This window comes from Haloferax prahovense (assembly GCF_000723845.1).
GTDB classification, from domain to species: Archaea; Halobacteriota; Halobacteria; order Halobacteriales; family Haloferacaceae; genus Haloferax; species Haloferax prahovense.
Genome location: NZ_LK053000.1, coordinates 277745 through 508430, shown reverse-complemented (window position 1 = coordinate 508430; position 230686 = coordinate 277745). Strand labels below are relative to the sequence as shown.

201 protein-coding genes and 4 pseudogenes (1 of these 205 only partly in view) are annotated in these 230686 nt (G+C 61.2%); 88 read left to right on the top strand and 117 right to left on the bottom strand.

Annotation, left to right across the window (positions count from 1 at the left end):
• Nucleotides 1-7 carry the 3' portion of a S8 family serine peptidase gene (locus BN984_RS02300; RefSeq protein WP_049967568.1) on the top strand. It extends 2189 nt beyond the left edge of the window, so the window shows 7 of its 2196 coding nt (coding positions 2190-2196); its start codon lies beyond the left edge, outside the window; its stop codon occupies nucleotides 5-7.
• A gap of 9 nt (nucleotides 8-16) precedes the next feature.
• On the opposite strand, the gene BN984_RS02295 is transcribed toward BN984_RS02300, so the two are convergent.
• Both BN984_RS02295 and BN984_RS02290 read right to left on the bottom strand, forming a co-directional pair.
• On the bottom strand, nucleotides 17-1042 hold the full coding sequence (locus BN984_RS02295; protein ID WP_049967567.1) for a DUF1616 domain-containing protein: 1026 nt from the start codon (nucleotides 1040-1042) through the stop codon (nucleotides 17-19).
• 106 nt (nucleotides 1043-1148) lie between these two features.
• Nucleotides 1149-1640, bottom strand: coding sequence for a hypothetical protein (locus BN984_RS02290; protein ID WP_233514224.1), 492 nt, complete (start codon nucleotides 1638-1640; stop codon nucleotides 1149-1151).
• 538 nt (nucleotides 1641-2178) lie between these two features.
• On the opposite strand from BN984_RS02290, the gene BN984_RS02285 reads away from it, so the two are divergent.
• The 3 genes from BN984_RS02285 (at nucleotide 2179) to BN984_RS02275 (ending at nucleotide 9876) form a co-directional block, all read left to right on the top strand.
• A complete protein-coding gene (locus BN984_RS02285; protein ID WP_244877443.1) occupies nucleotides 2179-7428 on the top strand; it encodes a CARDB domain-containing protein in 5250 nt (1749 codons plus the stop codon).
• Between the two features lie 87 nt (nucleotides 7429-7515).
• Entirely contained in the window at nucleotides 7516-8637 is a 1122-nt protein-coding gene (locus BN984_RS02280) for a dockerin type I domain-containing protein (protein ID WP_233514227.1), read from the top strand.
• A gap of 3 nt (nucleotides 8638-8640) precedes the next feature.
• Nucleotides 8641-9876 (top strand): PGF-pre-PGF domain-containing protein, encoded by a 1236-nt coding sequence (locus BN984_RS02275; RefSeq protein ID WP_233514228.1) that lies wholly within the window; start codon nucleotides 8641-8643, stop codon nucleotides 9874-9876.
• A 394-nt stretch (nucleotides 9877-10270) separates the two neighbouring features.
• Here the strand turns inward: BN984_RS02275 and BN984_RS02270 are convergent, their stop codons facing one another.
• The 13 genes from BN984_RS02270 to BN984_RS02210 all read right to left on the bottom strand — a co-directional run bounded on the left by BN984_RS02270 (nucleotide 10271) and on the right by BN984_RS02210 (nucleotide 30314).
• On the bottom strand, nucleotides 10271-11428 hold the full coding sequence (locus BN984_RS02270) for a hypothetical protein (protein WP_049967563.1): 1158 nt from the start codon (nucleotides 11426-11428) through the stop codon (nucleotides 10271-10273).
• Nucleotides 11429-11482: 54 nt separating this feature from the next.
• A complete protein-coding gene (locus tag BN984_RS02265) occupies nucleotides 11483-14476 on the bottom strand; it encodes an FtsX-like permease family protein (RefSeq protein WP_049967562.1) in 2994 nt (997 codons plus the stop codon).
• A gap of 15 nt (nucleotides 14477-14491) precedes the next feature.
• Entirely contained in the window at nucleotides 14492-15172 is a 681-nt protein-coding gene (locus BN984_RS02260) for an ABC transporter ATP-binding protein (RefSeq protein ID WP_008095945.1), read from the bottom strand.
• A 49-nt stretch (nucleotides 15173-15221) separates the two neighbouring features.
• Entirely contained in the window at nucleotides 15222-16886 is a 1665-nt protein-coding gene (locus BN984_RS02255; protein ID WP_233514229.1) for a hypothetical protein, read from the bottom strand.
• On the bottom strand, nucleotides 16879-19851 hold the full coding sequence (locus BN984_RS02250; RefSeq protein WP_049967561.1) for an ABC transporter permease: 2973 nt from the start codon (nucleotides 19849-19851) through the stop codon (nucleotides 16879-16881). The genes BN984_RS02255 and BN984_RS02250 overlap by 8 nt, the downstream gene beginning before the upstream one ends.
• Before the next feature lie 189 nt (nucleotides 19852-20040).
• The gene (locus tag BN984_RS02245) at nucleotides 20041-21021 is read right to left on the bottom strand and encodes a CARDB domain-containing protein (RefSeq protein ID WP_049967560.1); all 981 of its coding nucleotides are present in this window, start codon (nucleotides 21019-21021) and stop codon (nucleotides 20041-20043) included.
• Between the two features lie 342 nt (nucleotides 21022-21363).
• Nucleotides 21364-21657: a hypothetical protein gene (locus BN984_RS02240; RefSeq protein WP_008095952.1), complete on the bottom strand. Its 294-nt coding sequence runs from the start codon at nucleotides 21655-21657 to the stop codon at nucleotides 21364-21366.
• A gap of 255 nt (nucleotides 21658-21912) precedes the next feature.
• Nucleotides 21913-22716, bottom strand: a complete 804-nt coding sequence (locus BN984_RS02235) for a DUF502 domain-containing protein (protein ID WP_008095955.1) — start codon at nucleotides 22714-22716, stop codon at nucleotides 21913-21915.
• Nucleotides 22717-22974: 258 nt separating this feature from the next.
• On the bottom strand, nucleotides 22975-23175 hold the full coding sequence (locus tag BN984_RS02230) for a hypothetical protein (RefSeq protein ID WP_008095956.1): 201 nt from the start codon (nucleotides 23173-23175) through the stop codon (nucleotides 22975-22977).
• Nucleotides 23176-23452: 277 nt separating this feature from the next.
• Nucleotides 23453-24058, bottom strand: a complete 606-nt coding sequence (locus tag BN984_RS02225; protein WP_008095959.1) for a hypothetical protein — start codon at nucleotides 24056-24058, stop codon at nucleotides 23453-23455.
• A gap of 64 nt (nucleotides 24059-24122) precedes the next feature.
• The gene (locus BN984_RS02220) at nucleotides 24123-25019 is read right to left on the bottom strand and encodes a hypothetical protein (protein ID WP_049967559.1); all 897 of its coding nucleotides are present in this window, start codon (nucleotides 25017-25019) and stop codon (nucleotides 24123-24125) included.
• Nucleotides 25012-28290 (bottom strand): 5'-nucleotidase C-terminal domain-containing protein, encoded by a 3279-nt coding sequence (locus BN984_RS02215; RefSeq protein ID WP_222114930.1) that lies wholly within the window; start codon nucleotides 28288-28290, stop codon nucleotides 25012-25014. The genes BN984_RS02220 and BN984_RS02215 overlap by 8 nt, the downstream gene beginning before the upstream one ends.
• 659 nt (nucleotides 28291-28949) lie before the next feature.
• Complete coding sequence (locus tag BN984_RS02210) at nucleotides 28950-30314, bottom strand: hypothetical protein (RefSeq protein WP_049967558.1); 1365 nt, start codon at nucleotides 30312-30314, stop codon at nucleotides 28950-28952.
• A 190-nt stretch (nucleotides 30315-30504) separates the two neighbouring features.
• On the opposite strand from BN984_RS02210, the gene BN984_RS02205 reads away from it, so the two are divergent.
• Both BN984_RS02205 and BN984_RS02200 read left to right on the top strand, forming a co-directional pair.
• The gene (locus BN984_RS02205; protein WP_049967557.1) at nucleotides 30505-31671 is read left to right on the top strand and encodes a PAS domain-containing protein; all 1167 of its coding nucleotides are present in this window, start codon (nucleotides 30505-30507) and stop codon (nucleotides 31669-31671) included.
• 98 nt (nucleotides 31672-31769) lie between these two features.
• Nucleotides 31770-31952, top strand: a complete 183-nt coding sequence (locus BN984_RS02200) for a hypothetical protein (protein WP_008095966.1) — start codon at nucleotides 31770-31772, stop codon at nucleotides 31950-31952.
• Nucleotides 31953-31987: 35 nt separating this feature from the next.
• Here BN984_RS02200 and BN984_RS02195 read toward each other — a convergent pair whose 3' ends face one another.
• Nucleotides 31988-32380 (bottom strand): DoxX family membrane protein, encoded by a 393-nt coding sequence (locus BN984_RS02195; protein ID WP_008095967.1) that lies wholly within the window; start codon nucleotides 32378-32380, stop codon nucleotides 31988-31990.
• Between the two features lie 310 nt (nucleotides 32381-32690).
• Here BN984_RS02195 and BN984_RS02190 point away from each other — a divergent pair, with 310 nt between their 5' ends.
• The 5 genes from BN984_RS02190 (at nucleotide 32691) to BN984_RS02170 (ending at nucleotide 38354) form a co-directional block, all read left to right on the top strand.
• The gene (locus tag BN984_RS02190; protein WP_181950679.1) at nucleotides 32691-33287 is read left to right on the top strand and encodes a hypothetical protein; all 597 of its coding nucleotides are present in this window, start codon (nucleotides 32691-32693) and stop codon (nucleotides 33285-33287) included.
• A 91-nt stretch (nucleotides 33288-33378) separates the two neighbouring features.
• Nucleotides 33379-34710, top strand: a complete 1332-nt coding sequence (locus BN984_RS02185) for an IS200/IS605 family transposase (RefSeq protein ID WP_049967556.1) — start codon at nucleotides 33379-33381, stop codon at nucleotides 34708-34710.
• Nucleotides 34623-35162: a CPBP family intramembrane glutamic endopeptidase gene (locus BN984_RS20035; protein ID WP_255409907.1), complete on the top strand. Its 540-nt coding sequence runs from the start codon at nucleotides 34623-34625 to the stop codon at nucleotides 35160-35162. The genes BN984_RS02185 and BN984_RS20035 overlap by 88 nt, the downstream gene beginning before the upstream one ends.
• Before the next feature lie 264 nt (nucleotides 35163-35426).
• Nucleotides 35427-36128: a hypothetical protein gene (locus BN984_RS02175; protein WP_008095969.1), complete on the top strand. Its 702-nt coding sequence runs from the start codon at nucleotides 35427-35429 to the stop codon at nucleotides 36126-36128.
• 75 nt (nucleotides 36129-36203) lie between these two features.
• Complete coding sequence (locus BN984_RS02170) at nucleotides 36204-38354, top strand: PAS domain S-box protein (protein WP_049967555.1); 2151 nt, start codon at nucleotides 36204-36206, stop codon at nucleotides 38352-38354.
• A 3-nt stretch (nucleotides 38355-38357) separates the two neighbouring features.
• On the opposite strand, the gene lrp is transcribed toward BN984_RS02170, so the two are convergent.
• Both lrp and BN984_RS02160 read right to left on the bottom strand, forming a co-directional pair.
• Nucleotides 38358-38819, bottom strand: a complete 462-nt coding sequence (gene lrp, locus BN984_RS02165) for an HTH-type transcriptional regulator Lrp (RefSeq protein WP_008095972.1) — start codon at nucleotides 38817-38819, stop codon at nucleotides 38358-38360.
• A 120-nt stretch (nucleotides 38820-38939) separates the two neighbouring features.
• Nucleotides 38940-39212 carry a hypothetical protein gene (locus tag BN984_RS02160; protein WP_008095973.1) on the bottom strand — a complete coding sequence of 91 codons (273 nt, stop codon included), beginning with the start codon at nucleotides 39210-39212 and terminating at the stop codon, nucleotides 38940-38942.
• Between the two features lie 314 nt (nucleotides 39213-39526).
• Here BN984_RS02160 and BN984_RS02155 point away from each other — a divergent pair, with 314 nt between their 5' ends.
• The gene (locus BN984_RS02155) at nucleotides 39527-39850 is read left to right on the top strand and encodes a hypothetical protein (protein WP_008095974.1); all 324 of its coding nucleotides are present in this window, start codon (nucleotides 39527-39529) and stop codon (nucleotides 39848-39850) included.
• 39 nt (nucleotides 39851-39889) lie between these two features.
• Here the strand turns inward: BN984_RS02155 and BN984_RS02150 are convergent, their stop codons facing one another.
• The 4 genes from BN984_RS02150 to BN984_RS19320 form a co-directional block, all read right to left on the bottom strand.
• Nucleotides 39890-41596, bottom strand: coding sequence for an NAD(P)/FAD-dependent oxidoreductase (locus tag BN984_RS02150; RefSeq protein WP_049967554.1), 1707 nt, complete (start codon nucleotides 41594-41596; stop codon nucleotides 39890-39892).
• A 109-nt stretch (nucleotides 41597-41705) separates the two neighbouring features.
• Complete coding sequence (locus BN984_RS02145) at nucleotides 41706-42494, bottom strand: helix-turn-helix transcriptional regulator (RefSeq protein WP_239640764.1); 789 nt, start codon at nucleotides 42492-42494, stop codon at nucleotides 41706-41708.
• Nucleotides 42495-42582: 88 nt separating this feature from the next.
• Nucleotides 42583-42963 carry a hypothetical protein gene (locus tag BN984_RS02140; protein ID WP_049967553.1) on the bottom strand — a complete coding sequence of 127 codons (381 nt, stop codon included), beginning with the start codon at nucleotides 42961-42963 and terminating at the stop codon, nucleotides 42583-42585.
• A gap of 58 nt (nucleotides 42964-43021) precedes the next feature.
• Nucleotides 43022-43162 (bottom strand): hypothetical protein, encoded by a 141-nt coding sequence (locus tag BN984_RS19320; RefSeq protein WP_156037874.1) that lies wholly within the window; start codon nucleotides 43160-43162, stop codon nucleotides 43022-43024.
• 1005 nt (nucleotides 43163-44167) lie between these two features.
• On the opposite strand from BN984_RS19320, the gene BN984_RS02135 reads away from it, so the two are divergent.
• A complete protein-coding gene (locus BN984_RS02135) occupies nucleotides 44168-45958 on the top strand; it encodes a choice-of-anchor I family protein (protein ID WP_049967552.1) in 1791 nt (596 codons plus the stop codon).
• Between the two features lie 47 nt (nucleotides 45959-46005).
• Here BN984_RS02135 and BN984_RS02130 read toward each other — a convergent pair whose 3' ends face one another.
• The 3 genes from BN984_RS02130 to BN984_RS02120 form a co-directional block, all read right to left on the bottom strand.
• Nucleotides 46006-47337, bottom strand: coding sequence for an RNA-guided endonuclease InsQ/TnpB family protein (locus BN984_RS02130; RefSeq protein ID WP_049967551.1), 1332 nt, complete (start codon nucleotides 47335-47337; stop codon nucleotides 46006-46008).
• A complete protein-coding gene (gene tnpA / locus BN984_RS02125) occupies nucleotides 47334-47714 on the bottom strand; it encodes an IS200/IS605 family transposase (RefSeq protein WP_008095984.1) in 381 nt (126 codons plus the stop codon). Before tnpA ends, BN984_RS02130 begins: the two co-directional genes overlap by 4 nt.
• Nucleotides 47715-48003: 289 nt before the next feature.
• On the bottom strand, nucleotides 48004-48708 hold the full coding sequence (locus BN984_RS02120; protein ID WP_049967550.1) for an SOUL family heme-binding protein: 705 nt from the start codon (nucleotides 48706-48708) through the stop codon (nucleotides 48004-48006).
• A gap of 667 nt (nucleotides 48709-49375) precedes the next feature.
• Here BN984_RS02120 and BN984_RS02115 point away from each other — a divergent pair.
• A complete protein-coding gene (locus tag BN984_RS02115) occupies nucleotides 49376-49906 on the top strand; it encodes a DUF7342 family protein (protein ID WP_049968569.1) in 531 nt (176 codons plus the stop codon).
• On the opposite strand, the gene BN984_RS02110 is transcribed toward BN984_RS02115, so the two are convergent.
• On the bottom strand, nucleotides 49898-51292 hold the full coding sequence (locus BN984_RS02110) for an ATP-binding protein (RefSeq protein ID WP_008095990.1): 1395 nt from the start codon (nucleotides 51290-51292) through the stop codon (nucleotides 49898-49900). The two genes, BN984_RS02115 and BN984_RS02110, sit on opposite strands and share 9 nt — an antisense overlap.
• Before the next feature lie 809 nt (nucleotides 51293-52101).
• Complete coding sequence (locus BN984_RS20195; protein ID WP_081909171.1) at nucleotides 52102-52449, bottom strand: DUF7344 domain-containing protein; 348 nt, start codon at nucleotides 52447-52449, stop codon at nucleotides 52102-52104.
• A gap of 93 nt (nucleotides 52450-52542) precedes the next feature.
• On the opposite strand from BN984_RS20195, the gene BN984_RS02095 reads away from it, so the two are divergent.
• The 3 genes and pseudogenes from BN984_RS02095 (at nucleotide 52543) to BN984_RS02090 (ending at nucleotide 54212) form a co-directional block, all read left to right on the top strand.
• On the top strand, nucleotides 52543-53211 hold the full coding sequence (locus tag BN984_RS02095; RefSeq protein WP_081909170.1) for a helix-turn-helix domain-containing protein: 669 nt from the start codon (nucleotides 52543-52545) through the stop codon (nucleotides 53209-53211).
• 49 nt (nucleotides 53212-53260) lie between these two features.
• Nucleotides 53261-53401 (top strand): annotated as a pseudogene (locus tag BN984_RS19895) (RNA-guided endonuclease InsQ/TnpB family protein); the annotation flags it as partial.
• Between the two features lie 508 nt (nucleotides 53402-53909).
• The gene (locus tag BN984_RS02090) at nucleotides 53910-54212 is read left to right on the top strand and encodes a HalOD1 output domain-containing protein (RefSeq protein WP_008095999.1); all 303 of its coding nucleotides are present in this window, start codon (nucleotides 53910-53912) and stop codon (nucleotides 54210-54212) included.
• Nucleotides 54213-54249: 37 nt separating this feature from the next.
• On the opposite strand, the gene BN984_RS02085 is transcribed toward BN984_RS02090, so the two are convergent.
• Nucleotides 54250-55050 (bottom strand): TrmB family transcriptional regulator, encoded by an 801-nt coding sequence (locus tag BN984_RS02085; protein ID WP_049913626.1) that lies wholly within the window; start codon nucleotides 55048-55050, stop codon nucleotides 54250-54252.
• Nucleotides 55051-55436: 386 nt separating this feature from the next.
• On the opposite strand from BN984_RS02085, the gene BN984_RS02080 reads away from it, so the two are divergent.
• Entirely contained in the window at nucleotides 55437-56234 is a 798-nt protein-coding gene (locus BN984_RS02080) for a TrmB family transcriptional regulator (RefSeq protein ID WP_049967547.1), read from the top strand.
• 108 nt (nucleotides 56235-56342) lie between these two features.
• Here BN984_RS02080 and BN984_RS02075 read toward each other — a convergent pair whose 3' ends face one another.
• The 3 genes from BN984_RS02075 to BN984_RS02065 all read right to left on the bottom strand — a co-directional run bounded on the left by BN984_RS02075 (nucleotide 56343) and on the right by BN984_RS02065 (nucleotide 59364).
• The gene (locus BN984_RS02075; protein WP_049967546.1) at nucleotides 56343-57632 is read right to left on the bottom strand and encodes an RNA-guided endonuclease InsQ/TnpB family protein; all 1290 of its coding nucleotides are present in this window, start codon (nucleotides 57630-57632) and stop codon (nucleotides 56343-56345) included.
• Nucleotides 57633-57810: 178 nt separating this feature from the next.
• Nucleotides 57811-58887 carry an SPFH domain-containing protein gene (locus BN984_RS02070; RefSeq protein WP_008096006.1) on the bottom strand — a complete coding sequence of 359 codons (1077 nt, stop codon included), beginning with the start codon at nucleotides 58885-58887 and terminating at the stop codon, nucleotides 57811-57813.
• Between the two features lie 141 nt (nucleotides 58888-59028).
• Nucleotides 59029-59364, bottom strand: coding sequence for a DUF7344 domain-containing protein (locus BN984_RS02065; protein ID WP_049967545.1), 336 nt, complete (start codon nucleotides 59362-59364; stop codon nucleotides 59029-59031).
• A gap of 142 nt (nucleotides 59365-59506) precedes the next feature.
• Here BN984_RS02065 and BN984_RS02060 point away from each other — a divergent pair, with 142 nt between their 5' ends.
• The gene (locus BN984_RS02060) at nucleotides 59507-60745 is read left to right on the top strand and encodes an RNA-guided endonuclease InsQ/TnpB family protein (protein WP_008096008.1); all 1239 of its coding nucleotides are present in this window, start codon (nucleotides 59507-59509) and stop codon (nucleotides 60743-60745) included.
• A gap of 296 nt (nucleotides 60746-61041) precedes the next feature.
• Complete coding sequence (locus BN984_RS02055; RefSeq protein ID WP_394325025.1) at nucleotides 61042-61275, top strand: PRC-barrel domain containing protein; 234 nt, start codon at nucleotides 61042-61044, stop codon at nucleotides 61273-61275.
• Nucleotides 61276-61748: 473 nt separating this feature from the next.
• Here the strand turns inward: BN984_RS02055 and BN984_RS18955 are convergent.
• The 3 genes and pseudogenes from BN984_RS18955 to BN984_RS02040 form a co-directional block, all read right to left on the bottom strand.
• Nucleotides 61749-62183: pseudogene (locus BN984_RS18955) on the bottom strand (thiamine pyrophosphate-dependent enzyme); the annotation flags it as partial.
• 1 nt (nucleotide 62184) lies between these two features.
• A complete protein-coding gene (locus BN984_RS02045) occupies nucleotides 62185-63483 on the bottom strand; it encodes an RNA-guided endonuclease InsQ/TnpB family protein (RefSeq protein WP_008096021.1) in 1299 nt (432 codons plus the stop codon).
• Nucleotides 63484-63666: 183 nt separating this feature from the next.
• On the bottom strand, nucleotides 63667-64185 hold the full coding sequence (locus BN984_RS02040) for a CNNM domain-containing protein (protein ID WP_049913635.1): 519 nt from the start codon (nucleotides 64183-64185) through the stop codon (nucleotides 63667-63669).
• 227 nt (nucleotides 64186-64412) lie between these two features.
• On the opposite strand from BN984_RS02040, the gene BN984_RS18950 reads away from it, so the two are divergent.
• Complete coding sequence (locus BN984_RS18950) at nucleotides 64413-64664, top strand: AbrB/MazE/SpoVT family DNA-binding domain-containing protein (RefSeq protein ID WP_081909167.1); 252 nt, start codon at nucleotides 64413-64415, stop codon at nucleotides 64662-64664.
• The gene (locus BN984_RS02030; RefSeq protein WP_049967541.1) at nucleotides 64665-65099 is read left to right on the top strand and encodes a PIN domain-containing protein; all 435 of its coding nucleotides are present in this window, start codon (nucleotides 64665-64667) and stop codon (nucleotides 65097-65099) included.
• On the opposite strand, the gene BN984_RS02025 is transcribed toward BN984_RS02030, so the two are convergent.
• The 4 genes from BN984_RS02025 to BN984_RS19615 form a co-directional block, all read right to left on the bottom strand.
• Nucleotides 65100-66416 (bottom strand): hemolysin family protein, encoded by a 1317-nt coding sequence (locus tag BN984_RS02025; protein ID WP_049967540.1) that lies wholly within the window; start codon nucleotides 66414-66416, stop codon nucleotides 65100-65102.
• A gap of 202 nt (nucleotides 66417-66618) precedes the next feature.
• Nucleotides 66619-68343 carry a dockerin type I domain-containing protein gene (locus BN984_RS02020; protein ID WP_244877441.1) on the bottom strand — a complete coding sequence of 575 codons (1725 nt, stop codon included), beginning with the start codon at nucleotides 68341-68343 and terminating at the stop codon, nucleotides 66619-66621.
• A 546-nt stretch (nucleotides 68344-68889) separates the two neighbouring features.
• On the bottom strand, nucleotides 68890-70170 hold the full coding sequence (locus tag BN984_RS02015; RefSeq protein WP_049967538.1) for an RNA-guided endonuclease TnpB family protein: 1281 nt from the start codon (nucleotides 70168-70170) through the stop codon (nucleotides 68890-68892).
• Nucleotides 70145-70306: a hypothetical protein gene (locus tag BN984_RS19615; protein ID WP_181950678.1), complete on the bottom strand. Its 162-nt coding sequence runs from the start codon at nucleotides 70304-70306 to the stop codon at nucleotides 70145-70147. Before BN984_RS19615 ends, BN984_RS02015 begins: the two co-directional genes overlap by 26 nt.
• Before the next feature lie 147 nt (nucleotides 70307-70453).
• Between BN984_RS19615 and BN984_RS20115 the strand changes: the two are divergent.
• A pseudogene (locus tag BN984_RS20115) lies at nucleotides 70454-70570 on the top strand (ATP-binding protein); the annotation flags it as partial.
• A 6-nt stretch (nucleotides 70571-70576) separates the two neighbouring features.
• On the opposite strand, the gene BN984_RS02010 reads toward BN984_RS20115, so the two are convergent.
• The 6 genes from BN984_RS02010 to BN984_RS19610 all read right to left on the bottom strand — a co-directional run bounded on the left by BN984_RS02010 (nucleotide 70577) and on the right by BN984_RS19610 (nucleotide 76102).
• The gene (locus BN984_RS02010; protein ID WP_049967537.1) at nucleotides 70577-70918 is read right to left on the bottom strand and encodes a sensor histidine kinase; all 342 of its coding nucleotides are present in this window, start codon (nucleotides 70916-70918) and stop codon (nucleotides 70577-70579) included.
• A 231-nt stretch (nucleotides 70919-71149) separates the two neighbouring features.
• Nucleotides 71150-72406: an RNA-guided endonuclease InsQ/TnpB family protein gene (locus BN984_RS02005; protein WP_049967536.1), complete on the bottom strand. Its 1257-nt coding sequence runs from the start codon at nucleotides 72404-72406 to the stop codon at nucleotides 71150-71152.
• 453 nt (nucleotides 72407-72859) lie between these two features.
• Nucleotides 72860-74134 (bottom strand): RNA-guided endonuclease InsQ/TnpB family protein, encoded by a 1275-nt coding sequence (locus BN984_RS02000; RefSeq protein ID WP_049967535.1) that lies wholly within the window; start codon nucleotides 74132-74134, stop codon nucleotides 72860-72862.
• 462 nt (nucleotides 74135-74596) lie between these two features.
• Nucleotides 74597-74986: a RidA family protein gene (locus tag BN984_RS01995; RefSeq protein WP_049967534.1), complete on the bottom strand. Its 390-nt coding sequence runs from the start codon at nucleotides 74984-74986 to the stop codon at nucleotides 74597-74599.
• A gap of 61 nt (nucleotides 74987-75047) precedes the next feature.
• Nucleotides 75048-75365, bottom strand: a complete 318-nt coding sequence (locus BN984_RS01990) for an RPA12/RPB9/RPC11 RNA polymerase family protein (protein WP_049967533.1) — start codon at nucleotides 75363-75365, stop codon at nucleotides 75048-75050.
• 599 nt (nucleotides 75366-75964) lie between these two features.
• A complete protein-coding gene (locus BN984_RS19610; protein WP_008096044.1) occupies nucleotides 75965-76102 on the bottom strand; it encodes a hypothetical protein in 138 nt (45 codons plus the stop codon).
• A gap of 54 nt (nucleotides 76103-76156) precedes the next feature.
• On the opposite strand from BN984_RS19610, the gene BN984_RS01985 reads away from it, so the two are divergent.
• Both BN984_RS01985 and BN984_RS01980 read left to right on the top strand, forming a co-directional pair.
• Nucleotides 76157-77392, top strand: a complete 1236-nt coding sequence (locus BN984_RS01985; RefSeq protein WP_049967532.1) for an RNA-guided endonuclease TnpB family protein — start codon at nucleotides 76157-76159, stop codon at nucleotides 77390-77392.
• A 627-nt stretch (nucleotides 77393-78019) separates the two neighbouring features.
• The gene (locus BN984_RS01980) at nucleotides 78020-79378 is read left to right on the top strand and encodes a Cdc6/Cdc18 family protein (RefSeq protein WP_008096046.1); all 1359 of its coding nucleotides are present in this window, start codon (nucleotides 78020-78022) and stop codon (nucleotides 79376-79378) included.
• A gap of 56 nt (nucleotides 79379-79434) precedes the next feature.
• Here the strand turns inward: BN984_RS01980 and BN984_RS01975 are convergent, their stop codons facing one another.
• Nucleotides 79435-80589, bottom strand: a complete 1155-nt coding sequence (locus tag BN984_RS01975; RefSeq protein ID WP_049967531.1) for a Fic family protein — start codon at nucleotides 80587-80589, stop codon at nucleotides 79435-79437.
• A 365-nt stretch (nucleotides 80590-80954) separates the two neighbouring features.
• Here BN984_RS01975 and BN984_RS01970 point away from each other — a divergent pair, with 365 nt between their 5' ends.
• On the top strand, nucleotides 80955-82205 hold the full coding sequence (locus BN984_RS01970) for an RNA-guided endonuclease InsQ/TnpB family protein (protein ID WP_049967530.1): 1251 nt from the start codon (nucleotides 80955-80957) through the stop codon (nucleotides 82203-82205).
• A gap of 290 nt (nucleotides 82206-82495) precedes the next feature.
• Entirely contained in the window at nucleotides 82496-83413 is a 918-nt protein-coding gene (locus BN984_RS01965) for an NAD-dependent epimerase/dehydratase family protein (protein ID WP_049967529.1), read from the top strand.
• Between the two features lie 160 nt (nucleotides 83414-83573).
• Here the strand turns inward: BN984_RS01965 and BN984_RS18945 are convergent, their stop codons facing one another.
• Together BN984_RS18945 and BN984_RS01960 are read right to left on the bottom strand one after the other, a co-directional pair.
• Nucleotides 83574-83807, bottom strand: coding sequence for a transcriptional regulator (locus tag BN984_RS18945; protein ID WP_081909166.1), 234 nt, complete (start codon nucleotides 83805-83807; stop codon nucleotides 83574-83576).
• The gene (locus BN984_RS01960; RefSeq protein WP_244877440.1) at nucleotides 83800-84135 is read right to left on the bottom strand and encodes a helix-turn-helix domain-containing protein; all 336 of its coding nucleotides are present in this window, start codon (nucleotides 84133-84135) and stop codon (nucleotides 83800-83802) included. Before BN984_RS01960 ends, BN984_RS18945 begins: the two co-directional genes overlap by 8 nt.
• Before the next feature lie 206 nt (nucleotides 84136-84341).
• Here BN984_RS01960 and BN984_RS18940 point away from each other — a divergent pair, with 206 nt between their 5' ends.
• A complete protein-coding gene (locus BN984_RS18940) occupies nucleotides 84342-84923 on the top strand; it encodes a hypothetical protein (protein ID WP_081909164.1) in 582 nt (193 codons plus the stop codon).
• Nucleotides 84924-85012: 89 nt separating this feature from the next.
• Here BN984_RS18940 and BN984_RS01955 read toward each other — a convergent pair whose 3' ends face one another.
• A complete protein-coding gene (locus BN984_RS01955; RefSeq protein WP_049968568.1) occupies nucleotides 85013-85423 on the bottom strand; it encodes a hypothetical protein in 411 nt (136 codons plus the stop codon).
• A 541-nt stretch (nucleotides 85424-85964) separates the two neighbouring features.
• Here BN984_RS01955 and BN984_RS18935 point away from each other — a divergent pair.
• Nucleotides 85965-87161 (top strand): Cdc6/Cdc18 family protein, encoded by a 1197-nt coding sequence (locus tag BN984_RS18935; protein ID WP_081909163.1) that lies wholly within the window; start codon nucleotides 85965-85967, stop codon nucleotides 87159-87161.
• A gap of 228 nt (nucleotides 87162-87389) precedes the next feature.
• Here BN984_RS18935 and BN984_RS18930 read toward each other — a convergent pair whose 3' ends face one another.
• A complete protein-coding gene (locus BN984_RS18930; protein ID WP_081909162.1) occupies nucleotides 87390-87626 on the bottom strand; it encodes a MarR family transcriptional regulator in 237 nt (78 codons plus the stop codon).
• Nucleotides 87627-87812: 186 nt separating this feature from the next.
• Here BN984_RS18930 and BN984_RS01945 point away from each other — a divergent pair, with 186 nt between their 5' ends.
• A complete protein-coding gene (locus BN984_RS01945) occupies nucleotides 87813-88121 on the top strand; it encodes a hypothetical protein (protein WP_049967526.1) in 309 nt (102 codons plus the stop codon).
• Entirely contained in the window at nucleotides 88118-88312 is a 195-nt protein-coding gene (locus BN984_RS01940) for a hypothetical protein (protein ID WP_049967525.1), read from the top strand. Before BN984_RS01945 ends, BN984_RS01940 begins: the two co-directional genes overlap by 4 nt.
• Before the next feature lie 827 nt (nucleotides 88313-89139).
• On the opposite strand, the gene BN984_RS01935 is transcribed toward BN984_RS01940, so the two are convergent.
• The 3 genes from BN984_RS01935 to BN984_RS01925 form a co-directional block, all read right to left on the bottom strand.
• The gene (locus BN984_RS01935; RefSeq protein ID WP_049967524.1) at nucleotides 89140-89640 is read right to left on the bottom strand and encodes a metal-dependent hydrolase; all 501 of its coding nucleotides are present in this window, start codon (nucleotides 89638-89640) and stop codon (nucleotides 89140-89142) included.
• Nucleotides 89633-90163: a hypothetical protein gene (locus tag BN984_RS01930; protein WP_244877439.1), complete on the bottom strand. Its 531-nt coding sequence runs from the start codon at nucleotides 90161-90163 to the stop codon at nucleotides 89633-89635. Before BN984_RS01930 ends, BN984_RS01935 begins: the two co-directional genes overlap by 8 nt.
• 78 nt (nucleotides 90164-90241) lie before the next feature.
• Nucleotides 90242-91390: a glycosyltransferase family 4 protein gene (locus BN984_RS01925; RefSeq protein WP_049967522.1), complete on the bottom strand. Its 1149-nt coding sequence runs from the start codon at nucleotides 91388-91390 to the stop codon at nucleotides 90242-90244.
• 308 nt (nucleotides 91391-91698) lie between these two features.
• On the opposite strand from BN984_RS01925, the gene BN984_RS18925 reads away from it, so the two are divergent.
• The 3 genes and pseudogenes from BN984_RS18925 (at nucleotide 91699) to BN984_RS01920 (ending at nucleotide 93736) form a co-directional block, all read left to right on the top strand.
• Complete coding sequence (locus BN984_RS18925) at nucleotides 91699-92475, top strand: glycosyltransferase (protein ID WP_081909161.1); 777 nt, start codon at nucleotides 91699-91701, stop codon at nucleotides 92473-92475.
• Nucleotides 92465-92932 carry a GtrA family protein gene (locus tag BN984_RS18920; protein WP_081909160.1) on the top strand — a complete coding sequence of 156 codons (468 nt, stop codon included), beginning with the start codon at nucleotides 92465-92467 and terminating at the stop codon, nucleotides 92930-92932. Before BN984_RS18925 ends, BN984_RS18920 begins: the two co-directional genes overlap by 11 nt.
• Nucleotides 92933-93017: 85 nt before the next feature.
• Nucleotides 93018-93736 (top strand): annotated as a pseudogene (locus BN984_RS01920) (transposase).
• A 171-nt stretch (nucleotides 93737-93907) separates the two neighbouring features.
• Here the strand turns inward: BN984_RS01920 and BN984_RS18915 are convergent.
• Nucleotides 93908-96049, bottom strand: a complete 2142-nt coding sequence (locus BN984_RS18915) for a glycosyltransferase family 39 protein (RefSeq protein WP_081909159.1) — start codon at nucleotides 96047-96049, stop codon at nucleotides 93908-93910.
• A 222-nt stretch (nucleotides 96050-96271) separates the two neighbouring features.
• Here BN984_RS18915 and BN984_RS01915 point away from each other — a divergent pair, with 222 nt between their 5' ends.
• Complete coding sequence (locus tag BN984_RS01915; protein ID WP_049967521.1) at nucleotides 96272-97528, top strand: sulfatase; 1257 nt, start codon at nucleotides 96272-96274, stop codon at nucleotides 97526-97528.
• A gap of 2 nt (nucleotides 97529-97530) precedes the next feature.
• Nucleotides 97531-98601 carry a glycosyltransferase gene (locus BN984_RS18910; protein WP_081909158.1) on the top strand — a complete coding sequence of 357 codons (1071 nt, stop codon included), beginning with the start codon at nucleotides 97531-97533 and terminating at the stop codon, nucleotides 98599-98601.
• 2 nt (nucleotides 98602-98603) lie between these two features.
• Here the strand turns inward: BN984_RS18910 and BN984_RS18905 are convergent, their stop codons facing one another.
• Genes BN984_RS18905 through BN984_RS18895 form a run of 3 tightly spaced genes read right to left on the bottom strand, consistent with a single transcriptional unit; the run spans nucleotide 98604 to nucleotide 102225 of the window.
• Complete coding sequence (locus BN984_RS18905) at nucleotides 98604-99995, bottom strand: sulfatase-like hydrolase/transferase (RefSeq protein ID WP_081909157.1); 1392 nt, start codon at nucleotides 99993-99995, stop codon at nucleotides 98604-98606.
• Nucleotides 99996-99997: 2 nt separating this feature from the next.
• The gene (locus tag BN984_RS18900; RefSeq protein ID WP_081909156.1) at nucleotides 99998-101206 is read right to left on the bottom strand and encodes a glycosyltransferase family 4 protein; all 1209 of its coding nucleotides are present in this window, start codon (nucleotides 101204-101206) and stop codon (nucleotides 99998-100000) included.
• 23 nt (nucleotides 101207-101229) lie between these two features.
• Nucleotides 101230-102225, bottom strand: coding sequence for a polysaccharide pyruvyl transferase family protein (locus BN984_RS18895; RefSeq protein WP_181950677.1), 996 nt, complete (start codon nucleotides 102223-102225; stop codon nucleotides 101230-101232).
• An 88-nt stretch (nucleotides 102226-102313) separates the two neighbouring features.
• Here BN984_RS18895 and BN984_RS18890 point away from each other — a divergent pair, with 88 nt between their 5' ends.
• Nucleotides 102314-103729: a flippase gene (locus BN984_RS18890; protein WP_081909154.1), complete on the top strand. Its 1416-nt coding sequence runs from the start codon at nucleotides 102314-102316 to the stop codon at nucleotides 103727-103729.
• Nucleotides 103730-103778: 49 nt separating this feature from the next.
• Nucleotides 103779-104924, top strand: a complete 1146-nt coding sequence (locus BN984_RS18885) for a sulfatase-like hydrolase/transferase (RefSeq protein WP_081909153.1) — start codon at nucleotides 103779-103781, stop codon at nucleotides 104922-104924.
• A gap of 50 nt (nucleotides 104925-104974) precedes the next feature.
• Here BN984_RS18885 and BN984_RS18880 read toward each other — a convergent pair whose 3' ends face one another.
• The 3 genes from BN984_RS18880 to BN984_RS01900 form a co-directional block, all read right to left on the bottom strand.
• Nucleotides 104975-106255 carry a sulfatase-like hydrolase/transferase gene (locus BN984_RS18880; RefSeq protein WP_081909152.1) on the bottom strand — a complete coding sequence of 427 codons (1281 nt, stop codon included), beginning with the start codon at nucleotides 106253-106255 and terminating at the stop codon, nucleotides 104975-104977.
• An 85-nt stretch (nucleotides 106256-106340) separates the two neighbouring features.
• A complete protein-coding gene (locus BN984_RS19305) occupies nucleotides 106341-107498 on the bottom strand; it encodes a hypothetical protein (protein ID WP_156037873.1) in 1158 nt (385 codons plus the stop codon).
• Nucleotides 107499-108018: 520 nt separating this feature from the next.
• Complete coding sequence (locus tag BN984_RS01900) at nucleotides 108019-109263, bottom strand: glycosyltransferase family 2 protein (protein WP_049967518.1); 1245 nt, start codon at nucleotides 109261-109263, stop codon at nucleotides 108019-108021.
• 210 nt (nucleotides 109264-109473) lie between these two features.
• Here BN984_RS01900 and BN984_RS01895 point away from each other — a divergent pair, with 210 nt between their 5' ends.
• Nucleotides 109474-110007 (top strand): metal-dependent hydrolase, encoded by a 534-nt coding sequence (locus tag BN984_RS01895; protein WP_042662315.1) that lies wholly within the window; start codon nucleotides 109474-109476, stop codon nucleotides 110005-110007.
• A 380-nt stretch (nucleotides 110008-110387) separates the two neighbouring features.
• The gene (locus BN984_RS20190) at nucleotides 110388-110543 is read left to right on the top strand and encodes a DUF7837 family putative zinc-binding protein (RefSeq protein ID WP_008096085.1); all 156 of its coding nucleotides are present in this window, start codon (nucleotides 110388-110390) and stop codon (nucleotides 110541-110543) included.
• A gap of 69 nt (nucleotides 110544-110612) precedes the next feature.
• On the opposite strand, the gene BN984_RS01890 is transcribed toward BN984_RS20190, so the two are convergent.
• Nucleotides 110613-111080 carry a type IV pilin gene (locus tag BN984_RS01890; RefSeq protein ID WP_049967517.1) on the bottom strand — a complete coding sequence of 156 codons (468 nt, stop codon included), beginning with the start codon at nucleotides 111078-111080 and terminating at the stop codon, nucleotides 110613-110615.
• A 317-nt stretch (nucleotides 111081-111397) separates the two neighbouring features.
• Here BN984_RS01890 and BN984_RS01885 point away from each other — a divergent pair, with 317 nt between their 5' ends.
• Nucleotides 111398-112177: a hypothetical protein gene (locus BN984_RS01885; protein ID WP_049967516.1), complete on the top strand. Its 780-nt coding sequence runs from the start codon at nucleotides 111398-111400 to the stop codon at nucleotides 112175-112177.
• Between the two features lie 541 nt (nucleotides 112178-112718).
• On the opposite strand, the gene BN984_RS19605 is transcribed toward BN984_RS01885, so the two are convergent.
• The 4 genes from BN984_RS19605 to BN984_RS01870 all read right to left on the bottom strand — a co-directional run bounded on the left by BN984_RS19605 (nucleotide 112719) and on the right by BN984_RS01870 (nucleotide 115654).
• Nucleotides 112719-112865 (bottom strand): hypothetical protein, encoded by a 147-nt coding sequence (locus tag BN984_RS19605; RefSeq protein ID WP_004975916.1) that lies wholly within the window; start codon nucleotides 112863-112865, stop codon nucleotides 112719-112721.
• A gap of 214 nt (nucleotides 112866-113079) precedes the next feature.
• Complete coding sequence (locus BN984_RS01880; protein ID WP_049967515.1) at nucleotides 113080-113253, bottom strand: hypothetical protein; 174 nt, start codon at nucleotides 113251-113253, stop codon at nucleotides 113080-113082.
• A gap of 31 nt (nucleotides 113254-113284) precedes the next feature.
• Nucleotides 113285-114604 (bottom strand): class-III pyridoxal-phosphate-dependent aminotransferase, encoded by a 1320-nt coding sequence (locus BN984_RS01875; RefSeq protein ID WP_049967514.1) that lies wholly within the window; start codon nucleotides 114602-114604, stop codon nucleotides 113285-113287.
• A 246-nt stretch (nucleotides 114605-114850) separates the two neighbouring features.
• Entirely contained in the window at nucleotides 114851-115654 is an 804-nt protein-coding gene (locus tag BN984_RS01870; protein ID WP_008096093.1) for an IclR family transcriptional regulator, read from the bottom strand.
• Between the two features lie 373 nt (nucleotides 115655-116027).
• Between BN984_RS01870 and arcD the strand changes: the two genes are divergently transcribed.
• Nucleotides 116028-117497: an arginine/ornithine antiporter ArcD gene (gene arcD / locus BN984_RS01865; protein ID WP_008096095.1), complete on the top strand. Its 1470-nt coding sequence runs from the start codon at nucleotides 116028-116030 to the stop codon at nucleotides 117495-117497.
• 13 nt (nucleotides 117498-117510) lie between these two features.
• On the opposite strand, the gene BN984_RS01860 is transcribed toward arcD, so the two are convergent.
• The 4 genes from BN984_RS01860 to BN984_RS01845 all read right to left on the bottom strand — a co-directional run bounded on the left by BN984_RS01860 (nucleotide 117511) and on the right by BN984_RS01845 (nucleotide 122045).
• Complete coding sequence (locus BN984_RS01860; RefSeq protein ID WP_049967513.1) at nucleotides 117511-118758, bottom strand: ABC transporter substrate-binding protein; 1248 nt, start codon at nucleotides 118756-118758, stop codon at nucleotides 117511-117513.
• 84 nt (nucleotides 118759-118842) lie between these two features.
• Entirely contained in the window at nucleotides 118843-120054 is a 1212-nt protein-coding gene (locus BN984_RS01855) for an ABC transporter substrate-binding protein (protein WP_049967512.1), read from the bottom strand.
• A 161-nt stretch (nucleotides 120055-120215) separates the two neighbouring features.
• Complete coding sequence (locus BN984_RS01850) at nucleotides 120216-121229, bottom strand: NADP-dependent oxidoreductase (RefSeq protein WP_049967511.1); 1014 nt, start codon at nucleotides 121227-121229, stop codon at nucleotides 120216-120218.
• A gap of 144 nt (nucleotides 121230-121373) precedes the next feature.
• Nucleotides 121374-122045, bottom strand: coding sequence for a winged helix-turn-helix domain-containing protein (locus BN984_RS01845; protein WP_049967510.1), 672 nt, complete (start codon nucleotides 122043-122045; stop codon nucleotides 121374-121376).
• A 109-nt stretch (nucleotides 122046-122154) separates the two neighbouring features.
• Here BN984_RS01845 and BN984_RS01840 point away from each other — a divergent pair, with 109 nt between their 5' ends.
• From BN984_RS01840 to BN984_RS01830, 3 genes are all read left to right on the top strand, one after another.
• Nucleotides 122155-123594, top strand: coding sequence for an ATPase domain-containing protein (locus BN984_RS01840; protein ID WP_081909217.1), 1440 nt, complete (start codon nucleotides 122155-122157; stop codon nucleotides 123592-123594).
• A 32-nt stretch (nucleotides 123595-123626) separates the two neighbouring features.
• Nucleotides 123627-125039, top strand: a complete 1413-nt coding sequence (locus BN984_RS01835; RefSeq protein WP_049967509.1) for a PAS domain S-box protein — start codon at nucleotides 123627-123629, stop codon at nucleotides 125037-125039.
• A 75-nt stretch (nucleotides 125040-125114) separates the two neighbouring features.
• Nucleotides 125115-125759 carry an SDR family oxidoreductase gene (locus BN984_RS01830; RefSeq protein WP_049967508.1) on the top strand — a complete coding sequence of 215 codons (645 nt, stop codon included), beginning with the start codon at nucleotides 125115-125117 and terminating at the stop codon, nucleotides 125757-125759.
• Nucleotides 125760-126215: 456 nt separating this feature from the next.
• On the opposite strand, the gene BN984_RS01825 is transcribed toward BN984_RS01830, so the two are convergent.
• From BN984_RS01825 to BN984_RS01815, 3 genes are all read right to left on the bottom strand, one after another.
• Nucleotides 126216-128195: a TRAP transporter permease gene (locus BN984_RS01825; protein ID WP_233517265.1), complete on the bottom strand. Its 1980-nt coding sequence runs from the start codon at nucleotides 128193-128195 to the stop codon at nucleotides 126216-126218.
• Nucleotides 128196-128413: 218 nt separating this feature from the next.
• A complete protein-coding gene (locus tag BN984_RS01820; RefSeq protein ID WP_004975953.1) occupies nucleotides 128414-128836 on the bottom strand; it encodes a universal stress protein in 423 nt (140 codons plus the stop codon).
• A 3-nt stretch (nucleotides 128837-128839) separates the two neighbouring features.
• Nucleotides 128840-129901 carry an isocitrate/isopropylmalate dehydrogenase family protein gene (locus BN984_RS01815; protein ID WP_049967507.1) on the bottom strand — a complete coding sequence of 354 codons (1062 nt, stop codon included), beginning with the start codon at nucleotides 129899-129901 and terminating at the stop codon, nucleotides 128840-128842.
• Between the two features lie 125 nt (nucleotides 129902-130026).
• On the opposite strand from BN984_RS01815, the gene BN984_RS01810 reads away from it, so the two are divergent.
• Both BN984_RS01810 and BN984_RS01805 read left to right on the top strand, forming a co-directional pair.
• Nucleotides 130027-131217, top strand: a complete 1191-nt coding sequence (locus tag BN984_RS01810) for a TAXI family TRAP transporter solute-binding subunit (protein WP_233514248.1) — start codon at nucleotides 130027-130029, stop codon at nucleotides 131215-131217.
• 339 nt (nucleotides 131218-131556) lie between these two features.
• On the top strand, nucleotides 131557-132297 hold the full coding sequence (locus tag BN984_RS01805; protein ID WP_004975960.1) for an IclR family transcriptional regulator: 741 nt from the start codon (nucleotides 131557-131559) through the stop codon (nucleotides 132295-132297).
• Between the two features lie 263 nt (nucleotides 132298-132560).
• On the opposite strand, the gene BN984_RS01800 is transcribed toward BN984_RS01805, so the two are convergent.
• Entirely contained in the window at nucleotides 132561-133889 is a 1329-nt protein-coding gene (locus BN984_RS01800; RefSeq protein ID WP_049967505.1) for a glycerate kinase type-2 family protein, read from the bottom strand.
• A gap of 514 nt (nucleotides 133890-134403) precedes the next feature.
• Here BN984_RS01800 and BN984_RS01795 point away from each other — a divergent pair.
• Nucleotides 134404-135612 carry an MFS transporter gene (locus tag BN984_RS01795; RefSeq protein ID WP_049967504.1) on the top strand — a complete coding sequence of 403 codons (1209 nt, stop codon included), beginning with the start codon at nucleotides 134404-134406 and terminating at the stop codon, nucleotides 135610-135612.
• A 109-nt stretch (nucleotides 135613-135721) separates the two neighbouring features.
• On the top strand, nucleotides 135722-135871 hold the full coding sequence (locus tag BN984_RS19600) for a DUF7535 family protein (protein ID WP_181950676.1): 150 nt from the start codon (nucleotides 135722-135724) through the stop codon (nucleotides 135869-135871).
• A gap of 105 nt (nucleotides 135872-135976) precedes the next feature.
• Here BN984_RS19600 and BN984_RS01790 read toward each other — a convergent pair whose 3' ends face one another.
• The 3 genes from BN984_RS01790 to BN984_RS01780 are packed head-to-tail and all read right to left on the bottom strand — an operon-like array spanning nucleotide 135977 to nucleotide 139256.
• Complete coding sequence (locus tag BN984_RS01790; RefSeq protein WP_081909150.1) at nucleotides 135977-137119, bottom strand: ABC transporter permease; 1143 nt, start codon at nucleotides 137117-137119, stop codon at nucleotides 135977-135979.
• Nucleotides 137116-137793: an ABC transporter ATP-binding protein gene (locus BN984_RS01785; protein ID WP_008096114.1), complete on the bottom strand. Its 678-nt coding sequence runs from the start codon at nucleotides 137791-137793 to the stop codon at nucleotides 137116-137118. The genes BN984_RS01790 and BN984_RS01785 overlap by 4 nt, the downstream gene beginning before the upstream one ends.
• Nucleotides 137790-139256: a COG1361 family protein gene (locus BN984_RS01780; RefSeq protein WP_049967502.1), complete on the bottom strand. Its 1467-nt coding sequence runs from the start codon at nucleotides 139254-139256 to the stop codon at nucleotides 137790-137792. The genes BN984_RS01785 and BN984_RS01780 overlap by 4 nt, the downstream gene beginning before the upstream one ends.
• Nucleotides 139257-139538: 282 nt before the next feature.
• Here BN984_RS01780 and BN984_RS01775 point away from each other — a divergent pair, with 282 nt between their 5' ends.
• Nucleotides 139539-139886: a transcriptional regulator gene (locus BN984_RS01775; RefSeq protein ID WP_008096117.1), complete on the top strand. Its 348-nt coding sequence runs from the start codon at nucleotides 139539-139541 to the stop codon at nucleotides 139884-139886.
• Nucleotides 139886-140212 carry a DUF7521 family protein gene (locus tag BN984_RS01770; protein WP_008096119.1) on the top strand — a complete coding sequence of 109 codons (327 nt, stop codon included), beginning with the start codon at nucleotides 139886-139888 and terminating at the stop codon, nucleotides 140210-140212. Before BN984_RS01775 ends, BN984_RS01770 begins: the two co-directional genes overlap by 1 nt.
• A 399-nt stretch (nucleotides 140213-140611) precedes the next feature.
• On the opposite strand, the gene BN984_RS19595 is transcribed toward BN984_RS01770, so the two are convergent.
• The gene (locus BN984_RS19595) at nucleotides 140612-140773 is read right to left on the bottom strand and encodes a hypothetical protein (RefSeq protein ID WP_162832776.1); all 162 of its coding nucleotides are present in this window, start codon (nucleotides 140771-140773) and stop codon (nucleotides 140612-140614) included.
• A gap of 130 nt (nucleotides 140774-140903) precedes the next feature.
• Nucleotides 140904-141185, bottom strand: coding sequence for an HPr family phosphocarrier protein (locus BN984_RS01765; RefSeq protein ID WP_081909148.1), 282 nt, complete (start codon nucleotides 141183-141185; stop codon nucleotides 140904-140906).
• 128 nt (nucleotides 141186-141313) lie between these two features.
• On the opposite strand from BN984_RS01765, the gene ptsP reads away from it, so the two are divergent.
• A complete protein-coding gene (gene ptsP, locus BN984_RS01760; RefSeq protein ID WP_049967501.1) occupies nucleotides 141314-142996 on the top strand; it encodes a phosphoenolpyruvate--protein phosphotransferase in 1683 nt (560 codons plus the stop codon).
• A 64-nt stretch (nucleotides 142997-143060) separates the two neighbouring features.
• Here the strand turns inward: ptsP and BN984_RS01755 are convergent, their stop codons facing one another.
• The 6 genes from BN984_RS01755 to BN984_RS01730 all read right to left on the bottom strand — a co-directional run bounded on the left by BN984_RS01755 (nucleotide 143061) and on the right by BN984_RS01730 (nucleotide 147567).
• The gene (locus tag BN984_RS01755) at nucleotides 143061-143522 is read right to left on the bottom strand and encodes a PTS sugar transporter subunit IIA (protein ID WP_008096126.1); all 462 of its coding nucleotides are present in this window, start codon (nucleotides 143520-143522) and stop codon (nucleotides 143061-143063) included.
• A 115-nt stretch (nucleotides 143523-143637) separates the two neighbouring features.
• Entirely contained in the window at nucleotides 143638-145080 is a 1443-nt protein-coding gene (locus BN984_RS01750) for a PTS galactitol transporter subunit IIC (RefSeq protein WP_049913649.1), read from the bottom strand.
• Nucleotides 145081-145252: 172 nt separating this feature from the next.
• Entirely contained in the window at nucleotides 145253-145549 is a 297-nt protein-coding gene (locus tag BN984_RS01745; protein WP_008096130.1) for a PTS sugar transporter subunit IIB, read from the bottom strand.
• A gap of 107 nt (nucleotides 145550-145656) precedes the next feature.
• Nucleotides 145657-146334: a triose-phosphate isomerase gene (locus tag BN984_RS01740; RefSeq protein ID WP_008096132.1), complete on the bottom strand. Its 678-nt coding sequence runs from the start codon at nucleotides 146332-146334 to the stop codon at nucleotides 145657-145659.
• 28 nt (nucleotides 146335-146362) lie between these two features.
• Nucleotides 146363-147139, bottom strand: a complete 777-nt coding sequence (locus tag BN984_RS01735) for a class I fructose-bisphosphate aldolase (protein ID WP_008096134.1) — start codon at nucleotides 147137-147139, stop codon at nucleotides 146363-146365.
• 2 nt (nucleotides 147140-147141) lie between these two features.
• The gene (locus BN984_RS01730) at nucleotides 147142-147567 is read right to left on the bottom strand and encodes a secondary thiamine-phosphate synthase enzyme YjbQ (protein WP_004967184.1); all 426 of its coding nucleotides are present in this window, start codon (nucleotides 147565-147567) and stop codon (nucleotides 147142-147144) included.
• A gap of 212 nt (nucleotides 147568-147779) precedes the next feature.
• Between BN984_RS01730 and BN984_RS01725 the strand changes: the two genes are divergently transcribed.
• Together BN984_RS01725 and BN984_RS01720 are read left to right on the top strand one after the other, a co-directional pair.
• On the top strand, nucleotides 147780-148541 hold the full coding sequence (locus BN984_RS01725) for an IclR family transcriptional regulator (protein WP_008096140.1): 762 nt from the start codon (nucleotides 147780-147782) through the stop codon (nucleotides 148539-148541).
• A gap of 346 nt (nucleotides 148542-148887) precedes the next feature.
• Nucleotides 148888-150348 (top strand): FGGY family carbohydrate kinase, encoded by a 1461-nt coding sequence (locus BN984_RS01720; RefSeq protein WP_049967500.1) that lies wholly within the window; start codon nucleotides 148888-148890, stop codon nucleotides 150346-150348.
• A gap of 461 nt (nucleotides 150349-150809) precedes the next feature.
• Here the strand turns inward: BN984_RS01720 and BN984_RS01715 are convergent, their stop codons facing one another.
• The 6 genes from BN984_RS01715 to BN984_RS01690 form a co-directional block, all read right to left on the bottom strand.
• A complete protein-coding gene (locus BN984_RS01715) occupies nucleotides 150810-151022 on the bottom strand; it encodes a hypothetical protein (protein ID WP_004976015.1) in 213 nt (70 codons plus the stop codon).
• On the bottom strand, nucleotides 151019-152137 hold the full coding sequence (locus tag BN984_RS01710) for an ABC transporter ATP-binding protein (protein ID WP_008096145.1): 1119 nt from the start codon (nucleotides 152135-152137) through the stop codon (nucleotides 151019-151021). The genes BN984_RS01715 and BN984_RS01710 overlap by 4 nt, the downstream gene beginning before the upstream one ends.
• Nucleotides 152134-153210 (bottom strand): ABC transporter ATP-binding protein, encoded by a 1077-nt coding sequence (locus BN984_RS01705; protein WP_008096147.1) that lies wholly within the window; start codon nucleotides 153208-153210, stop codon nucleotides 152134-152136. Before BN984_RS01705 ends, BN984_RS01710 begins: the two co-directional genes overlap by 4 nt.
• A complete protein-coding gene (locus tag BN984_RS01700; RefSeq protein ID WP_049967499.1) occupies nucleotides 153207-154211 on the bottom strand; it encodes an ABC transporter permease in 1005 nt (334 codons plus the stop codon). The genes BN984_RS01705 and BN984_RS01700 overlap by 4 nt, the downstream gene beginning before the upstream one ends.
• Nucleotide 154212: 1 nt before the next feature.
• Complete coding sequence (locus BN984_RS01695) at nucleotides 154213-155172, bottom strand: ABC transporter permease (protein WP_008096151.1); 960 nt, start codon at nucleotides 155170-155172, stop codon at nucleotides 154213-154215.
• A 75-nt stretch (nucleotides 155173-155247) separates the two neighbouring features.
• On the bottom strand, nucleotides 155248-156990 hold the full coding sequence (locus tag BN984_RS01690) for an ABC transporter substrate-binding protein (protein WP_008096154.1): 1743 nt from the start codon (nucleotides 156988-156990) through the stop codon (nucleotides 155248-155250).
• Nucleotides 156991-157172: 182 nt separating this feature from the next.
• On the opposite strand from BN984_RS01690, the gene BN984_RS01685 reads away from it, so the two are divergent.
• The 3 genes from BN984_RS01685 (at nucleotide 157173) to BN984_RS01675 (ending at nucleotide 161257) form a co-directional block, all read left to right on the top strand.
• A complete protein-coding gene (locus BN984_RS01685) occupies nucleotides 157173-158435 on the top strand; it encodes an amidohydrolase (protein ID WP_049967498.1) in 1263 nt (420 codons plus the stop codon).
• 129 nt (nucleotides 158436-158564) lie between these two features.
• Nucleotides 158565-159821 (top strand): M20 family metallo-hydrolase, encoded by a 1257-nt coding sequence (locus tag BN984_RS01680; protein WP_049967497.1) that lies wholly within the window; start codon nucleotides 158565-158567, stop codon nucleotides 159819-159821.
• Between the two features lie 617 nt (nucleotides 159822-160438).
• Nucleotides 160439-161257 (top strand): IclR family transcriptional regulator, encoded by an 819-nt coding sequence (locus BN984_RS01675; RefSeq protein WP_049967496.1) that lies wholly within the window; start codon nucleotides 160439-160441, stop codon nucleotides 161255-161257.
• Between the two features lie 179 nt (nucleotides 161258-161436).
• Here the strand turns inward: BN984_RS01675 and BN984_RS01670 are convergent, their stop codons facing one another.
• Together BN984_RS01670 and BN984_RS01665 are read right to left on the bottom strand one after the other, a co-directional pair.
• The gene (locus BN984_RS01670) at nucleotides 161437-162534 is read right to left on the bottom strand and encodes a TrmB family transcriptional regulator (protein ID WP_049967495.1); all 1098 of its coding nucleotides are present in this window, start codon (nucleotides 162532-162534) and stop codon (nucleotides 161437-161439) included.
• Between the two features lie 997 nt (nucleotides 162535-163531).
• On the bottom strand, nucleotides 163532-165682 hold the full coding sequence (locus tag BN984_RS01665; RefSeq protein ID WP_008096160.1) for a glycoside hydrolase family 3 N-terminal domain-containing protein: 2151 nt from the start codon (nucleotides 165680-165682) through the stop codon (nucleotides 163532-163534).
• Between the two features lie 515 nt (nucleotides 165683-166197).
• On the opposite strand from BN984_RS01665, the gene BN984_RS01660 reads away from it, so the two are divergent.
• The 6 genes from BN984_RS01660 (at nucleotide 166198) to BN984_RS01635 (ending at nucleotide 172428) form a co-directional block, all read left to right on the top strand.
• The gene (locus BN984_RS01660) at nucleotides 166198-167796 is read left to right on the top strand and encodes an ABC transporter substrate-binding protein (RefSeq protein WP_008096161.1); all 1599 of its coding nucleotides are present in this window, start codon (nucleotides 166198-166200) and stop codon (nucleotides 167794-167796) included.
• A gap of 21 nt (nucleotides 167797-167817) precedes the next feature.
• Nucleotides 167818-168822: an ABC transporter permease gene (locus BN984_RS01655; RefSeq protein WP_049967494.1), complete on the top strand. Its 1005-nt coding sequence runs from the start codon at nucleotides 167818-167820 to the stop codon at nucleotides 168820-168822.
• Nucleotides 168823-168856: 34 nt separating this feature from the next.
• Entirely contained in the window at nucleotides 168857-169870 is a 1014-nt protein-coding gene (locus BN984_RS01650; RefSeq protein ID WP_008096163.1) for an ABC transporter permease, read from the top strand.
• Nucleotides 169871-169912: 42 nt separating this feature from the next.
• Nucleotides 169913-170959, top strand: coding sequence for an ABC transporter ATP-binding protein (locus BN984_RS01645; protein WP_008096164.1), 1047 nt, complete (start codon nucleotides 169913-169915; stop codon nucleotides 170957-170959).
• Nucleotides 170956-172062, top strand: coding sequence for an ABC transporter ATP-binding protein (locus tag BN984_RS01640; RefSeq protein WP_008096166.1), 1107 nt, complete (start codon nucleotides 170956-170958; stop codon nucleotides 172060-172062). The genes BN984_RS01645 and BN984_RS01640 overlap by 4 nt, the downstream gene beginning before the upstream one ends.
• A gap of 132 nt (nucleotides 172063-172194) precedes the next feature.
• Nucleotides 172195-172428: a hypothetical protein gene (locus BN984_RS01635; protein ID WP_008096168.1), complete on the top strand. Its 234-nt coding sequence runs from the start codon at nucleotides 172195-172197 to the stop codon at nucleotides 172426-172428.
• 757 nt (nucleotides 172429-173185) lie between these two features.
• On the opposite strand, the gene BN984_RS01630 is transcribed toward BN984_RS01635, so the two are convergent.
• On the bottom strand, nucleotides 173186-174055 hold the full coding sequence (locus BN984_RS01630; RefSeq protein WP_008096171.1) for a class 1 fructose-bisphosphatase: 870 nt from the start codon (nucleotides 174053-174055) through the stop codon (nucleotides 173186-173188).
• A 413-nt stretch (nucleotides 174056-174468) separates the two neighbouring features.
• Between BN984_RS01630 and BN984_RS18875 the strand changes: the two genes are divergently transcribed.
• Nucleotides 174469-174669 (top strand): hypothetical protein, encoded by a 201-nt coding sequence (locus BN984_RS18875; protein WP_081605163.1) that lies wholly within the window; start codon nucleotides 174469-174471, stop codon nucleotides 174667-174669.
• A 512-nt stretch (nucleotides 174670-175181) separates the two neighbouring features.
• Here BN984_RS18875 and BN984_RS01625 read toward each other — a convergent pair.
• Genes BN984_RS01625 through glpK form a run of 3 tightly spaced genes read right to left on the bottom strand, consistent with a single transcriptional unit; the run spans nucleotide 175182 to nucleotide 179027 of the window.
• Entirely contained in the window at nucleotides 175182-176348 is a 1167-nt protein-coding gene (locus BN984_RS01625) for a Cdc6/Cdc18 family protein (protein WP_049967493.1), read from the bottom strand.
• A gap of 47 nt (nucleotides 176349-176395) precedes the next feature.
• Nucleotides 176396-177475, bottom strand: coding sequence for a hypothetical protein (locus BN984_RS01620; RefSeq protein WP_008096175.1), 1080 nt, complete (start codon nucleotides 177473-177475; stop codon nucleotides 176396-176398).
• Between the two features lies 1 nt (nucleotide 177476).
• Nucleotides 177477-179027 carry a glycerol kinase GlpK gene (gene glpK / locus BN984_RS01615; protein WP_008096177.1) on the bottom strand — a complete coding sequence of 517 codons (1551 nt, stop codon included), beginning with the start codon at nucleotides 179025-179027 and terminating at the stop codon, nucleotides 177477-177479.
• Nucleotides 179028-179399: 372 nt separating this feature from the next.
• On the opposite strand from glpK, the gene BN984_RS01610 reads away from it, so the two are divergent.
• Both BN984_RS01610 and BN984_RS01605 read left to right on the top strand, forming a co-directional pair.
• Nucleotides 179400-179633 (top strand): DUF2249 domain-containing protein, encoded by a 234-nt coding sequence (locus BN984_RS01610; RefSeq protein WP_049967492.1) that lies wholly within the window; start codon nucleotides 179400-179402, stop codon nucleotides 179631-179633.
• 110 nt (nucleotides 179634-179743) lie between these two features.
• On the top strand, nucleotides 179744-181084 hold the full coding sequence (locus tag BN984_RS01605) for a hypothetical protein (RefSeq protein ID WP_049967491.1): 1341 nt from the start codon (nucleotides 179744-179746) through the stop codon (nucleotides 181082-181084).
• Nucleotides 181085-181116: 32 nt separating this feature from the next.
• Here BN984_RS01605 and BN984_RS01600 read toward each other — a convergent pair whose 3' ends face one another.
• Nucleotides 181117-181416 carry a hypothetical protein gene (locus BN984_RS01600; RefSeq protein WP_049913653.1) on the bottom strand — a complete coding sequence of 100 codons (300 nt, stop codon included), beginning with the start codon at nucleotides 181414-181416 and terminating at the stop codon, nucleotides 181117-181119.
• Nucleotides 181417-181583: 167 nt separating this feature from the next.
• Between BN984_RS01600 and BN984_RS01595 the strand changes: the two genes are divergently transcribed.
• Nucleotides 181584-181886 (top strand): cupin domain-containing protein, encoded by a 303-nt coding sequence (locus BN984_RS01595; RefSeq protein ID WP_049967490.1) that lies wholly within the window; start codon nucleotides 181584-181586, stop codon nucleotides 181884-181886.
• 33 nt (nucleotides 181887-181919) lie between these two features.
• Here BN984_RS01595 and BN984_RS01590 read toward each other — a convergent pair whose 3' ends face one another.
• Nucleotides 181920-182537, bottom strand: a complete 618-nt coding sequence (locus BN984_RS01590; RefSeq protein WP_049967489.1) for a hypothetical protein — start codon at nucleotides 182535-182537, stop codon at nucleotides 181920-181922.
• Nucleotides 182538-182712: 175 nt separating this feature from the next.
• On the opposite strand from BN984_RS01590, the gene BN984_RS01585 reads away from it, so the two are divergent.
• On the top strand, nucleotides 182713-182979 hold the full coding sequence (locus BN984_RS01585; RefSeq protein WP_049967488.1) for a hypothetical protein: 267 nt from the start codon (nucleotides 182713-182715) through the stop codon (nucleotides 182977-182979).
• 216 nt (nucleotides 182980-183195) lie between these two features.
• On the opposite strand, the gene BN984_RS01580 is transcribed toward BN984_RS01585, so the two are convergent.
• The 4 genes from BN984_RS01580 to BN984_RS01570 all read right to left on the bottom strand — a co-directional run bounded on the left by BN984_RS01580 (nucleotide 183196) and on the right by BN984_RS01570 (nucleotide 185572).
• Nucleotides 183196-183516 carry a DUF5789 family protein gene (locus tag BN984_RS01580; RefSeq protein ID WP_049967487.1) on the bottom strand — a complete coding sequence of 107 codons (321 nt, stop codon included), beginning with the start codon at nucleotides 183514-183516 and terminating at the stop codon, nucleotides 183196-183198.
• 154 nt (nucleotides 183517-183670) lie between these two features.
• Nucleotides 183671-184750, bottom strand: a complete 1080-nt coding sequence (gene nirK / locus BN984_RS01575) for a copper-containing nitrite reductase (RefSeq protein ID WP_008096192.1) — start codon at nucleotides 184748-184750, stop codon at nucleotides 183671-183673.
• Between the two features lie 170 nt (nucleotides 184751-184920).
• A complete protein-coding gene (locus tag BN984_RS19300; protein ID WP_008096193.1) occupies nucleotides 184921-185073 on the bottom strand; it encodes an HVO_2142 family zinc finger protein in 153 nt (50 codons plus the stop codon).
• Nucleotides 185074-185212: 139 nt separating this feature from the next.
• Nucleotides 185213-185572, bottom strand: coding sequence for a DUF2249 domain-containing protein (locus tag BN984_RS01570; protein ID WP_008096194.1), 360 nt, complete (start codon nucleotides 185570-185572; stop codon nucleotides 185213-185215).
• Nucleotides 185573-185604: 32 nt separating this feature from the next.
• Between BN984_RS01570 and BN984_RS01565 the strand changes: the two genes are divergently transcribed.
• From BN984_RS01565 to BN984_RS01550, 4 genes are all read left to right on the top strand, one after another.
• Entirely contained in the window at nucleotides 185605-186777 is a 1173-nt protein-coding gene (locus BN984_RS01565) for a TIGR04053 family radical SAM/SPASM domain-containing protein (protein ID WP_049967486.1), read from the top strand.
• An 85-nt stretch (nucleotides 186778-186862) separates the two neighbouring features.
• Nucleotides 186863-187429 (top strand): halocyanin domain-containing protein, encoded by a 567-nt coding sequence (locus tag BN984_RS01560; RefSeq protein WP_049967485.1) that lies wholly within the window; start codon nucleotides 186863-186865, stop codon nucleotides 187427-187429.
• 95 nt (nucleotides 187430-187524) lie between these two features.
• Nucleotides 187525-188019, top strand: a complete 495-nt coding sequence (locus tag BN984_RS01555) for a hypothetical protein (protein ID WP_008096197.1) — start codon at nucleotides 187525-187527, stop codon at nucleotides 188017-188019.
• 367 nt (nucleotides 188020-188386) lie between these two features.
• Nucleotides 188387-189568, top strand: a complete 1182-nt coding sequence (locus BN984_RS01550; protein ID WP_049967484.1) for a tryptophan--tRNA ligase — start codon at nucleotides 188387-188389, stop codon at nucleotides 189566-189568.
• Nucleotides 189569-189705: 137 nt separating this feature from the next.
• Here the strand turns inward: BN984_RS01550 and BN984_RS18865 are convergent, their stop codons facing one another.
• The 3 genes from BN984_RS18865 to BN984_RS01540 form a co-directional block, all read right to left on the bottom strand.
• Nucleotides 189706-190626, bottom strand: a complete 921-nt coding sequence (locus BN984_RS18865) for an alpha/beta fold hydrolase (protein ID WP_199514362.1) — start codon at nucleotides 190624-190626, stop codon at nucleotides 189706-189708.
• 166 nt (nucleotides 190627-190792) lie between these two features.
• Complete coding sequence (locus BN984_RS01545) at nucleotides 190793-191449, bottom strand: helix-turn-helix domain-containing protein (RefSeq protein ID WP_049913656.1); 657 nt, start codon at nucleotides 191447-191449, stop codon at nucleotides 190793-190795.
• 532 nt (nucleotides 191450-191981) lie between these two features.
• A complete protein-coding gene (locus BN984_RS01540; protein WP_049967483.1) occupies nucleotides 191982-194264 on the bottom strand; it encodes a nitric-oxide reductase large subunit in 2283 nt (760 codons plus the stop codon).
• 119 nt (nucleotides 194265-194383) lie between these two features.
• On the opposite strand from BN984_RS01540, the gene BN984_RS01535 reads away from it, so the two are divergent.
• Nucleotides 194384-194707, top strand: coding sequence for a CGCGG family putative rSAM-modified RiPP protein (locus BN984_RS01535; protein ID WP_008096215.1), 324 nt, complete (start codon nucleotides 194384-194386; stop codon nucleotides 194705-194707).
• A 60-nt stretch (nucleotides 194708-194767) separates the two neighbouring features.
• Here the strand turns inward: BN984_RS01535 and BN984_RS01530 are convergent, their stop codons facing one another.
• Nucleotides 194768-195403 (bottom strand): hypothetical protein, encoded by a 636-nt coding sequence (locus BN984_RS01530; protein WP_181950674.1) that lies wholly within the window; start codon nucleotides 195401-195403, stop codon nucleotides 194768-194770.
• Nucleotides 195404-195556: 153 nt separating this feature from the next.
• Complete coding sequence (locus BN984_RS01525; RefSeq protein ID WP_049967482.1) at nucleotides 195557-196654, bottom strand: halocyanin domain-containing protein; 1098 nt, start codon at nucleotides 196652-196654, stop codon at nucleotides 195557-195559.
• A 156-nt stretch (nucleotides 196655-196810) separates the two neighbouring features.
• Between BN984_RS01525 and BN984_RS01520 the strand changes: the two genes are divergently transcribed.
• Entirely contained in the window at nucleotides 196811-197449 is a 639-nt protein-coding gene (locus tag BN984_RS01520) for a helix-turn-helix domain-containing protein (protein WP_049967481.1), read from the top strand.
• Between the two features lie 3 nt (nucleotides 197450-197452).
• On the opposite strand, the gene BN984_RS01515 is transcribed toward BN984_RS01520, so the two are convergent.
• Nucleotides 197453-197821, bottom strand: a complete 369-nt coding sequence (locus BN984_RS01515) for a winged helix-turn-helix domain-containing protein (RefSeq protein WP_049967480.1) — start codon at nucleotides 197819-197821, stop codon at nucleotides 197453-197455.
• Between the two features lie 254 nt (nucleotides 197822-198075).
• Here BN984_RS01515 and BN984_RS01510 point away from each other — a divergent pair, with 254 nt between their 5' ends.
• The 5 genes from BN984_RS01510 to BN984_RS01490 all read left to right on the top strand — a co-directional run bounded on the left by BN984_RS01510 (nucleotide 198076) and on the right by BN984_RS01490 (nucleotide 206435).
• The gene (locus BN984_RS01510; RefSeq protein WP_049967479.1) at nucleotides 198076-199233 is read left to right on the top strand and encodes a multicopper oxidase domain-containing protein; all 1158 of its coding nucleotides are present in this window, start codon (nucleotides 198076-198078) and stop codon (nucleotides 199231-199233) included.
• A 152-nt stretch (nucleotides 199234-199385) separates the two neighbouring features.
• Nucleotides 199386-203102 carry a glycoside hydrolase family 97 catalytic domain-containing protein gene (locus BN984_RS01505; RefSeq protein WP_049967478.1) on the top strand — a complete coding sequence of 1239 codons (3717 nt, stop codon included), beginning with the start codon at nucleotides 199386-199388 and terminating at the stop codon, nucleotides 203100-203102.
• A gap of 150 nt (nucleotides 203103-203252) precedes the next feature.
• Nucleotides 203253-203678, top strand: coding sequence for an EamA family transporter (locus BN984_RS01500; RefSeq protein WP_008096222.1), 426 nt, complete (start codon nucleotides 203253-203255; stop codon nucleotides 203676-203678).
• A gap of 155 nt (nucleotides 203679-203833) precedes the next feature.
• On the top strand, nucleotides 203834-205282 hold the full coding sequence (gene thiC, locus BN984_RS01495) for a phosphomethylpyrimidine synthase ThiC (RefSeq protein WP_049967477.1): 1449 nt from the start codon (nucleotides 203834-203836) through the stop codon (nucleotides 205280-205282).
• Between the two features lie 118 nt (nucleotides 205283-205400).
• Complete coding sequence (locus tag BN984_RS01490) at nucleotides 205401-206435, top strand: sodium:calcium antiporter (RefSeq protein ID WP_008096225.1); 1035 nt, start codon at nucleotides 205401-205403, stop codon at nucleotides 206433-206435.
• 54 nt (nucleotides 206436-206489) lie between these two features.
• On the opposite strand, the gene BN984_RS01485 is transcribed toward BN984_RS01490, so the two are convergent.
• The 5 genes from BN984_RS01485 to BN984_RS01465 all read right to left on the bottom strand — a co-directional run bounded on the left by BN984_RS01485 (nucleotide 206490) and on the right by BN984_RS01465 (nucleotide 211217).
• Nucleotides 206490-207389, bottom strand: a complete 900-nt coding sequence (locus BN984_RS01485) for a universal stress protein (RefSeq protein WP_049967476.1) — start codon at nucleotides 207387-207389, stop codon at nucleotides 206490-206492.
• Between the two features lie 77 nt (nucleotides 207390-207466).
• On the bottom strand, nucleotides 207467-207664 hold the full coding sequence (locus BN984_RS01480; RefSeq protein ID WP_004967129.1) for a hypothetical protein: 198 nt from the start codon (nucleotides 207662-207664) through the stop codon (nucleotides 207467-207469).
• A gap of 97 nt (nucleotides 207665-207761) precedes the next feature.
• Complete coding sequence (locus tag BN984_RS01475) at nucleotides 207762-210017, bottom strand: NADP-dependent malic enzyme (protein ID WP_049967475.1); 2256 nt, start codon at nucleotides 210015-210017, stop codon at nucleotides 207762-207764.
• Nucleotides 210018-210189: 172 nt separating this feature from the next.
• The gene (locus tag BN984_RS01470) at nucleotides 210190-210480 is read right to left on the bottom strand and encodes a hypothetical protein (RefSeq protein WP_049967474.1); all 291 of its coding nucleotides are present in this window, start codon (nucleotides 210478-210480) and stop codon (nucleotides 210190-210192) included.
• A gap of 485 nt (nucleotides 210481-210965) precedes the next feature.
• Nucleotides 210966-211217: a hypothetical protein gene (locus tag BN984_RS01465; RefSeq protein ID WP_008096243.1), complete on the bottom strand. Its 252-nt coding sequence runs from the start codon at nucleotides 211215-211217 to the stop codon at nucleotides 210966-210968.
• A gap of 490 nt (nucleotides 211218-211707) precedes the next feature.
• Here BN984_RS01465 and BN984_RS01460 point away from each other — a divergent pair, with 490 nt between their 5' ends.
• Entirely contained in the window at nucleotides 211708-216225 is a 4518-nt protein-coding gene (locus BN984_RS01460; protein WP_244877438.1) for a DUF7382 domain-containing protein, read from the top strand.
• Nucleotides 216226-216494: 269 nt separating this feature from the next.
• Here BN984_RS01460 and BN984_RS01455 read toward each other — a convergent pair whose 3' ends face one another.
• Together BN984_RS01455 and BN984_RS01450 are read right to left on the bottom strand one after the other, a co-directional pair.
• Nucleotides 216495-217925 carry a PKD domain-containing protein gene (locus BN984_RS01455; RefSeq protein WP_049967472.1) on the bottom strand — a complete coding sequence of 477 codons (1431 nt, stop codon included), beginning with the start codon at nucleotides 217923-217925 and terminating at the stop codon, nucleotides 216495-216497.
• A gap of 9 nt (nucleotides 217926-217934) precedes the next feature.
• The gene (locus BN984_RS01450) at nucleotides 217935-221504 is read right to left on the bottom strand and encodes a PKD domain-containing protein (protein WP_181950673.1); all 3570 of its coding nucleotides are present in this window, start codon (nucleotides 221502-221504) and stop codon (nucleotides 217935-217937) included.
• A gap of 124 nt (nucleotides 221505-221628) precedes the next feature.
• Here BN984_RS01450 and BN984_RS19590 point away from each other — a divergent pair, with 124 nt between their 5' ends.
• Nucleotides 221629-222024 (top strand): hypothetical protein, encoded by a 396-nt coding sequence (locus BN984_RS19590; RefSeq protein WP_181950672.1) that lies wholly within the window; start codon nucleotides 221629-221631, stop codon nucleotides 222022-222024.
• A gap of 489 nt (nucleotides 222025-222513) precedes the next feature.
• On the opposite strand, the gene BN984_RS01445 is transcribed toward BN984_RS19590, so the two are convergent.
• The gene (locus BN984_RS01445) at nucleotides 222514-222744 is read right to left on the bottom strand and encodes a hypothetical protein (protein WP_008096255.1); all 231 of its coding nucleotides are present in this window, start codon (nucleotides 222742-222744) and stop codon (nucleotides 222514-222516) included.
• Between the two features lie 402 nt (nucleotides 222745-223146).
• On the opposite strand from BN984_RS01445, the gene BN984_RS01440 reads away from it, so the two are divergent.
• The 5 genes from BN984_RS01440 to BN984_RS01420 all read left to right on the top strand — a co-directional run bounded on the left by BN984_RS01440 (nucleotide 223147) and on the right by BN984_RS01420 (nucleotide 227698).
• Nucleotides 223147-223419 carry a PRC-barrel domain-containing protein gene (locus tag BN984_RS01440; protein WP_004976157.1) on the top strand — a complete coding sequence of 91 codons (273 nt, stop codon included), beginning with the start codon at nucleotides 223147-223149 and terminating at the stop codon, nucleotides 223417-223419.
• A gap of 277 nt (nucleotides 223420-223696) precedes the next feature.
• Nucleotides 223697-224056, top strand: coding sequence for a hypothetical protein (locus BN984_RS01435; RefSeq protein ID WP_008096261.1), 360 nt, complete (start codon nucleotides 223697-223699; stop codon nucleotides 224054-224056).
• Nucleotides 224057-224152: 96 nt separating this feature from the next.
• Complete coding sequence (locus BN984_RS01430) at nucleotides 224153-225535, top strand: pentapeptide repeat-containing protein (RefSeq protein ID WP_049967470.1); 1383 nt, start codon at nucleotides 224153-224155, stop codon at nucleotides 225533-225535.
• Nucleotides 225536-225640: 105 nt separating this feature from the next.
• Nucleotides 225641-226543: a DUF7139 domain-containing protein gene (locus BN984_RS01425; RefSeq protein WP_049967469.1), complete on the top strand. Its 903-nt coding sequence runs from the start codon at nucleotides 225641-225643 to the stop codon at nucleotides 226541-226543.
• 132 nt (nucleotides 226544-226675) lie between these two features.
• On the top strand, nucleotides 226676-227698 hold the full coding sequence (locus tag BN984_RS01420; RefSeq protein WP_008096267.1) for a cell division protein FtsA: 1023 nt from the start codon (nucleotides 226676-226678) through the stop codon (nucleotides 227696-227698).
• An 84-nt stretch (nucleotides 227699-227782) separates the two neighbouring features.
• On the opposite strand, the gene BN984_RS19860 is transcribed toward BN984_RS01420, so the two are convergent.
• Entirely contained in the window at nucleotides 227783-228244 is a 462-nt protein-coding gene (locus tag BN984_RS19860) for a zinc finger domain-containing protein (RefSeq protein ID WP_008096269.1), read from the bottom strand.
• Nucleotides 228245-228368: 124 nt separating this feature from the next.
• Between BN984_RS19860 and BN984_RS01410 the strand changes: the two genes are divergently transcribed.
• Both BN984_RS01410 and BN984_RS01405 read left to right on the top strand, forming a co-directional pair.
• Complete coding sequence (locus BN984_RS01410) at nucleotides 228369-229556, top strand: tubulin/FtsZ family protein (RefSeq protein WP_049968564.1); 1188 nt, start codon at nucleotides 228369-228371, stop codon at nucleotides 229554-229556.
• Nucleotides 229557-229655: 99 nt separating this feature from the next.
• Nucleotides 229656-230051, top strand: a complete 396-nt coding sequence (locus BN984_RS01405; RefSeq protein ID WP_008096273.1) for a response regulator — start codon at nucleotides 229656-229658, stop codon at nucleotides 230049-230051.
• 23 nt (nucleotides 230052-230074) lie between these two features.
• On the opposite strand, the gene BN984_RS01400 is transcribed toward BN984_RS01405, so the two are convergent.
• Nucleotides 230075-230332, bottom strand: coding sequence for a hypothetical protein (locus BN984_RS01400; protein WP_049967468.1), 258 nt, complete (start codon nucleotides 230330-230332; stop codon nucleotides 230075-230077).
• Nucleotides 230333-230686: the final 354 nt, after the last annotated feature.

Below are 230686 nucleotides of genomic sequence, written 5' to 3'. Positions count from 1 at the left end.
AAACTAGTGGGGCCGGTCAGGACGATTCGGAATTCGAGTCGGTGACGTTCACCCAGAGGTGGACCTCTTGGGCGGCGTTTTCGGCCGTCGGCTCCGCGGGTGCCGTTCCCTCGTACAGGAGGTAGGTGAGTCGGAGCCGGTCGCCGGTCATCGTCGGCGTGACCGCGTGCTCGGTCCGCCACGTCGAATCGGCGTCGACCGACGGTCGATACCGCGTGAGAGACTCGCGTTCGAGGACCGTCGTGGTGTTGTTGGCGACCCGAACGCGCTGGAGCTGTGAGACGACGACGTAGTCGGTTTGCGTCCCCTCGTGATTACCGACGACGACGGTAAGCGGCGTCGGCTCCCCCGCGGTGAACTCAATCGGGTAGTCCTCCGCGGCGAGTTGCCCGGACTGGTTCTCCGTCAGCACGTACACCTCGGAGAACGACTCCCCGGACCCGGGGGCGGCGACCATGTATCCGCCGACCCCGACGGCGGCCGCGAGGCAGAGCACCAACACGACGGCGAACGCCGCGTCGGTCCGCGACCCGGACGAGAAGGGGTTCGGGCCATCCGGGAGACTGGACCGGACCGTGACGCCGAAACGTTCGCCCTCGGGGAGGGCGGCCCGCCGACGCGACCCGACGACCGCGGCAACGACCGTCAACGCCCCGATGGACACGACGATTGGAACGAGTCGAAGCCCCCACGGCGTGAAGTTGAGGAGAAGCCCGAGAAGCGAGACGACGGCGATGCTCGTCCCGAACGAGAGCGCGACCCGCTCGATACCGTCGATTCCCGTCCGGTCGGCCGCGTCGGCGTCTCCGTCCGCGGCAACTGACGGCCCAGCCTCGGGAAACAACGCGGCGATAACTGCGTAGCCGGGGACGAAAAGCACGCACGGGAGGCCGAGCACGATTCGGAGTGGGGTGTCGCGAACGCCGGGAACGGTGACCGCACCGCAGGTGAGGACGACTACCACCACGACCGCGAGCAGGTCCGCGGGAGTAGTGCGAACCGAGCGTGGGACGAACGACAGCCAGTCCGTATCGGAGGGCATCGGCTATGGGTGCGACAAGGACTCACTAAAAGCGGTCGGTCTCACCGACTGTCGTGCCCGGGGCCTCGGCGGTCCAGACGTGAGACGAACCCACCGAATCAGTTACTTACGCGTCTTCCGCGCGCGAGAGTGTGTCCAGCACTTTGAGCGAGAGTTCGTTCGCAGAGAGCTCACCGTCTTGGTAGTCGGCGAACCACGACGACTTCGCGTGCCACGTTCCGAAGCGAGACTCGGGGCTGTCCATGACGATTGCGTTCAGGCGTTCGGCCTCCCAGCCGTTTGCGACGCGATTGAAGAAGCCGCCGGCGATCGTGCCGATTTCCCCGCCGACTTCCTCGTACTGCGCTTCGTTCGAGACGTACGTGAGTTCCACCGTGTTCGCCGGCGGTTGCGGGAGGAGTTCGACGATGGATATCTCCTCTTGTTGGAGGAACGCCCGAAACTCGTCCGCCTGCTCGGCGTACGGTGAGGGCGTTTTCGTCGGGAGCGCCGTCGTCGTGGTTGACTGGGTCGACGCCTCCGTGTCGGACTCCTGCGCACAGCCGGCAGTTCCGACGACCATCGCAGAGAACGCAGTAAGGAACCGGCGTCTTCGCATATGCTACTCACAAGACTACCCGCCTTCTTTAATGTGACCACGGTCACAAAACAGCCAGACCGTTGGTCGGTTTGGATGAGTGTCAATACAGCCGGACGGTATTATTCGGGTATATGTCTCTGAATAAAATCATGGTCGATACAGAAGTATTTTATCGCTCCTATCAGATGAACATACCATGAGGCCTACGACCAGCAACAGGACTAAACTCTTGAGTTTAGTTCTGACGGGGGTTGTGGTTCTATCCATGGTGGTAGGGCCCGTTAGCGCGAGCACCCTCGCCTCAGAAGATGCATCGGCCTCACTCAGCGGAGGGGGTTCCGTTCCGATCGACGGAGCAACGACACCCGCGGTGAGTGACGAGTTGAAGATAGACGCCGGAGAAAACGTCTCCGTGTGGCAGTATTCGCTGCTGACACTCCGGCCAAATAATCCAGCAGCGTCGAGTGAATTTGTCACACTCGACGACGTCCCGTACATCAGCCACGAGATACGGAACACGAATATCTTCGTCGGGACGAGCGACCTGGAAACCAGTTTGGACAAAAATCGAATCTACGTCTTCAACAAGACGGAGATCACCGCGACCTTCAATCCGGGCAAAGCCGGAAAGAGCAGCGTGGTCGACGGGGAGAAAGTCCAGTTGGTCGCTGTCCGCCTGAAGGAGGGCGCGAAGCAACCGGGTGGCATCAGCGATATCGGCAACCTGCTCACGACGAGCGAAGACACGAACGCCGAAATCGTTCGCGAGTTCACGGGGGAGAGCGGAGAGCAGAACTTCAAATTCACCCCCGACAAGTCCGGACAGTACATCTTCGCGACGGTTCTCGTCGAAAACAGCACCGACCCGGGTCTGGTGCAGGGCTCCTCGGCCGGTAACCTCACCGCCGAAGGGAACGTGACGGTCGTCGGCTTCGACCACTTCCTCGTGCAGGACGGCCGGTCGACGGTGACGCCGCCGGAAGTCGCCGCGGTCGGCAACGACGTGAACGTCGACGTCGACGCGTCGAACCTGGGCACGGACGACGTTTCGCACACGACGATTCTCCTGAACGAGTCGGTCCTCGGCGACCAGCAGCAGACGATTCAGCTCAACGGGAGCGAAGTCGAGGAGATTCAGTCGTCCATCGACCGAATCGAGGGAGCGACCGACGTGAAGCCCGGAACGAACTTCGCCGGGAGCACGCTTCCCGCGAGTCGATACAACGGGAACACGAACATCGTCTCGCTGCTCTCGCGGCTCGCCGGTGAAGACAGCGTGACCCAGACCGACGACACGGTCATCTACACGAGTATCAACGGAACCGTCGGCGGACCGAAGGAGACGGTCACGCTTCGCACGACCGAGAACTTCACGCCGGGTAACTACTCTGTCGTTCACTTCGCGACCGCACAGAACGGCACGGCGACGCTGAGCAACAAGGCGACCGTCCAGCTCGTCGACGGCGTCCAGCTCAACATCGAGCCGAGCGCGGTCGAAATCCAGCAGGGAGACAGCGTCACGCTCAACGTCACCCGAGCGGACACCGGCGACCGCGTCGCTGGTGCGAACGTGACCTACAACGGCAAGACGTTCACGACCGATTCGAACGGTCAGGTGACGTTCACGCCCGTCGAGTCCGGAACCGCGACGGTCACGAAAGAGCCGTCGGACGGAACCGCGTACATCTCGTCGAGCGTCGACCTGTACGTCATCACGCCGGAAATCCAACTCACCGACTACAACGTCTCGTCGACGTCGGTGACGACGGACGAGACGGTGACGGTCAACGCGACTATCGAGAACACCGACTACTTCGGTGGGAACTTCACGGTCGACCTCAAGCGTGACGGCCAGACCGTCGAGTCGAAGACGGTGTTCGTCGACGAAGGCGAGACCGTCGTCGAGCAGTTCGAACTGAGCTTCGACACGCCGGGCACGTACGATGTGACGGTCAACGAAGCGCCGCCGACGGCCATCGAGGTCAGCGGCGTCCCGGACATCGTCTACTCGAACCTCACGGTTCCGAGCCAAGTCTCGCCCGGGGATACGACCGTCGTCAGCGCCGACATCCGTAACAACGGGACCGGCACCGGCGAGTACAACGCGTCGCTCGTCATCGACGGCCAGACCGTCGAGTGGATGAACGGGACGCTCGCGCCCGACGCGTCCACGACGGTCACCTTCGAGAAGGAACTCGGACCCGGCACGTACCAGATCGCGGTCGACGGGCTTCCCGCCCAGACCGTGACGGTCGACAAGCCGGCGAATCTCGAGTACTCGAACCAGCAGGTCAACGAGACCGAAATCGGACTCGAGGACGCGGTCAACGTGAGCGCGACGGTCACGAACACCGGCGACGTGTCGGACACGTTCACCGCCACGCTCTCGGTCGACGACGAAATCACACAGACGAAGGCTGTGACGCTCGACGGGGGCGAATCGAAGACGGTCTCGTTCACCGTCTCCGGTCTCGAACTCGGTGAGCACACGGTCCGCATCGGCGACCTCTCACCCGAGACGGTCACCGTGAAGGCACCGGACATCACGCCGACGCTGTCGGTCGAGACGAACGTCACGAAAGGCGTCGTGCCGGTCAACGCGACGGTGAAGAACCGCGGTAACGTCGAGGCGACGGGCGTCGACGTAATCGTGGAGGCGAAAGCCGACAACGGTGGGTCCTGGGAAGAACTCACCAGTCGGTCGGTCGACCTCGCCGCGGGCGAGTCGGTCGATATCAACACGACGCTCGCACGCGTGGACGCGCGGAACTACTCCGTTCGCGTCATCGCCGACCCGGCTGACGAAATCGCCGAGGCGAGCGAGACGAACAACGAGGTCAGCGCACGCGTCACCGGCGGTCCGCTCGCGAAGGGCTACGTCAAGCTGCCCGACGGGAGCGCCGCCGTGGACGACCTCGTCTACACGAGCCGCACGAACCCCGGCAACGAGTCGTGGTTCGTCGGACAGACGTTCACCGACGAGAATGGTCGGTTCCTCGTGCCGGTCGTCAACGGAACCGCACAGACGATCGCGTACGTGCAGGACGAAGCGAGCGGCTGGAGCGGCGACCACCCGCGCGACGGGTCGCCCGACATCTACTCGCTCCACACGACGCGCGGAACCGAGCGGGTTCTGAACGTCGGGAACACGACGCTCCCCGACGCCGGCCTGCTGAACGTCACCGTCGTCGACCAAGACGGTGACCCCGTGGAGAACGCGACGATTGCGGTCCACCACAACAACGACGGCACCCGCTCGGGTGTCGCGTACAAGTCCAACGCCGACGGGCTCCTCCCGGCCGGTGAAGGCGACAAGACCGGTATCGAGGTCCGCGGCGACATGGAAGTCCGTGTCACGCCGCCGGAGAACGACCGGTTCGTCAACCGGACGTACTGGCAGAACCTCACGGTCGACACGAGCGGCGCGAACCTCACCTTCCGCCTCGCGGAGGGTGCTGACCTCTCGCCCGAACTCGACGTCGAACAGCAACAGCGGTTCAACGACGGCGTGAACGCCTCCGTGACCGTCTCGAACGACGGTCTCGTCAACGTCTCGAACGCGACGGTCAACCTGACCGTCGAGGCCGCAAACGGTGCCACGGAGACGTACACGAAGTACACCGGCAACCTCTCCGACAGCACCGACGCGCCGAACAACGAGACGACGCTCAGCTACGACCTGACCGAGTTCGCCAGCGAGGAACTCCTCGGAACCCTCGCACAGGGTAACGCGCGGGTGACCGCGACGGTCGACCCGGCGAACGAGATTCCCGAGACGGACGAGACGAACAACCAGGTCGTCAACTCCACGCGCGTGGTCTACGCCGACCCGGCGGTCCGTATCCAGGGACAGAGCACGGTGCTCCAGAGCCAGAGCGCGACACTCGTCGTGTTCACGAAGAACAACGGTACCGCGCCGACCGGTGAGTTCAACGTGACCGTCGACTACGACGACGGGACGACGGAGAACATCACCATCGGAAACCTCGGCGTCAAACAGCCCAACACGACGCGCGTCACCCACAGCTTCGCGACGGGTGGCGACAAGGTCGTGACCGCGAGCGTCTCCGACGGCGTCCCGTTCGACAACAACGAGTCGACGAAGAACGTCACGGTGAAGCCGTACACGCTGAGCATCGATGACGAGGACGTCTCGGTGCCCTCGACGGTCGTGAACAACTCGACCGTCACCGTCCTCGCCGAGTTCGACGCGAACTACCCCTCGGACGTCAACGCGACGGTTTCGCTCCCCGCGGGGCTCGAACTCGTCGACGGACAGCGCGCTGAGAAACAGGTCCGGTCGTCGGCAAAGGGCGGTTCGGTTGCGTGGAAGGTCCGCGGCAACACGACCGCCGACATCGACGACGCGCAGCTAGACGTCACCGTCGAAGCGTTCGGCCAGAGCGACACGGCGTCCGCGACGACGAACGTCACGGTGCCGAAGGTCCGCTACACGACGACGAACGCGACGACGCTCGAGTCCGCGGGCGAGACGCAGTCGCTCGCACTCAACATCTCGGACGCGACGACCTACGAGCACACCCTCAACGTGACTGTGCAGTCCGGGACGGACGGACGGACGCTTCAGGGTCTCGAATACCTGTTCTCCTACCCCTACTGGTGTGTCGAACAGACGACGACCCAGATGATGTCCGCGCTCCGGACCGACCAGTACTACCGCAACGGTGACCTCCCGAGCAACTACGACCGCGACCGTGCGAACAGCACGATTAGCGCGGGTATCAGCAAGCTCGCCGATGAGGACACGCCCGGTGCGTACGTCAACATCTCCCAGCACGACAACGGCGCGTGGAGCATGTACGGCAACAACCCGCGCGGTGACCTGTTCTACACCATCTACGCCCTGCAGGGCGTGAGCGCCGTCTCCGACGACACGGTGCAGAGCAGTCGCACGGACGTGAACAAGAGTCTGCAAAACATCAACCAGAGCGGTGCGGTGCTCTGGCTGGCAGACAAACAGCGCAACAACGGACGTGTCCGCCCGAGCGGGTACTTCCTCCGCGACGACACCTCCGCGACCGCCTACACGACGGTCGCAATCGACCGCGCTGGCGACGACCTCAACGCGACCGCACAGACGGCCGCCAACGAGTTCAGCGTCGACGCAGCGGTCTACCTCATCGAACAGCAGAACGGCGACGGAAGCTGGGAAGCCGGTTCGAGAGAAGCGCAGGCAACCGCCTACGCGGTGCAGGCGCTCGCAGCGGTCAACGACAGCGACACCCTCCGGACGCAGGTCAACAACGAACTGAGTTCGGGTAACGTGTCGATGGCCCTCGACAGCGGTGTCCAGTGGCTCGTGGCGAACCAGCAGGAAGACGGTTCCTGGGCTGGTTACACGAACTCACCGTACTGGAGCAACGTCGGTGAGAAGGCCCGCGCGACGGGCAACGCGATCATCGCGTTGAACGCCGCAGAGGGCTACACGGCAGCAGGCAACGATACCGTCTCCGACGGTGTCGGCTACCTCGTCAGCATCTACCAGCAGGGTGGCTCCTTCGGTAACACGCGTGCGACCGGCGTCGCAATCGACGCCCTCACCACGGCGGACCAGCGGAACGCTGGTGCGCAGACGGTGACGGTCGAAATCAACTCGACCGTCACGAAGGACGTCACCGTCGACGGCAACACGCCGACGGCCACGGTGTCCTTCACGACTGACGAACTCGAGACGCTTCGTGAGACCGGTACTATCACGCTCACCATCGAGAACTCGACTCGAGTCGTTGTCGGTGCCGAGTCCGAACAGCTCGTCAACGAACAAGAGTACGAGGACACCAACTGAGGAGAAACGATGACACGAAAACTTTCAACGACACTGGCTGCCCTCCTGGTCGTGGCATCGATATCGTTCGGTGTCGGTCCGGGCGTTGTGTCTGCTGCGGACCCGTTCAGCGTCGAAATCGACGCGCCGGACGACCTCAGCACGAACGGCAACCAGACGATTGCAGTAACGGTTACGAACAACGACAGCACCGCGCTCCTCAACCCGCTCGTCGAGGTCCCGATTAGCAGTCCGGTCGGCCTCCCGAACGGAGCCGAAGACGCGGTGTACGTGAACGACACGTCGGATCTGCGGGACGCGGCCGTCCAGCAGAGTACGATCTCGACCGGCGACTCCCTGGTCATCACGGGCGAAGTGGTGCCGGCCGGCGAATCCCGGACCTACCACTTCAACGTGACCGTCTCATCGGCGGGGACCACGTCGCTGACCGCCGACGCGCGCCCGCTGTACAACGAGCCGAACAACGTTCGGACGACCGAACAACTCGACGTGAGCGGCGTCGGAACGGTCAACGCGAGCGTCGTGGACAACGACGGAAACGCCGTCAGTGGCGCGTCCGTCGTCCTCGACGGACAGAGCCAAGCCGACTCGGTCAGCGAGACGGTGCTCGAAGGCGACCACACGGTCGGCGCGAGCCTGACGAACGCGCCCGAGTTCACCGTCGGCGTCGGTATCTCCGAGACGGCGTCTGTCACCTTCGTCGACGGCGACGACAGCATCCAACCCGTCGCCTACGTCGGCGACGCACCGTCGCTCGTCGGCGACTCGACCTCCGAGTCGGACGGGAACGCGAAGACGCCCGTCAACACGACGGTGTCCGTGACCATCTCGAAGAGTGACGGCACGGTCGTCTACGACATCGCACCGCCGAGCGACAAACCGTTCCGCGGGAACGGCGTCGCGACGACCGACGCGAACCTCGTCAGCCAGACGACGGTCGACGACGAGACGCGGGTCCAACTCAACCAGACCGGCGTCGGGACGCAGGTCTCCGTGGAGTTCGAAGGCTACGAACTCGGGAACGCAGACCTCGACGGCGACGTCGACGCGGACGACGCGTCCGCAATCGCACAGGCCGCCTCGAGCGGCTCTGATGCCGCCTACGGCGACGTCAACGGCGACGGTCAGGTGAACGCGGTCGACGCGATGCTCGTCCAGCAGTACAGCGAGAACAACCGCGATGCCGACTACACCATCGGAGGTGCATAACTCATGAACACGAAACAGCTACTCGCAGTAGCGATGTGCGCCGCCATGCTCGTCAGTGCAGTCGGCGTCGGTGGTGCCGGTGCCGCGACGGCCAAGACCGTCTCGGTCGACGCCGTCGGCTCGCTCGACGAACGCTCTGCGGACTCGACGGCGACGCTAACTGCGTACAACGTTGAGGACGCGGACGGTATCGGGTCGTACGAACTGAACATCAGCTACGACGACAGCCTGGTCGACGTCTCGGTCGCCGGGAACTCCCGGTTCAACGTGGAGACGACCGACCACGGCAACGGAAAGATCACCGTCGTCGGGTACACGGGTGAGACCGCCGGCTCGACCGGAAACGTCTCGCTCGCGGACCTGACGGTGAGCGCGCAGTCCGTCGGGAGCGACACCGCCGCGTCCATCGACGTCACCGTCGAATCGATCACGGACACGAGAGGAAACCTCCTGTCGCACAGCGGCGACACGACGACCGTCGATGTGAACAACGTCGACGGCAGTACGCCGACCCCATCGACGCCGACGCCGTCGACGCCGACCACCGAAGCACCGTCGAGCGGCGGTGGCGGCGGTGGCGGCGGATCCGTTCCGAACAGCGGAACCTACGAGAGCGTCCGGCTCTTCTACGGTTCGCAGGTCAGCGCGTCGCTCCCGGACGGTGCCACTGTGACGAACGTCGACGTGGCGTTCGGCAGCCAAGGAACCGGCGAGGTCATCGTCCGCGAGCGGACGAGCCTCCCCGGAACGGTCGGTCGACCGTCGAACGCCGCGATCGGCTACGTCCAAATCGACGTCCCGAACTCCCTCAGCGATTCGCCGTCGACCATCACGCTGAGCGTGAGACAGGACCGCCTTGACGAACTCGGAATCACGGCACAGGACCTCGCAGTCGAACGCTACAACGACGAAAGCGGTGAGTGGGAGACCCTCGACACGCGCGTCGTGAGCGAGGGCGACGGACGGGTCGTGCTGGAAGTCGATACGCCCGGCTTCTCGTACTTCGCCGTGACGTCGACGCAGGCCGTGACGACGACGGCGGACGACGGTGGTGACACCACCACGGCCGACGACGATGGTGACGACACCACCACGTCCGACGACGGAACGCCCGGCTTCGACGACGAGACGACGACCGGAGAGCCGACGACGACTGACTCGGTCATCCCCGGCTTCGGCGTCACCGCCGCGCTGATTGCGCTCGTCGCAATCGCGCTCATCGCGGTGCGACGCGACTAACGTCGCGTCACACTCTCGGTTCTTTTCTTTTATTCGACGACACAGATCCGAATCGGACAGCCACGCACAGCGCCAACCGCGGGTGTTCGCCACCGTGCGCCACGCGCTTCTGCCGCCACACTGTGGCACGCTCCGTGTAGACGCTACCGGGGTCGTTGACCGCCGAGGGACTGTCGTAGAGAGTCGGGGTGCACTCTCACTTGGAGTAGATCTTCGGGTGGAGGCGAACCCTGTTAGTGTGCGCTCTCGCCAGCACGAACCTGAACGGTGGTTTCCACGCCTCCGTCAATCCAACGGCAGAAGGTGCGTCCACTGACAAGCCCATGACTTCAGTCGTGGGTCACTGGCGTCCGAAAGAAATGCGCGGTTCAAGAAGAGGTGTCCGCCTCGTCGATTACGAGCGGCGACGCAGAAGACTGACGCCGACGAGACCGACGACACAGACGAGTGCAATCCCGACCGGCCCCCAGAGTGGAGCGGTGGTTTCGGTCGTGGTTTCAGTCGTCGAGGGCGCTGCGGTTTGCGTCGAGGTCTCCGTGCCGGACGTATTCGTGGATTCCCCCGTCGAAGCCGACTGGTCGTCTTCGTCCGCGTCGTCCGAATCAGCCCCGTCGTCCGCGTCGTCCACATCGTCCGTGTCATCTGCGTCGTCCGCATCGTCCGTGGGCGTCGGCGAGTCAGTCGTCTCCGCCGAACTCCCTCCGGAGTTCCCCGCAGTCGTATTGGCTGTGGTGGACTCGTTGGTTGGGGTCGACGTTGCGGTCTCGGTCGTCTCCGTGGTCGTCGTGTCGTCGGACCCGTCCGTCGAGTCCGAGTCTTCGAGCGACCCTTCCTCGACGACGCTCACGGACTGGGTTCCGCTCACCGCGACGAGCTCGGGTTCACCGAACACCTCGTCGCCGGTCTGGGCAGCCGAATAGAGGCGATAGTCGCCCGTCGAGAGCGACCCGACATCGACTCTCGCCGTGTAGTTCAGTCCCGTCTGTTGGGTCGCGGTCGTGCGGACGGAGGTCGACTCGTTCCCGAGTACGACTTCGACACCGGCCGGCGGCGACTCAACGTCGTTGCTGACCTTGGAGAGGTTCACTTCCACGAGGAGTTCGTCGTCCGCTTCGACGCGGTCCGCCGCGGTCTGTTCGACGTCGAACCCGTTGATGACGAACGGTTCGACCGCGTAGACGGTGTCAGTTCCGTTCGTGAGCGCGATTGCGTACGTACCGGGGTCGTAGCGGTCGAGCGAGAACGACGCCGAGGCGGAGCCGCCGCCGTCGACGTATTGGTTGTCGCGGAGTCGCTGTTGACTGTCGACGACGCGGATGGAGTACGAGTCACCGGACGGTCCGTCGGCCGAAACGGAGACCGTCCCATCCTCGGACGCGCTGCCGATGGCTTCGATGGTCTGGTCTCCCCACTGCGTCGAAATCGTTCGGTCGGGGATATCGAGGTCGTCGTCGATGTCGACGTCGTAGTCGGCGCTCTGTGCGGCCGTCAACGGAGCGACCGTCGAACACACCAACACGAGCGCCAAGAGGAGGGCACGGGACGAGTGCATATGCGCTCCCTACACCCGTCTGGGGTAAGTGCATTTTCATGACGAGTCGAACAATCAGCGGTGGAGCAACCGCCCGACGTCGAACCGAACGAACGGCGTCGCCGCGATGACGGCGCTACAGACCGCGAGGCAGACCGCGCCGAGGGCGGACACGCCGACCAGCAACGGGGTAACGGGGACGGCGAGTCGAATCCCGAAGACCACGAGCACGTCGACCCGCGCGAGCACCCACAGGAGCGCCGCCGCGAGGCCGAACGAGAGGACCGCCGCGGGAATCGCGAGACGGACGGCGTCGGCCGCGAGGAGGGCGAGAACACGTCGCCTGCTCGCGCCGGTCGCGCGGTAGATGCCGATGACGCGACGGTTGGCGTGCACCGCCTGCGCGAACGTCGCGGTCGTACCGCCGATGGTGCTCAACCCGGCGAGCGACACGAGCACGACGAACAGCAACTGCACGTTCCCGAAGACGTTCTCGATGGCCCGTCCGATACCGGTCCCCTCGGTGTACTCGCCGCGACTGCTGAGCGTCGCCGCGACGCGCTCGTCGCCGGTGACGCGGTAGGTCGCCGTCGAGATGACCGTCCCGTCGACGACCAGTCGGAGGTCGTACGACCCCGGCGGCGGGTCGTCACCGAGCCCGACCTCGGACGCCGACAGTTCGATCTCCGAGACGTTTCCGGCGGTCAGTTCGACGGTCCGCGTCTGTGTCCCACCCGGCGAAACGAGGGTGAGGTTGCGGACGAGGAAGCGACCCCACGGGTTGGCGACGCGTGCGGTCACCGTCGGATTCGTGAGTCGCGATCCGGTCGACGGTGAGACCGTCAGCCGCCCGCCGAGGCGCTGCGGCGCGCCGCGTTCCACGGTGAGCGTGTGTTCTTCGGCCACGTAGCCGTCTTTCGAGAGCCGGAGCGTGTACATACCCGGCTCTTCGGGAACGCGGATGGGCACGCCGCCGCGGGCGTCGGTCGTCGCACTCCGGCCGTCAAGCGTGACGGTCACGCCGGAGACCACGGACTCGTTCGGCGTCGTCGCCGGCACGACGAGGGTGGAACCGGGCGGCGCTCGAGTCGGATACTCGGACGGGAGCTGAAGCGTGTTCGGCCGGTACACCGTCACCGAGCGCGTGACGCCGTCGGTCGCGAGTTCGTACGTCCCCGCGGTCTGGAAGCTCGTCTCGAACGAGATTCGAGTCGATTCGTCGCTCCCGAGCGTCACATCTCGTTCGAGCGTTCGGTTCCCCGCGCGGACCGTAACCGTTTCACTCGCGGTGGTGGACCCGAGGTTTCGAACCGTCGCGCCGAAGCGATACGTCGCGTTCGTCCGGACCTCTGACGGTCCGGAGAGGCTCGTCACGAGCAGTCCCGACGAGCGGTTCTGCAGGGACGCGAGCCTCGACGAGGCGTTTCTCGTCCGAATCAGGTGGACCGTTCCGGGACCCGTCGCCAGCGGCTGTGTCGTCTCGAGCGGGACGACGAGCTGGTCGTTCGTCACGCCGCTTCCGGTGAACGTCCCGACGATTGTGACGCGTCTGACGCCGGGCGTGACGCTCCCCCCGAGCGTCACCGTCTCTCCGACCTCGAGTCCGAGCGTCCGTGCGAGGTCGGTCCCGACGACGGCCTCGTCGGCGCGCTGTGGGGCCGTCCCCGCGACTAACGACGCGTCGGTAACCGAGCTAAACGCGGTGTAGTTCGCCCCGCGGACGAGGTACGGCGCCCGGCCTCGGGTCTGCGCGTAGATGACCTCCGGACTTGCCGTGATACCGTACGAGCGGAGGACCGTCGCGTAGTTCTCGTCGATGCGGCTGTTGAGGGGGTGTGCGGCACCGCTCTCGACGACGGTGCCGCTCGACGTTGTGGCGAGCGGAGCGAGCGCGCCGCCAATCGACCCCGTCAGCAGGATGATGAGCATGAAGACGGCGAGCGTCGCCGCCGTCGGGGTGAAGGCCCGCCAATCGACGAGCGTCGGCGAGGCGACCGCTTGGAATCGGCGAATCGGCTGTGGCCATCGACTGGTGGCCCGGTGCGTTTGGTCGAACCTCGGGTCGCCGCGGACGACCGGAAGCGCCGCGAGGACCCCAGCGAGCAGCCCCATCACGAGGAGGAACCCGGCGATGCCGATGAGCGAAAACGCGATATCCGCGGTCACGTTCGTCTGAATCGACACCGGGAGGCCCACGTACGTCGCGGCGTTGACGACGCCGTTGGTCACGATTACGCCGAGGGCGTATCCCAACGCGACGCCGACGAACGTGAGCGACAGCACGCGCCCGAGGATAATCGAGAGGATGCGCTGCGGCGACGCCCCGGTCGCGCGGGCGACGCCGATGAGACGGGTCCGGTCCCGAATCGACATCTTCGTCACGTTGTACACGACGACGAGAATCAACAGCCCGCCGGCGAACGCGGCGACCGAGAGCGTCCGGACGACCTGCGTGATACCGCCCGCCAGAAACGGGAGCGCCGCGATGAGCGGGACGGTCGTCGGTGACGACGGAGCGTTCGAACTCCCGGTGTCGAACACCAAGGCACCACTGGTCCCCAACCGCTGGACGGTGTCGGTGTCGGCGACGTACCACGACTCGGGAAACAGCGTCTCGTCGACGCGGTGCGGCGAGACGGACGTCGAAACGGTGTTGTCAGGCCCGGCTAGCGCCACCCGCTGGACCGTCGATACCGGGGCCGAGACACCGTCTTTCGGTGGTCTCGGAAGCGTCGCGGCTTGCCACGAGACCGACGCGCCCGAAATCGTTCGCGGCGCGTCCGGCGGTATCCCGACGACGCGATGCGTCTCGCCGTCGGGGAGCGAGACGGTCGTGACCGCGATGACGACCTCGTCGGCGGACGCGGCCGCAACGGCGTCGTCGTACGACTGCTCGTAGGTGACCGTCGCCGAACTCGAGAGGTCGGAACTGAGGGTGCCGGTGTAGGTGGCCGCCGTGAGCAACAACAGCGCGGAACCGAGGAGAAACGCCGTCGTGACGGCGACGACCGCGATGCTCAGCCACTCGCGGCGCGACCACCTCGAGAGGAGCGCTGTCGCATAGCGCATGTTATCCGAGGAGGTTCATTGACGGATGAACTCGTCCGGTTTCCGGCGGAGCGAGCCGTCTATCAGCACGTGCGTCTCTTCGAACTGGTCGGACAGCGTGGGGTCGTGACTGATAACGACGAGCGCGGTGTCCGTCTGGTCCTTGACGCGGAACAGGAGGTCGAGGACGCGCGCTGCGGTTTCGGGGTCGAGTTGCCCCGTCGGCTCGTCGGCGAAGACGACGTCCGGTCGGTTCGCGAGGGCGCGGGCGATGGCGACGCGCTGTTTCTCCCCACCGCTGAGCGTCGCCGGATACTGGTCTTTGAGGTCCAAGATGTCGAGGGCGTCGAACAGCGTGTCGAGCCACGCCTCGTCTCGGCTCCGGGTGTGGTCCTGCGGCAGCGCGGCGTTATCCCACGCGGTCAGGTCCGGGATAAGCTGGAAGTCCTGGAACACGAACCCGAGCGCGTCCCGACGTAACACGGCGCGTTTTCGTTCGGGGAGCGCGCTCGTGTCGTCGCCGTGGACGTAGAGCGAGCCGCTGGTCGGGGTACTGAGCAGTCCGAGGACGTTGAACAGCGTCGTCTTCCCGGCACCGCTCGGGCCTTGAATGAGGAGGGACGTGTCAGGCTCGACGGTGATGGAGACGTCCGCGAGAATGGTGGAGTCACCGCGTTCGACGGTGAGCGAATCGCCGCGCAGTACGGGGCCCGTCATCGATATGCTCCCTTCATGCTTCACGTATGTATAGTGTATGGGTGCTCGGTCAGACCGTTCGGTTCGTCGCGACCGCACACGTCGCGTTCCCGACCGGTCGAGACACCACCACGGGGTCGTTCCCGGTGTTGGCGTAGACGACGTTCCGCGTCGCGGTCCACTCGGCGTACGCAGTCGCCGAGACGGTCTCCGGTGCGTTCGGGAAGAGGTGCGCACCGGTCGTCGTCCACGAGCGCTGTGAGATGACGAGACAGTCCGGGCTCGGCCCGCCGGAGAGCCAGTTCGCGACGGCGCTGTAGCCGACCTGCGCCTTGAAGTAATGCGCTCCGACCCGCGTCAGCGAGTGGTCGCTCACCCACGGCGCGTCGGTGTGTGTGGAGGCAAATCGGACGCCCTCGAACTCGGACTCGTACGTCGTGGTCGGGACGGTCGCGGTGTCCATCGTGAGGTACGCGAGCGGCGCGGTCGCGAGCGTCGAGACGAGTACGAGCGCGACGAGCGCGAGCCGAAGCGTGCGCCCGGCGGTCGCCCGCGAGACACCTTGTAGGAGGCGCACGAGAACGACTCCGACGAGCATCGCCGCCGGGACGTGCAGGAACGTCTGCGCGCGCATGACCGTGTCGTAGTACTCGGGCGTGAGCGACGCGGTGAGTCCGAACCCGATGATGGTGACCGGCGCGAGGAACATCGCCGTCGGTATCGCGCCGCCGCGGTACGACTCGAACAGTTCGAGTCCGAAGGCGGCGGTCACCGCGAACACGCCGAGAATCGCGACGAGCCCCAAGATGAGCGGCGGCGTCTGGGTCGTCCCCGGGAATATCGGTGAGACGGCGTTGAGTCCGACGATTCCGAAGAACGACCCGACGACGGCGAGGTACGAGACCTGTTTGACCCGCCGACCGGTCTGTTGGACCCACACGATGCCGATGGCGAGAAGGATGAGCCACGCGAGAAAGAGCCCGGGATAGGCCATGACCCGGTTCACGTACGGAACGCTGAGCGTCGTCGACGACTCGGCGAAGCGGTAGTACGAGAACATGTACGCCCAGAAAGCGACCGCGAGCGCGCCCGGGCCGAGCACCGAACGGAGCGACAGTCGAACGGAGACGTGGCGCACGACGAGCGCGGTCACGACGAGCGCGGCGATAAACGTCGAAAACGTGTGGGTCATCGGGAACACGACGAGCAAGAGCCCGACGACGAGCCACCACCGCCGAAGCCGACTCCGTAACGCGAGGTGCAGGCAGAACGCGAGCGTAATCACGAGGAGGATGCCGAGAATTTCCTCGTCGGGAACCGTGGTCCGACGGAGGAACAACCCTTGGACGGCGAGGAGCGTCGCCGTCACCGCACCGACCGCGGTGGCGGTCCCGTCGCTCGACCCGCTGTCGCGGAGCACGCGGCGAGCGACGACGCCACCGACAAAACAGATAACTCCGCCGACGACGGTCGCGAGCGGCTGAATCGCACGGACGGGAACGGCGTCGGTGACCAGCGACACGACGCTCAGGTACGTGCTGAACACGAGGTTGTCAGCGCGCTGGGTGAGCGGAATCGACCCCGTCTCCGTGGTCGTCTTCGCTAACCACGCGTAGTCGAATCCGTCGAGCGTCGATGGAAGGCCGCTCCAATAAAGCGGGAGAGCACGGAGGGCGAACGCGAGGGCGACACCCGCGATGAGAATCACGAATCCGCGGCGGCGTCCGTTACTCATTGGTGATACTACCCTCTCCCTCGGGCGTCGGTATATGTCTATCCACTAAGAGTGCCGCGGGGTCCTGAAGCAACAGATAGCCCGTCGCGAGACAGGCGCTCGTGACCGCGAGCCCGAGGCCCGCGAACACCATCCCGGCGATGACGCCGGGCGAGAACGCCGGCGTGAGCGCCACGCCGAACACGCGGAGTTCGCCGACCGACAGCAGCGCCGTCACGGCCGCGGTGGCGATGACGAACGCGACAGCCGAAGCGACGAGGCCGACTTTGAGCGTGTCGAAGAGGACGAGCCGGAGGATGTCGGTCCGACGCGCCCCGGTCGCGCGGTACACGCCGATGGTCTTCCGAACGCCGTAGGTGCTCCGCGTGAACGCCGCGGTCGTGCTCCCGACGGTCATGAGGCTCACCAGCGCGACGACCGCGGCGAGGAGCACTTCGAGGTTCCCGAAGACGAGCTGAATCGCCTGCGCGATGCCGCCACCGCTCGTGTAGCGACCGCTCCCCGCGAGCGCGGTCGCCAACCGCTCGTCGCCGCGGACGCGATACGTGAGCGTGGCCGGTTCGCTCGCACCGACCTGCGACGAGACGGTGTACGCTCCGGCCGGGCGCTGTGGGAGAGTCGCCGAGACGCGACGGCTCCCGCCCGGCGCGAGCGAGACGGCTCGTTCGACGTCCCTCCCCGGACCCCGAATAGTCACGGTCGTGTTCAGTCGCTGTGTCCACGGGTTGGTGAGCCGCGCCGTCACCGTCGGTGACGTGAACAGCGTCGGCGTCTGTGGCGAGAGAGAGAGCGTCTGGACCGGCCGACGAGTCGCGTCCTCGGAGACGGTCACCGTCGTGTTACGCTGTTGGGAACCGGCACGCGCGGACACGACGTACGTCCCCGTCTCGTTGAATCGGACGCGAGTCGTCCCGCTCGCGTCCGTCGTTCGGCGCTGGCCATCGACCGAAATCGTCGCGTTTGCGACCGGCTCGCCGCCCCGCGAGACGCTGATTCGCGGCGCGCCCCCGACAGGTATCGACGCGGGAACGCTCACGCCGAGCGACTCGACGACGCGGCCTCGCTCGTCGACCGTCACCGACTTCGTTACGTCGGCCACGGAGAGGGAGACGGTCCCCGCGGGAGGTGTCTCGAACGCGACGAACGTCGTCTTCGACCGGCGACTGGGCACGGACAAGGAGGCCTCCGCCGTCGCGTCTCCGAGCGTGACCGAGATGGACCGCGAGGCGTCGCTCAGCCCGAGGTTCGTTGCTTCGATAGCGACGCCGAACTGCCCGTCTCGACGGGTGACTGTCGCGTCCGTCACCACGATTGTCGACGTGTTCGCGTCTCCGCTGGCGAGGCCGCTGGTTCTGATGAACTGAACCCCGTCTCGCCCAGTCGTCGTGAGGTGACGAGCGGTATCGAGCGAGACGAGGAGTTGGTCGTCTTGGACGCCGGTACCCGCGAACTGCCCGACGATTTCGATTCGCGTGATGCCGGGCGTCGTGCTGCCCCCGAGAACGAGCGTGTCGCCGACCGCGAGGTCGGTCGCCTCGGCGAGACTCGCCCCGATGAGCGCCTCGTCGTCGCCGGTCGGTTCCCGTCCCGTCGTCAGCGCCGTGTGCGCCAACGACTCGTACGCGGAGTAGTTCACCCCCCGCGCGACGAACGGCGTACTGCGGTACACCTCGAAGAGGAGAATCTCCGGACTGACCGCGACGCCCTGACTGCGGAGCGCGGACGCGTACGACTCCGGGACGTTACTGGCGATGGGGTGCGGTGCGTCCGGTTCGGTAATCGTCTGCTGGCCGACGCCCGACAGCGGGCCGACCGCGCCGATGACGGCCGACAGCAACAGCACCACGCCCATGAACACGCTCAGCGTCGCGACGGTGGGCACGGTCGCCTCCCACCCGAGCAGTCGCGTCTCGAACAGTCGCGTGAACGGCGACCGCGAGTCGTCGGCGGTCGGCTGACCCGGCGACGACAGCCGGTCCAGCGGTTTCGTCGCTTCTGGGTACGACGCTGTCAGGCCGGCGACGACGCCGGCGACGAGCAGCACGGCCGTCGCCAGTCCGAGCAGTTGGACGACCGCCGGCGTGAGCGCGAGCGCGAGCGAGGTTGGAAGCCCGGCGTAAACCGCCGCGTTCAGAACCGCCCGGACGAGGATGACGCCGATGCTGTATCCGAGCGCCAGTCCGACGGCCGCGAGCGTGATGGCGCGGAGGGTGTACACGCCGACGATTTGCCGCGGCGTCGCGCCCGTCGAACGGAGCACGGCGATATCCGGCCGTCGCTCCTTGACCGTGAGTCGGATGACGCTGTACGTCGTCACCCCGACGAGGATGCCGCTCGCGAGCGTTGCGAGTTGGAGTAGGCGGACCAGTTGGTCGGTCCCGCGGACGAAAAACTGGAGCGCCGACAACAGCGGCGTCGCCGGTGCGCCGTCGGTCTGCTCGATGGTGACCACCTCGGTCGCCTCGAACGCTGAAAGCGTCTCGGCGCGGGTGAGATACCAGCCGTCTCGGAGGACCTGATGGCCAGTGCGGTCCGTAACCGTGACCGACGTCGCCGTCTCGTCCGTTGCGAGCGAGACGGTCTCGCCGGCGGGCGGTCCGCCGACGACGGCGAGCGTTCCGGGGTCCGGACGGGGGAAGTCGATTGTTTGCCCCCGGACGGTGAGTTCTGAGACGCCCGGCGGGACGCCGACAACCGTCGCGGGCCTCCCGTCGACGGTCGCCCCAACGAAGACGAGTCGGACTTCGGGGTCGGACCCGCTCGCGTCCGCGACACTCGACGGGGAGTCAACGCGCTCGACGTGATAGCTCGTCCCGAACTCGTCGGAGATGGTCGTCGTCTGCTGGCCGAGCGAGACGCCGAGAATGGCGGCACCGACGAGAAAAGAGACGGTGAGGGCGATAACGAGCACGGCGAGTGTGTCGCGCGTCTCCCAACTGAACGAAAGCGCTCGACGGTAGCCCATTAGTGTTCTCTATCGCGAGACTCGCGAGCGCTCACATTAAGTGTGTGTGGTTCCGCTGACACCCCGGTCAAACGGCGTGCTCACGGAGACTCCGAAGCTCGGGAGCGCGCTGTCGAACTCGAAAATCGGTTCGCGTCGACGCTTCGACTCCCGACCGCTCACTCGGGAAGCGAGCGAGTCGAACGCGAGTTACTGAGCCCGCAGACGCGCCGCACCGACGAGCGCGACCAGCGAGACGAGCGCCGACAACACGCCGAACCCTGGCGCTTGGCTCTCCGTCTCCGTCGGCGTCTCGGTCGTCACCGGGTCGGGGGTCGTGGTCGGCTCGGCGACCGTGACCGCCACAGACTCGCCGCCGACAGTGAGGTTGTACGTTCCCGCCTGCTCGAACACCGGGAGGAACACGACGGCCGACTCGGTGCCGGGTTCGAGGTCGGCGACGGTCTTCGTCGTTCGAACCGTGCCGTCGACCGTGAGGTTGACCGTCGCGTTCGTCGTCACGTCGCCGTCGTTCAGGACGGTCGCCGTGGCTTCGACGCTCTCGCCGGTTTCGACGTCGGTCGTCGCGACGGAGAAGTTCGTGACGGTCGTCGACGCCGTGTCGCCGTCGCCGCCGTCACCGGAGCCACCGCCGCTGTCGCTGTCGTCCCCGTCGTCGCCGTCACCGCCGCCGCCAGACGAGGAGGTCGTTATCTCGAGTTGTGCGGACTGTTCCTCACCGACCGTGTAGTCGTTGCCGTCCTCGTCGCCCAGCGCGTTGACCTCGGGCGTGACCGTGGTTTCGGCCGTGCTCGTCGCGTTCCCTTCGACAGTGACGGTGGCGACGACCACCTGGCCGGTCTGGTTCGTATCGAGCCCGTAGCCGGTGAGCGTCGCGGAACTGTTGTCACTCGCGTACGTCGTGGTGTTCGCCACCGTCTCGTGGCTGAACGCGACCTGCGTGATAGCCGCGGTGTCGTTGGCGACCGAGAACGTGATGTTGGCCGCGCCGACGCCGCCGGAGGCGTTCGTCACGACCACGTCAAACGTCGTCGTCTCGCCGTTCTCGACCGTCTGGCTCGTCGGATCGAGTGCGACGTCAGTCGACCCCGCCGCCGCAGTCACCCCCGGGGCGACGGCGACCGCGAGAATCAGCAACAAAAGGCAACTGTGTCGCGTTTTCAGTGTCATATCGTCCCCCCCAAGCGGGTGGACGCTGTCCAGACGACTCGCGTTGAACCGGGCGTGTTCGAAGAGCTCATGGTTGTTGTCGGTTTGTCCGTCGAACCATCACGGTTCACCCACGGCGTGGATTGATCGAACCCGCATCCCTGGGAGCGGTCGGCAGCAGCCCCTCACGCGTCGTACTGCCGTGAATCGCCGTGTGAACACGTGATTACTCCGACGTTCACGATATGACAAGAAGAATCAACCATGCTAATTGTTACGGTCGGTCGAAGGGTTGCCACCACCGTCTGTCGGTTCGAACTCGCGCTACTCAGCGGTCGCTGAACGGAGCGAGCGATTGCCGCGTCACGCGTGGACTGCGAGTCGCGCACCGACCTTGTCGACGACGTCGAACAGCGCTTCCGGGAGCGGTTCGTCGTCCGGGAGGCCGACCGTCTTCACGAGGTCAGAATCGACCGGCGCGAGTCTGGGCGAACGAGCGGTCTCCCAGCCGGTGACGACGACCGGTTGGGAATCGTCGACGCGTCGGGTAACGCGCGTGGCGACTCCGCCGCGGTAAGACGGTGGTGCGTGGAGACAGACGACGACTGTCGGGTCTTTCGACGCCGCGAGCCGGCGAAGCGCTTCGGTCTCCGTCACGTATCGGATTTCGACGTCGCTCCGCGGATGCCAGGCACGCTCTGGCGGTGGTCCGTAGACGAGAACCCGTGGTGGCGGTGCCATGAGCTATCACACCACACTTCGCAGAGCAGACATATAAACATTAGATACGCTGACAGATTTGGGGTGGGAGGCGAGCGGTCTGTCATCGGAACGGAAGGTGGCGTCGGGGACAACACACGCGGTCACCGCGGTGGACAGCCACCCGCCAACGGTCCCGGGAGAGACGCCCGGTCAGTCCCGGTTTTCCTTTCGCTCCCTCGTAATCATCGACTCGCGGATGTCCTGTAACCGCTCCGTGCCGCGGAGTTCGGACATGTTCACCCCGAGCGCGCCCGAATCCTCGTCGGTCGCGACGCCGCTCGTGAGGATGCTCCGGACGCCCTCCTCGACGGTCATGTCGATGTCGTACACGTCGTCGGCGGGGATGTAGGTGAGCAGGCCACCGGTGACGGGGTTCGGCGCGAGCGGGAGAAACATCGAGACCATCTCTTTATGGCCGGTCGACTGTTCGATGGTCGCCGGGGAACCGCCCGTCTGGAAGCCGAGCACGTACACGTCGTCGTCGAAACACTGGACGAGTTTCACGTCCTGGAACTCGTCGGCCCCCTCGTCGAGGACCACGTCGCCCATGCGGCGGAAGCTCTTGTACACCGTGCCGATACCCGGAATCGAGGAGATGACGAGGTCGAATACGCCGATGATTTTCTCGCCGTACTGGTTGCGGCCGACGGTCCCCACGACCGCGACGATGGCGAAGAGGACGAGCAGGGCGACCAGTTCGGTGAAGAAGTCGACGACGAACGAGTAGATACCGAGGTCGATGAGGAGCGTGATGAATTCGACGCTCTCGAAGCGGCTGATGATGCCCGCCCAACGAAGCAGGTCGATGAACGGTTCGAGGGCGTTTCTGACGAAGTCGATACCGACGCGCAGGACGTACAGCGTGATGACGATGGGGATCATGATCGCCACGCCCGTCAACAGCGTGTTGTACGCCCGTTCGTACAGGGATTGGCCGGTCTCTTTGGCGCTCACGGCGAGCGTTCCCGGCGAGCGCGGAGGGTCTGCGGAGGACACGGCGGGAGATTCATGTGGGCCGTCAAAATAGTGTCGGCAGTCGAACCGTCTGGATTTTCGAGACGCGCTGCGGCGGGGTCGCTCGCGAGTCGGGAGGCGACGGGCGAGTCGCGTAGAACGACGAAAACGGGAACCGAAGCGGGCCGGATGGATTCGCGGGAACCGTGAGCGACGACGGAAGCCGAGACGGTGGCCCGTGCCGTCCCGAAGGCGGGGTCAGGAGACGACTTCGAACCGACCGACCGAGAGGTCGACCGCGAGCTGCTCGCGCGGGTAGACGAACTCCTCGTCGTCGTACATCGTCCGGACGGTCTCGTCTTCGATTTCCACCACCGTCTGTTCCGTACACAGCGTCGAATGCCGGATGGTCGACCCCTCCGTGATCACGTGCGGGGCGACCTCGAGTGCTTGTGCCATCGTTTCACTAACGCACGGTTAACGATATAGTTCTTTCGACGTTTCGGAGATACGCTATTGAAATGTAGCTATATAGTGGTATTGTCGGGTTGATTGTTCACTTTTTCTTCCACTCTCCTTCGAACTGGCCGAAGCGGTACCGACGAGACAGGAGCCGGGGCAGTCCGAGGCGGGGCCCGACGGAGCGTTTGACTCGCTCCCGAGTCGTTGGCGTCGCCACTCGTCGAGCCTCGCGTCGGTCAGCACGTCCCGGTCGTCGAGCCTCCCGCTCGGCGCGTCAGTCGCGCTCGAACGGGTCGCGCTCGGGGAGTTCGTCGTCGAGGACGGTCGCCGCGGCGTCGACGAACGCGTCGTGGGCCGACAGCGCCTCGCGGAGCGCCTCGTAGTAGGCAACGGTGTCGCCCGCGAGGAAGTGGGAGTCGACCCGCCAGAGCGTCCGCCCGGTGCCGAACTCGCCGGCGGGGAGGTCGTCGTGTTCGTCGCGCACCTCGTCGAGCGCCGTGACGAGTCGCTCGCGAAGCGACGCGTACGGGGAGTCCCCCGAGAAGTCGGCGTCGCCGTGGATGCCGTCTTCGAGGTGGAGTTCGAGGCGGAACTGTCCGCGCTGGAGGGCGCGCGGCGTCGGGTAGTGTTCGAAGTGGAGGTCGTACCCGTGGTCGCGGCCGCGCTCCCACGCCGTAGGCGTGACGCGGCCCCACGGCTTCCCCGAGTCGAGGGCGTGCCACGTGTGGGGACCCTCCGGAGGCGAGGCGCGGAGGTAGTCGGCCCACTCGTACTGGAGGACCTCACGAGCGAGCTTCGCTACGGCGTCGCGGGTCGCGTCGACCTGTAGCTCGTAGTCGAGATAGAAGCTCGTTTCGTCCGCGGTGTCCGGGCCGTTCATACCTCCCTGCTAGACGCCCACACGGATAAAGATTCGACACAGGCCCCCGAGGGCCCGCGTTCGCTCAGTCCTCGTGTCGCGCCCAGCGCGCGCCCCCGAGCAGGAGCGTCGCGATGGCGGCGACCGCGGGAGCGACGCCGAAACCGGGAACGCCGGTCGCCGTGGTCCGGCGCTCGGTCGTGGCCTCGGTCGCGGTTGCAGACTGCGTGTCTGTCGCGCTGGCGGTCGTCTCAGCGTCGTCAGTCGCGGTCGACGCGGTTGGCGTGGGTGACTGGGACGCCGACTCGGTTGTCGCGGGCTGGTCGGTCGCATTGTCCGACTCGTCGTCCGCGTCGGAATCGCCGTCCGGCCCGGAGTCCGAACCGCCGTCGGTGTCGTCGCCATCGTCGTCCGAGTCACCGGTGTTGTCGCCGGTGTCCCCACCACCGTCGGAACCCCCGCCGCCGGCCGACTCCGAGACGGAGAGGTCGAGTCCTGACGTGTCGGTGACGGTGTAGGAGTTCCCGACCTCGTCGCCGAGGGCAGTCACGGACACGTCGAGCGCGCCGTCGACGGTGGCGTCGGCGGTCTCGACGGTGACGGTCGCGACGGCCACCGAACCAGTGTCGTCGGTATCGAGGCCGACGACGCGAACCGAGGCGACCGTGCGACTCTCGTCGTACGACACGTCTCGCAGTCGCGGGTCAGTGCCGTCGGGTGTGGCGACCTCGGCGATGCGACCGACGGACGCGTCGTCGAGTTCGACCGTCAGGTTGTACGCGCCGACGCCGGCGTCGACGCTGTCGACGACGATGTCGAACGTCCGCGTCGAGTCGGGTTCGACGGTCGCCGCGTCGGTGTCGAAGCCGACGGTCGTGTCGGTCGCGGCGAGCGCGGGCGGCGCGACGGCGCTCAAACAGACGAGCGCCGCGAACGCCGCGAGTGCGGTCCGTCCGGTCCAGTTCGAGTTCGGCTTACACATTCGTCGAGGCGAACAGCCGCTGTACGTCGCCCACGTCGACGCGACCGTCGTCGTTGAGGTCGAACGCGGGGATGCTCGACTGGACCGGCTCGGCGTCGCGGTTCACGAACAGCGCTTGGGCGTCGACGACGTTCACGCTGCCGTCGCCGTTCACGTCCTCGAAGGTGCCGTCGCCGTCGTGGTCGGCCATCGCGCGGCCGTTGCCGGTGAGGTCACCGGGTTCGACGCTGACGGGGCGGTTGTCGATGTTCGACACCGCGTAGGCCGTGCCGTCGGGGTCGTAGGTCGCCGTCGGGGTCAGTTCGAGCGCCGTCGAGCCGCCGAGCGCGACGCCCTCGACCGTCACGGTCGCCAGAACCTGCGAGTCGTTTGCGTCGCCGTCGCCGGCGTCGATACCGGCGGCCTCGATGTGGACCGTACTCCCGTCGTCGCTGACGTTAACCGCCGAGAAACCGGGGTCCTCGGAGAACTGCACGTCCGTGATGCGGGCCACGCTCGAATCGCCGACCGCGAGGGACAGTTCGTACGCGCCGACGCCGCTGGCGGCGTCGCTCGCGGTGATGTCGAACGTCCGGGTGTCGCCGAGGGGGACGGACTGGCCGTCCGAGTCGACCGCGAGCGCGACGCCGTCGGCCGGTTCAGGCGTCGGGTCGGTCGTCGTCGCCTCGCCGTCGAGGTCGGCGTTCAGCACCGCCGAATCGAAGTTCTCGTACTGGCTCGAATACGCGCTGTCGGTGTAGTCGACGTAGAGGTCGACGCCCGACCCCGCCGCGGTCACCGACGACCCGAAGGCGTCGAGGTCGCTCGTCGGCACGGTGACCGTGACGGTGCCGCTCGCGCCGTCGTAGGCGACGTTCGTCGTCTCGACGTAGCCGCCGCTTCGGTCGGCGAAGGCGGCGGTTCCGCTCACGCCGGTCACGCGCGAGGGCGCGGCGATGATAACCGTCGTCTGGCCGTCGTCGCTCGCCACGTCGACCGCGTCGGCGTCGACCGCCGCGTCGACTCGGCGCATCCGGTCGTCGGACTCGGTGTCGACTTCGGCGGCCGCGATGGTCGAGCGGTTCTGCAGGTAGCCGATGACCCCGTCGGCCATCGTCGTCTCGTTGGAGACCGACACGCGCGGTTTGTCGCCGAGCGGGTAGCCGCTGCCGCCGTCGGCGATGTAGGAGTTGGTCGCGAGCGTGTAGGTCGCCGAGTCGTTGACGGGTTCGCCGTCCACCGTCAGGTCGCGAATCGTCGCGTCGCCCTCGCCGGGCGACGAGCTATCGGTGTGGGGCACCCACTCGAAGGTGACGCCGCTCACCTGCTGTTGGGTCTGGGTGCCGTACTGGTTGTCCATCTCCAGCGGCGTGATTTGGCTCTTGACGACCTCGCGGAGTTCCGCGCCGGTCACCTCGACCACGACGATGTGGTTGCCGAACGAGAGCGTCGACGTGACCATCCCGCGGGTGATGTTGAACTCCTCGCCCGCAGCGTACTCGTTCGGGTAGAGCGTGTCGCGGATGCCGCCGGCGTTCGTCACGGCCACGTCTGCGCCGGTGTAGCCGCGGACGCCGTCGGTGACGAGGTGGCCCGTCGCGGAGTCGTCGGTGTAGCTGGAACCGACGCCCGTGTGCTCGGGCATGACCGCCGTCGCGAGCTTCGTATTGAGGTAGTCCTCGCGGAGCGGGTTGATGTACGTCTGCCACGAGTCGTTGCGCGGCACGTCGGTCGTCACGTCGACGAGTTCGCCGGAGGCGTCGGTCACGCTCCCGTTGTCGACGGTCAGCTCCATCGTCATGATGGCGTTGGCCTTGCCGGTGGTCTCGCCGATGAGGACGCCGTTTGTCGTCTGCGGCGGGTAGCGCTGTTGGTCGTCGCCGGAGACGAGCGCGTCGATGCCGTCGACGTTCCGCGCGAGGTCCTTCGAGTCCGGGATGCCGACCGGGGCCAGCGCGACGACCACGTCCACGTCCTCCTCGTTTCGGAGCGTGTCGACGGTTCGCTGGGCGGCGGTCGTCGGGTCGACGACGGTGTAGCCGTTGCGCTCGATGACGCCGTCGGTCTTGGCGTTGATGGCCTCGTCGGTCAGGCCGAAGAAGCCGACTTTCACGCCGCCGCGCTCGACGACGGTGTAGTTCTGCGTCCCGGGGAGGTTCTCGCCGGTCCCCTCGTCGACGACGTTGGCGAGGAGCCACGGGTAGGTCGACTCGTTGGCGATGGCCTCGAAGACGGCGAAGTCGTTCGCCCCCGCGTCCTCGTCGTAGTCGAGTTCGTGGTTCTGGACGACCTCGGCGTCGGGGTCGATGAGGTTCATCGCCGTCACCGGCGGCTCGTAGCCGCGCTCCAGACCGTCGTAGTTGCGGAGGGCGTGGGGGCTGAGTTCGTCGCCGCCGCCGGCCACGAAGACGGGACCGGAGGCGTTCGCGCGCTCGCGGTTGATGAGCGTAATCATCCGGCCGAGTTTGTCGTCGCCGGAGCCGGCGGCCGCCTTGCCGATGTCGTTGAAGCCGACGAGCGTGATGGTCGTCGCGTTCGCGCCCGCGGTGTCGTTGCCGGCGTCGCCGCCGTTACCGCCGTCGTCGCCCGCGGGAGCGGTCAGATTCGTCACCGACGCGGGCTGAATCTTGTACTCCTCGAAGCTGTAGAACACCGGCCCTTCGACGGCGTCGGCGGTACCGCCGACCTCGCCGGGCGTGGTGTCGTCGCCGGTCGTCGCGTCGTCGATGGCGACCGGCCCGGAGCCGTCGGTGACGGCCCACTCACCGTACTGGCCGGGGGTTTCCGTGACCTCGACGTCGCGCACGCTGACGAGAACGCCCTCGTAGGACTCTCGGGAGACGTTCGCCGTCGCGAGCGTGGTCGCCTCGGGAACCGCCCCGGTGCCGGTCGTCGACAGCGAGGCGCTGTCGTTGGCGAGGTCGAGTTGGGTCATCCCGTAGTACTCGGAGACGGGCGCGTCGACGCGCACCTCGTCGCCGGGGGTCGCATTCGACGACCCGCCCGCGTAGACGTAGACGGCGCTGTGGCGCACGTCGGCCGCGGAGGCGTTCTGCACGAAGAACCCGTCGGCGTTCGTCGCCGTCACCGTTCCGGCGACGCTGACGAACTGCCCCGCGTAGGCGGAGGCGTCGCCGTCGGTCGTGTTCGACTGGAGTTCGGTGATGGTCACGGCCGTCGGAGCGGACGCGTTCATCGCCGACTGGACGTTCGAGTCGAGTGCGCTCGCGTCCTCCCCAGCCGCGACGCCCGCCGCACCGGCGGGAAACGTCGCGGTCGTGAGTACTAACACCAGTAGCACCGTTACAGTACGACTGAGAACTGTCTGTGATGGTGTGTGCGGAGGCACATCAGTCCGCACCGAGGCGGGTGTGATAACCGCTGGTAAGTGTGTTATATAGGTGACAGAACTGCGATAGGGAGGTTCATACGATACGGAGCGATTCGTACTTCAGTCGGGTGGTTGTCGGGTCGGGTTCCGGGAGTTCACGAACAGAGGCGACCGGGAGACCGGTCGCCATGTCTTCAGTACGTACCAGTGGTAGGACGAATGGATATATTTAACACCATCGGCCAATTGCTTGCCAGTTGAGAACGGTTTCCACCTCCTCGGTTCGGTGGTCGACCCACCGAAGACCGTTCTCTCTTTCCCCCAAACGAAGCATACTATCGGTACTTCCAATTAGTACCTACTTTCCGAATCTATATCACCCTCTACCAAAACAACGTGTACGAGAACAGGAACGTCATCATCTGATGCTGGTGGCGTTGCCCTCGTTCTCGTTCCATCCTCCCCCACTCGGGGGACCCCACCACCCTTCGGCTACCTGTCCACCGAGACGCATCCGTCACCGAATCGGTTCATCAGCGCTCAGACGCGGCTGTCGGGCACCTGCAACACAACATCCGTCGGGCCTCCCACGAAAGCGTCGAGAATCGTGACGAGTTGGGTTATGCTCCCTCTCCGCCGAGCGCGGCATGCACTCGCGTTCGAACGTCGTCGGGGCTCGCCGCCGATTGGTCGCGCCGGGCCATCCGTCCGGTGACGAGGTCGAGAAGATCGAGCGCGGCCAGCAACTCGCGAACGTCGGCGCGGTCGAGGCCGAGACGGCGTTCGACTTCGTACAGCGTCTTCGCACCCGCGACGGCGGCACACACGTCTTCGGTCGAACAGTCGAGCGAAGACACCGACGCGGGAAGCGGCGGGAGGTCAGTCGCGGTGGACGCGTCCTCGGCCGTCGTACTCGTCTCGTCGGTCTCCGTCGCGACCTGCTCCGTGTTCGTGGCCGGGTCCGTCTCAGAGTCAGACTGCGACTCCGACTTCGGGTTCGGCGCTGACTTCGGGTCCGGCTTCGATTCCGACACCGACTTCGATTCGTCGTTCGCGTCGGTCTCGGCGTCGTCCGGCGTGTCACGTTCGACCGCCGCGTCGTCGGTATCTTCAGTACCCACCTTGGGAGACTGGTCAGTCCCACTCGTGCTGTCCTCGTCAGAGACGCTCGGCTCCGGTTGCCGTGGCTCGTCGCCCGACTCGGTCGACTCGCCGTACGACTCCGGCTCGTGAATCCCGCGTTGAATCATCTGGTTGCGGACGGTCTGGGGAGTCACGTCGACGCCGAGCGCGTCGGTCATCTCCTTGAACGTCTCGCAGGTCTCGTACGCCTCCCGAAGCCGAACGGGGTCGTGGTGTGCGGGTACCGAGTCGGCGTCTGTCGCGGCGGTCGCGCTCGTCTCTGTCTTCGTACCGGTGTCCGCGTCCGTCTCCGTGTCCGGGCTCGTCTCTGTAGCCGTATTCGCGTCCGTCTCTGTATCCGCCTCGATGGGGTCGTCCGTCGATACGGATGTGGGTTGGTCGTCCTCCGACGGCTCGTCTCTCGCCGTCGGGACCGCGAACTCCATCGTCGGTGGCGACACGACCGATGCGACGGGGGCGCTACCCGTCGAGCCGCGCGCCCCGGAACCGTCGGCTCGAGCGACCGGCGCGTCCGCCGGCTCGGGGTCGCCGTCGGTGCCGGCGTGTTCAGCCGATACCGACTCCTGTCCGGCGTCTTCGGTCGCCGGGGGAGCGAGCGCCACGTCGAGTTCGAGTCGAAGTCGGCCGTCGGTCATCGACGCCGCCGGCGACGACACGGAGAGTCGGTCCGGGTCGACCGCGCACGCTGACGCGAGGTCGTACTCGACGGTGACCGAAGCCGTTGTGCCGTTTTCGCTCGGCTCGTCCCCGCTGGTCAGTTCCAGCCCGTGAATCTCTCCCGTCGTCTCCGAAAACTGTTCGAGAACCGCCGTGAGTTCTCGCACGTTTCTAACCACTTCCATATGAGGATGTCAACTCCGTCACATGGCATATAATTTATTGCCGCCAACATCATCTAGTAATATATATTCTATACAGATTCCTGTTCTCTTGGTCCCTCGTGGTGAGCGACCGGGACGGTCCGCGGCGCGCGGTCGCCGAGTGCGACTATCGCCTAGCTGTTTTTTCACTCTGAGGCAACAGTACGTCCGTATGGACGTGTCCCTGCTCCACGACATCGCGCCGTTCAGCACGGAACAACGCGCGATGCGAATCCTGTTGGTCGACGATAACGAGTCGATGGTGGAGCTGTCCGCGACCTTTCTCGAACGCGAACTCGACGACGTCGAGACGGAGACGTACACCGACCCGGTGTCGGCGCTCGACGAACTCACTGACGGCGCGTACGACTGCGTCGTGAGCGACTACGACATGCCGGTGATGGATGGGCTCGAACTGCTCACGGCGGCGCGCGAGCGGGGCATCGAGATACCCTTCGTCCTCTTCACCGGCAAGGGAAGCGAGGAAATCGCGAGTCGCGCCATCTCCGCCGGCGTCGACGAGTACCTCCAGAAGGGCGGCCCCGAGGAGTATCCCGTGTTGGCGAACAAGGTGTCGAATCTCGTCGAGAAACACCGCGCCGAGACGCACATGCGACGCGGCTTTCTCGCCATCGAGTCCGCCGAGGAAGGCATCGGCATCATCGACGGCGACGGCGTCTACCAGTACATGAACGAGGCGTACGCCGCGCTCTACGACCGCAACCGGACCGAACTCATCGGGGAGCATTGGGACCTCCTCTACCCGGACGAGGAGGCCCGGCGCTTCCACGAGGAAATCCTCCCGCAACTCGAAGCCGAAGGGTCGTGGCGGGGCATTTCGACCGGCGTCACCAAAACCGGCGAGCTGGTCCCCGAGCGACTCGTGCTGACGCGGATGGACGACGGGGGACACGTCTGTATCGTCCAGGAACTCACCGAGGTCGATGCGTTGCGGGCGGAAGTCGAGCTGAAAGACCGAGTGCTCGACGCCGTCGGCGTCGCAATCGTCGTCATCGACCCGTCGAAGCCCGACAACCCTGTCGTCTACTGCAACGAGGCGTTCGAGGCGCTTACGGGCTACGACGCCGCGGCGGTCGAGGGTCGCAACTACCGGTCCCTCTACGGCCCCGAGACGGACCCGGAGACGGTTGCCGACATTCGCGCCGCCGTCGACGCCGGCGAGCCGATTTCGACCGATATTCGCAGCTACGGCGCCGGCGGCGAGCCCTTCTGGGCCCACCTCGATATCCGCCCGATTCGGGACGACGACGGCGCGCTCGAATGCTTCGTCGGCTTCTACCGTGCGGCCGACCGTGACGGCGACGCGGACTCGGCCTGACGTAGTGGTCGGTTGCGGTCGACAGCGATATACTGGAAACGGTGGGGTGTCTCGAAGGCGGGGAAGAACTACAACTGCGGCGGTCGTCACCAGGTGCCGTGTCCGCTCACTATCGACTCTATCAGGTCCTCGGTCTCTCCGCACTCCTCTTCGCAGTGTACTACTGGTGGCTCGACGACTCGCCGCTCATCGCGGCCGGCTGGACCGTCCTCGGGCTGTGGTATCTGTACGCGCTCAAGGGGGGAGTCGACCAAATTGACGATGATGCCGTCGATACGTGACTGCAGAAAAGCGAGAGCTGTGTATCGGTCTGCCGTTACTCGTTCGACGCGCGCTTGAAGAACGCGACCGCCGCGCCGAACAGCGTCAGGTTCTGGAGGAACGACGTGAGTTCCTCGTCGCGGGCGTCGTCGTCGACGGCCCAGAAGTCGTGCATCGTCGGCGTGACGCCGGCGAAGAACGCCGCGACGCTCGCGGCGGCGAGTCTGGGCAGCTTCCAGAGGCCGATGCCGATACTCCCGCCGAGGAGCAGGCCGCTCGCGGCGGGGACGAGTCGGTCCGCCTCCGGGACGCCTTTCGCCTCCGCGTAGGCGATGCGGCCGTCGAGGTCGGTCAGGTTGCGAATCGCGAGGACGGCGAGACCGCTCGCGAAGAGGGCGCGGGCGAGCCGCGATGGCGTGCTGCGTTCAGATTCGTCGGGAACTGTCATCACGTTTTGAAAATAGTGTTCTAATTATAAGCGCTGTGTTTACAAACTGGCCAGTACGTTTTAGTATTCGAGGCGGACCGTCCCCGAATTGACGTTCCCCCGAATCTGGTTCGTGTATTCAGACACGAGGTCCGACATCGCGAACGCACACGGCTGGCAGGTGGACGTGACCGACGGTACTGACGGCGGTGCGCGCTTCGAGTTCCGGACGGAGCGGTGAGCGAACTCGGCCACGATTCGCGCGGCGACACCATCCCCGAGTCAGTCAATAAAAACGCATTTCCCCCGAGCGAGTGAAATCGCCCGGACGATGGTGCGCACTCGTCTCACGTCACCGACGTTCGACCGCAGCGCGTCGATTCCGACCGTCACCTACGTCCTTCTCATCACCGTGCTGAGCGGGTTTCTTCTCGCCGCGCCCCACGGCTCGCCGACGCCGCTTTTGGGACTCGCCTGGAGCGGCGTTCTCGTCGCGCTCGCGGCCGGCGCGCTTCGGGTTGAGGGCGTCGCACTCCAGTCTTTGTTCCCGTCTCTCCGGGCGTTCGGCGCGGCGGTCGCCGTCGTCGCCGCGTTCTGGGCGCTGTACAATCTCGTAGCGGCTGGACTCGCAACCGCGGGCGTCGGCGGCTTCGAGCCCGTTCTGTCGCGGGTCGTCGCACACCCGGCTCCGTATCTCGCGGCGCTCCTGAGTTCGTTCGTGCTCACGGCGCTCCCGGAGGAACTCCTGTTTCGTGGCTACCTGAATCGAGGAGAGAGTCCCGCCGTTCACGGCGGGCGTGGATCCGACAACAGGAACACAACCGCCGACAATGCTCAGTCCGGGGTATCCAAATCTTTCGCCGCGTGGAGCAACATCCCTTCCCACGTCAGGCCGTGGTCGTCCTTGATTCGCTTCAACCGTTCATGAACGTCGTCGTCCACTACTACGTGGATGTTCTTCGCCATACATACAGACAAAAGCCAAACATACATCAGCCTTCGGATGTAAGGTGTTGGTGATGAAGCGGACCAACACCTTCGAGGTGGTTCCTCAGTCCGACGCGGACGAGGAGTTGCTTCGACGCCTGTTGGACGCTTCTGCCGCTCTCTGGAACGAAATCAACTACGAGCGCCGCGAACACTACGCCGACCCCGACGCGGACGTGTGGGAAATCAGCGAGTATCGCGGGCGCTACGGCGGCACGCTCGGGGCTTCGACCGTTCAGCAAATCGAACGGAAGAACCGCGAAGCATGGCGGTCGTTCTTCGCGCTCCAGAAGAAGGGCGAAGCAAACGGTAAGCCCGGATACTGGGGCAACGCCGAGGACGGCCGCGAACTCCGAACGTACATTCGGAACACGTCGTACTCTATCGAGTGGGGCGAATACTCCCGGCTCGAAATCCTTGTCGGCCAAGACCTGAAAGAGGAGTACGGTCTTGGATACCGCGAGAGGCTTCGGCTCGAAGTCCGGGGCGAACCCAACTGGAAAGAGTACGACAAGCAAGGCCGGTTGGGGTTGTTCTGGGACGAGACTGCACAGACGTTCAGGGCCTTTCAGCCAGTCACGGTAGACAATTCTCGGCTGGCACACCCACTGGCGGACGAAACCGCCGCTCTGGATATTGGTGCAAACAACCTCGTCGCCTGTTCGACTTCGACCGGCACGCAACTGCTGTACGAGGGACGCGACCTGTTCGAGCGGTTCCGCGAGACGACGCGAGAAATCGCCCGTCTGCAATCCAAACTCCGCGAGGGGCGGTACTCCTCAAACCGGATACGCTCGTTGTACCGACGTCGGACGCGCCGACGCGACCACGCCCAAGACGCACTCGCACGTGACCTCATAGAACGGTTGCACGACGAAGGCGTCTCGACGGTGTACGTCGGGGCACTCACAGACGTACTCGACACGCATTGGTCGGTCGAAGCGAACGCGAAGACGCACAACTTTTGGGCGTTCCGGCAGTTCATCGACCGCCTCGCGTGTACTGCCGAGGAGTTCGGTATGGCGGTCGAAGTCCGGTCGGAAGCATGGACTTCCCAAGAGTGCCCGAACTGCGGTTCGACCGACCGGACGACGCGCCACCGCGACACGCTGACGTGCCCGTGCGGTTTCGAGGGCCACGCAGACCTCACAGCGTCCGAAACGTTCCTGAGACGTCATCAGAACTCAGAACGTTCTGATTGGCGAACGAGACACGGTGTGTCTCGTCAACGGCAGACCGACGTAGCACGGCCGATGGCACGGCCCGTGCGCCTCAAGTGGAACGACCACGACTGGTCAGAGTCACCACGCTCTTGTTCCAACGAGGAGCGCACGAACCCGCAAGTTGCCTCCGTGGGTCGGTAAGCGATACCCCCAGCGCGAGGAAACCCCGGCGTTCGCGCCGGGGAGGATGTCATTTCCAACAGAAGGCGATTTCGCTGGCCGGCGGCGACAGTCGTCGCGCGGTCATCGGCGGCGTCGCGGCCGTCGCTGTGTTGTTCGCCGTCTTCCACCTGCCTCGGTGGTTCATCGCCTCGGGCCACGGCGTCAGCGCCGCGCTCGGCACGCGACTGTTCGGGCTGCTTCTGGCCGGACTCGTCTACGGCGGTGTCTACGCGTTCACGGGGAATCTCTGGGTGGTCGCGCTGTTCCACGCGACGATGAACCAACCGCCGTTCATCGTGACCGTCGATATCCCCGCCGAACTGCACCTCGTCGCCGGCGTGGTCGAATACGCGGGGATTCTTGCCGTCGTGGTGCTCGCAGTTCGGCTGACCGGCATCGGTGAGGGCATCCCCGTGTGGGCCCGCGAGTAGCACTAATATCTCGATACCAACCGGTACAGCCGATAGCTGCTGGATTCTCTCCCTCGGTCTGAGCATAGAGGTCCGTACTGCGTTCCCTTTTCTATCGACTGCTGTCCGCCGGAAACGCCGTGGTCGTCGTCTCACAGACCCTCCGACTGCGCTCCGATTTGGGCCGAAATACGTCGCGTTCCAAACTCGACAATTGTGTGAACTCATTGAACATTCATAACAATTAACCAGTATCGAGTTGACAATAGTTTGTGGTGCGTTGACATGGCGAACCCGAAGCATTACGTCGTGATGGAAGGCCTCGGTGCCGGAAAATCCGACTACACGATTCAGGCGACTGGCGACATCGAAAAAGTAGGCGGCAGGCTCGGTGGACTGCCCGTCACCACGGGCCCGGGAGACCAAGTGTCCGGGAGTACGGCGAACGGAACCGTCTGGGGGAAGTCAGACGGCTTCCGAATCTACGGCGGAATCAAGTCCATCAGCCTCGAAAACCCCGACCACGTTCAGGTCCACACAGGAGCCATCGCCGGCGGTCCGGACGACGACCACGGCGACCTGTGTGAGGTTGTCGTCCGCGCGGAGAAAGTCGAGTTCATCAGCGGGCAAGGTCCGGGTGAAGGCGCGCTCGAACTGGAGATCGAACACGACATCCGCGGCGGGCAGTCCGAACACACGTCGCTCAGGCTCCCAACGGGGGCGACGCGAAACATCGGCGTGGCGATTGACAACTTCAAGGTCCCCCGAAGTGGGTCGGAACCGAAGACAATCGTGACGAAAATCACGGAGCGAGAGCCGCCAAGGGACTGGTTCACCGGGGCACCGGACGAGGGGAGCGAGCCGGTCGATATCACGCTCGCGTGCGATAACCCACAGCAGGTGACCAACACGGTCCCCATCGACTCCGACCGCGGGAACCCCGGCAAGGTGAAGGTGTACTACACCATCGACGACCTCGACGACTGAGGGGACCCGTCCCCCATCCGGTCGTCCCGCGAGCAGCAACCATTATGATGCGGTGCGGTCACGTTCCCCTCACGAATGGACTCGCTTCGCGACACGCCGCGTTCGCTCTCGGAGTCGTCGCCTATCGACGTCTTGCACGTCGATGACGACCCCGAGTTCTCGGCGCTCGTCGCGGCGGCGCTGGAACGCGAGCGCGAGCACATCACCGTCCATACCGAGACGGACCCACGGGTCGCGGTCGACCGGGTTCGGCGCGACGACCCGACGTTCGACTGCGTCGTCTGCGACTACGATATGCCCGACCTCGACGGCCTCGACGTGCTGGCGAGCGTCCGCGACGAGTATCCGGAGCTCCCAGTTATCCTCTTTTCCGGAATCGCTCGCGAGGAGATTGTGGACGAGGCGCTCGACGCGGGCGTGACGGATTATCTTCAGAAGGGCGACGACACCACCCAGTACCGACTGCTCGCCAACCGCATCGAGAACGCTGTCGAGCGCGTTCGGGCCTCACGGGACAGCGACCGCGGACTGGCGGCCATCGAGAACGCGACCGACGCCGTCTGTATCCTCGGCGACGACGGTGTTATCGAGTACGCCAACGCGGCCTGTACTGAGCTGTTCGGCTACGAGCGCGCGGAACTCCTCGGTCGTCACTGGGAGGCGTTCTATCCCGACGACGACGGACAGGCGGTCTCCGATTCGGTACTCCCCGAAGCGCGCGAGGGGCAGTCGTCAGGGCAGTCGTCGCTCGTGCGGAAGGACGGCGACCTCGTCGACGTGGAGCACACGCTCACGTACGCGGCTGACGGGTCGCTCATCTGGACGCTGTCGCGCGTCTCGAAACGCGACAGACTCGAAACGAAACTGTCGCGTCGAGAGCGGGCAATAGACGAGGCACCGATCGGCGTCGTCCTCACGGACCCCGACCAAGCCGACAACCCCATCGTCTACGTCAACGACGAGTTCACCGACATCACCGGATACAGTCGTGACGAAGCCGTCGGGCGAAACTGCCGGTTTCTGCAGGGCGAAGAGACGGACGAGGCGGCCGTCGCCGAACTCCGGGCGGCGGTCGACGAGCGCGAACCCGTGACGACCGAGCTCCTGAACTACCGCAAGGACGGCACCGAATTCTGGAATCGCGTCCGCATCGCGCCCATCTTCGACGACGGGAGCGTCGACCTCTTCGTCGGCTTCCAAGACGACATCACGCCGCGGAAGACGTACGAGCGACTCCTCCGGTCGAACACCGCCCGGCTCGAAGCGCTGTTCGAGCACTCGCCGGACCTCGTCGTCGTTCACAAAGCCGACGGCACCATCCAAGACGTGAACCAGCGGATGTGCGAGGAACTGGGCTACACCGACGCGGACCTCGTCGGCAAGACCATCTGGGACCTCGACCCCACGTCCGAACCGGACCGCTCGAAGTCGTTCTGGGCGGACCTGCCGGCGAACGAACCACGCCGGTTCGAAGGCGCGCTCGAACGCCGCGACGGCACGACGTTCCCGACCGAAGTGCATCTCATCGAACTCAGCGTCGACGGCGAGGACCTGTTCGTCGCGATGATTCGTGACATCAGCGAGCAGAAGGAACGCGAGGCCGAACTTGTCGAACAGAACGAGCGCCTCGACCGCTTTACGAGCGTCGTGAGCCACGACCTCCGCAACCCGCTGCAGGTCGCTATGGGCCGCCTCGAGATGCTCCAAGACGACTGTGACAGCGACCACCTCGACGATATCGACCGGGCGCTGGACCGCATGGACGACCTCATCAGCGACCTCCTGATTCTCGCCCACAACGGTAACGACGCCATGGAGGTCGAACCGGTCGGGCTGGCCGACCTCGCGCGGGCGTGCTGGCAGAACGTCGTGACCGACGGTGCGACGCTGACCGTCGAGACCGACGCCGTCGTCGACGCCGACCGCGACCAGCTTCAGCAACTCCTCGAAAACCTGTTCCGGAATTCGGTCGAACACGGCTCCGGCGACGGGGACGTGACCGTCACCCTCGGCGAGACCGACCGTGGCTTTTTCGTCGAAGACACCGGTCAGGGTATTCCCGAATCTGACCGCGACACCGTGTTCGAAGCCGGCTACACCACGTCTTCCGAGGGTACCGGCTTCGGCCTGAACATCGTTTCGCAGGTCGCGGCCGCACACGGCTGGGAAGTGCGGGTCTCGGAGGGCACCGACGGCGGGGCGCGGTTCGAGTTCCGCGTCGACTGAGTCTTAGGCGTCGCCGGCGTCGAGGTCGAACTGCTCGTTTTCGGAGACCGCGTTGAGGACGACACTCGTGTTCGACTCGCGAATCGGTGCTTCGTTCAGAAGCGCCTTGATCTGGCGGTTCATGTCGTCTGTGTTCTTGAACTTGCCAACCGCGAGGACGTCGTAATCGCCGGTGACCTCGTACACAGAGACCATCTGCGGCTCGTTTGCGAGTAGGTCGGTGACATCCGTGAGCGCGCTCCCCTCGACTTTGAGGTGCATGACCGCGGTCACGTCGTAGCCGAGCGCGTCGTAATCGAGACGCGGCGTGTAGCCCTCGATGATACCCTCGTCTTCGAGGTCTCGCAGGTGGTTCGAGACGGTCGTCACCGAGACGTCGAGTTCTTCGGCGAGGCTCCGGAGACTGCGCCGCCCGTCCTCCAAGAGCGCATTGATGAGGTCTGAATCCAGGTTTTCGTAGGTCATATGCGGCACATTTGCAGTTGATTGTGATTAACCTCTCGGTCGAAGTTGACAATGTCGAGAAACGATTGATGGGTCATCGTCAGTCGTGCGACGGGGGCAGACGGCGTCGGCGCATCACGTTCACTTGAGGCCGAGAATCCACTCGCACTTCCCGCAGGGCGTCTTGCCCGTTCGCTTGGCCTCGGCGCGAGTAACCTCGACGAACCGGCCGTCGCTGTGGCCGCCGCAGACGATTTCGCCGTCTTCGTCGAGTTCGTGATACGCGTAGCCGCCGGTGTACGCGCCGTTGGGGGTCGTTGCGACGCGGTCGTCGTCGTCGCGGGTGTCCTGCGCAGCGAGTTCGGTTCGCTGCTCGCTCGTGGGTTTCTGGTCGATGTGCTCTCGCGTCGGCATCCGTGCAGACACACTCGCCCGGCCGCATATGTTTATTTCGGCCCCGACATGACGTGAGGAATCATCATGGATGTCGGCGGCGGCGCGCGATGGGTCCTTGCCACTCGAGTGCGTCGAACTCGTGCGGACTTCGTTCGATGATTACACAAGTGTCCGGCTTGACGAGACGCCTACGTCTCGTTCGCTCACGAGGGCACCGCGCTCGTGAACGCTGTCTCTCTCCCTTCAGTCGCTCCGATCGCAGCTTAAGCAAGTTCCCTCGCGCCTCAATTCAAGTGAAGGTCTTTACCGGAGTGGGGCGATGTCCCCGAGAGATGAGCCGGACGCTCGAACTCTCTGGGACGTGGCTCAGCTATCTGCTGTCTGCGTTCCAGTTGACCGCGCTCGCGTTGGCCCTCGTGTTCGTCGTGCCCAGACTCGAGTACCCCGTCAACATCTTCTTGGGCGGGCTGTTCGCCGTGGTCGTCCTCGCGTCGGTGGTCGCGCTGTGGCGACGCGCGGCCGGTCAGGACGGGGGTCGTCAGCTCGGAACCGCAGAAGACATCACCTATGACCCGTTTGCCGACCCCGGGCAGGCCGCCCGCGATAGCTGGGAGAAGGCCGTTCGGCGGCTCCCTGGGTCCGACGACGACGAGTGAGCCACAGTCCTCGGTGCCGCTGTAGCCGTGTTCATGGGGTCACGCCATCTCGGGAACGGGGAAATCGAACAGTTCCGCTCGAAGCTGTTCGGGGGAGTCGGTCTTCCCCCACTGAATGAGTTTCCCCACCAGTTCGGGGTCGGAGAAGTCGACGTGTCGCGCCCGCTCGTCGCCCCAGTCGTAGACGTGCTTCGGGAGCCAGTCCGCTCGCCGCAGTTCCGCGAACAGCAGACCGGCGGCCTCGTCAACGCTCGCGTCGCCCGCCCGATAGGCGTCCAGTATCTCGCCCATCCGTCGGTGTATCTGGGTTTTCTGCGGGACGAACGGCGCGCCATCGCCCGGCGAGGGTTCCGCGAGGAGCGAGTCGAACTCGGCGGGCTGTCCCGACGCGAGGTAGTTGAAACAATGCCGCTGGATGTACAGGTCGTGAAACAGGACCTGTCCCAGCCACATCTGCGTCCACGCGTTCCACAGTCGGAAGTCGCCCATCGACTTGTACGCGTTGCTGATGATTCGGTCGTTGGTCGCGAGTTGACGGCGGTGCATCTCGTCGATGGGCGCAAAGCGCGCCGCCGAGAACTCGCCGTCTTCGAACGCGTCCAGCAGCAGGTTGGTCGACACGAAGACGGATTCGAGGGTGTTCACGAGGCCGACCGCGTAGAGGGGGTCGACGAAGCCGTACGTGTTGTTGGTCAGGTAGTGTCGGTGCCCCGCGGACTGACTGGCGGTCCGTTGCAGTCTCCCGGTTCGAGTCCACGGTCGCACCGTCGTCGCCGACGCGAGGTGGCGTTCGATATCGGGGAAGTCGGCGATGATTCGTCGAGCCTCTCGCTCGGCGCTGACCGACTCGTCTGTGGGGTACTGCGTTCGGTCGAGTACCAACCCGAGACTCGCTTTGTTCGTCTCGGAGCGCTCGAAGTTGTCGAAGGGAATCACCCACATCCAGCCCCCGTCGAACACGTGGTGGAGCGTCCCGTCGTGGAGGCGGTTGGACTGTCCGGGGTGGGCAGATTCGTCGAGTATCTCGTCGAACGGAGCGAGCCCTTCGACGTGCGTGAAGATGGCGCGCGAATCCGTCTCCAACTCCGGGGCGTCCTCGCGATACCCCATCTCGTCGGCGAGGACGGAGTTCCCGCCGGTCCCGTCGACGTAGAACGCCGCCTCGATACGACCACAGTCGGTCGCCACCGACACCTCGTCTTGACCGATGTCCACGCCGGTGATTTCGGTCTCGTCGAGGTATGCCACGCCGTAGCGCCGGGCGGCCTCGACCAGATAGTGGTCGACCTCCGAACGCAGCAGATGGCTCTCGCTGTAGAACGGCAGGCTCGGCGGAATCAACTGGTGACTGTGGTCCGCCGCGACCGGGCGGTCGGGTTCGTGGTACGCAAAGCCGATGGAGTGTTTGATGCCGCACGACGGCGTGACGTTGTCGACGATGTCGTTCGTGTCGCTGAGGTACTGAATTTCCGGGATGCCGTGGTACTCCCCGAGAATCCACATCCACATCGAACTCTGCGGGAGCATCGCCTCGCCGACGGCGAACCGTGGATGCGACCCGGCTTCGAGCATTACCACGTCGAGGCCGCGTTTCCCCAGAATCATCGCGGTGAGCGACGCCGCCATCCCGGAGCCGCCGACGATGACGTCGTAGGAGTCCGTCGGCGACGACTCACCGGCGGCCCGGTCATCGCGTCGTCCGTGCTGTCGGTTCCCGGTTGCGTCGGTCGAACCTGTCCCGTTCATGTTCCGTTTGACGGATAGGTCACGATTATAGTCATCCCCTGAGATGGCGTCTCAGGACGTGAGACACTACTTAGTCGAAAACAGGTTCGCCTTCGTGTCTCCGCGTCGGTCACCGATACTCGGGACTCATCTCGCTCACGTCGAGCCGGTCCGCATCGCGCTTGTAGCGCCGATAGAGGTCTACGGCCCACTCGCGCGCCTCGGGGTCGTCGGTCGTGACGGAGGCGACGGGCAGCGACGTCTCGTCGTCGAAGCCGCCGACGATGACCACGTCGTCGATGATGCCCATCGTGAACGGCAGTCCGGAGTGGGTGTACAGGGCGGGCGCTTCGGCCGACGCGATGGTATCGAACGCGTTCTTCGAGGCGTTTCGGTCCGCTTCGAGCGCCAGCGGCGTGCAGATTGCCTCGAAGTCCACGTCGTTTCGGGCGTGCTCGATGCCCCGTTCCGTAACCTTCGGTGGACACCCGGCGACGACCAGACTTCGAGAGCGGTCGAACGACGCAAAGTGTTCGAGCCACGGCTCGATGGGCGCGTTCGGGTGCTGTGGCGTGGCGACATGGAGGTCGGCGTCGGCGAACAGGTGGACGTGGCGCGTGAACTCCGGCGCAGAAATCTGGGCGAGCAGGGGTTCTAACCGGTCGGCCGCCGCGATTGAGCGCTCGAATCGAGAGACGGCGTCGGCCACGGCACAGCCGGCCCCCGTCGTCTGGTAGCCCGCCGCCGTCTGTTCGAGCAACTGCTCGTCCGTGAGCGCGGACGTCCACCGATAGGCCGTGGCACGCGAGATATCGAGTTCGTCTTGGAGCGTCGACCTATCGAGCGGTTCGTCTCGGGTCGCATCCAACAGCGGGGCCTGGTCCAGCAACTGGTGTGGGTCCCGTCCGTGAGGAGTCATGTTCTCGGAACGACCCTTCGAACCGTAAGTGTACCTCCAGCCATGGCCCCGGAGGTTGTCGCCCTCGCTGACGTCGCTTTCGAACACGTCACCGAATCCGGTCGTGAATCTCGAGAACACCGAGCGACCACACGAGCGCGCCGGCCAGTCCGGGAAACGCCGATGCGTTCCCCAAGAGGCCGAGCCACTCCCCGTACAGGACCCCCGCGTTGAGGCCGAGGAAGAAGCCGTCGAACGACGCGAGGGTTTTCGCAGGGACTCCCGCGTAGCGTTCGAGGACGACGAGCCCACACAGGAGGACGAGCGTCCCGGCGAGGAGTGCCCCGCCGATGTGCGCGAACGAGGCCTGCCGGCCCACCGTCGACTCGACGTACCAAAACGGGCCGAAGGGCGCGCCGAGGACGACGGCGATAAGCGCGTACGTCCCGAGCCGTTTGCTCGTTTCGCCGAATGCGTGGGTGTCGGCCATGCCGTACTTGTGTTTCGAGTTGGGTGGGGAAATACGTCGGTCCTTTGCCGTGGGGATGCTACTGGAGTCCCCGGCCGGGAGGGTCTCCGAGCAGTCCCTCACTCCGTACCAGGATGTACAGGAGGATTGGGCCGGCGACCAGGAACAACAAAAACAGCAGGCCGATGAGCCCCTCGAGTATCGACTGTACGGGGAGCATGGTTCCCATCTTTAGTCCGAGTCAGAAAAATCCACCTTCCAATGTTGGGTAGTGTGTCGCATCGGTACACCCGTCCATACTCCCGCAACAACGTGTCCGCTGTGGCCGTCGTCGCGTCGACTCCAAGTCGGCCGGCAATCGCGGCCAAATTCAGACCCCATCGACGAACCCCCATTTCAGGTCGAACGGCCCGAAACGAGCGTGCAGGCGGCGAGAGACGAGACACTGTGGACTGTCGTCGACGCGCGTCGTGCCTGCATCGAGACGCCACTTCGAGGCGGGATTCCGGTTTCGAAATCGGTCGATACACCCCATCTACGACTGGGTGTACCGGGGAATTGACGATTTTCGACCCTGCCAAAGCGACGACACTCGGCCGTCGAGACGGCATTTGCAGGGGAGATTGTGAACCCACAAACGCGCCCAGAGAGGGTGTGAGACGGCTGCAGGCCGGAATTGGGAGGAGCGACGAGAGCCACACAGCCGGCGTCGATGGCGACTCCGACAGGCCACGAAGCGACGCGAATCGAGTACACCCTTGCGGAGAATCGGCGTGCATGTACACCCCTGGGAACCGGGGGTGTAGCGCGTGTCTCCCGGTTCACCCTCGGCATCAGGGGTGTAGAATCGACCGCGATTTCCGCAGGGGTGTACCGCGGCGGTCGCGTCTCGGGCGTCGTCTCGATCGCGGATGTGTGCCCGTCGAGTGTGTCCTCGTTCGGTTTGTCGTCGTGGTAGATTCTCCATACGAATCGGATGCGTGTGGCTGTCGCAGATGTGGCACTGCTCGGATACGAATCTTCGATCAGGCGTTGTTCCCAGCGCGCCACAGTCGGACTGCCTGCGCCACTCTTTGAACCGTCGTTGGCGAAAACGATGGCCGGGTGCACCCAGACGCAAACGGGCCGGGAGCCCCTCAGTCTCGTCTCATCGTCAACGGTTCACAACATAGCACTCGTGTCAGTTATTATAAGTTCTTAACGTGCCCGCCCGAGGGCATCGGGTATGGAACGATCACAACAGACGAGCGATATCGGGCGTCGAGCTGTGCTCGGACTCACCGGTGGAACCGTCCTTGGACTCCTCGCAGGGACGGCTGTCGCGGGTGACGATACGGCGGCGGCTGGCTCCGAGGCTGCGGGCGGATTTTCGGGCGTCGAGAACGTCGCGTTAGAACAGATCGGCCGGTACGAGTCGGGGCTGTTCGACGAAGGTGGGGCCGAAATTATCGCCTACCACGCCCCCACCCAGCGGCTGTTCGTGATCAACGCCGACCTCGGCGGCGTCGACGTGCTGGACGTTTCGGACCCGACCGCACCCGAGAAGGTCGACGCGATCGACGCCGCGAGCGAGCTCGACGACGTGAGTTCCGCGAACAGCGTCTCGACGTCCGCCGACGTCGTCGCCGTCGCGCTCGAAGCCGAGGTCGCACAGGACCCCGGACAGGTCGGGCTCTACGACCCCGAGACGCTCGAACGCTTGGGGACGGCCCCGGTCGGTCCGCTGCCGGACAAAGTCACCTTCACCCCCGACGGAACGCGGGTGCTCGTCGCGAACGAGGGCGAGCCGACCGACGACTACGCGTACGACCCCCGTGGCTCGGTCAGCATCGTCGACGTCTCCGACGGCGCGGCTGCACCGACGGTCAGCACCGCCGACTTCACCGCTTTCGACGGCAAGGAAGACCAGCTCCGAAAGCAAGGCATCCGCATCTTCGGGCCGAACGCGAGCGCATCGCAGGACTTCGAGCCGGAGTACGTGGCCGTGAGCGACGACTCGAAGACGGCGTGGGTTTCGCTGCAAGAGAACAACGCGATCGCGGAGATCGACATCGACACGGCGACCATCAAGAATCTCATGCCGCTGGGCTTCAAGGACTACAGTCTGGCGGGGAACGAACTCGACGCGAGCAACGAGGACGGCGGGGCCAACATCCGGAACTGGCCGATCAACGGTATCCTCCAGCCCGACGCGATCGGCGCGTACAGCCCCGACGGCAAGACCTACCTCGTGACGGCCAACGAGGGCGACAGCCGCGATTACGGCTCGTTCAGCGAGGAGGCGGAAGTCTCGGACCTCCGACTCGACCCCGAGGCGTTCGACGTCGACCAGATCGAGGGGATCGACAGCGTTGAGGAACTCCAGCGCTCCGAGAACCTCGGTGCCAAAGGCGTGACAACGACGCTCGGCGACGTCGACGGCGACGGGCGCTACGAGGAACTCTACGTCTTCGGTGGCCGGTCGTTCAGCATCTTCACGACGAACGGCAAGCGAGTGTTCGACAGCGGGAGCGACTTCGAAGATATCACCGCAGAGCGATTCGGCGACCAGTTCAACAACGACAACAACGAACACGACCCTGACGGCCGCAGCGATAACAAAGGCCCCGAGCCCGAGGGGCTGACAATCGGGCAGGTTGGCGACCGGTACTACGCGTTCATCGGTCTCGAACGCATCGGCGGCGTCATGGTGTACGACATCACCGACCCCGAGTGTGCCACGTTCGTCGAGTACGTCAACAACCGGGACTTCTCGGTCGATATCGAGGCGGCCATCGAAGACGGTGACGCGCCCGCCGGCGCTGCCGGCGACCTCGGTCCGGAGGGACTAGACTTCGCGACCGCCGAAGAAAGCCCGATTGACGACCCGCTCGTCTTCGTCGGCCACGAAATCAGCGGGACGACGGCGATATTCCGCGTGACGAGCGACGAGAGCGAGGACGTTGCTGTGGGGTCGTGTGCCGACTCGCGTGGGAACGGACACGCCAACGGCCGTGGAAACAGCCGGCGGTCTTGACATCCTCCCCGCGCTAAAGCGCGAGGATTCCTCCGTTGGGGGTTCGGCTATGCCGATTCCACGGAGGCAACTTTCGGGTTTGTGCGCACTTCTTTGGAACTTTCGTGAGGGTATGGTTTCCCCGACCAATTGTGGTCGTCCCACTCGAATCGCACGGGCCGTGCCATCGGCCTGATTTCGCAATCGCTGTTCTCTCGAAGGAACGTCTTAGACGCCGTGAGGTCAGCGTACCCCTCGAATCCGCACGGACACGTCAGCGTGTCCCCGTGGCGAACCGTCTCCTCGTGGTCGCCACACTCAGGACACGTCTGACTCGTCCACGCTTCCGACTCGGCTTCGAGACTGATGCCGTACTCCTCACAGACGCACGCGAGACGGTGGCTGAACTTCTTGAACGCCCAGAAGTTGTGCGTTTTCTCGTTCACCCTGGCCGACCAGTGCGTTTTCAGCACGTCGGTCAAGTCGCCTACATACACCGTCGCCACGCCCTCGTCGTACAGTCGTTCAACGAGGTCGCGTACCAGCGCGTTCTGTGCGTGGTCACGACGCTTCGTCCGCTGTCGGTACAGCCGTCGAATTCGCTTGGAACTGTATCGTCCTTCACGGAGTTTCGACTGTAGGCGGGCGATTTCGTCTGTCGTCTCGCGGAACCGTCCGAACAACTCCCGACCGTCGTAGAGGTACTGGTTCCCAGTAGTCGTGGAACACGCGACGAGATTGTTTGCGCCAACGTCGAGGGCGGCTTCGTGAGAAGCCAGTGGTGAATTCCGAAAACGCGCAGCGTTTTCGACTTCAGGAAAATCTTCGATTTTCCGTGAATCCAGTCGAGAATCAGGTACGGTGACTGGTTGGAAAGCCCTGAACGTGTCGCTCACTTCGTCATACTCAAGCTCCAGACGACCTTGTTTGCCGTCCCACTTCGGGTTGCCTCGGACTTCGAGGCGGAGTCGTTCGTGGTAGCCGAGTCCATATTCGTCTTTCAGTTCTTGCCCGACAGGGATTTCAAGACGGCTACGCTTGCCCCACTGAATCGTGTACTGGTTACATCGGATGTAGGTGCGGAGTTCGCGTCCGTCATCTTCGTTGCCCCAGTACGACGGTGGGTTGGTGTACTCGCCTTTCTCTTTGAGGGCGAAGAACGACCGCCACGCTTCGCTGTTCTTGCGCGTGATCTGTTGGACAGTCGCGCTCCCGATGACGCCGTTGTAGCGTCCTCGGTACTCGGAGGTATCCCACACGTCACCGTCGCCAAAGTAGCTTTGACGACGTTCGTAGGTCAGTTCGTTCCACAGGGAGGCTGAGGCATCGAGTAGCCGTAGGAGGCACTCTTTGTCGTTCTCGATCTGTGGAACCACCTCGAAGGTGTTGACGCGCTTCATGCATCGGAACCCCCCTGTTCAGTGATGTACTGTTCGACAGCGCCCTTCGACGCGCTTCCCGCGGTACCGACGTAGTAGGAACGAGTCCACTTCACGCGGTCGTCGTACCGCTGGTTATACTTCCGCGCCGAGATGCCCTTGACCCAGTTGACGATGAGGGACGGGGCGTTCTTGGGCGGACTCCCGATGAACAGGTGTACGTGGTCGGGCATGACCTCGGACTCGGCCAGTTCGAGGCCCTTGTCCTCACAGATTTCCGCGAAGATGGTTTCGAGACGTTCCTTCGTCTTCCCCGTCAGGTGCGAACGCCTGTATTTCGGCACGAACACTATGTGGTAGTAGAGTTCGTATTTCGCGTGACGGGTACTCTTCACCATCTATGCATACTATTATGGTCGGAGGGCTTAAAATTGCGTTGGAACCCCGACTATGTCATCGACGGCGGTTGAATACTGTTGGTCGGCTTCATCCCCGTCGCCAGATTACATCTGGCGGGCAACCAGAACGCACCGCGTTCTGGTGACGCCCTGAAAGGCGAGGCTTTCGCCTCGAATTTTTTCGTAATGTAACGGCGTCGACTGCGGGTCGATGACAGTCTCCCTGGCGTTCACGCCGGGGGGACGTATACGCACACGAAACGCCAACGTACAGACAATCTCCGTTTTCTCACCGCAGCGCCCGCCGAACGCTCGTGGTGTCCACCTCGACGACCACTTCGTTCGTACGGAGCCACGGCGGCGTGAAGGGCGCGTCGTAGCGCAAGAGGCGGGTCTCGCCCGCCGGTTCGATGCCTGCTTGGGCCAGCGTCGTCCGGAGGGTTCGTTCTTTCAGCGAGACACGGAACCTCGGAGCCCACCACGAAAACCGGAGGGCGGCCAGCGTCCGCGGCGGGTCGACGACGAGTTTCACGTCGTCGTTCGTTGGCTCCGGCGCGGTCTCCGGCGTGTACGTTGCAGGGAGGAAAAACGACATCGTCGCGCCGTCTTCCCGAGTTGTCTCGACGGGGGCGGTCATCGAGATCGACTCGCCCGTCTCGCTGGCCCCGTCGCCGGCGGCGTCTCCGGCGGCCCTCGTGTCCGTACCCGTTTCGACGGGTGTGGTCATCGAGACGGACGTGCTGCCTTCGTTCGCCCCGTCGATGTAGTTGAACAGGCGGAAAAACGCCTCTCGACCGTTGGACGCGGTAGTCCGGACGCGAATCGTCTCCGGGTATCGCCGGAGTTCGACGCCATCGATACGCTCGACCGTCTTGTAGGGGACCCGTTCAGTACCGTGATTTTTCACGCGGTCGAGGGCCGTCCAGGCCGTCGCAGCGGCCAGCCCTACACCGATGATGCCGACGCTCAGTTTCGCTTTCGTCTTCCAATCCATATCGTGCGTAGGCGACGCGACTGCAAAAGCCGACTTGTGTGACAGCGGGGGCATGCTCGCCCGCGACGCCGCTTTCCCGTGCGGGGTTTCAGCGTCGTCAGTGACTGTGAACTCCTCTCTCGTCGATTTCAGGCGTGAACGCGGTCGAGACGGGTGAAAAACAGAATGAAGTCGTGGGGTACCCCGTGTCTCGAATACTTGCGGCCTGACGCCTTGCACCGATACAAAAAACCGGAGTTCGTGTGTTTTGTTTGCTTTCGTGGCGAGGAATAGCTACCTAGAAAATGCCGCGTGAGAGCGTGTACACGCGGTCTGTGCTTCGAAGCATACGAAACGTCCTCTCGTTTGCAGGCACTCGTCGGCTTCTCACCACAACGCACCCTGCCGCCGGATAGTACGATTCGTTTGTGTTTTCCCCGACTGCGTCGGCTTCGGTCGGTCGTCAAGTCTCCACGTCAACGTTGCAAGAACAGATGAAGTCGTGGGGTGGGGTGGTTCCGCAGGCGACGTGAACCTGCGAGTCCGGGTGCCAAGTTCCAAATATATTTCGCCTGCACAAAAGAAATATCGTGTTTGGGTGCGAACAGCCGTGTATGGAATCCAACCAGCCCGCGGATGCACGTGCCCAGTGGCGTGCAGAACGCACGACGTTCAGCGGGTCTACGACGTGAGCAGAACGCACGACGTTCAGCGGGTCTACGACGTGAGCAGAACGCACGACGTTCAGCGGGTCTACGACGTGAGTACGGGCCTGGCCAGGTATACGTCGGCGAAAGCAGTCAGCCAGCGGGTGGACTGCTCAGTTGATGGTGCACGTGCGGCACTCGAGCAACTCGTGGAGATGGGCATTGTCGAACGTCTCGACGGCCGTCCGACGACGTACCGCCGAAATGAGTCGTACCTCCGCTGGAAGCGGGTCGAATCGCTCGCACAAGAACACTCCGTGAGCGACCTCCGCGCGGAACTCGAGTCGCTCCTCTCGGAAGACGAGTCGTTCCAGACGCAGTTTGGCGTCCCCGATCCAGACGCGGTCTCACCGAAATCGGTCGATGTCGCCGACCATGACGCGCTCCACGACCGGTGGGACGCACTGACTCGGTGGCGGACCGTTCGTGAGGATCTTGCAGTCCTACAGGAAGCGCTCCATCGGGCAAGTGGCGACTCCAACGGCCAAACCGGGACTTCGGCGTCAGTTTGAAGGACTTGTCAGCATGTCGATTTTCTGCAGGTCAAAGAGCGTCCATGATGCATCGAGTTCGTCGGCAAGTCCCTCCGTGAACCCACTCTTCGAGAAGAGCGCAAACCGTTCAGTCCGCTCTGGACTGCCCCAGCGGACATGCTCTGTTTTTGCTTTGAGGTCATCCACAAGCGACTGCCCGACTGGGGACGAAGTCCATTTGCACTCCGCAAAGAGGATTCGATCATCAGACGGAGACAATCCAACAATATCAACCTCGTGTTCACCGTACCACCATCGTCCAACAGTCCCGTAGGGTTCGAGTTCATCACGTCGAACCGCTTCCCAGACGACCTCCCGGCAAACCCGTTCGAACACCGTCGAAACATGTGTTTGGAGGTCCGGCAGGATTGTTTCTTCGAGGACTATATCTGGTACTTCAGTAATGCTCGACCGGTTTGGTTCGACGTACCGGAACCAGAACCGAAGGAATTCGTCTGCGATTCGGTAGAGCGATCGCTTCGACTGCGGTGACGAGACAGTAACCGGGGTTTCTCGCTCGATGAGTCGAAGGCGACGCAGCGTCTGCAGATATTTCGAGAGCGGACCTGAGTTAATCCCAGTCATCCCCGCGATTTCATTTGGCGTCGTGTGGCCGGTTGCAATCGCCTCGAGAATACTCAGATATCGGGCTGGTGATCGAAGCTCAGTCCGTAACAAGAACTCTGGTTCATTGTACAACAATGAGTTCTGCGAGAGTACCTGCGACGAAATGTTCTCTGCGAGTGTCTGTGAGTACGCAAAGAGCGTGAGATACATCGGTGTTCCCCCGGTGATTGCGTACGAGCGAATCGCATCCTCAATATCGTAGTCGATGACTGCCCGTGCGTCTCGAAAATTGAATGGTGTAATGTCAAACTGCTGTGTACGCCGCCCGTAGAGTGGGCTTTTGTGACCGAGCACCTCGGACTCCATGACGCTAATGCTGGACCCACATAGAATGAGCATTGCATCTGTCTGCTGGAGTCGCTCATCAACGAACGATTGTAGATATGACAGTATCGACTCATTAGCGTCAATCAGATACGGAAACTCATCGATGACGACGATACGTGATTCCGATTCGAGTTTGTCTCCGAGATAGTCGAACGCCTCATCCCAGCTATCGATGCGTGGAACCCGATCGTCGAACGCTGCTGCGATCTGTGTGACGAACTTTGTGAGTTGTTGTGACGCTGCTTCTTGTGCAGCAAGATAGTATACGTGCGGACGGTCGCGACAGAACTGTTTCAGCAGTTCTGTCTTTCCCACACGTCGGCGGCCGTAGACGACGATAAACGAGTGCGTGTTTGCCTCGAATCCCTCCTCCAGCGTTGTCAGTTCTGCACTGCGGTTGTAGAAAGTCATTATCTAGGTAATCATTACTACGATAATGACTTATGGGTGCCGGTGTGATACACTCAGGTTCCGTGCGTTGACATCCTCCAAGCACACGAAATGCTCTTGTCGAACTCGTCGCGCTGTTCGGTGTGGGTATCGTGCTTCCCACGTTGATCAACGAGGCCCGTCGCCACTCCGAAGAGTAGGGTGGGGACGTTCGCGGATGGGCTGTTGGGTTAGGGTGCTACCACACGTCCAATTCGTACGTCAAGAGGTATCCGAGCGCCAGCGCGGTGAGCAGACTCAGCATAACGATTACTTGTCCGACCCGGTACGAGACGGACCGTGCGAGTGCACCCATCGGCACGAGGACGACCAGCAGGATGACCACCGATGAAATCGCCCACTGCAACTTTTGGAGATACACGGCGTTGCTCTCACGATTCGATGCGGTCGCGGATAAGTGGTTGGTCGCGTGCTTCGATACGGTCTGACAGTCGAGACTCAGCAAGCGTGCGATTAAACTCCATACCGAGTTCGGCGACCACCTCCTCGATACCCGTCGTCATCTTTCGGAGAACCTTCTGTTCCGAGCCGAACGTCCAATTGAAAATCCCGCTCGCACCGCCACTGACGACGAGTATGACTCGCGACTCGCATACCGAATCAGTTCAGTAAATGTACATAAGATGGCAGGGGTTCGTCAGCACCGGTCGTTCTTGTGTAGTCACACCGATTCTCGAAACGAACCGAGAGAAGTGAGCGGAGGAATCCAACTGTGACTAGTCCATCGGACACGACGCGGAAGCGCCGTCTGTCCGGGGGGTCGTGGAACGTCACAAATCGCGCTGGTCGAGTGACGTCACCTGCGCTAGCAGTCGTTCGAGGAGTGGTGTTGGCCGATACCGAACACACCCGCTTCGCCGGTCGTGTTCGATAATGCCCGCGTCGGCGAGTGTCGGCAGCGAGACGTGGTACAGACACCGTTCGATTCGTTCCCCACCGTCGTCCGCTCCCTCCTGCTCGGCGAGCAACTGGACGAGCTCTTCGACAGTCACAGCTGTGTCGTCTGCGTCACGAAGCGCGTACAGGATGTGGCGACGTCGCTCCTTCGCGAGAACCGCACAAAGCGCTCCGACTCGGTCAGGCTCCTGCTGTGACGACGGGACGTCGAAGGTGGACATCGCTCTGTTGTTCGCCCGAGGACGCAATCACCCTCCTGCCTGAGCCTCCCGGGCGTTTATACGTTCTCGTCTCTTTTCTCCACATAGTGAGGGATGCTACCAATGCTCATAGCAGAATTCACGATCGACCATCCGATTTTGCTCACGCCGTTACGGGAGATCCCCGACATCGAGGTCGAGTGGGAAGAGACGTATCGGGGTCCAGACGATCGGACGCAGATGCTTTTTTCGGTGCGGAGCGACGACTTCGCGGCGGTCGAGGCGGCGCTCGCTGACGACCCCGCAGTAACGAATCCAACCGTCTTAGACGATACGGGTGACCGCCGGTTCTACCGGGTGGACTTCACTCCGGTCGGAGACGAGACGAATCTCATGCCCGAGTTCATCTCGGTCGGGGGCGTCCTTCAGCGTGCGGTCGGGACCAACAACGGCTGGCGGTGTCACGCCCAGTTCCCGAGTCGAGACGCGTTCAGACACATCATGCAGTTCTGTCGTGACCACGAGATCGACATCTCGGTCAAGCGACTCTACGAGGAGACGTACCAAGACGGACCCAGCGTGTCGCTGACGGAGGCGCAACGAGAGCTGTTGGTTGTCGCATCCGAGTGTGGGTATCTGGAGATTCCTCGGACGTGTTCGCTGGCCGACCTGGGAGACCAGCTTGATATCTCAGACAGTTCCGCCTCCGAACGGTTTCGCAGAGGTGTGAGGCAACTCGTGCAACAGACGGTCGTCAACGAGTCGGCGTCTGCACAGGGTTGAGGTGATTTTTCAAGGCGTGAACCCCACCCGTCACTTGCCAGCGAGTTTGTCTTCGAGTGGAGGCGCACCCTGTCAGTGTGCGCTCCCGTCAGGGACGCTGAACCTGAATGGCGATTTCCACGCCTACTCCATTACGGAGTCAGAAGGAGAGTCCACTGACAAGTCCACGACTGAAGTCGTGGGTAACTGACAGTAGTTTACGGAAGTACGAGGAGAAAGCCCCGTGCTTTAGCGCGGGGATCGACATAATCTTCTACAAGCCATGTTCGACGCTCAGAATGGATGTTTTAAGTAGTGTCAATTCGTATTATCGAGTAACCGAGGTGGCCTGCCCGCCCTCTTAATCGGACAATATCGGAATTCCCTGATTTTACGCAGAAGGCACCCCCTTCTGTACCGGAACTCGGGGTGCAGTCAGAAAAAGTATCTCTGAATCCCATGCCGGGATAGGAGTAACGGCTGGTTGGCACAGCCAGTAGTTGTCCACGTCGGGCGACTACAAACCGTAAACATCCCAACTCAGCGCCCCGGTGCCGTGGGAATCCTCGCCCTTCAGGGCGGGGAGGATGTCAAATCGTATACCATCCTATCGACCCGAGCAGTACCAACATGCGCATCCAGCCCGTCTATCCGAATCTGTTTTGATAAACCGGGTGAAAAACTTCGGAGCTTTTGCTCGTCGAGCACGAATCAGAACTGTGGAGTACGAAATCGGGCCGGACGAATCGGTCAGCACGGCCGTCGTACGCGCGGTGAGCGCTGTTGAAGGCTGTGAACCATGCGCTCTCCGACCGCTGGCGGATGTCATCGATCCGGCTGCGTTAGATTCGTTGTTCGGCCCGCAATACGACGGAACGCCTCGGACGGGCGGCCGCCTCTCGTTCGTGTACGACGAGTGTTGCATCACGATCGACAATGGCGAGTATCTCACGCTCCAGTTGCTCGAGGACCGGTTCGGCGACGAACGCGATCAAGAACCTGCTGACAGTTGCGTCCGGTAACGGAGTCGACGCTCGACGCTCGGCGCTCGTCGCGAGATCACTTGGGGTCGCGGACGGTCAACAACCCCTGTGCCATGAGTCGTCGGGCGATTACGACCAGTCCATTCCCGAATCCTTCGCCGAATATCGCTTGTTCGTCCTTGGTGTCGGGCATGAGTGAACTCACGAGAATGGTCGAGCGGTCGATCAGAAGGAGCCGGCCGATCGCCGTCTCGTTTTCAGTCGCGTCTTCGCCCTGCAACCACTCGAGGCCAGAGATGAACGTCGTGGCGTCGGGAACGGCCGTTTTGATCTGGTCTTGAAGTGACTCCGTCAACGCGCCGATGAGAAGGTCGACCCCGTTCCCAACGTCGTTGAGGCTGGAAACGAGATCCTCCGTCAAGAGTGATTCGTCGCCGATGACGAGAACGACCTCTTCGGATGCGTCCTCGATGAGTTGGTCCGTCCGGTTTTTGATCGCGTCCTGCCCGGACATCGCCCATACCTGCTGGACGGGGGTTTCGTCGTCTTGTTCGACCATTTCGACCGTGTCCAGCGCATCGTGGAGTCGCTCAACGCGGCCTTCGTACTGGTCACGGAGCGTTTCGGTCGCCTCGTCGAGTGGAACCGCCCGAAACTGCTGCGGGCTCGAATGCTGTATCTCGACGAGGCCCTGTGCCTCCAACACTCGGATCGCATCGTACACCCGCGTTCGGGGAACCTCCGCCATCTCACTCAATCGCTTTGCCGTTCCCGTGTGGAGGCGGGACAAGCCGACGAAGCATCGCGCCTCGTATTCTTTCAACCCGAGTTGCTGGAGAACCTCGATTGCTTCCTCCAAACTATCGTTCATATTCATGTGTCCCAACCTCACGGGGTTCCCGTGATTCTCTGAAGAGTTCGCCCCCGACACGGATAGGTATTGTCACTCCCCACATGACGGCAAGTGCGGGTGAGACCTGATCTGGGCATGATAATCTCCTACTCTGCTGTACAAGAGAGCACCGTAGAATCTGTTGTGATAATTCTAGTTACACTGGATATAGTGGGAGTTCACCGTATAGCAGTACAGATAATCGAGAGATTGAATAGTCACCCGTTTAATCACAAAAAGGATATACCGGGTGGGAACTAACCCTTTCATCGGCACGCAGTCTAGTTCTGTGTCCCAACCACCGTACTGTTGCGTGTCGGCTCGGCCACTCTTCGTGGCCGATTTCACAATGACCCACAGCCACCAGATCCATGAGCAGTGATCCAGTCGACAATCCCCAGGCCATCGCAATCGAGCAACTCGAACGGTTCGGGTTGAGTGCCTACGCTGCACGGACGTTCGTCGCGCTCGCGAGCCTCGGCACGGGGACGGCCAGAGACGTCAGCCAGGTGTCGGAGGTGCCACGGACTCGCGTGTACGACGCCATCGACGAGTTACACGACCGGGGACTCGTCGACGTTCTCCAGTCGTCGCCCAAGCAATTCTGGGCGACCTCCGCCGAAACCGCGAGTCGGACGTTCGAACACGAGCTACAGCACCGCACGGACCTCCTTCGGACGGCGCTGAGTGAACTCGAACCCATCGAACGACGGGTCGAGCAGCACGGCGTCTGGACGGTCGAGGGGCAGCCGGCAGTCACGGAACGGGTCCTGGATTTCTTCGCCAGCGCCGACGACGAAATCGTCTACATGACCGTCGAAGAGCTGCTTACCGAGGACCTGATCGAGGGGTTAGGCGAGGCCGCAGAGCGGGGCGTTTCGATCAAGCTCGCCGGGGTTTCGACGGAGGTCCAGAAACGCATCCAAGACGAGATCCCCGGCGCGAGGATGTTCGAGTCGCTGTGGGTCTGGTCGGACACGTCGGCGGGACGGGTCATGATGATCGACGGACAGAAAACACTCGTGAGCGCACTCGTCAACGGCGCGGACGCGAGCCCGTCCGATCCGCGGTCGGAGACCGCCATCTGGGGGGAGGGTGACACGAACAGTCTGGTCGTGGTGCTGAGAGCGATCTTCACCTGGCGGCTCGACACGGCCCTGTCGGAGTAGCGGGGCTCCTGTCGACTGTCCCGTCTGGAGGTATTCGTCGTCCCGGGTGTCGAACTCCACTGGGAGACAGCCGATAGTGTGGGCGAACAGCAAGTGAACTACCCCGCCCTACTCAGCCGCTGACGCGGCTTCCTTGAGGACGGGGCTTCCTGTTTCTGTGACGCGACTTGCATCCACGACGATGGACGATGAATCACCACCATCAGTGGACACAGCGGTCGCAGTCTCCACAGGCGTGTCTTCGGAGTGAACCACTCCTAGTTTGTCGAGTCCTCGTGAGAGGACGTTAAGAGCCGCATTCCAATCCCTATCGAGTTCGAACCCACACGACGGGCACGAATGCTCGCGCACCCACAACGGCTTGCCAGTCGAAACGCCACAGCTCGCACACTCTGTGGTCGTCCCGCGCGGGTTAACCTGCACGACGTGACAGCCGTTCTTCTCACCGTGGTGTTCGAGGATGGTGATGAAGTCTCGCCAGCCGACTTCGGCCTTGTTACGAGCGTTTTGCGGGGATTCGAGCATCCCCTTGACATTGAGGTCTTCAACGAATACGGCATCGTACTCAGTGGTGTAGAAGTGTGCTAGCTTGTGTTTGAAATCACGCTTCTTGTTCGACATTCGTGCATGGATTTCCGCGACGCGACGCCGTTGTCTCTCCCAATTGTTGGACTCGTAGTCCTTTCGAGAGAGCGAACGTTGCTCTCGTTCGAGGCGTTCTCGGTCGTTAGACAAGTCGAGTCGCCCTATCGAACGCCCGTCCGAATCGTGGGCGAAGTTGAGAACACCGAGGTCGAGACCCACCGCATCGTCAGAGCCGATGGCTTCGACGGCAGGTTTCTCGGGAGTTTCTGTTTCGATGCAGAATGATACGTACCACGCTCCCGTGGGTTCTTTTTTGAGCGTGACTTCTTTGACTTTCTCGTGGTCTGGAAGGTCACGATGGATGCGAATTGGAATCTCGCGGGTTTCGCCTTTGAGTTTCTTGAGGATGAGGAGTCCGCGACCATTCGGGCCACTCTTCTTGTCGAGTTCGAAGCCCGATTGCCGGTACGTGAAACTCCGGTACTCACGCGGTTTCTTCCAGTTCAACGACCCCACGTCGTATCCTTTCGCTTTGAGCTTCCCGAGGTTCTGGATGTTGTCTCGGATACGCTCGACAGCTTTCTGGAGAACGGTCGAGTAGACCAGTTTGAGGTCGGTCCACCAGCCTTTGAGCGCCGGGAGCGTGTCTCGGACCATCCAGACGCGCTGGCGGAGCGTGCCCGCGTCTTCGGGTATCTGGTCAAACTCGTTGAGAGCGTGGTTGTACAGTTGTCGCACGGTGTTTCGTTGCCAGTCCATCGCTTCGCGTTGCTCCGTGGTGGGGAACAAACGGAAGCGTGGGCTGTAATTCATGCGACGTGTCAACTCGTACGAAGTGCGGTGTATTAATCGCACGGATTAGCGTGTCTGTAAGGCGTGCGGGCGCTGTATCCCCTCCCTACTCGCTCCCTTCGGTCGCTCCTTGAGGAAGGGGGCTTAGCGCCCTCTCTTTCAGCTAACACCCAGTCTGCCGGAAGGTTCTCTTCAGAAGTCATGCTCCGTCACCGGGGTCGGGCATTCCGTCTTTGACCGCCTTGGCCTGCTGTTCCAGCGCTTCGACGTCCATCTCGGCGGCCTTGTCGATCTCGCCGAGGATCTGCTTGATGTCGTCGAGCCCGATGAGTTCGCGAGTCTCGGCGTCGAATCCCAGGCTAGCTAACTGGTGCCCGTTGGTCGCCACGTCGCTCCCTGTGAGGTGCTTTCCGTAGCGACCCACAAGCGAGGTGAGTTCCTGTGGGAGGACGAACGTCGTCGACTCTCCCCGACCGATCGCTTCGAGCGTGTCCATCCCTTTGTCGATGATCGCGCGCTCACCCATCGATTCGGCGGACTTCGCGCGAAGCACCGTCGAAATCGCATCGCCCTGTGCCTCGAGGATCTGGCTCTGTTTTTCGCCCTGTGCGCGAATGATGTTCGACTGCTTGTCCCCTTCGGCGTTCTCGACTGCACTCCGGCGTTCGCCCTGGGCTTCGAGAATCGTGGCCCGGCGTCTCCGCTCCGCGCCGGTTTGCTGTTCCATCGCGTTTTGAACCACCTGACTGGGGTTGACCTCTCGAACCTCGACTGACTCGACGCGGATCCCCCATTCGTCGGTCGGTTCGTCGAGCTCCTTCCGAATGCGAGCGTTGATCTCCCCCCGCTTGTTCAGCGTGTCGTCGAGTTCCATGTCGCCGAGGACCGCCCGAAGCGTGGTCTGGGCGAGGTTCGAAACCGCCGTCTTGTAGTCTTCGACCTCCAAAAACGCCTTCTTCGCATCCATCACACGGAGATACACGACGGCATCCGCTGTCACAGGAGAGTTGTCCCGCGTGATCGCCTCCTGTCGGGGCACGTCCATCGTCTGGGTTCGCATGTCGAACGTGTACGTGCGCGAGACGAACGGGGGGACGAAGTTGATGCCCGGCTCGAGCAAGCCGCGATACTCACCGAACACGGTAAGCGCCTGTTTATCGTACGCGTCGACGAACCGCACCATCTGCCAGACCGTTACGATTGCCAGCACCAGTATGAACAGGCCGACGATCGCGAATCCGAGCGCGGAGACCTGCAGCGGGACCGGGTCATACATGTGTGCTACATTCGCTCTGTGACTGTATCAAGGGGCGATGTTTTCACACACTCCGATTTTTTTAGTATGTGGGTGACACGACCCACAGCACCCGTACTGGCCCACTCAATTGACCACCACCCGCGCCTGCAGATGCGGGAATCAGGGATTCGGAAGTGTCTGGTCGCTGGAAAGCGAGTCGAGCACCGTTTCGACCTGTTCGTCGGGCTGGTACCGGACGGCACCGCTCCTGTGTTCGAACTTGACGACACCGTAGTCTGCTAACTTCGGCAGGTGGGTGTGGTAGAGTTGAATGGCGAGTGCGTCTCGGTCCTGCGGTGGTCCGTTTTTGGTGTCGGAGGCTCGCCTGTGCATCTGATCAACGAGGTCATCGAACGTCGTGGCCCCGGTAGCCTCGTGGCGCAAGTGGTGGATGATCCGCCGTCGGTGCCCGTGGGCGACAAGGCGGAGACACGCGTCGAGACTGTGGGTCGTCATTAATGAACGCAAGGCGGAAACCCGCGCCTTTAGGCGCGGGAGGAAGCCGACAACTCGGACACAAACCACGTTCGATAGCAGTCCGACTCCCCCACGCCAACCTGAACTATTATAAATACAGACCCCCACATATGAAGTACAGATGGTGGACGACTCAAGCACTCGAACTGTACCCATCAAACTCGATGTGGATGAGAGTGCCGCTGAACTTCTCCACCAGACAACCGACCACTTCCTCGACGCCGCCAACTACGTCGTAGACGTAGCGTGGGAACCAGACTGGAAAATCACCAGCAAGCAGAAACTCCACGACCTCACGTACTACGACGTTCGAGACGACTCACCGCTCCCGGCCAACCTCGTGCAATCCGCACGAAACCGCGCCGCAGAAGCCGTCAAAGGCTGTGTCGAACGCTGGAAGGGTGGAAAGAAAGCCTCGAAACCACACTTCACGTCGCGGTTCGCCAGCTACGACGCCCGAACCGTCACGGTCAACGACGACCACGCCACACTCGCCACCATCGACGGGCGAGTCACCGCAGAGTTCGTCCTACCAGACGAACAGCGTGACACGCCTCACTCAGCGTACCTGTTCAACGACGACTACGACGTGAAGGGGGCCACACTCCACTACGACACGGTTGAGGACTGTTTCTACCTCCACATGCGGACAAAGCCCGCCGTGGAGAACGATGATACCGAACAAGGCGATACCAAGCACGTCTCCGTCCTTGGTGTTGACCTCGGCATCACAAACATCGCAACCACCTCAACCGGCAAGTTCTGGAGCGGCGGCGAACTCAATCACTGGCACCGAGAGTACGAGAAGCGACGGGGCGACCTGCAACAGACCGGGACTCGGTGGGCACACGAAAACGTCCAGCGAGTCGGTCGCAAGCAAACTGGGCGTTTCGAGCAGTTGCTTCACACTATCTCGAACGAACTGGTCGACGAAGCTCTTGAGAACGACTGTACGCATATCGTGTTCGAGCAACTCAAAGGAATCCGCGAGCGCCTCCCGCACGCGAAGGCGGTTCACAAATGGGCGTTCCACCGGCTCTACGAGTACGTCACGTACAAGGCTGAGTCTGAAGGACTTGTGGTGAAGCAGATTAACCCGGCGTACACGAGTCAACGTTGCTCGAAGTGCGGGTTCACCCACGAGGATAATCGTCCACACAACAACGGGCAGGATGAGTTCGGTTGCCTGAAGTGCGGGTACGATGTTCACGCAGATTACAACGCGGCGAAGAATATCGGCCTGAAGTATCTCCGCGACCAGCAAAAGTCTGGTCGTGGAGGCGCACCCGTAGGCGTGCGCTTGAACAGTGGGATGTTGAACGTGAATGGCGAGTATTCACCTACCGCTCTCAGCGGTTAGAACGGGAGTCCACGCTGAATGCCACGCCCTTCAGGGCGTGGTAGCTTACACTGCGCTACTCTCTACCGAGGTGCATCAGTTGCGACGATTTTCACACTTGGGAACGTTTTGACTATGTGAGTTACACTCGGGTAGTGTACATGTCTGCAGTAGATTGGTTGTTGTACCTCTCGAAACCTGTGTCACCCGGTTACTCAAAAATTGTCTGAGTATTAAAATGTCGGCGCTTGATGCAGTCGGAGGGCGTGGGTCCCGATGTCCGCGCACCGGCGGGCAGAATACACATGGTACAACAAATGGTAACCGAAGACGACGAAGGGAAGCGTGTAGTCAACTCACACGGCGAAACAATCGGGATGGTCTCCGAGGTCAAGAACGGCACAGCGTACGTGGACCCGGATCCGGGTATCACGGACAAGATTCGATCCAAACTCGGGTGGGGCGACGCGGACAAGGACAACTACGTCCTGAAGGCGAGTCGGATCAACACGGTGACCGACGACGAGATTCGGCTCAAATCCAACCTGTAGCTCTCGCAGGGCGTCCGCCGATCTGTCTTCGAACCGTCCCGCGACGCGCGACGGTCGCTATCTTTTTTCAAGGCGAGAATCCCGCCTTTAGCGCGAGCGAGGATGTCACCAACCGGAGGGGAGCGATCAACGTCGCGACCATCGTCTTGGGGATCTTCGGGGGCATCGTTCTGTTCGGGGCGGTTGGTCTGTTCGTTGGTCCTGTCATACTCGGCGGCTCGAAGGTCGTCCTTGACCTGTTCGCCCAAGAGCGAGTGGACTCGACCGTTGGCCAATAGAGATCGTTTCCGCTCCTACTCCGCCTGTAGAAACGTTCTGGCGGGAAGCCTCGAAGTCGGATGCGTTCTCGCTGGCTGTGCAACTGTCAGTGGCGGAAATCACGCTGAATTCAGTCGTTCTGAGCCCGGCCAACAACACCCACCCCCGAGAGCTCGACGGCTACAGCCTTACCCGAACACGGATCGGCCTCCGTGCTACCCAAGCGTGACGACGACCAGAGACATCTCGTTCGCAGGAACGACACGTTCGAGGACGGTCTCGACCTCGTCCCACGTCTCTGGCCGGTAGCTATCGATTCCGAAGCTCTCGGCGAATCGCTCGAAGTCGGGGTTCGTCAGTTCGGTTCCGAAGTGTTCGCCGGTATGTGTGAGCTGTTTCTCCGAGATGAGGCCGTAGTTGTCGTCGTTGAACACGACGATCGTATATCCGAGGTCGAGGCGGGTGGCCGTCTCGATCTCGGCCGCATTCATCAGAAACCCACCATCGCCGGTCGCGACAACGACGTTCGAATCAGTCGCGAGATCGGCAGCGATCCCGCCAGGGACGGCGATTCCCATACTTGCCAATCCGTTCGAGATAATGCACGTGTTGGGTTCGTAGGTGGGGAAATTCTGTGCGATCGCCATCTTGTCAGTAACCCACGACTGAAGTCGTGGGCTTGTCAGTGGACTCCCCTTCTGCCGTCGTTTTGACGGAGGCGTGGAAATCGCCATTCAGGTTCAGCGTCCCTGACGGGAGCGCACACTGACAGGGTGCGCCTCCACTCGAAGACGTCTGCCCCGAGTAGAGTCTCTTGAGTAGTTTCCGAGCGATGTTCTTACTCGCGTTGTAGTCCGCGTTCAGTTCGTACTCGCACTTCTGACATACGAACTGATGCTTCGTCCGCCGATTCGATTCGTGCGTAAACCCGCACGACGAACACCGCTGACTCGTGTACGCAGGGCTCACCTGCTCAACCTTGATGCCGAACATCTCCGCCTTGTACTCAACGTACTGGGAGAGGCGTCGGAACGCCCATGCGTGGAATCGCTTCGCACCAGCCATCCGTTTGCGAATCCCTGTCAAGTTCTCGAACGCGATGTGCGTACAGCCGTGATCTTGGGCTTCTTCGAGAATCTGGTTCGAGGCACGGTGGAGTTCGTCCTGCATCCAACGGTGTTCGCGGTCGTTCATCGACTGAATCGACAGATGCGCCGACCGCGTGCCCGTCTGTTGCATCGACCCGCGAGTCTTCTCGAACTCTCGGCGTCGATGATTCATCTCGTCGGCGTTCCCGATGAACGCGCCTGTGGAAGTTACGGCAAGCGAGCCATCCACGTTCAGGTCAACACCAAGGACTGTTCTGTGCTTGGCGTCTTCAGAAGAAGTCGTAGACTGCTCTTGCTCGTCTATGGTTCGGCGCATCCGTGCGTGGAGATAGAACTCCGACGTAGAGCGGTCGTACTGCAACGTTGACATCCGGAACTCGTAGTCCTCGTTCAGCAGATACTCGCCAATCGGCGTTCCCTCAGTTTCGCTGGGAATCACGTAGTCGCACTCAACGCGACCATTTACTGTCGAGAGCGAAACGTGGTCGCGGTGGAATGTCGCAGAGCGTTTGTCGTAGACGACGCTCCACGCTTTGAAGTACGGTTGACTGGTGTTGTCACCTTTCTTGAGTCGGGCGACACCGCTTTTTGTGGCCTCGATAGCGCGTCGAATCCCTTTCTGTACGAGGTTTGCCGTCAACTCCGTCTCGTTTCGGAGTCGTTCGTAGAGGGCGTTCTCGGCTTTCTGTTTCGAGGTCACACAGTAGTCGTTCGGGTATCTCCACGCCCACTCTGCGGTGGTGTTCGCACAGTGAAGGAACTGAGTTTTGGTCTGATGGAGGTCGTCGCACCGCTCGTTGGGTACGTCGAGTTTGACTTTGACGGTGCGAATCACCTCCATCGTTAATTCACATATTAGATAGGTTCTTTATAAACTATATGATTGGCGTGGGGGAGTCGGATTGCTATCGCTCGTGGTTTGTTTCGAGTATTGTCGGATTCCTCCCACGGCTTCAGCCGTGGGCTTCCTCCTTGCATCTCTGAGAGTCCGTGCTGAATGCCACGCCCTTCAGAGCATGGTCGCTCACTCGTCGAGATATGGTTTCTCGATCTGTTGGTCGCCCCCGATGAGTGTCGTCAGCCATCGCGTGATGATATCGAACAACGCCACGAGTGGCCCCAGTGCGCGTTCGACGTACGAAATTGGGCGGGCGACACGGAGGCTCCACGACTCTGCGTGGCCGAGGCCGTAGGATTTCGGCACGATTTCTCCGAAGACGAGGATGAGCACACTCACCGAGAGTGTGGCGACCACGACGGTGAACCCGGGCGGGATGAACCGTGCAACGAGCAGTGTGACGATGCTGGTGATGGCGATGTTGACGAGGTTGTTGCCGACCAGCAGCGTGACGAGCAGTCGGTGGGGGTTCGAGCGGAGTTGTTGGAGTGTGCGGCTGTCTTTTGTACTGTCTTCGGTCGCGGTCTCCATCCAGTCATCCGGGAGCGAAAAGATCGCTGACTCGCTGCTGGAAAAGAACGCACTCAGCAACAACAGAAGCACGACAGCGACGAGTGATGGCCCCAAAATCGAGTATGTATTCATACCAGACTCGTACGCCGGCAGGGGTATGAATATCGGTGGTTGGCGTGGAGTTGTTGGCACTGTTCGGTTGGCTGGACGGCGACGACGCGATTTCGTCGTGCTGTCGGTACCGAAGGGGGACTGGGCCGGTATCGGAAGTCCGTCTCGTCACACTCGGAGGACGTCAACAGAGCAAAGTAGTGTGGCAACACACTAGGTTTTTCACCAAGCGATTCTAGTGGTCAGTCATGAGTAGTGACCCGGTAGACGCTGAAAGCAAGGTGTCTGGAAACCAGGCGAATATTCCGGCACGGATTCGTCGAGAACTGGGGATCGACGATGGCGACCAACTTCGCTGGCATCTCGAAGACGACGGAAGTATTCGAGTTCGCGTCGTCCAACAACGGAGTGGGACGTTTGCGGATTTCGATGGCTATGATGGCGACGAAGAAACGGACGCCACCGAGAACCATGACGCGTGGGGCGTCGGGTCAGAGTAAATGCCGCGAGCGCTAATCGATACGAGCGTTTTGTTTGCTGCTGCGTATCGTCGAGACGGGATGCACACCGAAGCACGGCCCATTCTCCAGGGCATCGACGATGCGTCACTTCCGGAAGCAGTCGTTCTCGATTACGTACTAGCCGAGACACTCAATGGGTTAACGACACACGCCGGACACGATGCGGCCGTCGATTTCTTAGATCGACTCGAAGAAAACGCACGGTTCCATATTGCGTCGGTGAACTCCGATGCGACTGCGACCGCAAAAGCGCTCTTCAGACGCCACCGTCAACTCTCGTTCGTCGACGCGTGTATTGTTGCGTATATGCAGGCCCATGGACTGGGATATCTCTATGCGTTTGACGATGATTTTGACGCTCTAGACGATGTCTACCGACTCGAGACGGCGACAGACCCATACTCTCCGGACTGACTACTCCGTTAGTTGGATTACCAGTCGTTCGATTCGAGTTTCATCGACAGCCTCCACTTGAATGATGTACCCGTCCATATCGATCTGATCGCCAACGACAGGAACCCTGCCGAGGCGACTGAAGACCAGTCCACCGATCGTCTCGACGTCGTCGCTCTCGAATCGGGTGTCGAGTCGATCGTTCACGTCCTGAATCGGGACCCCTCCGTCGACGACGTACGCGCCGTCGTCTCGCTTCTCGATAGACGGCTCCTGGGCGGCGGTATCGAACTCGTCTTGGATGTCACCCACGATCTCTTCGAGGATATCTTCGATGGTCACAATCCCCTCGAAGACGCCCCACTCGTCGACGACGACGGCCATCTGGCCTTCCCCACGCGTCTGAAAGTCGGCGAGAATCGTGTCGATCCGTCGCGTTTCCGGGATGGTGAGGACTGGCCGGGCAAGGTCTCGCGCGGTCACCGATTCATCTAACTCCGTTTCGGTTTCACTCACTCGCAGGATGTCTTTTGCGTGAACGAATCCGAGCGGCTGGTCGCCATTCTCGTCGAGCACGAGATAGCGCGTGTAGGTTCCCGTCGCGACAACTGACCGGAGGTCCGGAAACGACATCGAGGCGGGGATGGTCTCGACGTCCGGACGTGGAGTCATGATCTCGCGAGCGATCGTGTCGCCGAGTTCGAAGACGCTCTCTATCATTTCGACCTCGTCGACGTCGATGTGGCCCGTCTCTTCGGACCGCGTGAGAATCATCCGAATTTCCTCTTCAGTATGGGTTTCTTCGCTTTCGGATGCCGGTGAGACGCCCGCGAGGCGGGTGAAGTAGTTGGCAGTCCCGTTGAAGACGATGATGCCAGGCACGAACACGTAGTAGAAGAACTTCATGAGCGGGGCGACGAGGAGCGCGATACGCGGGGCCTCTTGAATCGCGAACGTCTTCGGCGCGAGTTCGCCGAATACCACGTGGAGGAACGTGATGAACCCGAATCCGAGAACGAACGCGACGAGATGGACCGACCCCGCGGGAAGCACCCGGCCGAGGACGGGTTCGATGAGTGCCGCCACGGCCGGTTCGCCAATCCAGCCGAGACCGAGCGAGGAGAGCGTGATCCCGAGTTGACTGACCGCCAGATAGTCGTCCAGATTCTGAATGACGTCCTGTACGAGTGCTGCCCCCGGTTTGCCGCGTTCGACGAGCGTGTTCACCTGCGTGGGCCGGACTTTGACGAACGCGAACTCCGCAGCCACGAAGACGCCGTTCATGATGACGAGAAAGAACGCGAGAAGCAGTCCGCCGAGAGAGAACAAATCCACCATACTCAGTTACGGGTGTAGGGACACTTATCACATCCCCCTCGGCGTTCACACCGAGGGGTATCACTTACGGACCCACGGGGGCAACGTACGGGTTCGTATGCTTCTCGTTGGGACGGAGAGAGCGTGGTGACCCAGCCACAGCAGTCGGACTCATCCAGACACCAAGACGACGAACGCTCACGGCGGAGCGCCGCGAGCGATCTCAGGTCGTCGTATAGAACAATCGCTGGACGTCGACGATGTTGAACACCCCGTTTCCGGTGACATCGAAGCGCTCGCTTTGCTCGGTGACCGCCTCGCTGTCTCGATGGGTGAAAAGCGCCTGGACGTCGGTGACGGTCACAGTGCCGTCGCCGTTGACGTCTTCGTACACGCCGTCACCATCGGGGTCGGTCGGAGGCGATTCGAAATCTCCGACCGGGTCGACTGTCGGCGCAGTCGACTCGTCGCCGACCGTGAGGCTGCGGTCGAGCGTTGCCTGGGTCCCCGTGTCGTCACTCGCCGACACATCCAGTGTGTACTCGCCAGCGGCCGTGTCGATATACCGCGTCGTATAGGCGTGCGTCGACCCGTTTTGTGTCTTCGAGAACGCATCGAGCGTAATCGTCTCCTGGTAGACGGTCGAGGAACTCGCGAGGACGGCTTCGAGCGAGTCGAGCGACTCGTTCGCCGTGACCGTGAGGACGAGGTCACCGTCAACCAGTTCGGTCGTCGCGTTGAGACCGAGCGGCGTGGGCTCGTCAGTCTCCGTGCTCACGGGATACTCGTCGCCACGCACCCCGACGAGGTCCGGATACGCACCCGAAGCGACCTGCCACGTTTCGTCGAAGTCCAGCGCAGTCAGGTTCGTCGTCGCCGCCTCGCCCGTCATCTCGGCGGTCGAGAGCCCGACGCTTCCGTTACCCGCCGCCGCAGCGGTCGCTTGCCCGGACGTCTGTTCGTTCCAATACGACCCCGTGACCGAACTGCCGTAGTAGAGGCCGCCGACGAGTCCGCCGACGGTTTCCTCGCCGGTCACGTTCGCTGTCGCGTACGAGTTCGCAACAACCCCGCTTTCGTAGTTACTCGACCCGACGAGCCCGCCGACGTAGTTCGTGCCGGACACGCGCCCGTGGGCGTGCGTCGCCGTGATATTCCCCGAGTTGTACCCCACGAGCCCGCCAGTCGCGACGCTGGTGTCGTCGGTCGTCCCGACGACGGTCGCGTTCACCGCCGCGCGTTCGATCGTCCCGGGATTCTGTGCGGCGATGCCACCGACGTACGTGCCACCGGTGATACGCCCTGAGACGACCACATCGCTGACGGTTCCCTCGTTTTCACCAACGAGTCCGCCTGCGCTCCCGGGGCTCTCTACTGTGACAGTTGCATGCACGTCTTCGACCGTCCCGCCGTCGGTGGACGCTACCACGCCGGCGACGGTCCCGCTACCCGACACCGACCCGCTGACAGTCACCTCGCGGACGACAGTGTCTGTTGCCGACCCGACGAGGGCGGCCGTCGTGAAGTCGCCAGTGATGGTGGCGTCGGTCAGTCGGAGATTCGTGATCGAACTCTCCGAGGCGTAGCCGACGAACGCGACACCACTCGTCGACGGCCGGTCGATCGTCAGCCCCTCGATCGTGTGATTCGCCCCATCAATGGTGCCCGTGAACGGCGTCGCGAACGTCCCGATGGGTTCGAATCCGGAGCCGTTGTTCCACGTCGCCGTCTCGGTCGCGTCGATATCCGACCCAAGCACGTAGTGGGCATCGAGGTCGTCGCGAACTGCGGTCAGTTCAGAGGCGTTGGTGATGACGTACGGGTTTACTTCGGTTCCGTTTCCGCTCTGTATTGCGAATGTTGTCTCTGTCGGTTCGAGGGTTGGTTGTCTCGTGGGCTGTTCTTCGTTGGTAACTGTCGTTGCGCCTGCAATCGGTGCGGTGGCCATGAGCCCGCACAGCAGGAGTATACTCGCAGTTTGTGTGAGTTTATGTCCCATTATCGGTTTGGCGTCGTGTCTGTTGGTCCCGTGTTCGACAACTCCCTTCGTCGCGGCACCGTACGCGTTCGTACTCGCTGTGAACCGGCTGCCCCGACCTCACCGGTTGTTGATACGTTTTGTATATGTAAAGTTGTGGGACACCACAGGGTCTGGGTGGTTGTTGCGTGGTGTGGCAGTTGTAGGGCTGTGAGACCTTCAGTTGGTCGAGCTGGTTGTCTCCGGTGTTTCCAGTGCGCTGCCACGAACGCTGGTCTCGGTAAACGACGTCGCCGCGCTCGAAGACCGGTTTCGGCCGCTACTGGATCGGCCGAACATATATTGAGCTAGTCAACAATTACCCAACAATGACTGAGGGCCGCCGGTCGAGCGAAGAGCACTCGGGCGAGCCCGAGCCAGATCAGTACATACAGAACCTCGAACAGTATCGACGCCGCTTGGGTGACATCCTCCCCGGCGTAAACGCCGGGGCTTCCCACACGGTGGGAATGCCAGTTAGTCGTCGTCAACGCTGGCAGTGGGTTTCGACTCTCGAACCGTTGTGAGTGTCATCTGCGAGGGTGTCTCGCTCTGCTCACACCGAGTCGTGGCCGTGTCACAACGGCTCCCGTCCTGTGACGAGTCATCGCCTACCTGTTTCCACGGCAGGCTCTCTCCCCACGGGTTGACGCGTCGTGCGATGTTCGCACTCGCGTTAATATCCGCTTGAAACGTCGAAACGTGGCACTCGGGATTCTTGCACGTGAACTCAGCTTGTCGGGGTCGATACCCGATGTGCTTGCACGAGTGACACGTCTGTGAAGTGTACTGCGGGTGGACGTATCGGACTGGAATCTCGGCGTCCTTCGCCTTGTCCTCAATTCGTCCTTGCAACCGAGCGAAGGCCCACGAGTGCAGGCGTCGATTCATATATTTCCCGTAGTCCAGTGACTCACGAATGTACGTCAAGTCCTCCATCACGATGACAGGATTGTCGAACTGACGAGCGTACTCCACAGACTCCCGAGAGGCTTTCTCGATGATGTCTGTGAGGCGGTTCTGGTAGTACGAGAAGCGTTCCTCGATACGCCATTCAGAAGCGTCTCGCTCTTGCAGGCGCTTGAGCGTCGTGAACATCTCCTTGCGGATTCGTTTGGCTTCCTTCCCGTTGAGTAACAGAGGTTTGGTGGGAGTGTCGTGTTGGAGGGCACAGCCCGCGACCAACATCGACTCGCCAATATCGAACCCCACCCGAGTCGGGTTCTCGGGGAGTCCTGAAGTGTTCTTGATTTCGTATTCGACGGTAACGTGGAGTGTCCACGTCTTCCGGTGTTTCTGCAAGCGAAGTTCGCCCACTTTGGTACTCGACTCGTCATCGAGCAGATCGTCCCACAATTCTTGTTGGTCTGGGTTCAGTCGAAGTGGTATCCAGAAGTTGGTTCCGCGACCGGGTTGCGGAACGTTCCAACAGATTTCGTACTCACGCGAGGGGTCACGGTCGAACTTCCCGGCTCGATTCACGTATCGGAGCGGGTGTTCGTCGTCCAGCTCGTTGGCGTTGTACGTGTTGTGGAGTTTCGGGACGTAGGACTTGAGGGCGTCTTTCGCTTGGTACGGCAGGTTGTACGGCGTTACCACGTCGTTCGTGGCACTCATCGTCGTACAGTCTTGCTCGAAGGCGTCGTTGAGCGCGTCCCGGTATTCAGACAGCGTTTGCTGGAGGCGTTGCTCTTTGCACCGAGTGGGCGGGGCGAGCGTGGCTTCCAGCGTCTTATTCGCCGTCTGAGTCGTTGACATCGTAGCCTTCGGATTCGAGTGCTTTGCGGAGGAGTTCGGGGTACGCTCGTGAGTGGCGTATCCCGTGGTCGCGGGCGTACTCCTTCAGGGCCTCGTGAAGTGGGCCGCCTCGCTCCATATCGAAGTCGGCTCTCATCCGCGTAAGCGTACGTTTTTACGTAAGTTAAAAATAACGATCGGAATTCCGTCTGAGTGGCAGAACGTGGTTAGTTCAGCAGTTGTCAGATTCCCTCCCGGCCTGAAGGCCGAGATTCCCTCCTCGTAGGATGATGGAACGGGGCTTGGGCTGTTTCTGGTGGACACACTCGTCGACATCTATGAGGGAGAGATATCCGTGTCTGCCAACGACCCAAAAGGTGCGATATTCACTATCAAACTCGAACGCGCGACGGAGCGGTAACGCGGCTCACTCGGGAGCGATCGACGCCGCCTGCTGAAGCTGGAGTTCGACGGTCGTTCCGGACGAGGTCGGTGGTACCTCGATCTCACCATCGAGATTGGTGAGTATCCAATACACAAGGACGAGTCCGATACCACTTCCATGGTCAAGCGCGGTCTCAGTAGCCCCAGTCAGTACTCGGCGTTCACCTGACGGCAGTCCCGGACCATCGTCACTGATCTCTATCGTCGTTCGATCTGTCCCGCGATTGATCTCCACAGCGATCGTCGGATCTTCTCCAGCGTGTTTGGCCGCGTTCGTGAGCAGCTCTGAGACCGCATCTTCCAGTTGTGGGTCTGCGAACGCCATCGCTCGGTCGGGTACACTAAGTGAGATGTCCACTGGGTGGTGTCTCTCACGGACATCGCGTACCGCGTCCTCCACTTTCGGGACGATATCTGTCGGCCGCGCGACTGGGACGGATCGCGTCAACTTTTCCAATTCTCGAGCTTTCTCGGCAAGTAAACTACCCCACCCTACTCCCTCGGCGCTCCGCGCCTCGGTCCTTGAGGGTAGGGCTTTGATGTGGACTCCCGGCGATCAGTCGCCAGCAAGAGGCTGGTGACTCTCACCGTTCAACATCCCACCATTCAAACGCACGTCTACTGGTGCGTCTCCGCTCCCCGACTTGGGCGAGGAACGGAGTTTGTGCGTCTCCTTCCGAACGTACCTCACGCCGATGTTCTTCGCTGCATTGTAGTCGGCGTTCACTTCGTACCCGCACTTCAGGCATTCAAAATACTCTCCGTGGCGGTTGTCCTCGTGCGTGAACCCACAGTCCGTCCGAGAACAGCGTTGGGACGTGTGGTTCGGCCCGACCTGCTCCACCGAAACACCGCGTTCCGGGGCCTTGTACGAGACGTACTCGTACAGACGTCGGAACGCCCAGATGTGGTGCCACTTTGCCTGTGGAAGCCGCTCTCGAATGTCGGTCAACTCTTCGAACACGATCACGTCGCAATCGTGTTCGACGGCCTCCGTAATTATCTCATTAGCGACGGTGTGTATGTACTGTTTCCGCCATGCTTCCTCTCGCTTTCCGAGGCGCAACAAGGCGTTGTGTGCGGCTTGCGTGCCGCGTTGTTGCATCTCACCTCGTCGTTTCTCGAACTCGCGGCACCAGTGGTCGTAGTCGTCTCCCTGCCAGAAGCGTCCCGTCGAGGAGACGGCAAGACTGCTGACGCCGAGGTCGATACCGAGGACTGTTTGGTGCTCAGTATCTGCCGAAACCTCAGACGGCTCGCCGTCTCTTTCGGAGTCGTACTTTCGGGTGGTGATATGGAAGTAGAACTCGTCGTCTACTGCGTCGTACTGAAGCGTGCTCGCTCGGAACTCAAACTCCTCTGACAGCACGTACTGTTCGTACGGTGTGGGGCTATCCGAGGGAAGTTCAAACTCACACTCAACACGGCCGTTGACAGTCGATAGCGAGACTTTGTTCCGGTAGAACGTAGCGCTCCGCTTGTCGTAGAGCATACTCCACGATGTGAACTCCGGTTGACTCACTCGCTTCCCGTTTTTCCACCGTTCGACACATCCTTTGACGGCTTCAACGCCGCGTCGGATGGCTTCCTGAACGAGGTTTGCGGTGAGATTAGTTTCCACACGGAGTTCGTCGTAGAGCGCGTCCCGTGTAGTCGTGTTGACCGTGACGCACTCGGTGTAGGAGCGGTCGGACCAACAGAACTCAGCAGCACGGTTGGCACAGTGAAGGAACTGCCGGGCGGATTCGTGGAGATCCTCGCGTCGCTCGTCGGGAACGACGAGTTTGACGGGTGCGGTCCGCCGGACCTCCATGTTTCAGATGTGTTGCTGATGGTTCTTAAATGCTTGGGAGTCAGGTCGTCGCAGTATGCCGGTTGTGTCGCACCATACCGGTTTCCTCTCCGGCCTACTCGCTCACTCCGTTCGCTCCTTGAGGCCGGAGGCTCCACCTCGAAAATGCCGATGAACCAATCACTTCCCACCGATTCTCGTCTTCATCGATTTCGGTGATGTGACCATGGCTGACATCGAGGTAGTTCGCTCCAATCTCGATTACCTCATCGATAGCCTTCTTGCTGGGAATACTGCGGTGCAAGAGCGCATAGAGTTGGCTTCGTGCTTCCTCATCGGACAGGGAAGAGGATCTCTCAGTACGTGTCACTAGCGAATTTCCTGCTACCAGTACTAGTGGTGTGCTAACACTTGACTTCTTCCCACGCCTGAAGACGCGGGAATCCCACGGCACCGCACCGCTGAGTTGGGATATTACGGTTCGCGGTTAACAACCTGTTCTCGTGGGGCGAAAACGCCCTCACTACGGTCGAACAGGTGAACCGCTGGCTGTGCCAACCAGCCGTTATCCCTATCACCGCCATCCGTGGCGAGACTCGGGAGTACCTTTTGTCGAATATTCTCCGCACCGTTCACGTCCGCGTTCGCAACCGTATCACACTCCTCGCACACATACAACCCACGTTCGACACGTTGGTTGTCATCGGTGTGGCCGCACGCTGAACACGACTTCGACGTATCGCGTTCCGACACCAACTCCACGTTGATGCCTTCGGCTTCCGCTTTGTAGTCGAGTAGCGTCGTGAAGCGGTCGAACGCCCACCCATGTAAGTCGAGATTGCCGTGGTCTCCCCAATTCCGAGACCCGCCCGTCTCGTCGTTCTCTCGAATACCGCCGAGGTTACCAACAACAAGCGACCCAACACTTCGTTCGACGCATTCCTCTACGATTGCTTTCGAGAGGGCGTGTAAGAAGTGTGTCCGGCGACCAGTTCGCTTCCAATCAAGACGAGTCGCCTCACGGGACGAGGAATCGTCGCACTTGGCTTTCTTCTTCGTGAAGTAGTATTCGTCCTCTTTGAGTGCGCCACCGGGATACAACACGGATTTCCCGCCGAACGATACGGCGGCGAAGTTGCAAATCCCGAGGTCAACACCAGCCACCTCCTCACCCGGCGGCTCCGGGTCGATAGTGGTTCGACAAACGAATTGTAACCGCCACTCGTCGCGCTTGTAGACAGCACGAACCTGTTGAATGTCCCACTCGGTCAGGTCAACATCCGGGCGAGTCTGGTACTCGCACAAAATGAAGTCTGAACGATGTTCTTTCAGGTTACGGCCTTTCGAGAGGCGAACGCGGGTGAACTGTGCGTCGTGCTTGAAGCCAGCCGCTTTGAACGACACGGTTGAACGCGGGTGGGAGTCTCCGTTTTTGCGGTAGCCGGGCGGTCGGGCACGGTCGCCGCCGTTCCGACGCTTCCCGAACCAGCCGTTGAACGCTTCAGCGAGTTCTTCGAGAACGCGCTGACTGGATTGAGAATGCAAGTCCGTGTAGCGTTCGTGGCTTTTGAGTTCGGCTTTGAGTTCTCCGTCATCGGGAATCTCGCCCGTTTCGTCCCACTGTTCTTGTGTGTAGTAGCGACCGACGTTCCAGAGTTTTGAGGCGGCCCATCCGAGTTGGTCGAGGTCATCACGAACCTGTTGCTGGTTCGGTATAGTGGCCTCGAAGGTTCGGATGGTTCGACTCATTTTCTGGCTTCATAACTGGTTATGAACGCCGTTTTCTTAATAATGTCGGTTAGCGTGGAATATCCAGCCTTGCTATCGACGGTGGATTGTGTAGGAGTTGTCGGATTCATCCTGACCCTAAAGGGTCAGGTATTCTCCTCGATTCTGTATTAGCCTGGTTCCGTCTACATCGTATTGGAACGAACGCAGCGCTGCTGCGGTTAGCGACAGGACGAACGGGGGCATTGATCCAGCGACGATGAGCACGTGGATTGCGATTGGGGTCGGGTTCGGCGTCGCACTCGGCTTGGTGCTGGACAATCTCGCGCTCGGGGCTAGTCTGGCTGCCGGGTTGTCGTCGGAGTCGGTGCTTTTCAGTCGGTGGGTTCTGGGACTGGTGGTCTAGCCATCGACCCACGCCTGAAGCTGTGGGGTTCGCCTTGCATCTGCGTGAGTTTTCTCCGGAAACGATGGGGTCGGGACTTACTTTGGGATAATCGCAACCGCCTCAATCTCAACAAGTAACTCCGAATCGATGAGGCGATTCACCTCGACCATGCTGGTGGCTGGGCGTACGTCACGAAACACTTCACCATGGGCTTCACCGATCGCCTCCCACTCATCGATATCAGTGACGAACATTCGAGTTCTGACCACATCCTCAAGTGATGCATCAGTCTCTCGAAGGGCGTCTTCGATGTTCTGGAGTGCTTGTTTCGTCTGTTCGTATGCGTCGCCTTTACCGACGATTTGACCATCACCGTTAGTCGCTGTTGTCCCAGAAACGTGTACTTGAGAGCCGGTCTGAACGGCCCGAGAGTATCCGACTTTGGACTCCCACTCAGTCCCGGATGAGATTTGTTTTCGCTCCATAGCTCAGACTCACAAACGGCATTAAAATGAGTTTGGGTGATGAATACGCAGACCCACTGTCTCAAGACTCGCGCCACTTGTGGCCACACTCGACGCACGTGAACAGTCGCACTTCGTAGGAGCCGCCGGGCTTCGGCATCATCTCGTAGTGCGCCCGGTCGCTGTCGCAGTCGTCCGCCGGACAGGGCTCCTGCATCGTCTCGGAGGAGTCTTGGGTCGCGTCGGCCACGGCGGGTGCGCCGTTGTTTTGTTGTCCATCTTGAATCGCCATCGCCGCTTCCGCTTGGGCGTCCCGTGGCTCCTCGTGCTCACAGGAGCGACACACCCACGTGTCGCCTGCCGTGTGCATTAGCGATCCACACTCGTCACAGAATTGCATCGTTGGAGGGAGTATATGGGTGATAGATATATGTCTTAATTTCCGATTCGTCGTGGGTTTCAGGTACCTGTTTGTGTTGGCTGTGTCGGCCGGTTTTCGTTGCGTTAAGCTCGAGAACAGCAACCCTACCCGAGAGACCGAATATATGCTCCGAAGTTAGAAGTCAGACAATAATAGTTCCACCTCTAACTTTCCGAGTCAATCACGAAGGCGGAATCCCACGACGGTCGGTCTCTTCGCACACCGTGTTCGATTTGAATTCACCGCTTGAATCTCGGTTTGATCGGCGTCTGAGCCGGCCTTAAGTGGTCGACTCGTCTCGAGAGATTTCATTTCGAACAGGGTGTGAGGTGACGATCTAGTCGGTCGTGAACTCGGTGCCTCGGTTGTGGTCACGAGGATACCGTATTCAAGCGTGGTAACCCACACCCCTCGTACCGAGTGACAAACAGGCGAGCGACGGCGTTGTGACGCCCGCAGTCGCAAAACGACAGCACACAACTCGGACCAACGAGGACCACATCGCTGGCCATCTTAATTCAAGCAGGGAATCCCGGCCTTTAGGCCGGGAGGGAATGCGACACGGTGTTGACCACCCGCTACTCGGTGGTCGGGCCGGAATCCAACTCCCGCTGTGCGTGGAGTAGCATCCCTTTCCACGTTAGACCGTGGCGTTTCTTCGTCTCTTTCAGCGACTCGTACTGTTCCTCGTCTACCTCGAAATTGATGTGTGGCATATCTCATTCTTGCGCCCCGTTACACTTAATTATATCTACGTTCTATCTACGGGTGTGTCTGAGACGGTGACGAAGACGCTACTGGCCACTCTCGCCACACCCACGGCGGGCAAAGAGCAACGCCTACAGCGGCTCTTGGACACCTACCGCGAAGCACTCCACGACGCCTTCGACAACAGGGCGGATACAATGTCTGCCGTCAACGACGTTGTAACGCCCTACGAACTTCCGTACCAAGCCAAAGACGCGCTTAAATCCTACGTCCCGAAACTCCGTTCGACGTACAACGCCGATGAGTTGGACGACGAGCATCCGCTTCGACTCGTCAATCGGGCCGCGAAGTTCGACTACTCAGACGAGCGCGAACACGGCTTCGTGTGGCAGGTCCCGCAACCCGGACGCGGGACGAACTTTTGGATTCCGCTTCGAATTAACCCCGAGCAGGAATCCCTGTGGTTCGACCTGCTCTCTGAAGACGCGAGGGCGGGCGAGTTGCGGCTACAGCGACACCGCACGTCGTGGGAGTTGCACGTCACTGTCGAATACCCGGTCGAAGAATCGACCGACCCGGACAACCCGACGTATATCGGCTTCGACGTAGGCGAGAGCGCGTTGATAACGGGCTGTGCCCTCAAACGCGACGTACCACGGAAGCCAATGCTCGTCAGCGGCAGTCGGGCGCGACACCTTCGCAAAGAGATGTTCACCACACTCCGGCGGCTACAGTCGAGAGACGCCGCTGAGTGGCGCGTGGACGAACGGTTCGACCACTACCAAAACGCTCTGACGGATATTGTCGAGAAAGCGTCTCGGCAGGCCGTCGAGTATGCCCAACAGTTCGAGAACCCCGTTATCGTTCTCGAAGACCTATCGCACATCCGCGAGCGGTTGGACTACGGGAAGTACATGAACCGCCGCCTTCACGCATGGGCGTTCGCCCGGTTACAGGGCCGACTCGAAGACAAAGCGACCGAGGCAGGGATTCGCGTTGAGTACGTCAACGCGGCGTACACCTCGCAGACGTGCCACGCTTGCGGTTGTCTCGGTCGGCGGGGTCAGCAAGCGGAGTTTGTGTGTCCGCACGACGACTGCCACGTATCGGAGTTCCAAGCAGATATTAACGCGGCGGCGAACATCGCTGGTCGCGCTAACCCGTGGGGAGAGAGCGTCCGTTGGGAACCCGGACGCGATGACTCGCCACAGGATGGGAGCGCCTGTGACAGCGCCACAGTCCACCAAGAGACGAGTCCGAGAACCGGACAGATGACGCTCTCGGTGTACTCGGACTGAAACCTGCCAAACCGGATTCCCCTCGTAGGGGAAGCCCCGCCGTTTACGGCGGGGAGGATGTCACGCAAGAACGCCCGTGACTGTAGCCCCTGACGGTGCATAAAAAAAGATCACCCTCCAATGTGTTCCGAGTGTTCTGTTTCTTTATATGCGACCCACACACCGTTTTGCAAGTGTTCTTCAGCACGTCGCGGGGTCAATGGTCATCCATGAGAAGGTGACACAGTGAGGGGGACCCACACCGTGATCGAAATGAAATCTCCTCAATCCGAGACCAATTGTTGGCACCCTCACACACCGTAATCGAAATGAATTTTCCGTCCAACCCCCGGAATAGGGGGGTTCAACGCCTGTTTCAACTGATTCACCTACTGCCAGCCCATTTCATTTCGATTGTGGTGTGCTGTCGCTCAGTAATCGCTGTTTGAGTCCTCACCATGCCGATATCAGCTGTGTCAGCGCAGACCCGCTGTACATTTCATCTCGAACACGGTGTGGGGGTGGCGTTCTAACCCACCAGTACCCAGATTCCTCAGAATTCATTTCGACACCGGTGTCTTCATTTCGAACACACCCCATTCATTTCGAAAAGGGTTATTACACCCTAGTCTAGATATCTAGTAACGAATGAAAACGGACGACGATGATACGACCGGGGGCGGGGGTGATGGGGACCACGGTCAAGACTCCGAGACGTCGATTGTCGACGATATTCTTGACGGCGAGAGCACGACGGTCTTCCGGAACAAGCAGTTGGTCGACCCGAATACCATCGTCGACCACGACCGCATCTACGGTCGCGATGAGCAGTTAGCAGCCGAGGCGCGTGCATTCCGTGATACACTCGATGGAGAGCGTCCACCGGACCTACTCCTGTATGGCCCGAGTGGAACCGGAAAGAGCCTGACAGTAAAGGCCGTCGCCGAGAAGGTCAAAGACCGAGCGAGGCAGAACAGTATCAACTTCGACTTCGTCTCGGTGAATTTCAAAACGATGGAGTCACACACCCTTGACCGCGCTGTCTGGAAACTTGGCCACCAGACCGCAACGAAAGCGGGCGTCGCGTGGGAAATACCGCGCAAGGGTGTATCGACGGATGCGAAATATGTGCGCCTCTACGAAATCGTCGACGAACACTTCGACTCGCTCGTGTTCATTCTCGACGAAATCGATACGCTCACCGGACGTTCTACCGATCCGGAGCCGGCGTATTCTCAGCTTCTGTACAGCCTGAGTCGTGTCATGGCCGAACAGCACGTCGAGACCCTTATCTCGACGGTCGTCATCACGAATCATCCGAAGTTCCGCGAAAACGTCGACAGCCGAACGGATAGCTCGTACAACCCGAACGGGATCCATTTTTCCGACTACGACGCGGACGAACTCATCGAAATCCTCAATCGGCGACGTGACGCGTTCAAAGATAACGCACTCGACGAGGGCGTGATCGAACTCGTTGCTGCCTACGGTGCGAAGAACGAGGGGGACGCGCGTCGTTCAATCGACCTACTTCGAGACGCAGGTGAGCTTGCGAATCAGAACGGCGATTCGGTCGTCACCGCTGAACACGTCCATCGGGCCAACGACTCTGTGTTGAAGAATCGCGTCCTCGAAATCGTCGACGGAATGACCGTCCAAAAGAAGCTTTCTCTGTACGCCGCAGCAATTGTCGCCGATGTCAATGGCGGTGTTGCACCGAGTCCAGCAGTCTACAGCATTTATCAGCAGCTCTGTAACCGCTCGTCGCGAGATATCTACACGCAAGAAACCGTCAACAGCCACCTCAACAAAGCGGGGACGTATGGCGTCCTCGAAAGCAATCGCACGAGTGGTGGCTTCAAACGTGGGGTCTACCTCCAATTTGCGTTCTCCGAGCCTGTTGATGCAGTCCTCGACACCTTAGAAGACGACACACCGTTTGCCGAACTCGACTCGTCGAACCTCCGGTCAGCAGCCAGGCGGTTCCTCGCGAACTCGTCTCGGTGAGTGAGGGGAACGACGATTCGAGGAGAACGCCCACGACTGCAGTCGTGTAGAGGCCCTCACACCGTCGGGCGTTCGAGGATATCGAAGACGTCGACTGCTTTGTACTCCTGGTTGCGCTGTTTCCCGGTTGTTTCGACGATGAGACCGTCTGCTTCCAGTTCCTCGATTGCATTGTACGCCGTCTGTCGGCTGACGTCGAAGCGCGATTGGACCTCGTTTGCGGTGAAGTACGGAAGGTCGAACAGACTCCGGGCGAGTTTGTGGCTCGTTTTCGAGTGCGGATAGCGCGTCTCGTAGTCCCGGCGAAGCTCGATGAGTTCGAACGTCCGCTCATAGGAATCTCTCGCCTGGGCTTCGATTCCGTCGAGGAAGAACAGAATCCAGTCACGCCAGTTCCCCTCCTCGCTGACTGCGCGCATCTTCTCGACGTACGCCTGTTTGTTCCGGTTAAAGTAGGCACTCGGATAGAGATAGGGGTCCGACAGATACCCCGCGTCGTGCAGTTGGAGGACGATGAGGATCCGTCCGAGTCTGCCGTTCCCATCAGAACAGGGGTGAATCGTCTCGAATTGGTAGTGTGCGATGGCGAGGTCGATGAGGGAGTGGTGCTGGCCTCCCATCTGGATGTAGGCTTCGAGCGAGTCCATCAGCTCAGGCACGTTGCCGTGTGGCGGTGGAACAAACGGCGGCTGGCTGCCACGTGGTGACGGGATGTGGACGTCGCTTTCCCGCCATGTACCGACGACGTCCCCCTCGTTCCGAACGCCTTCGAGGAGTGTCTCGTGGAGCGACTGCAGCAGACTGAGCGTAATCGATTCGCTATCTCTCATCGCGTCGAATCCCTCGTTGAGTGCTCGTTCGGCGTTGAGTACCTCTTGGAGGTCGCGACTGACGTCGACTGTCTCTTGGGACCGACTGCGCGTGTGATACGCGTACACCTCGTCGACATCGACATCTGCGCCCTCGATTTCGGCTGTTTCGACTGCCTCGAGTCGGAGCAGTGAGGTGTACAGAACCGGGGAGAAGTCAACGGTGGGACTGATACCATCGATCCGTCCGAGTTGGAACATCGCATCCGCGACGGACGATGCAAGCTCGTCGTCCATCTCGATTTTCGACGACAGCGGTAACTTGTCCGGAATGTAGTAGGGGTTCGGATGGGACTCGAGATAGCGACCAGGTGCGTCTGGTGGAAGGTTTCGCGTCCTCATTTTGACTAAGACAGAGTCTGTGGTGCCTTAATCATATTGCTATTAAGGCGGTTTGGATAGTGAACCGAGTATATCTCTTCAGTCAAAATGGAGTCATCGTTCTGGAGTATGTGGGTGCGTCGGAATTGTTGCTCACGTTTGAGCCATCAGTTTCGACAGACGAGATGTGTCTGTCTCAGCAAAACACGTGCAAACCGGTGTGTGGGTGGAAGAGACACACCTCACACAGATTCGGGGAAGAAGCCCACGGCTTTAGCCGTGGGAGGAATCCGACAAGAGTCGAACCAAACCACGATCGATAGCAAGCCGACTCCCCCACAACAGTCGTAGAATATATAAGACACCACTCGTATGTGAGGTCACAGATGGAGGTCAAACGAACTATCCCGGTCAAACTCTCGGTTCCGGACGACCGACGAGACGACCTCCATCAGACCATCGACCAGTTCAACCACGCCTGCAACTACACTGTCCAGCACGGCAGGAACAACGACGGCTACCTCATCCTCAACAAGTCCACGATACACGACCAAGTGTACCACGACTTGCGAGACGAGACAGACCTGCCCGCAAACCTCTGTGTGCGGGCCTACTCGAAAGCCGTCGAAGCGATGAAAAGTACCGTTGCTGACTGGAAGAAGGGCAACAGCCGACCACTCCCGCGATTCAACGAGCTGTCAGCCGTCTACGACAAACGGACGTTGACCATCAAAGACAGGTCGGCCACCCTCTCCACCATCAACGGCAGAGTCGCCGTTGAGTACGTACTCGGAGACTACCAGAAGTCCTACCTCGATGATGACGACTACGAAAAGCGGATGGGGACGCTCCACTACCGCGAAGACGAGGATGCGTTCTACCTCCACATCGTCATCAAGAAAGAAGTCGAAGAACGCGACGGTGACAAAGTCTTGGGCGTGGATTTGAACCTGAAGAACGTCGCCGTGACCAGTACGGGATCGTTCTACGACGGTGGCAAACTACTGTGGGGACAGAACCACTACTTCCGCGTGCGTCGAAGCCTTCAGCACAAAGGCACTCGCTCCGCCAAGCAGGCACTCCGGCAATTGTCGGGGCGAGAAAACCGCTTCGTGCTGAACCGCCTGCACACGATTTCTCGACGCATCGTGGAGGAGGCAGACGCCCACGACTGTTCGTACATCGCCGTCGAACGCCTGACCCACATCCGCGAGCGGATGAGTAATTGGGACGACCAAGTGAAGCGTCAGATGCACAACTGGGCGTTCCGCGAACTCCAAGAGATGCTCGCGTACAAGGCCGCCGAGTACGGTATCCGCGTTGAGGATATACCGCCCGCGTTTACGAGTCAAACCTGTTCTCGGTGCGGGCATCAGTCCAGCACGAACCGTAACTCGGACGGTTGGTTCGAGTGTAACGACTGTGGGTACTCTGTTGACGGTGACTACAACGCGAGCAAGAACATCGGTTTCAAGTTGCTAACTTTACCATCGGGCAAACGTCCCGATGGGTTGGGCGACGGTCATCTCGCCCTCAAGTCTGGGACGCTGAACGGGAACGGCGAGTACACCGCCTACTCCACGTCGGAGGCAGACCGGGAGTCCACGGACAAGCCCACGACTTCAGTCGTGGGTTGATGACGTGGGATAGTCTTGGCTACCGTCTCGGGAGTCTATTCGGTGAGACGGACGATGACCAACGACAGGAACTCTTCGAGTGGTGTGTAGAAAAGCAAAGGCGCGAACAAGAATCCTGATTCTGACGTACCACAGCATACAAATCACCGCTCTCTGCTGCTTACAAGCTCTTCTGTCACTCGGTGCGAGGTGTGTAACCAGTCGAACCACTCCTGAGGAACACAAACGGTCTCGCCTGACTCACACCAGATTGACGATAGGTTCTTGTCACGTGGCGAAAGCAACCACGTATGGACGGCAAACGAGTCCTCGTTACTGGCGGTGCCGGATTCATCGGCTCGAATCTCGCAAATCATCTTGCGGAGGATAACGACGTCATCGCAATCGACGACCTCTATCTCGGAACGCCTGAGAATCTGGATGATGCCGTGGAGTTCCACGACATGACGGTCCTCGACGACGACCTCCCGACCGAGGGCGTCGACGTGGTGTTCCACCTGGCGGCGCTGTCGTCGTACAAGATGCACGAAGAGAACCCGACGAAGGGTGCCCGTGTCAACATCGAAGGCTTCGTCAACACGGTCGAACAGGCCCGGAAAGACGGCTGCGACACGGTTGTGTACGCGACCACGTCGTCGATTTATGGCTCGCGGACGGAGCCCTCGCCGGAAGATATGCCCGTCGAATCTCGGACGGGGTACGAAGCGTCGAAGCTCGGCCGTGAGCGCTACGCGGAGTACTTCCACCACCACTACGACATGCAACTCGCGGGCATGCGTTTCTTCTCGGTGTACCAGGGCTTCGGGGGTGCGGAAGAACACAAAGGCGAGTTCGCGAATACGGTCGCGCAGTTCACCGACAAAATCGCGAATGGCGAATCACCGGAACTGTTCGGTGATGGGTCGCAAACGCGTGACTTCACCCATGTGGACGATATCGTCCGGGGGATCGAACTCGCGGCTGAGGAGCGACTCCAAGGCATCTACAACCTCGGGACTGCCGAGAGTTACTCGTTCAACGAGATGGTCGAGATGATCAACGAGGTCCTCGGGACGGATGTCGAGCCTGAGTACGTCGAGAATCCCTTCGAGGTGTACGTCCACGACACGAAAGCCGACTACTCGAAGATCCACGAGGCGACTGGCTGGGAGCCCGAGGTTTCGTTCGAGGAGGGTGTCGAGCGGGTTTGTGAGCCGTATCTCGACTGACGAAGGGGTTCGTGGTTCGGCTGGGGGGTTTTGCGTTTGATTTTCGAGGTGGTCAGAGCACTCCGTTCGGCGCGCCTTCGAATTCGAAGCACTCGTTCACGCGCAATCGCTGGCGGTCTGCGTGCCGAGTCTTCCAGAACGTTCGTACCGAGGACGGCCTTCAGTCGTCAGTTCGAGCGTCGTGTACGAGTTGAGTAATCTCCTCCATCGAGCATTCGCGTTCGTTGGCACGTTTTTCTACACGCCCCTGGAACTCCGTGAGTGACGGTATCTCAGTTTTCATCAGTATGAGTCCGAAATCGGTCAGTACGACCATCAAGTTTCGTTCTCTCTCAAGATCGAACTGCTCGCGGGGACGGCTTGGAATCGTGATACAGAGTTCGACGTTACTCATCTACTTCGGCTTCGAGCTTTGTGAGTTCTGCATCGAGTTCCTCGTCGGTGCGACCGCCTCCGATTTGTTTGTCGGGTTCTTCGGGAGTGGCGTCCGCATCGCGGTGGTGACCGAACAGTCGATCGACTTGGTTGAGACTGGAGACGTACCGCCGGATGTCGTCTCGTTCGCGCAGCGCGTAGTAGTAGCCGTCATCCGTTTTTCCGATGTAGTCGTCGTCGTAGAGACGCTTGAGTGTGGTCGTAGCGGTCCCTCGAGGGATGTCAAGTGCTTCCTTGAGCTCCTGGGGGGAGTATCCCCACTCAGAATTTTGGTACAGGTACGCCACGAGATCCGATTTCGTGGTCCCTGGCCGAAGACTGAGTTCAGCGTTGTGATGTTTGAGAGGGACCGGCATAATGTATCCGGATGTAGTCGATTGTGACATAGAGACGTTTCGGTCAGTTCTCTGGTTGTATCCATCTCCGTCTTAGCGTACTGTCCTCGACAAAAGTGGTTCAATACTGTTACCTGATTGGGACATCATTACGTTCTATGGCTTCTGGGCGCTACCCCCGAATCACCGTTACTGAAGACGTTCAGCCCAGTAACATACCATTCCAACTCGGGGTAGAGAAGATACGTGACTTCTCACCCGATGCACCCGCTCGGATTCGAGGTTCATTTGAGAATCGTTCCTCGGAAGAGCAAACGGTTGGCTTCGGCGCAATCCAACCGTACTCCAGTATCTGGAGCGAAGATGAGGGGTGGCTTGTTCTCATCCCGAGTGACCGTGAGATTCAGAAGCACGTCTTTGGAACGGACGAGGAGATTGTTCCGGGCCGTCCTGTCGAGGGGTGCTGGCAGACGAATCTTGTTCACTTCGTTCTTCCTGGCGTGCTTAGGTGGCAGACACTTGCCCCTGGTGAGTGCATCCAGTCCGAATACACGGTCCTACATTACCCAGAGCGCGAGATACTGGACGCCACGATGGACACGTGGGTGAGTACTCGGTCCACAGATACCAGTTGTCTTCCCGCAGGGAAACATCGCTTCGTCGAATCATTTATGCCGGGGATTAGAACGGACGCATCGTGGGAATTCGAGTGGGGTTATACACTCTCAATTGAAGATTGATATCCTCTACATTGAGCGATTCAGACGGGCAGAAGCTGAGGGTCCCGATCGTTCGATTCTCGTGATATCTTGACCCGTGCTTCGACTGCTCACCTCACCCCGCGTCGGTCCCTAGAGTACGCATACAAATAGGTACACACGAGAATCGCCGCGCCAAGGCCGACCAGATTCTGCAGGAGATCTGTGACCGTCACGACGAACATGAGCGAGAACACGCCGTAACACCCGAGGCCGCCAAAGAGACACATGGTGAAGCGTTTTCGAACCCAGTACAGTTCGTGTTCGCGTTTCTGTGGGAGACCATCGACCACCGGCCAGTACGACCCCGCGATGAAGCCGACCGCAATTGCACACACGAACAGCAACAACAGGGCTTGCGCATTCCCACCCAGTAGCTCACTCGGTGTCCAGTGGGTGACGGCACTCACGACGAGGATCGACGCGCTCCCAACCGTTGGACACGCGATGGAGGCGATACCAGCGCCCTGGCAGGCGGCCATGAACCGAGTCAGTGGGTCTGGACGAGTGGGACCGTACGATTCGACCGACATCGTGAGCGAGTCCACTCGCGGCTCATAGTTGGCTATTACGGCCGGGGGGACTCCTCAACGTGGGTTGGACAATACCGATACTCATCACAGCCTGAATAACGTACTTGGGGCACACCGCACACCGAGTGAGTAGTGGTAGGAAAGGATGTACCTCGTCAGTTTGGTTCTTGCTTCCCGCGATTCAGTGTTATCAATGTCTAACTGAGGGTAGATGGCACCGCCACTTACTGAGGGGAGACACACCTCACACCGAGTGACAAACCACCTGAAGAATATCCTGTTATGCTGTATCTGGGGCTGATGCACCTGGGGTTTGGCCTACATCTATCCGACGCACTTTCACTCGGTATGTGGTGTGTCTCAGAACGATATTTATTACTTAAATACTCTTGAAATCGTTGTTGACGGCTGAATATCGATATTTGAACGCTCTCACTCGTTCCGAGGTTCGGCAGTATTAAGAGACATTGCCACATTGGTGAAACTAAGCATGGTTGATACTGATGACCGGTCGTCGCTTTTTGAGACCGGAGATATATTCTCAAATCGTGAACTCCTTCGGGTTGGCCACGTTCCTGAGCTTGACCGGGTAGTTGGTCGAGATCAAGAGATTGCTGCTGTCGGGGGGGCACTTGCACCAGCAACACGTGGTGGCCCACCAGAGACAACAATCATCTACGGAAAGACTGGAACTGGTAAGTCACTCGTGTCACGGTGCGTTACTCGAGAAGCACGCATCGAAGCCAAGTCACACGACACGACACTTGCGTATGCGTATGTCGACTGTTCAGATTATCAGTCAGAGACGAAGGCAAGTAGAGAGATGGCTCGACAGTTGGTTGATACGCTGGGTGTTGACCGCAACGTCCCACGAATCGGTATCTCTGCGTCTGACTACCGGGATATTACGTGGGAGGTTTTGAACGACTACGATGTCGACGCATTCGTTGTCATTCTCGATGAGATTGACAAACTCGACGATGATGAATTACTTCGAAGCCTCACACGTGCACGTGAGAGTGGGAAGGCAGCGTCTCACATCGGAGCAGTCTGTATCAGTAACAAGATCGAATATCGCGACCGACTGAACGAACGCCTTGATTCGAGTCTCCAAGATAACGAGTTAGTTTTCGACCCGTATGACGCCACACAGATTCGTGCGATTCTTGAACACCGTATTGACGCATTTGGTGACGGTGTATTGGCTGATGGTGTGGTTCCAAAAGTCGCAGCAATCGCAGCAAAAGAACACGGGGATGCGAGAAAGGCAGTTGACACACTATACGAGGCAGGTCGACTCGCAGAGAAACAAAATCTTGAGTCTGTGACGGCAGCTCACGTTGATGAGGCCGTCCACAAAGCAGAGGTAAACCGATTTGAACGCCTGATTACTGGATCGACACCTCATGTACAACACATACTTCGGGCGTTGGCACTGCTCACCGCCAAGAACCCTGGGAAGGGCGCATTCCGGACACATGACGTCTACGATGCTTATTGTTCGCTTGCTTCAACGGAGGGAAGTTCGCCGCTTTCTGAAGACCGAGTATACAGACTGCTTAAAGAACAAGCCTTCCTTGGAATTACAGAGTCAAACCACACGGGCGGAGGACCTGGCGAAGGAAGCTATCTTGAACATCGTCTGCTTGGAGATCCGGAAGTGGTTGTTGAAGCGCTGAGTGAGTAACCCCCTGGCCTCCTCTTTTCTGATTCACTCGTTGTGAGGTGTGTCTGAGTAGGATTCTCCAATAGCGATGCAACACCAATGTTGGTCACTCGTTGCGAGGTGTGTCTGGCTAGTTGCTCACATCATCCTGTTCGTGTATTAGTCACTCGTTGTGAGGTGTGTCTCCCTAAACGAATTATACCCTCACTCGTTGTGAGGTGTGTCTCGTCTCAAAATTAGGACCTCCGCTCACTCTTCTCGCGGATCACTCACGAATTCGAAGAGCCGAGTTGGTTCGTGGACCAATTTCACGTAGCCGCGAGCCTCGAGTACTTCGAGGCGATTATACACACTGTTTCGTGAGTACCCGGTCTCATCGACGAGATAGCCTTTCGTCGCAATTCCCCACGGACGATTGCCATCGCGTCCTCGTTTGAGCACGTCGAGAATCGCTTTGTCTGTCCCAGTAAGGTTTGAGGCGCTCATAGTCGCAACTAGACTGTGATATGGTATAAACCATGGCGTTGTAAATATGCAGTTTGACTGTGCATAATGCATAGTGTTAAGTGGCCCAAGAACAGAGTTGTAACTGAGAAGTACCGGGTTCGCCTTTCGCAGAAAGGCCACGTGCTGTAACACGTGACCGGGTGGCTTCTCAGTCCGAGTAAGCCAATGTCAACTACGAACTCCGCGACACAAGAGCGTACCGTATCGCTAGCCGACCACCTCACTACCGCCCTCGCACGCTCGTTCACCCTTGGTATCGACGCCGAGGGCTTTACACACCACTACTTCCGTCCTGCCGACGCCGTCGTCGTCTTTGATGGCCGAACCCTCGATCACTACCAGCCACTCAATGGCCGGCCGCTCCGCGAGTGGAAGGCGTTCGTCTCCCAGAAGCGTGGCTGGGCTTCGATGGGTCAGCTTGCACACCTCGGGCTCCGAGTAGATACCGAGCGGAAGGAGGCCCGCCGCGCATGAGTGCCCACGAAGAGTTGCAGATGCACCTCACTCAGGCGCTGACGCGGACGACCGAGCCCGACGTGCAAGCGCATCTGCACGCCGCGTTGGAGTCCTGTCAGGAGTTGCCGACGACGCTCGTGGCGTGTCCTGCGTGTGGCACGGTGGGGCTGCCAGAGCGGATTGAGATTCACGACTGTCGGCGTCGATAGATCGAGTCTCAAATACTCTCAGCTCAAAACTATACTGTAACGCAGAGTTACTATCTCCGTGATTATTCAATAAATATGGTATTTAAATTGGCTCTGTTGAAATCACGTTTCTCAGACGGGTCTCGATAAACAGCCAATCAGTCGACTTCTGTGAATACACGAATCGGCATTGTAGCCGTCTTTGACGCGTTAAGTGGGACCGAAAGCAACCGGAAGGACTCTCCGTGAAGCGCGCCCCAAAAATAGTATATTTAGTCAACAGACGTAATAGTATCAAAACTGACTGTTACCATTTTTAGATAGCTATCACTCATTTTTTGGACCGGACCGAAGTTCCACACAACACGTTATTCTGGCCACCGGTGTTCCACAAGCGACGCTGTAGGTGGTGTGCTTTGAACAAGACCCTATGCTGTGTTCGGCTCGTAGTTTCCCATTGCGTGTTGGAAACTGCGTGCAGGTGTACCGAACATATGATTGTTATACCATCCGGCCTCTACTGCCGTCCACGCTGCCGTTGGATACCGCGCTCGTCGGTCACACGAAAACCGTGGTTACGGTGAGGCAAATCTGGGTGTGTCGTCGGTAGACATAGCTACGGACGCGCGTTGTACCGCTCTAACGGATATCACCACCGACCGCCGATGGCATCTCGTTCTAGTCAGGGCATCTGACAGCGTAGGTTTGCCAGTCGGTTTTGTCACTCGTTGCGAGGGGTGTCGGGCATCCGATTCGTGATTCGGTGAGAGTGAGTCGATTCACCATCGCCTAGGTGTACTTGAGCATCTGCCGGACAGCGACACCTGGTAAACTAGTGAGAGAGTGAATTACGAACGCCTTTGATCTATCTTGAATCGGGTGACGCCGTAGGCGACGAGTGCAACTATCCCGAGGACGAGCGCCGGTTCGAAATCCGTGCTCAGGTACAAGCCAGGAGTCGGCGGATGGATTCGAGTAACCGGCCAGAAGAGTGGATACGACAACCCAGTCGGTTTCAACAGGAAGGCGTCCGCGATGAGGTGCGACGCAGCACCTACTGAAAGAAGCGTGAAGACACGGCGGCGCTCTGACTCAGGGACAAGAAGAACACCAATGAGGACCGAACATAGCGCTGCACCCGCCGTGTGAAGACCAATCCAGTCAAATGGGATGGCAAGCAGTTGCTCAACTCGAGCGCTCGGAATGAGTAACCTGACCTTGGTCATGTCTGGGATGAACGCCCCAGCCATCGCAACGGTGACGTATGGACGGGTAATCCACTCGTAGCGCCACGAGGCGACCGTAGCAATCGTATATGCGAGCAGGGCGTGTGCGAGCAGATCAGGCATCGTGGTCCTCCGTGTGTTTGAGTCGGGAGACGATGTCACCAATTCGGAGTGGTGTCTCCCGCGGTGCGAGCGACCACGTCTCGTCGAGACGCCATGACTGAATGATTCTCCCAAGTACCCACAGTCCCGCGAGGAACGAAACGGCGTACATGTACAGATAGTTGGCCGGCGGGACGGTGTAGGCGTTCAACGAACTGAGTTCCCGATCCGGTTCGACGACGCCGTATACTGAGAGAGTGTCGCCCTGTTGTGCATCGACAGCGGCGTTGCTGATCTGAAGACGGACCTGTTCACCAGCTCCGTACTCAGCGCTGATTGTGAGTGGGTCGGTATCGATGACGGTGCCCGTGAGATTCACCTGGTCGCCGACCCACGCGTCGTAGTCCGTGCCCAACTCTTCCGCCCCAGGGTATGCGCCCGCCTCGGGGGCAGGAGCGAGTGACCCAAACCAGACCATGAGTCCGAACAGACACCCCAGTAAGACGAGAATACCAACAATACGCCGACGTGGAGAGTTGGGCATTGGATGTTACTTTGGAGGGTGGCCGATAAGTGTTCACGACTGTGGTTCGCCCCCAAGTTCACCTCGGCAGTTACCAGCTCACCAGCTGCCCTTAACTGCCCGACGATACGCCGCTTCAGCCTGGCCGGCGACGCTATCCCAATCGTACTGTTCGGCGCGTTTCGTGGGTTCGGTTGGGGGGCGTTCACCCGCGAGTGCGCGGTCTAACGAGTCTGCGACTGAATCGACAGTTGGTTCGGCGAGATACCCCGCGTCGCCGATGACTTCACTCGCCGCTGATTCGGGATGCTGGACACCAATAACCGTACAGTCAGCAGCCATCGCTTCGGCGTAGGTGATGCCGAATCCTTCTCTCGTACTGGGTGAGGCGAAGACATCCGCGGCGCGCATCTGCCCCAACACGTCCTCGTACTCGTCGAGGAATCCCAGCATGCTCACGCGGTCGGCGTGGTCCAACTCACTCGCCTGTTGTTCGAGACGGTCGGCTTCTGGACCATCGCCGACGACGCCCAGCGTCACGTCATCGTAGTTGTCGGCCACGCGGTCGAAGGCATCGAGGAGGATGGAGACGTTCTTGTCGGCGATGAGTCGCCCGGCGAACAGCACGTCGAATGAGTCGCCGTCGTCGGGGAGTGGCGCGTTGCGAATCTGGTCGACGTCGATGCCGTTCGGGACGACTTCGATCGTGTCTCTGTCCCGGCCGATATCGGCGAGGCGGTCGGCGGTGATACCAGAGACGGCGATTGGGTGTTGGGGAACTCTAACGGTGAGGTGTTCGGTGAACTTCCCGAAGGGGGCGAGCACGCCGAGGTAGTCGTCCCAGTAGTCGCCCCACACTTCGTGCCAGGTCGTGACGACGGGCACGTCGGTCCCGAGGGCGGCGAGCTTCGAGGAGAGGACAGGGAAGTACGGAAAGACAGAGGCGACGACGAGGTCGTGGTTTTCGTTGTGGAGTCGTTTGGCGAGTGGGTAGGCGAGTCGCGCGGCGAAATCGAGCGCTTCGGTGATCGAGCGCCGGTCGTCGGTGTAGAGTTCTGTTTCGGGGGCGACTGCACGGAGGGTGACGCCCTCGTGAGTCGTCTCCTTCGGGCCGTCCCAGAAGTGGCGGCCGTAGATGGTCACGTCGTGGCCTCGCTGTGAGAGCCGGGTGGCGATTTCGTGGATACGCTTTTCTGCGCCACCAGTCACGAACGGAAATATCACATTACTGACAAACGCCACATCCATATCCTATGATTACCTGTCCTCTCGCGAGACACCAACTTCAACACACCGACATTCACATAGATTAACCACGATGTTCGCCAACCACACTAATCCGGGCTCTTAGGGAGTTTTAAAATCTACTTTTGCGATAAATGAATTCTCCGATAGATTTTAGTCACCTCTGTATAGTTATGACAAACATCCTATGTCTGAAGTTAGGAGAAGTATCGGTGGAGATTGGATGGCGTTATTTTGGACAATCCAATCTGGGTGCGAGGGGACCGTTCTAGATCAGGAACTCAAACAGAAAGATGGTGTAAGGCTTAACTATGTCATCTGAATCGTCAGTAGGGGTTGTCATTCCTGCGTACGACCCTGATCTCTTGACCCTAGAAAGATACATCGAGAACATCCGTCAAGTTCTCTCACCAGATGTAATCCGTGTTGAGATTGATTCACCGCGGAAGTCACATGTAGAACGTCTTGACGAAATCGTAGAAGTCAATGCCTCAACTAGTCGTCGTGGTAAGGGAAGTGCGATTATGGAAGGATTCGATGCACTTGATACAGACATTTTAGCCTTTGCTGACGCAGACGGATCAGTACCTGCACCGTCACTTGACGACATAGTATATCAGATCAAACAGGGGACAACAGACGTTAGTATTGCATCCCGGCGGCACCCATCTTCTAACATCGTTGCTCACCAGACAGTCGTTCGTCGACTGCTCGGTGATGCATTTGCGTTCGCCGCGCGAAAGATGCTTCCCACACAGTGCCGTGACTACCAGTGTGGCGCAAAAGCACTCACAGCTGAGGCATGGGAAGCAGTTGGGCATCATTGTTACGAGCCGGGGTTCGCATGGGACCTTGAGTTTGTTTCAGTAGCTGGTTCACTTGGATATGAGATTGCTGAGATTCCAGTTGAATGGGAAGACCATCCCGACTCAACGGTTAGTCCAGTCTCAACGTCAATTGAGCTAGCGACAGCACTAATTGATGTTAAGCGTCGGACTGATGCAATTGCTACTAGCCCGCGGTTTCGTGACGTAAAGAAAACTGAGCGCTCAAAGCTGATGAAACTCGGGAATAGCGATGGCGACTGAACCCAAGCTAAAGGCGCTTATCCATCGTGCTCGAATTGGTCAATTTATTTCAGTTGGTGTAGTTGGTGCGACAATTGAGACGACTATTGTTGCATTGTTGACTGGCATATTTGGTATCAGTCCACTAATGGCAAAGGCGGTTGGTGCAGAGACATCAATCTCAACAATGTTCGTTGTCAACGACCGATGGACATTTGCTGATGAAGGAGATGGCGGCATGGTCGCATTCGCGCGTCGGTGGACGAAGTCGCACTTGGTTCGTGTAGTTGGACTCTCAGTAGCATTTTCAGTACTCTACCTACTGACTACTGTTGTTGACTTTTCATTCCTCGTTGGCGGAATTGAGCTGTGGCCAACCATCGCAAATATTGTTGGAATCGGCGTTGGAATGACAATTAATTACGTTGCGGAGAGTTTGTTCACATGGAATGTCACCGAAATAATTGGTGATGCCTGATTCAAGCGGCTCTAGTGAATCACTAAACCACGGCAGAATCGCTCGTTAGTTCAAAAGAGTTGAATCGGAAGGTTGCCCATGATCCATGTCGAAAATCTCTCGCTTCACGAGCAAAGCGGTCACGATGGCTAAAAATGTTTTGTGGTCGAGGCGAAGTCGCAACCCACGAGGGGGTGACGGCTTCGCCGACTACACTCTCCTGTCGCTGCACTATCTGCGGATATACCTCAATGAGTCGTACCTCAACGCGTTGGGCCTCCTGAACGAAATACCGCATATTTGTGGGGAGATTGTCCTCAAAGAGGACGTCATCGACGCTGGTTAAGGGATTTGATCGGTCTCAGATGAAGGTCTGGCGAGTGCTGCTGCGCCTATCGGCGCAACTGCACGACCTCTCGGGTCACGCCACCATTGATGCCACCTTTTTCGACCGCGAAAACGCCAGCAAGCACTACTGCCGCCGTACGAATTACCGCGTTCAGACACTCAAAGCGACGGTTCCCGTCGACACAGAAATTCAAGCGGCTCTCGACGTTACTGTACGACCGAGAAAAACCACGACACACAACTCGGCTGGTAGGTCGCCTACGTTGCGGCAGGCGACCTGCACAGCCTCGCCGCTGACAAAGGCTACGGGCTGGATGATTCACGCGAGAAACTCCAAGAAGAGGATGTGAGACCGTCTTCTCGTCGATTAAGCGCACGCACGGCGACGCCGTGCGAACGCGAATGTGGTACCGAAAATTCCGTGAACTCGTCGTGAAATGTGTCGTTCACAACGTTAAGCGTGCGGAAAAACAGTAAAACCACCGGGTATGGCGATCCCCAGATCCGGTCCAAGCATAAACACGGGATAGTTGTGAAGAAATTTCGTGATTGAGATCGAATGAAATTTCTGAATTATAGTTGTACTAATTTCCACAGACATAAGCAGTACACATACCTGTGCCTTCCATCCGAGGTGGGAATCATCATTTATGTGAATTCCACAAGTATATGCTCCCCGTCACTATCAAGAATCGTATATTCTCTATTAATTTTGGTGTCTGTACTATTCTCTAGAAGAGCAAATTGAATATTTGTGTCTTGGTTGATATTACGTGGTTCCGTGACAAGCCGTTGTCTTTGGTCATACACAATTAGCGGTCTTTGAGCATAAAACGAGAATGGCATCGAAGCGCGGGTTTCCCAAGTAAGGGCAATTACCTCATCATTGGGAATCTCTTCAGATGCAGTTTGACCTAACTGTTCCTGTCCACTATGATTTGGACTCCCTACACCAAGAGGAACAGTCCCCACTAGAGAGACAGTTACTAACCCTACGAGTAAAATCGGTATCGCATGTTTTCCGATATGGTAGTCCGTAGGTCTCACCCTCTGAGCATAGTCCTGAGTGTAGTCTAGCAGCCGAATTAAAATGAGCCCAAAGAGTATAGCTACAAAGCCTATTGTTACTCCGTTGATCCAGGCTGTCAAAATTGCGCCAGAACCAAGACCTGCATACGCAACAGAGTCTCGATTAGCTGCGGAGTCAATCATTTTTCCGATAATTAACGCACATGGTACGAACATTGGCATTATGTACCACCCGTGATTGCCTGTAAACACAAATATACCAAACGTACTTGTTGCCCACCAGAGGAGAAACATTGGTTTCTTAAACTCTTGATTGCGCCAACCATATACAAGTAGTACGGCTACAGCGGGAAGAAGGAGGTAAACCCATGGGTCAAACTGAGCTGGGAAATTTTGGAAATATCGATATCGCATAAAGGGGAAAAGAGCTTGCGACTGTTCAGTAAAGCGTTCTCCTGTCGCACGCCCTAAGACTTGCTGTAGGAAAATCTGGAAAATAAACTCATCACGAAATTCGTACCAAGCATATAACGACCAAGGTAGTGAAATACTAGCCGTCACACCGATCATTGTAATGGCTTTTCGGGATAAGAATGCCCTATAATGCCAGATAGCTAGGGGGAAAAGAGCTATGACAAAAACACCGGCATTAAACCCTTTTGTTAGAAGCGCCAGACCGGCCAGAAGTCCCACGTATGGCAAGAGATCATCTCTATTTTTTGTTAAAGCCACATAAGACACATAAACAAATAAAGTGCCGAAAAACATTAGAGGAACGTCAGTACTTCCAGTACGTCCACCATGACTCTGAGCATAGATCATGGGCGTCGTAAATAGTACAAGGGCTGCGATTAATCCTGACCTCCGGTTAAATAGATAGGTTCCGAACCGATAGACAACAATCCCTGTGAAAATCGCTAACAGGGCAGATGGTAGTCTAGCTGAAAATCGAGTGACTCCAAAGACTGACATAGATATTCCTTGAAGCCAGAACACAAGCGGAGGTTTCTCAAGAAATGGTTGATACCCGTCACCTTGATTCGGAAATGTATAGAGATGAGGAATTATCCAGTCACCATTTTGGACCATATGTCGAGCAGCATTAGCGTAGATCGCTTCGTCCCACTGTCTAAGAGGTTGGTGGCCAAGAGATTGCAGGAACACGTATGCACCAATTAGTACGATCCCAGTAATTATCCAATAATCTTCAGTCTCTAATTTGAAACTGATAGCATATTGGTCGGGCCATATTTTTCTATAAATTCGTCTCCCTGATGAGAGAATCCGCTCATATGTCTCAGAGGTACTAGTTTGCGTGTATCTGACTTTATGATCCTGCCTAAATCCATCGTCAATAGGACGACTGGCTTCTGAATTCCTACCGCTATTCAGTTCTGACGCTTTCAGATGCTTAGATTCTGATGTGATATCACTTACTGGTGATTCCCGGAACTCTGATTTGTTTGCCGTAGCATTACGGGTTACAGCAGATTCCAAGTCCTCGTTTTCCTCAGGCGAGTTGTTATTTACTTGATTGATCTTGTCTAAAAATCTATCAACTTCGTCGCTACTAATACTAACTGTATCTGGATATGGCGAAAATCGCAGTCGAGTGTGATAATCAATTACTTCTTCAAGATTATCTGGGGACATCTCAAATTGTTCCCCAATCCTTCGTAAATACTCGGATACGGTCTCATCCGATCGCTTTTCTACTCCAGACTTATTTTCAATCTTCGGAATGGATAATTTGTCTTCCATCAGTAATTATCACCCGTGGAATTTCGGCGTGAATTCTCCTGAAACCATTATTATAACCATCCAACTAAAAATTTTGCTTCCAACCATTCACGTATAATGAGATGGTTATCTAAGTTAAGACCCCTACTTTCAGTCACTCATCCCGATTTGATTCCAACAGCAACAAATATTGGGCGTATCCTCCGGAAGAATAAAATCCTGTCATGAGTAGATATCTTCCAGATGACTACTGACTGGGACAATATCATCCTCCTGTCAGCCGACGCCCTTCGGGCCGACCATCTCTCGTGTCACGGCTACCATCGAGAGACTTCCCCGGTGTTGGATGACCTTGCGTCCGACTCGCTTCACTTCACGAACGCCTACAGCGCGAGTTCACATACGCGTGAGGCAGTTCCAGCGCTGTTGACTGGCGAATACCCGGACACCGCCATCGACGCGAAGTACCGACTCGCGACCGATACCGTCGCAAAGACGCTCTCTGACGAAGGCTTTGCGACAGCCGGCTTCCACTCGAATCCGTTCGTCTCCCGAGCGTACGGTTTCGACCAAGGGTTCGACACATTCGACGACGACCTCCACTTTGGGAAGCACAAGGTTATCGCGCTGGCACAGCGGGCGCTTGACAAACTTCGGAATCGCCACTACGCCCGCGCCGAGGAGATTAATGAGCGCTCGTTGGAGTGGCTTGATTCACTAGATGATGATGAGCCGTTCTTCCTCTGGAACCACTACATGGACACCCACGGCCCGTACGAGCCACCGGGAGAGTACGCGACGCTCTACACCGACGAGACGATTTCCGGACGAAACGCTCAGTCGCTGTATCAGCGGGCTATCAAGGATCCCGATTCGATTACCGACGACGAGCGCCAGTTGTTGATCGACCTGTACGACGCCGAGATTCGCTACAACGACAAGCGCATCGGTGAGTTCCTCGATGCTCTTCGTGAGCGTGGGCTGTTGGAGAACTCGTTAGTGGTCTTTACTGCCGACCACGGCGACGCCTTCGGCGAACACGACTACTACGAACACCCGCGATATCTTCACGACGAGATTACGCACGTGCCGCTAATCGTTCGCCATCCAAACGGTGAGTCCGGTGTGGTGGAGACGCCTGCGAGTACACTGGATATCGTGTCGACGATCGAATCTGCGTTCGGTGGCGAGTCGGAGTTCTCGCTTGTTGATCCAGTTACGGATACAGACCGGCGCGTGTTCTCCCAAGCACGTGGCGAGAACGAGGACAGTCACCTCCGGCGGTACGCTGTTCGGACTGCTGAGGACGTGTGTTTCTGTGAGCGAGACCGCGAATCTGGGGAAATCGAATTTACAGACTCGAGTAACTTGGAACTGCAGTCAGAACTCCGTGAGCACGTCAAGGCCCGGGTCGCCGTCGAGAACGGTGAGTCAGAAGGTGACGACGAAGACGTCGATGAGGAGATCGAACGGCGACTGGAAGCGTTGGGGTACAAGTAGGAATGAAGATAGGGATTAACGCCAGGACGTTCTCAGTTGATGAGCCAGGTGGAGCGGTTCAGGCGGCTATGATGCAAGCTAAGGAGTTATCAGCTCGAAATGATACTGAAGTGGTCTTGTTTGGCCACAAGTCTATTCGTGATGACTTTCCCGAACTGACTGTAGTTAGTGACAATTATATTAGTAGCTCACAAGCGTTCGGCATTCTTTGGGAACGCACATCCTTACCAAAGCTGGCTTCTAGTCAAGAAGTTGATGTACTCTATTGTCCAAATGGAAATGCACCACTCACATCAATTAGCGTTCCTACTGTCGTTTGTATTCACGACGTGAATGCAATAAAACGGATGTCAAGTAACATTCATTATATTTATAGACGGCTTACAATCCCATCCAGCGTGAATTCTGCAGAAGTAGTGACAACGGTGTCTGAGTTCTCTAAGAAAGAGATAACTAGTGAGTTGTCTATTGATGAAGGCAACATAAGCGTAGTCCACAATGGGATTTCGGACTACTACTTGAATGATGGACCTGGAAAACCACTTGATCTACCAGATGAGTATATACTTTATGTTGGTTCAATGAATCCACGGAAGAATATTCAGGGAATTCTGGATTCATTTAATATCCTAAAAGATAGTATGGAGGAATATAAGCTGGTGATGATTGGACCAGAAAATAAATCCATCTTCAAGAACTTTGAAGTCAAAGATAGTGATAATATAGTCACACCCGGGTATGTCTCTATTGAAGAACTCAAATTTGCATACAAAAATGCGGCTGTTTTCTTGTATCCCTCAAAGTATGAAGGATTTGGCCTCCCTCCAATTGAAGCGATGGCTTGCGGTACACCAGTCATTGCGTCACGTACAGCGTCTCTCCCAGAAGTTCTGGATGATGCCCCGATGTACGTGGACCCAAAAGACCCTCGAGATATTGCAGAGACTACCCAAACTGTACTTGAGAACCCGAAATTGTCTTCCCAGCTAGTTGAGCGTGGTTTTATTCAAGCATCAAAATATACATGGGAAAACTCTGCAAGTAGATTAATGGATGTCTTCCACACGCTATAGAATCACTTGTATCCCAAATCTTCTAGCTGTTTCATGGTTTCATCTGCTAAATCCACTTCAGAATCTTCATTTGAAAAGTCATCATTTATTTCACGACAACGTTCAACGTGTTCATTTAATACAGATTGAAGTCTTTCTAAATTTTTAGTCTCTTCAATTGATTTTTCCTGAGCATCAAGACTGGTTAATATCTCTGTCTTCGCAACTGCATACGAGAATATCGACTGAATTGTCCTTGGATCTGTCCAATCATCAAAGTCAATACTGTCCAGATCCATCGAGAGTAACTTTCGATCGCCGTCAGTTACAGAGCGGTAAATACATTGTCCACCAGTAATCTGACTTGATGAAAATAAATACTGTCTACTACTTTCATCACGGAGATCGTGTCCCTGTAGATCATCGCTTGAGCCTTGATATATCTGAGAGATAGTTGCTGCGATGTCAATTAGTTCTCTAGGTGACTGATCAATCCCTTGTTTACTCGTCTCACTCTCTGCAAACTTGGCGACGAGTGGGACAGAAATTAGTTCCTGATATGGATAAATTGCTTGGTGACCAACAAACGCAGACCTATCAAATAGACTATAATATATCCGTGTTTCTTTTGGGATCAAGTATTTCAAAGCTTTCTGAATTGCAGAATTTGAATGCTCTAACCTAGCATGTTCAGTAAACACCTCTCCATGATCCGAAGTCACAAATATATCCGTTTGATTATAGATATTCTCAGACTTGAGCGTCGAAAGCAACTCGCCAAATAACGAGTCACAATACTCTATGTTCTCTCGATACATCTCATCCACAACAGAGAAATCACTTAGTTCACCTCGTCGCATCGTTTCTTGATCACCATCAATAAACTCATGAGTAAAACTGGTATCTGGTGTCACATATGGATGATGAGTCCCCAGCGTCCAGACGAGAATAAAAAAGTCAGTATCAGATAGTTCACGGATTCGTGGTAGTAGCTTTTCATTGAGCCGTTCACCAATATCTGGCTCGAGTCCTGCTCCATCTTTACCCAACTGGTGAAATTCATCAAACCCGTTCGAGAAACCACGTTCCTTTGACACAACATTTGTGGTAGAAAAGCAGATCGTTTTGGCACCAGCTGCGTTTGGCCCGTCTGTAATCCTTGGTAATCCGCTATCAATTGGTTGACTGAACTGATTGCTCTGGTGAGCTTCAGGGTAGAGTCCCGTGAATATACTACCACTAGATGGGACCGTCCAAATCCCTTGGGACTGAACCTGATCGAACTTCACTCCATCTTCAGCAACCTGGTCAATATTCGGTGTATTCACATCTGAATCGTAGCACCCAACATAATCTCGCCGGAGGCTATCGAATACGTATACAATACTCTGTTTATTATTGTGTTTTGGAGACATTTTCACTTTGATTCCATTTCAGAGAGGTAATGATTTTCCAACTGGTCTACGTGATTTGTTAGCGTGTTCTTCTGGGCCCAATCGTGTGCATTTTCACTCATTCTCTTATCAAACGATTCATGTGCCAGAGACAGTTTGTTCGATAAGTCTTTAACATTTTCCGGGTCAAATAGTTCACCTGTAATTCCTTCTTCAATAAGCTCTGGTATCCCTCCAATGTTTGCACCAATTACGGGTGTAGAGTGACTATAGCTTTCGTATATGACCATTGGAGAATTATCGTACCAACGAGAAGGAAGTACAGTAGTATCTGCTAGTTGGTAATACCTATCCAACTCCTCCTCTGAAACAAATCCATGGAACTGTATTCTTTCATCCCCCTCCGAACGTCGTTCTAGTTTCTCTTTTTCAGGCCCTTTACCTAGTATATCTAGACGCACATCTTTTTGATCTAACTGTTCAAACGCACTAATTAATATATCAACACCCTTCTGCTTCGTGATTTGACCAGCAAACAGAATCCTAAAATCATCTGTTTCTACATAATTTATTTCTTCTCCAGAATTACTCGGAGACACACCCAATTTAAGCCGATCGCAGGGCGTTGACTCAAACAGTCCTGACTCTTTATGCTTATTAATTACAAATTGGGAGGGGGAGAGTACTTGAGTAATATGTGGCTCAATGATTTTTTTATTGAAAAGTCGGAATGGGTTCATTATTTTTCGCACTCCAATAATTTCTCCATTGTTGAATAGGTCTGGACGGATATCAATTAATCTGTAGTCGTGTAACGTGTGAATTATTGGAGCATCTATTGCCCCAGCTGCTGTAAATACTGCAGCAGACAATCCCCCAAAATTATTTGTGTGAATTACATCTGGTTCCAGACTTAGTAATTTGCTTTTGAATTTCGCATATATCTGCGGGTTCCACAAATCGATGATGTGTTGAACTGGCTTTTGCCATGGACTAGCATCTCTGTGCTCAATCGGAGTATACATGTTCGCTGGTGTGATTCGGTAGACATCTACCCCGTTCCGTCTCTCACTATTGAATGAGCTTACAGATCCTGAGTCACTAGCTGCCGTTGTCAGTACTGAAACCTTGTGGCCTCGCCTAACAAGTTCTTCAGAGACGTTTCGTACGTATTTCTCTGCACCACCGATTGTCTCTGGTGGGTAGAGGTTGGATATATAACAGATGTGCATATTATTTTCCTTGACCCGGCGAGCTATCCTACTACTTCTCTAAGAATATCTTTCACTTGGTTTATCTGCTTTTCTTTTTTGTCTTGAAGTACCTGTTCGGGGAGCCTTACTGGTCCTTCTGTAATATCTTCTTCTAAAATTTGGTCAAATAGTTTTGCCCTCGGGGTTTTGAAATCGAACATTGCTTTATTCCCGTACGCAAGTGTTGGAACACAAGAGTGAATCCGGTCAGAGTATGTCACGTCAGTATTCGCGTACAGGAACAGATAATCTTCAAGAGTATCTGACATGAATATATTCTCTGATTCGAAGTACTCTTGATTTTTCTGACCCCAAATTAGGTTTTTAACTGCTCCCTCGTGTGGCTTCATAAACGGATTATGATGGGGGCGAATCACCGGAAGCTCTGTCGTGAAATTTGTCTCCTCGGCTCGGTCAAACGCTGAGATGACAAAGTTATTCGTCGAGGTTGGTGGTTCATACCAATCGCTGATGTAAAATGCGCAATCTATACCCGAAAAGGAATGCTCAAACTCTGAACTATAACAATCGTAGGCTGTTTGATCCCGAGTTATTATTGCTGGAGAGTGGAGGCTGTCAATCACCTTCCGAACGTATCTTTGAGTTCCAACTTCATAATTTCCACCACCCGCACCCAAAAATATAATCGGGATATTCCTTCGGTTCAGTCTTTTCAGTAAGTCGTGGTACGCATCTAGAGCGAACTCGTAGAGGATACAGCCAGGAAGAACAGCCACATCAGCATCGACAAAGTCAGCGATGTTCACCATTCGATCTTGAATATCAGGACTCCCGTTGCGAATCTGAGGTACACCGAGTACGTTGCTTATATTCCCAATTTCACCTTTTGCCTTCCGCTCAGCACTAATGTTTGGGTATCCACTAACTTCGATTATCGTGGAATCTGGAGCTGCCTGCTCAAGTAGCGCTTTCGCTCCTTTATCGATGAACCCATTTCCGATGTTTGTCAGCCATGTCCGAAGTAGAAGTATTCTCACGATTCGTTCGTCTTATCCAACTGTCATAGCTCCTTCGGTTAGCTTAGTGGCAGAAACATTATTATGGACCTAGATAGTTGATTATTTAATGGGGATTCAACGGTCAGGAATTAAATTATTAGTGTCAAAGATTGGCAGCAGTCTCGTTGGGTTCATCGGTTTATCTTACTTCTCCAAATTGTCTGGTGGATCTATCCTAGGCCCATTTTTTCTCATACAAGCTGGACTGGCAATAACAGCCATTCCAGCGGATTTAGGAATTAGATCTGCGGTTGAAAAGCGGATTAGTGAAGGACAAGATCCTGGTGTGGTCTTGTCCTCTGGAATACTCTTGAAGGTTATTTTACTGTGTGCTACTGGTCTTGTCGTGTTTTTCTTTCGAAGCTATATCAATTCGTATCTTGGAGGGTCATTCTGGCATATCTTTTTCTTGGGATTAGTACTCCAAGAGGTAGCACTATTGTTTATCGGCGTTTTGCGGGGTGAACTAAGAGTTGGTGATACTGCACTCATGTCATTTATCAGAAATACCTCTTGGGTTATCTTTGGCTACTTACTATACACCCTCGGCATCGAGTATAATGCACCAATCATTGGTCTATTGATTGGATTTGTGTTAATCTCAATAATTGGGTTGTTGAAAATCAGTACTAGCTTTTCTAGTCCCTCGTGGGCACAGATGCAATCCTTAGTTGACTTTGGTAAGTACGACGCACTATCGAAAGTTAGCTGGCAGGTTTTTAGCTGGCTGGATATCCTAGTGATTGGCTACTTCTTGTCGTCGGTCCATGTTGCTGCGTATGAAGTCAGTTGGAGAATAACTGCGGTCACTACTTTACTTGCAACAGTCATCTCTACAACGATCTTCCCTCACGTGAGCTCGTTGTCTTCAGCTGAACGTGAGCAACGTATCGAAGATATTGTGAAGAAATCGCTAATCCCATCATTTTTGATAGTTATCCCATCATTATTTGGTATTCTTGTCATAGGTCCGGAGATCTTGACAATTGCATTCAGCGATCAATTCATATTTGCAAAAAATGCACTCGTTATTCTTATGATTCTTCGAATTGCACAATCTGCACATTCAATTTTTAGCCGTTCTCTGTCTGCATTAAACCACCCAGAGCTTGTAACAAAATCAAGTGTTATTACAGCAGTAATAAATGTATGTCTCAATATAGTTCTCGTCCCATTGTATGGTCTTGCTGGTGCAGCTAGTGCTACTGCAGTATCTTATTCAATCAACTCAATAATTCAATACAAGTATCTTTCTCAATATATTTCTGTGCATATTCCAATTAAAATTGCTGCTTGGTCGCTAATAGCTAGTGGGATTATGTTTTTATCTATTAGCTACGTCCATACCCTCATTACAATTGATTCATTGGTGAAATTAGTATTAATTATTTGCGTTGGTGTTCTATCATACTTCCTCTCAATATTATTTTCGTCAAGGGTACGTTCGGAGATTCGATTTGTAGTCAAATCCGTTAAAAATTGAGTTTGAAGCAACAGTAGGTTATATGCTGGTGTATCAACAGTAGCAATGTATGAGTGAGATCCAAAACGTAGTAATATTTGTTGTAGATGCTCTTCGGTGGGATTCATTACCAACAGAGGTGGAATCAAAGGGAATTGTAAGAAAAACGATTGCCCAGTCATTATATACTGTTCCTTCCTTCTCATCGATCGCAACCGGACTTTATCCACAGGAACATGGTGCAAATGGCTGGGGGGAAAGAATATCTTCCGACGTAGATACTATCTTTGATCTAGATGGGTACGATACCGGATTCTATCAAGAAGTTCCTCCAAATAAAGATGCAGTATATTCCGTCCTTCGCCAGAATGAGCAGACACCACTCTCTGACCTGGAGCCCCCATTCGTCTATATGGAGCGAGACTTAAGCCCGCATATGCCCCTATTGTCATATTCAGACACACAACAATATTTTAAAGACAAAAAGAACAACTGGCCAGATATAGAACAAGACTACCATGATGCGGTTGCCGAAAGTGCTTCTACATTCGAAGAGCGGTTAGACTATCTTGAATCAGAAGGTATTCTCGATAAGACACTAGTTGTGTTCACTAGCGACCATGGTGAGTTATTGGGAGAACACGGATGTGCACTTCACAGTTCCCCAACTGTTCCAGAACTCGTATACGTACCAACAGTATTTATCCATCCGTCATTGGACTCTAGTAATTCTAATACTGGTGAAGTCATTGAACACGTTGATATAACCTCAACAGTAACAGGTAATCTCGAAGATACAGACCTCGAAACATCCGGAACAGACATTCTGAATTCGTCGCGTGATCGAGATTGGGGTTATAATCACATAAGAATCAACCGTGGAGGACGGACATTTTATGATGCAGACAGTCTGTGGACTAAAGATGGTGGCTACGTGAGAGTTAATAATCCGTTGCTATTAAGATTACTATATGTGCTAAATGAAGTTTTCCGTGCGCCATCTAGATTTGCTACCCGTCCAAACGTCGTGAAAATGATCCAAACATATAGCCGACAAAGTACTCAATTTGGACAACTTGACAGGTCCGATTCAGAGTCGAATGATTTGATTGACAACTTGATTGAGAGCTTTTCTGAACACTCGGCCGATGAAGGAGAGAAGTTAGATTCTGAAATAAAAGATCACCTCTCTGATCTTGGATACGTAGATACTTGAAACAAATTAGAAGTCACCCGATGAGAAGTTCTTATTTTTACTAGTCAACCTCAACGGTAGCCAAGTGCCTCTAATTGATCCTCTACTATTCTCCCTGTTGTTGCAGACTCGCCTCGATTCCAGTTATCGGGTAATTCATTGAGCAATTCAGCGTGTTCAAATTCCGAGTTGAAGTCCTCTCCAGTAGCAGTCAACTCCGCTGTCAGGGTGACATCATCTGCTTCAGATCGGATTAGCTTCCTATTCTGTCGGTATACTGCTTTCCGTTCAGGACCGTATCTAACACCTTCACAAATTACTGATCGATTATGTGGAATGTCCTTCGCCCACGTACAACCACTAAACTCATTTAGGGATGATCCAAAAACGTATTTTGTGACTGTTTGAGGAAGGTCAATAAGACTTGCACGCCCGCCCTCAGGTCGTAACTCTGGACAGCTAACACCAACTGGGACACGTGAAACCATATCGAAAGGAGTACCCCCGTGGCCCACGCCGTAGTTTGGACGGCTGTCGGTGAATAGCCGATCTTTTTCATAGTGTTCCCAATGTGCTTCCCCATGGTCTCCACAGATGAGGATGAGTGAATTCTCATCTTGATTTCGCAGCAACTCTTGTAAGGTGTCTTCAACATAATTCAATGCTGCTTGATAGAGCTTGAGCCGTTGTTCCCGATAGTTTCGACACTTCTCTGAACCGTCGTAGGAGTTGGTATACTCATGTATAATCTCGAGGTTGGGCAGATCAGTGTCAACATTTTGCTTTTCAATATATTCCTTAGGTGGTGTTATGGGTGCGTGGAGATCTCCAAGATGAATATACGCGAAGGTTTTCTCTCGTCCATGACTCCAAGATTTATACTTTGAAACAAGTGTCTCAGCAGGTTCATCGGCCCATACTCTATGTTTTTGAAACCAACCCCTGCTTGCCATAAAAGGCATTGGAAAAGCGAATAATCCAAGTGTGTCATAGCCACGTCTTTCAAATACACCAGGGAGTGTTTCAGTAGGGCTTGCCTGTTCAGGCATTGCAAACGTGTCGTCACTAGGTAGGGTATGCGCAGTAGCACCATGCTGGTGGGGATACTGTCCAGTCAAGTAGCTCGTAACAGAAGGAAATGTCCAAGTACTCGGTGCGACCGCACTAGCCCATGTCAAATCTAAATCTGGTGTGTAATCCGGACGCAGAGCATCTATACTGATTAATAGTATGTTGTCAATTCTGCCATTTCCTTCAGAAGTCTCTGGGGAAGAGTGTAGTATATCTGATTGTTTGGACAGAGTGTAAAAATACAGGGGTCGAGTTAATTTTTTAATAGTTTCCGGAACCATAACGTATAGCCAGACTATACGAGCCCATATATGTTAAGATTACCACTAGTTCAACCAGACAGATAGTGACCTCAATCCAATAAGTCTACCAGCAAAACCCAAGACCAATTGGTCCATTATTATAGATTGAATTGTCTGGTTTGATTATCTCTGGAGATCGATCAACGGCTAGCTGACTGGGGCATTGTTGGATATCAAATATATCCTGATGTTCATTTTGGTACGCTGCCCAGATATCCTTCTCGTATACGAAAACGGGATCTGAATTGTAATTAGATAGCCAACGGCTCGCTTGGTGCTGTGATTCACTATAATGACTCTCTGCTAGAACTACATTGGATCGGTCAGACACCAGTTGGTGTGCACCTAATGCAGCTATCTGAGTTGACATAAATGAGATGACGAGAACTATAGCAATAACCTTCCTTGCTGTTGTAATTGTTTCACCTTGGTCTAAAACATAAGCTAGTGCAGGCACAGAAACCATCGGGACTAAATAAATCAGCAATCGAATTGGATCCAGCGGTAGTACCCTTCCTGCTAAAAGTGTTGCAGCGTATACGATTGAAATGACTGCGCCGTATCCGATCCAAGTATATTCCCAGCCAGAGGCGCGGCGTCTGCTCAAGACTGAAATAATACAAAGCAATATGAATAAGAAGATGACTACAATTGCACCTCTAGAGATAACGGCAAGAACGGAATTGGGAACGCCAGATAGGTCTGCTCCTGTTGCAGTTGTCTGGCCAGATGATAAAGAAGAGATAACAACGGCGCTAAATTTAGAGGAAAATTGGTTGGCAACATATATGAAAAATGCAACAATAGAGAGACCGTATACTGCCTGGGAGAGGCTACTGATCTCTCTCAATTCACCTTTTGGTTGAAGTCTATCTAGATGGGACAATCGCCGTATAGCCTCTGGTAATGCATCAATTAGTACAAAAACAAAGATGAATACTGATGCCGCATGATGGGTTAACGCAATTGCCATCAACAAAATGAGTGTCACTATCCGTCCGTTGAGCCCCCGTTTTGCAGAATATAGCGAAACGAATAGAATTGTGAATAGTAACACTGCTAGGCTTTCCTCCACAAATTTTGTGTAAAAACTTATCAAAGACCTCGTACTTGCAAATGTAATTGCTCCAAGGAATGCAATCTGAATAGACGTCTTCCGATTTAGTGAAATATAGATCATTGCTGGAGCGGCGGCAGAAAGTAATGGCACATACTTTGCCACATTAATGATAGATTGTCCAGTAATCGCGAATATGATCGAACTCAAACTGTAAAACAGAGGCCATGAACCTTCTGTCTGAGTTATTGTTTGAATCGAGGCACCCGTGAGAAATGTTCGGAACGCAGGTAGAGACCGAAGGTACGGATCGTACCCATAGAGACCCATTTCAGTAGGGTCAATGATGATTAGCGCAGATAACGTAGACACAAGTATAAGTGCACCAACATGTACTAGCTTAGATTTCGAAGAGAGTGTAAATACAGTAGCGACAGCGAACAGACCCCCAAAGAGTAAATAAACGACAAAATAAGGCATTTGAATAACAGAAAAGGTGGTGAGCGTAACAGTAGTGAAGACAGATAAAAAGAGAATAATTACGGATTTAGATATCGATCTCATATTGTTCAACAATAGTTCGCTTATAGGACATATATCTGTTGTGTGACTGTTCAGACAAGGAGTACAATCGATGATGATGGCCAGTCAACGCCGATTATAATCTCTATGGTAAATAGAAGCCCTAGGAGTTAATTGAACCCAACAGGAACGACCCGAACACCATCTGCAACCCGACCACCACAGCCACAGTCGCAACCACGTCGGCAACCGCGATCGGCAGCGCACTGAACCCACTGGTCACCCACGTAACGGCCAGGTAGCCACCGTAGGCCAGCCCACCGAGGAACACGAGCGAGCCAATCGTCGCCCCTCGCTCAAGCGAAATCCGCTTCGTAAACCAGGTCGTAAACGGATCAGAGGCCCCACGAACCGGATCCGAAGACACCGTCGAGAAGGCTCCGAACAGCATCAGTTGAAACCCAGCGAGCGTCAGCAGGCCACCACCAATCCCGGTGTGAATGCCGAACTGCGCACCACCGATCTCCAGACCACTCCACGCGAGCACCAGCGCCAATACACCAACCACAGACAGGCCGAAGCCGGGTGCCGAAAACAGGTAGCCGGGCGCATTGACCAACATAAACCGAACGTGTCGCCAGCCATCGGGGAAGCTCTCCAGATTGGCCTCACCCTCACGGGGATGGTACGTAATCGGCTTCTCTTCGATCTCGAGATCCTTCGCCCCGGCCTCCATAATCATCTCGCTGGCGAACTCCATGCCCGTCGACGAACACTCCATGGTCTCCCAGGCGTCTCGAGTAAAGACACGCATCCCACTATGCGCGTCACTCACGCCAGCGCCGTAGAAGACGTTCAGGAATTTCGTCAACAACGGATTGCCGACGTGTTCGTGCAGCGGCGGCATCGAGCCGGGGAGAATCTCACCCTCCAGCCGCGAGCCCATGGCCATATCCGCATCACCGGACCGGACCATGTTCAACAGCTTGGGAAGCTCCTTGAAGTCGTAGGTACAGTCGGCGTCGCCCATGGCGATGTACTGGCCGCGGACGCGCTCGAAGGCGTACAGGTAGGCGTAGCCGTAGCCCTTGCCGTCGGGTTCGATGACGACCGCACCATTCTCTGCCGCAATCTCGGGCGTGCGGTCGTCCGAGCTGTCGGCGACGACGACCTCGCCGTAAATCTGCATGTCCTCGAGGGCGGCTTTGACCCACTCGATACACTGGGCGATGCCGCCCTCTTCGTTGAGGGTGGGCATCACGACCGAGAGCGTGGGCGTGATCTCGCTGTCTGCGGACAGGAGCAACTCATCACCGCTGAGTTGGATATCCGATGCTGACGTACCGTGTTTGCCGTTACCCAGCTGTTTCGCATGCTGAGTGTCGTTGTGTGCGCTTGACGTTCCCATAGAGATTGACCACCTGTTTGTGAGCACCGCCGAATCACTGTGCAGTGTTCGGTGCACTCCACGAACGGTTTCTATTGTGTTGACTCGGAGAGGCTCGTAAAGAGTTTATCGTCTGAGCACTCTGTGTAGACAGAATATAATATTGATAATATATATGCGAAAACAATTTCGATGAATGAGTTTATGGGCGGGACGCGCCTGTATCGGCGTGTGTATCCCCTTGGCCACCTCGCATTCGGCTATCTCTCCGTCGTGGCCCTCGCTCGCGTGCGTGACTGGGAGTTCCGCTACCCTCACGGCCTGACGCTCGCCCTCCTCGCGATAGGGACGCAACTGCCGGACATTATCGACAAGCCGCTGGCCTACGCGGGCGTGCTCCCCAACGGCCGGTCGCTCGCGCATTCACTCCTCATCGTCGTCCCCGTCGTGTTCCTGGGCGTCCGGTATCTCTCGCGTCGAGGCTACGGCACCGAAGCGCGGGTGCTCGCGGTCGCAATCGGGTCGCACCTCCTCGGTGATTCGTATCTCCTTGTCGTCCGCCAGGAGTGGCGCGAACTCGGCTTTCTGTTGTGGCCCGTCGTCCCAGCCCTCCAGTACCCGAGCGACGACATCGCCCCGTGGGTCCGGATTCTCAACGCGGGGTTCGACAGCCCACAGATGCAGTTCCAGTATCTGTTGTTCGCCGGTGCCGCGACGATCTGGCTCGTGAGCGTCTATCGACGACGCCGGCGACCGGCGGCGTGACGCCCGTGAGCTGTAACATACATATGTTTGTTCTATAATCGACAGCAAAGAATGGTTACAATACCAACTATTTTGTTCCACGCTAACACACACCATTATTGGGGGAGGAACGAGTTGTCAGCTCGGCACCCAACATCGAACGACGACTGCGCATCTGAGTGACCACCACAGCGGTCGGTGAGTCACCGACTCGGGACGCTTGCAGGGGATTGGTTCCCGCAGTCTCCGCTGAGAGAGTGGCGTGCGTGTCGACGAAGACCGCTCCCCGGTCGGCGTCGATCTCGTACGAAACGGGTTGGTGCAATCCCAATCGATATACTCGTGCTGCTGGTAGTCAAGGCTAGGAGCACGCGCGTACGACACACGCTCTCAGCCACCCTATGATCGACGAGTCAACGACGATTGGCCGTTGTCCGGACTGCGAGACGGAACTCCACGAGTATCACGTGTTAATCGAGTTCGAGACGGAAGACGACGAGACTGGCGTGTTCGCGGACTGTCCTGAGTGTGATGACGTCGTTCGGTTGAATCGGTAGAGCTTGAAGGTGCCGCTAGTCAGCTTCGGACAGCGTACTCAGCTCTCAAAAACAGATGAAATTGGGTCGTTACTGCGGAGCGGTCTGCTTCTGCAGGGTTGCAGAGTTCGAACCGGATTCGGACGTCCAGACGACGCGAATGCTTTCCCCAGCCCAAGTGCTGTCGGTCGCCGGCTGCTTTTCTACGACCGTGCTATCACCAGCACCAACTGAATCTGCGAACGCAGAGCCGTCGTATGCGTAGTCGGTCGCGACTGTTACCTCACTACCATCAACAGTCACGGTAAGTCGGTCGGCATCAACCGAGTCGCCCGATTCGTGGGTGATAGTGACCTGTGCTTCACTCGCGTCTCCACCGTTGTTGTCGAAGTCAAAGCTGAAACTCGCCTGCGGGGCAGTGTCGCCGACTTGGTCGCCGAGGCCGAGAACGAACGTCCCGATGACGGCCGCGAGGATGACGGTAATCGCGACCATCAGAATCACGCCAATAACCGGCGAAACAGCGGAGTCGTCTTTGAAGAGGTGTGTAAGTTGCATTGTATATTTCCTGTGCCCGAACAGACGGCGGTCGACGGTATCGATCGGCGCGTGTCGCACGCAGCGAACAGATGAGGTACCTGTTGTGTGGATGCGAACCCCTGTTGTGGGCTTACAACCAAACATATGTTGGGCATGCTAATAAAGATAGATTGAGTGACTATCTCATAGCACGGAACAATCACAAACACAGACAATTCGAGAGGAGACCCATCGAAACAGCCCATCAGAACCGGTTTCACGAGTCGCGGTTGTCACACTCGTCCTGAATGTCTCGAATCGCGATAGTTATCTCTGAGCAACACGTTCAGGCTCTCATGCCGCTTGCGACGGAGCCAGCAGTCGCGCGGACGTACGTAACGCCGGTCGACGACGCGTGGGCGTACGTTCTGCAGTATCGCGAGACGATGGACTACGTCGCGGCCACCCCCGACAGGGGGTCGACCGCAGTCAGTACCACCCTCAATCTCCCACGGAGTCGCGTCCGCGAGTGGATGGACGGAAGCGTCCCGGACGTGGTCCGCGGGCTGAACACGGCCATCGAACGCGGTTGGTTCCCCGAGTCACTCCGCCAGCCGGCCGCCCGCGCGCTCAACCGACTCGTCGCCGCGGTGTTCGCGACGGGGAGCATCGCCCTCGAGAACTACCGGCCGTCGTTCGTCGTCGACGACGCGACCCGCGACGTGGTCGCTGACGCGCTCGCAACGCTCGGCGCGGGGAGTCGTACGATTCACACTGACGACGACCGACGCGCGACCGAACTCGTCCCGCGACGCGACGGGGCGGTGTTGGGCCGGGTGCTCGCCGCGGCCGGCGCGCCGGTCGGCCCGAAGGTCCAACTGGAGGCACTTCGGCTCCCCACGTATCTCGACGACGCCCCGCTGTCGATCCAAGTCGATTTCGTCGAACTCTATGTCGACAGTCGGGGGACCGAACTCGACGGGAAGGCGACGACCCCGCTGCTCGAACAGCGCAACGAGACGTTTCGGCGCGACCTCGCAGCGCTCGTCTCGCAAGTCACAGACGAACCCGTCTCGGTCGGCACCAACGGCGTGTATCTGTCGGCGACGGCCGCGCGTCGACTCGGCGTGCGGTGAGTCCGCTGGCCGAACACAGACTGTGGTGTCGACTACCCAGATTGAAATCTATTCTTGTTGAGTGACTAAATTGACTCAGCTGAGGCCAGGTGAGTATCCAAAACTTCAGTAGCAGAATAAATTTCTCAGTAAATACGGAAGAGTGACAGACTATACCGCAACTAGTAGAAATATCCTCCAGTATTTGGAGGTGAGAAATCGACGATTCTCGATCAAAGATGTGTCGTGTGACGTATTATATCTAAATCATCACACAGACCATACATAGTTTAATTCGAACTGTCGACCCGGGTGAGTGCGTCTGGATGACGCTCCCCTGGAGTTTCTATGCACACGATAATATTATCGGCTGCATACTGATCGACCGCGAACACGAACTGGACTGGGTGGCGTCCCAGTTCACGCGAGTGACCGCTATCGAGTCGATTCGTCTGGTGTGATGGCACTGTTCGAGACCGAACGGGAAGCGTCGCTGTCTCGGGTGGCGCATCGCTCGACGACTGGTATCGCAGGGAGTTGAGAACGGCGTCAATCGACGGTGCTAGTCCGACTGGTCGGTCACGCCGTCACACGCACAGAGTTGCAGCGCATTCCGAAGGTGGAAGTCCTTCTCGACGGGATCGTCTGTTTCGAGCGCTTTGTGCAGATGGACTTTCGTCTGCTCGACGAACGACGACGGTTCACTCATCGCTCCGGGTGCAGGTCTCACCAACAGGCGTTCGGAAGCCAACCACGGTCCGGGCCACGCGAGGTTCGGATTGTTGCAACATACCACTCATGTTTCCTAGCTAACCTTATTTTCAAAAGTGTTTCTAGACGGTTTCTGTCCCTGCAGCCGTGTTTCAGTGGGTTTCGATGCGAATATCGATAGCTAGGTCCACAAATAGTCAGTCGACACCCGCTCACCACTCGGCGAGTCGACCGTCGTCGTGATGCCAGACGGGATTGTACCAGTTGACCTCGTCTTGGGAGCGCTCGCGGACGTACGCCTCGTCCACGTCGATACCCAGTCCCGGGTCGGTCGGCCGTTTGACGAAACCGTCGGCAAAGTCGAACTGGTGGGGGACGACGGACACGTCGACCGCGAGCGTCCGCCACCCACTTGCATCACGCTCGCGGCGTGCTGACGACGCTGTCGAGGGCGGCTTCGAAGCACTCGAGTGCCAGGTCGAGTTCCCGGTCGGTCACGTCGAGCGGCGGCAGGAATCGAAGCGACCGCTTACCGCAGCCGAGCGTGAGAAGCCCCTCGGACAGCGCAGCCTTGAGAACCGCGTCGCGACGGTCCTTGGTGTCGAATTCGACGGCAGTCATCAGCCCGAGACCACGCACGTCGGTGAGACAGGGGGTCCGCTCGGCGAGCCGCGAGAGAGCTGCACGGAGCTTCGTACCCTTCTCCGTGGCGTTCGCCATGAGGTCCTGTTCCTGAATGACGTCGAGCGTCAGCGTCCCCTGAATCGACGCGAGGATGTCGCCCGCACCCCACGTCGATGACAGTCGCGCTTCGGTGTCCGGGAACAGTTCTTCGTTCGCCACCGTCGCGCCGACGCGAAGCGCCTTCGCACTGGTGATGACGTCCGGTTCGAGGTCGTAGTGGTCCGAGGCCCACAGCTCGCCGGTCCGACCCACGCCGGACTGAATCTCGTCGGCGATGACGGGGATGTCGTGTTCGTCGCAGATGGCCTGCACCTCGCGCATGAATTCCTCGCTCGGGACGTGATAGCCACCTTCGCCCTGAACGGGTTCGAGGATGAGAAACGCGACCTGGTCGGCGGGGAGGTGACCGTGGGTGTCGTCGAGTTTGTCGCGCAGCGTCTCGAGACCCGCCATCGAGTACGGTACGTCGTGGATGCCGCTCACTTCGGGGAACGTGCGACGGTGGACGGACTTCGAGCGGTTGAGCGACAGCGCACCGAGCGTGCGGCCGTGGAACGCCCCGTCGAAGGTGATGCCGTACTTCGGAGTCTCGCAGGCGTCGTAACAGATTTTGATGGCGTTTTCGACCGCCTCGGCCCCGGAGTTCGACAGGAACACCGTGTCGAGATCGTAGTGGTCGGTGAGGTCGGTCAGGCGGTCCATGAGGTGGGCCGGTCCGGGCAGCGACGCCGTCTCGGGCGACCCACCGGTGCTCACGTAGAAGTCCTGGCCCGCGATTTTCATCGGGTCGACGAGGTCGAGGTCGTCGAGGCGGGACTGCAGTTCGGGGTTGTTGTAGCCGAGCGGGGCGGCCGCGACGTGGCTCGTGAAGTCCAGCAACACGTTGCCGTCGGGGTCGGTACAGAACGGACCGACGGCGTCCTTGGTGATGTCCCACACGAACTCGTAGACGTACGTGCTCGTCGCGGCGGTTGAGTGGTGATACTCGACCCACTCTGAGGCCTTCGGTCCCGGGAGCGACGTGACGGTCGGCTCGACTGAGTCTCGATCCATACGAACACCCTGATGGACAATGTAACATAAATCTACCTAGAAAGATGAGTAACGACCTCAAAATCATCACTCAGCAACCAATCGTCTGATTCTTTGAGAGAGTAGTTTGGTAATAACGAACTATCTCGGCGCGTGCGAACGCGTCGCAGGTCGCGAATCGGCGGCGGTTCGCGCCGAGGGAGCCCCTCGTGAAGAAACTCGCCACGCGCCGGCGTCACAGGGCGTTTGGCATCGTCAAAGTCCGGGTCATCGGGACGGGTCGAACGTGGTCGTTTCGAGGTTCACCTCGATGATGTTCGCCGCCTGCATCACGAGTTCGGGGATTTCCGACCGAAAGCGGTCCCCGGAGAGTCGGCTCGTCGGCGCAGTAACGCTGACCGCCCCGCAGACGTCGCCGTCGACGCCGCGAATCGGCGCGCCGATAGAGCGCATGCCGCGAAGTTCCTCTTCGTCGTTGACCGCGTAGCCTCGCTCGCGAATCCGCTCGAGTTCGTCGAACAGCCGGTCGGTGTCGGAGATGGTGTTGTCGGTCTGCTCGACGAGCCCCTGGTCATCGATGATGTCGCGGACGCGGTCGTCGTCGAAGTGGCCGAGCATCGCCTTCCCGGTCGCCGTACAATGGAGGTACTGCGGGGCCTCGCGCATCCGCAGGTGATAGTCCGTCGCGACCGCGTTGTCGCCGCGACTCTCGTAGATGGTCACCTCCTTGCCGCGGGAGACGACCGTCAGGTGGACGTACTCGCTGGTCTCGTCCGCGAGCTTGTCCACCTCGAGTTGTCCCGCGCGGTACAGCGGCGTCTCGTTGCGCACGGTTTCGCCCATCGTGACCAGTCGGAGGCCGAGGCGATAGCGGCCGTCGACCTTCGCCACGAATCCTTCTTCTTCGAGCGTCGCGAGATAGGTGTGGACGGTCCCCTTCGAGGCGTCGAGTTCGTCGCAGACGTCGCTGAACGTCGGGTCGGGCCGTCGCTGTATCGCGGCCAGAATCTCGCTCGCCGTCTGTACGGATTTGATTCGACGCGGGCCGTCCGCGGGGCGACTGTCGTCCATACGAACCCGGACTCGGTGGAGTGCCATTAGTTCTGTTATATCAAACTACGATTCGACTGATAACGCCGTTTGTCTGCTATCGACGCAATCGTGTTTGTCTTTCTCAAACATTACGCGCCAAAATCTCCAAATAAAAATTTATATGGGACATTCATGATTGTTCGAGTGGTATGGATTATCAACCATCTGGCCGCCGCCGGGACGCACCCGCGGTGGGCCGGGTGCGAGCGCGCACGTATCGGCTTCCAACGACGGTCGGTGAACGCGGACCAACGGTATGCGCCGACCGCGCCGCCCCGGTCTCGGGCGGACTCGTCGGCGGAACACCGACGAGTCGGGCGGGCGATAGACGGCGACCGGTGGAGGTGCCACGATGGGGTTAGCGTTCGAGCCCCGCCTGTACGAGGAACTCGACGCCGACGAGCGACCGTCGCTGCTCGAAGCGTTGGTCCCCGTCTTCGGGATGCTCGTCTTCCTCGGTGTCGGCATCGTCGTCTACGGCCTCGACCCGCAGTTCCCCCTGTTTTGGGGCATCACCTTCACCGGGCTGTTCAGTCGGTACTGGCTGGGCATCTCCTGGGCGGACCTCTACGACGGCATCACCGACAGCCTCCACATGGGGATTCAGGTTATCCTCATCATGTTCGTCGTCTACGCGCTCATCGCGACGTGGGTCGCCGCGGGGACGATTCCGAGCCTGATGTACTACGGCCTCGACCTGCTGACGCCGACGATATTCCTGCCCATCACGGCGGTGCTCGCGTCGATCGTCACGTTCGCAATCGGGTCGTCGTGGACGGCCGCCGGCACGCTCGGGGTCTCGTTTATCGGCATCGGCGCCGGACTGGGGATTCCAGCCCCGATGACCGCGGGTGCCATCCTCTCAGGAGCGTACATGGGCGACAAACAGTCGCCGCTTTCGGACACGACGAACCTCGCGGCCGCCGTCACGAACACCGACCTGTTCGACCACGTCAACGCCATGCGCGACAGTTCCCTCGTCGCGTTCGGCATCGCCGTCGTGCTGTACGCCGTCCTCGGCGTCCAAGCCTCCGGAAACATCCCGGTGGGACGCATCGCCGAGATTCAGGGCGCGCTCACCGGGTCGTACGCGATCTCGGTGCTCACCTTCGCCCCGCTCATCATCACGTTCGGTCTCGCGCTCTACGGCGTTCCCGCGTTGCCGGCGCTCGGCGCGGGCGTGTTCGCGGGCGCAATCACCTCGGTCGTGATGCAGGGAACCGCCTTCGGGGCCGTGTGGTCCATCGCGCAGTCGGGGACCTCGCCGTCGACCGGGATGGAACTCGTCGATGGCCTGCTGGCCAGCGGGGGTATGATCGGCGGCGCGTGGGTCGTCACCATCGCCATCGCAGCGCTGTCGCTCGGCGGGATGCTCGAACGCGCCGGCATCCTCGCCGTGCTTGCACACCACCTCGGCCGACTGAGCCGCGGTGTCGCGAGCCTGACCGGCGTGACCGCCGTCTCCGCGGTGTCGATGAACGTCCTCGCCGCCGAGCAGTACATCAGCATCGTCGTCCCGGGCATCACGCTCCGGAATCTCTACGAGGAACAGGGACTCCAAAGCGAGAACCTCTCGCGGGCCATCGAGTCCGCGGGGACGACCACGAGCGCGCTCATCCCGTGGAACAGTGGGGCGCTGTTCATGGCCGGTACGCTCGGCGTCGGGACCCTCGAGTACGCGCCGTACTACTTCTTCGGCCTGCTGTCGCCGCTCGTCTTGCTCCTCATGGGCGTGACTGGCTGGCAGATCACCTACCAACCTGGCGCGGCCCCCGATGACGCCGGCGACCGTCCCGGCTCGCCCTCGTCGACCGACGACTGACGAGGAACCGCCCCTACAGATTCTCGCCCGCGACGATTTCCTCGACTCGCCCGTGGTCGAACAACTGTTCGTCGGCACTGAAGTCGGGGTAGTCGTCGCCGTCCTGGTAGGTCGGCCAGTCGCCGAACTGGTCGGGGTAGAGCTGTTTGGCGGTCATCTCGGTCTGGAACAAGTTCATGAGCGGGCCCTGCCACCGGGTCCCCTGCGGGTAGACGCGGTCGTTCTGGACGGCGGCCAGTTCGCGGCCGACCGGGTCGTCCCGGAGGTTCTGTTTCAGCCCGTCGAAGTCGACGGTTTCGGTGACCGTCCACAGCGACAGAATCACGTCGGGGTCGGCCTCCAACAGCGCCTCCATATCGACCTCCTGGAACGGCCCCGTGAACTCCTCGTCGCCGAAGGCGTCGACCGCGCCGAGCGGCCGCGTGTGAGCGTTCCAGTAGCCGGGCGCGTTCAGCCGAAGGAGATAGATGCTCGAGAGGTCGGTCGAGAGAGAGAGGTACGCGGCGGTCGGGCGTTCGGACTCGGCCGGCAGCCCGTCTTCGACGGTGGTGAGCTGCTCGTCGCGGACGGACTGCAGCGCCTCGTAGCGCTCGCGCTCGCCGTACAGCGACGCGACGCGGTCGAACAGCTCCCAGAGGTCGTAGTACTCGTAGCCGTCGGCCCACTCCTCCGGGGGCGCGGCGTTGAAGTTGCTGTAGTAGTTGCCGAACCACGGGCCGATGTTGTCCGCGACCTCGTCGATGTCGGCTTGGTTCCAGTTGTCCTGCGTGGACACCCACGCGGGGTCGACGAGGTGGAGGTCGCTGTCGAGTTCGTACAGCCGCTCTTTCGTGAAGCCGTACTCGCCCGCGGCGTCAGCCCACTCGATGTCGAAGTCGTCGAAGCCGGCGGTGAAGTACTCCAGGCCCGCGACGGTGCCGTCCCACCAGAGGTTGTTGACGGTGTCGCCCTGCCCGAGCGCGCTCGCCATGTCCGGGAACCACGGGAAGTGGGTGAACACGTTCGTCGGCGGCTCGTCCAGTGTGACCGTCCCGACCGGCGACAGTTCGGCCTCGTAGCTCGAGTTGGCCGCCTCGGTCGTCGTCTCGGCGGCGTCCGTCTCGGTTTCGGTCTCCGTGGCTGTCTCGGTCGCCGTCGTCGTCGACGTCGTATCGCCCGACTGCCCGGCACACCCTGCGAGGAGTCCCCCACCGAGAAGTGCGCCACCGTACTTCAGGTAGTCTCTCCGCGTCGGACCCGCGTTCTCGTCCGTCTCGTTCATACGAATTAGGGCCACCTAAACCAATATAGATGCTTCGAAGTTTAGGTGGGGCTAAAAATCATTGACACGAGCTGAACAGTCGGCTTACGACTCCGCTCCGGTGATGATGTCGGCGACGCGCTGGTGGTCGAACAGTTGTGCGTCTTCGTCGTGAAGGGTCTCGATGCCGTCCCACGCGCCGAACTGCTCGGGGTAGAACTGCTTGGCGACGATTTCGGTCTGGATGAGGTTGATTATCGGCCCCTGATACGACGTGCCGCCGCGGTAGAGCCGGTCGTTTTGCACCGCGGTGAGTTGCTGGCCGAGTGGGTGGTCGCGAAGTTGCTCCATCCGCGTCTCGAACTCGCTGTGCGAGAGACTGGCGAAGCCGTACGGGAAGACCAGGATGTCCGGGTCGGCTTCGAGCAACTGCTCGTAGTCCCAACTCGCGTAGCTCCCGTCGATGTGGGGACCGAACCCGTCGACGATGCCGAGGTCCTGGTACTGCTTTTTCCCGTTTCCGGCACCGATGGGATACGCGTCGAGCGACCCCTCCGAGAAGTCTGAGAACGACGAGATGAGGCCGATTTCGGGGCGCTCGCTCTCCGGGGGGAGCTTCGCCTGGATGTCGGCGATGAGCGTGTCGTGGACCGTCCGTATTCCCTCGTACCGCTCTCGTTCGTGGAATACGTCGGCGACCTTCTCGAACGCCTCGTACAGCGAGTAGTACTCGTAGTCGTGCCAGTCCTGGCCGTGCCGCCGGATGTAGTTGCCGACCACCGGGCCGACGTTCGACGCGATTTCGTCGAAGTCCGCGGCCGAAAACCCGTCGTGTTTCAGGCTGACGAAATGGGGGTCGAGCAGGTGCACGTCGGCGTCGAGTTCGTAGAACACCTCTTTGTCGAACGTCCCCGACGAGAGCTGACGGACGCCATCAAACGAGACGTCGACGCCGGGAAGCGTGTCGTAGAACTGCAGCGGCCACCCCTCGCGGTAGACGAGCGCCTCCAGCGAATCGAGTTTGCCGAGGGCGATTCCCATGTCGCCGTAGTTGCTGTAGTACGCCATCCACGTCTCCGGAACGGCGTCGAACGCAACGTCGCCGGCGGGAGCCATCGTCACCGTGTACGACGTGTCTTCCGGCGTGGCCGTCTCGGTCGCCGTCGGTGTCGCGGTCTGCGTTGCGGTCTCAGTCTGCGTCGCAGTCGAGTCGCGCTGCGAGCAGCCGGCAAACAACCCGCCGCCGAGGACCGCACCACCGAACTTCACGTAGTCTCGTCGCGTCGGACCTCCGCGTCCGTTGTCATCTGTTGGCATGCATTTTTAGGCTCGCCTAAATCAACATAATCACTTCGGTTCCGCGGTGTTGGCCGCCGCTGCTGTCGCGTCCCACCCAGCGCGGCCGCTCGAAGTGTGTTCGACACCGAGTCTCAGTTTGCGGCCGTCGCCCCGACGACGCCCGGCGGCGAAGCCGCGCGTTAAGGTTCGGACACGCCGACGACCTGCTTGCCGATGTTGTCGCCGGAGAACAGCCCGAGGAACGCGTCGGGCGCGTTCTCCAGCCCGTCGACGACGGTCTCGCGGTGTTCGAGGTCGCCCGAGGCGACCCACGAGCCGAGCTGCTCGCTCGCCTGTTCGAACCGGGTCGCGTAGTCACCGACCAGCAGTCCCTGCACTTTCGCCCGCGGCGCGATGAGTTGCGGGAGCTTTCGCGGGCCGGTCGGCACGCCCTCGTCGTTGTAGTGGGCGATCTGTCCGCAGACGGCGACGCGGGCGTCGAGGTTCAGCTTCGTGAACACCGCGTCGGTGATGGGGCCGCCGACGTTGTCGAAGTAGACGTCGACGCCGTCGGGCGCGGCGTCGTCGAGCGCCGACCGGTAGTCGTCGACGTCCTTGTAGTTGATCGCGGCGTCGAAGCCGAGGTCGTCGGTGAGCCACGACACCTTCTCGTCGGAGCCCGCGAAGCCGACGACGCGACAGCCGTTGAACTTGGCAATCTGGCCGACGACGGAGCCGACCGCGCCGGCCGCGCCGGACACGACGACCGTCTCGCCGGGCGAGGGGTCGCCCACCTCGAGCAGGCCGAAGTACGCCGTCCGGCCGGGCATCCCGAGCACGCCGAGATAGGCGGGGAGGTCCGCGACCGAGGGGTCGACGGGCGCGACCTCGCTGGCGTCGAGGACGGTGTAGTCGGCCCACGTGCCGTTGCCGGTCACGAAGTCGCCGGCGTCGTACGCCTCGCTTTCGCTTTCGACGACTTCGCCGACGACGCCGCCCTGCAGCGGCTCGCCGACCGACCACGGGTCGGCGTACGACTCCGTGTCTCGCATCCGGCCGCGCATGTACGGGTCGACGGAGAGGTATCGCACGCGTACGAGGAGTTCCCCGTGTCGCGGGTCCGGTATCTCGCCCTCGCGGAGTTCGAAACTGTCCATGTCCGGTTCGCCCTCGGGGCGCTCGGCAAAAATCCACTCGCGGTTTGTCTCTCGCATACTCGAACACCAACCCCCGACGGTAACGACGGTGTTGTTTCCAGCAGCACCGTCCGGTTCGACGGGGGTACATCGGGCGTCGGGGAGCTGTCTGTCGTTGTCTGCCCTCTCTCATCGTCGGACGACCCCGAATCACTCGCCTTGTTACTTCTGTACAACCACCGATTCGATCGTGTTCAGGAGGGCAGAGATATCGACATCTTGGTACGGTGAAAAGCTGGCAGAATACAGATTCCGATCCGGGTCTTGAGCGATAAGTAGTGCTTCCGGATCGAAGAAGTAAATCTGTGCCCAGCACTCCTTATTTGGGATGTTCAGATCTAAGTTAACCCGCCGGAACACCAGTTCTCGGGCACCGTCTGTCAGTTCCTGTTCTGTGTACTCGGAGCGTGCGTCATCATCGGCGTACAAGAGCCTGGCTGAGGCACCGTCGTACATGCCGACGAACCGGAGTTTGTCTCCGAGGAGTTGGGTTACTGTTTCGACGAACCGGCAGCTTGTCTCACTCGTCGGGTCGGCGTCCTGCCACTCTACGTGTATGATGTCCGTACGGAGATGCTCCCACGCCGCTTCACCGAAGTCAGTCAGTCCGTAATACCGTCCAACAGTTCGCTCTTCTGGCGCGTGGAGTTCCACGATGTCCTCCTCGCGTAACTCCGAAATCGCCCTGGAGAGATGTGACCGTTGGAGCGCCGTGTTTTCTGCGAGTTCGGTTGGGGTCGCAAGGGTAGCTCTCGCCAACCCCTTTAGCACGTGCTTTCGGTATTTGGAACTGAGGACGAACGAGCGTGCCGCTTCGATCCTGTCTCGTTCCATTATCTCATATACAGCGAGCCGGTGTTATAGGCCATGTGTTGGTATACTTTCACATGTGTACCAGTCCGGTACCAGAACGAATATACTCTGGTACACGGAGATAGAAACGATGGACAGCATCAGTTCAGGAATCCCCGGGTTGGATACGGTTCTTCATGGAGGGTTTGCCAGGGGAAGAATGTATCTGGTGAGAGGCGAGCCAGGTGCCGGAAAATCGCTGCTTGGTGCACATTTCCTCGAAGCCGGTCTCGAGGCGGGTGAATCGGTTGTCTATATGCACGGTGAAGAATCGAAAGCGAACGTCTTGCTGAATGCGAAGCAAGTCGATATCGACATTTCTGGGGCGCATTTTCTCGACCTCGGCCCGGAAACCGAGTTTTTCACCGAAGACCAATCGTACGATCTCGTCGAGCCGGGTGATGTACAGTCGGAACGACTCACCGAAGACATCATGCACGCGATCGAGGAGTACAATCCGTCACGCATACTCATCGATCCGATAACGCAGCTCAAGTATATCGAGACAGACCAGTACCAGTACCGTAAACGTCTCCTGTCGCTCATGCGGTATCTCCGTGACCGAGAGACGACAGTCGTCGGGACACTCACGACCAGAAGTGACGACAGCGGGAACTGGCCGGAGGACGCCGAGTCGCTGAGTGACGGACTGCTCGATCTCACAAATGGAGCTGCTGGACGCCGATTCGAAGTGAAGAAACACCGCGGGCTCGGTCAGGAGGCTGGGACACACGGACTTGAGATCCGCGCGCAGGGGCTCGAAGTGTATCCGCGGATCGCCCCCCAACAGCGAACAACGCCGTTCGACCCGAACGTCCTCACTTCGGGGAACGACAGTCTCGATGCACTGCTGGGGGGCGGTATCCGAGAGGGCTCTGTAACGTTCATTAGCGGCCCGAGCGGCGTCGGGAAGACGACGACTGGAACACAGTTCTTACACGGCGTTGCCAGCCAAGGCAAAACCACCCTCGGGTTCCTCTTCGAGGAGTCGACGGACCAGTTCAGCTACCGTGCTGAAAAACTCGGGACGCCTGTCGGGGACCTCGTCGATCGCGGGCTGTTGGAGCTACACGGTATCGAACCGCTCGTACGCTCGCCTGAAGAGTTCGCACAACTCGTGCTCGATGCCGTTGAACGACGGGATCCAGAGGTCGTGCTGATCGATGGCATTGCGGGCTACAAGATGTCGATTCGGGGTGATGACATGCAACTCGTCCGACGGCTTCACACACTCACACGGACGTTGAAGCAGCGAGATATTTCGGTCATCATCACAGACGAAGTTGGCAGAGTGACCGGGGTTGAGTCGCCGACGAGCGCAGGTGCCAGCTACCTGGCGGACAACGTCGTGTTTCTGTCGTACGTCGAGCAGGCAGGAGGGATGGAACGGATGATTGGCGTGCTGAAAAAGCGCCTCGGCGATTTCGATAACCAGTTTCACCGGTTCACGATCGAAGATGCACAGGGGCTGCAACTGCACGGGCCCTTTGAGACGGCCCCAGACATCACTCGCGGACTCTTCGACGAGTGAGCTGTCCCACGACTGTTTGGCGGTCTTAACTGATGTTTGAGACGAGACACGACGAGACGACGGTTCAGTTGCTCGTGAGTGGTGAACAAGACCAATCAGCAATCCGCGACCTGCTGTTGTCGGAGTACGATGTCGTCGTCGACGACGAGATTCAACCCGCGTCGTGCTACCTGATTGAAGACCGCCTCCTCCCGAAATACGGCTCTCAGCTATTAGCGCACAAACAGGCCGAACATCCGACGTTTTGTCCGGTCGTGGTGATCAAGCGTCAGGACTCCTCGTTCAGCCTCGGGGGTACACAGCAGGTGTGGCAGCGAGAGCAGGCCGTCGTCGACGATATCGTCGCTGCACCGATCAACGAGCAGGTCCTCAACTATCGTCTCGAAAATCTCTGTATCCGACGGGTACAATCTCGAAAGCTGACGACCCAGTACGAACAAATCGAAGCGCGATACGAACGGCTGTTCGAGTCCGCAGAGGAGGCCATCATCGTCGTCGATGTCGAGTCGAACGAGATCGTCGAGTGCAACAGGGCCGCTTGCGAACTCTTCGGCTACTCCAAGTTCGAACTACAGCGACTCGACCCGTCGGGCGTCATCCAGTTCGAAGACGGCTGTGAGTTCACCGAGTTCACCGAGCACCTCTCCCAACAGGATGCTGGCGTCACGAAAACACTCATCTGTACCACACAGTGGGGACAGAGCGTCCACGCCGAGGCCTCTGCAGCGGCGATCGAAAACGCCGAACAACAGTCGGTGCTGCTGTTAATTCGAGACATCTCCGAACGGGTCCGGCGACAAAAACAGATTCGTGTACTCAACCGGGTATTGCGACACAACATCCGAAACAGTATAAACGTCGTCAGCGGGTACGGCGAACTCATCTCCGAATCGACGGCCGACGACGACGTCAGCGCGTTCGCAGCGAAGGTCGTCGACCGCTCCAAAGAGTTGCTCGATCTCAGCGAGAAGTCCAGAACCGTCAGTAACGCGCTCCAGGCGGGAGATGAGTTACAGTCACTTGACGTCGTTGCGGTACTCAACCGAATTCGAGCAGCGCTCTCCGACGAGTATCCGCATGCGCGAATCGAGCTGACCGCCCCTGAGAGTGCGCACGTCTTCGGAAACTCGTATCTGCAGACCGCGCTGTACGAACTCTGTGAGAACGCGATCGTCCACTCGACGCAGGACGCGCCGCTCGTCGACATCTCCGTAACTGAGGCACAATCAGCCGTAACGGTTCGGATCGAAGACCGTGGAACCGGTATCTCCGAACAGGAGCTTGCGATGCTCGAAGGCGAAGAGACCGCGTTACGTCACGGGAGCGGGCTCGGTCTGTGGATGGTGAACTCCGTCGTCGACGGTATCGGCGGCGAGCTCGATATCAGCACCGACAGCACTCGGGGAAGTGTGGTCACGGTCTCGCTCCCGCAACCTGCGGACTGAGTCGCGCTGTTCTCGCGGACCACCTTCGCCGACCCCAGCCCCTATCTGGCCCGGCCGACTACGCGACGGCGAACCATGCAGGTCGCAGTCATCGGCGCGAACGGCGGTATCGGACGACAGCTCCTCCCCCGACTCGCGGACGCCGGCCACGACCCCATCGGCGTCGTCCGGGACGAATCGCAGTTCGAGGCGGTCCGCGACCGCGGCGGCGAGCCGCGACTGGGCGACCTCGAAGGCGACTTCGAAGCGGCGCTCGATGGGGCCGACGCGGTCGTGTTCACCGCCGGCTCCGGCGGGTCGACCGGCGCGGACAAGACGCTCATGGTCGACCTCTGGGGCGCTCGACGGGTAGTCGACGCCTGCGTCGAGGCGGGCATCGACCGCTTCGTGATGGTGAGTTCCATCGGTGCTGGCGACCCGCTCGCGGGGCCCGAGCCCCTACGCCCGTACCTAGTCGCCAAGCGCTGCGCGGACGACTACCTCGAACAGTCGTCGCTCGATGCGACGATTCTCCGCCCCACGAGGCTTACCGACGCGGACGGCACCGAGGCCGTCTCGCTGACCGTCGAGAGTCTCGACGGCGACACGCCCGAGATTCCGCGGGCCGACGTGGCGCAGGCGGTCGTCGCCTGTCTTGACATCGACCGGACGGTCGGCGAGACGCTGCATCTCACGGGTGGCGAGACGCCCATCGAACGGGCGCTCCGCGGAGACGACTGAGTTGGGATTATCTGAATAGTGACACCCAACACAAGCAATAGGAGTGCAATAAATAAACAATAGTGAGATAGAGGAGTCAGTTTTTGCTGATACAAATAGAGTAACAAACCCGGAAATCCAATACTTCTATTGGGGATTCGAAGTAGATTCAGACAGATAGTGGCTACTATCTGCAGTTTAATATTTTGTACGCACAGTCTCGAGAATGGTACTCTAATATAAAAATGCACAAAAATAGCACAACTATATTGATTCTCCACCTAACTATATCAGAAGATACAGTCAAGAAACGTGGTCAGCGAGAAGTGGCAACCACGTAAGAGGACATCCCACAGTCTGTGCTGTGGGGAAGAGACGACAACTGTCCTCGGGAGTAAAATCGACGAGTGGTACGTGTTTCTCCCGGCTACCAGTTACCGGTCGGTGTCTTGTATTGACGATTGTACATCGATGTGCCTAGTTGTTGATGGTGTCGCCGACAGCAACGTTACGAGTCGCGAGCTGTTGGACGACGAAGAGCGTGATAATCACGCCAGCGCCCGCGTACTGAACTGTCGAGTTGGGGTACACCATCGTGAGGACACCAACCACGAAGAACGCCACTCGAGTGCCGAGTTGCGCCCATTTGCCGTAGCCAAAGCGGTAGTTGATTCCGTGGATGATGCTAATACCGCCCAGCAAGATGAGCAACCCGGTGAAGACGGCACCGCCGCTGAGTACCCCTGAGACGATGACAGGGTGGTAGATGAACGAGAACGGCAAGACGAACAGTGGGGCGGCGACTTTGATGGCTTCGTAGCACGTCTCGACGAAGTCGGCATTCGCGATACCGGCGGCGACCGCGGCACACGTCGCAATCGGTGGCGTGAGTCCCGAGAGAATCGCGCCGTAGAAGACGAAGAAGTGGGCAGCCAGGTCGGGGACGAGGAAGCGACTGACGAGCGTCGGGGCCACGAGGAGTGCCACAACGGTGTAGGCGGCAGTCGTCGGCATCCCCAACCCGAGGAGGATACAGATTACCATCGAGATCAAAACAGCGACGAGCATGATGCCACCCGAGATATCCATCATCGAGAGGGTGAGGATTCCGGGGACGCCCGTAGTCATGAGAATGTCAACAACGCCGTTGATCGCCGCGAGGATAATGGCGATGGGTGCCGTGATGATCGCACCGCGCCGGAAGCCAGCCACCGTGTCCGAGAGCGTCTCTCGAGTCGCGGCCGTCACCGAGCGCGACTCGTACGCCGCCTGGAAGACGGGGAATGTGATGCCGGTGATCAACATCGTGACCGCGGTGTACAGCGCGGACGTCATCACAGTTAGCTGAATAACGCCGAGCGTGTACACCAACACGCCGAATGGGATGATGAACTTGACCGTGTCGACGAGGGTGTCCCGACGAGTCCGGTCTTCCAGCTCGTCGAGGACGGCGTCGACGTCGATCGAGTCGAGCTGATTGCTCGCGATGTAGTGAACCGCGAGAATTATACACACCATCATGATCATTGCCGGAATGAGCCCCGCGGTGATGACGGTCACATAGCTGATGCCGAGAAGCGAGGCCATGATGAACGCCCCCGCACCCATAACTGGTGGAAGAACCTGCCCAGTCGTGGATGCGACCGCCTCAATCCCCCCTGCTGTCGAGGGCTTGATGCCGTTTTCTTTCATCATCGGGATTGTGAACGACCCGGTCATCCCGGCGTTTGCGGTCTGTGAACCGTTGATCGAGCCGATAACTGCACTTGCGACGACAGCGGTCTGTGCAACGCCCGAGTCGATGTACTTCGACGTTCGGACGGCTCCACGGAAGATGAGGTCGAACGCACCGTAGCTCTCCAGCAGCCCCGCATAAAGCAAGAAGAGCGCGATCCACGCCGCGACTAACTGAGTCAGGAAGCCGTAGAAGCCGGTGATATCGAGTGCGAGCAAGAGGAGCAGTCGGCTGTAGCTCAACCCGCTGTGCCCGAGGATACCGGGAATCAGATCACCGAAGTAGCCGTACAGGAGCGCACCCACAAGGATGCTAAGGAACGTCAGCCCGAACGAACGCCACGAGAGGTAGACAATTGCTGCAAGGAATGCAGCTGCCAAGGCGTACTCGTGTGGAAACGCGTAGCCAACACGGTCGATGTACAGTTCCCTGAAGTGCAGGTTGACGTAGACGGTGATGGCAATGGTGATTACCAACGACCCGAGTAACAGGGCTGCGTCGAGATAGTCCCGATCAGTGATGACGTCTTCGAGTTCGTTGAGGATGTACACCCCGATTGCACCGGCAATGAACAGGACACCATACTGTGCCCGCGGCATCGACACGGTGTAGGCATAGAAGATAACGAGTGCCCACAACGCGAGAGCAGCGAGCGTTACCGTCCCACCCACCGCGTCTTCCAGGTCTGTTGATCTCAATCGCTGGATACGTCTTGCTACCATGGTTCACTCTCACAGTAGATTCAAACATATAAATTAGTTATGGTAGACTCAGTCATATGGCGACGTCTCGCATGACAGCAGACAAACGAATCCGCACCTGAGACGTCCGAGTACATCGGCTCTCAGTTTCCGGGGAGCGTGACTGAAGTCGTTGGGAGGCAATCTCAGCTGACGAAAACGGGAGTGGGGCAGGTTGCAGGCTGTCGGGCGGTCAGGAGCTAGGCAACGATGACTGGACACTCGGCGTCAAGCAGGACACCCTGTGTGACGCTCCCGAAGAGCACTTTCCCAACCGGAGAGCGACTGGCGGGCGCCATGGCAATCGCGTCGGCGTCACAATCCGCTGCAGTCTGTACGACCGTCGCCGCTGGGTCGCCGTGAGCCGCCTCGAACGTCCAGTCAATTCCGTGCTCGTCCAGTTTCTCGCGGGCGACAGTTACGCTCGATGGCGGATCGTACTTTTCGAAGAGTTCCTCCGACGTCACGTGTCCACCGCTGTCGTCGATTGCATCGAACTCCTCGAACACGTTGAGGATCGTGACGGTGACGGCTGACTCGGCAGCGGGGAGGTCGGCAACTGCGTCGACGGCGGCTGCCGTCCGGTCTTCATTCCCGTCGACCGCAAGTAGCACGTGATACATGGGTTACTCGAGGAGTCGTTCTTCGAGGTCGCCCACAACATCCAGCGTCGTTGCCGAGCCACCGATGTCCGGGGTCCGCGGTGCGTCCGAATCTGCTAGCTGTGCACCGACGCCGTCCCAGAGCGTCTCGGCGAGGTCGTCCTCTTCGAGATGCTCGAACATCAACGACATCGACAACAGCATCCCGACCGGGTTCGCGATGCCCTCTCCCATGATATCGAAGGCGCTCCCGTGAACCGGTTCGAACATCGAGGGGAACTCCCCGCTTGGGTTGATGTTCGTCGACGGGGCCATCCCAAGACTCCCGGAGATGATGCCACCGATGTCGGTGAGGATATCGCCGAACAGGTTAGATGCGACGACGACGTCGAACTCGTTGGGACGACGAACGAAGTCCATACTCCCGGCGTCGACGAGGAGTCGTTCGACGGTGATGTCCGGGTATTCCTCGCTAACCTCCTCGACGATTTCGTCCCAGAACACCATCCCGTAAGCCTGTGCGTTCGACTTCGTGATGTTGGTTAGTTTTCCACTCCGCTCTGTCGCGGCCTCGAACGCGGCCCGGACGATCGCTTCGGTCCCCTCGCGTGTGTAGACCGCTGACTGGACTGCGACTTCGTTCCCGAATCCTTGGTGTTCGCGTCCACCGACGTCGGCGTACTCGCCTTCGGTGTTCTGCCGGTAGACAACGAGATCGATATCGCCGCCCTCGTAGCCACGAAGCGGGCTTTCGACCCCATCAAAGAGATACGAGGGGCGCTTGCAGATGTGCTGGTTGAATCCCTTGGTGATCGGGAGGCGAAGGTTACGGAGCGTAACGTGATCCGGCACGTCTGGGTGACCCACCGCACCGAGCAGAATCGCGTCAAACTCTTTGAGCGTCTCCAAACCGTCGTCGGGCATGAGCGCACCCTCTTCGAGATACCGCTCGCTTCCCCAGTCGAACCACGTCGTCTCGATCTCGACGCCGTGGGCCGCAGCAAGTTCGATGAGAAGTGGCTCGGTTGCCTCTGTCACTTCAATTCCGATACCGTCGCCTGGAATCACCGCTATGTCATACGACATCGGTCCGATTGATGCTCTATCTTGATAAAAATATTTGGGTGGCGACCAACCAAGGGGGTATCTCGCCCTCAGGCCGACTACCACAGGACCGACCCCCTGACGATAATTTGAGTACCAATCAAATATTGGAATTAACAACAAGGTTTATCATCGATGTACATGAACGTCAAGAGCGGATGTCTAAGCAAGCACACAGCGCACGGACTAGACGGAGTATTCTCAAAGCAGCCGCTGCGGGTGCCGGGACCGTTGCAATCACCGGCTGTCTCGGTGGCGACAGCGAATCCGACAGTGGGTCTGGCAGTGGATCCGGCGGCGATTCAGGGTCGGACGGCGGCTCGAGCGATGATTCGGGTTCGGACGGTGGCTCAGGTGGTAGCTCGTACCAACTACGGATGGGCGGCTCCTCACAGGGGAGTACGGCGTTCAACTCGATGCAAGCACTTGCTCGAGCACTCAACGAGCACAGCGACTCCCTCCGAATGACCGTCGAGCAGACCCAGGGGAACGTCGCCAACATGTACCAGTACGACCAGGGCAACATCCCTGCCATCGCGACGGACAACAACACGATCAACAAAGCGGTCAACGAAACGGACCGATTCAACGATGAACCGGTCGACAACATCGGCTATCAGTCGTTCCGGTTCAACGGTCTCGACATCTTCTGGGTTGCCGTGGAAGGCTCTGGAATCGAATCGACCGCAGACTTCGCGGGGAAAACCGTCTACCCGATTCAGCCGGGCTTCGGGACGCGACTACTCACCGAAGAGGTGATGCGAGTCGCCGGAATGTGGGAGGAAGTCGACATCATCAACGTCAACACGAGCGACATCCCTGGTGCGATCGAAGAGGGACGCGTTGACGCTGTTGCGGTGTACGGGTCGAATCGCGTCGAACTGACTGGCTGGGCAAAGCAGATCGACGCTCGAAACGACGTCTATCTCGTCGATGTCGCCGACGACTTCAAACAGGCCATCGAAGAGGTCGGCGGCGCACGTTTAGCCGAAATCGAGCCGTACGGGTGGAATCAGGAGGTCACGAAGGTTACCGACTCGATCGTCAGCTGGAATCTTGACCTGCAGTGTCTGCTCGGCCCGGAAGTGCCAGCAGACGCCGCACACGAACTGGCTCGGATCAGTCACGAACACGGCGAGACGATCCGAGAGGCCGACCAGACGTACGCTGACCACTCTGACCCGGCAGATATGGCCACCGCAGTCATTCCAGAACATCCGGTCCACCCGGGTGTTGCTGAGTTCTACAAGGAACAAGACGTGTGGGACGACTCCTGGACCGTCGGCGACGAAGCGTAACGAAACCAAACTGACGGACGTTTCGTTTTTTATGATAGTCACCGATTGTACTTCGTACTCAGTATGTTCGTATATAAAGTTCCGTATCATGGCACACACTCGATGCTGATTGGCGGCCAGTATGGGGTCTCACTTCGTTGCGTTCGAAGACGGATGGATGGACACGCGAACAACCGTAATGATTGTTGAGTGAATATGTGTGGGTGTGACTCACACGAACACTACGTGTGTACGGCGAGACACGCGCGCCAATCCGAAGTGAGACTCCGAGTGTTCTGTTCCACATTGTGAAACTTTATGTGTCATCGCTGAGAATCACGACTAACGGAAACACAAACCATGAAAACGACACACAAGCTGTTCAGGATTATCGAGGAACTACGAGACCGAAACGGGGCTCGAGTATCGGAACTGGCGACGGAGTTAGAGCTGCCCAAGAGCACGGTTCACCGGCATCTCAAGACACTCGAGGAACGAGAGTACGTGATGAAGACGGGAGATCTCTACTATATCGGCTCCCGGTTTCTTTACATCGGTATGGGTGTAAACAACCGACACGAGGCGTTCGCTCAGATCGAACCGAAAGTCAAAGCACTCGCCTCGGAAACTGACGAACGTGCTCAGTTCATGATCGAAGAACACGGTTACCTCGTGTACATCTATCGAGAAACCGGAGAACACGCCGTTCAGACGAACACGCAGCTCGGAAAGCGAATGCCAATCCACGCGACCTCCGGCGGAAAAGCGATTCTCGCTCAACTGACCGACGACCAAATCGCTCGCATTATCGAGCGTCATGGGCTCCCAAAAGTCACCGAGAACACCATCACGGACGAAGACGAGCTCTACGACGAACTCCGCGAGATCAGAGACGAGGGCGTCAGTTTCAACGATCAAGAGTATATTGAGGGTCTCCGGTCCGTCTCAGTTCCAGTTATCAAGCCGAACGGACAGCCGTTAGGTGCGATCGGTATCTCCGGTCCACAGAACCGGTTCAAAGGTGAATTCTACCGCGAAGAACTGCCAGACAAACTCCTGGGTGTCGTCAACGAGGTCGAGCTCAATATGAAATACCAGTAGACGACTGCCGTGCGGGTGAAGCGATGTTCGTGCTATACATTACAAAGATATCGTTGTAATCCCTTGCTACATAATCTATCATCGACGATCATATCCCACGAGATGGAACTTTATATAATACGTGTTGTTGCGTAGATAGATGCCGACCGGCTCGATGCTGGGTCACGATTGAGACATTCTCGTGCGGACCACGGCCCACGAAGGGGAAACACAGAATGTCGGGTCTACCCACGGGAAGTCCCGGGGCTTGACCCCGAGGCGGTTCACGTCGACGTGATGACCATCACACGAAGATCGTTTACATTTGTCCCGGTCGGCCCCGATCGAAGAAGTGCCTCAGCGGCCTCAAGGTGTGGATAGACGTCGTTTTGTGCGAGCCCAGCCTGTGCACTCTCCTGGTCGTCAAGTAGCTCGGCATCGACGAGTGCCCCAGCGGCGTCGGTATTGCCGTCAATGCCATCCGTATCAACCGCTCCAACGACGACGCCCGCCGCATCGAGTTCGAGTGCAGCACTCAACGCGAACTCTTGGTTTGGACCGCCATGTCCGTCGCCCGAAACGGTAACCGTCGCTTCGCCTCCAGAAAGGACGACCGCTGGTGGTTCGACCGGTCGTTTCGCGGCGAGTGCTTCCTCTGCGAGACCGACGTGTACTTTCGCGATTTCGCTCGCTTCGCCTCGGACATGTGATGACAAGATCATCGGCTCGTACCCGTGTTCGTGAGCGACTTTAGCGGCACTCTCCAACGCAGTTCCGTTATCTGCCAAGACGTGAACGTCCACACTAGCGAAAGCCGGGTGGTCTTCTGTAGGCGTTTCTGGGTGCCCCCCTTGGCAGCCATCTTTGAGGTGGCGCACAACCGGTTCAGGCGGTTCGATGGTGTAGCGGTCGAACACCGCTTGTGCGTCGCCATATGTCGTCGGATCCGGCGAGACGGGGCCGCTCGCGACTGCACCTAAATCGTTCCCGACAACATCGCTGAACACGAGCCCGATGACATCCGCTGGCGAGGCAGCGACCGCGAGACGGCCGCCCTTGATTGCTGAGAGATGTTTTCGAACCGTATTGATCTCTCCAATCGTCGTACCGGCCCTGAGAAGTGTCTCGGTGACTGCCTGTACGTCACTAAGAGTGAGTGTACCCGCTGGGGCAGGAAGGAGAGCGCTCCCCCCACCCGTCACGATACTGAGCACGAGATCGTCTGTCGTCGCGTCCGACGCGAGCTCCAATAGCTCGGCGGTCCCCGAAACGGCGGACCCATCTGGAATCGGGTGAGACCCCTCGACACAGCTGACCCTCGAGAGCGAAACAGGATCGTCTGTCACGACCAGTCCGTCGTCGATTCGGTCGGACAAGCACGTCTCGAGGGCCGCAGCGACGTGGCCAGCGGCGTTACCACCACCCAACACGAGCAGGCGGTCGTAGTCGTCGAGGTCGTAGTCGTGCTCACCGACGTGTAACGTGTTGTCTACTACCGAAACAGTCCGCTCGATAACCGACTGCGGGTGTGCAGCGCGAATCCCCGCCTCAAGGCAGTCGAGTACGAGTTTGTGTTCGGATGTAGCTGCAAGGGCAGCCCGATTTGCAAACATCAGTGGATACTCTCAACCAAGAACTCAAAAATGTACTGGCGTTTCGTGTCTCGTGTTGATGGATAGCTGCGCGACGTTGTCGTGTCTACACAAGACTATTCTCCTCCGCTCGGAGATAGTAACTTCATCTATCAATATTGAAAATAAATAACAATACAAACACTAGTTTTCAGGTATGGGCCAGTCACCCAGGAGATCGTAGTTTTCACCATATATCTCGAGACACCCTCAATAAACTATGTATGTCTCACATTTAATCAGCCATCTCAGCTATTTTCACCGTTATGTATTTCCCTATAGTGTTTCACATCGACAGTCGTCCCAGATAATCGAGCAAAAATAGATTACACTAGTGTTAGAGTATTGTATTAGTCTGTGTCAATTGGCCCGAGACAATACCGTGCTCGAAGAACGGTAGTAATCGACAAAAAGCACAAAACTATCGTGTGGCTCGTCTGCTCAGCACAGCAGAACGACAAACGATTTCAGTCCACGCCGAGCAGGTAGCGAAACCGTGAGTACGACACCGGACACGGCGGGCACGCGACGCGAGATACTGGGCATCGTCGTCGGCTTCTTCCTGCTTTCGACGGCGGCGGCGGCCTACGAAATCGCCCCCGCCAGCGTGCTGCCGGTGATTCAGGAGTCTCTCGGGCTGAGCGCGAGCGCGGCGGGCTGGCTCGTGAGCATCATGTACGCGACGGCGGTCGTCACGAGCGTCCCCGTCGGCGTCGTCCTCGACCGCTTTTCGGTGCGCCGCGTGGTCGCGCTCGCGACCGTCGCCCTCGTCGTCGCCGGCGGGTGGGGCTGGTACGCGGCCACCGCCGGGGCGTACGGCTGGCTCCTCGTCTCACGGGTGCTCGGCGGGCTCGCGTACGTCACGTTCTGGAACGCGGGCGCGAACGTGGTCGGCAGCGCGGTCCCCCCGGAACAGCGCGCGACCGCGGTCGGCGTGTTCACCGCGAGCGCGCCCGTCGGCTTCGCCCTCGGACAGTTCGGGAGCCCGCTCATCGCGAACGTCGCCGGGTGGCCCGCGATTCTCCCGCTGTACGCCGCGGTCGCCGTCGTCGGCGTCGTGGTTTTCTTGCTCGCGACCCGCCGGCGCGTCCCCGGCGTCGACGCGCCCGCACCCGACCGGGCGGCGCTCCGCGAACTGTTCGGCAGCCGGGCGGTCTGGACCGTCTGCGCGCTCTGTTTTCTCGCCTACTCGCTGTACCTCTTCGTCAACACGTGGCTGCCGAGTTTCCTCGCCAGCGAGTTCGAAATCTCGCTGGCCGCGAGCGGCCTCTTGACCGCGCTGTTCCCCGCCATCGGCGCGGTCGCACGGTCGAGTAGCGGCGTGGTCACCGACCGCGTGTTCGGCGGTCGTCGCCGTCGCGTCATCGTCTCGTCGTTCGCCGTCGCCACGCCGGCGGTCGTCGCGTTCGCGTTCGTCTCGGAACTCAGCCTCGTCGTCGGCGCGGTCGTCGTCGTCGGCTTCGCCATCCAACTCGTGACGGGGCTCATCTTCTCGTACATCGCCGAACTCGTCGCCCCCGCGGTGCGGACCACGGCCGTCTCACTCCTGACGAGCGTCGGCCTCCTGGGCGCGTTCGCCGCCCCCATCGCCGCCGGCGCGATTATCGACTACGCGGGATACGCGCCGGCGTTCGTCGCCGCCGGGGGCGTCGCCATCGCCGGCGTCCTGTTGGCGCTTCGAGCGCCGGAACCGAGCCGGGTGTGAGCCTACCGTCGTGCCGTGTTTTCACCCACAACTACCGTCCCCGTTCCTGCGACCATTTATATATTAACTATCCAGTTACATTATGTATGAGGAAATCCGACGGGTACGTATGGCTCGCGCAGTCAACCCCGTTCGAACCGATTACTCGAACACCGAGATGAGCCTCATCGGGACGCTCCTCGTCGCTGGGATTTCGGTGCTCATGATACCGTTCGTACCGTTCATCCTCCTCGGTCTGGTGTGGAGAGCGCTCCATTAGGCGCGTTCCTCTCCCTCTAGGCCGCACGTCAGCACGTGTTTTTCCACCCGTTTGACGTCCGAGTCCGAACCCCCCGACGGGTGTCGGCGAAACGGGGTCGACGCCTCAGCTCCGAAGCGCGTCGACCGGGCGGTCGTTGGCGGCCTTCCACGCGGGGTAGACACCGCTCAGGACGCTCGCCACGACGGCGAATGCGAACCCGAACAGGAGGTACTGAGAGCTGCTCCAGTTGAACACGGCCATCGCGTCACCCGTGAGTAACTGGAACATGACCAGCCCGACCAGGAGCGACCCGAGCGCCCCGATCAACCCGCCGACAGCACCCATGAGGGCGGCCTCGGTCAGAATCATCCGGAGCACCTCACCACGGCGAATCCCGACGGCCCGGAGGACGCCGATTTCGCCGCGGCGTTCGACCGTGCTCATCAGCATCACGTTGAGGATGGCGACGCTCGCCACGACGAGCGAGATGGCACCGATAGCGAGCAGCGCGTAGTTGAGCGTGTTCAGGAACGTTTCGAGGCTGTCTAAGCTCCCGAACGTGCTCACGCGTAGCTCCTCGTCGTCTTCCTCGTTGAACTGGGAGTCGATCACGTCAGCGAGGGCCGTGGCCGCGTCGCTATTGCCGGCGACGACGGTCACGGTGTCGTAACCGTCCTGCTCAGAGAGCGCCGATATCGGCAACACGAGTTGGCCGCCACCGCCGCCGAAGCCACCCGACCCCTCGAGGAACCCGCTGATGCGGTATATCTGACCGTCGTACTCGACGGGGTCGCCGAGTTCGAGGTCGAGTGTCTCGGCGGTGCCGTTGCTGATGAGCGCCCCCGAAGCCAGCCGACTCGGTGCGTCGCCGTTCGTGAGGTTGTACAGCGCGGCCGCGTTCGTCACCCCCGTGACGCTCATCCGCGCCTCCTCGCCGTTTCGCGCGGTCAGCGTCGTCGAGTTCGACTTCTGTGGGACCACCTCCGCATCACTCACGATGTCTCGGAGCGTTTCGACCTGCGCTCGGGTGACGCCGTCGCTGGCGCTGTCCGCGCCGGAGGCAACCGTCACATCACCGCCGATAGAGCCGAGATCGGAGGTCGCCTGCTGTTGGAGTGCTGCACCCGCCATCCCGAGCGACGCAATGGAAATCACGCCGATGACGATGCCGAGTGCCGCCAGCACCGTTCGCGTTCGGTTGCGGCCGAGGTTGCGCCACGCCATGAGCGCGCTCGGATACCGCCACAGGTAATCAGCGATACTCACGGCTGAGCCACCTCTTGGATGACGCCGTCGACGATGCGGACGGTGGTGTCGGTGTAGTCGAGCATCTGGTCGTCGTGGGTGACCGCGACGATGGCGACGTTCTCGTCTTCCTTCAGCCGCGTCAGTTCTTCGAGAATCGTCTGACCGGTGTCCTGGTCGAGGTTCCCCGTGGGCTCGTCGGCCAAGAGGATATCCGGTTCGTTGATGAGCGACCGCGCGACCGCGACACGCTGTTGTTGGCCGCCGGACAACTGGTCGGGCGTGTGGTCTAAGCGGTCGCCGAGACCGACGCGACGGAGCAACTCAACCGCGCGGTCGTGCCTGTCTACCGAGGTGTTCCACATCGAGGGGAGTTCGACGTTCTCGACCGCCGTCAGCATGGGAAGCAGGTGGAAGTCCTGGAACACGAACCCGATTCCCGTCCGACGTTCTTCGGTGAGTTCGTCTTCGCTGAAGTCGGTCACGTCGCGGGCGTCAAGGTGGACGTGGCCCTCGGTGGGCGTATCGAGCAGTCCGATCATGTTGAGCATGGTACTCTTGCCCGAACCCGAAGGGCCGATGACGGTGACCATCTCGCCGCGGTCGGCGCTGAAGTCCACGCCCTTGAGCGCCTCAACCGTTTCCACACCACTCTGATAGCGCTTGATGACATCCTCGAGTTCGATGACGCTCATGACTGTTGTCGCCGCCAGTAGACACCAGCAGCACCGACCGCAACGGTGAGTGCGAGACCGAGCGCCGCCACGGAGAAACCGCTGCTGCCACCACCGGAACTACTGCTCGCGGCCGCATCGCCTTGCGCGGCCGACTCGCTCGATGCGAGGTCGACAGCGACCGTCCGGACGAACTGCTCACCGCCCGCAGAGTAGCGGATTTCGACGGGAAGGCTGTCGACTGAGCCGTTTGAACCCGTATCGGCAGTCAGTTCGAACGTGGCGAACTCGCTCGACTCGACGGTGCCGACGAAGTACTCGCCGTTCGGCGCGGCCGGGCTGACCCCGGCGGCGTCGCCGACGCTCATGAGCACGGAGTCTGCGTCACTGCTCCCGACGTTCGCGGCTTCGCCGCTCAGCGTGACGGTCGAACCGCTCCGCGTCGCTTCGATACCGGTCAGTTCGATGTTCGACAACTCGCGGGGGTTGTAGTCGATGGTCGTTTCGGTCGTGTGCGCGTTACCACCGGCGGTGTACGCGGCGACAATGGTTACCGCACCCGTGGGAATGTCGGTCCCGCTGAGTGCGAACGTCTGCGACGACTTGGGGTCGACGTCCGAGACGAGGGCGCGTTCAACCACCGTTCCGTCGACGACCGCCCGGAACTGAACGTCGGTGAGGCCGACGTTCCCATACTCTGTGAGCGTCGTCTGAATGACCGACGACCCGTTCGACTCGGCCACCGTCGCGGTGAGACCGGTGTCGATATCAGCGGTTTCGGCGGTCACCGCCTTCTCGACGGTCGCTGTCCGCGTTGCTCCGGTCGCGGTTTTGTACTGGACCGTGGCGCGGAGCGTGTGCTCACCGGCTTCGGGAAATGTCACGTTGTACGTGTAGTCGGCCTGCGAACCGGGCGCGACCGAGGCGCTCACGCGCTTCGGGTCGTCCACATTCGCGTCGCCGCCGAGCGTGAGCTTGACGTTCGAAATCGCGTCGGTGTCACCGTTGGCGACGGTCACCCCGACGGAACGCTCGTCACTCGCGACGGGGTCAAGGGATTCGAACGAAATCGCGGCCTCGTCAGGGGTCTCGACGTCTACGTATATCGGGTAGCTCACCCGTGTGTATTCACCGCTTTGTGCTCTAACGGCCGCCTGAACAGTAAGCCGTTTTCTCCCCTCTTCGTCGAGGGTGACGCTCATGGGAACGCTCATCTCGCGTCCCGAGATGAGCGATCCGAGATCTTCAGCCCGCGCGTATTCGGCCCCGCTCGGATCGCGGAGATACACGTCGGTCACCTCGGCCGACTCGTCGCCGACGTTGCTCAGGTTGACGGTGACTTCGAACGGTTCGCCCGGTGCGGGGTCGCTCACGGACGCGTCGGCATCGATGGCGACTTGGGTCGCACCTGCCGTACTCGCGACGGCACCGACCGACGATGTGAGCAACAACAACGCGAACACAGCGGAGCAGAGTCGCTTCACCGAGACTCCACCTCGATTACGCTCCGGCGACGTGCGAGTCGTCGTCCACTCGATTGGCAGTGCAATACTCGAACATGGCCATCGGAGGCTGGCTGTCGTTTCACGAGAGAGCAAGCGGGAGATAGGTGATTAAACACCGACACAGATTTTCTGGGTCGGAAAGTTTGACCGGGTCACAGATGTCCGACTGCCGTCTCGCCCCGAGAGCATATAGGGCGACGCACGTTTTCTGGGCCAGAAAATCGACGCACCGATAAACATCACTCACGATGATATCCCGTTGTGTGTGAGGAGTCCGCATCGGAGGAAGTCTACCGCCTCCTCGACGACGAATACGCACGAACCATCCTCACGTCGACAGACACGACAGCGAAGTCCGCCAAAGAGCTTAGCGAAGTGTGCGACGCGTCGCTCCCGACGATTTACCGGCGCACCGAGCGCTTGATCGACTGCGGGCTTCTCGAAGAGCAGACCGAACTCGAAGGCGATGGGCACCACTACAGCGTCTACAAAGCACGACTCAAGCGCCTCACGGTGGAATTAGAGAACAATGAACTCAAACTCACAATCGAAGAACGGGAGCCCGAAACGATGGCGGACCGCTTCACGCGAATCTGGGAGGAACTGTGATGCAACCGCTTCAGATTGACCTTCTTACGCTGCCGATACGCTACGTGACGCTGTTCGTCGCGTTCTTCGTCACAATCGTGATGGGTCTGTTTATCGTCTTCCAGGCTTACCACGGATACCGTCGGAACGCGAACCGACGAATGCTGTTTCTCGCGGTCGGCCTCGCGTTCGTCACCGTCATTCCACCGCTCATGTCGCTCGCCACCGCCTCGTTTGGGCTCCACGTCGACATCTACATGTTTTATCTGCCGCTCGGGACCGCGATAAGCCAAATCGTCGGACTGTCGTTTATCATCTACTCACTTGCGCTTCGGAGTGGGTCCTAGGGGTCAACCGAGTCCGAGACGCTTCCGACTTCCGTGTCGTTCGCGCGCTTCAGAACCCGTCCAGCACCGGAGGCGACTCGGTCGCCGTCGTTCTCGGTAACGAACGTCACTCCGGAGTGGGGAGACCGTTCGTGGCAAGGACATACTATCATAAATCAGAAATAGATTTTCGAAATATGAGTTTTTTCTGTCAATTAGGCTCGGAAATACGCGAGTACGCTGATTAATTCAATATCTGGCCAGCTAGGCCAGATTATCGATACTCGAATAGCAGTCTAAGACAAATACTCCTCAAACACCGATAGATGGCCTGATACGTCTATTTATATGTACTGTCCGAACAGACCTAAAATGACATATCTTTAGATAATCTCCATTCCCCTCAATTATTGTATGTTTCTATCTCCGAACGAGAGACACAGACACCCCGCGAGGCCGCTCCCCCCCGCGGTCGAACTCGTCGTCGACCATCGCCAGCGCCCCGCCGGAGTTGAACAGCAGGCGGCTCACGATGGCGACCGTCAGAACGAGGCAGAACATCGGCTTGACGGCGATGCTCATCTGTCGTCATCATCCCGGCCGGCGGTCGCGAGCGTCGGTTCGGCGTCGAAGGTGCAAGCGGCTTTGTGGCCGCGGGTCGCGCTCGCCACGCCGTCGAGCGTCGCGGTCGACCGCGAGCCCGGGCGGCCGTCTACTGATCGAGGTCGAAGTCGTTCTGGACGAGTTCGACGAGTCGTTCGATGGCCTGTTCACCGTCGCTGCCGTCGGCGGTGATGACGATTTCCTCGTCCGGGCCGACACCGAGCGAGAGGACGGCGATGCTACTTTTCGCATCTACTTCCGTCTCCCCGCCGGCTTTCCGCACGGAGATGTCCGTCTCGAACTTCGACGCCGTCTGGACGAACATCGACGCGGGGCGCGCGTGGAGACCGGTCTCGTGCTCTACGACTACTGTCGCTGATTTCGCTGCCATCCGTGCGCGCATTTCCCACGCCGGCACTAAGGCTTTTCCGCTAGGCGAGCGTTTTTGCCGGCGGACACGGACTAGACGCGTGCGATGTTCGCAAGCGCAGCGTATTCAGCGATAGCTACGAGGGACCGATGAGCGACCGCCGAATCTCGGGCGTCGGGGTGACGCCACTGCTCGGTGTCGGCACGGTCGTCCAGTACGATTCGACAGTCGACCTCGACGATGACGAACGGTTGGCGGCCGACCCCGAGACCGAACGTCGGCGGTTCGAAGAGGCACGGGAGACGGCGGCGGACGAACTCGCCCGCGAGCGCTCTCGGACGGCCGAGCGCGTCGGCGCGGAAGAAGCGGAGATATTCGATGCGCACCAGCAGTTCCTCGCCGATCCACAGATAACCGAGGGCGTCGAGACCGCACTCAAAGACGACGGCGTCACCGCCGAGCGCGCCGTTTCGCAGGCGTTCGAGGACCCAATCGCCACGTTCGAGGCCGCAGACGGGATGTTCGCCGAGCGCGCGGACGACCTCCGCGACGTCCGCGACCGACTGCTCCGCATCCTGCTCGACCGCGACCGGGTCGACCTCTCGGCGCTCCCCGAGGGAACGGTGCTCGTCGCAGAGCGACTCACCCCGAGCGATACCGCGCAGTTAGACCCCGACGCCGTCGCCGGGTTCGTCACGGTCGAGGGAGGACGAACCTCCCACGCCGCCATCATGGCACGGTCGCTGGCGATTCCGGCGGTGGTCGGCGTCGGCACCGACGTGCTCGACCTTGCTGACGGCACGCGTCTCGTCGTCGACGGCACCACGGGCGACGTGACCGTCGACCCAGACGCCGACGCCGTCGCCGCGGCGCGGGAATCGAGCGGTGCGACGGTTCAGCACGACCCCGTCACGACGGCCGGTGGCCGGCACGTCGAAGTCGCCGCGAACGTCGGGACGCCGCGGGAAGCGGTGGCGGCCGCCGAACGCGGTGCGGACGGCGTCGGGCTCTTTCGAACAGAGTTCCTCTTTCTCGACCGGGAGACGCCGCCGAACGAAGACGAGCAGTACGAGGCACTCAGCGAGGTGTGCGAGACGTTCGCTGGGTCGCGCGTGGTCGTCCGAACGCTCGATATCGGGGGCGACAAGCCGATTCCGTACGTCGACTCCGACACCGGCGACAATCCGTTTCTCGGCGTTCGTGGCGTCCGGTTCGCACCGGGCGAGCGACCCGAACTGTTCGAAGAACACGTCCGCGCGATTCTGCGCGCGGCCGCGGGGCCGGCGCAACTCGCCGTGATGTTCCCGCTGGTGTCGACAGTCACCGAACTCGACGCGCTTCTCGACGAAGTGAGCGCAATCGCCGCGGAACTGGACGAGGCGGGCGTCGACTACGCGGTTCCCGAACTCGGCGCGATGGTCGAGACGCCGGCGTCGGTCTTTCTCGCCCACGAGTTCGCCGACCGCCTCGACTTCCTCAGTATCGGGACGAACGACCTCACGCAGTACGTGATGGCTGCGGCCCGCGACGACGACCGCGTCGCCTCCTTACACGACCCGCTTCACCCGCCGGTCCTCCGCGCCATCGCGCGGACGGTCGAGGCCGCCCACGAAGGTGACGCCTGGGTCGGTATGTGCGGTGAGATGGCCGGCGACCCGGCCCTCACCGAACTGCTCGTCGGGCTCGGCCTCGACGAACTGAGCATGAGCGCCGTGACGGTTCCCGACGTGAAAGCGGGCGTCCAGGGCATCGACGACGAGTCGGCGGCGGCGCTCGCCGAGGCGGCCCTCCGCGCCGAGACCCGCGAGGACGTGCGAGCGCTCATCGACTGAGAACTGGAGTGGAGTACTGGCCGCTCACTCGTCGTGACGCGCCACTCCATGGCGTCTCGTCTTTTCAGCCGTCGAAATCGACACAGCGCTCGACGACGAGGTCGAGCAGGCCGTCGGCGTCGCGGCGCTTCGTCATCTCGGCGAACTCCTCGGCCTGAAAGAGTTTGGCGAGGTTCGAGAGGAACGACGAGTAGCCGTCGGTGTCGGTCACGAGGAGTAACACGACGACTTCGGCGGCGACGCGCTCGTCGGGGTTGTCCATGCTTCGGAACGCTATCGACTCGCCCGCGGGCGGCAGTCCGAGGAGCACGGCCTGTTCTGTGACATGGTCGGGGTCGGCGTGGGGGATGGCGATGCCGAATCCCATCGTCGGAATATCGAGTCCCGTCGGGTAGTCGGCTTCGCGTGTCAGAAGGGCGTCGGCGTAGCTCTCGTCGGCCCAGCCTTGGTCGTAGGCGTACGCGCCAAGTTCCGTGAGGACCGCTTCGTCCGTCTCGCCAGTCAGTTCGAGGCTTTCGGTTCGCATCGATGAGTCGTACGCGGGTCTCCGAGAAAAGTGTTGGTACCGGTTCGCCGACGGTTCGGCGAAGCACGGTGTCTCGTCGCGGTCGGGCCGCGGACGTCAACGGGGAACTGCGCGGTTAGTCGTCGGAGCGACCCTCTGCGCCCGCCGTGTCGACAGTCGAGCCGATTTTGTTGGGCAGGAGGCCACCGCCCTTGCCGGTGTGACGACGTTCGACGGTCTCCTGCGCTTTCTCTTCGGACGCACCGGCGACCATGTACATCCGCTGGGGCCACGTCCGAAGTGCGACCCAGATGCCGAGGACGATGACGAGTCCGACCGCGAGGGCGACCGGTGCCGGGATGAGGGCCAGGATGCCCGTCGCGGGCGACCCCGCGTCAGCGACGGGCGACGTGATGAGCCCGCGGCCACCGAGGTCGAAGCCCGCGCTTCCCGCCGCCTGCGTCAGGAGGGGAGCCACCGCGGAAGAGATGTAGTGCAGCGGAATGAGCAGGATGGTCCCCGTGACGACCATCTTCACGATGTTGCCGTTCATGATGGGAACCATCAGCGCGAAGAAGAACGGGAACGTCGCCAGGTCGATTCCCCACAGGACGTCGTTGCCGGGGAGGATGATCGACATCACGATGGCGATGGGAACGATGAGCAGGCTGGACGCGATGACTGACTCGTGGCCGATCAGGATGGCCGAGTCGAGGCCGATCGCCATGTCGCGGTCTTCGAACCGCGAGGTCATGTAGTTCCGAATCGACTCCGAAAGCGGCGTCAGCCCCTCCATGAGGATGCCGACCATCATCGGGAGGATATGCATCACCGCAGCGAACGAGATGCCGGCGGTGAGGATGGCGTACCAGCTCTCGGCGACGAAGAGCGCGTTACTGTAGGCGGCGATACCGATGACGAGTCCGATAGCGAGACCGACGAAGATTGGTTCACCGAGGATGCCGAACCGGTCTTGAATCGCGTCGGGGTCGGCTTCGATGTTCCCGAGCGGCGTCTTATCCACCGCCCAGTGAATCGGAATCGCGGCGACGGCGTAGGGTGCCGAGGTCCCGTGCGGAATGGAGATGCCGGGCGTGTCGAACGTCTCTTCGACGGCCGGTTGCGTCCAGTCCGCGGCCACGAGGACGAACAGCCCCAGTGTCAGCCCGACTGCCACCGAGTACAGCCAGTTGTTCGTGCTCATGTAGACCAGCCCGCCGATGAAGGCGAAGTGCCAGTAGTTCCAGATGTCCACGTTGAGCGTGTAGGTGAAGCCGATAGCGAAGAGGACGAGGTTCATCGCCACGAACAGCGGAATCATCCAGACGCCGAGTTCCGCGATACCGAAGGCGATGGCTGCGGCGGCGGGCCAGCCGACGTCGACCGCCGGCAGCGTGATACCGGTCACCTCGACCATCTGTTGGGCCAGCGGACTGATGTTCTCACTGAACAGCCCGATGACGAGATTGATGCCGATGAAGCCGATGCCGATGAGGATGGACGAGCGCGCCGCCTTCAACACGTCCACCCGGAACGCGAGCGCGATGAGGAAGATGATTATCGGAAGGAGGACGCTCACGCCCAACGATTGGATTACGCTGTTGATAGAATTCAACAGGGAACTCACACCACTCTGTAAGAGTACTTCTGGTACTGCCATGCTATTAACTCACAACCCTGTCTCAGGATGAGAGTGATCCCACATAAATATTGCTATCGTTCGTGAAAAATCAGCGTCGGCGACGTATCAATCAGTCTTGGAGCGCCGCGACGATGTCGTCGAGGACCTCGTCTTGACCGATACCGGTCATGAACGCCGTCGTGTGGATGACCGGGATGTCGAACTTGTCTTTGTTGAGTTGCGTCGTGGTGACGATGAGGTCGAAGTTCCCCGAGGAGACCTTACCAGGAGCTTCCGTCGCCTTCGCCTTGGCAATGGTCCCGATGTCGAGACCACGCTCCGGGAGCTTCTCTTTCAGCGCTTCCTTGACGACCGTCGACGTTGCGACCGATGTGCCACACACTACGAGGATGTTTTTCGTTGTCATTGACGTGTATTGCACATCATCGATGATCACTAAAAAGATTGCGCCGGTCTGACGCGCCGCAGTCACCGAGCGGAGCGAGACGGGGCGGCCCGCTGTCGGCGGTCGTCTCAGGGGAAACTCGCGGCGATGTCGCGGAGGAGCGACTCCGGGTCCGACGCGAGCGACACGGCCGACGCTGCACCGGTCGCATGGCCACCCTGTTCGAAGGCGAGGCGGACGTCCTCGGCGGTCGAGATGCCGCCGCCGACGAGGACGCGAGTGCGCGGGTTCTCCGTCTCGACCATCGACATGAAGTCGCGAACGCGGTCGGGGTGGGTCTGCGTGATCGCGCGGTCCGACGAGATGTCTTCGGGCATCTCGTATATCATCGAGTCGGGGTCGAACTCCGCGACCGCGCGACCCATCTCGATGCTGTCAACGCAGACGACCGAGTCGAGATCGAGGTCGCGGCAACGCTCGATTTTCCACACGAGGTCGGACAGCGTGTCGCGGTTCTCGGCGTGGTTGATGACGACGCCGTCGGCCCCCGCGTCCGCGACGGTCTCCGGGAGGATTTTCCCCATCCCGCGACCGGGTTCGACGGCGTCCATCGCGGGCGCGGTGACGGCGAGGTCGGTGTGTTCGGTTATCAGTCGGATGTCCGGCAGTTGGGGCGTCAACACGAAGCGCGCGTCGGTCTCCGCCTCTATCGTTTCGAGCATCCGCGCGAACGAGAGCGCGTCCTCGCCGCTCGTGTCCGGGTACACCTTGAAGTTGACCTGAAAGTGGGGGTACGGAAGGTTCATCAGTGGGTTTGAGGGGTGGTTCGGCGGGTCATAGCAACGTCTCCGCCTCTTCGATGGTCGCGCCCTCGTGGACGATAGCCGAGAGTGCGTCGATGATGGCGGCAGGGTCGTCTCGCTGCCAGACGTTGCGGCCGAACATCACGCCCTGCGAGCCGGCTTCGACGGCACCGTGGACCATCTCCAGTACCTCTCGGTCCGTCTCGACGGTGGGGCCACCGGCGATGTACGTCGGCACCGGCGCGTTGTCTACGATGCGCTCGAAGCCCGTGGGTGGATACGGCGTCTTCAGGATGTCCGCGCCGAGTTCGAAGCCCAGGCGGTTGGCGTTGGCGAGGTAATCGGTGTCGAACTCGTCGTCAGCGCGCTGCCCCCAGAGGGTCGGCTCGACGATGAGCGGAATCCCCGCGTCGTCGCAGTCCTCGGCCGCGGCCGCGACAAACTCGGCGTTCTCCTTCAGCACGTCGGGGTCCTCCCGGCCGAAGACGAGCGCGACCTTCGCGGCGTCGGCCACGTCGGCGCAGTCCTCGACGCTGAACACCTGAGAGTGGATTTCGGCGTTTTCGATATCGCCCGGCATCGTCGAGTCGTACAGGAGGTCGAGCGTGCCGATGGTGTGGACGTCGGCGGCGGCGATTCGGTCCTCGAAGCGCTTCAGGAAGGGAACGCTCGCCAGGATACCGTCGGGGCCGGCGTCCAACACCGTGTCGAGGAGCGCCGCGGGGTCCTCGAACCCCTCGAGGGAACCCCAATGGAGGCCGTGGTCGATAGCGACAGTCACCGATCGTCCGAGTGGTTGGTCCGTCATGGCTATTGTAGAATCGTCGTGGTAATCGTTCGCTCGCGCGGGCCGCACAGTTCGAAGAACATGACCTCCTCCCAGGTCCCGAGGTCGAGCTCCCCGTCGCGGAGGACGAGAAGGACCGGTCGCTTGATCATCGCGGAGATGAGATGCGCGTGAGCGTTCGGCTGCTCGCCCGCGGTGATGTGGTCGAGGTCGTGGTAGTAGCCCTCGTCCGGGGGGGCGATCTCCTTGAACTTGTCAATCATGTCGTCGAGGAGCTTCTCTTCGTACTCGTTGGTCGAGAGCGCCGCAGACGTGTGCGGCGTCGACACGTACACGAGTCCATCGGTCACGCCGAGGTCCTCGATGGTCGCTTCCACCTCGGGAGTGACGCTCAGAATCTCGAACCTGCTGTGGCTCTCGATGGAGAAGCTCTCTGTCTGTATCTCCATACACCGTAGCTCAGAGAGTGAGCGTAAATAGTTTTTGCCGACAGTTTTCCGAACACCGCACAGCGGCCCTTAGACACCAAATACCTCGGTTCCACGCTTCTTGCTCCGCCGTTCGAACGGTGTCGACGGTTCGCCCCGCTGTCTCGCCGAGTCGAACAGCTGTTCTACTCAATGGAACAAACTATTTAGGGTTGCCTCGACGACACGCAGTCATGACAGAGAACGCGCCCCACCGGGTCGAAACGAGTCGGAAGACGATTCGGGTGCTCGACGCGCTCCGAGAACACGGGTCAAGCAGCGTGACGTTCCTTGCTCGGGAACTCGATATGAACAAGAGCACGGTCCACAACCATCTCAGCACGCTCGAAGCCGAGAAGTTCGTCGTCCGCGACGGGACCGATTACGATCTGAGTCTCCGCCTGCTCGGATTCGGGGGGTACGTACAGCACCGCCACCCGCTGTATCAGGTGGCGAAGCGCGAGGTCCACCGATTGGCGTCCCAGACGGGCGAACTCGCGAACCTGATGGTCGAGGAGTACGGACAGGGAGTCTATCTCGCCTCCGAACAGGGTGAGCGGGCGGTCGATTTAGACATCTATCCCGGCCTCAGACGGCCGCTTCACGCCATCGGACTCGGAAAGGCGATACTGGCGCACCTCCCTCCCGAGCGCGTCGACGACATCATCGACGAACACGGCCTTCCCGCGGAAACCGACCAGACAATCACCGACAGAGCGGAACTCGACGCACAGTTGGCGACGGTCCGTGACCGGGGCTACGCCGTGGACAACGAGGAGCTCATCCGAGGGCTCCGGTGCGTTGGCGCACCCATCATCGCAAAAGACGGGACCGTCCTGGGTGCAATCAGCGTCTCGCAGCCCGTCAGCCGCATGAATAACGAACGGTTCACCGACGAGGTTCCCGACATCGTCCAGAGCGCCGCCAACGTCATCGAACTCCACGCGAATCACTAGGGATTACATGTATATTTTTGTAATGCTCGTTTCGACTACGCTTGCAGGCCGCCGCCGGCCCTGACGATGCGGTTCAGACAGGGTGAACGACTGTTCTTAGATACAGAATAGAGAGAATGCCGACGATAGTTCGTGTTTGTTCGTTTATCGCTCATATTTCGGTGTCAACTCTCGGAATGACAACGTCATCGAAACGGATGTCAATTGAACGTGCTCTCGACCAGATTGTATGCTAACACCCACCAAATGAACTCCGCTGCGGTCAGTCGGCCAAACTGCGCGCTCGGGCGCTCGACGGGTCACTACCCTCGGAAGGACTTAACTGCGTCCTACGTGACCCCGTGGTATGGAGAGCCCGCAACTAGTCGGCGTTCATCTCGGTACTGCGAGCGTGCACGTCGATGTGTACAGCACCGACGGCGAACGTCTCGCCGGCGATGAGGCGCCGGTCGCCGAGCAGACGACGCTCGCGTGGGAGCGAGCGCTCCACGAAGCGGCACCGGCGCTGCCACAGACCGGTATCGGCTCGGTTGCGAGTACGTCGGGGACGGCCGTACTCGTCGATAAGTACGGCGAGCCGGTGTTCCCACCGCAGATGTACTTCGATTCCGCGCCCGAACAGGCGTCGAAGCTCCGCGACCTCGACCTGTCCGGCCTCTCGATTAACCAGAACATCGCGTTTTCTCCGACCAGCCCCCTGCCGAAGATTCTGAAGCTTCGCGCGGAACACCCCGAAAAGTTCCAGCGGGTGGAGTGGATTCTCAGTCCGACGACGTGGCTGTTGTATCGGCTCCGGTTCGACGCGTCGACGCCGTGGCGCGACATCGAGACCGACTGGACGAACGCGTTGAAGTTCGGGGCCGACGTGACGACGCCCCTTCCCACGTGGTTCGAGTCGCTGTTCGAGACGCTCGACCTGCCTCGGTCGCTCTTTCCGGCGATTCGACCCCCGGGGTCGTTCATCGGTGTCGCCGACGGTCAGTTAGCCGAGCGGACCGGCTTCGAGGGCATCAAACTCTTTCAGGGGCTCACCGACGGCAACGCGTCGGTGCTGGCGAACGGCGGCGTCAAACCGGGGGATTTCAGCATCACCTTCGGCGCGTCGAGCGTCGTCAAGTACGTCTCGGAATCCGTCTCACCGCATCCGGCGCTGTACTACCACCGTCATCCCATCGACGGCTATCTGCCCGGCGCGTCGTTCGACACCGGCAACCTCCTCCGGTGGTTCTTCGACCGCATCCTCAACTGTACGCCGGAGCGCGGGCTCGAACTTGCCCGACAAGTCCCGAGCGGCCACGGCTACGAGATGTTTCTCAAGGGCAACCGAAGCCCGTTTTTCGACGCCGACGTCGCGGGGTCGCTCCTCGGCCTCAACTACGATAACTCCCTGTCGACCGAGGAAGTCCACGGCCGACTGGCGCGCGGACTCATTACCGGCATCATCCTGACCGAGTGGACCTACATCTCGCTGGTGGAAGAACACTTCAACACTGACATCGACCGCGTGCTCGTCATCAACGACGGGACGCCGACGCTCGACGGCAACTACGACTGGTGGAACACGCTCCGCGCGTCGATATGGGACCGCCCGGTCGTCGAGATGGAACCGCGGACGACCGCCGGTGCGGTCATGGCCCCCGCGCTCATCACGTCGATTTACAGCGACGTCGAGACGGCAGCGGAAAACCTCCTCCGCGAGCGCGACGTTATCGAGCCCGACCCGTCGGTCGGTGCGGACTTCAATACCCAAAAAGAGACGTACTTCGACCGATGGCGAGACATCGCGGAGTTCTATCAACGGGAGTGACGCCGAGGGCGGCCGTTCGGTAGCCCGGACACCTCATCGCGGGCCAGTTGCGTCGTGCGCTCGATTCACAACGAGCGGGCGGAGTCGAGATGGCGAGCGACTCTGACCTTGGGGTGGCTACGTCCAGATTCCAAACGACAGTTCTGGCATATCTCAGTACATGTCAGATTCAACGAGTAGTTTCGTTCGGTGGGTTGTCGGGTGATTCTCAATATCTCGTAGTACCGAGCGAATATTGCGATATATCGCGTTTTGGGGGTTCGGTATCTCTCGAACGTACTAGATGATGGAATAGATTCGAAATCCCAGTATGTTCCACTCTCGGCCCCTCAAACATCTATATTCAGAAATTTTCAAAAATTCAAGTGGTACTACCTACTGTGTTGAACTATTGAGTTATAGTCAGTTATCTTTTATATCGTACTTCGAGGACAGGATACGGACGATGCCCCCGTCGATTGCTACCCCCCGCGGTCGAACTCGTCGTCGACCATCGCCAGCGCCCCGCCGGAGTTGAACAGCAGGCGGCTCACGACCACCCACGTCGGCACCGCGAGGACGACCAGCGCGACCGTGCTCGCGACGGGCGACAGCGGCGGCAACAGCCCGCGGTAGAACCACACGATGGCGAACGTCAGGACGATGCGGAGCATCGGTTTGACCGCGATGCTCATCTGTCGTCGTCACCCCCGCTCCGACCCCGGCCATCGGTCGCGAGCGTCGGTTCGGCGTCGAAGTTCTCGATGCTGAACCGCTCGTCGACGTCTTGCGCGGCGCTCGGGACGCCCGCACCGACTTCGAACTCGTCGACGTGGATGCAGGCGGCCTGGTGGCCGCCGGTGGCGCCCGCCACGTCGTCGAGCGTCGGGTCGACCGACGTGCACTCCTCGGTCGCCTCGGGACACCGCGGATTGAACGAACAACCGGACGGCGGGTCGAGCGGCGAGGGAACCTCGCCTTCGAGCACCTGCCGCTGGCGCGCCAGCTCCGGGACCGGCTGGGGAATCGCGCCCAACAGCGCCCGCGTGTAGGGGTGTTGGGGATTCGAAAACAGCTCGTCGGCGTCCGCGAGTTCGACGATTTCGCCGAGGTACATCACGGCGACGCGGTCGCAGACGTGGCGAATCACGCTGAGGTCGTGAGCGATGAACAGAAGCGTCAGGTCGAACTCCGCTTGGAGGTCCTCGAGCAGGTTGAGTATCTGCGCTTGAATCGACACGTCGAGCGCGGAGACGGGCTCGTCGGCGACGATGAAGTCGGGGTCGACCGCGAGCGCGCGGGCGATGCCGACCCGCTGGCGCTGGCCGCCGGAGAACTCGTGCGGGTAGCGGTTGGAGTACTGCGGCGGCAGGCCGACCGTCTCCATGAGTTCGTCCACGCGGGCGTCGCGTTCGCCCTCGTAGAGGCCGTGAATCTCCATCGGCTGTTTGATTATCTGGCCGACGGTCTTCCGGCGGTTGAGACTCGACGCGGGGTCCTGAAAGACGATTTGGATGCGCTTTCGCATCTCCGTCATCTCCCGGTCCGACAGCGCCGTCAGGTCGGTGCCGTCGTAGCTAACCGTCCCCTTCGTGGGTTCGTCCAGCCGGAGAACCGACCGCGCCGTCGTCGACTTGCCGGAGCCGGACTCGCCGACGAGTCCGAGCGTCTCGCCGCGCTCAATGTCGAACGAGACGCCGTTGACGGCCTTCACGGTCTCGTCGGCCCCGAGTAGGCGGTCGATGAAGCCGTCGTTCTGCGTGAAGTACTTGTGGAGCCCCGAGACGGACAACAGCGGGTCGTCGCTCATTGCGATGCACCTCCGTCGGTCGCGGGAGTCACAGGACTACCGCCGTCAGCTTGCACGCCTTCGGTTTCGATGGTCGACTTCGAGAGGTTGTAGCCGCGCGCGTGGAGACACGCCGCTTCCCGGCCGGGTTCGACTTCCCGGAGCTCGGGGTCGTACGACTCGCACTCGGCGGTCGCGTGCGGACACCGCGGGTGGAACGAACAGCCAGACGGCAGGTCCGTGAGGTTCGGCACGTCGCCTTTGACGGGCGTCAGCCGGTCGGTATCGTCGGTGAGCCGCGGAATCGACCGCATGAGGCCGCGGGTGTAGGGGTGTCGCGGGTTCTCGAAGAGGGCGTCCACCCCGGCGCGCTCGACGACGCGGCCGCCGTAGGCGACGGCGACGCGGTCGCAGGTCCCGGCGACGACGCCGAGGTCGTGCGTGATGAGGATGATGCTCATCCCGTACTTCTCCTGGAGTTTGTCGAGGACGTTGAATATCTGCGCCTCGATGGTCACGTCGAGCGCGGTGGTCGGTTCGTCGGCGATGAGCACGTCCGGCTCGCAGGAGATGGCCATCGCGAGCAGCGCGCGCTGGCGCATCCCGCCGGAGAACTGGTGCGGGTAGTTGTCCACGCGCGAGGTCGGCTCTGGGATGCCCACGTCGGCCATGAGTTCGATGGTCCGCTCGCGGGCCGTCGCGTCCGACACGTCCTGGTGGGTCTTGATGACCCGGCTAATCTGGTCGCCGACGGTGAACACGGGGTTGAGACTCGTCATCGGGTCTTGGAACATCATCGCGATGTCGTTGCCCCGAATCGACCGCATTTCGGCCTCGCTTTTTTCGAGCAGGTCGTCGCCGCGGTAGCGGACGCTCCCCCGCTCGATGCGACCGGGGCTGTCCACGAGTTGGAGCATCGACAGCGCGGTCACGGACTTGCCGGAGCCCGACTCGCCGACGATGCCGAGCGTCTCGCCCTCGTAGAGGTCGAACGACGAACCGTCGACGGCCTTGACGGTTCCCTCGTCGGTGTAGAACCGCGTGACGAGGTCGCGGATTTCGAGCACCGGCTGTTCGTCCGGTTCGGCGCTCATCGCTCGCCTCCGTCGTTTCGGGGGTCGAGCGCGTCGCGCAGGCCGTCACCGAGCAGGTTGAACCCGAGGATGGTGACGACGATGACGAGGCCGGGGAACACCGAGTACCACCACTCGCCGCTGTAGAGGTAGCCGCGGGCGTTCGACAGCATCAACCCGAGGCTCGCGTTCGGCGGCTGGATGCCCAGCCCGAGGAACGACAGCGCGGCGCTGGCGAGGACGGCCGTTCCCATGTAGAGCGTCCCTTGGACCACGACGGTCGGCAGGGTGTTGACGGCGATGTCCTTCACGAGGATGTGTCGGTCGCTCGCGCCGAGGGACTTCGCGGCGTCGACGTAGTCTTCTTCCATCTCTTTGAGGACCGACCCGCGCATGACGCGCGCGAAACTCGGGATGTAGACGACGCCGATGACGGCGATGACCTTCACGATGTTCGGGAGGGTGAACGAGCCGTACTCCGTGCTTCCGACCCCGAGCACGCCGAGCACCGCGATGGCGAGGATGAGGCTCGGGAAGGAAAACAGGATGTCCATGAAGCGCATGACGACCTCGTCGACCCAGGTGTTGCGGTAGTAGCCCGCAATCGCGCCGGCGGTCACGCCGAGCGCCATCGCGAAGCCGACGACGCCGAGCGAGACGGTCATCAGCGTCCGCAACCCGTAGATGATGCGCGAGAGGATGTCCCGACCGTGGTGGTCGGTGCCGAGGTAGGCCGTCGTCGTGCCGACGACCTCGCCGGCGTCGTTCTCGACGATCATCTCGGTGCCCATCGGCATCGGGTTGTGTTCGCCGTCCGGTGCCTCGAACTGCGTCGTCGGGTCGTGGGGGGCGAGAAACGGCGCGAACAGCGCGGTCAGGAGCATCGTGAGGATAATCGCGGTCCCCACGAGCGAGAGGGTGTTCTTGCGGAACTCCTTCCAGAACATCTCGAACTGACTGTGGTGCGTACCGGGGGCTTGCGCGGCCGGCACCGCCTCGTCCGTGTGGTCTGTCGTTGCCATGTTAGTTTCCATCGTGTCTGATGCGGGGGTCGAGGTAGGCGTACAGCACGTCCACCGCGAGGTTCGCGAAGACGAACACGCTCGCGATGAACAGGATGAGCGCCTGGATGATGCGGTAGTCGCGGCGGTCGATGGCCAGTATCAGGAGCTTGCCGATACCGGGGAGGTTGAACACCGTCTCGGTCAGAATCGCGCCGTTCATCAGTTGGCCGAGGCCGACGCCGATGACCGTCACGACGGGGATGAGCGCGTTCTTCGAGGCGTCCTTGAGGACGATTTCGCGCGCGCCGATGCCCATCGCGCGGGCGGTCTTGACGTAGTCCTGACTGAGCGTGTCTAGCATCTCCGAGCGCATCATCCGGGCGATGAGCGCGGAGTAGGCCGTCCCGAGCGTGATGACCGGGAGGAACAACTGCTGGAGATTCGCCACCGGGTCGACCCACGGCGGCGTCCAGCCGCCGGTCGCCCACGGGAACGAAAACTGCACCGCGAAGATCATGATGAGGATGATACCCAGCCAGAAGTCGGGAATCGAGATACCCGACAGCGCGGCGATGCGCGCGGCGTGGTCCGCGGGCTTGTCCTTCCGGACGGCGCTGATGATGCCCGCCGGGATGGCGATGAGGACCGCCGTAATCATGCTGAGAATCGACAGCTCGACCGTCAGCGGGATGCGCTCGACGATGATGTCGGTGACGGGCGTCCCCTGTTTGACCGTCCACGACACGCCGAAGTCGCCCTGTATCGCGTCGAACACCCACATGCCGTACTGGACGTACAGCGGGCGGTTGAGCCCCATCTCCAGTCGAATCTGCCTGACGAGCTCCTCGCTGCTGAGCGGGCCGAGCATCACCCGCACCGGACCGCCCGGCGCGAGGTGGACGAGCGCGAAGACGACGACGCTCACCCCGAGGAGGACGGGAACGCTCAACAGCAGGCGTTTGAGGACGAACCGGAACATGCTCACGGCCGAGTCACCTCCCGGGTCGCCGTCTGCGGTCGACGAGTCTGACGCGAACGCGTGTGCATCGGCTCCTCACTCACCCTTCGAGACGAAGCGGTAGTTGTCCTGGAACGTGCCCACGTCGTAGTCGTTGACGGCGTTGCGCCACGCTTCGAGCTTGTTCACGTAGGCGATGTCTATCTGGATGCCGTGTTCGACGAGGTACTCCTCCAGTTCCCAGACGATTTCCTTCTGTTCTTGTTCGTCCGTCGAGGCCTGTGCCTCGCGGAGCTTCGAGACGTACCACTCGTGACCGTTCGAGAAATCGCCCTCGGCGTCGTCGGGTGCGGCGGGGCCGCTCGGCGCGTAGATGTCTTCGAGGTCGTCGGATGGGTGGTGCCAGTTGTTGTGGTTGTGGTTGTTGTCGGCGTAGCCGGCGTCGAGCCACGACGTGGCGACCGGAATCGACTGCGCCCAGTCTTCCATCGCGGCGTGCCACGTGTCCGTGCTGTACACCTGGTTGAGGAGCGTGGACTTATCGACGGCGGTGACGCTGGCTTCGATGCCGATTTTCGACAGTTGGTTCTGGATGACGACGGCCTCGTCTTTGAACCACGAGCCCTTGGTGGCGATGATGTCCATCTCGAAGCCGTCGGGGTTGCCCGCGAGTTCGAGTTCTTTCTTGGCCTTCTCGGGGTCGTACATCTGCATCTCCTTGAGCTTCGGCGAGGTCCAGTCGCTGTCGGGGTACCACGGTCCCTTTTGGACCGCGCCCTGTCCGTAGAAAATCTCGTCGAGAATCTCCTCGCGGTCGATGCCGAACAGCACCGCGCGGCGGTTGTGCCGGTTGCTCATCGGGTTACCCTCGGACTCCATCATGTTCACGTACAGCACCTGCGTGAAGTTGCCAGGGACGGACTCGGTCGTGATGTCCGGCTGGCCGCTGAGGCTCTCGAAGTCCTTCGGGGGGACCTTGTCCGTCAGGTCGAGTTGGCCCGAACGGAGGTTTGCGAGGCGCGTGGAGTCCTCGCCGATGAAGTCGAACTTGAACTCGTCGACGGCGGGCGCGCCCTCCTTCCAGTAGTCCTCGTTCTTCTCGAGGAGGACGTGACTCCCGCTTTTCCACTCGACGAATTTGAACGCGCCGGTGCCCGCGCCGGAGGGGTCCTTCGTGAGGTCGGTCGCGAGGCCGCTCGGTCCCTTCCCGTCCGCGGTGTCGCCGCGGGAGCCCTCGGGGACGATACCTTCCAGCCCGCGCGTGAGCCACCAGTTGAGCGTCCCGAACGGCTGGGAGAGGTTGAGCCGGAGCGTCCGGTCACCGACGATTTCGGTGTCCTCGACGAACGGGAGGCGGCTCTTGACCGGCGACTTATTGTCGGGGTTGAGAATCCAGTCGACGGAGTACTTGAAGTCCTCGACGGTCACCTCATCGCCGTTGTGGAACGTGATACCCTCGCGCAGCGTGTACTCGAAGGCCGTCCCACCGTCGACCGGGTCGGGAACCTCGGTCACGAGGCCGGGCTGGAGTTCGGAGTCGGGCGTCAGTTCGATGACCTCGTCGTAGATGAGGCCGCCGATGGTGCTGGTCGCGGTGTCCGTCCAGAGCGCGGGGTCGAAGTTCCACGGCTCCGCGGCGAGCGCGACGTTGACGCGGACGGTCTCGCCCGAGTCGCCCGACGAACCGCCGTCGGTGCTCCCGCCGCTCGTCTCGGTTCCGTCGGAGCCGCCGGAATCGCCGCCGGTACAGCCCGCAAACCCGGTTACGCCGACCGCGCTCGCGGCCGCAATAAATTGCCGTCTGTCCATGTTTATCTCGGTAATGTTGTCGTCTGCCATTGTTTTTCGGAGCTACGTACACACCCTTGTAGCGGTACGCGTGATACCTTAGCTCATGAAACACCGTTATTTATATCTTTGGCAACCTCTCACAATCTTGGTACTATATCTCAGTGGAGCCCCGGCGAGATTGTGCTACCGCTTCCCAAACAGTTTAACGGGGTGGTTGCAATGTCGGCTTCATGGCGTACGCCAGCACGCTCTCCCTGCGAGAGTTACGACAGGACCTTCACGCCCACCCCGAGTCCGGGTGGAAGGAGTTCCGCACGACAGCCCTCATCGCCGCCGCGCTCGACGAACGCGAGTTCACGCTCCACCTCGGCCCGGACGCCGTCGCCGAAGACGAGCGACTCGGCGTCCCCGACGACGACGCGGTCGCGGCCGCAATCGAGCGCGCACGCGAGGAAGGCGCACCCGAGGCCTACCTGGACCGGATGGGCGATATCACGGGGCTCGTCGCCGAGAAGACCTTCGGCGACGGGCCGACCGTCGGCGTCCGCGTCGACATGGACGCCCTCGAACGTACCGAATCGAGCGACGAGGCACACCGTCCCGCGAAACTGGGCTTCGCGAGCACGCACCCCAACGAGATGCACGCGTGCGGCCACGACGGCCACACCGCCATCGGCCTCGGCATCGCCCGCGACCTCGACGACGACGGCGGGTTCGACGGCACGCTTCGGCTGTTCTTCCAGCCGGCGGAGGAAGGCGGCCGCGGCGGCAAGCCGATGAGCGAGACCGACCTGCTCGCGGACATCGATTACTTCCTCGCGCTCCACCTCGGCCTCGGCAACCCCACGGGGACGGTCATCGCCGCCTACGAGAACCCGCTTTCGAACGCGAAACTCGACGCGACCTTCGAGGGCGCGCCGAGCCACGCGGGCAACGCGCCCAACGAGGGGCGCAACGCGCTGCACGCGGCGACCGCGGCTGTCCAGAATCTCTACGGAATTCCGCGCCACGCCGACGGTGCGACCCGCATCAACGTCGGGAAGTTCGAGTCCCCCAACCCGCAGAACATCATCGCAGAAGAGGCGCGTCTCCGCGTCGAGGTCCGCGGCAGGACCGCCGAACTCAACGACTACATGCTGGAAAAGGCCCGCCGCGTGCTCGACCACGCCGCGGGCATGCACGACGTGTCGGTCGAGACGGGGCTGTACGGGAAGACGTCGACGTTCACGGCCGACGACGAGATGGTCGAGGCCGTCCTCGCGTCGGCGGCCGACCTCGACGACGTGACCGAGACGGTCCCGCGACTCGACATCGGCGGCAGCGAGGACGCCTCCTACCTCATCCGACGCGTCCAAGAACACGGCGGGAAGGCGACCTACGTCGGCATCGGCGCGAGCAACGAGTTCGGCCACCACACCTCGCGGTTCGACATCGACGAAGACGCCCTCGACATCGGCGTCGACGTGGTGTGTCAGACGATTCGAACGCTTTAACGCGGCGACTCGACCCGGCTGTTCGACCCCGAGCAGCCGCGTCTCTCGCCCGTCGTCGCCGCCAGCGTCCCGTAGAATCTGCCACGAACACGCACAATTATTAGACATCGTTTGCGAGTTGAGCCGCATATGCAGGTCTCCCAGCAACGACTCCGCGAGGACATCGAAGCGAACGCCCGCTTCGGCGACATTGACGCGCCGGCAGGACGCGGCCGAACTGTCCTGACCGGAAGCGACGCCGACCGACGCGCCCGCGAATATTTCGTCGAGCGACTGCGCGACGCCGGCCTCTCGGTCCGCATCGACGCCGTGGGCAACGTCGCCGGGCGGTGGGTCCCAGCGGGAGCCGACCCCGACGCAGCCCCCGTCGCCGCCGGCAGTCACCTCGATTCGGTCCCCGAGGGCGGCATCTTCGACGGCCCGCTCGGCGTCTACGCGGCGCTCGAAGCGGTCCGAACGCTCCAAGAACGAGACGCCGACGTGAGCCTCGACCGGCCCATCGACGTCGTCTCGTTCACCGAAGAGGAGGGCGCGCGCTTCTCGCACGGCCTGCTCGGGTCGTCGGTGGCGACGGGGGCGCGCGACGCCGACGACGCGCTCGCGTTCCGCGACGCCGACGGCACGACCCTCGAAACCCACCTCGACGCTATCGACTTCCGCGGGACCGACACCATCGACGCCGCGGCGTGGGACGCGTGGGCCGAACTCCACATCGAACAGGGAACGGTGCTGGAGTCCGCGGGCGCGGGGGTCGGCGTCGTCGACGCCATCACCGGTATCACGACCTGCACGGCTGACATCGTCGGCGAGGCAGACCACGCCGGCGCGACGCCGATGGACGAGCGCCGCGACGCGCTGGTCGCCGCCAGCGAGTTCGTCGTCGACTTCCGGGCCGCGGCCGACGACGTGGCGCAGAACCAGAGCGCCACCGCCGTGGGGACCGTCGGCCAGTTCGACGTGACCCCGAACGCCCGCAACATCGTCCCCGGCGAGGTCACGCTGCAGATGGACATCCGCGACGTGAACTACCGGGCGATGAACGCCATCGCGGAGCGAGCCGACGCCGCGCTCGCGCGCCTCGAAACCACCCACCCGGTCGAGACGAGCTTCGACCGCTATCGCGACCAGCGTCCGAGTCGGATGGCCGACGACTGCGTCGACGCCGCCCTCGACGCCGCCGCGACCGAGGATATCGACGCGAAACGGATGCACTCCGCGGCGATGCACGATACTGCAAATGTTGCCAGCGTCACCGATGCCGTACTCCTGTTCGCTCCGTCGGCGGACGGCCTCTCGCACAACCCGCGCGAATGGACCGACTGGGGGGACTGTGCGACCGCAGCGTCGGTTCTCGCGGGGACGCTCGCACGCCTCGCCGGCGCGTGAGTTGCGACCGGCGGCCTGCCCCGTTGTGAACTAGGTTCCCGCTTTCAGACATTTCACGGCCAGATTCGCGTCTCTGCCGCGATTCCGTCGCGGCCGCGGTGTCTGTCTCGATATGTGGCACGCGGCCCCGAACTGGACCGTCTCCCGCGCAGACGTTCGTATTCCGACGGTCTGGGGGCGCTCGAACGCGAACCACAGTTTTTCCGTGCCGCTTCGGTCGAAACGTCACCTCGTGGGTCATCAAGTTTATCCTGCGAAACCTGCAGCCATTCGCTCTGCTCCGCGGTGTTGTCATCAAATACAACGATTCTTCGAGTCGTGTGTGGTTCGACCGCGAAGAGCGTCGCCGAGCGTCCGGGTATCGAGGGAGATACCGATTCCACGCATCTGACAAGCGAAGTCGCGGGCGGCGACCGTCGCTTCCGGTGTGTCTCGGGGGATACGCACATTCGCGCTCGCGCTGGGCGAGGGTGGTGGGCGGCTCCGGCTTCGAGTTGGGTTGACAATTATCGACCGAAACCGCCTTCGAGCGGCGGTCTCAACACCGATTGTCCGCATCACGTTTCGATTGCAAGATATTCGGAACAGCTATGACACCCGATAGACGTTCTCGTAGCATGCCCGAGAACCCCAACACCGATGCGCCGTCGCGGACCCTCAGCACGGTGGACACGGCGGTCAGCGTCGTCAGGGCGCTCGAGGAGTTGAACGGGGCGCGCGTCGCCGAGTTGGTCGACTACCTCGACCTCTCGAAGTCCACGGTGTACAACCATCTCGCGACCCTGCGGAAGAACAACCTCGTCGCCAAGGACGGCGACAGCTACCATCTCAGCCTCCAGTTCCTGCTTCTGGGCGAGTACGTGCGCAACCAGCAGATACTCTACCAAGTCGGCAAGGAGGAAGTCGAGGCGCTCGCGGAGAAGACCGGCGAGTACGCCCACCTCTCGACCGAACAGCACGGCCTGCGAATCAGCCTGCTCAAGGTGCGCGGCGAGCGCGCGGTCGGCAGCCAGTACCAGCGCTCGAAGATTCAGCGCCCGGACAACCTCCACGCGTCGTCGACCGGGAAGGCCATCCTCGCGTTCCTCCCGCGCAGTCGGGTGGAGGAAATCGTCGACCAACACGGCCTGCCGGCGAAGACCGAGGCGACGATCACCGACCGCGAGGCGCTGTTCGACGAACTCGACGCCATCCGCGAACGAGGGTACGCCTGCAACGACGAGGAGGAAATCGAAGGCCTCCGCGCCGTCGGCGCACCGATTCGAGACCGCAACGGCACCGTCCTCGGCGCGCTGAGCGTCTCCGGGCCGACGAGCCGAATCAAGGGCGAGCAGTTCCGCGACACCATCCCCGAGATGGTCACGAGCACGGCCAACATCATCGAGGTGAACATGAACATGGCGGCGCGGAGTTCGAACGCCGGGCGCTTCGATTGAACCGCCCACCCCCGACAGCCATGACACAGATATGCCCGTAATCTTTTGCGACATCTCATCCGGTTTCGGGTGCGGTGTCCGGCCGAGCGGTTCGGCGTTCTGACCGTCGTCCCGACCGTTTCACCGGGGGCCGTCCCGCAGCCGTCGTCGCTCGCTCGAAGCGAGCGAGAGCTGGCCCGTCAGTCCCGTCTCTCGTGGGTGAACGGAGTCTCCCCGATGTCGATACGCTCCAAAGTGATCGTCCGAATCTCCATGTCTTCGAAGACAGCACCCCATCCGCCAACGACGGCCGTTTCATCGCCCGTGTCGAGTGTGAGGTTCTTGTACGCCCCCAGGTCGGACAGCGCCAGCCGTGACGGCGGTCGCTCGTCTCCGTAGAACGAGATGTCGGCGACGCTCCCTTCGACAGTCGTCTCTCCGCCATCCGCAAGGTCGATGCCTTCGACGGTGACCCCGAGTTCGAACCCGCGTTCCCAAAGCGGGACGATATCTCGAATGAACTCTTCGATGGTAACGTAGGTGTACTGGTCTTCGGCGTCGAGGTAGACGGTCGGGTAGAGGTTCCACAGACAGGTGAGGAAGAACCAGTGAAAGACAAACGGCAGGATACGGTCGTAGACGAGGACGCCGTAGTCTTCGTCGGAGCGGGTGTTCGGTCCGAAACACGTCCGGTTTCGGTCGATGACGACGAGGTACGGTCCCGGAATGGTACACACACGAAGTTCCGAGAGTACCCCACTCGGGTCGAACGCCGCGGGTGGTTCATCATCTTGGTCGATGTAGACGGCCGCACGGACGACGACACCTCGGTCACGGGCCTCTCGAAGCGCCGGAGAAAGCGACTGGAGTTGTTCGAACGACCCGGCGACCTCCACGACGGTTTCTGCGTCGTCGATGAGGTCCTGTGCGTTCTCGACTGCTGTCTCGACACGCTTGGTGACGCCGACTCTCGCGTCCATCCGCTCGGGAGTACGGTATCGCTCGCGGACCGCTTCGGCAGCATCGTGGAGGAGTTCACCCCTGGACTCTAGGTCCGCCATCGCCGCCTCCGGGTCACACGGTTGAACGTACAGTTTCTCTCGTTCGATCGTTTCGACGTATCCCTTCGATTCGAGGCTCCGGAGAACGTCGTACACTTGCGAGACGGGGACGGCGCTCTCACGGCCCACTTCGATAGCAGGCGAGACGCCCATCTCGAGGAGTGTGAGATAGGCGTCGGCTTGGTACGACGTGAGGTCCGCGTACTCGAGTGCTTTCGTCAGCGTTTCGCGGTCCATACCCGTACTCACACAATCGTTCACTATGAATACTTCGTTGATGTCCGACCTCGTATTCGTGGAGCCGTTTGCGTTCGACCAGTTCGTGGTAAGCCGCCTGTGTGGGGGAGTTCGACCGCTTCAAAACGACTGCCGTCGCTCGCGAACGACTCACCGTTCGGGTTCCACCAGAAACAGTTACTTTTCTGCCAACAATTTGGATGTCGTTGGTGGGCGATATACTACACCCGGGAGGCCGTCAGAGACACCGCCACCGAGATTCCGACTCACCCAGAGCCAGTCGAATGTACGGTGCCTGTCTCGAGGCACGATTCAACTGCTGAGTGGTTGTCCGAGTATCCCGTGTGGAACGCTGTGAACGGCGGGCACACCAAGCCATTACAGGCCTACGTCCGTAATAGATATGCCGCCTACGACCCGGATATACTCTACGATATGATAGCTGAGCCGGCGACACGGCTTCGTGTCCCTACCGAGCAGCGAATCAATTCGGTCGACATTCTCAGATACGCCGTTAGAAGCCGTCAATCAGGAGTTTGGGATGTCGTCATACTTATTTTTCATCGTCCTATACAGAAAATCTGCTTGTGTCTGATTTCTTAGTTTTCAAATCCACCTGAAACAGAATCACGACTTATATGCCTTCTAAGCCCTGATTAAGGAGTCAGAGTGTTCTCGACAAACTTATGCTACGCTGATTTGTTTTCTCAATCTCTAATCGAAATGACCTGATATCCTGTATATGTGTGTTTCATGTGGCCGAATGTCAGACAATGGATGCCCGTAGAATACCGAACGATGGCCCGAACGGTCGTCGACGAGAGCCTCACGAAACGCGGGCGACGGCTCAACAGGAGACAGTTCCTTGTCCGTTCTCGCCGCGGCGTCGAGAGGGGGACACGTAGTGGCGGCGCTCTCTCCACGAAGAACCGCCAGGAAAAATATCGCCGCCGAAAACCTCGCTCGGAACGGGTTACGCAGTCTGCGACGAGGCCGGTCAGTCGGACTTCGGTTCGACGGTAATCGTGACAGCTTGCTCGCCGACACGAAGGGTGTACTCACCCGGAATCGCCGACACCCTCCCGGTTTCGTCGACGCGCCCGATCGATGCCGCATCGATGGGGACCGACACCGTCTCTGTGGCTCCGGGGTCGAGCGAGACACGCTCGAACCCACAGAGTTCCCGGACCGGGGTTACGCGCGTTCCAGCCTGGTCGGTGACGTACACCTGTACGACGGTCGAACCGCGTCGGTCCCCGACGTTCTCCACGGGGAGTTCGACTGTCGTGGTCCCGTGGGGTGACATCCGCTCGTTCGTCACGGTCATCGAGCCGAACTCGAACTCGGTGTAACTCAGCCCGTGACCGAATTCGAAGAGTGGGTCGTACGACGGGAGATGTTCGTCGGGACCGATCGGTGTCGGGTGCGGGAAGTGATTGAACCGGGTGGGAAGGTGACTCGCGGACCGAGGGAACGAAATCGGTAATCGCCCGCCGGGGTCGCACGCCCCGAAGAGCGTCTCCGCGACGGCTTGGCCACCCATTGTCCCCGGGTAGTACGCCAGCAACAGCGAGGGGAGATTCGCTGCCATCCACTCCACGGCCAGCGGTCGACCGGTGACGAGGACGCCAACGACAGGCGTCCCCGTCTCGTACAACGCTGTCACGAGGTCGCGCTGCGCATCGGGGAGTTCGAGCGTGGTTCGGTTCGGAAACTCGTCGGGAGCGGTACCGCTCTCCGCGGTCGGCCCGAACTCGTGGATATACCAGTTTTCCCCGACGGCGACCACCGCGATATCCGCATCCTTCGCCGCTTCGACTGCGGCGTCGATATCGACTGCTTCGGTTATCGTCGTCCCCTGCTCGTAGGTCACCGTCCCGTCACACGCGGATTCGATTCCGTCTTTGATTGAGATGACATCGGTGCCCGCCTCGTCGGGGACACTCCAGCCACCGAGTTGGTGGATGGGGTTGTCCGCGTTCGGCCCAGCGACGAGGACGTCGGCAGCGGGGTCCAAGGGGAGCGTGTCGTCGTTCTGCAGGAGCGTCATCGACTTCCGCGCCGTCTCTAATGCCTCGGCACGATGCGCCTCGGCACCAACGACGTCTCGCGCTTCGTTCGCATCGACGAACGCGTCTTCGAAGAGTCCGAGCCGGAATTTGAGGTCGAGGACGCGCCTGACGCTCTCGTCGAGCACGTGCTCTGCAACCGCACCCGCTTCGACGAGCGACGCGAGGTGGTCCGCGTGCGCGACCGCATCGACTGATGCGACATCGAGTCCAGCGTTGCGAGTCATCCGGACCGACTCACGGTGGTCGCTCGCGACGTGGTGGTCTTCGTGAAGCATCCGGACACCGTTCCAATCAGAGACGACGGTTCCATCGAATCCGAGTTTCCCTCGGAGAAGGTCCGTGAGATACTCGCGTGAGGCGTGTGCGGGTTTCCCGTCGATTGCGTTGTAGCAGGGCATAACGGACGCGACACCCTCGTCAATCGCGTCGAGGAACGACGGTAAGAAGACGTTTCGAAGGAGGTACGAAGACACTTCGACGGGGGCAGTATCTTCCCCCCGTGCGGGCTCGCTATAGGCCGGGAAGTGTTTCGCGGTTGCCGCCACGGAGTTGGAGTCGTCGAGGCCGTCGCCTTGGTATCCACGTACCATCGCACCTGCCATCCGACCGCACAAAAATGGACTCTCGCCGAACGTCTCGAAGGTGCGACCCCACCGCGGCTCCCGAGCAACGTCGCACGTGGGCGAATAGTTCTGCTGTGCCCCCGACTTCCGGACTTCGGTTGCAGTGACCGCTGCTGCGCTCTCGACACCGTCTTCGTCCCACGTCGCCGCCATCCCGAGCCCGTTCGGGAACGCCGTCCCTTCGGCGACGTACGCGTGACCGTGGACAGCATCCACGTTGAACAACAGCGGGATGCCGAGTCGAGTCTTCGACAACGCGACTTCTTGAAGGTGGTTGACCGTCTCGACGACGTCGTCTATTCGAGAGTCGAGCGCTCCTGCCCATCCGAACGACGCAACAGCACCGACTGCGGATTCGACGATTTCGTCTTCGACGTCTTCGACCGATTTGAACTCCTCAAGTTGTCCCGCCCACGTGCCGACGAGTTGCCCGACTTTCTCTTCGACCGTCATTCGGTCGAGAAGGTCCTCGATGCGCTTCTCAGTCGGGAGAGTCTCATCTCTGTAAGGGGGATGCTTGCTTTCTGACTGCATACAGCGAAGAGAAGACCACTACTACTTATACATTTGCCAACGGGTGGCTAACGTCGCGCAGGGGTTGTGTTTCGCGACGAGCGCGAGACCGTGTCGTGCCCTCCGACGCCGACGTGTTCGGGCGGCGCTCTCGGGAGCGTTACAACAACGAACGACCGCACCTAACCAAATATTTATTAACAATGGGTATGGTTTGTTATCAGTACGCCATGTCAGACAGTACTGACCGCTTTAGCGACTTGATTAGCCGGCGCAGTTTCGTCGAACTAACCGGTACAACCGGAATCGCAGCCCTTGCGGGGTGTAGTGGTGCGTCCACCGGAGGGGGAACGACCGACGACGGTGGGTCCAACGGGGACGCGACCGGGTCCAACGGGGACGAGACAGACGGTGACGATTCCGAGACGAGTGGGACGACTGTCCTCGACAAGAAGATGGTCGGTGCCACGAACAACGGTGTCCCGACGAACCTCCACCTGAACCCGGAAGCGACACAGAACTACGACCCACGAGCGGGGAACTTCGTCTTCGAACGGTTCGCCGCCTACAACTTCTCGACCGGTGAGTTCGAGTTAGCCGCGCTCGACTCGTGGTCTATCGAGGGGCAGACGGTGACACTCACGCTCCGGGACGACCTGTTGTGGGATACCGGCGAGGACGTGACCGCGCGTGACGTCCTGACGCAGTTCCGCCTGATGAAGAAGATGAACACGTCGCTTTGGGACTTCACCGAGAGCGTCGAACGGGGCGACGACGACAAGACCGTCGTTCTCAACCTCAAACGACCATCCAACCCGGAGGTCATCAAACACACGCTCGCCAACGGGTCACTCCGACTGTTCGCGTACCATCCGACCTTCGAACAGTTCCTCGACAAAGAAGCCGAGGAGCTCCAGCAGTTCAAATACGAAGGAGACGTGGTCGCGAGCGGTCCCTTCTCGGTCGCGTCGAAGTCGAAGCAGTCGTGGGAACTCACGAGGAATCCCGAATACTACGGCGCTGACAACATCAACTTCGCGGGTATCTCGCTTCTCTCGCGGGGGGACAACACCGCACTCCAACAGGGCCTGATGGGCCGCGAACTCGACTTCGTCACGAGCCTCTTCGCGCCGCCGAAGATCGTCGGCAACTTCCCCGACTCCGTCGAAGAAGTGACCATCTCCGCGAAATGGGGGTACGGTGTCCTGTTCAATCACGACGACCCCGACTTCGGGAAGCGAAACGTCCGGCAGGCGGTCGCTCACGTCATCAACCGCCAGCAGGTCGTTGATAACGCAGGGCCGCGAACGAAAGCGCCCGCACCGAAGGTGACTGGCATCGCCCCGGACGACCAGGAGTCGTGGCTCGGTGACGCGTACGACTCCTTCGAGGGGTACGGCATGGCGGCGTCGCAGACGGACAAAGCCGCTGCGCTCCTCCGCGAGGCCGGCTACTCGAAGGAAGACGGCACGTGGACACACAGCAGCGGTCGAACCCTCGGTGGGACGTACTACACTCCCGCTGGCTGGACGGACTGGACCACGGCGACGAACACTGTCGTCGACCAGTTGAACGCGTTCGGCTTCGACTTCGAAATCAGCCAGAAGCCGACGGGAGATTTCTTCGGCGGCTACATCGAATCCAACTTCAAGATCGGCGCGTTCTACTGGATGCCCGGCGGTGCACGGTCGGCGTTCCCGTACTTCCCGCTCCGCTGGCAGCTCACTAACCCGGACATCGACGGCGGGCACAACTTCCCGGAGGGCGAACAGACTGTCCCCGGGATGGACGGCGGCGAGATGACTATCGACCCACTCTCGGTGGCACAGGAGATTTCGACCACGCAGGACCGAGCCACGACGGAGGAACTCATCAAGCGTGTCGCGTGGCACCACAACCAGAACCTTCCAATACTGGGGCTGGTCGCGAAGCTCGAACAGTCGTGGCTCACCACCGACGAGTGGGACATCCCGGCGGAAGGGAGCGACGACCGAGCAATCAAGTGGCCAAGCGAGTGGCTCCCACGCCAGGGACAGCTCATGGCCGAGCAATAATCGAAGTGGAGCAACGTAACCATGAGTAACTACTACGTCCGTCGGACGGCCAGGGTGTTCGCGACCATCTTCTCGGTCGCGACGCTCACGTTCGGGCTGATTCGCCTCCTTCCGGGCGGCCCCTTCACGCAGTTGCGCGCACAACTGCTTCGGCAGGGCGTTCCGGCATCGGAGGTCGACGCCCGGATTTCGAACCTCCAGAACATCGACCCCAACGCGCCGCTCTGGCGGCAGTACCTGGACTACATGGGCGCCGTCGCTCAGGGGAACTTCGGCGAGTCGATCTCGCTGGGCGAACCGGTGGCGCAGATCATCGCCGAAGCGGTGCCGTGGACGGTGTTCGTCGTCCTGGTGTCGACGATTCTCATGTTCGCCGTCGGTATCTTCCTCGGGTCGTTACAGGCCTACTGGGAAGGCTCACGGTTCGACAAGGCGTTCAGTGGCCTCTCGATCGGCCTCATGTCCGTCCCCTTCTACGTCGTCGCCGTCATCTCACTGTACGTCTTCGCGTACCAGTGGGGATGGTTGCCGACGGCGGGAACGGTCGGGACCAACGTCGAGAAAGAACTGAGCGTCCCGTTCGTGCTCAGCGCGCTCGAACACAGTCTCTTGCCCATCTTCTCGTACACGCTGGGCGGGATCGGCGGGCAGGCGTTGGCCATGCGCGGGAACAGTATCCAGGTGCTCGGTAACGACTACGTCCGGGTCGCGAGACTCCGCGGACTCCCCGACCGCCGTATCGCGACTCGGTACGTGGCGAGGAACGCCATCCTTCCGATGTACACCGGGTTCCTGTTGCTCCTCGGATTCCGCCTGTCGGGGACCGTCATTCTGGAGCAGATATTCTCGTACACCGGACTCGGCTACTACATGTTCGCCGCGCTGAAGGCGAACGACTACCCGCTCATGATGGCGACGTTCCTCATCATCACCGTCGCGCTCATCGTCGGCGTCTATATCGCCGACCTGACCTACAGCAAGATCGACCCACGAATCAGTGCCGGAGGTTCTGATGAAGCGTACTGAGAGAGAAGAGTCCAGCGCAACGGAGTCCAGCGCAGTGGTTACCGACGGTGCCGGCGTCGACTGGCGGGGGTCGGCCTCGTCGTCGGTGACGGTGACTCGTGCGGAGCGACTTCGAGAGTTCTACGAGGAAACCGTCTTGAAACCGATGCTCGTCGCGTGGTCGGACAGCAGAACCCGACTCGGACTGCTCATCATCGGTTTCTACGTGTCGTTGGCGCTCGTGGCCGTCCTCGGTCTCTGGCGAGCGCCTTCGACGAGTCAGGCCCCTCGGTACCTGACGCTGTTCGAGAACATGCAGTACCCACTCGGGACGACTGCGTCGGGGACGGACCTCGCCGCACTCATCATCCACTCGACTCCAGACATCTTGCTGATGGTCACCTCGGGTGGACTCTGGGCGACCGGTATCGCCGTCCTCGTCGGGACCGTCGCTGGGTACAAGGGCGGTTCGGTCGGACGCGCGTTGATGTCGATATCGGACTTCGTCATGGCCATCCCCGGGCTCCCGCTGGTGATGATTCTCGCGATTACGTTCAATCCCAAGAACCCGATCCTGCTCGGAATCGTCATCAACATCAACTACTGGGCTGGCCTCGGCCGGTCGATCCATTCACAGGTGCTGACGATTCGGGAGAACAACTACGTCGAAGCCTCCCGGACGATGGGCGTGAGCACGCCGCGAATCATCCTGAAGGACGTGCTTCCGAACATCATGCCGTACGTGACGGTCAACTTCGTGTTCGCCGCGCGGTACGTCGTGTTCGCATCGATCGGACTGTTCTTCCTCGGCGTGTTGCCGTACTCCGACCAGAACTGGGGCGTCACCCTGAACTTCGCGTACAATGGTGGTGCCCTGTTCTCTTGGAGTGCCGCACACTGGCTTCTCGTCCCGATGGCCGCGATTATCGGCCTCTCGGTCGGACTCATCCTCCTCGGCCAGGGGATGGACCGCGTGTTCAACCCGCGCGTTCGGACTCGTCTGACGGGAGAATCAGCGTCGACCGCTTCGGCCGACGAGAAAGAGACCGGGATGACGGAGGTACTGTAGATGACTGCCAAACAGCGCGAAACGACGACCCCTACGACAGCTATGACGACAGACGACCCAATCATCGAGATCAACGACGCGGCCGTCACGTACGACGGCGGCGAGACGTTCGTGTTGGACCACGTGAGCATGTCGATCGAACGTGGCGAGATTCTCGGCATCGTGGGCGAGAGTGGAAGCGGCAAGTCGATGTTCGCCGACTCGATGCTGGACGCCATCCCCGACCCCGGGCGACTGTCCGGTGAGATACGCTACCACCGTGACGATGGGACCACAGTCGACGTGCTCGAACTCTCCGACGACGAACTTCGAGAGTTTCGGTGGGAGGAGGTGTCGATGGTCTTCCAGGGCGCGATGAGTTCGTTCAACCCGACGATGAAGATTGGCGGGCACTTCAGAGAGACGCTGAAGGCCCACGACGCCGATGTCACGTCGGGAATGGAGTTCGCCCGTGAACTCCTGTCTGACCTGTACCTCGACCCGGAGCGCGTGCTGACGTCGTACCCGCACGAACTCTCCGGCGGGATGCAGCAGCGGGCACTCATCGCCCTGTCGCTCGTTCTCGAACCCGAGGTGCTGGTGATGGACGAACCGACCGCCGCACTCGACCTCCTGATGCAGCGTTCGATTCTGACGCTCCTCGAGGACTTACAGGAAAAGTACGACCTGACGATGGTGTTCATCACCCACGACCTGCCGCTGGTCGCCGAACTCGCCGACCGGATGGCCGTCATGTACGCCTTCCAACTCATCGAGGTCGGCGACCGTGAGCAACTCATCGCGAATAGCGGGCACCCATACACGCGAGCGTTGCTCAATGCGACGCCCGACATCGAAGCGCCGCTCGAAGAGATGCGACCGATCGAGGGACAGAGTCCGGCACCCATCAACGTTCCACAGGGGTGCGCCTTCGCACCACGATGTCCACTTGCCACCGAAGAGTGCCGAGTTGAAGACCCGGCGTCCACGCAACTCGACGACGACCACGCCGTTGCCTGTCACTACGCTGAAGACGCACGAGACGAGATTGCGCTGCACTTCGACCGTTCCGAGGAGACCGTTCCGGTCTCGGGAGGTGATGGGTCGTGAGCCGTGTCGACGAATCGTCGACCGGGTTCGACCAGCACGACGAACCACTCATCTCACTCGAAAACGTCGAAGTCCACTTCGAAAAAGAGCAAGGACTGTCCGACCTCTTCGAGGAGCCAGACGTGGTCAAAGCGGTCGACGGCGTCTCGCTCGACATCGAGGAGAACGACGTCCTCGCACTCGTCGGGGAAAGCGGGTGTGGAAAGACCACCCTGGGCAAGACGACCATCGGGCTCCAGCGGCCGACGGGCGGGACAGTGACGTACAAGGGACAGGACATCTGGGCCGCCAAAGACGGCAACGGAGAGATACCGTTCGACGAGATTCGGTCGTCGCTCCAGATTATCCATCAGGACCCTGGGAGTTCGCTCAACCCCAATCGACGGATTCTGAACATCCTCGCAGAGCCGATTAAGCTCACTCACCCAGCGGTCGGGGCCAGCGAACGCCGCGAGCGGATTCACGCGCTTCTCGAGCGCGTCGGTATGAACCCCGCAGCAGACTTCGCAGACCGGTACCCACACCAGCTCAGCGGCGGGGAGAAACAGCGCGTGGCGCTCGCTCGCGCGCTCTTGATGAATCCCGACGTGATCCTCGCAGACGAGGCCATCAGCGCACTCGACGTCTCCTTACGGGTCGAAATGATGGACCTGATGCTCGATTTGCAGTCGGATTTCGACACCTCGTTCGTGTTCGTCTCGCACGACCTCTCGAACGCGCGGTACTTCGCGGAACACGGTGACGGTCGAATCGGTGTGATGTATCTCGGAAATCTGGTCGAAGTCGGTCCAGCAGAACAACTCATCGGCGACCCCAGTCACCCGTACACGAACGTCCTCCGCTGGGCGACGCCTAACTTGTCCCGACAGTCGGGTGAGGCTAGTGAGCCACCGATGCGGAAGATAGACATCCCAGACCCGGTCAACCCACCGAGCGGGTGCCGTTTCCACACGCGCTGTCCCGAAGCCCGTGAGGCGTGCCAAGAGGTAGTCCCACAACTCCAACAGTCCGGTGAGGCTGCCGGCCATCGCGTCGCCTGCTTCAGAGACGACCCGAACCACTCCTATTGGGATAGCGACCCGCTGACGGGGGAGGATGACTGATGTGAATGGGTGGTTGTCGCTTCCGCCTCACCCGCTGGTCACCGGTGCGAACCCGCCCTCCAATCTCGACCGAAACCGAGCCGATACCGTTCGAATCGGGAGCTTGATACTCTGTGCTTGATATGGAACCATATGGCACGCTTAGAGACGGTTGTCGACGTGATCTGCGACCAGCGTGACCGGTTTCCGCTGTTCGTCGCAATCGGCATCGTGATGGGGCTCCTGCTCGGGTTCTCGTTGTTGTATCTCGAACCGGGAACTGCCGCGTACGCGATCGCGCTCATCGACATTGGCCTCGTTGCAGTCACGGTGGTCGGATTTGGCGGCGGCTTTTGGCTCTGTACGAAGCGGTCCGTAGAGGAGTGATACGGTACTGGCGACGGCGATGAGCGCTCGGAGCGGACGAGCGGCCGGTCTCGCGAGAAACACGGAGTCAGCCGTGTATTGGAACTAGATATTCTCGTTTTATACCAAATTCAATATATTTAATTGTTGGCCTGATTCCTTCGAGGGTCTTCATCTGAAATAACAGCGTTCTGGGTGGTTCTCTCGTCAACGATACTCAACTTCGACAGCATAGTATTGATATTATCACACAATAATAATGGGTCGGTTGCTTCTTGGCGCTAAATTGGTTTGACGCCGTGAAGCTGCTCTGAGTACGTTCTACCTCCCCGAAAGAGGCACTTAATCACCCGTTTGACGCCATCCACGTCGTTGACCACCGGTATTGGGCTCAGTCCCGAACCTCCTGACCGACTCGATTCGACCACGTGAAGAGGATCTCCAAAAGAGCCCTTTTCACACGATTGAGTACCGTTTGACCGGGAATCCCCTCCTACGAGTGGATAGCACACGCCACAGACAATATTTTGATTACCATACAATTTTATGTGACTCGTACGGCCTCGGTAGTTAACTGACGAGCCCAGTTGGAGACGTTGTCGCCGAGTCCCTGAGTCACCTCAAGCAGACATAGAACTTTAATATTAACTTTGTTGATATGTTTCCAGCAGTCGGAACGGTCGGGTCCCATGGTAGCGAGCTCGTTGCTCGGTTCGGTAGGTGTCGGTGAGTCTGGCTCGTATCGGACCGCGACTCCGCCACCGCGTGAGTCGGACCGTCAGCCCAGTCGCGCTTCCAGCGACTCGACGAGCGAGTCGTTGCCGATGTAGACCGGGACGCGGTCGTGGATGCCGTCGGGCGTCCCCGAGAGGAGCGATTGCTCGCCGTCCGACGACCGCCCGCCCGCGCACTCGATGATGTAGCCGATGGGAAAGCCCTCGAACTGCTGTCGGAGTTTCCCGCTCGGTGCGTCGGTCTGTGCGGGGTACGCGAAGACGCCGCCGTAGTGGAGAATCTGGTTCACGTCACCGATCATCGACCCGCCGTAGCGGAGTTTCATCCCCTCGGTGCGCTCGGTCTCGCTGGCGAACGCCTCGAACTCGTCGAACCAGTGGTTGACGCGGCCGCCGAAACTGAAGATGGCGGGGTCGTCGGGCAGCGTCAACTCCTCGCGGAGCGGGCGCTTGATGCCCGATTCGAGGATGTACTCGCTGACGACGCCGTCGCGGGCGGCCACGAGCGTCGTCACCGGGCCGTAGAGGATGTAGCCAGCGGCGAGCAGGTTCTCGCCACCCGTGGGGAGCGGTTCGTCGTAGACGCTGTACAGCGTCCCCATCACGTTGTTCGGCTTCAGGTTCGTCGACCCGTCGAGCGGGTCGAGCGCGACGGACACGCCCTCGCCGATGTCGATGACGTCGGCGCGCTCCTCGCTGGCGTACTCGCCAACGCCGTCGAGGGGCCGGAGCCGCTTCAACAGCAGTTCGTCGGCGTAGGTGTCGGCTTCCAACTGGCGCTCGCCGCTCGGATTCGTGCCCTCCTCGTAGACGCGCCGGCCGGGCAGCCCCGCGCGAATCGACGGCGCGGCCGCACAGAGCGTCTCGACGACGGCGTCGACCACGTCGTCCTCCCGACTCGATTCGTCTGTCATGCGTTCGATACACCCTGCGGGGTCGCGGATGCGTCGAAGCGATTCGACGGGACGCCGACGGGCGGCGCGCGGACGGGCCTCGGAGTGGTCGTCATTACCTACAGATTCCGTGGACGGAGTATAGTTCTGTCCCCGAGCGTAAGCGTTGCACCGCGCCGACGACGGGGTTTGCGGCGGGTTTTCGGCTCGGGCGCTGTTGAAGTCCTCCGCTGGTGAAGGTTGTTGGACTCGTGCTGAATACAGGGTGCGAGTCGGCTATGAGTTCAGCACTCGATATGGGCAGAGCAAATCGCTACGTACACCCTCTATATTCAGCATACCTCACTACTCAATTCTCAATCATTTCAACAAGTCCAGAATTTCACAATCGGATATGCGAAAAGCCAAACATCGCTTCCCTGTACCATCAGTTAATGAGCGAGTCAAAAGACGCGGACGCGAGGCCAAAAATATCAGTTGCAGTTGTAGATAAGACGCACGCGAACGAGATTCCGGACAATATTGACTCTGAACTATATACGACAACAAGGCCTGAGTCATCGTTGGTTGAGTTTGCGGCTGACCCTGATGGGGAACTAGCAGAGGCACTCAGGCGAAACGGATTCGACGTCTGAGTTAATCCACTCGCACGCGCTACTGAACGGTTGGTTCAGCGTCGATACGATGGAATAAACGAAGGCTCCGTGAGAGATTACACCCTCTGTCTGTTGCACACTCCTTCTGACAGAACTTGACCGGTCATCGGTTGAAACCGACGGCGTCTCGTGATGCACCAGCGCCGGGTCAAGGAACATCAGGCATTCGTTAGAGAGAACAGATAGAGAAACAGTATAATCGAACTTCCAAACGTCAATGCTCCGTACAGAGGCAGAGACTTCCACGAGGGGGCTGGGCCGACCCAATTTGACACGAGAGTCCCGACTGCTGACAGTCCCAGAAGGCCGTACACGATTGGCATTCCTTCCAACGAGAGATAGCCACCAATTACGTCCACAGCAATCATTGTAGACAGGAGCCCACAACAGACAGCGAGGATGCCAGCGGTGGCCCGTCGCGTAATCGTCAATCCCATACGAAGTTGTGACAATACTCTATAATAAATTCGTTGTCGCTCGGTGGAAACAGATTACTGCGCGGCGAACAGTCGTTCGAACACGACCGTCGGGAACCGCGGTTCGAGTCGGCTCGGCGGCCGGCCCTTCCGGTCGACGCGCTCCGCCGTGACCCGACGGGTGATGCCGTCTTCGGCGAGTTCGTACAGGATGCGCTTGACCGTCGCCGCCGAGAGGTCGACCGACTTGGCGATGTGCTGGCTCGTCGCCCGCACCGACTGCTGTTGGTCGGGTCGCAACGCGAGGAGTTCGTGAAGCACCTGCTGGCGGTTCTCCGGGAGCGCGAACACGCGGCCGAGCGAGACGCACGGGCGCGGCACCGCAGCGATTCCCGCGGCGGTGTCGGCCGCGGTGATGCTCTGGTGTCTGTTCCGAGTCGCCTCGTCGGCCGCGCCGAACAGCGCCGCGAGCGCGTCGTGGGCGTCGCCGTCGGCCCACTCGGCGATGTCGCGCGCGAGTCGGTGGTCGAGCGTCCGCTGGGACCCGGCCGACGACGCCCGGGTCATCAGCACGTCGATGAGCACCTGACTCTGGTACGGTTCGAACTGAATCTCGCTGGCCGTGTAGTCGGTCAGCACCGTCTCGTCGGGCGACGAACGCCCGATGGCCAACCAACTGACCTTGCTCGGCAGTCCAGCACAGAGGTCGACGAACGCCTCGCCATCGAGCGTCCCCGGCTCTTCGAGGTGGTCGACGGCGACGATGGCTCCCGTCTGCGGGCCGTCGAGCGTCGCTTTGAGCCGCGACTGGAGCGCCTCCGTCTTGATGCCTTGCTTCGGCACCGACTCGTCGACGAGCGCGGCGAGCACGGCGTGATAGAACGCGAACGCGCTCGTCGTCTCGCGCGCGTCGACGTAGACGAACCGCGGCGCGAACGTCGCCTGCACGCGGGTCGTCGTGTGAATGGCGGCGTTGTTGACGCTCGACACGCGGACGAGGCGGTCGAAAAGCGCCGTCACGACCGCCGACTTCCCCGACCCTTTGGGGCCGTAGACGTAGGCGTTCGGCGGGAGGTGGCCGTCGAACACCGGGTCGAGGTAGTCGAGTAATCGCTCCAACACCGGCCCGCAGTTCACCGGGTCGTCGATGTGCACGACCGGCGAGAGCGAATCGTAGTCGACGAGGAGGCGAGGCTCACCGTCACGGCGCTGCCGACGTTTGATCCTCGCTTCGATGTCCATGTCGTGGATGATAGTTCCGAAATGGGAGGTATATCAGTTCTGACTGCTCACGGCAGCGGCACCGCGCCGGCCGTGGTGAAGACGCCCGCGATGGCGAGCAGGCCGAGGACGAACGTGGTCGTCACGATGGAGGCCGCGGGCGGGTCGAAGTGGGTGCTGCCGTGCGCGTAGAAGACGCGCTCGTACACCTCGCCGAGGACGCCGCCGAGGACGCCGAAGCCCGCACCGAGCACGAGCGCCACGGGGACGCTCGCGCCGTCGAGCATGGCCATGCTGGCGATGAACGTCGCCGGGAGGCTCATGTGGTGGGTGACCGGAATTTTCTCGACGCCGAGGTTCAAGAACAGCAGGCTCGTCGCGGAGATGCCGAACGGGATGAACAGGCTCCCCGTGCGCGCGAAGATGTACGCGCTGAGGATGCCAACGGCCATCCCGACGGCGGCAACGCCGCTCCACTTGTACTGGTGCGGGAGCCACGGCTCGACCGCGAGGCGGTACGAACCGCCGGTGGCGGTCCCACCGTCGGTCATCGCCTCGCGTTTTGTGCCCGTCTCGAACGGCGACACGTCGAGGAAGCCCTTGCCGCGGGGGGTTCCGACGAGTTCGTAGCCGAAGACGGCGCGGGCGAGCAGCGCGGTCAGGACGACGCCGACCGCGGGCGGGTCGAGCGGGAGCGCGAGGCCAGCAGAGGTCTGACGAATCGCCATCCCGATGACGCCGAAGACGCCGCCCACCGCGAGGATGTCCGGTCGGGTGCCGAGCGCGTACGCGATGTCCTTCGCGGGGTGGTAGTCGCCGTCGGCGGGTGCGGGCATACCGTCGTTCTTCGCGGCGTAGGCCGCGGCGGCGACGCCGCCCGCGAAGGCGACGTGGGGGCCGAAGACGGGGCCGAACGCCAGCGGGCCGACGATGCCGGCACCGTAGCCGCCCGCGGCGTCGGCGACGAGGCCACCGCCCCCGACGAACTCCGTGGAGACGACGTTGCCGGCCTCGCCGACGAGCACCATGATACCGGTGAAAATGAACGCCGGCAGCGCCCCGAGGGACGCGCCGAACATCCCGCCCGCGAACGAGGCGATGACGAGCACGAGGATGTCGATGGCTTCGAGGCCGAACACGATGGCCATCTCACTCGTCCCCCTCGGCTTCGTCTTCGCGCGCCCAGTCGAGCGAGCGGTCGACCGCGTCGTGCCAGCGGTCGTACATCTTGTCGACGCGCTCGGCGTCGGCTTCGGGCGAGAACTCTCGGTCGACCTGCCAGTTGTCGCGGAGTTCGTCCACGGTGTCCCAGTAGCCGACGGCGAGGCCGGCGGCGTACGCCGACCCGAGGGCGGTCGTCTCGTCGACCTCCGGCCGGGCGATGTCCGTCTGGATGATGTCGGACTGGAGCTGACAGAGGAAGTTGTTCTTGACCGCGCCGCCGTCGACGCGGAGCGCGTTCAGTTCGACGCCCGAGTCGGCCTCCATGGCCTCGGCCACGTCGCGGGTCTGGTAGGCGATGGATTCGAGCGTCGCGCGGACGAGATGCTCCTTCCGCGTGCCGCGGGTCATGCCGACGATGGTACCGCGGGCGCGGCCGTCCCAGTGGGGCGCGCCGAGGCCCGTGAACGCCGGGACCATGTAGACACCGTCCGTAGACTTCACGGAGCGAGCGAGCTCCGCCGTCTGGGCGGCGTTGTTGATGAGGTCGACGTCTTCGAGCCACTCGATGGCCGCGCCGGTGATGAAGATAGAGCCTTCGAGGGCGTACTGGACGGGCTCGCCGGAGAGTTGGAATCCGATGGTCGTCAGGAGGCCGTGGTCGGACGAGACCGCCTCGGTCCCGGTGTTCATGAGGTAGAACGAGCCGGTGCCGTAGGTGTTCTTCGCGTCGCCCTCGTCGAAGCAGGTCTGGCCGAACAGCGCGGCCTGCTGGTCGCCGAGCGCGCCCGCGACGGGGATTTCCGCGCCGAGGAAGCCGTCCGCGTCCGTGTGGCCGTAGAGGTCCTCGTCCGAGGACGGCCGGACCTCCGGAACCATCTCTTTGGGTACGTCGAACTCGGCGAGGAGGTCGTCGTCCCAGTCGAGCGCCTCGATGTCGTAGAGCATCGTCCGCGAGGCGTTCGACACGTCAGTGATGTGGTTGCCCGTCAGGTTGTAGATGAGCCACGCGTCGATGGTGCCCATCAGGAGTTCGCCCTCCTCCGCCCGACTACGGAGGTCGTCGCCGCGCGAACTCTGGAGCTTCAGCGGCTCCGCGTTGTCGAGAATCCACTCGACTTTCGTCGCCGAGAAGTAGGCGTCTGCTTCGAGGCCGGTCTTCTCGCGAATCCACTCGACTTTGTCTTCGGCCTGGAGCTCCTCGACGCGGTCGGTCGTCCGGCGGTCCTGCCAGACGAGCGCGTTGTGGACCGGCTTGCCCGTCTCGCGGTCCCAGACGATGGTCGTCTCGCGCTGGTTCGTGATGCCCAGCGCTTCGAGTTGCTCCGCGTCGAGGCCGGCGTCGGCCAGCCCGTCCGCGATGACCTGTTTCGTGTTCTCCCAGATTTCGAGGGGGTCGTGTTCGACCCAGCCCGGATTCGGGTAAATCTGCTCGTGTTTCTCGTAGGCGTTGCCGACGACCTGCCCGCTGTGATCGAAGATCATGAAGCGCGTTCCGGTCGTCCCCTGGTCGATCGAACCGACGTATGTGTCTACCATGTGTGTTCCGTGCCCTGCCCAATTTGTTATTGCTGGTGTGGGCTTACCAGTAAACAATATATTGAATCGTTATAAATATATCTCTCAGACTGATTTTCGTCGGTGACACTCGAGAAACGACTGTCGTTCGGGTGGGTACTCCGAGAACCCATAGACACTATAGAAGCGCGTTATTCCACGAATTCCCGGCCCATCCAGTGTTCATCCGAAAGCAACCGACGCTCGGCGACGAACGTATTCTTCACCGAGAACAATCACAGAATCAGTATGTTTACTAGCCATCCGCAGTGGGTAGTGTCGATTCGGTTCAGCTGTGCGAGCGAACGTGTTCGGGGTAATCGACTCGGTGGTCTCCCGCGAGGGACGATACGCATGGCAGACACCACCCTCGACGTGCGCGGCCTTCCCCCGGTAGAGCGCCATCCGAAGATTCACGCCGCCTTCGACGACCTCGACGCCGGCGAGTCGCTGACGATTCTCAACGACCACGACCCCAAGCCGCTGTTCTACGAGATGCAGGCGGAAGTCGACGCCTTCGACGCCGACAACTACACCGTCGAACAGCGCGCCCCCGACGAGTTCGCGGCGACGTTCCCGAAGAAGTAGCGTCGCGGCCGCGGGTCGTGACCGCGCTTCCGACCCGCCACCCGCAGTTCTCCACCTCGACGAATATGTTCGGAGTCACCGGTAGGACTCCGCGCCGCGCTAGGTCGCGTATGAGCGCCATTCCCGCCGACATCGACACGGCTCGACAGCCACCGATGACGATTCCGCTCCGGCACTTCGTCGTCGCGCTCGGTCTCCTCGCGGCCGCGGTGGGCCTCCGGGTCGGCCTCGCCGTCGGCGTCGCTCCCGGTGCCGCCCGCCTCGCGCACGTCCACCTCCTCGTCGCGGGGTGGGTGTGCGTCACCATCATGGGCGCGATGACGCAGTTCGTCCCGGTCTGGTCCGGCGTCGACCTCTACTCCCGACGACTCGCGACCGCCCAACTGTGGGCCGTCGGCGTCGGTCTCGTCGGCCTCGCCGCGTGCTTCCTCCTCGGCGCGTTCGCGTGGCTCCCGGTCTTCGGTGCCGCCGCCCTCCTCGGCTTCTGGACGTTCGCTTACAACATCGCGCGCACGCTCTCTCGACTCGACGGGTTCGACGTGACCGAGCGCCATTTCGGCCTCGCAATCGGCGCGCTCGTGGTCGTCACCGCGCTCGGGTTCCTGCTCGCAGTCGACTTCACGCGGCCGCTTTTCGCCGGCGTCGGCGCGACCCACGGAACCGTCCGCGCGACCCACGTCACGCTCGCCGTCTTCGGGGTCGTCGTGACGACCGTCGTCGGCGCGCTCTACCAACTCGCGACGATGTTCACCCAGACGAAACTCCGCGGCGTCGACGTGTGGCTCCGCCGCGTCGAGGAAATCGGCTATCCGCTCGGCGTCGTCGCACTCGCCGGCGGGAGACTCGTCTCCGAGCCGACGCTCGCGCGGGTCGGCGGCGCACTCGTCGCTCTCTCGCTTCTCGGCGTCGCGGCGATTCTCGCCCGCCGCCTCGTCGAGTCGTCGGTCGACTGGACGCCCATGCTCACACGGTACGCCGTCGCGGCCGTCGCGCTCGCCGCCTGGGCCGTCCTGACGCTCCCCGCGTGGTTCGCAGACCCGCTGGCCGGGGACCGCTTGTTCGGCGCGTCGGGGGGCGACTCGCTGTTCCTCCTCGGGTTCGTCGGCTTCGTCGTGCTCGGGACGCTCTACCACGTCGTCCCCTTCATCGTCTGGGTCCACCGCTACAGCGACCGCCTCGGCCTCGAACCCGTACCGATGCTCGACGACCTCTACAGCGACCGCCTCGCCCGCCTCGACTTCGCCCTCGTCGTCGCGGGCGTCACCGCCGTCGTCGCACACGACCTCGTCGGACTCTCTCCGGCCGCTGAGACGTTGGGCTGGACGCTCATACTCGTCGGTGTCGCGGTGTTCGCCGCGAACCTCCTGCGGGTTATCTGGCTCCACAGCCCGCAGTCGCTGGTCGGCGGCGCAGTCGCGTCGGCCGCCGATGCGGACGACGGCGCGCACTGAGTCGGGTCGTCAGCGACGCGTCTCGCACTCCCTCACAGTCCGAAGAGTTCGGGAGCGAGGAAGAGAATCGCGAGCAGGCATGTCAGGACGAGAATCGCCGCGACGCGCAGGACGCCGGCTGCTCGTCGTCGGTGCTTCGGAAGCGATTCCGCGAGTCCGGACAGCGCAGTCCCGGCTATCATGAACAGCAGCCACCCGCCCGACAAAGACTGTTCCACGACCGCGTACTGCCAGTACAGACCCGAGAAGACGAGCGCACCGCAGAGCTGGACGACTGGAAAGAGGCCGCCGGAGGGCTCGCTGAACACGGTTTCGTTCACAATGGAGGGCATCAAACGTGTCATCTCCCGCGACAGACAAAAGCGCCTGCATTCGCCACCCCGTTAGCCCTCGTTCTCACACTCAGACTCGCGCTCGCGCTCATTCGCTCCCGGTCGTGTCTCTCCCGAACAGGTTCGGCCGCAGGCTTACCGACGGCGCGGGCGACGACTCAGTCGTGATGCCAGAACACGCCGCGCTCGACGACCTTCCGGCACAGATGCACGCGCCCGTCTTCGAAACCGACAGACCGAAAACCGTCAGACTCCGCCTCGAGGCCGGGGACGAGGTGCCGGCGCACTCCCATCCCGGCTTCGACATCGTCTTCCACGTCGTCGACGGCCGGATGGAACTCGCGCTCGACGGCGAGACGCACGAGGTCGCGGCGGGGGAGTTGCTGCGGTTCGGCGGCGACCGCGACATCTCGCCGCGCGCGCCGGTTGATAGTAGCGCAGTGCTCGTGTTCGCGCCGGCTGACGACTGAACCGCGGGGTCACGACGAACGAAAAACGGACGCCTACTGTTTTTCGCCCGACAGCCGATTCAGCGCCGCCTCGAATCCCTCGGACAGCGACAGCGACTCCGGGTCCGACTCGTCGTCGCGCTCGTCCGTTGGCGTCCCGGCATCGGTGGTCGAGCCGTCCGTCTCCGCCTGCGCGTCGCCCGCGTCCATCGCGTCGAGTTCCGCGTTGATGGCGCCGGCCTGCTGGTGCATCGGCGCGACGCGGACCCGGACGCGGTCGTAGTCGTGGCGGTCGGCGAGGCCGTTCCACGCCCGGAACGCGCCGACGGTGAGCGTCTTCGACTGCGGGCAAAACGGCGTCGTCGGCGTGAACTCCGCGCGGAGGACCGACGGGTCGTCTCGGTCCTCCGCGTAGCGGAAGCCCGCGTCGGGGTGTCGTCGGTCGAGATTTAGTCGCGCGAGGTTGTAGCCGAACGTCACGTCGTAGACCCCGCGGTCTTCGAACAGTTCGCGGGCGACCCGGTGGACGGCGACGTGGTCGTCGCCCTCGAGGACGCGGTGACCGTCGAGGAAGGCGTCCAGGTCGGGCAGGTGCTCCGGGACGAACTGGTCGCTATCGTCGAAGCGGTCGGCCTGCGACCCGCCGCCGAACAGGGACGAAATGTCTGGCATAGTCCGAAATAGGGTCGCCACGGGCGTAGGCCCACCCCCGAACACGTTCACCACACTGTGCGGGGTGCCGGCGCTCCGGCTGGGTCGGAGCGGTCGACTACATACTGAACCGTCCACCCAGTCTCGAAGTGGCTTTATCTGCGGTCTACATCTACGGTACACCGCTTGCGGAACGATGAGTTCTAACCAATCGCTCGAAATTCTTGCCGTGGCTATTCTCTATCTGTGCGTGTTTGTGATGGTCGTCGGACCAGCTATCGAGTCGATACTCGGCTTTGAAACGCTCTCGATGGATGCCACAAGCGGCGTTGAACGCACATGGGACTTAGTCTCGAAACCACAGGGCTGGGTTCTCTGTCTCGGCTACGTCCCAGTTCATTTCGCGTACCTGTTCATCCGCGCACGACTCGCTGGCGAATCGGTTGACACCTACTGGGGCTGACACGCCAAGATGTGTGAATACGCCCTCTACATCTTGCACGCACCTTCTGACAGACGTCGGGTGAGTCTCAGCAGGTGTGCTGAATCGAGTGCGCGCCTCGGTTGTGGGAAGGGAGCTACTGATGCGGACGAGCCACGCGTAGGACAAACAGCGAGGACGCGTCTCGGAACGCAGGTTACCGAAATATCGTCACGACAGAAGCTGCTTTGGACGCACTCATCTCCGATTTATTTGTCGCTGTATCCGGTCGCGAACGTCGTCCGCGGAGTCGTATATTTCGTTGTCGACCGAAGCGAGCACCTCGTCGAGGGGTTTCCACCCTCCTTGCGTTTCGACCTCGTAGTCGCCGTAGTTCTCGGCGAGTTGCTCCGTTGTGGTCGGATAGTCTTGAACTTCGAGTGCATCGTCGAGGTCCCCAAGTTCCTTCCCGGGTTTGGGTTCGTCGGCGCGGTCACGTGCCTCTTGGAGCGCTCGCTCGCGCTGGCGCTGTTCTTCGTTGGCGGCTTGCTTATCTCGTCCCTGTTTATCGTCTGGCATCCTTGGCTTCGCATTTTGAAAGCGAACGGCATAATGCTGTGGTCGATTCTCGGTATGTCGCTTCCGCCACACGGGTTCTGTCAGTCCCGGCGGGGTTCAACAGCGTCAGGTAGAAAACCGGTCAGTCCGGGGACTGCCGGCCGGTGCGATGGCGCTACTGCGGGTCAGGGTCGGGGTCGAATATCTCGGGGTCTTCCGGCCCTTCGGCGCGGACGACCGCCATACAGCCCTTGCGGACGACGCGGGACAGCGAGTGGTCGACGAGTTTGAAGTCGCCGGGGACGGGCGAACTCATCGTTGCGATGGTCGTGCTCCCCGGCGGCACTTGTCGCGTCTGGATGTGGGTCTGCGGGTCGGTCGTCAGCGACCCCTCGGGGTAGAGCGTCTCCCAGACGCTCCCGATGGGGTGGAAGCTACTGGAGAGGTTCGGCCCCCCGTCGACGAAGTACACCCGGACCGTCTCGTCGAGGCCGACCGTCGCGGCCGGCCCCCGACCGTTGGGCGTCCACGCGTACTTCTCGCCGTTCATGAGGACGTACGTCGGGTCCTCGTTCCGCATGGCCTCGTAGTCGAAGCTGTGTTGGCCCTCCTCGCCGGCGTCCTTGTCGGTGTAGAGTTCGTGCTGGCCGAGGTATATCTCGTGGTCGACCTCGGGCATCCCCTCCGGCGGTTCGACGAGGATGAGGCCGAACATCCCGGCGCTGATGTGCATGTCCATGTTCGGCACGGCGCAGTGGTAGATGTACGCGCCGGGGTAGGTGGCCTTGAACCGCAGGTGCGCCGTCTCGCCGGGGTTCGTCATCGTCGCTTCCGCGCCCCCGCCGGGGCCGGCGACCGCGTGGAAGTCGACGTTGTGCGGCATGGTGTTTTCCTCGGGGTTCTCGAACGTCACGTTCACCGTGTCGCCCTGCCGGACGCGGACGAGCGGGCCGGGAACCTGCCCGTTGTACGTCGTGTAGGTGAACGTCACACCGTCTTCGACCTCGGCTGTCACCTCCTCCGGCCGGAGCGTCACGTCGACTTCGGCGGGTTCGCGCCGGTCGATGGGACCGGGGATGTCCGTCGGGTCGGCCGCGACTTGGTCGACCAGATTCGTCGAACTCTGTTGTGTCGGTTCCTCCGTCTCGTCGAGCGACTGCGCGGCGGTCGGTGCGTCCGTCGCACAGCCGGCGAGCGAGGCGACGCCGCCGAGTCCGAGCCACTGGAGCGTCCGCCGCCGGGTCGTAGATAGCATCTGTGTCTCCCTCCAGTTGAATCGAGTGCCCGAACACGGGTATAAACGAACAATGGTTGTACGGTTGGGAGACGCACTCCGAACATCTTCGCGAGTCGTACCACGCCGCGAGACGCGAAGAAGCGCGGCCGCTTTCGAGCGCGTGAATCCCGAGAAGACGAACGGTCAGTTCAGTCGTCGCCGACGAAGCGGTCACGGCGGTACCGGCACTGCTCGCAGAAGAACTGCGCGAGTCCCGCTGGTTGTGTGCCGGTGAAGGCCATCTCGGAGCCGCAGTCAGGGCACCATTCGGAGTGGGTGGTATTCGTGTGGTCTGAACTCATACCACGTACAAACGCGTGAGGAGTTATTACATTAACGATTATGCCAAATTGCGCGCGATTGATACGTTTCGGGCCGCAGACGGGGCAACGCCGACGTTATCGAGGGGCACGCAGGAGGAGGGTCGGTGACGGCGACGACTCAGGGTTCCCAAATCGCGGTGACGACGCCGTCGTCTCGCTCGGCGGAGCAGTAGGCGAACCCCCGGTCGTCGAGCTTCGGGTAGAGGAACTTCGGCTCGCGGTCGTTGAGCTGGACGAACACGGTGTCGCCGTCGAGTGCGGCGAGGCGGTTCATCGTCTCCGTGAGCGGTTCCGGCGGCGGCAGCTCCCGAACGTCGAGGAAGCTCACCGCTCGTTCGCTCGGTGCGTCGAGTCCGTCGAGGTACGCTTCGTGCTCCATACCGGTGTCGTGGGGCCGCCGGAGCAGGAAGTTCACCCCGAACGTGTTCGTCCCGTCGCCACCGGTCTTGCGGCCGAACGCGTTCGGGGTGTGGCTCACCTTTCACGCCCTCGAACCACCCGACCAGAGCCATGTCTCGACCGCCACACCTCGACACCGACACGGGCACGGGGAGCGACGCGGACGCGCCGCCGACGGCGACCGCCCCGCCGGACCCGTCGAGCATCGACACCTCGCGGCGGCCGTTCGTCCTCATCTGGGAGGTCACCCAGGCGTGCGACCTCGCGTGCGACCACTGCCGGGCGGACGCGACGCCGGCGCGACACCCCGACGAACTGACGACGGCGGAGGGAACGCGCCTGCTCGACCAGGCCCGCGAGTTCGGCCCCGGGCAGCTCGTCGTCCTCTCCGGCGGCGACCCGCTCGCCCGCTCGGACCTCGTCGACCTCGTCGAGTACGGGACCGACATGGGCCTCAGGATGACGCTCACGCCGAGCGGGACGTCGTCGCTGACGTCCGAGACGGTCGCCGCCCTCGCCGACGCGGGCGTCAAGCGCATGGCGCTCAGCCTCGACGGCGCGACCGCGGCGTCGCACGACGCCTTCCGAGGCGAAGACGGAAGCTTCGAGCAGACCGTCGCGGCCGCCCGCGCGGCCCGCGAGGCCGGGCTCCCGCTCCAGATAAACACGACCGTCTGCGCCGAAACGGTCGACGAGCTCCCCGCGCTCTGCGACCTCGTGGCCGACCTCGGCGCGGTCCTCTGGTCCGTGTTCTTCCTCGTCCCCGTCGGTCGGGGGCGCGTTCTCGACCCGATTTCCCCCGAACGCGCCGAGCGCGTCATGGAGTGGCTGACCGAGGTGAGCGAGGAAGCGCCCTTCGGCGTCAAGACGACCGAAGCGCCCCACTACCGCCGAGTCGCCATCCAGCGCCGGCGGGACGCGAGCGACGCGCCCCCGACCGACGGCATCGGCCGCCGACTCGGTATCACCGCCGGTGACGGCTTCGCCTTCGTCAGCCACACCGGAGAGCTGTTCCCGTCGGGCTTCCTCCCCGCGTCCGCCGGCTCGGTCCGCGACGGCGGACTCGTCGAGCGGTACCGCGAGAGCGACCTCTTTCGGTCGCTCCGGGACCGCGACGCCCTCCGCGGGAAGTGCGGCGCGTGCGAGTTCCGCCACGTCTGCGGCGGCAGTCGCTCGCGGGCCTACGCCCACACCGGCGACCCGCTGGCCAGCGACCCGCTCTGCGGGTACGTGCCCACCGACTACGACGGCCCGATACCCGGGACTCGGTCGGCGGGCGACTGACGCCTCGGGAAGTGGCAGCGCACGGGAAGCGACCCGAACACGTTCGGGACAACCGCTTGCATCCGTCGCCGCCGAGGTGTAGCTGATGACGCGCGACACAACCTTTACGAGACGGCGCTTTACGGCACTGACTGCGACGGCGGCGCTGTCGACGGCGCTCGCCGGCTGTTCCGGCTCCGGCGGTGACGCCGCGAACGCGGCCGCGGCGGACGGGGACGACGCGACGACCGCCGAATCGACCGCCGAGCCGACGACCGAATCCGGCGGCACGACCGGCGGCGACGACGGTTCCGGCGACGGGAGCGCTCCACAGTTCGACGGCTGGTTCGACAACGTCGACAACTACGACGGAGTGCTGGACAAGACGGGGAGTTCGACGGTGACGGTGACTGTTGGTGCGCAGGCCAACGGCGGGGCGTTCGGGTTCGGCCCGGCCGCCGTGCGGGTCTCGACGGGAACCACGGTCGTCTGGGAGTGGAACGGGAAGGGCGGGTCACACAACGTCGCCGCCGCCGACGGCGGGTTCGAATCGGAACTCGTCGGCGACAGCGGTCACACGTTCGAACACACCTTCGAGGAAGTCGGGACGTACAGATACGCCTGTACGCCCCACGAGACGCTCGGCATGAAGGGCGCGGTCGTCGTCGAGTAGCGTCCGGCCGCGCCGTTTTTCGGTCTGTTTCCGCCCGGAGTCGGCCGGTTCTCGACTGCCGCGAACTTCTTCTCCCGGTGCGACGAATCTCTCGCATGGGCCACCCGCTCCTCGCCGCCGCGCGCCGCCGCCCCTCGATGACGTTCGCCCTCGCGGGCGGCGCGTTCGCGCTCTGGTACGTTCTCGCCGACCCAGTGGTCGCGTTACTGACCGGCGGCGACCCTGCCGTCCCCTCCGGACCGATGGTGGTGCTCGTCGCCGGGGGCTTTCTCGGGGGCGGCCTGCTCGCCAGCCTGCTCTGGCGGCGACTCGGCGGGGCGAACTCCCGAGTCCGCGGCGCGCTCGTCGGCGGCCTCGTGGGATTGCTCGCGCTCCCGGTCCCGATGTACCTGCTCGAACTCGCGGTCGTCGTGATGGAGGGCAGTCCGTTCGAAGCGTCGGCCGGCGCGGGGCCGGTCTCGGCGCTCGTGGAGACCGTTATCCTGTTTCTCGTCGTCCCGCTGTTGCTCGGGGCGCTGGGCGTGATTGCGACCCTCGGCGGAACGGTCGTCGTCGGGGCCGCGACGGGGCTGGTACTCGCGTGGGAGTGAGTCGGGAGTCCACCGCCGGCATAAATCGGAAGAGGTGAATCAGTCGCTGGTGGCTCGTTGAATCCGCTTACTGGTGGGTGTACGGGACACGGACAACGGGTGTGTGCAGCGGGTTGGATTGACAGCCACGATAGTACAGCATCGAAGAAAACGTAACAATCGAAGCACAGATTATATATCTGAAGTACCCTTCGTCAGGTGTATGGAGTCCACTTCCTCCGCCAACTGCTGGCGTTGGCACGCGTCACGGGAAGTGGACAGTATCTCGGTGTAGGGTCTGACGGGCTTCACCCAACGATACCACCGCGATGCTCACTCGCTTCTTCGCTGTACCGCACTCCAAGTGACTACCCTATCAACACCACCAATGCCAGCAGAAGACAACTTCACCGTAACGCCCTACGCCGTCGAAGGCGACATCGACTACGACCGACTCCTCGACCGATTCGGAGCCGACCAACTCACCTCCGAACAGAAAACGCGATTCCCCGACCCCGGCCACCCGCTCGTCCGTCGAGACGTCTTCTACGCCCAACGAGATGTAGACTCGTTCCTTGATGCCGCAAACGATGGCGAACCCCATTCAATTGTGACCGGACGTGGCCCCTCCGGGCCGATGCATATCGGCCACATCTTCCCCTTTTACTTTGCAAAATATCTCCAAGAACAGACTGGGACACGCGTCTACATACCGTTCTCCGACGACGAGAAGTACGTTCTCAAGGACAAATCGCTGGACGAAATCAGCGACTACACTCGCCAGAATCTCCGTGACCTCCTTGCCGTCGGCTTCGACCCTGACCGCACTCGCATCATCGTTGATACAGCAGACGCCGACGTGGTGTACCCACTTGCTACTGCCTTTGCAAAGGAAGTGACCCAATCGACAGTCGACGCGACGTACGGAGAACCGGAGAATATCGGCCTGTCGTTCTACCCTGCCGTGCAAGCAACTCATCTGCTCCTTCCACAACTTGTCGAGGGACGCCACCCGACACTCGTTCCAATTGCAGTAGACCAAGACCCGCACGTACGCGTCTGTCGTGATATCGCCGCGAAGCAACGCTACGACGTGAGCAAGCCCGGGGCATTGCTTTCGAAGTTCCTCCCGAGTCTCGAAGGGCCGGGAAAGATGAGTTCGTCTGACGACGCCCCGAGTATCCTCCTTTCGGACGACCGAGAGACGGTCACCGATAAAATCCGGACGTACGCGTACTCAGGTGGACAGACGAGCATCGAGGAACATCGGGCGAAAGGTGGGAATCCAGAGGTTGACGTCCCCTATCTATTGTTGTACTACTTCTTTGAGGAGAGCGACGAGCGGGTTGAACAACTGGCAGCAGATTACCGTGAGGGCTCTCTATTGAGTGGTGAACTCAAGGCATTCGCGGCAGAGCGTATCGCGGATTTCCTCGAAACTCATCAAGCACGTCGGTCGGCACTCGGTTCGCTGGAAGACGAGTTGTCTGCATATCGACTGACTGAAACCGAGCGGCAGGCTGCAAGAAGGCGGGCAGGATATCCCGATAACGAACTCTCACGACAGTAGGCATATCGTTTCACCGTTCCCCTACAGTAGTTGAGATCGACTGTCTCAATGCATACGGTTCTCAAATTACTTTGTGGTCGAGAGCGACTTCGTCAACAGAGTGATTATTGCTCCCGTCGGAAACTAATAGTGCGGTTTCACCGACTCGGTTGATTCGAGTCTGTTGTTCCTCTGAGATGACGGTCTAGCGCATCAGTAACCTCTTCACGCTCGTGATGGACCCAATGTGAAGCGTCAGGAAACATCCGTATCTGGCCGTCTTCACAGTAGTCGATGCTTCTTTCAGCCATTGAGGGTAGGAGGGCTATGTCATCTTCTCCCCAACAAATCAGCGTCTTCTGGGTAACGATGTCGCATGATGGGTGTTCCGACCGACGGAATCCACGATACCAATTAATCCTCGGCTCAATACCTGTATGCTGCCAAGCCGCCTTGTAGCGGTTAATCGTTTCTTCGTCGAATGTCCCTTCGTTCGAGGTTATTTCAAGCGAGTCAACCATATTGGCCATATCGTTCCGACGCAGCATCCACTCGGGGAGCTTCGGTACCTGATAGAACCAGACGTACCAGCTCCGGAGAATTTGTTCGAGGCTAGACCGTAAGGTTTCTCGATACACCGTGGGGTGTGGGACGTTTAAGATTCCGAGACGATTAACAACAGATGGATAACAGAGTGCGACGTTCCAAGCGACGAACCCGCCAAAGTCGTGCCCGACTACGTGGGCCGAGTCTCGGCCCTCGCTGTGAATCAATTCGCGCACGTCAGCGACTAATTCCGATTGCCGGTAGGCATCGACCTCATCAGGTGCGTCGCTCAGATTACAGCCTCGCTGATCCGGAACAACCACTCGAAACCCGGCCTCAACGAGCGAACGAATCTGATGACGCCAGCCGTACCAGAAATCGGGATGTCCGTGTAGAAGGACGACCAGAGGTGCGTCGGGATCGCCGGCGGTGACGACGTGTAACTGCACGCCATTGATGTCACGATAGGTCGATTCGACATCGTGCCCACTGAGCAACGATGCATCAGTCGTTGTAACCGTCTCTGTGGCCATGGGTCTGGGTTTCGTCGTCGGCATCGTGCTCTCGTGGGAGGACATACGCGACAAAGCTGAATACGAGAACTGCCGCACCAATGTGGCTCCTTATATCTCCTGAAGCTTCTGGCTACTGTACGGCGGGAATCTCACTGACGCTACGATTCGTGAGCGAAGATCAGAATCAGTGAACGAGCTCGCTGAACACGCGTTCTTCGGCTTTCCGAAGGTGCTCACCGACTGTTCCGGGAGAAATCCCAACGATGTCGCCGATGTCTTCGAGTGACGCTTCGCGGGGCTCACGATAATATCCTAGATCAACTGCTGCCTCAAGCACTTCCTCCTGCCTCGGTGTAATCATTCTATTGAGCGATGATTTATCAGTCTTATAATCTCCCAGTCCAAGGACCTCGAATGTGAGTTGATCCATTTTCCTGGCGTATTCGTATAACTGACTGAACGTTTCGTCAGTTCCCAGGTAAGTGATTTTAAGGTGATTCTCGGACGTAAAGTGAATCGGGGTCTCTATCACCAGCAGTGATTCCTGTTGCAGTTGAAGAGATCGGCGAACCGCTTCTGTCGGTTCGAATTGGCTCACAGCCATCCATCGGTCTTCACCCGCAGTAAGATAACTAGTGACATGAGACGAATCCTCCATAATCTGTTTGTATCGTTTCTTACTGCCGCTTGCCTCGGCAAACAGGAGGACAGTATCATCATCAAGAAGCTCAAGATGATGGATAGCCCGCCGCCTGATCGACGGGTCATCCGCCAGTTCCTCTCCGAGTGGATGGAATGCCGCCCCTCCATCTGGTTTGACTAAGGCAGTAAGGTATCTCATAGCGTCAACCAAAACTGCGCGCAGTAAAATACCTCTGTAATCGAGCTTTAAACCTCCTACTGGTGAGGTAGCGTGGCTACGGGACCCTACCGAGACCTAACAGCCGAAGGACGATGCAACAGCAACAGTTCTTGACCGTCAACCCACTCGTGGACGAGCCGGTCACAACCCTCCCCGGGATGTCATCGTCAACCGTGGCACACACGAGAACACCCCCGCACTCGTGATTCGAGCCGATCACGTCCAGAAGGCACTCTCGGCGCTTCGCTCGGAAATTGGGTCTGGTTGGATGTGTGATAAGAATAGCCGCCTGGAGAGCTATCTGGGGAAGTGTCCGCTGACCGAATCGGTGAAATTCACGCATCACAGCTCTGCTAAATCGGTTTTAGTCTCAACACACCTTCCCCTAAATTGGCGGAAGCGACTGGGGAGTGCTTCTGCATAACCAGAACAAACTGACCAACTCGGCTCGCCATTCACCACGACCGTAACAAGTGAGCAGAAAAGAAGCGATTCGACAGAACCTCGCCCGTTAGTCGTCGCCCAGGATGCCCTCGGCGACGGCCATGTCCTCGACGCTCGGGTCGTCGGCGGACTGCCGGAGGACGAACCGCTTTCTGACGAGGTCGGCCGCGTAGATGACCGTCCCGAGGATGATGAGGGAGTCGCCGGGGAGCCGCGCCCAGAACAGCGTCTGAATCAGCGGCTGGTCGTAGAAGGCGACGCTCCGGGCGGCGGCGTAGCTCCCGGTGAACGCCGTCTCCAACTGAAGGAAGCCGACCGGGAGGACGGAGACGAACACCATCAACACGAGGCCGACGTTCCAACACCAGAAGGCGGCGTGCAGCCACGAGCCGTCCCAGCGCTCGGCGTCGATGGAGAGCTGGAGCATGTAGGTGACCATGCCGAGCGCGAGGAAACCGAACGCGCCGAACATCGCGGCGTGGGCGTGACCGACCGTCAGGTACGTCCCGTGCTCGTAGTAGTTGATGAGCGGGAGGTTGATGAAGAAGCCGAGCACGCCCGCGCCGACGAAGTTCCAGACGCCGCTGGCGACGATGAACATGAACGGCAGACGGTACGGGAACGACTCGCCCGACATCGCCCGGTACTGCCCGAGCGCCTCGTAGAGGATGAACACCAGCGGGATGAGTTCGAGCGTCGAGAAGACGCTCCCGATGGGCACCCACATGTCGGGCATGCCGACCCACCAGTAGTGGTGCGAGACGCCGATGATGCCCGTCCCCATGACGAGCAGCGCCTGGAGCATGACCGCCTTCTCGGCGCTCCGGCGCGACAGGAGGTTCATCGACACCAGCGTCAGGCCGACGATGGCGACGATGAAGAACTCGAAGGCCCCCTCGACCCACATGTGGACGACCCACCAGCGCCAGAACTCCGTGACGGCGATGTTCGTCTCGGGGGTAAAGAGGAAGCCCGCGGTGAACAAGAGGGCGATAGAGCCGCCAGCGTACAGAATCATGTGCGCCAGCCCGTACGGCGGTTCCTTGTCGAGAAGCGGCTTCAGCCCGCGAACCGCCAACCCCGCCCAGATGAGGAAGCCGGCGAGGATGCCGAACTGCCAGAGCTTGCCGACTTCGAGGTATTCGAGCCCCTCGTTGCCGAGAATCCACCACAACGAGCCGTCGATGTAGCCGTTCGCGCCCAGCCAGATGCCCGATAGGCCGCCGACCACGACGACGACGATAGCGCCGAGGAGGACGTCGATGTACGTCGACTGCTTCGGCGGTTCGTAGCCGGTCAAAAGCGGCGGGAGGAACAGCCCCGCGCCGAGCCACGTCGCGGCGATCCAGAGGATGCCGAGGTCGATGTGCCACGTCTTGGCGATGGCGAACGAGAGCAGTTGCAAGATGGGCACGCCGAATATCGACTCGATGCCGAAGAAGCCGGCGCGCTCGATGTAGAAGTGCGCGAGCAGGCCGCCCAACAGCACCTGCGCCAAGAACAACCCGGCGGCCACCGGGACGAACCGGAGCGCCGCCCGCTGGCTCGGGAAGACGCTCACGTCGCCCGGTTCGGGCACCGTGATGTCCTCGGCCGACGGCTCGGGGAGTTCGACCGACTTGTACAGCCAGATGCCGAGACCCGCGCCCGCGACGAGAAGCACCATGGCGATGACGCTCCACGTCATCGAGGCGGCGGTGGCGTCGTTGCCCGCGCCGGGCTGGTACGGCCAGTCGTTCGTGTACGAGTGAGTGCCGTCAGGGCGGTCGGTGTGGGAGAACCACGCCGTCCACATGGCGAAGTCCGCGAACGCCTGCGCCTCCTCCTCGGAGTCGATCATGTTCGCGGGGACGCCGCGCTCGTGGTCGCCCTCGTGGTAGCGCTCGACGTACTCCTGGCGCACCTGCTCGTGGGCGTAGACCTCGGCCGCGGTGTACCGAATCGCGCCGCCCTCGTAGCTGTCGTCGAGGTCGGATTTCACCACGTCGGCGACGGCGGCCTGGTCGGCGGAGTCGAGTTGGTCGTAGGGGTCACCGTACCGCTCTTGGGCGTAGTAGTTCCGCATGAACTGGACTTTCAAGTCCAGCGCGTCGGCGGTGTAGTCCGCGCCGTAGTACGCGCCGTTGCCCAGTATCGACCCGTGGTTCATCAGGCCGTCTTTCTGGAACACGGTCTTGCCCTCTCGAATCACGTCGCCGCTGACGACGACGTCTCCGTCGGGTCCGACCACCTCGTCGGGAATCGGCGGGGCCTCCTGGTAGGCGAACCAGGCGCCCGCGCCCATCACGACGAGGTTGAAGACGAACACGACGACGATTGCCTTCGCGATGGTCTTGCGTTGAAGCTCCATACAGGTCGTGGTTCACACGCCTGCTATAGGCTACACGCGGCGCTTCCCGACCTCGCACAGCCCGGACGAACATGTTCGGATAGCCGCTCTTTGAGTCGGAAGCCGTCTCTCGAACCGTGATGACGACCGACTCCCGACCCGCGGACCACGACCACGAAACGCCCGACTCTGCGACCGACCGCGTCCACGACACCTCGTGGTCGGCGAACCTCGAACTCCCGCGGCACGCCGCCGACCGCGACCTCGTGGTTTCGGAGGCGGTCGCCGCGGTTGAACACACGACTGCCGGCCACCACGTCAACCTCGTCACTCACGGCGACCACGGCCACCCGGAGGCGTACCTCTACGACGCGCTCGCGGAGCGATTTGGCGCGGACCTATCGTACGACTACGTCGAGCAATGCGGCTGTGGCGGGCACGTGACACGGGTGTTCGTCGAGTAGTCGCATCTCGGTCTCGAACGTCGAGACCGGTGTCCGCACTCGCGACGAGCCGGTGTCTAGCTACCCCGACGAGTCCGGGGTTTCAACGGTTCCGTCGCCAGTATCCGTTTCGGCGAAGAAGTCGAACGTCAGTTCGGCGTCGAGGACGTGCGTGTGCTCGAAGACCCCCGTCTCGACGAGTTCCACGGTACTGTCGACGACGAGCCTGCGGGCCGATTCCGGCCATTCGGTGACCGCGAGGTTGAGAAACGCGGTCTCGTCGGCGAGCTCGCCGAACCGGTGGACTTCGACGACCGCGGCCGTCTCGTCTCGGAACAGCGACACGGACGGGTGAGGCTTGTGGCCTCCCTCGAACGGCCCCCGGAGCGAGAGTCGCGGCGGGGACCCGTCACCGTCGGGTGCCGTAAAGCGCTGTGTGAGCGACCGCAGTTCGGTGTCTTCTGTATGCGAAATCGAGACGGCGAGCGGTCTCGGGAGGGGCCCGGAAGTGGGGTCGACACCAACGGTGGCGAGGTCTCCGTCGTCTCCGTCGTCTCCGTCCCCGTCGAACTGGAGATATTTCGCCCTGTCTCGGGGGTTGTCGTCGGGCTCGACCACCGGGTCCGTGTGTTCGGTCGGCGACCCGATGGAACCGCATCCCGCGGTCAGGGTGGAGGCGGCGGTCAGTGCGGACGCGAGGAACGCGCGGCGGCGCATAGTTATCAACACGCTGGTAGCAGTAACAATGTTCTGGACTGGCGACACGCGCCGTGAGTGTTCGACAGCGCCACGGTCTCCTCTCACCGTCGCCACGCCGCGAACGCGGCACAGTCACCCAGTCTTCGAAGACGTTGCCCGGCTGTGGGCGGCCTACTCCGACTTCTCCTTCGGATACGTCTCGCCCGCCGATTCGTCGCCCTCGCCTTTGAGCCACATGAACGCGCCGAACAGCGCGGGCGACGCCAGCATCGCCCCGAACGTCCCGGCCAGTGCGATGCCGCCGAGGCGCTCCGTCTCGGGGTCGCCGAACGGTTCGGCGACCGACGCGTTCGACCCGCCCTCGTCGTCGGTGACGACGACCGCGCCTTTCATCCCGAGCGTCTCGTGCGGGGTGCAGGCGTATCTGTACGTCCCGGCCTCCTCGAAGGTGTGTTCGAACGTGTGGTCGCCGGCGCTGACGAGGTCGGACTCGAAGCTCCCGTCCTCGGCGACGACGTTGTGCGACCCGCCCTTTCCGGACCACGTCCACGCGACGGTCGTCCCCTTCGAGACGCGAATCGCCGCGGGGCCGAAGCCGAACGCCCCGCCGTTTGCCTGCGACCCGACCTCGACCGTCACGCGCTGGAGACCGGTCTGTCCCTCCACGCCGTCGAAGTTCGAGGTGTTCTCGAACCACGCGTCGAGGTCGGCGTCCCCCTCGCCGCCGCTCTCGGCGGACGCCTCCGTCTCTTCCTCGCCGGCCGAGTCGGCCGCCTCGGTCGCGGTCGCGCCGCCGGCGTCGCCGACGACGATTGCGCCCTTCATCCCGAGCGTCTTGTGCGGCGTACAGACGTAGGTGTAGACGCCCGCCGCGTCGAACGTCTGCTCGAACGTGTGGCCGCTGTCGCCGACGAGGTCGGACTCGAAACTCCCGTCGCTGGCGGCGACGTTGTGCGACCCGCCCTTCCCGTTCCACTCCCAGACGACGGTCGTTCCGGGGTCGACGCGTACGGCGGCCGGGCCGAAGCCGAACGCCCCGCCGTTGGCCTGCGACCCCACCGTCACCGTCACCGTCGAACTCCCCGTCTTGTCCACTACCCCCTCGTAGTTCGAGGTCTGTGCGAACCACGAGTCGAGGTCGGTCCCCGACTGCGCTCGCGCGGAGTCGGCGACGCCTCCCAGCGCGGTCGTGGAGACGGCCGCGCCGCCGAGGAGTCGAAGTACGGTTCGCCGGCCGAGCGTCGGAGATGTGGCATCGTTCGAACTCATGATTGAGTGCGGCGAGACGGTGGACCCGCCCCGCTCGACACTCGACGGTCCGTGTTCCGGTGAAAAACCCACCTCGCTGGTTCCCGAAACGCGGCCGGGGGCCGAACATGTTCGGAACTATCTTTGTGCGGCGGGGACGACTTCGTTTCACTACCGATGCCCCGGGCAACACTCTCCATCACGCTCCCCGAGGAGGTCTGGGTTTCCGACCTCTCGGGCCGCTATCCGGACGCCGAGTTCACCGTCCTCGCGGCGATGCCGGCCGACGAGACGGGCGTCGGCCTCGTCGAGATACGGGCGGCCGACATCGAGCCGGTCGTCACCACCATCGACGAGTACGAGTCGGTCGTCTCGGTGACGATTCTCGAAGCGCAGCCGGAGCGCGCGCTGGTGCAGTTCGAGACGACCGAGCCGCTGTTGATTCTCACGCTCAGCGAGGTGGGCATCCCGCTGGAACTGCCTATCACCATCGTCGACGGCGAGGTGACCGTCGAGGTGACCGCGCCGCGCGAGAACCTCTCGGAGCTGGGCGAACAGCTCACCCAGTTCGGTATCCCGTTCGACCTCGTCTCTATCCACCAGTCGATAGACACGGAATCGCTGCTCACCGACGACCAGTACGCCCTCCTCGAGACGGCGGTCGCCGAGGGCTACTACGACACGCCGCGGACGTGCACGCTCACCGGGCTCGCCGAGGCCGTCGGGCTGGCGAAGTCGACGACGAGCGAGAAGCTCCACCGGGCGGAAGGGAAAGTCATGAAGGCGTTTCTCGCGCGGGACGACGCGACGGTCTAACCCTCAGTCGTCGGTCTGGTCGCTGACGGCCGACCACAGCGTCGAGAGCTGGTCTGAGGCCGACCGCGACGGCGACGACACCGAAATCGAGAGGTCGCCCGGTTCGCGCGTGACGACCACCTCCTCGAAGCCGAGCGCGTAGCGAGCGGCCTCGCGGCCGCGGTCGTGTTTCTCCAACAGCCCCGCCTCCACCATCTGTTCGAGCTTTCGGTACACCGTCGAGCGCGGGAGGTCGCACGCGGCGGCGATGTCCGAGGCGGTCATCGGCCCGTCGAGTCGCTTGAGGACGGCGCGACACTGCGTGCTGGTGAGGGCGTCGAACACCGTCTCGAAGTCCGGTTCGAGCGCGTCTGAGAGTGGATTCGTCGACATCTGCGTAGGCTTGGGTTGCTCGGCGCGGCGCGCGCCGTCGGTTCGGGTTCCGATACGCCACCGAGTCGTATGAAAGGTGTGGGCACCAGCGTCGAGTCGGTCGAATCGATGGCCGTCGATTCACACTGGCACGCCCGACTCGACTGTTCCCCCGCCCGGTACGTATCGACCGCGCCGAACATGTTCGGAAGGCTCCTGTGGAACGGGAACCGGCGAGGCGGTATTCCACTCCCCCGGGCCAACGACCGACTGTAATGAGCAACTACGTCGGTGCACCCGGTTCGACGGTGTCGCGTCGTGAATTCCTCGCCGCAACGGGGAGCGTCGGAGCGCTCGGCCTCGCGGGGTGCGCCGCGCCCACGAACGGCGATGGCAACGCCGCCGTCGGCGCAGACGAGACGACCGTCTCCCAGACGAGCGAGTCGAGCCTGCCGTACACCAGTCCGCCGGAGGTCGTGCAGGTGGACGAACAGGGCGGGAAGGTCACCCTCAAGAGCGCGCCGGCGCGCCACGCGGCCCATCCCCTCGAGACGATGGGCGGGCCGGTCGAACTCCCGCAGGTGTGGGCGTTCAGCGCCGACGACGGCGCGCCGAGCGTCCCCGGGCCGATTCTCCGGACGACCGAGGGCAACGACATGGAGGTCACGCTGGACAACACCGACGGGATGCGCCCGCACACGGTCCACTTCCACGGCGTGCGCAAGGCCTGGAAGGACGACGGCGTGCCGACGACGACGGGCATCCGCGTCGACCCCGGCGAGAAACACACCTACACCATCCCGGCGAACGTCCCCGGGACGCACCTCTACCACTGTCACTACCAGACCCACCGGCACATCGAGATGGGGATGTACGGCATCCTCCGCGTCGACCCGAAGGGGTACGGACCGGCCGACAGGGAGTACTTCATGACCGTCCGCGACTGGGACTCACGGCTTCCCCGGCAGATGGCCGGCGAGAACGTGGCCTACGACCCCCGGAACCGGAAGCCGGACGTGTTCACCGTCAACGGCAAGAGCGCGCCGCGGACGCTCCACCCCGAAGACGGCTCGCCCATCATCGTCGAGCAGGACGACACCGTCCGCATTCACTACGTCAACGCGGGCTACATGAGCCACCCGATGCACATCCACAACCACCGCTTCCAAGTCGTCGAAAAGGACGGCGGCGTCGTCCCCGAGGCCGCCCGCCACGACATGGACGTGACGAACATCGCGCCCGCGGAGCGCCACACCATCGAGTTCACGGCGGACGCCCAACCCGGCATCTACCTCATGCACTGCCACAAGGTCAACCACGTCATGAACGGGGGCTTCTACCCCGGCGGCATGCTGGGCGGCGTCGTCTACAAGGAGGCGATGGACACCGACATCTTCGCGAAACTGATGGAGTACGCCGGCTATGAGGGGTGAGGTGACGAGTCGGTAACGGCGTTCACGCGCGCTTTCGACGGCGTTTCGGCGACTGATTCTGCGCGACCGGCCGTGGCCGAGCCGCCCCATCGTGTCAACTATCGAGGCGGCAATAAGATTTTTATTCGTTATAGAATAACAATTTTTCCAGAATGTTTGATGAACAATCTCATACAAGCTCAGACGAGTCGGATTTCAGTAGGAGACAGTTCCTCGGTGGCCTCACGTCGTTGGCCGCGGCGACGTCGTACACGCTCGACGTTCCCGACGATGTCGCTGCCACCGTCTCGAACAACGACGACGGGCCCGTTCAGACGGTTTCGTCACCCGATGGGTCGCTCGTCGTCCGCGTCGATGTCTCGACCGGGACGCCGACCTACGCGGTCTCGTACGAGGGCCGCCGGGTCGTCGAACCGTCGGGACTCGGGTTCGAGTTCGCAGACCAACCGGCGTTCGGGACCGACCTCGCCGTCGCCGGCACCGAGCGGGCGACGGTCGACGAGCGCTGGACGCCCGTCTGGGGACAGTACGACGAGATTCGCGAGCACTACAACGAACTCCGTATCGGTCTCGTCGAGACGGCCGAACCGGAGCGAACCGTCACGCTCGCGATTCGCGTCTTCGACGACGGCGTCGGCCTCCGCTACGTCTTCCCCGAGTCGTCCGGCTTCGGCGACTTCGTCGTCACGAGCGAGCGAACGGAGTTCGCGTTCGCCGACGACTTCACCGCCTGGTGGGTCGAAAACGACTTCAACAGCTACGAGTACGTCCACGAGCGGACCCCGCTGAGCGAAATCGGCGACGAGAGTTCGTTCGGCGGCGCACACACCCCGATGACGATGCGAGCCGACGACGACTGCTATCTGAGCGTCCACGAGGCGAGCCTCGTCGATTACGCGGCGATGGCGGTCGAACCCGTCTCGGCCGGGTCCACGACCTTCCGCTCGACGCTCGCACCGCGTCCCGACGGGACGAAAGTGACCGCGAGCGCGCCGCACGCGACGCCGTGGCGGACGGTGCAGGTCGGGTCCAGCCCCGGCGACCTCGTCGAATCGACGCTCGTCGTGAACCTCAACGAGCCGCACGACCCCGCGGACTTCCCCCAGGGGACCGACTGGATAGAACCGCAGAAGTTCCTGGGCGTCTGGTGGCTCATGATAACTGGGCGCGCCGACTGGCAGTACCGCGGCCCACAGACCGGGAACCACGGCGCGCAGACGAAGCGCATGAAGCGGTACATGGACTTCGCCAGCGAGCACGACGTTCCGAGCGTCCTCGTGGAGGGATGGAACGAGGGCTGGCGCACCTATCCCGGCGACGGCAGCGCGATGGACTTCGACGAGTCCTACCCCGATTTCGACATCGAGGCGGTGACCGCGTACGGCCGCAGTCTCGACCCGCCGGTCGCGATGACCGCCCACAACGAGACCGCCGGCAACGTCTCGAACTACGAGTCGCAACTCACGGGCGAGTCGAGTCCGTTCGCCTTCTACGACGACCTCGGCATCAACTCGATAAAGACGGGGTACGTCGCGGACAGCGGCGTTACCATCGACGGGGAGACGTACAACCACCACTGCCAACCGCTCGTGAACCACCACCGGTTGGTCTACCGCGAAGCGGCCAAACACCGCCAGATGCTCGAAGTCCACGAGCCGCTCAAACCGACCGGCGAGCGGCGGACCTTCCCCAACGTCATGACCCGCGAGGGCGTCCTCGGACAGGAGTACGACGCCTTCGGCTACGTCGACCCCGAACACCACGTGACGTTCCCCTTCACCCGGATGCTCGGCGGCCCCGTCGAGTACACGCCCGGTATCTTCGACTCCGACTCCGGGTCCGGCGGCATCGAGACGACGCGAGCCAAACAGCTCGCGATGTATCCGACCTACTTCAGTGGCCTCCAGATGGTCGCCGACCTCCCGAGTTCGTACCTCGCCGACCGGGACGCCACGGTCGGCGTCGGCGACGTGGCACAGGCCGAGAACGCGGAGCTGGATGGCGTTTCGACTGCCGCGCGGTGGGCGGGCGCGCAGGGCGGCCGGTACGTCCCGGTCGACCCCAATACCGTCGACGCCGGCGCGGGGCTCTCGTGGACCGTCGAGAGCGTCACCGAGGACGTCACGTACGAGTTGCACCTCCGGTACGCCAGCGACGGGGAGAACAACGCCGTCCCCGAAGGCACGCCGCGGACGGCCACGGTCCTGGTCGACGGGGCCGAACAGGGTCAAGTGACGCTCCCGCCGACCGACTACTGGGACGACTGGAACGCGGTTTCGACGCCGGTGTCGCTGTCGGCGGGCGACAACGAGCTAGCGGTGCGCCTCGCCGATGGCGACACGGGCGGGTTCAACCTCGATTCTGTCGCCGTCACGCAGACCGGTGCGCCGATGCCCGAACCGGCGACTGACCCGACGCTCGGGCCGACCGTCGACGCCTTCGACTTCATCGAGTCGGTCCCGGCCGGGCCGTGGAGCGACACCCGCGTCGTCGACGCCGAAATCGGCTCGTACTCGGTGGTCGCGCGAAGGCACGAAGACGAGTGGTTCGTCGGCGCGATGACCGACGAGAACGGCCGCGCGCTGGACGTTCCGTTGGACTTCCTCGACGACGCGCCGGGCGAACGCAAGGGACACAACAAGAACGACCACGGCGCGGGTCACGGCGGGTCGAACGGCCGCGGCCACACCAAGGGAGCGTACGTCCTCGAACTCTACTCCGACGGCATCGACGCGGCGTACGACTCGAACCTCGACGCCGTCCGCGTCGACGAGGCAATCGTCACCGCGGACACGACTGTCCTCGCGTCGATGGTCGAGACCGGCGGAACCGCGATGCGACTCCGACCGGCCACGAACGACGACCTCGCGCGACTGCCGAGGTACCGACGGCCCGAACAGGAAGTGGATATCGAGGTGCGCGACGACCCGTTCGTCGGCGAGTCGTTCGTGACCGCGACGGGGTCGAACGAGGGAGACTACATCGGCGGGACGACCATCCGCCTCGTCGTCGACGGCGACCTCGCCGCGCCCTCGAACGTGCGGTTCGAACCGGGGACGACCGACGCGCGAGACGAACTCTCGTACGCCATCGAGACGCCCGGCGAGTACGAGGTCGCCGTCCTGGCGGCCGACGGTGAGACGCTGGCCGACGAAACGGTGACGGTGAAGCCGCCCGAGACGGTCGCCGACCTCGCCGACCCGGCGGGAGACGACCACGGCCCCGGCGGGTACGTCTATCCGACGAACGCGGCCTTCGAGGACGGCGCGTTCGACCTCCGGTCGGTCACGGTCGAACAGACACCGAGTCGGTACCAGTTCAGTTTCGAGGTCGAGAACCTCTACAACGCCTTCGGGAGCAGTCGCGGCTTCTCACCGCAGTTGTTCCTCCTGTGGGTGCGCGACCCCGAGAAACAGGGTGGGACAGACGAGAGCCTCGACGACCTCGGGGCGAATGTGACGTTCGCCGACCCGTGGCACTACCGCCTCGAAATCAGCGGTTTCACGAAGGGCGCCGTCGACGCCACCGGCGCGACCCTCACCGACGACGAGGGGAGCACGGTCACGCTCGGCGAGGCGGTCGATGCCGACGCGAACACCGTCACGCTGACGCTCGACTGGGCCGCCTTCGACGGCGTCGACGCCGCCGACCTCGAAGTCGTCGCCGCGGTCCAGTCCGAAGACCGGGGGTCGCTTCGTCCCGTCGCGGAGTCGGCCGGTGAGTACGTCTTCGGCGGCGCGAAGGCGGGTGCAGTCGATACCGCGCCGCTCCTCGCCGACCTCGTCACACCCGACGGGCGGGCGCAGTCCTCCGTCCTCGACTACGCCGCCGGACAGCGCGCGACGATTCCGTTCGTCTCGCTGGAGTAGGTCGACGCGTCGGCCCACCACAATCGCCCGAGTTTTTCCTGAACGACGAGTCACCGCATCGCGTTCTACAGGTATCTCTGTCCGCCCCGTATATACACCAGTCATAATCGAGGTCCGGTTTCTTTTGAATGCCGACGCGAGGCGTTACAGATGGAATTCGCTGAGATGGACTCGGCTGTGTTGTTCGGCCTGATTACGATGGTGACGTGGGGGATTTGGATAATCTTAGGCAACGCCGCGTCGGAGTCCATGGACCCGAGGACTGCCGCGGCTATCTCGTATCTCGTAGCGGCACTCCTCGCATTCGGCTTCATCATCGTTTCGGACGCATCGCTCGCGGTTACTGCAAGGGGAGGTCTCCTCGCTGGCGTGGCCGGGTTGTTTACTGGAACCGGCCTCATTTCGATGTATATCGGGTTCACCCACGGGTCGACGACAGTTGTCTCGACGCTCGGTGCCATGTACTTCGTCGTCGCGGCCGTCATCGGCATCGTCGTTCTCGGAGAGAACCTCACAGTGACGAAAGTCACGGGTATCGCGTTCGCAGTTCTCGGAATCGTCTTGGTCACCCGATAGATTGAACACCGTCTGTGTCACGCCGCTCCAGACAATACTCGTGAGGGTTCTGTCGCCGTGCTGAACTCGGCGTAAGCCGCCATTTTCCGACGACTATCTTCCGCTGGCCGCGACTGTCACAACAGTTATTAGTCAGTTGTATCACTAGGTAATTAATGGCGTCAACGCAACTCCAGCACGCCCGAGCAGGACGCGTCACCCCCGCGATGGAACGCGTCGCCGAGCGCGAGAACCGCGACCCCGAGTTCGTCAGAACGCAGGTCGCCGAGGGGCAGGCGGTCATCCCCGCGAACCGCAACCACGACTCGCTCGACCCGATGGTCATCGGCCGCGAGTTCGCCACGAAGGTCAACGCGAACATCGGCAACAGCGAGACGACGAGCGACCTCACCGAGGAGTTGGAGAAGCTCCACACCGCGGTCCACTACGGCGCGGACACGGTAATGGACCTCTCGACGGGGTCGAACCTCGACGAGATTCGGGAGGCGAACGTCGCGTACTCGCCGGTCCCAATCGGCACCGTCCCCATCTACGAGGCGGTCAAGCGCGTCGACAGCCCCGAAGACATCACCCGCGACCTGCTCCTCGAAATCATCGAGAAACAGGCCGAACAGGGCGTCGATTACATGACGATTCACGCGGGCGTGCTGATGGAGCACCTCCCCCTGACCGACGGCCGGAAGACGGGCATCGTCTCCCGCGGCGGCTCCATCCTCGCTCAGTGGATGGAGGAAAACGGCGAGCAGAACCCCCTGTACGTCGCGTTCGAGGACATCTGCGACATCTTCGCCGAACACGATGTGACGTTCTCGCTCGGCGACGGCCTCCGACCCGGCTGTCTGGCCGACGCCGGCGACGACGCGCAGTTCGCCGAACTCGACACGCTGGGCGAACTCACGCGGACCGCGTGGGACTACGGCGTGCAGGTGATGGTCGAGGGACCCGGCCACGTTCCGATGGACCACATCGCAGAAAACGTCGAACGTCAACAGGAGGTCTGCGACGGCGCGCCGTTCTACGTCCTCGGCCCGCTCGTCACCGACGTGGCTCCGGGCTACGACCACATCACGAGCGCCATCGGCGCGACCGAGGCGGGCCGCGCCGGCGCGGCGATGCTGTGTTACGTCACGCCGAAAGAACACCTCGGGCTTCCCGACCGCGAGGACGTGCGCGAGGGGCTCGCAGCCTACCGAATCGCCGCCCACGCGGCCGACGTGGCGACCGACCTCCCCGGCGCGCGCGACTGGGACGACGCGCTCTCGGAGGCCCGCTACGAGTTCGACTGGGCGCGGCAGTTCGACCTCGCGCTCGACCCCGAGCGGGCGCGGTCGTACCACGACCAGACGCTCCCCGGCGACAACTACAAAGAGGCGCGCTTCTGCTCGATGTGCGGCGTCGAGTTCTGTTCGATGCGCATCGACCAGGACGCGCGCGAGGCCGACGGCGAGATGGAGACAATCGCGTCCGCGACCGACCTCGACGCGTCGCTCGCGGCCGACGCGAACCTCCCTCCGGTCGGCGCGCACGACACCGACCGCGTCCCCGACGAAATCGAAATCGGCGGCGTCACGTTCACGCCCGAATCGGCCCACGGCGACGACTGACGACCGTCTGAGTCCGCGGGCCATCGACCGAGTCCGCGAACCACCGACCGACTGGGTACCCACCGCCGACCACCCGTGTCGGTGGGTTCTTTTTCCGCGTCGCTGAAAGGGAGTACCAATGGTCCTCGGCAGTCTCGTCCCATCGTCGCCGCTCGCGAACGTCGTCGTGATTCTCCTGACGACCGGCCTCATCTGGGTCGGCAGCGGCTGGCTCGAAGAGTCGGCAGACCACCTCGCGGCGTACTACGGCCTCCCCGCGGTCGTCCAGGGCTCTATTATCGTCGCCCTCGGGTCGAGCTTTCCCGAGTTCGCCAGCGTCGCCATCGCCGCCACCGCGGGCGTCTTCGACATGGGTGTCGGCGCAATCGTCGGCTCGGCCATCTTCAACATCCTCGTGATTCCGGCGCTGTCGGGGCTCGCCACCGACGGCGACCTCGAAACGAGTCGGCTGGTCGTCTACAAGGAGGCGCAGTTCTACATGGTCGCCGTCGCCACGCTCGTCGTCACGTTCTCGCTGGCGGTTATCTACTTCCCCGTCCCCGACGGCCCGGCGCTGACGGGACAGCTCACCCGCCCGGTGGCGCTCATCCCCCTGCTCCTCTACGGCCTCTACCTGTTCATCCAGTGGCAGGACGTCTCGGAGTACGAAGCCGAGAACGCGGGCGTCGCCGACGGCATCGGTCGCGAGTGGGCGCGCCTTCTCGGCGGCCTCCTCGTCATCCTCGTCGGCGTCGAGCAACTGGTCGGGAGCGTCGAGTCGCTCAGCGGGACCTTCGGCGTCCCGACGTTCCTCGCGGGGGTCACCGTGGTCGCCGCCGCGACGAGCCTCCCCGACACGCTCGTCAGCGTCCGCTCGGCCGCCGACGGCAACAGCGCGACGAGCCTCGGCAACGTCCTCGGGTCGAACACGTTCGACCTGCTCGTCGCCATCCCCGTGGGCGTCCTCATCGTCGGGAGCGTCCCGGTCGACTTCGCCGTCGCCGTCCCCATGCTGGGCGTGCTGACGCTGGCGACCGTCCTGCTGTTCGGCCTGCTCCGGACGGACCTGTCGCTCTCGCGGCTGGAGTGCTACGCGCTCGGCGCGGCGTATCTCGTCTTCGTCGGGTGGATCATCGCCGAGACCGCGGGCGTCACGAGCCTGCTTCGGAACTGACGGGCGAAAGCGACCGGCGTCCGCCGACCGCGGGCCGACGCCCGACGGCTCTCCCTACTCGTTTCGCGGCTTTCTGACCGTCACCACCGGCACCGGCGAGGTTCGGACCAGTTTCTCTGCGACGCTCCCGAGCATGTAGCGGTCGAAGCCCGTGTGGCCGTGGGTTCCCATCACCACGATGTCCACGTCGTGTTCGTCGATGTACGCGAGGATACCGTGGTGAATCGACACGTCGCGGCCGACGGACTCCCTGACCGTCTCGACGCCCGCGGCGGCCGCCACGTCGCCCGCCTGTTCGACCGCGTCGCTCGCCCGCTCTTCGAGTTCGTCGATGAGGAGCGGCCCGCGGATGTCCGCGCCGAAGGCGGCGACGTTGACGACCGAGACCGCGTGGAGCGCGGCGTCGGTCGCCGCCGCCACCTCGCTGCCGAACGTGACCGCCGCGGTCGCGCAGGCGCTCCCGTCGGTGGGCGTCAGCACGTCGGCGTAGGGGTACGCGAGGTCGGTCGCCGCGTCCGGCCGGACGGTGAGCACGGGCACGTCGGACCGTCGGACGACGCGTTCCGTGGTGCTCCCGAGGAGCAGGCGGCTCAGCCCCGTCCGCCCGTGAGTCGGCATGACGACGAGGTCACTGTCCTGTTCGGCGGCGTACTCGGTGATGACTCGATACGGTTCGCCGCGCTCGACGCTCGTCACGACCGCCACGTCGGACTGGGACGCGCGGGCCGCGGCGTCGCTCACGAAGCGCTCGCCGTCGCTTCGGCGGCGCTCGTCGGGTTCGTCTCCCTCGCTCTCACCCTCGTCGCTCAGGTTCGGGCGACGCTCGGACTCCGGCGGGGCGACGTGCAGCAGGTGGAGGGTCGCGTCGTGGGCGGCGGCGATGTCGACAACGTGGTCGAGGACGGCGTCCGCGCCCTCGCTCCCGTCGGTCGGAAAGAGGAGTCGGTCGAACATGGTTCGATATTCTCAGCGAACTCACAAAAGCGGGGAGGGTGGTCATCGCGCGGTGAGAAGGCGGTCGTGTCTCGCCGTCAGCGCCGGAGCGCCCAGACGGCCAGTCCGATAGCTTCTCGAAGCGTCACGCCCGCCGCGAACACGTACACCGTCTGCAACGGCAGTTCGAGGAAATCGATGGCCGCCACCGCGAGCGACATCACGATGGCCATCCCGACCCACCCGAGTGCGAACCGGCGCTCCGACGCCGACGTGTGTGTACCCAACTCGACCATACTCCCTGACTCGGCTGAACGTATTTAATTTCTCGTGCTGACACGACGGGGTGACCGTCGCGGCCAGCCGAGGTGGCTCGACGCCGCTCGGAGCGCGTTACTCCTCTTGGGCGTCAACCACCGCGACACCGGCCAAGTTGACGATATCTTTCACTTCGTCGCCGCGCTGGAGGACGTGGACCGGCTTGTCCATGCCGACGAGCATCGGGCCGATTGCCTCCGCGCCGCCGAGACGCTGGAGGAGTTTGTAGCCGATGTTGCCCGCTTCGAGGTTCGGGAACACGAGGACGTTCGCGGGGTCGTCGAGTTCCGCGAAGTCGTAGGTGTCGGTCAGCATCTCCTCGACGAGGGCGGTGTCGGCCTGCATCTCGCCGTCCACCGGGAAGTCCACGTCTGGGTCGGCGTGCAGTTGTTCGACCGCGTCGCGGGGCTTGCGCGTCCCCTCGTTCGTGACGCTCCCGAAGTCGGAGTACGAGAGCAGGGCCGCGCGGGGGTCGACGTTGAACCGCCGGGCGAGTTCGGCGGTGTGTTTCGTCACCTCGGCGAGCACGTTCTCGTCGGGGTCGAGGTTGACCGTCGCGTCGGCGCAGAAGATGACGCGGTTCCGGAACGTCAGCATGTAGACGCCGGCGGCGTAGTCGGCGTCGTCGGCCGTGCCGATAATCTGCAGCGGCGGGCGGAGCGCCGAGGGGTAGTGATGCGTGAGACCGGTCAGCATCGCGTCCGCGTCGTCCATGGCGACCATCACGCTGGCGAAGTAGTTCGAATCGCTCCGCACGAGTTCGGCAGCCTCCGTTCGGGTGAGGCCCTTGCGCTGGCGGCGCTCGTAGAGGTGGTCGACGTAGTGGTTCCACTGACCGCTTTCGGGGTCGGCGATGGTCGGGTCGAAATCGAGACCGAGGTCCTCGGCGGTGCGGAGAATCTCCTTCGTCCGGCCGACGAGGATGGGTTCGGCGATGCCCTCTTCGACCAACTGGCTCGCGGCGCGAATCATCTTCTCGTCTTCGCCCTCGGCGAGAACGACCCGCTTGGGGTTCGTCGCCGCCTTGTTGAGGACGACGCGCATCATCTCGCGGGACTTCCCGAGGCGGGCCTCCAACTCCTCGCGGTAGTCGTCGAGGTCGCGCTCGCGGCGGGCCGCGCCGCTCTCCATGGCCGCCTCGGCGACGGCGGGCGTCACCTCGTAGAGGACGCGCTGGTCGAGCGGCTTGGGGATGAGGTAGTCGGGGCCGAACTGCAGCGGCCCGTCGCCGTAGGCCTTGACGACCGCGTCGGGCACGTCCTGTCGGGCGAGGTTCGCCAGCGCCTCGGCGGCCGCGCGCTTCATCTCCTCGTTGATTTCGGTGGCGCGTACGTCGAGCGCGCCGCGGAAGATGAACGGGAAGCCGAGGACGTTGTTCACCTGATTCGGGTAGTCCGACCGTCCGGTGGCCATGATGACGGTGTCCTCGCGGGCCTCTTTCGCGTCTTCGTAGGCGATTTCGGGGTCCGGATTCGCCATCGCGAAGATGATGGGGTTGTCGGCCATCGACCGCACCATCTCCTGGCTCACGATGCCGCCGACCGAGAGGCCGACGAGCACGTCCGCGCCCTCGATTGCGTCTTCGAGGTCGCCGTCGTCGACGCCGCGGGCGAACGGTTCGGCGTACTCGTCGAGTTCGCCGGCCTCGGCCCGCGAATCCGAGAGAACGCCGTCGATGTCGCACAGCGTGATGTTCTCGTGGGGGATGCCCAGCGAGACGTAGAACCGCGCCGTCGCGGTCGCGGCCGCGCCCGCACCGGAGAAGGTGACGTTCAGCGACGACAGGTCCTTGTCCGCGATGTCGGCGGCGTTGAGGAGCGCCGCGCCGGAGATGATGGCCGTGCCGTGCTGGTCGTCGTGGAACACGGGGATGTCCATCCGGTCGCGCAGGGATTCCTCGATTTCGAAGCACTCGGGCGCACGGATGTCCTCCAAGTTGATGCCGCCGAACGTCGGCTCCATCGCGGCGACCGACTCCACGAACGCTTGGGGGTCGTCGTGGTCGAACTCGACGTCGAACACGTCGATGTCGGCGAAGCGCTTGAACAGCACGCCCTTGCCCTCCATCACCGGCTTCGACGCCTGCGCCCCGATGTCCCCCAGCCCGAGGACGGCGGAGCCGTTCGAGACGACGCCGACGAGGTTGCCCTTCGCCGTGTACTCGTAGGCCGCCGTCTCGTCGTCGGCAATGTCGCGACACGGCGCGGCCACGCCCGGCGAGTACGCCAGACTCAGGTCGCGTTGGGTGTTCGTCGGCTTCGTCGTCGCTATCTCCACTTTCCCCGCGGGCGGCCGCCGATGGTAGTCCCGGGCGTCGTCTTCGAGCGTCATTGCTCGTGATGGGAACGGTAAGATAGGTAGAGTCTTCGCTCCGACAGAGGCGTTCGTAGAAATAATCATGTAGAATCAGGCGACACGGAACCGGGATTTCGCGCCGAGGAGGCGAGCGAGCGGAGCGAGCGACGCGGGTCGCGACGCGGAGGCCGACTCGCGCGCCGCGCAGTCAGCGGAGCGACTCGTGCGGCATCGTGTACAACTGCACGCTCTCCGCGATAGACACCTCCTCGAAGTGGCTCTCCGTCGCGAACAGGTCCGACACGTCTTCGACCTGCTCGACCGGATAGATGTGCTTCGCGCTCCCGTAGCCGTGATAGACTTCGACCGGCACGGCGAACGCAACCTCTCCCTCGTCGACTTCGACTGTCGCCCCGGACGTCAGTCCGTCCTCGTCGTCGGCGATTGTACAGATGTTCGACGGTACGGTTTCCCCTGCATCGTATCTCTCTTTGGCCATGCGTTGACAACCCACACAATTTTTCATTACTATAAGCAGTACCGCTCCCTACCCATACTCCGGAGGCGTACCGCTCAAGTTTCAGCCATATGTCCAACGAGCACCGTGATAATTATTACTCAACCCACAGAACTAACAGGCTATTTGATACGTCTAACGCGGGGTTTTCACCGGTCGTCGGCCTGCCGTGCCGCAATTCTAGGTCAGTCACCGGTTTTTGGACACGGCCACCGAGCGCGATGCTCGGGCCATCTACACGCGAACCAGTCGGAACCGACACCCGCTAGTCCGGTGCAAATCGATGCGTTCGTCGTCGCGTGGTCACGCGTAGATGTCTTTAATCTGTCTGGTCCTTTCGGTGGTATATCAACGAGTTTTGGACCCTTCGACCGATAGTCAGCTTTCGGATAGTTCGTCCCCTGTTCGGTCGTCGAACGCGAGCCGAGCAGGACGCGGAGGCGAGCGTGCGTGCAACCACGACACACTCAGCGGAGCGCGTCGTGTGGAATCGTGTAGAGCCGAACTTCGTCTTCGACCACCACCTCGTCGGTTTCGGCGTTCGTGACGAACAGGTCCCAGATGCGTTCGACTTGCTCTGTCGGATAGACGTGCTTGGCGCTCCCGTACCCGTCGTAGACGTCGACGGAGACGGCGAACGTTATCTCTTCTTCCTCGGCGGGGACCGAGCAGATGTCCGCAGGTACTGTTTCACCCACTTCGTAGTGTGTAGCCACCATATTGTATGGAACGTTCTTGTCAGCACCTACGAATCCGCACGTTCACGGGTACTGAAGGCACTCATTCGGTTGGAAGTCCATGTGACAGCCAATAATTGTTTCTCCGAATGACAGTGATGTGTCCATCAGCGTCGACGAGTCGGAGAGGGGAAGTATCGTTACCGATTCGCACATCTAGTGTAACAAACTTAAAGGTATTATACTCATCGACTCTGCTCTGAGAGACTTCGAGAACGGTTCTCGAAAGGGGTCAGTAGAAAGCCGCGGAGTCCGTCGAAAGCGCGGGACAGTCAATTGTTTCCAACGAACCATACAATTATACTATTTCAATAACCACTTGCGGCCGATGCGAGCACGGATAGCCATTACACTAGGGGCAGCGCTGTTCGTCTGCTCGGTCGCATTGGTTGGGGTTAGTGCGGCAGAGGAGATACAGCAGCAACCGGATACAGAGGTACAACCGATAAACGAAAGCGGGGTCCTCGAGGTGGTGTTTATCGACACGGGCTCGGGGGCAGACTATCACTTCGAAGGGGGTGACGTGGACACGTCGTCGCTCCCGCGCGGGGAGTATCTCGTCGTCACCTACACGCGGACCGACGACGGCATCGAGAAGCAGACCGAACGCGTCGAGCTCTCGGACGATTCAACGGTCACGGCGACCGACGCCGAGTCGTCCGACGAACTCCTCAGTTCGTTCAATCACGACTCGAACGCGGAGATAGAAGTGGCCGCGAGCGTCGCCTACGAGTACGGCGAACCGTCGTACGACAGCGACGGTACTGTCGACATCCGCGTGAGTGCGGTGAACGTGACGACCGAGGAGTACGTGCCGGCGAACACGTCGCTCACGGTCGAAGTCGAGACGCCGAACGGCACGGACACGTTCAACGTGACGACCGGTGAAAACGGGACAGCGGTCGTCGACTACGACCTCACCGGCCGCGACGACGGCGAGTACCGAGTGTTCGTTACGTCGGACGTGAGCGGCTATTCGGGCTACGCGAGCTTCACCGCGGGCGCGAGAGCCCAGCTCGTTCCGCAGTACTACCGCCAGACGACGCCGCGGAACAGCACCGTGGACGTTGCGGTCCACACGAGCGTCGACGGGGAACCAACGACCGGCGACCCGGTCCACGTCGAGATTCGGGCACCCGACGGAAGCGTAACTGAGCGGAACGTGACGACGGGGACCGACAGTTTCGCTCAACTCACGTTCACGACGACGCAGACGGGGCCGTACGTCGTTCGCGCGACCGGGCCGAACGGCGAAACCGAGCGTGCGACCATCGATTCGGCGGCGTACATCAGTACTGTCAACATCCCGGGTTGGTGGGAGCTTCGGCCGGGCGAGCGCGCGTCGATTTCCGGAACGGTCCTCACCGAGACGGGCGAACCGCTGGCGAACGAAGAGATAACGCTGCGCGTCGAAAACGAGAGCGATGCAGTTCTGGAGACCCAGACGCTCACGACGACTGCCGGCGGCCAGTTCGTGACGTCGTGGGACGTGCCGGCGAACCAGACGGAGTACCGCGTCCACTACGACGTCACCCTCGAGACGAACGGCGTCCGAATCGCTGAGGACGCCGAACTCGAAGTCGAAAACCGAACGAGCGAGGACGACGAACCGGTGCCGGACGAGCCGGCGGCCGAGGTGGAAGTCCGGACAGGCGGTGACGTCAGCCCGGACGGAAGCGCGACGGCGACGGTCATCGTCGAGGAAAACGGCACAGCCGTGAGTAATCAGGACGTTCGCGTGCTATCCGGGGTCGAGGCGACGGTTCTCGACTACCAGACCGTCACGACGAACAGCACCGGAGCGGCGAGCATCTCGTTCGACCTGCCGCAGTCGCTTGCGAACTACCACAACAGGAACATCCGACTGCGCGCGACGACGACCGTCAACGACAGCACGGTCGTCGGCTACGGCTACACCGACATCTCACAGGGCGAAACCGAACTCGACGGAGCGTTCGGAGCCGAAGCCGGCCAGTCGGCGAACGGTTCGATATCGTTCACCGACGCGGATGGCTCGCCCGTCTCGAACGCGCCCGTCGCGTACGTCGGTGCGCGTGACGGCCTGCGAGCCGGCGTGTTCGCGACCGGGCTGGTGACGACGAACGCGAGCGGGCAGGCGTCGTTCACCTACGACGTGCCCGCTGACGCGCAGCTCTCGGTCGTGCTCGCAGCGGACAGTCGGACGCGGGACTTCAACTACTGGACGTCGCCGTCGCTGAGCCAGTACGGCGTGAACGTCCGCGTCGGGGACCGCGGGAACGGCTACACCGAAGTCGCCCCCGGCGAGACGGTGACAATCAACTACGACGTCCCCGACGAGACGGTCGAGGGCGGCGTTCTCACCGTCTACTCGTGGGATAACGAGGCGGAAGAACGCGTTCTCATGACCCGCACGTTCGAACCGGGCGAGAACGCGTCGGTCACGATTCCGGCGACGACTGAAGCAGACGGCTACTCCGCGATGGTCCAGACCGTCACCGCAGACGGTCGGCTCTCGTCGGACGAGGGCTACATCGACGTCAATCAGGACGCGGAGCCGGTCCGCGAGACCACGTCCGTCTCCGGTCGCATAACGACGACCGACGGGACGCCGCTGGTCAACGACACGGTCGCGTTCTTCGACGAGTCGCCCAACACGCCGGCGGCCGCCGCGACGACGAACGATACCGGGTTCTACAACACGACGCAGGCCATCGCCGAATTCGACCAGTCGGTGCTTCAGGACACCGAGTATCACGTCGGATTCTATCAGTTCAACGGGAGCGAGTCGGCCGCCAGAGCCGACGCGTGGCCGCGCGACGGCGTCGCGGACGTCTACGCGGTCGACCGAATCAACACGTCACAGACGACGACCGTCGATGGTGAGATTCCCGAGGGCCACGTTCTCAACGTCTCCGTGACGGCCGAAAACGGGACCACGGTCGAAGATGCGCGGCTGCGGATTACACACGCCAACGGCCCCGCGGAGGCCGTGTTCGGAGGGCAGACGAACGGTGACGGACTGCTCACCCTCAGTAATGCATCCCGTCCCGGCGTGGAAGTCACCGGCAACGTGACCGTCGAGGTCCTGCCGCCGGCGGACTCCGACGCGTACGAGGAGACGATTCAACAGCAGCGCGCCACCGTGACGAGCGACACCGAACTCTCGTTCACGCTCGCGCCGAACGAGACCGACGGGTCGGAGTCGAACCTGACGGGATTCGTGGAGGCCGCCGACGGAACGGTTCCGCCCGGTGAGGTCGCGCTCAACACTCGTCTCGGCGCACCCGACGGCGACGTGTCGTCGCTCGGACCGAGCGGCGAATACGACCTGACGGCCGCCCGCGGAGCGTATCAGGTTTCGTTCGTCCAGCCGAGTAGCCAAGTCGACGGGGTGCCGGACCTCTACCCGCTCCACCGCGTCTACGCCGACGACTCGATGCACCTCGGGAGCGATGAACTACCGAATGCCAACCGCCTCAACGTGACCGTACTCGACCGGCAAGGTGACCCGGTCGACGACGCGACGGTCGTCGTCGCCTACGGCGGAAACCGCGTGTTCGACTCCGTCAGCGGGGAGACCGACAACGACGGCCGCCTCATCTTCGGCCAGACGCAGGGTGTCGAAGTGGCCGGCCCGGACGCGGTCCCCAACGATTACGGCGGCAACGTGCAGGTCCAAGTGTACGGGCCGAACGAGACGTTCGTCGGGACACGGCTGAACGTCACGTCGGATACGGACCTCACGCTCCGGTTGACTGACCGTGTAGACGTCACCGGACAGTTCGTCCGGGCGGACGGCGAACCGGCGGTCAACCGGACCGCGGTCGTCCTCGGCGATACGAACGGAACGTCCGGCGGCGGCTTCGCTCGCACGGCCGACGACGGGTCGTTCAGCGTGGCAGTCGCGGAAAACGGAACCTACAGCCTGAAGTTCAGACAGGAACGCTACGCAGAAGAGGGAACGAGCTTCCCGCGTGACGCCGTCCCGGACGTCTACGCGGCGACGTCGATCAACGTGGGGACCGCCCCGCACGACGCCGGAACAGTCGCGCTCCCCGAGGCCCACCGGCTCAACGTCTCTGTCGTCGACGCGAGCGGCGACCCGGTCGAGAACGCCCGCGTTACCGTCGATCACCGCAACAACGGTTCGGTCGGCTTCGTCTCCGGAAGCACCCTCCCGAACGGGACGATGGTGCTCGACGCGACCGGTCGCCCCGGTGTCGAACTCGTCGGCGACCTTCGGCTGACCGTCGAAGCGCCGCCGAACGCGACCGACCTCGAAGGTCTCGAGACCACCGAGACGCTCTCGCTCGACGACGACCGAACCGTGACCGTCCAGTTGGACGACGACGAGGACGACGAGAGCAACACAACGCCGGATGCGGTCGACGTTCGCGCGCTCGCGACGCCGACGACCGCGAGCGTGAACGAGACGGTGACCGTCGACCTCGTCGCGACGAACGTCACCGACGGCGTCGGCGCGTTCGAAACGACGCTCAACCTGACGAACGGCACGGCGGGAACGATTACCGACGTGACCGTCCTCGGCTCGCCGAACGGGACGGATGTCAATCGCGGCCCGGAGAACGACTCGGTCGCAATCGACGCGTTCGGCATGGACACGGCGCAGAACGGGACCGTCACCTTCGCTCGCGTGAACGTCACGCTCACGTCCGCCGGAACGTCCGAACTCGCAGTGTCGGAGACGGTGCTGGGAAGCGAACCCGGAACCGAGTACGACATCGGCTCCGAGAGCGGTGTGAGCCTCACCGCGGTTGCGCTAGAGCCGGTCGGCGCATCGGACGACGTGCCGACTGACCCGGACGGCGACGGAACGTTCGAAGACGTCAACGGCGACGGAAACGTGACTGTCTCCGACGTGCAGGCCATGTTCGCGAACCGGAACAGTCCGGCCATCACGGACAACGCCGACGCGTTCGACTTCTCCGGTAACGGCGAGGTCAACATCGTCGACGTACAGCGGTTGTTCGTCGATATTCGGGACTGAGACAGCACCCTCGCGGGAGCCCCCGCGACGGGACGTTTTTTCTGCGGGCCACCGGTCGCTCGTCCTCGTGGGTCGGCGTGTGGAGCCTCCGTCACCACGAGCGTTCGAACGGCGACCGCTCACCACGGGTGCGAGCCGAGCGTGCGGGGATGCAACGGCGGACTGGAACGCGGTCACACCCAGCGTTCGGACAGGGTGGCGGAAGAAAGAGAACCAACCGGTCGCCGACGGCACGGCCACGAGCGACCGTGGAAGCGGCGTGTCGGGTGTCAGGCGGGACGGCCGCGAACGTCGGCGAAGAGACGCTGCACGTCGACGATGTTGATGTCACCGTCCCCGGTGAAGTCGAACGCGCCGCGCTGCTGTCGGAGCGCGTCGTCGTCTCGGTTCGCGAACATCGCCTGCACGTCCGAGACCGAGACGTTCCCGTCGCCGTTGATGTCCTCGTAGACGCCGTCGTTGTCAACGTCCGTCGGGAGGCGGTCCGCGACGATTGCGGGCGGTCCGGTGCGCTGTCCAACGGTCACCGACGTGTTAGACACGGTCCCGACGGTGTATGGCTCGTTATCCTCGTCGCCGAGCGCCGTGACGGTCGCTTCGAGCGTCGCGGTTCCGCTGCGAGTCCCGCGAACCGTCACCGTCGCAACGGTGACCGCGCCGGTGTCAGGCGTGTCAGCCGCCGCTGCGGTGATAGAGATTCGGTCTCCGTTCGGGGCGATATCGACCGACTGGAAGCCGGGGTCGCCGGCGAGCGTCGCGTTTTCGAAGGTGACCGGCGAGCCGTCAGCCGTCGAAACCGAGACGTCGTACGACCGGACGCCGTTCGTGACGTTCTCAACGACGATATCGACCGCAGTCTCGTTATCCCGCGAGATACGGGTCGACTCGGGGTCCAACCGCACCGTAACGTCCTCCGAGTCGCTCACCGCGGTCACGTTCACGGTGTCCGAGTCGGTGTTCCCGGCGGCGTCGGTTACTCTGAGTTCGACAGCCGTCGTTCCGGGGCGAGCGAACGACGTGGTCACCGTCGGGGTCTCGGTCGTTCGCTCGACGGCTCCGTCCCCATCGAGGTCCCACTGATAGGTGTCGATACCGACGTTGTCCGTCGAACCGCTCGCGTTCAGCGTCACGGTCGTGTTGACCGGTGTCGTCAGGTCGTCGCCGGCGTCTGCGACCGGAGCGGACGTATCTTCGCCGGCGTCGGCGTCACCGACCGTCAGCGACCCGTTCACGGTCCGCGACACCGAGTACGCGACGTTGTTGCTGTCGCCGAGGGCGTTCACACGGAGCGCGACCGGCGTCGTGCCCGTGCCGTTGGCGGTGAAGGTCACGGTCGCAATCGTCACGTTCGACCCGGTTGCGGTGTCAGCGGTCCCGGCAGTGATACGAACCCGCTGGCGGTCGTCTCCCGGGGTGACGTCGGAGAACCCCGGGTCACCCTTGAGTTCGACGTCGGCAACGCTAGCGACGCCGTCCCGCTCAAGCAGGACCGAAACGTCGTAGGACCGGACGCCCTCCGAAGCGTTCTCGACGACGATATCGACCGTCGCGGTGTCGTTCGCTTCGACCGACTGGTTTACCGGTGAGAGACGAACGGTCGTCTCACCTGCGGCCTGTGCGAGCGGGGCGAACGCGAGGCTCCCGGCGACCGCAGCGAGCAACACGACCCCGACGAGCAGCGCGCGAGTGTGGAATGACATCGTGAGTGGTTAGAGTTGGTCGAAGAGCGCGGAGACGTCGATGACGTTGAACGCGCCATCTCCGTTGAAATCGAAGAAGCGACCGTGCTCCTGTACGGCCGCGTCGTTTCGGTTATCGAAGAGCGCAGAGACGTCGATGACGTTGAACTCGCCGTCTCCGTTGACGTCCTCGTAGACGCCGTCGTCGTCCGGGTCGGTCGGCGAGTTACGGTCGGACCCTATCGCGGGCGGTCCGGACTCGACGGTGACCGTCGTGTTATTGACCGCTGTGACCACGTACGCGTCGTTGTTCTCGTCACCGAGCGCCTGGACGGTCGCACGCACGTCCGTGGTTCCGGCGGCGTCGGCGAGGAGCGTTACGTTTGCAATCACGACCGACCCGTTGTCGGCCGTGTTCGCGGCGCCCGCGGTCACCCGAACGGATGTGCCGCCGTCGGAGACGTTCGCGTTCGAGAACTGCGGGTCGCCGGCGAAGGAGACGTCCTCGACGGCCGCGACCGACGCGTTCGAGACGTGCAGCGTCACGTCGTACGAGCGGACACCGTCCGTGGCCTGCTGCACGACGACGCTGACGTTCGTCCGCTGGCCGGCCGTCGCGACCGAATCGGACCGGAGGTCGACCGTCGTTCCGGTCTCGTTCGAGACGGTGACGGTGACGGTGTCCGTGTCGGACTTCCCGTCGCCGCCGCGGTCGGTCACCGTCATCTCGTAGGTGTACTCACCGGGCGTCGTCAGCGTCACCGACCCACTCGCACCGGACGGCGTCGGAATGTCACTCGTCGGTGCCGAGACGATCTCCCAGTCGTACGCGAGTTGTTCGTCCTCCGGGTCCGACGAGTTGGTCGCATCGAGCATCACGTCCGACCCCGCGCGAACTTCGTCGGGCGACGCCGTGACCGAAGCGGCCGGCGCTTTGTTGACGTCTCCGACGTTCACGGTGACGGTGGCCGTGTCGGACTTCCCATCGCCGCTACGGTCTGTCACCGTCACTTCGTAGGTGTACTCGCCGGGCGTCGTCAGCGTGACATCGCCGCCGGAACCCGATGGTGTCGGAGCATTGTCGACAGGAGCAGACTGGACTCGCCAGTCGTACGTGAGGCGCGATCCCTCGGGATCCGAGGAGTCGCTGGCGTCGAGTGTGACCGACTGGCCTTCGTCGATAGTCGATGGGGACGCCTCTACTTCCGCCGTCGGCGCTTCGTTAACATCTCCAACGTTCACGGTGACCGTAGCTGTGTCGGACTTCCCGTCACCACCACGGTCGGTTACAGTCACCTCGTAGGTGTATTCTCCCGGCGTTGTCAGCGTGACATCCCCACCGGAGCCCGATGGTGTCGGAGCATTGTCGACGGGTGCGGAGACAACCTCCCACGAGTACGTCAGCGCCTCGCCCTCAGGGTCCGAGGAATCGCTAGCGTCGAGCGTGACCGACTGTCCCTCGTCGATAGCCGACGGCGAGGCCGTGAGCGAAGCGGTTGGTGTCGGGTTCACGTCGGCGACGGTCACGGTCACGGTGTCCGTGTCGGACTTCCCGTCACCGTCGCGGTCAGTCACCGTCACTTCGTAAGTGTACTCGCCCGGCGTCGCCAGCGTCACCGACCCGCTCGCACCGGACGGTGTCGGCGCATCGCCCGCCGGTGCGGAGAGCACGCGCCACGAGTAGGCGAGTTGTTCGCCCTCCGGGTCGGACGAATCGCTGGCGTCGAGCGTGACCGACTGTCCCTCGTCGATAGTCGATGACGAGGCGGTGAGTGAAGCGGTCGGAGCCGGGTTCACGTCGGCAACGGACACCGTGACTGTCGCCGTATCTGACTTTCCGCCGCGGTCAGTCACCGTCACCTCGTAGGTGTACTCGCCCGGCGTCGTCAGCGTGACATCCCCGTTCGCACCGGACGGCGTCGGCGCGTCGCTCGTCGGGGCGGAGACGACCTCCCACGCGTACGAGAGGCTCGTTCCGTCCGGGTCAGACGACCCGCTTGCGTCTAAGGTAACCGATTGGCCCTCGTCGATTTCCGTCGGCGTCGCGGCGAGCTCCGCAGTCGGTTGTGCGTTCGTGTTTTGAACGGTGACGGTGACCGTGTCACTCGCCGTGGCGTGGCCATCGTCGGCGGTGACTTCGAACGTTAGTTGACGGCTGCTACTGTCGATTTCGGGCGCTTCGAACGTCACCGAGCTGCCGCTTCCCTCCGCCGTTCCCGGGCCGCTCGTCTGCGTCCACGAGTAAGATAGGGAGTCGCCGTTATCGTCGCTCCCAGACGCCTGTAGAGTGAACGACCGACCCTCGTTGACCTCATTCGGGCCGGACGCCGCAACCGACGGACGGGCATTGACCTCGAACTCAACCGACTCGCCGACGCGGTTCGTCAGCGCTCGGAACCCGTTGTCGTCCTCGACGTACGCCTCGACGCGGTAGTCCCCCGCCGGGAGATCGAGTCGGAGTTCACCGCCGCGGTCGGTGTACGTCTCCGTCGCGAAGTCGGTGCCGTCGATACCGGCGACGACCCACGTCGTTCCCGAATAATCGATGTTCCCGTCGGGGTCCATCGAGTCGTAGATATCGAGCGTGACCGTCGCGCTGCCGCCCGCCGGGGCCGAGACGACCGACCCCGGACCGTCGATTCGCGGGTACGGACGCCTGTTGACGTGGAGCGTCTCTCCCTCAGTGACGCTCTGTCCGCTTGAGTCGGTAACCCGGAGGGTCACGTCGTAGTCGCCGCCGTCGCGGTAGACGATGTCGATAGACTCCCCGGAGTACTCGTACTGGCCGTCACCGTCGACGTCCCAGTCGTACGACCTGATTCGATTATCGTCGCTCGCCGAGGCGGTCATCGTGACTGTCTCGCCGTTGTTCCCGTTCCTGTCGTCCGGGTTCGGGACCGACGGGTCGAAGCTGATGTCGTCGATGACCGGCGGGTCGTCAGACTCGGTGACGCCCACGGTAAACTGCCGCGTGGTGTCGGAGGAGTCGTCGGACGCCGCGTATATCTCGATCGGCGGGTCGCCGACTCCGCTTCGGTACTCACTGGGCGTGTACTGCACGTCCTGTTCGAAGTAGCCCGAGCTGTTGGTTCGGGCGCTGCCGGACGCCACGAGCGGGTTCGAAAGCAGGTCGTCCTCTCTCAGTTCCCACCCCGCGAACGTGTCCGAACCCCAGCCGAAGAGCGTGACGCGAGTCGTGTCTCCTTCGACGACGGGCGTCTCGACCGAGTCGTCGGCGAGGTAGATCGTGCTACTCGTTCTGCCCTTGTTGACCGACGTGGACTCGATATCGTCCTTGAGGAATCCCCGCAACACGACCGCCCGAAGTTCGACGCCGGGGTCGGTAAACGACTCGTCACTGGCGGCGTCGTCCAGCTCGTCCCCCGGAACGCGAATGGTCGTCTCTCCCGAGTCCGACGTCACCGTCTTGGAAGCTAACTGTTCGTCCGAAAGCTCGGTCACGTCTTCCTCGTAAATCCAGATTTCGTAGGAGCTCTGTCCGGACAGCGAGTAGTCCACAGTAACGGACACCGGCTGGCCGCTCGCAATCGAATCGACCGGTACGTCGTACACCGTCGTGTTGACCGACGTGATACTCACCGAGCCGGATAGCGCCGCCTCGACCGTCCCGTTCGTCGCCTGCGCTTGAATGTCGCTATCGTTTGCCCGTGGTGTTTCAGTCTCGTTCGTCTCCGGTGTCTCGGTCTCATTCACCGGAGTTTCGGTGGTGTTCGACTCCGGAGTCTCCGTCTCGTTCACCGGGGTTTCGGTGGTGTTCGACTCCGGAGTCTCCGTCTCGTTCACCGATGTTTCGGTGGTGTTCGACTCCGGAGTCTCCGTCTCGTTCACAGGTGTTTCGGTGGTGTTCGACTCCGATGTCTCCGTCTCATTCACCGATGTTTCGGTGGTGTTCGACTCCGATGTCTCCGTCTCATTCACCGATGTTTCGGTGGTGTTCGACTCCGGAGTCTCCGTCTCGTTCACAGGTGTTTCTGTGGAATTCGACTCCGATGTCTCGGTCTCGTTTACCGGAGTCGAAGAATTGGGTGTTTCGTTGTGTTCAGTCACTCCCTCCGAATCTTGCGACTCGTCGGTCTGGTTGACTGGCGTCGTAGTTTGATTCGGAGTCGAATTCGATTCGTTAGAAAGCGACGAGTTGGTTGTTGTCGAAGGAGAGAGGGACGAGTTGGTCGTATTTGTCGGTGATGACTGTGTTGCGTTCGAGCCGTTCTGCGTATGTACCACGCCCTGTCCGGCGCCGTCGCTCGCGAGGTTCGCCGACTGCACAGAATCCGTCGGAGCCCCGGATACGACAGTCGGTGAGACGAAACCGACGACTCCCCCGGAAAGAACAATTGCTGCGAGTATGAGCGAAACGGTACCCTGCCAGAGCGTTTTATACCCACTAGTCATGATTGACTAAATACATTTTGGCCGATATAAATGTCAGGGTGTGTCCACATACTGCACACAAACGACCCCCCGAGAACGGCGGAGCGTGCCGCGGGGAGGCACACGGCCGGCGCGATTTCGACTACACGGAAAAGCGGGTGACTGAATTGGCGCAGCGAACAGCGGGAGATACGTCAGCGGTCGCTACCGCGTCGTCTCACCGTCCGCCGCTTCCGAACTCGCTCGACAGGATGCCGGGGAGGTCGGTCAGCCAACTGACCGCCGCACAGACGACCATCACGCCGACCGCGGCCATGTAGCCCCAGACGGTGAGCGCGTCGAGCACGAAATCGATAGCGACGAAGCCCGAGAGGATGATGGCACCGCTGACCGCCGCCGCGACGACGACGAACAGCGCACCATACGCCCGGACCGGACTGTCTACCATACGGAGAAATGTATATTCAAAAACATAAATGTGAAGATTGCTTTGCATTATGACAACGGGACTGTACACAGTGCAGGCGGCGACAGCGCTCGGCGGGAGAGACGACAGCGGGATAAACACGACCGACCGCTTGTCCGTGAGAAAATGGTCAGTCGGCCTCGGTAGTGGTGGTGGGTCTGTGGAAGGAACACCGAGGCTCGGTTTGTCCTGACCAGATTCATATCCATTAGGCGTGCCTAAATACATATCGACGCGGGAGAATATTCAGTGCTCGCGTCGTCTCTCGGTGACTATCGCGCGGTACGCGTCTGGACCGGAACGCATCACACCCTCGATACCCTCGGGACCGAACCGTCCGCATCGACCGAGGTATTTTTGATTGACACGTTCGATGGCGTAGGTATGGTCCCCCAGTCACCGACGGGCATCGAACCGATTCCAAGCATCGAAGGCCGCCCCGTGTACACCGCCTCGGGGAACCGGTTGGGCGAGGCAGTCGACCTCTGTGTCGACCTCGACGACGACCGCGTGACCGCGCTTCTCGTCTCGGTCGAAGACCCTCCCGAGGGAATGGAAGTCGGCCCTCGGGGGATCCGGGTCCCGTTCAGGTCCGTGCGGGGGATGGCCGACATCATCGTCCTGACGGGCGACCCCGGTATCGAGGCCGCCGACTGATCTCGAACACCGGTTTTTCGACCGTCCACGCAGCCAACGGGCACATACGTTGATATACTCCCGACGACGACCGTATAGCGGGCGGTCGTGTTGGTCAGGATGTGGACAGCGCGATTGCCCAGTCACGGCGGCCCGTCCCGCCTGCACGCCTCTGACAGACGGTCGGGCCCCGACCGTTCAGGCCGCGCGTCGCGAGGCCCGCGACCCGCACTGACGGTCGAGAGACGCCGAAAGCTGTTGTAGATACGTTGATACGAGTGGGTCGAGTAGGCGACGTATGAGCCTCTACGAGTCGATTCACCAGTTCGTCGGTGAACACGAGACGCTCCGGTCGGTCAGCCACTACGAGGAGATGACGGTACTTCTGACCGAGACGCGACTCGTGCAGATTCGACACGACGGCGAGCAGGCGACCCCCGAGGAAGTCCGGGAGGTGCGGACGATACAGCTCAACCGCCCCATCTTCGCCGGCTGTTCGGTCGAACTCGAATCGGACCGGACCGTCGTCGGCTTCCACGACAGCGCCGGCGAGACGGTTCGGCTGGTCACGCTTCCCGTCCGTGACTTCGAGTTCGCGGCGACGTTCTCGGCTGTCGTCGGCGACGCGGAAGCCGGCGCGCCCTTCATCGAGCGGTAATCAGATCAGCCGACTGGGGCGGCGACGAAGGTGAAATCGGACGTTCGCGACATCGTGACAACCTATTTACGTGATAACGACGAACGGTCGAGCGACGTGGAACGCCCCGCTCGCTGTGCTTACAAGCACGTCTTCGACGCCGACGACGAGACGGGTGCCGACGAATCGCCATCCGTGTGGCGGTGTCCGCACCCCGCGAGCGGTGCGGCCGACCGCTGTCTCTTTCACCGCCCCGTCGGCGAAACGCGACCCGCGGCCGTCACCGAGGCGCTCCGCGAGACGATTGCCGACCCCGAACGGCCGTCGGCGTTCGTCGGCGGGTCGTTCGAACGCATCGACCTCGCAGGGCTGGCGCTTGCCGACGACGCGCCGCTCGACTTCCGCGGCGCGATGGTGAAAGGAGATATCGACCTGCGCGACGCGGCGCTCGAGGGCCCGCTGCGGCTCGACCGCGTCTCGGTGGGCGGCGCGGTGTGCATGCAGCGGCTCGACGCGCTCGCGACAGTCACCTGTCGCAATCTCCAGGTCGGGGACCGCTGGGTGCTCTGCGAGTCGCGCTTCGGCGAGCGCTTCGACGCGACCGGCTTCAGCGCGGGGGCGGTCGTCGCGACCGAGGCGCGCTTCGAGGGCGGGGCGACGTTCCGGAAGGGCGTCGTCGACGACGACGTGTCCGTCGCGGAGGCGCAGTTCGGCGGGCCGGCGTGGTTCTCCCACACCCGACTGGGCGGTCGCCTCGACCTCGGGAACGTCGCGTGCGACCGTCGGCTCTCCCTCGCGCACTGCCGCGTCCGCGGGAACATCGTCGCCGCGTCGGCGACCGTCGACGACGGCCTCTCGCTCGAACACCTGACGGTCGACGGCAAACTCGACGCGACGCGACTCACGGTGGACGGCGGCATCGACGCGACGAGCGCCGGCTTCGGCGGCCGGATCGACTGCACGGGGCTCACCGCCCGCGACGGGACCGTCGACTTCACGCACAGCGCGTTCGACGGCCCGGTCTACTTCGACAACGCGACCGTCGAGGGGCGGGCGCTCCGGTTCCGGAGCGCGCGGTTCGAGTCGGGACCGGCGTCGTTCGTCCGCGTGACCGTGACCGGCGGCCTCGACCTCTCCGACGCGGTCTGTTCCGCCGAGTCACCCGTGCGCGTGGTCGAAACCACGGTCGGCGGGAGCGTCGTCTGCGACCACGCGCGCTTCGGCGACGAGGTGTTCTGTTCGGGCGTCCGCGTCGCGCGCGACGTGGACTTCTCCGACTGCACCGTGGGTTCGCTCGTTTTCGGGGTGGAAATCGAGGGCCGACTGGACTTCGCGTACACGCACGTGACGGACGCCGCGGCCTTCGGCGACACCGTCGTCCGCGGGCCCGCTCGGTTCACCAGCGCGCGGTTCGACGCGGACCCCACGCTCACCGAGGCGACCCTCGGCGATACGGTCGCGGCCTACGACATGTCCGTCGAGCACGCCGGCGGACAGTAACGGTGCGCCGGCGGGTCGTGACGGGGCGTCGGGTCGGACGCCGACGGCGGTACGAACCCCGAACCCGGCGAACATTATATGTCGCGCGGGAGAGTGGTCTGAGGCATGTCGAGTGACGGGCAGAACACCCTCATCGCCCTCTACCGGCGGTACGTCGACGCCGACCCCGACGAGACGACCGTCTATGCGGGCTTCGCGCTGTTCTTTACGGCTATCGGACTGCTCGCCGTCGCGCTCGCGGCGGTGGTGTGGAGCGGCGGCATCCCGCCCGAGAACATCTTCAAGTACGAACTCCGCGAGGTCGCGGGCGTCACCGGCGCGCTCGGGATTCCCCTCCTCCTCGTCTCCGTCGTGGTCCTACTTCCCTCCCAGTACCGGTTCCCGACGGTCCTCGCGGGCGCGGGGCTCCTCGTCTGCGCGGTCGCCGTCGTCCAGTTCGTCGGCGCGTACCCCCACAACTGGAACGTCTCCGCGAGCGCCGACCAGAGCGGCCGCATCGTCGGCATCTACTCGCTCGGCGCGGTGGCGGTCGTCGCCGCGAGCGGCACGTCGCTCGTCGGCTTCCAACTCGCCCGCGCGAGGACGAGCGGCCCCGCCGCGGGCGGGAGCGACGCGGAGACCGAGGCGACCGACGACGGCGAGGACGAGGAAGCCGTCTCCGCGCAGGTTCGCCGCGACATGGACGAGGCGATGTCGAACACCGAACTGTCGTGGGGCGGCGTCCGCAAGACCGAGACCACCCGCCTGAAGCTCGATACCTCCGCCGTCGACGACGTGGACCGGGCGAGCTTCGAGAACGCCAAGGTGACCGAGACGCGCGGCGGCGGGGTCGACGACGCGGTCGCCGGGCTACAGGGGCTCCGCGGCGGGAAGAAGGACACGGCGGTCGGCGACAGTACGGACGACCAGGCCGCCGCGCTGGCCGAGCTTCGGAAGCAACAGCAGGCGGAGGCCGAACGCGAGGACTCGGACGGCGTGGTCGACCGAATTCGCAGACTGTTCTCCTGAGTCGTTTCGGGACGCCGGGCCATCGGTTCGGCGTTGGATTCATTGGCGGAAGTGAATGTCAAAAGCGCATACAGATTTATGCGACAGCCCTACGACGCGTGAGGTATGGCGAAAGGCCTTGACGTAGGTACCATGAACATCCTGTCCGCGAGCCAGGATGGAAGTGAGACCGTATTTGTCCAGCAGCGAAACTCGTTCGTCGAAATCGATTACAGCGACATGGCGGAGCAGATGCTCTCGCGGAGCGACGTGCTCCACATCCGCAAGGACGACAAAGTGTACGTCGTCGGCGACGACGCGCTCAACTTCGCGAACATCTTCGGCAAGGAGACGCGCCGACCGATGCAACACGGCATCCTCTCCAGCGAGGAGTCCTCCGCGATTCCGATGATCAAGCTCATCATCGAGCAGGTCGTCGGCTCGCCCTCCCGGCCGAACGAGCGCCTCTTCTATTCGAGTCCGGCGGACCCCATCGACTCGGACCTCTCGACGCTGTATCACGACAAGACGCTCGAATCGATGCTCGGCGACATGGGCTACGACCCCGAACCTATCAACGAGGGGATGGCGGTCATCTACAGCGAACTCGCCGACAACAACTTCACCGGTCTCGGCGTCTCCTTCGGCGCGGGCATGACGAACATCTGCCTGGCGTACTACGCGGTGCCGGTCATGCAGTTCTCCATCGCCCGCGGCGGCGACTGGATCGACCAGCAGACCGCCCAGGCCACCGGCACGGCCGTCGACAAGGTCACGTCCATCAAGGAAGACGACTTCCAACTCGACTTCCGGACGGACGTCGGCGGCGTCGAGGGCGCGCTGTCGATTTACTACGAGAACCTCCTCGACTACGTCATCGAGAACATCGAGCGCGAGGTCGACGAGGAAGACATCGAGGAGGGCCTCGACGTGCCCGTCGTCGTTACCGGCGGCACCTCCAGTCCGAAAGGCTTCGAGGAGCTGTTCGAACACCACCTCGAAGACTCGACGATTCCGTTCTCGGTCAACGAGGTCCGGAGCATCGACCGCCCGCTGTACAGCGTCGCCCGCGGGTCGCTCGTCGCCGCCCGCTCCGAAGAGGAGTCCGGCGGGAGCGCCTCGGAACCAGAGCCCGAACCGGAACCCGAAGCAGAAGCCGCGCCGGAATCGAACTGAGCGCCGACCCGAACTGACGCACCCGACCGGACAGTACGTCACGACCGAGGTCGACGCGCCGCCGGGAGCGCGCGAGCGAGCGCGTTACTCGTCTCCCGTGCGGTCCCCGCGGTCGCCGTCCTCCCCGTTTTTGCGCTGGTAGTCGCTGGGCTCGCGGTCAGCGGCGTCGCTGTCACCCGTCTCGTCGGCCTCGACGGCTCCGGACTCAGCGACACCTTCAGTCGCGTCGCTCTCGTCGGTGGCGACGTCGTCCGCCCCGTTGGCGTCGTCAGCCTCGTCGCCCCCGGGTTCGGACTCGTTGTCGCCGTCAGCGGACTCGTCGTCACCGCCTTCGTCTCCAGCCGCCACGCCCTCGTCGCGCTCGCGCGCCCCGCGGACCGCCCGTGCGTGAAAGCGGGCTATCGCGTCGTCCCACGACTCTCGGTTCGGCGCGTCACGCTCGTGGACCGTCTCGACGCCGACGAAGCCGCACCGCTCGCAGTAGCGCGCCGCGCGGCCGTCGAGCGAGAGCGTCGAGAGGGGCTGTGAACACCGCGGACAGGTCATGCAGTTTGCCGGTGGTTCTCGCCCGGGTCGTATAGAACTACCCCGTCGGCGGCGGGGCCGAAGAACCACGTGTGACAGTCCGCTAACAGAAGATTCACCATTAATGGCGTGCCACAAAGAGACGATGAAGGTCCTTTGCTTCGGAGTTGGACAAGCGGGTGGGAACGTTCTCGACGCCCTCCTTCGGTACGAACAGCGCACGAACGCCGACTACGTCGTCGACGCGGTGGCGTACAACACCGCGTCGGCGGACCTCCGCGGCCTCGACCTCGTCCCCGAGGAGAACCGCATCCTCTTCGGCGCGGACGAGGTGAGCGGTCACGGCGTCGGCGCGGACAACGAACTCGCCGCCGAACTCGCCGAGCGCGACAGCCGACAGCTCCTTCGCGGCACCGACGGCGCACCGACCTCCACGGCCGACGCGTTTCTCATCTTCGCCGGTCTCGGCGGCGGCACGGGAAGCGGTGCGGCCCCCGTGCTCGCGAAGCACCTCCAGCGCATCTACGAACAGCCCATCTACGGCGTCGGCATCCTCCCCGCGGCCGACGAGGGGGCGCTCTACTCGCGCAACGCCGCGCGGTCGCTCAAGACGTTCGTGGACGTGACCGACCACGTGTTCGCGTTCGACAACGGGGCGTGGGCGAACGCCGGCGAGGACGTCTCGGCGGCCCACGACTCGATGAACGAAGAGCTGGTGCGACGCCTCGGCATCCTCTTCGCCTCGGGCGAGGTGAGCGAGTCGGGGACGGTCGGCGAAAGCGTCGTCGACTCCTCGGAGGTCATCAACACCCTCCGCGGCGGCGGCATCTCGACCATCGGCTACGCGGCGAGCGAACTCCCCGAGAGCGACGACGGCGGCGGGTTCAGCATCAAGGGACTGCTGGGCGGGGGGTCGTCGTCGGTGGACGAACTCGACTCCATCAACCGCATCACGACCCAGACGCGGAAGGCGGTGCTCGGTCGGCTCACCCTCCCGTGTGACGTGGATTCCGCGTCCCGCGGGTTGGTCGTCGTCAGCGGCCCGCCCGAGTGGCTCAACCGGAAGGCCATCGAGCGGAGTCGGACGTGGGTCGAAGAGCAGACCGGGAGCATGGAGGTCCGCGGCGGCGATTACCCGCTCCCCGAGTCGAACCACGTCGGCGTGCTCGTCCTCCTCGGCGACGTGTCGCGGAGCGACCGCGTGGCCGAGGTCCGGTCGACCGCCGTCGAGGCCGAGCGGGACCGCCGTGACCGCGAGGCCGACGACACGAGCGCCGACGCCGGCGGCGATGCGGAGGGCGTCGTCGACGAGCGCCTCGATACGTTGTTTTAACCCGGTCGCGTCGCAGACCGCCGCCGAAGCAGGGGTGCGGCCGGCGGCGGTTCGTTCCGGAGAAAGTGTCAAATACTCTCTCGGCGAACAGCTAGGTGCGTGTCTGAGACCAGCATAGCGGCGACGCCGCGCATCCTCGCGTACGGCCCGCAACCCGCGGATTCGGCGATAGCACAGTCCGACGTGGACGTGGAGTTCGTGGAGTCGAGCAGAGAGTTGTTCGAACGGTTGACCGAGGCACCGACCCATCTCGTCATCTGCCTCCACGCCCCGCCGGTGTTCGACGGCGTCGAGGCGGTCAAGGGTATCCGGCGGTTCGACGCGACGGTCCCGGTGGTGCTGGCGTCGCGAATCCAGAACACGATGCTCAACCTCCAAGCGGTACAGTCGCAGGTCACCTGGAGCGTGAACCTCGCGGGCGAGGGCCCCATTGAGGAGGCGCTGTTAGACCTCGTCACCGACGCGAGAGAGTGGTTAGAACGGCAAGCGGAGTAGTCACCGAACCCAGTCGGGACCGGTCAGTCGTCGGTCGACGGGAAGTCGAAAGGGCCCAGCGTCTGCTCCGCCTCGTCGGCCGCGTCGGCGGCCGGGAGCGAGACCCGTCCGAGTTCGTTCTGTACGGCCCACAACCGCTCGAAGAGCCGGTCGAACTCGTCGTCCGCGTCGTCCGGGAGGTCGCGAGCGCACTCCCACAGGAGTTCCTCGGCGCGGTCGACGTGAGCCGTCGCCCGCTCGAGTGCGTCGCTGGGCCGTCGTGCCGGTGTGTGTTCCGCCATAACAGGGAATACGATACCGAGGAGCATAGTCGTTTCAATAGATGTAATAGGTGTAACATCGTTACATCTTCTGAGAGATTGTTCTTCAGATTGACAATCAGAACCATTTATATATTCGAAGTGATTGTGTTTAGTTGGATGCAGCACCGTACAGAGTAACCCCTCGGACGCATCCACTTGACCGAACTCATCCCCCCTTCCCCCTTCCCCTTAGGTTCGGTCACCCCTTTACGGGGCGAAACTGTTCTCAAGAGTCACATCCGCCGGACGAGAAGCGCGGCCGACCGAACCGCCGTCAGTCGGTGTGTACAAGGCGCTCCACGTCCTACGGACGAGTAGGCTCTGGAGACCGTC

Coding starts and splice junctions, on each gene's coding strand:
- BN984_RS01965 (WP_049967529.1), top strand. CDS start 82,496: ATGGACGGCAAACGAGTCCTCGTTACTGGCGGTGCCGGATTCATCGGC.
- BN984_RS01560 (WP_049967485.1), top strand. CDS start 186,863: ATGACGCGCGACACAACCTTTACGAGACGGCGCTTTACGGCACTGACT.
- arcD (WP_008096095.1), top strand. CDS start 116,028: ATGGGGTTAGCGTTCGAGCCCCGCCTGTACGAGGAACTCGACGCCGAC.
- BN984_RS01565 (WP_049967486.1), top strand. CDS start 185,605: ATGTCTCGACCGCCACACCTCGACACCGACACGGGCACGGGGAGCGAC.
- BN984_RS01695 (WP_008096151.1), bottom strand. CDS start 155,172: ATGTTCCGGTTCGTCCTCAAACGCCTGCTGTTGAGCGTTCCCGTCCTC.
- BN984_RS01535 (WP_008096215.1), top strand. CDS start 194,384: ATGACGACCGACTCCCGACCCGCGGACCACGACCACGAAACGCCCGAC.
- BN984_RS02250 (WP_049967561.1), bottom strand. CDS start 19,851: ATGGGCTACCGTCGAGCGCTTTCGTTCAGTTGGGAGACGCGCGACACA.
- BN984_RS20195 (WP_081909171.1), bottom strand. CDS start 52,449: ATGTCCACCTTCGACGTCCCGTCGTCACAGCAGGAGCCTGACCGAGTC.
- BN984_RS02095 (WP_081909170.1), top strand. CDS start 52,543: ATGCTACCAATGCTCATAGCAGAATTCACGATCGACCATCCGATTTTG.
- BN984_RS01975 (WP_049967531.1), bottom strand. CDS start 80,589: ATGAGGACGCGAAACCTTCCACCAGACGCACCTGGTCGCTATCTCGAG.
- BN984_RS01490 (WP_008096225.1), top strand. CDS start 205,401: ATGGTCCTCGGCAGTCTCGTCCCATCGTCGCCGCTCGCGAACGTCGTC.
- BN984_RS19860 (WP_008096269.1), bottom strand. CDS start 228,244: ATGACCTGTCCGCGGTGTTCACAGCCCCTCTCGACGCTCTCGCTCGAC.
- BN984_RS01995 (WP_049967534.1), bottom strand. CDS start 74,986: ATGGAGCGAAAACAAATCTCATCCGGGACTGAGTGGGAGTCCAAAGTC.
- lrp (WP_008095972.1), bottom strand. CDS start 38,819: ATGACCTACGAAAACCTGGATTCAGACCTCATCAATGCGCTCTTGGAG.
- BN984_RS01420 (WP_008096267.1), top strand. CDS start 226,676: ATGAACATCCTGTCCGCGAGCCAGGATGGAAGTGAGACCGTATTTGTC.
- BN984_RS01610 (WP_049967492.1), top strand. CDS start 179,400: ATGGCAGACACCACCCTCGACGTGCGCGGCCTTCCCCCGGTAGAGCGC.
- BN984_RS01625 (WP_049967493.1), bottom strand. CDS start 176,348: ATGGACATCGAAGCGAGGATCAAACGTCGGCAGCGCCGTGACGGTGAG.
- BN984_RS01520 (WP_049967481.1), top strand. CDS start 196,811: ATGCCCCGGGCAACACTCTCCATCACGCTCCCCGAGGAGGTCTGGGTT.
- BN984_RS01825 (WP_233517265.1), bottom strand. CDS start 128,195: ATGGTAGCAAGACGTATCCAGCGATTGAGATCAACAGACCTGGAAGAC.
- BN984_RS01510 (WP_049967479.1), top strand. CDS start 198,076: ATGAGCAACTACGTCGGTGCACCCGGTTCGACGGTGTCGCGTCGTGAA.
- BN984_RS19600 (WP_181950676.1), top strand. CDS start 135,722: ATGGCTCGCGCAGTCAACCCCGTTCGAACCGATTACTCGAACACCGAG.
- BN984_RS01595 (WP_049967490.1), top strand. CDS start 181,584: ATGCCAGAACACGCCGCGCTCGACGACCTTCCGGCACAGATGCACGCG.
- BN984_RS02040 (WP_049913635.1), bottom strand. CDS start 64,185: ATGAATACATACTCGATTTTGGGGCCATCACTCGTCGCTGTCGTGCTT.
- BN984_RS01755 (WP_008096126.1), bottom strand. CDS start 143,522: ATGCGAACCGAAAGCCTCGAACTGACTGGCGAGACGGACGAAGCGGTC.
- BN984_RS01620 (WP_008096175.1), bottom strand. CDS start 177,475: ATGGCCATCGTGTTCGGCCTCGAAGCCATCGACATCCTCGTGCTCGTC.
- BN984_RS02190 (WP_181950679.1), top strand. CDS start 32,691: ATGGTGCGCACTCGTCTCACGTCACCGACGTTCGACCGCAGCGCGTCG.
- BN984_RS02220 (WP_049967559.1), bottom strand. CDS start 25,019: ATGTGTAAGCCGAACTCGAACTGGACCGGACGGACCGCACTCGCGGCG.
- BN984_RS01990 (WP_049967533.1), bottom strand. CDS start 75,365: ATGCAATTCTGTGACGAGTGTGGATCGCTAATGCACACGGCAGGCGAC.
- BN984_RS02060 (WP_008096008.1), top strand. CDS start 59,507: ATGGTGGACGACTCAAGCACTCGAACTGTACCCATCAAACTCGATGTG.
- BN984_RS02245 (WP_049967560.1), bottom strand. CDS start 21,021: ATGACACTGAAAACGCGACACAGTTGCCTTTTGTTGCTGATTCTCGCG.
- BN984_RS18935 (WP_081909163.1), top strand. CDS start 85,965: ATGGTTGATACTGATGACCGGTCGTCGCTTTTTGAGACCGGAGATATA.
- BN984_RS01485 (WP_049967476.1), bottom strand. CDS start 207,389: ATGTTCGACCGACTCCTCTTTCCGACCGACGGGAGCGAGGGCGCGGAC.
- BN984_RS01725 (WP_008096140.1), top strand. CDS start 147,780: ATGACAGAGAACGCGCCCCACCGGGTCGAAACGAGTCGGAAGACGATT.
- BN984_RS18885 (WP_081909153.1), top strand. CDS start 103,779: ATGAGTGAGATCCAAAACGTAGTAATATTTGTTGTAGATGCTCTTCGG.
- BN984_RS01830 (WP_049967508.1), top strand. CDS start 125,115: ATGCAGGTCGCAGTCATCGGCGCGAACGGCGGTATCGGACGACAGCTC.
- BN984_RS19320 (WP_156037874.1), bottom strand. CDS start 43,162: ATGCTCCCCGTACAGTCGATACTCGAGGGGCTCATCGGCCTGCTGTTT.
- BN984_RS18940 (WP_081909164.1), top strand. CDS start 84,342: ATGGCTTCTGGGCGCTACCCCCGAATCACCGTTACTGAAGACGTTCAG.
- BN984_RS02195 (WP_008095967.1), bottom strand. CDS start 32,380: ATGACAGTTCCCGACGAATCTGAACGCAGCACGCCATCGCGGCTCGCC.
- BN984_RS19605 (WP_004975916.1), bottom strand. CDS start 112,865: ATGAGTGAACCGTCGTCGTTCGTCGAGCAGACGAAAGTCCATCTGCAC.
- BN984_RS01670 (WP_049967495.1), bottom strand. CDS start 162,534: ATGGACCGCGAAACGCTGACGAAAGCACTCGAGTACGCGGACCTCACG.
- BN984_RS18930 (WP_081909162.1), bottom strand. CDS start 87,626: ATGAGCGCCTCAAACCTTACTGGGACAGACAAAGCGATTCTCGACGTG.
- BN984_RS01710 (WP_008096145.1), bottom strand. CDS start 152,137: ATGAGCGACGACCCGCTGTTGTCCGTCTCGGGGCTCCACAAGTACTTC.
- BN984_RS18945 (WP_081909166.1), bottom strand. CDS start 83,807: ATGAGTAACGTCGAACTCTGTATCACGATTCCAAGCCGTCCCCGCGAG.
- BN984_RS20190 (WP_008096085.1), top strand. CDS start 110,388: ATGATCGACGAGTCAACGACGATTGGCCGTTGTCCGGACTGCGAGACG.
- BN984_RS01605 (WP_049967491.1), top strand. CDS start 179,744: ATGAGCGCCATTCCCGCCGACATCGACACGGCTCGACAGCCACCGATG.
- BN984_RS02015 (WP_049967538.1), bottom strand. CDS start 70,170: ATGTCAACGACTCAGACGGCGAATAAGACGCTGGAAGCCACGCTCGCC.
- BN984_RS01665 (WP_008096160.1), bottom strand. CDS start 165,682: ATGACGGTCGAAGAGAAAGTCGGGCAACTCGTCGGCACGTGGGCGGGA.
- BN984_RS01480 (WP_004967129.1), bottom strand. CDS start 207,664: ATGGTCGAGTTGGGTACACACACGTCGGCGTCGGAGCGCCGGTTCGCA.
- BN984_RS01935 (WP_049967524.1), bottom strand. CDS start 89,640: ATGCCTGATCTGCTCGCACACGCCCTGCTCGCATATACGATTGCTACG.
- BN984_RS02000 (WP_049967535.1), bottom strand. CDS start 74,134: ATGAGTCGAACCATCCGAACCTTCGAGGCCACTATACCGAACCAGCAA.
- BN984_RS01885 (WP_049967516.1), top strand. CDS start 111,398: ATGCCGCTTGCGACGGAGCCAGCAGTCGCGCGGACGTACGTAACGCCG.
- BN984_RS02255 (WP_233514229.1), bottom strand. CDS start 16,886: ATGAGTAACGGACGCCGCCGCGGATTCGTGATTCTCATCGCGGGTGTC.
- BN984_RS01705 (WP_008096147.1), bottom strand. CDS start 153,210: ATGAGCGCCGAACCGGACGAACAGCCGGTGCTCGAAATCCGCGACCTC.
- BN984_RS01820 (WP_004975953.1), bottom strand. CDS start 128,836: ATGTATCACGTGCTACTTGCGGTCGACGGGAATGAAGACCGGACGGCA.
- BN984_RS01635 (WP_008096168.1), top strand. CDS start 172,195: ATGGCACGCTTAGAGACGGTTGTCGACGTGATCTGCGACCAGCGTGAC.
- BN984_RS02205 (WP_049967557.1), top strand. CDS start 30,505: ATGGACGTGTCCCTGCTCCACGACATCGCGCCGTTCAGCACGGAACAA.
- BN984_RS01400 (WP_049967468.1), bottom strand. CDS start 230,332: ATGGCGGAACACACACCGGCACGACGGCCCAGCGACGCACTCGAGCGG.
- BN984_RS02080 (WP_049967547.1), top strand. CDS start 55,437: ATGAGCAGTGATCCAGTCGACAATCCCCAGGCCATCGCAATCGAGCAA.
- BN984_RS18880 (WP_081909152.1), bottom strand. CDS start 106,255: ATGGTTCCGGAAACTATTAAAAAATTAACTCGACCCCTGTATTTTTAC.
- BN984_RS01475 (WP_049967475.1), bottom strand. CDS start 210,017: ATGACGCTCGAAGACGACGCCCGGGACTACCATCGGCGGCCGCCCGCG.
- BN984_RS01955 (WP_049968568.1), bottom strand. CDS start 85,423: ATGGCCGCCTGCCAGGGCGCTGGTATCGCCTCCATCGCGTGTCCAACG.
- BN984_RS18915 (WP_081909159.1), bottom strand. CDS start 96,049: ATGGAAGACAAATTATCCATTCCGAAGATTGAAAATAAGTCTGGAGTA.
- BN984_RS01655 (WP_049967494.1), top strand. CDS start 167,818: ATGAGTAACTACTACGTCCGTCGGACGGCCAGGGTGTTCGCGACCATC.
- BN984_RS02085 (WP_049913626.1), bottom strand. CDS start 55,050: ATGAATATGAACGATAGTTTGGAGGAAGCAATCGAGGTTCTCCAGCAA.
- BN984_RS01440 (WP_004976157.1), top strand. CDS start 223,147: ATGGTCCCCCAGTCACCGACGGGCATCGAACCGATTCCAAGCATCGAA.
- BN984_RS01890 (WP_049967517.1), bottom strand. CDS start 111,080: ATGCAACTTACACACCTCTTCAAAGACGACTCCGCTGTTTCGCCGGTT.
- BN984_RS02160 (WP_008095973.1), bottom strand. CDS start 39,212: ATGCCGACGCGAGAGCACATCGACCAGAAACCCACGAGCGAGCAGCGA.
- BN984_RS01545 (WP_049913656.1), bottom strand. CDS start 191,449: ATGAGATACCTTACTGCCTTAGTCAAACCAGATGGAGGGGCGGCATTC.
- BN984_RS02290 (WP_233514224.1), bottom strand. CDS start 1,640: ATGCGAAGACGCCGGTTCCTTACTGCGTTCTCTGCGATGGTCGTCGGA.
- BN984_RS01660 (WP_008096161.1), top strand. CDS start 166,198: ATGGTCGGTGCCACGAACAACGGTGTCCCGACGAACCTCCACCTGAAC.
- BN984_RS01425 (WP_049967469.1), top strand. CDS start 225,641: ATGTCGAGTGACGGGCAGAACACCCTCATCGCCCTCTACCGGCGGTAC.
- BN984_RS01860 (WP_049967513.1), bottom strand. CDS start 118,758: ATGAACGAGACGGACGAGAACGCGGGTCCGACGCGGAGAGACTACCTG.
- BN984_RS02025 (WP_049967540.1), bottom strand. CDS start 66,416: ATGGTGGATTTGTTCTCTCTCGGCGGACTGCTTCTCGCGTTCTTTCTC.
- BN984_RS01835 (WP_049967509.1), top strand. CDS start 123,627: ATGTTTGAGACGAGACACGACGAGACGACGGTTCAGTTGCTCGTGAGT.
- BN984_RS02140 (WP_049967553.1), bottom strand. CDS start 42,963: ATGGCCGACACCCACGCATTCGGCGAAACGAGCAAACGGCTCGGGACG.
- BN984_RS18890 (WP_081909154.1), top strand. CDS start 102,314: ATGGGGATTCAACGGTCAGGAATTAAATTATTAGTGTCAAAGATTGGC.
- BN984_RS01530 (WP_181950674.1), bottom strand. CDS start 195,403: ATGCGCCGCCGCGCGTTCCTCGCGTCCGCACTGACCGCCGCCTCCACC.
- BN984_RS01525 (WP_049967482.1), bottom strand. CDS start 196,654: ATGAGTTCGAACGATGCCACATCTCCGACGCTCGGCCGGCGAACCGTA.
- BN984_RS01730 (WP_004967184.1), bottom strand. CDS start 147,567: ATGGAGATACAGACAGAGAGCTTCTCCATCGAGAGCCACAGCAGGTTC.
- tnpA (WP_008095984.1), bottom strand. CDS start 47,714: ATGGTGAAGAGTACCCGTCACGCGAAATACGAACTCTACTACCACATA.
- BN984_RS01805 (WP_004975960.1), top strand. CDS start 131,557: ATGAAAACGACACACAAGCTGTTCAGGATTATCGAGGAACTACGAGAC.
- BN984_RS02130 (WP_049967551.1), bottom strand. CDS start 47,337: ATGAAGCGCGTCAACACCTTCGAGGTGGTTCCACAGATCGAGAACGAC.
- BN984_RS18865 (WP_199514362.1), bottom strand. CDS start 190,626: ATGGCCACAGAGACGGTTACAACGACTGATGCATCGTTGCTCAGTGGG.
- BN984_RS02045 (WP_008096021.1), bottom strand. CDS start 63,483: ATGGAGGTGATTCGCACCGTCAAAGTCAAACTCGACGTACCCAACGAG.
- BN984_RS01740 (WP_008096132.1), bottom strand. CDS start 146,334: ATGAACCTTCCGTACCCCCACTTTCAGGTCAACTTCAAGGTGTACCCG.
- BN984_RS01590 (WP_049967489.1), bottom strand. CDS start 182,537: ATGCCAGACATTTCGTCCCTGTTCGGCGGCGGGTCGCAGGCCGACCGC.
- BN984_RS02185 (WP_049967556.1), top strand. CDS start 33,379: ATGAAGCGGACCAACACCTTCGAGGTGGTTCCTCAGTCCGACGCGGAC.
- BN984_RS01945 (WP_049967526.1), top strand. CDS start 87,813: ATGTCAACTACGAACTCCGCGACACAAGAGCGTACCGTATCGCTAGCC.
- BN984_RS01600 (WP_049913653.1), bottom strand. CDS start 181,416: ATGCCCTCCATTGTGAACGAAACCGTGTTCAGCGAGCCCTCCGGCGGC.
- BN984_RS01685 (WP_049967498.1), top strand. CDS start 157,173: ATGGCGTACGCCAGCACGCTCTCCCTGCGAGAGTTACGACAGGACCTT.
- BN984_RS01970 (WP_049967530.1), top strand. CDS start 80,955: ATGGAGGTCAAACGAACTATCCCGGTCAAACTCTCGGTTCCGGACGAC.
- BN984_RS18900 (WP_081909156.1), bottom strand. CDS start 101,206: ATGCACATCTGTTATATATCCAACCTCTACCCACCAGAGACAATCGGT.
- BN984_RS01875 (WP_049967514.1), bottom strand. CDS start 114,604: ATGGATCGAGACTCAGTCGAGCCGACCGTCACGTCGCTCCCGGGACCG.
- BN984_RS01580 (WP_049967487.1), bottom strand. CDS start 183,516: ATGCCAGACGATAAACAGGGACGAGATAAGCAAGCCGCCAACGAAGAA.
- BN984_RS02145 (WP_239640764.1), bottom strand. CDS start 42,494: ATGACTCCTCACGGACGGGACCCACACCAGTTGCTGGACCAGGCCCCG.
- BN984_RS01925 (WP_049967522.1), bottom strand. CDS start 91,390: ATGGATGTGGCGTTTGTCAGTAATGTGATATTTCCGTTCGTGACTGGT.
- BN984_RS02030 (WP_049967541.1), top strand. CDS start 64,665: ATGCCGCGAGCGCTAATCGATACGAGCGTTTTGTTTGCTGCTGCGTAT.
- BN984_RS01500 (WP_008096222.1), top strand. CDS start 203,253: ATGGAATTCGCTGAGATGGACTCGGCTGTGTTGTTCGGCCTGATTACG.
- BN984_RS01630 (WP_008096171.1), bottom strand. CDS start 174,055: ATGACAGACGAATCGAGTCGGGAGGACGACGTGGTCGACGCCGTCGTC.
- BN984_RS01550 (WP_049967484.1), top strand. CDS start 188,387: ATGCCAGCAGAAGACAACTTCACCGTAACGCCCTACGCCGTCGAAGGC.
- BN984_RS01675 (WP_049967496.1), top strand. CDS start 160,439: ATGCCCGAGAACCCCAACACCGATGCGCCGTCGCGGACCCTCAGCACG.
- BN984_RS02110 (WP_008095990.1), bottom strand. CDS start 51,292: ATGACTTTCTACAACCGCAGTGCAGAACTGACAACGCTGGAGGAGGGA.
- BN984_RS01555 (WP_008096197.1), top strand. CDS start 187,525: ATGGGCCACCCGCTCCTCGCCGCCGCGCGCCGCCGCCCCTCGATGACG.
- BN984_RS02120 (WP_049967550.1), bottom strand. CDS start 48,708: ATGGATTGGAAGACGAAAGCGAAACTGAGCGTCGGCATCATCGGTGTA.
- BN984_RS02010 (WP_049967537.1), bottom strand. CDS start 70,918: ATGGCGTTCGCAGACCCACAACTGGAAGATGCGGTCTCAGAGCTGCTC.
- BN984_RS01735 (WP_008096134.1), bottom strand. CDS start 147,139: ATGACGGACCAACCACTCGGACGATCGGTGACTGTCGCTATCGACCAC.
- BN984_RS02055 (WP_394325025.1), top strand. CDS start 61,042: ATGGTAACCGAAGACGACGAAGGGAAGCGTGTAGTCAACTCACACGGC.
- BN984_RS01765 (WP_081909148.1), bottom strand. CDS start 141,185: ATGGCAGCGAAATCAGCGACAGTAGTCGTAGAGCACGAGACCGGTCTC.
- BN984_RS19615 (WP_181950678.1), bottom strand. CDS start 70,306: ATGAGAGCCGACTTCGATATGGAGCGAGGCGGCCCACTTCACGAGGCC.
- BN984_RS02155 (WP_008095974.1), top strand. CDS start 39,527: ATGAGCCGGACGCTCGAACTCTCTGGGACGTGGCTCAGCTATCTGCTG.
- BN984_RS01540 (WP_049967483.1), bottom strand. CDS start 194,264: ATGGAGCTTCAACGCAAGACCATCGCGAAGGCAATCGTCGTCGTGTTC.
- BN984_RS01435 (WP_008096261.1), top strand. CDS start 223,697: ATGAGCCTCTACGAGTCGATTCACCAGTTCGTCGGTGAACACGAGACG.
- BN984_RS01700 (WP_049967499.1), bottom strand. CDS start 154,211: ATGGCAACGACAGACCACACGGACGAGGCGGTGCCGGCCGCGCAAGCC.
- BN984_RS18910 (WP_081909158.1), top strand. CDS start 97,531: ATGAAGATAGGGATTAACGCCAGGACGTTCTCAGTTGATGAGCCAGGT.
- BN984_RS02230 (WP_008095956.1), bottom strand. CDS start 23,175: ATGGCACAAGCACTCGAGGTCGCCCCGCACGTGATCACGGAGGGGTCG.
- BN984_RS18875 (WP_081605163.1), top strand. CDS start 174,469: ATGAGCGAGTCAAAAGACGCGGACGCGAGGCCAAAAATATCAGTTGCA.
- BN984_RS18905 (WP_081909157.1), bottom strand. CDS start 99,995: ATGTCTCCAAAACACAATAATAAACAGAGTATTGTATACGTATTCGAT.
- BN984_RS19300 (WP_008096193.1), bottom strand. CDS start 185,073: ATGAGTTCAGACCACACGAATACCACCCACTCCGAATGGTGCCCTGAC.
- thiC (WP_049967477.1), top strand. CDS start 203,834: ATGGCGTCAACGCAACTCCAGCACGCCCGAGCAGGACGCGTCACCCCC.
- BN984_RS18950 (WP_081909167.1), top strand. CDS start 64,413: ATGAGTAGTGACCCGGTAGACGCTGAAAGCAAGGTGTCTGGAAACCAG.
- BN984_RS02260 (WP_008095945.1), bottom strand. CDS start 15,172: ATGACGGGCCCCGTACTGCGCGGCGATTCGCTCACCGTCGAACGCGGT.
- BN984_RS01470 (WP_049967474.1), bottom strand. CDS start 210,480: ATGGCCAAAGAGAGATACGATGCAGGGGAAACCGTACCGTCGAACATC.
- BN984_RS01870 (WP_008096093.1), bottom strand. CDS start 115,654: ATGGACGACAGTCGCCCCGCGGACGGCCCGCGTCGAATCAAATCCGTA.
- BN984_RS01465 (WP_008096243.1), bottom strand. CDS start 211,217: ATGGTGGCTACACACTACGAAGTGGGTGAAACAGTACCTGCGGACATC.
- BN984_RS18920 (WP_081909160.1), top strand. CDS start 92,465: ATGGCGACTGAACCCAAGCTAAAGGCGCTTATCCATCGTGCTCGAATT.
- BN984_RS01680 (WP_049967497.1), top strand. CDS start 158,565: ATGCAGGTCTCCCAGCAACGACTCCGCGAGGACATCGAAGCGAACGCC.
- ptsP (WP_049967501.1), top strand. CDS start 141,314: ATGAGCGACCGCCGAATCTCGGGCGTCGGGGTGACGCCACTGCTCGGT.
- BN984_RS01815 (WP_049967507.1), bottom strand. CDS start 129,901: ATGTCGTATGACATAGCGGTGATTCCAGGCGACGGTATCGGAATTGAA.
- BN984_RS02150 (WP_049967554.1), bottom strand. CDS start 41,596: ATGAACGGGACAGGTTCGACCGACGCAACCGGGAACCGACAGCACGGA.
- BN984_RS02225 (WP_008095959.1), bottom strand. CDS start 24,058: ATGAACGGCCCGGACACCGCGGACGAAACGAGCTTCTATCTCGACTAC.
- BN984_RS01915 (WP_049967521.1), top strand. CDS start 96,272: ATGACTACTGACTGGGACAATATCATCCTCCTGTCAGCCGACGCCCTT.
- BN984_RS01515 (WP_049967480.1), bottom strand. CDS start 197,821: ATGTCGACGAATCCACTCTCAGACGCGCTCGAACCGGACTTCGAGACG.
- BN984_RS02005 (WP_049967536.1), bottom strand. CDS start 72,406: ATGGAGGTCCGGCGGACCGCACCCGTCAAACTCGTCGTTCCCGACGAG.
- BN984_RS01840 (WP_081909217.1), top strand. CDS start 122,155: ATGGACAGCATCAGTTCAGGAATCCCCGGGTTGGATACGGTTCTTCAT.
- BN984_RS01455 (WP_049967472.1), bottom strand. CDS start 217,925: ATGTCATTCCACACTCGCGCGCTGCTCGTCGGGGTCGTGTTGCTCGCT.
- BN984_RS01645 (WP_008096164.1), top strand. CDS start 169,913: ATGACGACAGACGACCCAATCATCGAGATCAACGACGCGGCCGTCACG.
- BN984_RS02175 (WP_008095969.1), top strand. CDS start 35,427: ATGGCGAACCCGAAGCATTACGTCGTGATGGAAGGCCTCGGTGCCGGA.
- BN984_RS01585 (WP_049967488.1), top strand. CDS start 182,713: ATGAGTTCTAACCAATCGCTCGAAATTCTTGCCGTGGCTATTCTCTAT.
- BN984_RS01980 (WP_008096046.1), top strand. CDS start 78,020: ATGAAAACGGACGACGATGATACGACCGGGGGCGGGGGTGATGGGGAC.
- BN984_RS18925 (WP_081909161.1), top strand. CDS start 91,699: ATGTCATCTGAATCGTCAGTAGGGGTTGTCATTCCTGCGTACGACCCT.
- BN984_RS02020 (WP_244877441.1), bottom strand. CDS start 68,343: ATGGCCACCGCACCGATTGCAGGCGCAACGACAGTTACCAACGAAGAA.
- BN984_RS01800 (WP_049967505.1), bottom strand. CDS start 133,889: ATGTTTGCAAATCGGGCTGCCCTTGCAGCTACATCCGAACACAAACTC.
- BN984_RS01445 (WP_008096255.1), bottom strand. CDS start 222,744: ATGGTAGACAGTCCGGTCCGGGCGTATGGTGCGCTGTTCGTCGTCGTC.
- BN984_RS02275 (WP_233514228.1), top strand. CDS start 8,641: ATGAACACGAAACAGCTACTCGCAGTAGCGATGTGCGCCGCCATGCTC.
- BN984_RS01850 (WP_049967511.1), bottom strand. CDS start 121,229: ATGCGAGAGACAAACCGCGAGTGGATTTTTGCCGAGCGCCCCGAGGGC.
- BN984_RS02075 (WP_049967546.1), bottom strand. CDS start 57,632: ATGAATTACAGCCCACGCTTCCGTTTGTTCCCCACCACGGAGCAACGC.
- nirK (WP_008096192.1), bottom strand. CDS start 184,750: ATGCTATCTACGACCCGGCGGCGGACGCTCCAGTGGCTCGGACTCGGC.
- BN984_RS02270 (WP_049967563.1), bottom strand. CDS start 11,428: ATGCACTCGTCCCGTGCCCTCCTCTTGGCGCTCGTGTTGGTGTGTTCG.
- BN984_RS01690 (WP_008096154.1), bottom strand. CDS start 156,990: ATGGCAGACGACAACATTACCGAGATAAACATGGACAGACGGCAATTT.
- BN984_RS02135 (WP_049967552.1), top strand. CDS start 44,168: ATGGAACGATCACAACAGACGAGCGATATCGGGCGTCGAGCTGTGCTC.
- BN984_RS01940 (WP_049967525.1), top strand. CDS start 88,118: ATGAGTGCCCACGAAGAGTTGCAGATGCACCTCACTCAGGCGCTGACG.
- BN984_RS01505 (WP_049967478.1), top strand. CDS start 199,386: ATGTTTGATGAACAATCTCATACAAGCTCAGACGAGTCGGATTTCAGT.
- BN984_RS01930 (WP_244877439.1), bottom strand. CDS start 90,163: ATGCCCAACTCTCCACGTCGGCGTATTGTTGGTATTCTCGTCTTACTG.
- BN984_RS01770 (WP_008096119.1), top strand. CDS start 139,886: ATGCAACCGCTTCAGATTGACCTTCTTACGCTGCCGATACGCTACGTG.
- BN984_RS02295 (WP_049967567.1), bottom strand. CDS start 1,042: ATGCCCTCCGATACGGACTGGCTGTCGTTCGTCCCACGCTCGGTTCGC.
- BN984_RS01900 (WP_049967518.1), bottom strand. CDS start 109,263: ATGGGAACGTCAAGCGCACACAACGACACTCAGCATGCGAAACAGCTG.
- BN984_RS02170 (WP_049967555.1), top strand. CDS start 36,204: ATGGACTCGCTTCGCGACACGCCGCGTTCGCTCTCGGAGTCGTCGCCT.
- BN984_RS19595 (WP_162832776.1), bottom strand. CDS start 140,773: ATGAGCATCGCCGTCAAGCCGATGTTCTGCCTCGTTCTGACGGTCGCC.
- BN984_RS01410 (WP_049968564.1), top strand. CDS start 228,369: ATGAAGGTCCTTTGCTTCGGAGTTGGACAAGCGGGTGGGAACGTTCTC.
- BN984_RS01855 (WP_049967512.1), bottom strand. CDS start 120,054: ATGCCAACAGATGACAACGGACGCGGAGGTCCGACGCGACGAGACTAC.
- BN984_RS01720 (WP_049967500.1), top strand. CDS start 148,888: ATGGAGAGCCCGCAACTAGTCGGCGTTCATCTCGGTACTGCGAGCGTG.
- BN984_RS02065 (WP_049967545.1), bottom strand. CDS start 59,364: ATGACGACCCACAGTCTCGACGCGTGTCTCCGCCTTGTCGCCCACGGG.
- BN984_RS01785 (WP_008096114.1), bottom strand. CDS start 137,793: ATGAGCGTCATCGAACTCGAGGATGTCATCAAGCGCTATCAGAGTGGT.
- BN984_RS01845 (WP_049967510.1), bottom strand. CDS start 122,045: ATGGAACGAGACAGGATCGAAGCGGCACGCTCGTTCGTCCTCAGTTCC.
- BN984_RS19610 (WP_008096044.1), bottom strand. CDS start 76,102: ATGCCACACATCAATTTCGAGGTAGACGAGGAACAGTACGAGTCGCTG.
- BN984_RS02070 (WP_008096006.1), bottom strand. CDS start 58,887: ATGTATGACCCGGTCCCGCTGCAGGTCTCCGCGCTCGGATTCGCGATC.
- glpK (WP_008096177.1), bottom strand. CDS start 179,027: ATGGTAGACACATACGTCGGTTCGATCGACCAGGGGACGACCGGAACG.
- BN984_RS02210 (WP_049967558.1), bottom strand. CDS start 30,314: ATGGAAGTGGTTAGAAACGTGCGAGAACTCACGGCGGTTCTCGAACAG.
- BN984_RS01745 (WP_008096130.1), bottom strand. CDS start 145,549: ATGACAACGAAAAACATCCTCGTAGTGTGTGGCACATCGGTCGCAACG.
- BN984_RS01715 (WP_004976015.1), bottom strand. CDS start 151,022: ATGAGCATCGCGGTCAAACCGATGCTCCGCATCGTCCTGACGTTCGCC.
- BN984_RS02265 (WP_049967562.1), bottom strand. CDS start 14,476: ATGCGCTATGCGACAGCGCTCCTCTCGAGGTGGTCGCGCCGCGAGTGG.